This window comes from Vibrio aquaticus, from assembly GCF_003970385.1.
Taxonomy (GTDB): domain Bacteria; phylum Pseudomonadota; class Gammaproteobacteria; order Enterobacterales; family Vibrionaceae; genus Vibrio; species Vibrio aquaticus.
This window is the reverse complement of sequence record NZ_RXZH01000002.1, coordinates 1-230686: the sequence shown is the minus strand read 5'-3', so window position 1 is coordinate 230686 and position 230686 is coordinate 1. Positions and strand designations below refer to the sequence as shown.

Below are 230686 nucleotides of genomic sequence, written 5' to 3'. Positions count from 1 at the left end.
CCCATGAATTTCCGACCTCAGAGAGTGCGATTGAAGATTTCCGTATTCGTTGGCGCCAACGCTTTGAAGCGCGTAGAGAGCCAGAATCCGTGTATATGCAAGTCTCAAAAGGAACTTGGCCGGCTGGTATCGAATATTGGCAGCCGCTGTTCTTTGAAAAAACGGAAACTCTGTTCGACTATATTCCAGAAGATAGTCAGTTACTGACTGTTGGTAACATTGAACAAGCCATCGACACCTTTTTGAACGATGTGGAATACCGATACGACCAACGAAAGGTTGACCCGCTTCGTCCACTGCTGCCACCCGAAGAACTGTGGCTGAAAAAAGATGAACTGTTTAGCCACTTTAAGCAACTACCACAAGTTCAGCTCTCTATCGATCCTGTCACAGAAAAGCAGGGGCGTTGTAACCCTAACTTGTCGCCTCTGCCGGATCTTGCCGTTCAGCATCAACACAAAGAGCCGATGTCGGCCCTGCGTCAATTCGCAGAATCTTTTGCGGGCAAGATCGTCTTCTCCGTAGAATCAGAAGGCCGAAGAGAAGCACTGTTAGAGCTACTGCAACGCATCAAGCTACGCCCTGAAGCCGCAGACACCCTTGAGCAGGCAGTCAATGGTAAGGCTAAGTTCAGCCTTGTATTGGGCGCTGCTGAACATGGTTTTGTTTTCGGTGATGACCAAGTCGCCTTTATCTGTGAGAGTGACCTACTTGGTGACCGCGTTATTCAGCGTCGCCGCAAAGATCGCAAGTCGACCAACAGCGATGCCGTCATCCGCAATTTAGCAGAGCTTCAACCTGGTCAGCCCGTTGTTCACATTGACCACGGTATTGGCCGCTATATAGGCCTGCAAACGCTCGAAGCTGGCGGCATGACCACAGAATATGTCACGCTCGAATATCAGAATGAAGCCAAGCTTTATGTACCGGTTGCTTCACTAAACCTCATCAGCCGCTATTCTGGTGGTGCCGAAGATGGTGCACCAATCCATAAGCTAGGCGGTGAAGCCTGGGCAAAAGCGCGCCGTAAAGCCGCAGAAAAAGTGCGAGACGTTGCTGCTGAACTTCTTGATGTCTACGCCAAGCGTGAACTTAGACCTGGCTTTAAGTTTGCTCTCGATCGCGGTCAATACGCGACATTCAAAGCGGGTTTCCCATTTGAAGAGACGGATGACCAGTCAATGGCAATCAACGCGGTCATGTCGGATATGTGTCAAGCTAAAGCCATGGACCGCCTTGTGTGTGGTGATGTGGGTTTTGGTAAAACAGAAGTGGCCATGCGAGCTGCATTTGTTGCAACAGACAATGGCAAACAGGTAGCAGTGCTAGTACCGACGACCCTACTCGCACAACAACACTTCGAGAACTTCCGAGACCGTTTTGCCAACCTACCCATTCGTGTCGAAGTTCTATCGCGCTTTAAAACCGCGAAAGAACAAAAGCAAGTTCTGCAAGATATTGAAGAAGGTAAAGTCGACCTCGTTGTGGGTACGCACAAACTGCTGTCTAATGATATCAAGTTCAAAGATCTTGGCCTTCTCATTGTCGACGAAGAACACCGCTTTGGTGTGCGTCAAAAAGAAAAAATGAAAGCGATGCGCGCGGATGTGGATATTCTGACGCTCACCGCTACGCCTATCCCTAGAACCCTCAATATGGCAATGAGTGGCATGCGTGACCTTTCGATCATTGCGACTCCACCAGCTCGCCGTTTAGCCATCAAAACTTTTGTGCGCCAAAAAGACGATGCCGTGGTACGTGAAGCGGTACTGCGTGAGATTATGCGTGGTGGTCAGGTTTACTTCCTGCATAACCAAGTCGAAACGATCGAGAAAGTTGCGGCTGATCTAGAAAAGTTGGTACCAGAAGCCCGAGTCACCGTCGCTCATGGTCAAATGCGTGAACGCGAGCTTGAACGCATCATGAATGACTTTTACCACCAACGTTTTAACTTACTGGTGTGTACGACCATCATCGAAACCGGTATTGATGTCCCAACGGCCAATACCATTATCATGGATCGCGCTGATAACCTCGGTTTAGCACAGCTTCACCAGTTACGTGGTCGTGTTGGGCGTTCGCACCACCAAGCCTACGCTTATCTGCTTACCCCACACCCGAAAGCCATAACCAAGGACGCGGTTAAACGCCTTGATGCCATCGCCTCATTGGAAGACTTGGGGGCAGGCTTTACGTTAGCGACTCACGACTTAGAAATTCGTGGCGCCGGTGAGCTACTAGGTGATGAGCAAAGTGGCCAAATTCAATCTGTCGGCTTTACGCTCTATATGGAGATGTTAGAGCAAGCAGTCGAAGCATTAAAAGAAGGGAAAGAACCTTCCTTAGATGATTTACTGCGAGACCAAACGGAAGTGGAAATGCGACTTCCTGCACTTCTCCCTGATGATTACATCCCTGACATCAACACTCGTCTGTCAATGTACAAGCAGATCGCTAGTGTGAGCAGTGAAGATGAATTGGGCGAGCTGAAAATTGAATTGATTGACCGATTTGGTTTATTGCCTGACGCCACTAAGAATCTGCTTTCAGTCGCTAAACTGAAACTGCAAGCGGCAGAACTGAAAGTGAAGAAGATTGAAGCCCACGATAAAGGCGGGTTTATCGAATTCTATCCAGATGCTGACATTAACCCAATGTATTTGGTTAAACTATTGCAAGCTCAGCCACAAAAATTCGCAATGGATGGACCAACTAAGTTCAAGTTTACGATACCATTGGTTGATAGACGCAAACGCGTCCAATTTGTTAATGACATGCTGGGTGAGTTCCAGCAAAATCTATTACCGAAAGCCTGATTGTTTACCTTATTAAATTGAGGTGCTTAAGTACCTCTTCATGGAGTTGTAATGAAGAAACTCATCCCGCTGTTGCTTATGCTTGTTGCAATGCCGTCAATGGCACAGCGTCAGTTCGATATTGAAGTGATCATTTTTAAGCGTGCCGTTGATGCGGAGCAAACTGCGGAATCTTGGCCAAACAAACTGCCAGAGATCAACCTTGAACGTGCGGGCTCATTTTCTGATACCAGTTACCGCGCAAAAAAAGGGGTTCAGATGCTGCCGTACTCCGCTTATGAGTTAACCGGCGAAGTGGATAAACTCAAGCGTCATGCCGGTTTTGAAGTCTTAATGCATAAAGCTTGGCGTCAAGGTGACCAAGGTCGATTTGGTGCACCTACCTTCCATATTCAGGCAGGTAAGGACTACTCAAAACAGTTCCATAAAGACGGTTCGATGATTGGTTCAAAGTCTGACTACGAAGTGCTCGATGGCATCACAGAAGAAAGCATTCCGCAGGCTCTTTACCAGCTAGATGGCAAACTCCAGATCTACGTTGAGCATTACCTTTACGCCGACGTAGAGCTTGACCTCAAAGCGCCAAGTGTTCGTGAAGTGGTGTTGGAAGAAAAAAGCCCAGAAGAGTTAGATAACGAGCTCAATGGTCAAGACCAAGTGGTTCAGGTTGGCCTAATGGAAGACGTCACACCAACGGTACACAAAGAAGAGTTTCTTAAAAGCTACCGCTTAGACCAGAAACGCCGCATGCGCAGTACCGAAACTCACTACTTAGATCACCCTTTGATGGGCATTATCATCCAAGTACGTCGAGTAAACTCATAGTGCAAGGAGCCCTCTATCAACGAGGGCTCTATTTTTATGACGCCTGATTATCAAATCATCACCTCAACGTTAACACTGCGTTTGATCACCCTTGACGATGCCGAGCCCCTACTCGACTGCATTATGCAATCTGCAACCCTTCATCAATGGGTTGATTGGTGTCACCCCGATTTTTCTCTTGATGATACTGAACGCTTTATCCTTGCAACACGACTGAATTGGGTTAAAGGGCAAGCGTATGGCTTTGGCGTGTTCTGTCGAGAAAGTGACGAGTTGCTTGGAATGGTCGCCATCAATGAGCTGTACCATACGTTCAACATGGCCAGCATCGGTTACTGGGTTAGCGACAAACATCAAGGACAGGGCATTGGTAAGAAAGCCGTGTGCGCCTTGGTTGAATTCTGCTTTGATATGCTCAAACTTAGCCGTGTTGAGATAGTCTGCGACCCAGATAATGTTCCTAGCCAAAGGCTGATTGAAAGCTGCGGTGGACAATTTGAATGCCAAGCGCCCAATCGATTTATCTTTCGAGGAAAGCCCAAAACGGGGCTGGTTTACGCCATCATTCCCCAATAAAAAAGAGCGCCGAAGCGCTCTTTTTATCTATCTCGATTTTTGAATTAGTGAAGCTTCAAGTTAGGACGAAGTACACGGTTGATTCGGCCCATCAAAATAATCAAGCCGGTCTTAAACATGCCATGCAGCGCCATCTGATGAAGACGATACAGAGAAATGTAAACAACGCGTGCAATACGACCTTCAACCATCATTGAGCCTTTGGTCAAGTTACCCATTAGGCTACCCACTGTAGAGAAACGGCTTAGAGAAACCAGTGAACCTTTATCTTTATAGATATAAGGCTTCATCTCACGACCGTTTAGCTTAGCAACGATGTTTGAGAATGCGCAGCTCGCCATTTGGTGCGCAGCTTGAGCACGTGGTGGTACAAAGGAACCATCTGCTTGCGTGCACTGTGCCAAATCACCAATAACAAAGATATTGTCATCAAGCGTCGTTTGCAGCGTCTCTTTTACGATAAGCTGGTTAATACGGTTTGTTTCAAGCCCTGCGATGTCTTTGATGAAGTCAGGTGCCTTGATGCCCGCAGCCCAAACCATAATCTGTGCTGGAATCTTTTCACCGTCTTTCGTTGTTAAGCCGTCTTTCTCTGCTTGAGTCACCATCGTTGCAGTACGAACGTTCACACCAAGCTTTGTCAGCTCTTGGTGCGCAGCGCCTGAAATACGTGGTGGAAGAGCAGGAAGAATACGTTCACCCGCTTCAACAAGGTTTACGTTTAGCTTGCTAGAATCAAGATCGCCAAAGCCGTAAGTGCGCAGCTCTTTAACCGCGTTATGTAACTCTGCAGAGAGTTCTACGCCAGTCGCACCTGCACCCACAATCGCAATATCTACGGTGCCGTTGCCATTCTTAGCATGAAGCTTAAGGAACTGATTGTTCATTTCAGTACGGAAACGGTGCGCCTGCTCTGGGCTATCAAGGAAGATACAGTTTTCGCGAACACCTGGCGTGTTGAAGTCATTAGAGGTTGAACCGATCGACATCACTAGAATGTCGTATTCGAGCTCGCGAGTAGGCATGAGGAGCTCGCCGTTTTCATCTTTCAACTCACGCAGTTTGATAACTTTACGTTCGCGATCAATGTCTTCTAGGCTGCCCATTTGGAAATCAAAGTGGTGGTTTTTTGCGTGTGCGCGGTAACTTAGTGCATCCACACCTTCATCCAAAGAGCCCGTTGCTACTTCGTGCAAAAGTGGTTTCCATAAGTGACTCGCTTTACGGTCAACAAGCGTGACCTTCGCACGTCCTTTACGGCCAAGTGTACGACCTAATTTAGTCACAAGCTCAAGACCGCCTGCACCGCCGCCTACTACGATAATTCGTGTCACAGCTACATTCCTCAAAAAAGTTAATAAATATGTTTCGATATGACCGAAATCACACCGATAAAATTCTGATCTTTTTGTTTCGTTACCTACCTTCACGATTAGGTGGGTGGCAACGTGTAGAGGTGTGTTTGAAATACGACACGCTTATTGGATAAAAATGCCTAATGGCTAACAACCAAACCGCAACAGGATTGGTAAATATTGGGCAAGTTTTTCACTCGCTCTCAATTTTTTTTGATGTTAATCAAAAAATTTGTAATGAGGTCATTATATATGGCAATAAACGCAAGGCAACTAAAGATTGTGCCAATACCACTTAAACTTGTAAGGAAAATTCGTTGATTGAGCGAATAGCAAGCAATACCGATTTTGTCCCACAAAAAAGCGGCGCTACAAAGAGCACCGCTACTATCTAGTCATTACCATTAGCTTTTACACTAACTGTTCTTAAACGCCTTCATCGTTTGGAGGTGCTGAGAAATCTTTTTAAATTTGTGCGTTTGAGTCTCGTCCCACACAATATCGTAGTAATCTTCTAGCTCAGCAGCACTCTTACTGTTGTCATGAATTTCATCTTCTTTAGACAACACCACTAAACAGCGGCCTTTATTTTTGGTGCGGAATTCCGTTACGCATTTTGTCGCAATATCTTTGTATTCTTCTGGTCGATCAATGCGCCCTTCCATCGTCAGCTCAGGGTGTAAGTTTGGATTGAAAATCACTTGCTTAATACCACACAAAAAACCGATCCGCTCAGACCAATACCCACCAAGGCCTACGCCACAAATGAGCGGTTCTTTGTCTTCGGACTGCTCAATCACCTTATGAACTTCTTTAAGAAGGTGCTGCATATCGTGCTTTGGATGAAGTGTACTGTAGTTGACGAAACGAACGTCGTCGTCAATGAATTGCAGTTGAAGCACTTTTTCGTGGTTGCCTGGGCTGGTTGAATCAAAACCGTGTAAATAAATAATCATCGTATATCCCCCGATCCTTATACGGTTAATCTACCACGAAAAACAAGGTTTAAAAGTAACGAAAAGAAGAATGGAGTCACCGAAAGACTAAACAGTGATCTTAGCTGCAAAATGTCTGGCGCAACTGCTCGGCTTGGGTTAAATATTCATCATCTCCCCAGAGTTTATGCGCGAGTAAATACCAAAGCATCGCCATCATGGTTGCCCTTGGTTTCCACGCCATTACCCCTTCAACCCAGTCGTCAACGCCCTCAACACCGCGCAACTTGCAATACTGATAGACTGCATCGAGCGGTTTTTCATCCATCACATCAATACTCAGTGTTAAATCGAGTCTAGGATCAGCGAGCGCTGCATATTCCCAGTCAATCACTTTATTACCCTGCTCTGTTTTCACCATGTTGTATCCGGCAAGATCAAAGTGACACAGCGTCAACCCGACATCGGCTAAATTAGGCGCGACTCGCCAGCGGTTGTAGAGCGATAAATAAGGTTCTACCTTACTCTCTTCAGGTAACAGCATCCAATAATGGTCTACACGCGCAGTATAATTGAACGGTGCAACTGGTACTCGTTGGGTGTCGAGATCATGAATCTTAATCATGGTTTTGAGCAAAGCGTCAAATGAAAGATCATTGGTTAACGAACTGCCTTCAATCCAATCGACAAGCAAACCTTGGTCGTTGATATAAACAGCGGCAGGAGACAAGTGACTCGTCCCGATAGCTGATAGGATTTGATATTCTTGAAAGCGTGAGATGGAAAACGCTTTAGTGATGGGGGTGGTTGGTCGCCAGACATACGCTTTACCATCGGTCGCAACGACTTTCCAACAACGGTTAGTCAGCCCCCCCGTTAGCGTTTGAGCATAGTCGGGGGGCATAGAGAAAAAGTGATCCAGTGACAGTAGTGAACGGTCCAAGTGACAAGCTTCACTCCAAGACATTCTTGCCATGTTTCACTCCTTCTCTTATTTAATAGGCTCTATAGATTAAAGACCTAAGAAGCTCTTTGATTCTTGCTTACGAATTTCTGTTTCGTCAGCCCACTCAATCAAGCCCGTCTCCAAATCCATTAAGCGCATTGTCATCTTGTAGTAAACGTCTTTGTCGCTGCCTGCATTTTTCGCGATGCTTGATAGGTTGCCATACAGCATGTACTCGGCGCCAACCATTTTACCAAACTGAATCGCTGTGCTTTGATTCACTAGCTCATCATTGTTTTGGAAGTTAAGTTGCTCGCGAACAGACTCAACGCGGTCCATATCAACAAAGCGGAATTTGCCAGAGTTAAGCATCTTTGTGCTGATGCTGTCTGTGATTGATTCCGTATCAATGTGTTCGCTGGTTTTGTTCTTAATGCGCTCAACAAAAACGATTGGACGTGAATCACGAGTGATCGCCGCGACAGAGCCAGACATCATCATGCTGTCGACCATTTCGCCTGCAATTTTCTGTAGATCCGTTGACCCAAAATCGATAGTCGTTGTTTCAACCGCTTGAGCATCACCATAGCTCACTTGGTTAGAACAACCCCCTAATACAACAGCCAAACCAAGTAATGCAATTACACTTTTTTTCATTGTTGGTTCCTCAAATTTCCTTTCTTAGTCTTATTTAGTTATCGAGTTGACGGATCTGAACACGGAATTGTGTCCCATTCGGGTTAATCGACACCTCTGAAATCGAGATCTCTTCTGTACCTCGAATAATAGCCTGTCTCCAAGGACTTAGCTTAGTGTTCACTTCTAACCCTTGATCGTCATACCAATAGAAGCGGTACTGAACATATTGGTCACCCGTGTACTGGCTGACTAAACGCACCACACCACGAGCTCGGCCATCAACCTCTGCCGTAGCAATGTCTTCAATTTTCAAACGACCCGCTAATACGTTGTCACCAAAAATCACCGTCTGAGAAGCGCCATCAATGCGCAACCCTGCCGTATTGTCTGCACACCCCATTAAAACAAGGGCAGCCGTCATCGCAATCAGCCATTTTTTCATCGTATGTTTCCTAACTGTTTATGCCAAATAGTGGCACTGTTTCCTTGACGTGATAACCAAACAAGCACTGTTCGTCCGGCTTCAACTTCAAATTCGTACGGTTCACCGTTTAGCATCATTGTTTGCGCGCCCGGTTCAACCACGATGCTTGAACTATAAATTTCACTTGGCAAAGTCAACCAACTGCGAGTATCTGGCTGCTCTGTTAACGTATTCCACACATTAAAGAGCAGATTACCCACATCGTCACCTTGTGCGGCTTCTTTGCGTAAGCGATCTTTCGCCCACACTCTTAACGCTTGTCTAATGATGATACTTGGCATTCTCTCGGAAAGATCCTGCTGAGCCATCAAGTTTACGTCTGTGAGCATGTCTGAAGAAACAGACTGACCATTTATCGCTAAAGGCGAAAACTTCTCGGCATTAGTTGGCGGATAGTAAGGTAAAGAAACACTGTACCAAGCCATGTCATCTCTGCTGTCATAAATAGGTAAAGCTTGTTTCCAACCTTGCATTGAATCCACAACACCACGTTCGTCAATCACGATCACACGGCTTTTGCTTTTCTCTAGATACTCTGCTTTGCCATAGCGCTTTTCAAGCTGGCTCAAGTCTTGGCCCATTCCCAAGCGTTTTGCGACACGTTTCGTCCCATCAATCACTGGTTGGTTACTAGGCATGACAGCAAGTGCTCGGCGATAGTCAACATAAGCACTGTTCAGATCGTTATCAGCTTCATACAACAACGCAGAAAGATACAGCAAATAGCCATTTTGCACCGCTTGAAGCTTTTCGCCTGCATCCGGGTAATTGGATAAAATGCTACCCAAGTTCGGCGTTAAGCCTTGCTGTTCCATTTGATTTTGCGCTGCTTGAAGCTCCTTTTCACGATCGGCTCGTGCTTTTTCCTGAACTTGGTTCGCACGGCGCATTTCAATCAATGCGCCTTCTAAATCATTACTTTGAAGATAATTAAGACCAAGGTAAAGGTGAAGGAAACCCAGCTCATAGTCTGCAGGATGATACGTTTTAAGATTGTCATTGACCGCCAATGCACCAAGACTCATTGCATTCTCTGAAATGGAAACCGTCGCTTGGTCTTGCTGAACACGAACGGCGCCATCACTGTTTTCAAACGCGCTTTTGCTCTCGGTATATTGCTGATTGAGTAGATAAACCCGACCTTTTTCGAAGTTATCTAGAATATCACCAGCAACTTGTTCTTGCAGTAGCTGCTCAGCTTGTGCGTAGTCACCTTTCTGAACGCTCTGATGAAGTTCATCATTCTGCGCGCTGTAATGACTAAATAGATTGCCAGCAGATAAATTGGCACAAGCAGAAAGAGTGAGAGAGCTCAGAAGTATGAATGTGAGTCGAATGTGTTTTTGCACTTCGTACCCCATGTTTGTGTTAGTAGGCATAACACACGTGCTATGCCTAATTTCTTACTGTTCTAGGACAGCAAGGTTTTATATTCGTTCGCTACTAATTGTTTCGCGGATTAGCTCATTAACATTGGGCCCAAAGGACGGCCACCGACTAAATGCATATGAATGTGGTAAACCTCTTGGCCACCATGCGAATTACAGTTCACGATCAGACGGTAACCGTCCTCATCGATCCCTTCTTCTTTCGCCAGTTTGCGAGCAACGGTAAACATTCGGCCCATCACTAGCTCATCTTCTTCTTTAATGTCATTCACTGTTGGGATCAGCGTATTGGGAATAATAAGAATGTGGCTTGGAGCGCGTGGGTTGATATCACGAAAAGCGGTCACTAAATCATCTTGATACACAACGTCGGCAGGGATCTCTTTGCGAATGATCTTACTAAAAATGGTCTCTTCAGCCATGAAGTACTCCATCTATCAATTATTTTTTGAATGAATTCATTCGAGTATGCTCCAAGCTTCGCAAGATCACAATAAAAAACAGTGTTCGCTTATTTTAAACAGCATACGGTCAGAAGCCGGTATCTAAATTTGTATTGTGCGTCATAAAATGCGTGTCTCGATATCAATACAATGACTCACTTTTGTTAATTTTTAAAGAAATTATAATTTAGGGAGAGATCCATGAAGGGCTCAGTGATTAAGCGTATGTACGCTGGCTTTGCATTGATCATTTTAATGTTCATCATTACCACGCTAATGATGATGAAAGGGATGCAGCAAATTCACCAAAACTTTGAGAGTGTGTCTAATACCTCATTGCCGTTGGTCTCACAATCGAATCAAACCAGCGTCGCGCTGCTTACCGCCGACAAGCTGTTCAAAGACTTTTTGACCACACAAAGCTTCGAGCGTATGGAGCAATTGTCTGGTCAGTTTGAAGAACGCAAACAAGCCTACAATCAACAGCTCTTGCAGCTAGAACAAGTCAGCCAGTCTAAACCACAGCTCACTGAAGCGATCGCTCAGCTGAAAGAGATGGAAGTCACCTACTTCACTGAAGCCAACCAAGCAATGGATAACTATCGTGCCATGTTTGTCGCTCAGGCTCAGGTACAAAAATCAACACGTCAATTCCAACGCCTGCATTCAGAACTCAGCTTGGGCATGAAAGAGTACGTTGATGACCAAAGCAGTATTTCTGTGAAAGTGATGGCCAAAAGCTACTTTGTTAAGCTAAAAGACGCTGAAATGATTACCTCTGATGCGCTTGCGAGCAGCGACACAGACGCCGTTGCAAAGGCGGTCGCAAAAAACAAAAAAGCGGTGACTCACCTCAATTACGCTTACCGCGGCCTCACCTCACAAATGCCAGAAATCAAACAAGCCTTTGATGGTTCGGTGCAGCAGTTTACCCTCGATGTCGGTAAGAAAGGCGGTGTTCTCGATCAACACAGTACCTACCTGCAGGCAAAAGATGCGCTGTATGCCAACATCGCCAACTTAACCCAACAAGTGGATGCAACCAGTGAACTACTTGGCACGTTCAATTCCGTGGCTGAGCAAGGACTCAACGCCTCACTAGAAGACGCGGGAGAAGTTTACGAACAAGGCGTGGTGCGTTCTGTTGGTATTGGCGCGGTGGTTATTTTGATGGCCTTAGCAATCGGTTACCACATTGCCCACAGCGTTCGTGAACCCCTGACACGTATTCTTCGTACGCTTGAGTCTTTGACTGAAGGGGACATGACCAAACGTATCGATATTCGCTACAACAACGAGTTCAGCCGTGTCAGTAATCACATTAATACGTTGGCCGATAGCCTTCACAGTATTTTAGTCGAACTTAACGAAGCGTCAGACAACCTCACCCAGACTGCATCAACCAATCAATCTACCTCTTCACACGCACAATCTCAGCTCAGCCAACAACGTGAACAAACCGCGAATGTCGCAACGGCAATGACTGAAATGGCGCATTCGGTTCAAGAAGTAGCGCAAAGTGCGCAAAACTCTCAGCACATGGTTGAACAAGTTGAAATCGCTTCGGAGTCAGGCCGACAAGTCATGGGCACCAATATCTCGACCATCAACCAGCTTGAGACTCGCTTAAATCAATCCGTTGAAGCCGTTAACGAGCTGCAAACAATGAGCAGTCAGATTGGCAGTATTCTCGATGTTATTCGCAACATTGCAGAACAAACCAACCTTCTCGCTCTGAATGCAGCCATTGAAGCAGCCCGAGCAGGTGAGCAAGGACGCGGCTTTGCTGTGGTTGCCGATGAGGTTCGAGTTCTCGCTCAACGTACAACAGAGTCGACCTCTGAAATCGAAAACATGATCAGTAACCTGCAAAGTAGCTCCAGCGCCGCAAATAAGGTCATCCAAAGCTGTAAAGATGATATGGAGTTGTCGGTCACGCAGGCGTCTAGCGCAAACAGTGCAATGGAAGAAATTCAGGGGCTTATCATGGAAATCAGCCAAATGAGTGGCCATATTTCCCTAGCAGCGGCTGAGCAAAGTGAAACCACCAGCGAAATCGCGCGCAATATTGAAGAGATCAATCTGATCGCTGATGCAAGTTACCAAGCGATGGCAGAGATTGCGCAAACCAATTCAAGCCTCACCTCATTGGCGAATCAACAAGGCGATTTAGTTCACCGATTCAAGCTCTAGTCCGTCAGGAGAATGTAATTAATTGAGTTTGGGCGACTATTTTCTGTAGTCGCCCTTGTTTTTTATACCCCGTGTCATTATATGGTCTATAGGCTTGCCCATTTTTCTTTCCCTTTTTGCAAGCCGAACATGAGGATTAGTTATGGCAGTTCATGTTGGCATCATAGACCAAGACCCAATACGTCTAGTGACTCCACTTCTCGACAATCGTACTATCAGCGATCATATTGTCTTTATTGGTGTCGCCTCTCAGGAAGATATGTACCTGCGCCTTCACAGCGTGTTAAGCAAGCGCAATATCACCTCCGAGTTCTTCCAAATTCCGAACGTTGCTAACACATCAAAAATCAAACAAGCCATTTCTACGCTTGCAGAAGATCTCTCTGCACGAGGCGAAGAGGTGAAACTCAACGCAAGCTGTGGTCTGCGCCACCGCCTGTTGTCCGTTTATGAAGTCTTCCGCACTTATCATTGGCCAATTTTTGTCGTAGAACCCAATAGCGACCGTCTTTGCTGGCTCTACCCAGATGGTAAAGAAGACACACAGGTGCAAGACCGTATTACCATTGACGATTACCTGACTGTGTTTGGCGCTCGTGGTGAGTTTAATGCTCACGAACTTCCGCCTCAACTCGATCAAAAGTTGTATGAACTGGGTGAACGTTGGGCAAGTAATGCGCTAGAGCTTGGTCCTGGCCTTGCTACGCTAAACTACTTAGCGACAACCTGTCGTAAAGAGCAACGCCTCGATGTCGAACTTTCGGAAAAGCAACAAGGCTACCGAGAGCTCAATATGCTGCTGAGTGATTTGGTCGAAGCACAGATCGCCAACTACGAAGGCGGAGTGCTGACATTTGCCAATGAAGATGCAAGACGCTTTTCTAACGGTGAGTGGCTTGAAACTCTTGTTCACAGCACCGTACGCCAAATACAGCAAGATATGCCAACCATTCAAGACCGTTCACTCAATGTGCAAGTTTATCGTCAGCTAGGTGAAAGAGAAGTGAGAAACGAGTTAGATGTCGCTTCAGTGGTCAACAATAAACTTCATATCATTGAATGTAAGACCAAAGGCATGCGCGATGACGGCGATGATACGCTTTATAAGCTAGAATCACTCAGAGACCTTCTAGGAGGCCTGCAAGCCAGAGCGATGCTTGTGAGTTTCCGTCCATTGCGTCACAACGACATTACTCGCGCGGAAGACCTCGGTTTGGCATTAATTGGCCCCGATGAACTCAAGGATTTAAAAACGCACCTTACTCTCTGGTTTACTGAAGCAGGTGGCAGTGACGAAGAGTGCGCAGACTGCTAACGTTCTGAATTTTCCTTATAAAAAAACCGCCACAAAGGCGGTTTTTTTCATCTGCATTGACGAGATTAGCTGTCGTCTTCGGTAAAGTTCGTTGGTAGCGTCGTCTTCATCTGATTCCAGATTTGAGCGCTCTGCAAACCGTAGTTACGAACGACGATCAAAATCCCATCACGGTTCCCCGTTTCACAGACTTCAAGCAAATCACGATAGAACTGCAGCGCAAGCTCGCGCGCTTCAGGGTTTGAGAAATAGTAGCTACCCACACGATCGTACAGCTTTTTCAAGCCATTGAAGATCAAACCATAGATCTGATTGCCTGAGTGGAAGGCAAGGCGTTGGAACAACATGTAATCATAAAAATTGAAGGTCTTCGCCACTAAGATTGACTGACGCTTCAATTCGTCTTTCTCGCCATCATCTTTAATGTGCTGACGAATCTTATCCGCGTACGGAGAAGACTCCATAAACACATCCCAAGAATCAGCCGCAATCAACGCTTCACAAGAGTTGATAACACTCGTAATGGTTTTTTCAGACGTTTCCTTATTCGCTTTAAACGCATAGCGCATAAAGATAGGACTGATGTTGGTACGTGCTGCAAGCAAATCTTCCACAATCGAAGTGGCGTTGTCTGCGTCAAGCGTCATCAACGTATCAAGAATATGAAGACCTGATGTTTCCATGAATTGGTTTACACGAGTCGGTTTACCATGTTGGATAGTCAACCACCCATCACGCGCTAAACGTTGTAATACTTCGCGAAGTGTCGTGCGAGTAACGCCAATTAGTTCAGAGAGCTCACGTTCTGCTGGTAAAATTGAACCAGGAGGGAATCTGCCTTTCCAAATACTTTCAATAATGTATTTTTCTGCAAATCCTGCTGGGCTCTTTGCCTTAATGACCATTTATGTATTATCCAATTTCTATTTTAATGGGTCTAATTAACTCATCATACCACTAGTTATGACATATCGGAAACGACCTCTACAGAAACATGGCACAACACCATAATAGAGTTGTAACTCTAATTATCGTCTGGTTTTATTCGCCTTTATCTCCGCATGAAGTGGCTGCCAGTTAAAGTTTAACAAATTGTAAACACGCGACATACCCCACTCTAATTAGCATTCTACGCAAAACCTAAGTTTGTAAATATGCAAAATTAAACTGCCATTTTCATTCAATATAATTACATATTCTTTCTTATTCTACCGTTTCATAACCGCACCTACATTAACCATTGTTTTTCACAACTCTTATGCTATGTTTACGCCACTTTGATCGCGTTTTTAAAACAAAAGTCCGTTAATAAATAGCATCTATCACTTTATGATTGACTAAATTGTGTTGAAGAGTAGAGTGGCGGCCAAAGTAAAGGAGTGCTTGTCTTTCTCAGGGAGTGACTTGGCAAGACCACATCATCGTTTACGCAATGTTGTTTTTCTAAGTCACTGTTGAATCGGGTTCATTTCCTAATAACGGTGTGATCCCACACCAAAGGAAAATCTTCAATTTCCGGTTTATGAATTCAAGCACGCGCAGTGTCTATTCGTAACAACATTAAGAGTATTTAGATCATGCCGATGTCACTCGGAAATGCTTTTATCAAGAACTTTCTCGGTAAAGCACCAGATTGGTACAAAGTTGCCATCATTTCTTTCCTAATTATCAACCCAATTGTTTTCTTCTTCGTTGACCCATTTGTTGCTGGTTGGCTGTTGGTTGCTGAGTTTATCTTTACTCTTGCAATGGCGTTGAAGTGCTACCCTCTTCAACCGGGTGGTTTATTGGCCATCGAAGCGATTGCCATAGGCATGACTAGCGCGGATCAAGTCAAACACGAACTCGTTGCCAACATAGAAGTGCTTCTGCTTCTAGTCTTTATGGTTGCCGGTATCTATTTCATGAAGCAGCTGCTGCTGTATATCTTCACTAAGATACTGCTTGGCATTCAATCTAAGAGCATGCTTTCTCTTGCGTTCTGTTTTACAGCCGCTTTCCTTTCAGCTTTCCTAGATGCACTAACGGTAATCGCGGTTGTTATCAGCGTGGCTGTTGGCTTCTATGCGATTTACCACAAAGTGGCTTCTGGCCAAGCACCACACTCTTCACACGACCATACTCAAGACGATCATCTTTCTGAGCTGACACGTGACGACCTTGAAAACTACCGCGCGTTCCTACGTTCACTGCTTATGCACGCAGGTGTCGGTACGGCTCTAGGTGGTGTTATGACGATGGTAGGTGAGCCACAAAACCTTATTATTGCTGACCAAGCAGGTTGGAACTTTGGCGAATTTATCATTCGTATGCTTCCTGTTACCGCGCCTGTGTTTGTTTGTGGTCTCGTTACCTGTGTAGTGGTTGAAAAGCTGAAAGTATTTGGTTACGGCTCTCGCCTACCAGACAACGTTCGTCAAATCCTTGTCGACTTTGATCGCGAAGAACGCAAGAACCGCACAAAACAAGACGTAGCGAAACTTTGGGTACAAGGTTTGATCGCCGTTTGGCTAATTGTCGGTTTGGCACTTCACCTAGCCGCCGTGGGTCTAATTGGTCTATCTGTTATCATCTTGGCGACTGCGTTTACTGGTGTTATTGAAGAGCACTCAATGGGTAAAGCATTTGAAGAAGCGCTACCGTTTACTGCCCTACTCGCTGTTTTCTTTGCAATCGTTGCCGTAATCATCGACCAAGAACTCTTCAAACCTGTGATTGATGCTGTCCTTCATGTCGAAGATAAAGGAACCCAGCTTGCTTTGTTCTATGTTGCTAACGGCGTTCTTTCAATGGTGTCAGATAACGTATTCGTAGGTACGGTTTACATCAACGAAGTAAAAACGGCATTGGTTGAAGGTGTTATCACTCGCGATCAGTTCGACTTACTCGCAGTTGCAATCAACACGGGTACAAACCTACCATCAGTGGCAACACCAAACGGTCAAGCGGCTTTCCTATTCCTACTGACCTCTGCGCTAGCGCCTCTTATCCGACTCTCTTACGGTCGTATGGTGATCATGGCGTTCCCATACACGATTGTACTCGCCACCGTAGGTCTACTTGGCATCATCTTCTTTGTTGAACCGATGACAGCTTGGTTCTATGACGCAGGCTGGATTTCAGCGCATGTTGGTGAAGCTACTCAAGCCGTTTCGAGCGGTCACTAAGATCAATTAAATTAATTTTTTCTTGATACTGAAACTTTTCCAAGATAAAAGGCTCTGATAACTCAGGGCTTTTTTATTTAGTAAAATAGGATATTTTGTGAATACTCTTTCAGCCATTAAGGCATTTTCTCAGGGACGACTCTCTTGGCTACTGCTGCTCGCTTTCGTTATCTTCTTTGAGGCGTGCGCACTTTTCTTCCAACACGTCATGATGCTGTCACCTTGTGTAATGTGTATTTATGAACGTGTCGCAATGTTAGGTGTGGGGGGGGCTGCTCTCATCGGCCTTGTTGCTCCAAATAACCCTCTTGTACGCTGGCTTGGCTTAGCCGCTTGGGGTGCAAGTGCTTATAAAGGCCTAGCGTTGTCAATGGAGCACGTGGGGTATCAGTTCAATCCATCCCCTTTCGCGACTTGCGACTTATTCGTTACATTCCCTGACTGGGCACCTCTCAACCAGTGGGCTCCGTGGATGTTTGAAGCTTACGGCGACTGTAGCAAAGTGGTTTGGCAGTTCTTGACGTTATCTATGCCTCAATGGCTTGTCGTGATTTTTGCCGGTAACCTGATTGCACTTGGCGTGATTGTGATCGCTCAGTTTGCTAAGAACAAATAAGTCTGAGTAACAAGAATACAAAGGGTTGATGCGAGAGTATCAGCCCTTTTTCTTTAAATACTCGGTCATCCTCACTATGAGGAAGCAATGAATTGAGGAGTCTGTTAAACAAGTCAATTACTTTTGGAGATTCCCTACTCGCTCCTTCGTCACTCTATAGAATGACAAACTCTTTGACTTACTATCACTGTGACCCTCAAAACTATATTTGGCCAGACTCAAGTACAAATAGAAAGGGTTAGCTGAATCGCTAACCCTTATCGTCCTAACTTAAAGAACTCTCTTCTAGTTCATCTCTCGCCCTGGAGCCGGTGCCAGAACTTCACGGTTACCGTTATGGCCCGGAGCGCTGACAATGCCTTGAGCTTCGAGCTGCTCAACGATGCGTGCTGCTCGGTTATAGCCAATCTTAAAGCGACGTTGTACCCCAGAAACTGAGCCACGACGAGATTGAACAACATGCTCAACCACTTGGTCAAACAGCGGATCCATATCTTCTTCGCCTTCTGGCTTCTCGCCCGGTAGAAGCGCTTCTGGACCTTGGTCACCATTGGTGATCTCTTCAATATAGTTCGGCTTACCACGCGCCTTCCAGTTGTTCACCACCGCGTGTACATCGTCATCCGATGCAAATGCACCGTGGACACGAATTGTGTGGCTAGAACCTGGTGGCAAGTAAAGCATATCACCCATACCTAACAATGATTCAGCGCCACCTTGGTCGAGAATGGTGCGAGAGTCGGTCTTGGTCGAAACAGTGAAAGCAACACGTGTTGGAATGTTGGCTTTAATAAGACCAGTAATGACATCGACCGATGGACGCTGAGTTGCAAGGATAAGGTGAACACCCGCCGCACGCGCTTTCTGTGCCAAGCGTGCAATCAATTCTTCCACCTTCTTACCCACGACCATCATCAAATCAGCAAATTCATCGACAATCACAACGATGTAAGGCAGTTTTTCTAGCAGTGGTGCTTGCTCATCCATACTGTCGCCCGGTTGCCATAACGGATCATGGATTGGGTGCCCAGCTTCTGCGGCCATCTTAAGCTTATCATTGAAACCTTTAATGTTTCGAACGCCCAGAGCTGACATAAGCTTGTAACGACGTTCCATTTCACCCACACACCAACGAAGGGCGTTAGAGGCATCTTTCATGTCCGTTACAACTTCAGACAGTAGATGAGGAATACCTTCATAAACCGATAGCTCGAGCATTTTCGGGTCAATCATGATGAAACGCACGTCTTCTGGCGTTGCTTTGTAAAGCATACTCAGAATCATCACGTTCACACCCACTGACTTACCTGAACCTGTTGTACCGGCAACCAATACGTGCGGCATTTTCGAAAGATCGGCAATGACGGCTTCACCCGCAATATCTTGACCTAGAACGACTGTGGTTGGTGATTTCGCTTCTATGAATTGTTGGCTACCCACGACATCTGAGAAGAATACGGTCTGACGGCTCATGTTTGGCAATTCTAAACCTACATATGGCTTACCTGGAATCACTTCAACAACACGTACTGCCATCGCAGATAGCGAACGTGCTAGGTCCATCGAAAGCCCTGAAATACGGCTCACTTTCACACCCGGCGCTAAATCGAGCTCAAAACGGGTGATCACCGGACCAGGGAAGATATCCACCACTTCTGCTTTGATTTTGTAATCGGCCAGTTTTGCTTCAACAAGACGAGCGATGTTCTCTAGTGCATCACGATCAATGAAGTTATCACGCTGCTCTGGGTGATAAAGCAGCTCTAGCGTCGGCATTGGCTCTGCTGGCTTAGGTAGATTCGTATCTTGTTGAACAAGGAAAGGGTTCTGTGAGGCCACTGCTTTTGCTTGAGCTTCCGCGACAAGATTATTTAATGCTGCGGCGTCTTTATCTTCATGAACTGGCGCTTGTTCTTCAACTGGCTCAATATCGGCATCTTCAATCACATCAAATGTCGAAATAGTTGGCTCACGCTGAACGCCTGGCTCCACCTCCGTAGAGATTTGGTCAAGCTCCGAGGTTGTGATCGTTGGTTGAGTAATTTCGTCCTCTGCGCGGGTCTCATTCCAAGGTAAATCTTCTGGAACGACCTGTTCTACTTGCGTATCAAGTGTCTCGATCACTTGAGGCTCAACAACCGCTTCTTGAGCTACCGAGTGAGTACTTGCTGCAACCAATACTTCTGGCACGGGTTCAGCCTTTGTTGCCAACACAGGTTCTGGTGCGAGTGCCGTTTCAACATAATTTGGTTCGACAAAGTCATCTTGACTTTGTGCTGCATGATCAAGTTCTGCAATTGTTGCTTGTAGCTGTTTAGAACGCTCAATCTCTGGCGTTTCATCCACAGGAGAATCAATCTGTGAAGCAGGCTCTTCATAACTGTAAACAACGGGTTCACTGATAGGCTCTTGATAATAAGGTTCAGCAACGCTCGGCTCTGGCTGTACAGGCGACGGCTCGACTTGAACAGGTACTGGCTCTGAATGTGACTCAGGGAGATGGATATTGAATCGTCTCGGCTCAGTAGACGAAGCAGTCTGTTCGCTCTCAGAAACATCCAACGAGAAAGTAGGTTCTTCGCGGTCTCTATCTTGGTGCACTACTGCTGGCTGTTCATAATCATTGAGTTCAGCTTCGATCGTTTCATCTGCACGACCGCGACCTTTGTTCACCAATGACGTCACTAGGCTGATTGCTTTATCGCCCAGCCAATCAACAACAGATAACCACGAGATCCCCGTCAATAAAGTAAAACCCGCGCCCCAAAGGAAAAGAAAGACGAGAGTTGTCCCTAAGATGTTTAGTGTTGGTAATGCAAGGCTCGTTAGGACGTCACCAATCACGCCGCCTGATGAAAAATACCAAATGTCATCAAAGTTGATGTCAGCAAGGCCACAACTGGTTAGGATCACGATGACAAGGCCAAGTAATCGTGTGCCCCATAACATCAGATCTAAGGGTTCGTTTTCATCTCTTTTGCGTAAAACTATCCAAGCCGTCACCGTGATGACAACCGGCAAGACATACGCGAGGGAGCCAAAGGTAAAGAAAAGGGTGTCAGCTAACCACGCTCCTGCAAGTCCACCGGCGTTGTTGATCTCCCCTCCCCAAGCGGTTTGCGACCAAGAAGGATCGGCGGCGTTAAAGGTGAGCAAAGCCACCGATAACAGAATGGAAGCTAAGACAATAACGATCAAGCTGCACTCTTGAAGGCGCTGAGGTCCACTCAGGCGTGAAAGCGGTGCATCTTCACCTGTTTTAATCATTGTTTGTACTTTGTTTTTGGTTTCTTTAAACATAACCAACTTTATCTATGTGTCGCACTAGCCAAGGCGAATAAAGGCCTAACCTATAAAAAGAAAATAGTCCGAGCAGCGTTGCTACTCGGACTATTGATTTAACCATATCAAGGGCAAAAACCCAATTGCTTAACGTCAGAATATGGAAAGCAATTAGGCCTTTATCGTAAAGCCTAACAAGTTATCGTGTTTTGATAACCAGTTGGTTCGTTTGCTTCACTTCTTCCATCACTACGTAGGTACGAGTGTCGTTCACACCTGGTAAACGTAACAGCGTATCACCTAGTAGCTTACGGTATGCGCTCATGTCTGATACGCGAGTCTTTAATAGGTAATCGAAATCACCTGAAACAAGATGACACTCTTGAATGTCGTCTAGTTTCTGAACGGCGGTATTGAACTGCTCAAATACATCTGGCGCACCACGATTTAACGTAATTTCAACAAACACCAGTAGTGATGCATCTAAATATTGAGGGTTCAGCAACGCTGTGTACCCAGTGATGTATCCCTGACGCTCTAAACGGCGTACACGCTCTAAACATGGTGTAGGAGAAAGGCCTACACGTTTAGATAACTCTACATTCGAAATACGACCGTCTTTCTGCAACTCATTTAGAATGTTGCGGTCAATGCGGTCTAGATCCTTGGACGGCTTTTTATTGTTGTCTGCCATTTTTTATTCCACCTTATTACTTCCTTGCAAAAAAATATACTACAACTTTTTAATATTCAGTATCAAATTTTATTCAATCCTATCTATACTAGATATTAATTCGACAGAATTACCCTACACACAGTTAATACAACTACTATAGATTATACAACCAAAATAAAATGAGGAGTCAGGATGATCATTGGCGTACCTAAGGAAATCAAAAACCACGAGTACCGTGTGGGCATGATCCCAGCAAGCGTTCGCGAGCTAGTGTCTCAAGGTCACCAAGTTTTTGTTGAAACTAATGCCGGTTCAGGCATCGGTTTTTCAGACGATGATTACATCGCTGTAGGCGCATCCATTCTTCCTACCGCTGCTGACGTTTTCGCGAAAGCAGAAATGATTGTAAAGGTTAAAGAACCTCAAGCTGTCGAGCGAGCTATGCTCCGTGAAGGGCAAATATTATTTACGTATTTGCACCTAGCACCAGATTTTCCACAAACTGATGAGCTAATCAAGAGCAAAGCTGTCTGTATAGCATATGAGACTGTAACAGATAATATGGGTCGCTTGCCACTACTTGCGCCAATGTCTGAGGTTGCAGGTCGCATGTCTATTCAAGCAGGTGCACAAACTTTAGAGAAATCTCACGGTGGTCGTGGCCTTCTACTAGGTGGCGTACCAGGCGTTGAGCCAGCAAAAGTTGTTGTTGTCGGTGGCGGCGTTGTTGGTGCTAACGCAGCTCGTATGGCTGTTGGCCTACGTGCAGACGTTACAATCCTTGACCGCAACGTAGATACACTACGTCGTCTAGACGAAGAATTCCAAGGCCGCGCAAAAGTGGTTTATTCTACGGAAGACGCAATTGAGAAGCACGTTCTAGAAGCAGACCTAGTGATTGGCGCTGTTCTAATCCCAGGCGCTGCAGCACCGAAGCTAGTCACTAAAGAGCACATCGCTAAGATGAAGCCAGGCGCAGCGGTTGTTGACGTGGCTATCGACCAAGGCGGTTGTTTCGAAACGTCTCATGCAACGACACACGCAGATCCAACGTACATCGTTGATGATGTCGTTCACTACTGTGTTGCAAACATGCCAGGCGCAGTTGCTCGCACTTCTACATTCGCACTGAACAACGCGACACTGCCTTACATCGTAAAACTTGCGAACAAAGGCTACCGTGAAGCACTGCTAGCAGATGACGGTTTCCTTGAAGGCCTAAACGTTATCCACGGTAAAGTAACGTGTAAAGAAGTAGCAGAAAGCTTCGACCTTGAATACGTTGCTCCAGCTGATGCGATTGCAATGTTCAACTGATATTGAAGATTCTTAGATAAGAGAAAGCGCTCACTTCGGTGGGCGTTTTTTTTGTTTGGGCTGGAGATATTTTAATGCGCATCGAAAATCTTTTGAGATTCCCTACTCGTTCCTTCGTCACTCTATGGAATGACAGAGACAATAAGCGCACTCTCTCCTTCTCGACCTTAAGGAAATGACAGGCGCACCTCACCTTCAAAAGTAAAAGACTAGTAAGTTGAGGGGAGCTGGAAGGCTGAGGTCAGGTTGAAGACATTCCCTACTAGGCCGCTTCGGCGCTATAGGGAATGACTATAAATCAAAGAAGTAGGAAGTATGAGGTTAAAACCAACGCTCCAGTGCACTTTTATCAAGCTGACGAAATGCACGATTGAGGATTTGAGCAAGCTCTTTATAACGAGGGCGAGATTTCATCGGTTCCAGAGCAAAGCCGCTTTCACTGATCTTCTGGTGAATTTCACGATACCAGCCGGCAAGCGCAGGAGGGAGTTGAGTGTTAGCACGGTTACCTAGCCACCACATTCCTTGGATTGGCATACTGATCGCAAACAGCGCGATAATGACGGCTTGTGGCATAGATTGATAATTATTAAACACCATTTGAGTCAAAACGCTGATCGCTGCAATCGCTGGCATGACTTTCACACCAAAACGAGTCGCTTTGATAATACGCTGCTCTGGAAACAGCATATTGAGCTCTTTGCGCATTGGCCACGTGTTCATGTACTTTTGTCCATCGCGTAAGCTATGAACTAAACCGGCTTTATTATTCATACGACTCTCTCACTTCCAAATCAGGCCCGCGAATTAAAAATTAGTTGAAAGATTCAACTATTGGCGCAAAAAATTGATGAAAGTTAATATTCTTTCAAATTTTTTTTGTTATCATCGCTTATTATCGTTATCCTTTGCGGACCCACAATCTCATTGTTGCCGTTATTTACAATTTAAGCAACTCTTGAGACCTTTCTGCAGCGGATGCAAGAGTGATGATTTGGATCATCACTGTCTTTTATATGGAATTCGACGTTTTTTTGACCAAGATTAGTACGCAGCTTTGTTTGCTTCGTCTATTCTTGTGATTAATTTTTATCTAAACCGATTATTACAGGTAGTCACTCATGTCAAAGCTAGTTTTAGTTTTAAACTGCGGTAGTTCTTCTCTTAAATTTGCTGTTGTTGATGCTGCAAATGGTGATGAGCATCTAACAGGTCTTGCAGAATGTCTGCACCTTCCAGAAGCTCGTATCAAGTGGAAGCTTGATGGTAAGCACGAAGCTCAACTAGGTAACGGTGCAGCTCACGAAGAAGCGCTAGCGTTCATGGTAGAAACTATTCTTGCTTCTAAGCCAGAACTTGCTGAAAACCTAGCAGCAGTTGGCCACCGTGTTGTACACGGCGGCGAGAAGTTCACTCAGTCTGCTCTTATCACTGATGACGTACTTAAAGGTATCGAAGACTGTGCAGCTCTAGCACCTCTTCACAACCCTGCTGCAATCATCGGTATCAAGGCTGCTCAAAAGTCTTTCCCTGGTCTTCCAATGTCTGCGGTATTTGATACTGCATTCCACCAGACTATGCCTCAAGAGTCTTACCTATACGCTCTACCGTACAAACTGTACGAAGAGCACGGCATCCGTCGTTACGGCATGCACGGTACTTCTCACCTATTCATCGCTCGCGAAGTTGCTGAGCAACTCGGCAAGCCAGCTGACGAAGTAAACATCATCAACTGTCACCTAGGTAACGGCGCATCTGTGTGTGCAATCAAGAACGGTCAATCTGTAGATACTTCTATGGGTCTTACTCCTCTTGAAGGTCTAGTAATGGGTACTCGCTGTGGTGACATCGACCCTGCGATCATCTTCCACCTACACGACACTCTTGGTTACTCTGTTAAAGAAATCAACGATATGCTAACTAAAGAGTCTGGTCTAGCTGGTCTAACTGCAGTATCTCCTGACTGTCGTTTCGTTGAAGACAACTACGGTAAAGAAGACGCAGCAACTCGCGCAATGAACGTAATGTGTCACCGTCTAGCGAAATACATCGCTGGTTACACTGCATCTCTTGACGGTCGTCTAGACGCTATCGTATTCACTGGTGGTATCGGTGAAAACGGCGCTCCAATCCGTGAACTAGTTCTTAACCGTCTAGGCATCTTCGGTATCGAAGTTGACGGCGAAGCTAACCTTAAAGCTCGTTTCGGTGGCGAAGGCGTTATCACAACGGCTGACAGCCGTATCCCAGCAATGGTTATCTCTACTAACGAAGAGCTAGTTATCGCTGAAGACACTGCACGTCTAGCAGGTCTGTAATTGACTTAACCGGCTGATTCATTGAGTCAGCCGGTTTTCTTATTGAGGGGCTCAACTCCTATTCTTTGTTATACATGGAATACGAAGTTGGGCTTTTATTCCAATAGCTATAGGTACTCTACGAATGTCTCGTACTATTATGCTTATCCCTGCAAGTGCTGGTGTTGGTCTTACTAGCGTAAGCATGGGTGTTCTTCGCGCAATGGAGCGCAAGGGCGTTAAAGTTTCTTTCTACAAGCCAATCTGCCAGCCACGCTCTGGTGGTGATCAACCAGATCTTACTTCTACTATCGTTGGCGCAAACAGCGATGTGAAGATCGGCCAACCATTAACTATGTCTGTTGCTGAAAGCCTAATCGGTAACGACAACATGGATGAGCTGCTAGAAACGGTTGTAGAACGTTACAACCAGATCAACAAAGACGCAGACGTAACACTTATCGAAGGTCTTGTACCAACGCGTAAGCACCCATTCGCTAACCAAGTGAACGCTGAAATCGCAGCAACACTTGGCGCTGAAATTGTTCTTGTTGCAACGCCGGGTACTGATAACCCTGCGCAACTTAAAGAGCGCATCGAAGTAGCATGTTCTAACTTCGGCGGTACCAAGAACAAGAACATCTCTGGCGTTATCATCAACAAGCTAAACGCTCCTGTTGATGAAGAAGGCCGTACTCGCCCTGACCTATCTGAAATCTTTGACGATGCAGACAGCGCGAAGCAAAACGAGATGAAAGTAATGGAGATCTTCAATACATCTCCAATCCGTGTTCTTGGTTGTGTGCCTTGGAGCATCGACCTAATCGCAACTCGTGCGATTGACATGGCTGAGCACCTAAACGCTGACATCATCAATACGGGTGACATCAATACTCGCCGTATCAAGAGCATCACATTCTGTGCACGTTCTCTGCCAAACATGATTGAGCACTTTAAACCAGGCTCTCTACTTGTAACGTCAGCAGACCGACCAGACGTTATCGTTGCAGCAGCACTAGCGGCAATGAACGGCGTAGAAATCGGCGCAGTACTGCTTACTGGCGGTTACGACATCCCGCAAGAAATCGCAGGCCTATGTAAGCCAGCGTTTGATTCAGGTCTACCGATCTTCAAAGCGCAAGGTAACACTTGGCAGACGTCTCTAAACCTACAGAGCTTTTCTATCGAAGTACCTGCAGACGATAAAGAGCGTATCGAGTTCATCAACGAACACGTTGCTGGCAACATCGATGGCAACTGGATCGAGTCGATGACTGAGGGTACTCAGAAGTCTCGCCGCCTAAGCCCACCAGCATTCCGTTACCAGCTAACTGAGTTCGCTCGTAAAGCTGGCAAGCGTATCGTTCTTCCTGAAGGTGACGAGCCTCGTACAGTTAAAGCTGCGGCTATCTGTGCCGAGCGCGGCATCGCGGAATGTGTGCTTCTAGGTAACCCAGACGAAATCAAACGTGTTGCTGCGCAGCAAGGCGTTGAGCTAGGTGCTGGCGTAACGATCATCAACTCTGATGAAGTACGTGAAAACTATGTAGCTCGTCTTGTTGAACTACGTGGCGCGAAAGGCATGACTGAAGTTGTTGCTCGTGAGAAGCTACAAGATTCCGTATTCCTTGGCACAATGATGCTTGAGAACGATGAAGTTGACGGCCTAGTGTCTGGTGCTGTACACACAACAGCGAACACTATCGTTCCTCCGTTCCAGATCATCAAGACTGCACCTGATGCGTCTATCGTATCTTCTGTATTCTTCATGCTACTGCCTGACCAAGTGTTGGTTTACGGTGACTGTGCGATCAACCCAGACCCAACCGCTGAACAGCTAGCTGAAATCGCTATCCAATCTGCAGATTCTGCTGCGGCATTCGGTATCGAGCCTCGCGTTGCTATGATCTCATACTCTACTGGTGAATCTGGTAAAGGCGCTGACGTAGATAAAGTACGTGAAGCAACGAAACTTGCTCAAGAGAAGCGTCCAGATCTAGTGATCGACGGTCCTCTACAGTACGACGCAGCTATCATGGAAAACGTTGCAGCTTCTAAAGCTCCAAACTCTCCAGTAGCAGGTAAAGCGACTGTATTCGTATTCCCAGACCTAAACACGGGTAACACGACTTACAAAGCGGTACAACGTTCAGCAGACCTAGTATCTATCGGTCCAATGCTTCAAGGTATGCGTAAGCCTGTAAACGACCTATCTCGCGGCGCACTAGTAGACGATATCGTGTACACAGTTGCTCTAACAGCGATTCAGGCGGATCAAGCTGCACAAGCACAAGAGAAAGTGGTTAACTAATATTGGTGATTAGTTTCACTTATCTGTAAAGCTATATTTATCTAAAGCTCATATTGATGTATGGGCTTTTTTTATGCCAAAATACAGAACGCCGCACCAATAAGTAAGCTATAGGCTTTCGAGAGGAGAAATATGACAACCGAATTCATCAACACATCGACTATTCGCGATAATGTTCTGAAAAATGTCAGTATCCTTCTTGGGCTATTCGTACTTGTCGTAGCATCAATTAACATGTTCCTGACTTACAATTATATTTTAGGTGCGATTGAGTTAGTCATATCAATGACCTTCTTTCAGATCTATTACAAAGTTAGAAACTATCAAAGTCTGGCCTGGCAACCTGCATTCGTCGCATCCCTAATAACTGTAGGGCTCCTTTACGGTTTCTATCATACTAAGCCTAGTTCAGCGATTGTAATGTGGGTTTATGTTTTACCACCGCTTTATCAACTGATGTTCAATAGAGTAATTGGCTCAGTCGCCACATTTGCAATGCTCGTTGCTACCTCAATCATTTACTTCCCTGGCTTATTTAATGACGATGTCTACCCGTTTTCCTTCATTAACTTTGCTATCCCTTACACCATGATTTGGGCCATAGCTTATAATCATGAAATAGTCAGGGTTGGAGTTCAAAAACGACTCGAACAAATGGCGAGGACTGATTCTCTGACAGGTGCGTTCAACCATTTAGCATTATACCAAGACACATCCTCAAAGCTTCATTTCTGCGCTGTTAGCCATCTACTTCACTTCGATTTAGATTGGTTTAAAAAGATAAATGACACATACGGCCACAGTGTCGGTGATGAAGTGCTCAAAACCATTGTCCAGCGAGTCCAGTCCACGCTAACAAACAGCCGGATATATCGAATCGGTGGTGAAGAGTTCTGTGTGATTTTCTGTGCAAATGATATGACAGAGGCCAAACAGATGAGCGAGACATTAAGAGAGAGCATCGAGAGCTTAGTTTTTGAGCCTGACATTCGTGTCACAATAAGTGGTGGACTCATTGCGCTACCAAACGAATGCAAAAATGAGGATCTCGACTTAGCCCTAAAAAGCACTGATAGAGCGCTTTACAGAGCTAAAGCCTCGGGGAGAAACGTAATTTACGCTGCCGAAACATCACTACTATGAGATGCTCTTAAATCTATATCTTGCCGATCAAGCTCTATACCGTTCTAAGCGTGAGGGAAGAAATAGAGTCAGTGTGAGTTGATGCCATTTCGCTATTACAGGTGTTGTACCCCCTAACGTTTAAGCTCGACTGGTTACAACTGCGGCACTGATGCGTCCTGAAACATGCCATATCACAACCGTCAAAACACCACTCACTAAGCCATCAATCATATAGTGCCAACCAAGGAAAAAGGACCCGACAAATATGATACAAGCGAACAAACCAAAAATTGCACCTAATGCTTTATTGATTTGACTCATCGCCAGCATCATCAAGACAGCCATTGAAACATGCATACTCGGCATCGCAGAAATTCCACTGCCTAGCATTTCTTTACCTACTGAATAGGCTTGCCATAAATCATCTTGCGTTTTAAGAGCCATGACGCCCGTTAGATTATGCGTCTCAAGCCAGATATCCTGCTGATTCAACAAACTCATCAACTCTACATAATCACGATTACTTGGATCCAATTTCATGGTAAAGGCAGGCCCTGCACTGGAAAGCGCCATAGCCACGACCATTCCCAAAACCGTCCAACACAGGATCCAACTGATCAGGTATCGAGTTCGTTCAAATGACGACTTCGCTAGTATGAAGTAGCTCAATATCCCCCAAAGTAAAAAGAACCATATTTTGTAGCTGTAGTTGATGACTAACGTGAAATAAGGTGAGGACAAAATGGAATGTGCGATAAGCCAAGGTTCATGACCACCAGCTAACCAAAAATCAATGTCATGAAATACGCGGTCATATTCAAAGGGATGAATCAGAGGTATCAAACCTTTCATGGTGGAAAAGCTCGATATAAAAACGCTGAGACCCGTCAACAAAATAAAGCCCGAAGCAATACGGGCTCTCGATGCAAACATGCATTGTATTTGGGTCCAATAACAAAGGAGTGGTCTTGGTTCTCGACGCGCTGCTAATACAAAGAAATAACCTACCGCGACAACAGCAACGGTGACCATCACAACCGCAGGCATTGCGTACATGTAAGCAAAGAGTGATATGCGATTGCCATAGCCACTAAGAGAGGAAAATAGCGTAACCGATAGTGCTATCACCGCTATGATTAAATAGATCACGCCATCACTTTTGACATTGTGTAATATCGGTGACGCTTCTTTTCTCATTCGAGACAGCAAGGTTTCAATGACGCTGTTTAATGACTCAGGCATGGCATACTTCTCAATATTGAAAATCAGCCAGAGATCTTAGCGCCCGGTCACAAAAACGAAACCAATAGATGCCTTCTGTTCAGTTTCACGTCAGGAAACTCTATTTGCTATATCCCATCACGCCCATGTGGTGACTCTAAGTCTAGTTCAGGCCCAACCGGCACAACTTGCGTAGGGTTAATCCCGGTGTGGCTGTAATAGTAATGACGCTTAATATGATAGAAGTCCGTGGTTTCTTTAATACCGGGAACTTGGAACAGCTCTTTCATGTAGCCATTTAAGTTGGAGTAGTCGGCAATGCGCTTTTTATTGCATTTGAAGTGCCCAACATAGACCGCATCAAAACGAATCAAGGTCGTAAACAGTCTCCAATCAGCTTCGGTAATCGTATTTCCAACGAGATAACGACTGGTTGCCAGATGCTCATCAAGGCGATCTAGCGCTGAAAATAGCTGCTCATACGCCTCTTCGTAGGCTTCTTGCGTGGTCGCAAAGCCACAACGATACACGCCATTATTAACGTGCGGATAGATAAACGAGTTCCACTCATCAATCATTTCTTGCTGTTCAGCTGCATAATAGTCGGTCGTATTCCCAGTTAACTCATTAAACGCCGAGTTAAACATGCGAATGATTTCAGACGATTCATTACTGACAATGGTGTTGTGTTTTTTGTCCCAAAGAACGGGAACGGTCACCCGACCCGTGTAATCAGGCTTAGCTTGAGTATAGACTTGATGCAAACGAGTGTGGCCAAACAGTGGTTCTGGTAAGCCCATTTGCCACCCTTCATTCATCATATCTGGGCAGACGACCGTAACATCAATATGAGGCTCTAAGCCTTTAAGTTGACGAAAGATTAACGTTCGATGCGCCCATGGGCAAGCTAACGAAACATAAAGGTGATAGCGCCCTGATTCTGGTTTAAATTTCGCGTTCGGTGTGTTCTCTATCCAATTGCGAAAACCTGCATCTTCACGAACAAACTTACCCTTGCTCGATTTTGTGTCGTACCAAACATCATGCCAAACGCCTTCGACTAATTTACCCATCACGCTTTCCTATTTGCTGATTCAGATACGTTAAGTATAAAAAAAGCCAACGCTTTGATAAGTAGAAAGCGTTGGCTTAGTTGTTCAAATATTTTGAATTAGCTTATTCGAATCGTTCCATGATGTAGATGATGTTTTCAGAGCCTCGATTAACACCGAATGTTGCCGTTCCAGAAGGCGGCTGTCGGTAACTTTCTTCATCACCACATTCATCCGTTATACCATCAACTGTGTACCAACAATAACCCAGCCAGTTTTCGGTACCAGTAGCGAATGCCCAAGGTAACTCAACAAACCCGGCTTCACTTGCACCGATCAAGGTCGATGACTCGCCTTGGTCAACCGCTCGAACAGGTAAGGAGTCTGCCATTACAACTGGAACAGCACCAGACGTTTCCGAAGGCTGAGGGTCGAGGTCATCAAGGTTTGGAAGTGCACCTAATGAACCCAAACTGGTTTCACTGTGCCAATCATTGGCAGCAAAACGATTACCATCCCAGAACTCTACATTGATAGCCATTGGTAACAGTTGATTCGTTGGCCCTGCCACATCGACCAGTGTTAAGCGGCCAAATCGCACATCTATCGCATCACCGAGTTCTAGCTCACTGCTTTCCAACACAGTGTCGCTCCCATCAACCAGTGGTGAGTTTTCACTGTTAGAGAGATCCATAAATAGGTTCACATCGTTAAGCTGCTGCCAACACGCTTCTTGGCGAGAAAATGCGTAGTTACCTGCATCAACTTCCCAACGACCACCTTGCCACGCTTGGTCAAAATCAATCGCAGAGCCTGAGCTATCAATGAGCACACCTTCATCCATTAAGCACGATGGAACTGAGTCACCATCAAAATAGACATCGATGCTCGCTAAGCTTGGTAGCTCGTTACTTGCTAGCGTCTCGGCATCATAGAAGCTCAAGTCGCCATTGTGTAAACCGACAGCCTCAACTTCGACTTCAACACTCACGTTTGGCTGACCGTAATAAGTCCAAGGTTCGCCATTATCTGCTCGTGTTGTTGGCACTGAGAAATCACTGTTCAACACAAACTTGGCCGGATAGAAATACCCCACTTGGCTACGCTCTCCACCATTGTCGATGGACAAGTCGGTATTTAGGAACCCTGAAAGGTTGCTATAACCGTCATAGCTTTCTACTAGCCAGCGCGTCCCGATTGTCCCGACGTTTGCGTAAGTGAACGTATTTTCTAAAACGCCACCCGCGAACACTTTTCTGGTCGGTGTATTTGGCACAAGATCTTGTACTGCCCCCGCTTCAGAAGCCGGTACTAAAATCGTTGCTTCGAAGCCAGTGTTGCTCGCCAATGCCGCATCAAAATTGCGAGTAATCAGTGGCGTGTTCGCAGTATGACCTTTTGCGACCGCGGTGATTTCGATATCAAACTCGCTTTCTGCGGGTAAGAAGCGCGTCACCGAATCTTGTGGATTGGTAATACTGTCATCACTGCTACTGACATCACTCACCACCAAACTGTATGGCTTGAAGTGAAGCATTGCGTCCAATGAAGCGGTCTTTGGCAAACCTTCTTCTGGTAGGTACTCTGCCAAAATATTTAGGTAGCCCGATTCAAGATAGACACCGTCAATCGTATCACTCACACCTGCATTAAAGTTTAGCGTCACGTCCGTATCATTCACGATTTCGGCACCATCCAAGACCAGTTTTCCTTTGTAGGTATCGGTGGTTTCGTGGTTAAACGCGAATGTTTTGGCTCCTAGGTAATCCGGGTCAATACTACATTGAACTTGATCTTCAAGAGCCACTTTTCGTTCTAAACGAACTTTAAATGATTCGCCTGCTTTATAGTGTTCAGGCGTATCGACTGGGACGATATTGAAGCCTTCTTTAGTAAAGCGAGCTCCATCTTTAGCGCTGCCGATATCTTCTTGGGTTGCCACAAGGGTGACATCAACCAATTCAGAGTCCGTCGCGACATATATGGTGCGAGTGAGTGGACTTCCTGCTTCGAATAGCAGTGTCTTGGTTCCGGTATTACATACAGACTTGCCCGCCTCTTGCCCACGATTGAAGCTTGTCGCATCAAACCAACATTGCGCCGGAGCATTCTCAAACCCGACGCTTACATTGACGTCTTGTGACAGTGAACCGCCATCCGCATCTAAGGTGACTTGGTATTGGGCAACTTCACACGTTAGCGGAGAACTTGGCGCCGTCACCGAGATACCATTCAACGCGCTACCAACTTCAAAGTAATAGTCTTCCACTTCACCGTCTGGCGCTTCACCCGTCGCCGAGTATTGCTTTGTAGACGAGTAACGCACACGCACATAGCCACGTGAGCTATTTGACGGAACGGTAAAGGTGAGATTCGCTGGTAGAACTTCCCAAGCTTTCTCATCCCAGCTGACCCAAGCGGTAAAATAACCGCCGCCACTCACGTTGAGGAACAGTGAGTACTGATGGCCTGGTATTAGCGGGTTATTCTCAATGTCGACTGTACGACCTAAAGAGTCTCTGAACACCACACCGTCGTCAGAGCTGTCCGAACTCGCATATTGGTCATGACCAGGGCCTAAATCAGCAGACCAAAGGCTACCAAGTTTTAGCGCGCTGTTCGCTCCTAAGTGGACAGCAGGATTATTGGACTCCAAAGATTCTGGCGCGTCACCGTAGTCAGCATGTATCGCACAGCCACCAGCATCATTGGACGAGGTTTCCTGTTCAACACCTTTCATTTCAAAGCGTATTGTCTGATTTTCAATATCGACTGAGTACAGCGCAGTAGTTTGTGTTTTCGACTCTTGCTTATCAATCGCACCGTCTTGGTTTAAGTCATGAATACCACTATTAGTCATAGCAAACATAACTCCGCCTAAGTTGATACCTACCCCTCCAGCTGCCAGTTTTCCGTTCGGACCTTCATACGGCCAAGCAGAACTATTCGCACCTGATTGAAGCTTTAGAGTCAATGTGATCGGTGTTATCGAACCATCGACAATGGACACTTTGTACAACGTTTTTAAATCACGACTTAGGCCATAAACATGCTCAGTAGCCCCTGCTGGGTTGAAGGCTAAATCAGCACTCCAAGGTACGGTTTCATCATGCGTTAGACCTTTTAAAGCGATCGTATCAAACGTACCGGTCGCGAGGTGAACTCTAACCAAACTGTGCCAACTAGAACGGCCAAGGATCATATACTCACCATTGAGAGATACATCGCCGCTGTTGGTTCGACCCAATTTATCGCTTTCTTTGCCATCTCGTTTCTTAGAAGAGTCGAGTGTCTCACCTTGGTTAAAGGTGTAGGTGTGCCCCTCTTGAGAAACGATTTGAATGCCATCACGTGCCGCTTTCAGTTTCGTTAGAACTTGAAACTCAGCACCTTGTTGTTGATCGGCGACATAAAGCTTATGTTCCGTATTTTCACCCGTTCCGACACCATAGGTGTAACCATCAATACTATTAACACCAATGACTTTTAGATTATTGACATCCAACGCGTTGTTGATAATTTCGATACCAAATTCACCACCTTGAGCGACCCATTTCGCGTATTCTGACGAGCCTTTCGATTCAGGACCTTTTACCTGTACAAAACCGTCACAGCGGCCAGGCTCTGGCAGTAAGTCTGAAGAACCGATGTAAATAGGGTGATCTTCTACTTCACCAATCTTAATACCGTCCGGCAATGGATTCTCACCAGATAACACAAGTCGCAGCACACTTTGTGTCCGTGATGTCCACTCTCTGCCTTGGTTCAGCGTAACAGACACATATTGTGTGGTTGCTAAGCTTGGGATGTCACCGAGAGAAATAAAGGTGTCGAACCTCTGTGGTGTTCCTTCATCAACAAGATCGATAGCAACATCAAGTGAGACTGCCTTGCCCGTATGGTTGTAAATCGGGATATCTTTAATCTCAATATCCGAGCCTCTTGGTATTACAATAGGCTTCTTGAAAGTATTTTCATCATTGAAACCATTGGCATCATCACCTTTAGCCAAATCAGAATCTTGGTTTCCATCTTCAGCATCAGGTGGCTCATGGCCAATATATAACAAGCTTGATATGGCACGATGGATCTCTTTTTGCTCATTCTCAAAAGCACTAGGTAAGTCACCGTAGTCTTTACCCACTTCACAGCCAAACACGACATTATCAATAACGTTACCGACACTGCCTGTGGATGGCAGCTCCGCTTTAAACGCCAATCGGGTTATGTACTGACCTTCAGGCACAACATAAGTATTCGTATAGTGAGTCCACTCTTCAGTTGCCACTGGAGATATTTGGATCAGATCTGAGTTATGACGATCAAAGTTATCACTTGAACCCAGTAATAGGCTGAGTTGCTGAACCGCTCCCCAAGGCATTGAATTGTTGCGTTCAATATAATCAAACGACCAACGAATTGTTTGCCCCGGTTGCGTAACTACGTCTTGATACAAGGTGCCAGCAATATGGGCATTAAGTTCTGCGACCCGGCTATTTTGTTTATTATCCGGGCTAGGAACGATGTTGTACGTATTGTGGTTATCAAACTCCAACTGATTTCGCTCACCAATACTTCCTTCTAACGGATTATTTGGAATCGTATTCCAACCCGGAACCGCAAATTCATCATCGTAATAGTTAGGAGAAGTCCAATATTCGAAGCTTGGGTTTTGAATACCCGCACTGCACGAACCATCGCTAATAGAAGGTGCTGCTATCCATACTTGGTAGTCTTCCACTTCACCATCAATAGCCGCCCCGTGTGGCTCAGTTATCGGTTGCGAAGAGAATCTAACACGAAGCCAAGATTCGCCATGCACTGCATAAGATGGGATAGAGAATGACAAATCGTAAGTGCCCGCTTGCGTGATCTCCGGGCCTGTTAATGTAAGCTGCTCGCTATATTGACCTGATGGCCCATCGAACGCTTGCCATTGCCCATCTTGGTTAATATCCAACCAAGCGCTCACATAACCTGCTGAAGTTGTCGTAACACTTAAGGTATTTGACACAACCACTTCATTGCCGATTTCTAGATAACTGGTTTGGACGATCTTTTTACCACTTTGCTGTTCGAGAGCCGGGTTGATCAATACGCCGTCATCGTAATCCAAAATAGTATCACCGCTAAGGTCGCCCAAAGCTTGTCGATCAGGCTGGCCATCATCATCACTATCATTACTGAAAGTACAGCTTGTTGAGCCACTTAATGTACTGGAGATCAGACACTTAGTTTCATCAAGGGCATGACGAGCACCATTATCTTCAGAAAGAACCTCAAACTGTGTGTTGCCCCAACCGGTAAACAAGTCTTCGTTTGGCGCATCGCCATAGTCGTAGTCTGACGCTTGCACACCGAACGCCTGGCCCATTTCCGAGGTGTTTCCGCATTTGTCGATGGCAATACTGGTTACTTGCACTCCGTCATGCAATTGTGAAGTGTCAATATCGCAACTTTCGATGCTCCCCGCCGAATCGAGTGAACAGTCACCTAGATAATGAGTACCTTCAATGGTCGAATCTAGCGCATCCCCTTGCGCTAAATAAACTTCAACTTTTATATCTTGATAAGTTTGGTCACATTTATGGTTGTACGACGTTAGATTATCGAGTTTAACCCCGCCTTGAATATCACCGCCTGACGTAACACTCGTGAACTCAGGGAAATCGATAGCATAATTGCTGACATCATTTGCCCAATTATACTCACCATCATTCGGCGTCAGTACCCCAATGTCTTCTACATAACGAAGGTCAATCGCCATTCCTTTGGTATTTTTGAATGTGTTCTGACTAATTTTATTCTCATTGCCGTAAAGGACACGCACACCTGAGACATGCCAGCTATGCGCTCCATCTGACCTATGATCATCACCAGTATCCACAAACTGATTTCGTAAGACACTGACTCGATCTGAGCGTGATAGGAAAAGCCCAGCAGCTTGTTCGTCACGCTCTTCTTTGTTGACTGTGTTATTGAAATGATTGTCTGATATTTCGATGTCATGACTGTCATAGATAATAGCGCCTGAGTCGCGCGTGTCATTGAAGCTATTATCAACTAACTGTACCCCATGACTGTCCAAGACATAAATTGAATCATCAAATCGGTTCCAATTAATACCAGCGACAACAAACGAATAACTGTCTGTTACCCGCAAGCCGTAATCTTCATTGATGGGCTGTGAGCGAAAGTTAGAAATAGTAAGAGGGCGAGGGCCATCAAGTAACACTCGAGCATCAATATATGTTCTGTTCGAATCGATAAACTCTAGAGGTGATCTAAGAGTAATTGAAGAAATAGGCTTAGCAAATATGGCATTGTCTACCCAATCGGTATGCCCTTCTTGATTAAGGCTAGATTTCGTTATCCAAGTTCTATCTCGACCCGATGTTAAAGATTGCGAATTAACAAAAAACTGACGTAAAGAACCAACACCATCGTCATTTTCATTGGTTACAGAACTGTAATTAAACCCGATGTGCGCATCATCAACATCGAATCCGTTCACCACGACAGTTCTTGTATAGTCTTCGGTAATATTTGGCCAGGTTTGAATAGGCAAACAAACAAAACATTCACCACGTTCTGAATAGATGTCGCCATCCTTGTCACTTCCACGCGTACTTGGCAGACTTAACGTGTACGTACCGTTTGGAATATTATCAAAATAAAATTGACCATCACCACCGGTGTGAGCGGTATACGTTCGTGGAAACCAAAACGTATCATTCCTTAGCTCTACCTCAATATTCATTCGTGACATTGCTATCATGTCAGAGCTATCTGGATCATAGCTTCTTGAGATTCCGCCAAAATTATAGTGCTCAAACACGTAACCACTCACTGAATGGCCAGCAAAAGCATTGACTGATAGGAGCAAAGTTAAACTAACAATACTCAAGGTAATGAGTCTATTCACGGTCTAATCTCCACTTCTACTCGGCGGCTTACTCGGTAAGATTGTTCGGCGCACACAGCGATGGTGTTTAATCTCACAGCATCACCATTGGGTTCACATTGAACGGTAATGTCGCACCCAGTAAATTCTGCTATTTGAACGGTTCTGGTGTTGGTTGCGGGGCATGAGGTTGCCGTTGAACCATCATTCGGAAAGTAGGAAAACACTTCGCGCTCCATCACTGAACGTGCTGCCCAGTAGCTTTGTGTACTGAGCACTTCGTAGGTATTGGTTTGATTGGCTTGCACGTTCATCGACATAAGTTGCGCCGAGAAAAACGTCACGATCACCGTCATAAATAGGATGACTAACATCGCCCCACCCTGCTGACGCTTACTGCGTATTGAGTATTTGCGCATTCTGCATAAACTCCACGGTTTCACTACCGTTGTTAATTCTTAATTCAAAGTGAATAGAGGCGATGTTCGAATAGTTCGCATCGACCCCAATATCAAAAATGTTGTCACGTTCAACGACTCCGCTAGCAAACGTGAGTGAAGGCTCAGGGTTCGATAAGCCAAGCCCTTGCGCTGTCAGTGGGTATGAGGGGTAATAACGAACTTCATCCGCCTGCAAGCAAAGCTGAACGGCATTAGGCGAATACACATACATTCGGTTGGTCAGACTGACAGGACGAGACAAGATCGCATCCGTCAGCACTAGGCTGTCAGTGCCAATCAAACTTGGGTTAATGTTGTAGATCTGTGTTTGCGCGTCAGCATTACCATAGAGCGCATTGGTGTTCGTTGGGTGGATACTGGCACGACACGTTTGGCTAGCACATGTTGTTCTGATCTCTTGCGAAAGCGGATAACGTAGTTGAACACCCGTCGAGAGATTGTCGGCATTAAGCTCAAACGCATCCGGGTCATACTCGGTCACACCTAAAATCGGAATAAATTCAACACATCGACCATTATTGAGCGTTCTCGTACTGAATGGTACCGCGTTGATTAGCTCACGTTGAAACCTTGCCATCACAAAGCGAGCTTCTTCTAACGCTTGTAGGCGATGATTCGCTTCAATGTAGAGTGTCGAGCTTGAGACGCCAAAGTTCATTAAACCTAAGGTGATGATGGATAAAATCGTCAAGCTGACGATCATTTCCATTAACGTAAAACCTGCCGAGCGATTCATCAAAAATTACTCCGGTACGCATGAAACTCGATCACTTCGCCATTCTCACCTCGACGGGTAAGGATTTGCGCATGTTTCGTTGCCGTTGGAGTAACGGAGGAGCCCCAGTTACCATCCACATACTCAACATCAATATTGATTTCGAATCCCTCGTAAGGGCCGTCAAGAAACAGGGCAAACTGAGAGATATCAAGCCATTGATCTTGCGTATCGTAGTCATCGAAATCATCGCGTAAGCCATTGTCATCAGCTTCGCTTTGAAGTGCGGTCGCGGGGGTACAATTAGCTTCACAGCGCTGCAATTGTGAGAGATTCTGCTCATCAAATGGACGTGTGTACATTTCCTGCAACAAGAGAGAAGCAATTTGAGATGCGCGCTGCTGGGTCAATGTATCTGCGGTTTGCACTGCTTGAGGGGCAAGCAAAGACGTAAAGGAAACCATAAGGAATCCCATCATACAGATGGCCATCACATTTTCGACCAATGTAAAGCCCTGAGCGTTGTGACGACTAACAACCACTGACGTACCCCTCTGCGTTTATTGCCACCTGCTCTCGCGAACCATCAGGGGCACTGATCGTAAACTCGGTCATTGGGTTATCTGCATCCACAGGCCTGCCCATACTATCGAACGTTAATAACTGACTATTGATTGAGATTCCGCGGCGGTTATCTTCTGGGGTAAAAGTCATCAAGCGAGCGCAACTCGGCCCAGTACAATCCTCGCCAATATTTAGGTTTAATGCAGGGTTTGACCATAAGACCGTCCCTGCCACATTGGATGAGGTAATACGATATGCTCCGCTTACCGCAACATCATTCATGGCTTGAGTTTGTACACGTCGAATCCCCGACTTTAACTCATTGCAATAACCATCAATGGCATAGCCAGAAATGGACGGAAGCCGCGTGTATGCAGTTACCGATACAATGCTGAGCAGTAAAATGGTAATGATGAGCTCAACAAGCGTGAATCCTGAGGAGCGAGAGAATAAAGAATGTTCAGTCACAGCGAAAAATATCGAGTTATTTGTAAATAGTTATGTCGCACGAACTATACACGACTACAGAACATCATTCCATAACTGAACAAAAAAAGCGCGACCCCCGAAGGAAGCCGCGCTTAAGCCCGTCACAGGCTGAACTATAATTTGACGTTATATATTAACGTGCAGGCAAGAGACCGCGTGTACATCAGTACCCTCAATACGAGGCTTAGTCTGTGCACATGCCTCTGTTGCTTGTGGGCAACGAGTACGGAATACACAACCCGATGGAGGACTAATTGGTGAAGGGAGATCCCCTTCTAGCATCTCGATCTTTTTGCTGCGCTCTAGTTTTGGATCTGGGATTGGTACCGCTGACATCAATGCACGTGTGTAAGGGTGCTTAGGATCAGCAAATAGCGCTTCTGACTCACCGAGTTCAACCGCGTTACCCAAATACATAACCAATACGCGATCAGAAATGTGTTTAACAACCGACAGATCGTGTGCGATGAATACCAATGAAAGGCCTAGCTCTTTCTGAAGTTCTTTCAGCAGGTTAACTACCTGAGCCTGAATCGATACATCCAATGCTGATACTGGCTCATCACAGATGATCATCTTAGGCTTAAGAATAAGCGCACGAGCAATACCAATACGCTGACACTGACCACCAGAGAATTCATGTGGGTAACGGTTGATAACGTTAGGGAGTAGACCTACTTTCGCCATCATCTCTTTAACGCGATCTTTTACTTCTTGCTTAGTCAGTTCTGGGTAGAACGTCTCTAGAGGCTCAGCAATGATGTCCCCCACTGTCATACGTGGGTTTAGTGATGCAAGTGGGTCTTGGAAAATCATCTGAATTTCTTTGCGCGTTTCACGGCGCTGAACTTCTTGCATCTTAGTTAGATCTTGGCCTAACCACATTACATCGCCATCTGTTGCTTCAACCAAGCCGATGATTGCACGTGCAAACGTTGATTTACCACAACCAGACTCGCCTACTACGCCCAGTGTTTCACCTTCGTAAAGACGAACATCAACACCATCAACGGCTTTCAGGTTTGCAGGTTTAGACCATGGCCAAGCTGACTTTGACGCAATGCTAAAGTGAACTTTAAGATCTTTTACATCTAAGATTAGGTTTTTATGTACACTCATTTTTTCCAAGCCTCCCATTCAGAAAAACATGCACGCTGACGGCCATCGCCAAATGGTGTCAAGATTGGTGCTTCTTGCTTACAACGATCCATTACACGGTGACAACGCTCTTGGTAAGGGCAGCCTGGTGGTAAACGTAGTAAGTTAGGTGGGTTACCCGGAATGGTTGGTAGAATCTCACCTTCTGTATCCAGACGCGGAATTGCCTTTAGAAGACCTTCTGCGTATGGGTGGCTTGGGTTGTAGAAAATCTCATCGACAGTGCCGTATTCCATTGTACGACCTGCGTACATCACGAGCACTTTGTCACATGAACCCGCAACCACACCGAGGTCGTGCGTGATCATGATGATTGCAGTATTGAACTCAGACTTAAGCTCGTTCAATAAGTCCATGATCTGTGCTTGAACCGTTACGTCGAGTGCCGTTGTTGGTTCATCGGCAATCAGAAGCTTAGGACGACATAGCAGTGCCATTGCGATCATTACGCGTTGGCGCATACCGCCCGAGAACTCGTGTGGATACATAGTGATACGCTTACGAGCTTCAGGAATCTTTACCGCTTCAAGCATGCGTACAGACTCTTCGAATGCTTCCGCTTTACCCATGCCTTTGTGAAGCATAAGCACTTCCATTAGCTGGTCACTTACCTTCATGTAAGGGTTCAGTGACGTCATTGGGTCTTGGAAGATCATGGCGATCTGTTCTGCACGAACTTTGTTTAGCGCTTTTTCTGGAAGGTTGAGAATTTCATTACCTTCAAATTTTGCGCTACCTGAGATAATACCGTTTTTTGCCAGTAGTCCCATGATAGCGAATACTGTCTGTGACTTACCTGAACCTGATTCACCTACGATACCTAGAGTTTCGCCTTGGTTCAGAGAGAAGTTCAAATCGTTTACTGCGGTTACGATACCATCTTGCGTGGTAAATTCGACGCGCAGATCTTTGACATCTAATAAGCTCATCATTGCTTCCTTAATCTTTATTCTAGATTTTGTAATTGTTTGCTTTCTAGTTATCTGTCTTTTGGATCCAGCGCATCGCGCAGACCGTCACCAACGTAGTTGAAGCAGAATAGAGTTACAACCATGAACGCTGCAGGGAATGCCAGCTGCCAAATTGCTACCTCCATTGTCTGTGCACCTTCTTGTAGAAGTGCGCCCCAACTTGTCATTGGTTCCTGAACACCAAGACCAAGGAATGATAGGAATGATTCCGTTAGAATCATGCTTGGGATAAGCAGCGTTGAGTAAACCGCAACAATACCCAGTACGTTTGGCACGATGTGACGAGTAATGATCTTCCACTTGCTCACACCACAAACGTGTGCCGCTTCGATGAACTCTTTACTACGTAAGCTCAATGTCTGACCACGTACGATACGCGCCATATCTAGCCATGCGATAGCACCAATAGCAACGAAGATAAGAATGATGTTACGACCGAAGAATGTCACTAGTACGATAACTAGGAACATGAACGGTACCGCGTAAAGGATCTCTAGGATACGCATCATAACGCGGTCAACTTTACCGCCGATGAAGCCAGAAGCTGCACCGTAAAGCGTACCAATCAATACCGCAACGAAGGCACCCATTACGCCCACCATTAGGGAGATTCGGCCACCAATGAGTGTACGTACATAAAGGTCACGACCTAAGCTGTCAGTACCAAACCAGTGGTCAGCGTTAGGACCAACGTGCATTGCATACCAGTCAGTATCGTCGAATGCATAAGGCGCCATCATCGGTAGGAAGATAACCGCCATTGTCATAATGAAGAGGATAAATAGGCTCACCATCGCCGCTTTGTTACGCATAAAGCGGATGCGAGCGTCTTGCCATAGACTACGACCTTCAATCTCTAAGTTCTCAGAGAATTTCTCAATCGCTTCTAGGTTTTCTTTTTTCGTTAACATAACCAAACGTCCCTGTTAGTAGCGAATTTTCGGGTCAATCATTGCAAGTAGAATATCTACAATCGCGTTGAATAGGATGAATAGGAAACCAATCAGGATGGTTACACCCATTACTAGCGAGTAGTCACGGTTAAAGGCTGCGTTTACGAACAGCTTACCGATGCCCGGTAGACCGAAGATCGTTTCGATAACAACCGAACCTGTGATGATACCTACGAACGCTGGGCCCATGTATGAAACAACAGGAAGTAGCGCAGGTTTAAGTGCGTGTTTAAGAATGATGTAACGGTAACTCAGACCTTTCGCACGTGCCGTACGAATGAAGTTACTGTTCAGTGTTTCAATCATCGAGCCGCGGGTAATACGTGCGAATGTTGCAACGTACAGCAGTGACATACCGATAACGGGAAGCACGAGATATTTGAAGCTGCCATCATGCCAACCACCTGCTGGGAATAAATTCCAGTGAAGAGAGAACAGGTAGATAAGGGCTGGTGCAAGTACGAACGATGGCATTACAACACCAAGCATCGCCGTCGACATGATTGTATAGTCAATCCAGGTGTTCTGCTTCAGTGCGGCAATGGTACCGACCGTGACCCCCATGATTAACGTAAAGATAAAGGCAATAAAGCCAACTTTAGCTGATACAGGTAGAGCAACCGAAATTAGCTCATTTACTGTGTAATCAAGGTACTTAAACGAAGGACCGAAATCACCCTGGATAACGTTAGTTAAGTAAGTTGTGTATTGCTCGAATACTGGCTTATCTAGGCCGTATTTAGCCTCGATGTTCGCCATAACTTCTGGTGGTAATGGACGCTCGCTTGAGAATGGGTTACCCGGTGCGAAACGCATGAGAAAGAAAGATACGGTGATCAAAACCAACATTGTTGGGATCGCCTCAAATATCCTTTTAGCGATGAATTTAAGCATAAACTCACTCTTTCAGTCTGTGACAATTAAAAATGGAAAGGTATCAACTAAATTTCTAAGAATTTAGGTTGAAGAGAGGCACTGCATGCGATTTCTCACATGCAGGCCAATATTTTTATAGTTCTATCAGTTCAAGAATTACTTGATGATGTAAAGATCTTTCGAGTAGATCTTCTCTTCTGGGTTCTCAGCTGGGAAGCCGCCAACCTTAGGAGATAGTAGACGTGATTTCACGTACTGGTAGATAGGTGCGATAGGCATGTCTTTTGCCAGTAGCTTCTCAGCTTCTAGGTAAAGTGCTTGACGCTCTTCATCAGACTTAGCCGCAATCGCCTTAGTCATGATCTCATCGTAAGCTTGGCTATCGTAGTGAACACCACCAGTTGTGTTGTTGCTCTTCATTAGAGTTAGGAAAGATGATGCTTCGTTGTAGTCACCACACCAACCGGCACGTGCAACTTCGAAGTCACCTGAATCTTTAGAAGATAGGTACGTTTTCCACTCTTGGTTTTCAAGTGTAACATCTAGACCAAGTGTCTTCTTCCACATAGAACCTAGCGCTACCGCAATCTTCTTGTGGTTTTCAGACGTGTTGTAAAGAAGGTTGAACTTAAGTGGGTTATCTTTACCGAAGCCAGCTTCTTCTAGTAGTTGCGCCGCTTTAGCGTCACGCTCTCCCTGAGTCATTTGACCGTAAGCTGGCATTTCTGGGTTGAAGCCTGCAGTGATCTCTGGAGTTAGGAAGTAAGCTGGTTTTTGACCTTGCGCTAGGATAGCGTCAGTCACGATGTTACGGTCGATAGCGTAAGAGATCGCTTGACGAACACGCACATCATCAAATGGTGCTTTCTTCGTGTTGAAGATGTAGTAGTAAGTACACAGGTTACCCGTTACAGAAACAGATTCGTTGTGCTCTTTCTTCAGACGTTTGAAGTGCTCTACTGGTAGTTCATTAGTGAAATCGATCTCGCCTGCTAGGAAGCGGTTCATTTCAGCAACTTGGTTCTCAATAGGTAGGAACGTTACTTTGTTTAGCTTAGTGTCAGCATTATCCCAGTACTGTTCATTACGCTTAAGCACCAGACGCTCGTTCACAACCCAATTATCAACAACAAACGCGCCGTTACCAACGAAGTTTTCTGGCTTAGTCCACTGGTCACCGTACTTTTCAACTGTAGGCTGGTGAACAGCTTTAACAGTTGTGTGACCCATCATCATTACGAAGTAAGGTACTGCAGTTTCTAGCTCAACGACTAGCGTGTGATCATCAACCGCTTTAACACCTAACTCAGATTTGTCCTTTTTGCCTGCAACGATGTCTTTCGCGTTAACCATCTTGGTGTATTCCATGTACCAAGCGTATGGAGAAGCGGTGTTTGGATCAACTGCGCGCTGGAATGAGTAAACGAAATCGCCAGCTGTTACTGGATCGCCGTTAGACCATTTTGCGTCTTTGCGTAGTTTGAAAGTGAATGTTTTGTTGTCTGTTGTTTCCCAAGATTCAGCAACACCAGGGATAGTGTTACCTTCTGCATCTTGGTTTACCAAGCCTTCAAGTAAGTCGCGAATCACGTGAGATTCTGGAACACCTTGAGATTTGTGCGGGTCGATTGTAGCAACTTCAGTACCGTTACCACGAACAAGTTCTTGTACTGCAGCTAACTCTACTTTTTGAGATTCGGTTTTAGCTTCAGGGGCCGGTGCTGGTTGAGTAGCCTGTTTTTCTTCTGGTTTGTCACCGCAACCAGTAAGGGCTAGAGAAAGACCAGCGCCAACAAATAGCGCGCGTGTAATTTTGTTCTTATACATGCGTAAAACTCCAAGTTTTTCATTTGCATCCATGACTTCTTTGCAAGTTCACTCGAACGGTAGTGATTTAGATTTATTTAGCTTAAAAAATGAGCACAAAAATCTAAAACCTTACAAAGATTGCGGCACACATTATCAATCATTGAAGTAATTTGCCATAAAAATGTAGCAAAAAATCGTATAATTCGCTGAATACATCAACATTCTGGTAATAATCTCTATAAATAAGAAAAATCCCAGTTGATCTAATCATCAAACCTACGATTACTAGATTGAAGTGCCACTTTATCTAATAAGACACTTTTCAGCAGCATCTTATGCTAGATATTGTACGGAAAATTAACAAAACTTATGCAATCTAGATAACATTAACCTACATTTATCTAGAAGAAATGGAAGTAATGTGAACTTAATCACTGGCGGAAACTTTTAATTATCGCAGTCAAAAATTTGGAAGATTGAGCCAAGAATTTATGTCTATCTATGGTTTGAACAATTTTATTCTTTGGTCACTGTCGGACACGCTGGTCGTGAAGGGTTGAGTTTCTTCAGATAGCAAAACGCCGCTAATAAAAGCGGCGTTTTGAATGGGTGGAAGCCCCAGCCACATCCCGGCACACAAGTCACTCGCTGCGGCTGCTTCCTTCCGGACCTGACCGAGTTCACGAGCTATTGTTGCGGGAGGACCAGGGCCTCCATAGATTCTGTTTCCTTAGCATCGCTAAGGAGTGATGAGGATTATCAAGTATCCTTAGGCTGATTTCAAGCGAAACAAACAATAAAAAGCATCTTTCCTATTCAACTGCTTAGGGAGTAACCACTAATTCAAATAATGAACAACATTATCATGCTGATTGTCTTCACTATCTGGATTTTCAGTGGCTTTCTTGTTTAAGTACATCGCTCTATCAGCCTCTCCCATCACTTTCTGTAAAGGCATTATTTCATTTCTTGAAGAAGAAACACCTAATGCGAGAGTAACCTTGAAAGCAACTTGTTGGTCCAAAGAAGCGAAATCCAGCGACTTCATCTTGCTTATTATCCTACTCAACGTAGATTCTGTCACTTTACCCACTAAGATAAACTCATCACCGCCTATGCGGTAGCATCGTCCATCCCAGAGGCGCTCTACATGCCGAGCAACACTGACTAGAACTTGGTCACCTATGTCATGACCATAGGTATCATTAATTCGTTTAAAACGATTTACATCTAAGTAAACCAACGATTCTGTCGGGTACACTCCCTTGCGATATTTTTGATGTAACGCTCGTCGGTTCTTTAAACGGGTTAGAGGGTCAGTATTAGATTGGCTGTGAAGGTACGACGCAATGATCATCAAAAGGCTTACCATCAAGCCAAACAGAATTTGCGTACTACTAGAGAACTTTTTTTCCGCCTGCAATGTTGCTTTCCAATTTGGCCGATAGTCGTACTTCTCAATGATTTGTCGAGTATCAATCATTTTGAGCGCTAAGCTGAACAAGCCCGCTAACGTTTTTCCTGTTTCATTTTTGGCGAACCCAATTGCGATGTCAGAGCGATAAAACCCACCAATCCCGGTGTCCTCCTCTAAAGAGATCAATGCCTCTGACTCGCGTAAGTTTTTATTGAAATTGGCACGGCTGATCGCCATGTAGTCAACGTCACCTTTTAATAGGGCCGTAAAGATTTCATCAACATTTGAATAGGTGTGTAATGGCTTGTTAGGCAGTTGCTGTGAGAGCAAGGTGGCAAAGAAGTCTTCCTTCACAACACCAATGTCTTCAACGATAAGCTCCGATACATTGCTGTAGACGTTAGGCTTATACCCTGCACGCTTTACCATGACTACTTCAGGAAAGTAATAAGCGTCACTGTACTCGACAAGAGGTTTACGTTGTTCCGACACAACAAGCGGCGCCAGAATATCGATTTTTTTCTCCAACAAGTCTTGATACATGCTCTCCCACGTTTCTTCAGCGTGGCTAACGATGTCACATTTAAGTAGTAAGATCGTACACGCTTGCTGAACAACATCGGCGCTAATGCCAGTAATGGTGCCATCATGATGATAGGTTGAATATTGCCCTACGCCATCAAGTTTGACTTTAATCGATTTGGTCAGGTCAATTCCGCTTTCTAATACCGACTGACGCAACGCTTGCTGTCGGAGTTCGAATTGGTATGACTTAACCGATTCTCTTAAGCGCTTTTGCATTGGTGCACTGCGGACATGAAACTCTATCCGTTTTAGCATTTGTGCATTGTTGCCCTTTGCGGTCACAATTGAAACCGGCTTAATAGACAGTTGATGATTGAGCAGTTGCGCATCAAACCCTGCCAACAGCATGGGCTTAAGTTGATTGATCGCGTCAATCACACCTTCTACTTCTTTTGACTCTAACAGTTCTCGAGCGTGTTGATGTCCTTGGTACTCTATCTGACGGATATTAGGATAGTGTGCACGAACCAGTTCTCCATATATTGTCCCTGTAGGAACGCCTATCACTTCAACGGAGTCTAGAGTCGCGTTGCTAGAGCTATATAGATAAGTGTATTCAATATTGGTAGGACTAGAAAATGACAGTGTTTCTGCTCGTTGGTCCGTAAAGGTTACATTCGCAGCAAAATCACTCTCTCCCGTTTTCACCGCGTTGAGAATGGCATTGAAGCTCGGGTAATAGACATAGCTGATGGTGATATTGAGGTTAGCGGCAACGGCATCAAATAACGTTCGGGTTACCACGTCATCTTCTTCCATTGCCACTTTGTATGTGGTTTGTCCACGAGCAGTGAACGAAAGTAACAGTAATAAAGCGAAGCCAAACAACCGCCAAAAACTAACCATTTACAGAAAATCCTTTCTCTATTTATACGAGCAGCTCTACTGGCTGCTTTTTATATACAGAGAAGACGGACTGGCTGCTGCTCTGTATAAACAAAGAGCAACCTTGCCATATCTGGGTTGCATATCCAAATCTAATTAACAATTTGGTGACATTTTTACTGTTTATATATCTTGATGTTCTTCGGCACTACGCAAGATGTAATCCGTCATCCAAGCCGTACCTAGTAAACACAACCAAACGACAAAGACAGGATTTGGAACGTCAATACTGGGGGTAACGACGAGTGCAGCGAATCCTACCGTTGGTAATGTCCAACATAAGAGCTTGCTCCAACGAAATGTCTTTAGACGTGACAGGCTTTCCATCGAAGCCATAATACCGGTGATAGATAACGCCACTAACACCGCATACGAGAGATCAGCCATCCACAGCGGTAAGATAAAACCGAGTGCCCACCAACTGTGTTTGCTAGAAGGTTTCCAGTGTGACGCTGACCACCAAATTACAATCACCGCTAAAGTTTGAACCACGGTCACCATAGGTTCACCGCCAAGTTTATCACCGGCTTGCGTCACCATAATGCCCACCATTAAGGTGGTGACAATCAATGCACTAGTGAGTACCACGGCTAGACTGCTTCGCTTTGAAAAGGCGACCATAAGCAGAGGGAAAAGCACCCACAAGCTGACTGAGAGCGTGATAGGTTGATAAGGCAACGTTAACCCATAGACCGTCATTGCCGCCATTAGAAGAAGACCGACAATGCCACCTTGTGGAAAAATCCATAAAGCAGGTATTATCAAAGCAAGGACTGGGATATCGCCTTCACTTAGACTGATTGCGCGCGCACAAACGACCGCGAGCAGTGTTGTTACGAAGAATTGAAACGTGGAAAATAGCATGCCCTCTCCTTATCCATTCCTTGGAAATCTGTACTAGGACAAAATCATTATGGACCAGTTTTTGATGCAAATCTTTGCGGTAATTCACCAAATTCCCATAGGAAAAGTCAGTACTTACGGTGAGATCGCAAAACTGGCAGGCTACCCGGGATATGCCCGTCATGTAGGTAAAGCGTTGGGGAATCTACCTGAGCAAAGCACTTTGCCTTGGCAACGCGTAATAAATAGCCAAGGGCGAATCTCTCTCAAAGACCAAGATTTGGTTCGTCAGAGAGAAGCGTTAATAGAAGAGGGAGTGGAAGTGTCAGTTGATGGCAAGGTGAGCCTGAGAAAATATAGGTGGCAGCCTTAATGCTACCACCTCATCAATCATTACTGGCCGACACCGATCAGACGTAAGTTAACGTTATCTGTCTGGTTCTCATCGGTCACCACTGGGTAAGAGGTGTCTGTCGTAAAGCGCAGTTTACCGTCGACTTCAATGCGAGCGCTTACGCTGTAACGGTGACGAGCTTCAATTTTCGCGCTGTCGTATGCCAAGTCAAATTCGAACGGCACCTGTGCACCATCCGTTTCAAAGCGGTGCTTAGCGATCACTTTTGCGGGTGCATCCATTAAAGACACATCCTGCAGCGTCACTGTAACAACTGCGTTATCTGGCAGTGCAATGCGTTCGCGATAAGCAACAGTACCGGTAATGTTCTCAATTTCTGATTGAGCAACCTCTGGCGTTTCTGACTGGCAGCCCATAAGAACCGTTCCTAGTAGTAGAGATGATGCTAACGCGATAACCTTTTTCATAAACCTAACCTATGACTTATTGAATTTATAATGATTATAATTATCCAATATTCAGTTGTCATGAGGCTGATTCGAATCCTGACAGCAGGTTAACGATAATCCCACTATCCTGACCTAAAATTCAAACAACTGTTTTATTTTTCCTACAAATGGGTAGGATATTTCATCGGAATTAACAAAAGGTAGTCACAATGAGTCAACCTCTCAATGAGTTATTGAACTTACTCCAATTGGAAAAACTTGAGGAAGGACTGTTCAGAGGTCAAAGCGAAAACTTGGGCTTACCTCAAGTCTACGGTGGGCAGGTGATTGGCCAAGCGCTCTCTGCCGCTCGTTACACGGTAGCTGAAGATCGCACTGTTCATTCTTTTCACAGTTACTTTCTTTACCCTGGCGATCCTGAAAAGCCGATCATTTACGATGTAGAAAATCTAAGAGACGGCCGAAGCTTCAGTACTCGCCGAGTGAAAGCAATCCAAAACGGAAAACCTATTTTCTATCTGACGGCTTCGTATCATGGTGAGGCACCTGGCTTTGAGCACCAAAACACCATGCCAGACATTCCAGGGCCAGAAAACTACGCGTCAGAATCTGAACTTGCTGCGAAAATCGCAGATTTCTTACCAGAAAAACTCAAGCAGACCTTCTGCGGTGAAAAGCCGATTGAAATGCGCCCTGTTACAGTGGTGAATCCACTAAAACCACAGAAAGTCGAGCCTAAACAATATTTGTGGATCAAAGCTAATGGCGAAATGCCAGACAACCAACTGATCCACCAGTATTTACTGGGCTATGCGTCAGACTGGGGCTTCTTGGTGACGGCACTGCATCCTCACGGTGTGTCACTGATGACGCCAAAGTTCCAAGTCGCGACCATCGACCACTCTATCTGGTTCCACCGCCCATTTAAGATGGATGAATGGCTGCTGTACGTAATCGATAGCCCAACAGCGAGCAACACTCGTGGTTTAGTCCGCGGAGAAATCTACAACCGCCAAGGTCATCTAGTGGCAAGTGCTGTGCAAGAAGGCGTAATGCGCTTTACTGAGTAATATTAACCACTGAGTAGCATTAACCTATCAGCGCCGAGTCATTCGGCGCTGACTTTTCATCTTTGCTCAATCTGAGCTGATCGGCAGAGCTGTGGTGTACTTCAGCGGCTCCATCGCAAAAGTAGAGGTCACATTCGATAACCCCTCTACCGAGTTAACCAGCTTTTTATAGAAGCGATCAAAACACTGCATGTCTTTAACAAGCACTTTTAGCATGTAATCGTATTCCCCCGCCATTCGGTAGAACTCCATCACTTCCGGAAACTCTGATGCCGTAGAGACAAATTGGTTATACCACTCTTGTGAATGGTCACTGGTCTTCACGAGTACAAACGCAGTAAAAGAAAGGTCTAGCTTTTCTGGGTTCAACAACGCCACTCGCTTTTGAATAACCCCTGCCTCTTCAAGCTTTTTGAGCCTTTTCCAGCAAGGCGTCGTGGTTAAATTCACCTGCTCAGCCACATCACTCAGCGACAATGTGCCATCGTTTTGTAGTAGATCGAGTATTTTTCGGTCGATTTTGTCGAGTTCAATTTCCATAACGTTAACTCTGGAGAAAATTTTTCTACAAATAAAGCAAATTGAAGCATAAATAGCAAAGTTTTTCTCCACCAGAATCGCTACATTAATAACATAACGATTCTAAGGAGAAACCCTATGTGTACTGACCATAACTGGATTAATAACGCTGTTCGTAAGATTGAAGCCGATTACCAACGCAGCGCCGATACTCACCTCATCAAGCTTGAACTGCCAAGCATTGAAGGTATCGACATCTATTTAAAAGATGAAAGTACACACCCAACGGGTTCTCTTAAGCATCGTTTGGCTCGTTCTCTATTCTTATATGCGATTTGTAATGGCTGGGTTGGCCCTGAAACGACCATCATTGAGTCATCTTCAGGTAGCACTGCGGTGTCTGAAGCCTACTTTGCACGACTACTAGGCTTGCCGTTTATCGCGGTGATGCCTAAATGCACGGCTCGCAAGAAAATCGAACAGATCGAATTTTACGGCGGTAAAGCACACCTTGTTGATCGCTCTGACCAAATTTACGCAGAATCTCACCGCCTAGCTGAAGAGTTAAATGGCCATTACATGGACCAATTTACTTACGCTGAGCGTGCGACAGACTGGCGTGGTAACAACAATATTGCCAACTCCATTTTCAGCCAAATGGAAATGGAAGATCACCCTGTTCCATCTTGGATCGTGATGAGCCCGGGTACTGGCGGCACGTCAGCAACCATTGGTCGCTTTATCCGCTATCAACAACATGACACCAAACTGTGTGTTGTTGACCCTGAAAACTCGGTATTCCACGACTACTTTAAAACAGGCAACAAAAACCTAACCGGCAATTGCGGCAGCAAAATTGAAGGTATCGGTCGCCCACGCGTAGAACCAAGCTTCATTCCTGGCGTGGTTGATGAGATGCGCACAATTCCTGATGCGGCATCCGTGGCTACCGCGCATTGGCTAGAAAGTCTGTTGGGAAGAAAAGTAGGCGCATCGACAGGCACAAACCTTTACGGTGTTCTACAACTTGCATGCGAAATGAAGCAACGTGGCGAAACAGGTTCTATTGTGACTCTGCTTTGTGACAGTGGTGAGCGCTACCTTGATACTTACTACAACCCAGAATGGGTGAAAGAGAACATTGGCGATCTTCAGCCTTACCTAGAGCAGCTTGAAGCATTGCAATCTAGTGGCTGCTTAAACTAAGCGCCTCATTCACCTCACCTTGAAATAAGCCTAGCGTTTTACTCAAGGTGAGGTTGTCCCTCTTCTGTTTGCCAAATCCCTACCTCTTTTGCGGTAAATTAATCCTTTTTCTGATCGGACCACAAAAAATACTTTATTAAATAAACTGCCATTCTGTATAATCACCAAAAATTCGATATAGAAAGGCCGTCATGAACCGTTTTCCAATGAAAGTGAAGATGCTGCTATCAGCTATCATTCCTACTTTACTTGTTACTTTAGCGACATTAGTTATTGTCGTGAACTCGCAACTTAATGCCGTTGAACATGAGGTAGAAGACTACCAACGCGTCTTAACGGACGAGCGTAAAAACAACATCAAAGATGCTGCAACAGTCGCACAAGCGGTGCTTGAAGATGTGGTTGCTCGTTTAGGGACAGGTGAAGAGGCGAAAGAAGCAGCTCGACTTGCCCTTAAACAAGCTCGATTTGCAAACGGCAGCGGTTATTTCTTTGTCTTCGATGAAAACAACCACTACGTTGTTCATAGTCTAAAACCTCAGGTAGAAGGCAGCAACGGAATAGGGCTTACCGATCCAAATGGTGTAAAGATTACCCTTGGCCTTGAAAAGCAAGCGCGCTCGGGTGGCGGTTTCATTGAATATATCTACGACAAACCTGGCGCTTCATCACCACAACCTAAAATCGCCTACTCTGCACCAATCCGCGGTTCTCAGTGGTTCTTAGGTACGGGTCTGTATACTGACGACATCATCGAAGCAACAAAAGAATTTCGTCTAGAAGCCAGTGAGCGCATGAATCAGCAGATAACCACGGTAATTTTGACTGCCCTCGTTCTCCTTGTTCTTGCGGGTGCGGTAATGAGCTACGTTGCTTCACGTGTTGTTGAGCCGATCAAAGATATGCTGCGCACGTTTGAAGACATTGCCAATGGTGAAGGCGACTTAACGCATCGAATCAATGTGTCTGGTCATGATGAAATTGCGGCGCTAGGTAATGCCTTTAACCAATTTATCTCTAAGCTACACGGCATCATTTCAGAAGTCGCAACGGCAACGAATAACGTGACACACGCTGCAGGTGAGATCAGTACTCAAACCAATCATTTGAACGCACAGCTTAACGATCACAATCAAGAAACCGAACAAGTTGTGACTGCCGTTACAGAAATGAGCAGTACCGCACTCGAAGTCGCTCAAAACGCTAACCACGTTGCCAGCGCAACGAGCGATGCCACTAATGATGCACACAAAGCACAAGCATTGGTGAGTCAATCAACGGTATCCATCGGTTCACTAGAACAAAATGTAGAAACCACCAGCCAACATATGAACTCACTGCATGATCAGTCGAAGAAAATTGATGGCGTACTGCAAGTGATCGGTGAGATTGCGGAACAGACAAACCTATTGGCGTTGAATGCCGCTATCGAAGCCGCTCGCGCTGGTGAACAAGGTCGTGGCTTTGCTGTTGTAGCAGACGAAGTTCGTAGCTTAGCTAGCCGCACTCAAGGCAGCACACTCGAAATTAAAACCATGCTCGACCAACTGCATCATCTCGTCGAGCAAGCGGTTTCTTCTATGAGCGAAAGCAGCCAAACGTGCCAGAAAGTCGTGAGTTCCTCTGCTGATATTTCCACTGGGCTAAATGACGTAAGCACAGCCGTTGAATCCATCAATTCGATGACAGATCAAATCGCTACCGCAGCGACTGAGCAAAGCTCTGTAACGGAAGAGATTAACCGTAATCTTGTTACGATCAGCGATATTGTTGCTTCGCTACTCACATCAAGCACAACATCAAGCCAAGCCGTGGGTGAACTTGAACAAGCCGGTCAGCAACTGAGTCGCCTCGTTGGCCAGTTTAAACTATAAAAAAAAGGTCTAGCTCATCGCTAGACCTTTTTAAAACAACGTAAGGGTTTGGTATCACACCAAGCCCTTTTTTTTATTTCTTCTGCTTAGCTTCAAATGCCGCTAATTGCTCAGGTGTTGCTTTTGGTTGATGGTTTTGTTTCCACTCATCGTAAGTCATGCCATAAACACGCTCGCGTGCATCATCAATGTCTAAATCCAAGCCTTGGTTCTCCGCTTCTGCTTTGTACCATTTACTGAAACAGTTACGGCAGAAGCCTGCCAGAATCATCAAATCGATGTTTTGCACATCTTTATTCTCATCTAAATGCGCTAACAAACGACGGAATGCCGCTGCATCTAGCTTATCTTGCTCTTCTTGAGATAGGTTTTTGTATTTAAATTCAGCCACTTTACTTACCTTTATGCTTTTAGTTTGTTACCCGTTATCCTATCAAGGAGCGCTAGGTTTTCTCAAATACAAAAACGCCCAAGCGTTAACTTGGGCGTTTATTCTAAGGTTTCTCGACTAGGTTAATACTTAGCCTTGAATACCAACAATCAACCATGGTGCATTAGGCGCTGTTAAGTCACGCTCTAAGTGCCAGATGTCAGTGATATCTTCTTCAATGCCTTCAACTGCATCACGGTAACGACCGCTAAACTGCAGGCTTAGTTGCGCTTTAGAGGCATCGTGATCAGCACGAACGATTTCAGCGTCTACGTACATAACGTCAGTATGTTGTTCACCGTATAGCTTCGCGCGCTCAGCTTTAAGGTCTTCGTATAGGCTTGCAGATACATACTCTTCGATTGTATGAAGCTGGTTATGGTTCCAAGCACCTTGAAGAATACGGTAGTGTTCGCGAGAACCATTGATGAATGCCGCTTGGTCAAAACCCGGTGGGTAGTTGTGCGGCACATCGCTTTGAGCGCCGAAACCAAAACCGCCACCTTGAGGTGCGTTCTGAGGCTGCTCAAAGTTATGAACGTTTGGTTGCTCGAACTTAGGTGCTGAACCACCAAAAGCAGGTTGTTGACGCTGCTGGTTCATGCTGCCTTGCTTAGCGCCAAGCATTGAACGCATCAGTTTGAAAATAACAAAGGCGATTAAGCCCATGATAAGAATATCCATGAACTGGATACCTTCAAACGCGCCACCAAAGAAGGCTGCAAGTAGACCACCCGCTAATAGACCACCAAGTAGACCACCCATTAGGCCTTTCTTGCTAGAGCTTTGCGTTTTAGTCGTTTGATCTTTACCAATCGTATTGGTGTTTTGTTGCTGCTGTTTTGGTGCAGGTGCTGTCTTAAAGCTCTTACCAAAAGATTTACCGCCACCGAATTTCTTTGCCTCAGCGATTGGAGTAATCGCTACTGAGACCATCAGTAGAGCAACAAGAGAGAAAAGTCGTTTCATGTTCTTCCTTTCAAATCTATCAAGGTTTATTAATTTATACTTATCAGGCCATATTACTCCGACCGTATCTATATTCAAACTAAAACGTTTTGTTTACATGTATCAGAATATTGCAAATTAGCGTTCTGTTAGTTGACGCTAAGAGCCACTGAACATTAGAATATTGAACAATGTTCATTTTAGACAACTCATCATGGCCCGAAGAAACGATCATACACGCGAACAACTCATTGCTCTGACACTTAATACCGTTAAGGAGTTTTTGGCATCTAACTCGCATCACGACCTTAGCTTGCGTAAGATCGCGAATATGATTGGCTATGTCCCGAGTACACTAGTCAATGTCTTTGGTAACTATAACCTGCTGCTGCTCCATGCAGTCGCACAAACACTCGATGAGCTTTCACAAGAAGCTGGTCAGGTGGTGGCAAACAGTGAAGACCACACGACGGCTCTTTATGAACTTGCCTATTGTTATCACGATTTCGCCCAACGTCACCCTCATCGTTGGCAGCTCATTTTTGAGCACAACATGAATGGTGAAGCACTTCCTGAGTGGCAATCAGAACGCATTGATTCAATGACTGGGATGCTAGAACACCTGTTAAAAGCGCTCGCACCACAACGTAGCGACGAAGAAGTATTAAAAGCGAGCCGCGTTTTGTGGTCTGGCGTTCACGGTATCACTTTGCTCAGTGTCGATGATAAATTCTTTGCAGCCAAGCCGATTGATGGCAAAGAACTGATTGAAAACCTACTATCAAATTACCTGACCAACTGGTAAACCTAAGGAAACAGGTTATCAAATGTCGAATAACCAGACTTCTCTACTAGGGCAAAGACGCTTTTTGCCCTACTTTATTACTCAGTTTTTTGGCGCATTTAACGACAACATTTTCAAAAATGTTCTTCTCCTTTTTGTCGCATTTGCGGGCGCTGGCGCACTCCCTATTTCGAGTAACCTGTTTATTAATCTTGCGGCAGGCTTATTCATTTTACCTTTCTTTCTTTTCTCCGCTTCAGCCGGTGTATTAGCAGACAAATACGAAAAGTCTTGGTTCATCCGCAAAGTGAAGCTCGCTGAGATCGGCATTATGTCGCTTGGTGCCATTGGCTTTATTACCGAAAGCTACGTCATTTTGCTGATCTTACTGTTTCTCATGGGGACTCAATCGGCTTTCTTTGGACCGGTGAAATACGCGCTGCTACCTCAGCAACTCAAACCCAATGAGCTTGTTCCTGGTAATGCCTTAGTTGAAACTGGAACATTCCTCGCGATCCTGCTTGGCACATTAGGGGCTGGTATGATTGCCTCCGCTGAAAACGCCAAATACATCGCGGCCGGAGCCGTTGTCATTTTTGCGCTGTTCGGTTATATCTCTAGCCGTTCGATCCCAGAAGCACCGGCAAGTGCGCCAGACATTAAGTTTCGCTGGCAACCAATAACGCAGACTAAGAAAACCATTGCTATCGCCAAAGCCGATAGAACGGTCTTTCAAGCTTTAATGGCCATCAGTTGGTTCTGGTTCCTTGGTGCTGCCTACCTCACGCAGTTTCCTAACTTTACTAAGTTGCACCTTAACGGCAGTGAAAGCGCGGTTTCCTTCTTATTGGCCCTCTTTTCGGTAGGTATCGCAGTGGGTTCACTGGCCTGCGATAAGCTCTCAAATCATCGTATCGAAGTCGGTATTGTTCCTTTAGGTAGCTTGGGCATCACGGTGTTTGGCGCTTTGATGGCCACCTCTATTCCTAGCGCGCTCCCTGAGTTTTCAAGCTTTGGAGATTTTATCTCGTACCGAGAACTGTGGCCTTTGTTTGCCTACTTATTGCTACTTGGGGCATCCGGCGGTGTGTTCATCGTTCCTTTGTATGCATTAATGCAGCAAAGAGCGAAACCCACAGAGCGAGCTCAAGTCATTGCCGCCCTGAACATTTATAATTCTCTGTTTATGGTTGGCAGTGCTGTGCTCGGCATCGTTTGTTTGAGTCTCTTAAATCTCAGCATTCCGCAACTCTTTTTACTGCTCGCGGTAATGAACTTTGCCGTAGCCTGCTATCTGTGCCTTCAAGTGCCGATTTTTGTTGTGCGTTTTCTTGTGTGGATCTTGACGCACACCATGTACCGAGTGAACCATAAGAATCTGCATCATTTGCCCGAAAAAGGCGGAGCGCTGTTAGTGTGTAACCATGTGAGTTACATGGATGCCCTACTCCTTAGCGCGGTATGCCCTCGCTTGATTCGCTTTGTTATGGAAGAAGATTACGCCAACCTGCCACCACTCAAACGTTTTTTAAACCGTGCTGGTGTGATCCCAATTTCAGCCACCAATCGACGCTCTATCGTAAGAGCATTCGGTGACGTCGAACAAGCCCTTGCAGAAGGTCACATCGTCTGTATTTTCCCAGAGGGAAGATTGACTTCTGACGGTGAAATGAATGAGTTTATGCGAGGCATGGACCTGATATTAAAACGCAGCCCCGTACCCGTTATTCCACTCGCGATTAAAGGACTTTGGGGCAGCTACTTCAGCCGTTCTAAAGGGTCAGCGTTCAAAGGGTTACCTTCCCGCTTTTGGTCAAGGATTGAGATTGAGGCGGGCGAGCCAGTGGCACCGAATTTAGCCTCAACTCAAGCAATGCATCAAAAGGTTGCTCAGTTAAGAGGCGATTGGCGCTAAGCATTACCCACAAATCTCGCGTTCAGTTTTTCTTAACGCAGGTTCAAGACATTCAGCTCTATTAATCAATATGATTACGCTACACTGTAGTGTAATCATCACTATCAGTTGTAAGAATGAAAAATATCACCAAGCAGCTTCCGTTTTGGCTAGCATTGTTTATCTGCTTAACCCCTGTTGTTTCCTCACCAACGGCGTTAGTTATTGGCTTTTTAATTGCGTCATTAGGGCTCGTTCCAACCGAGTTTCAGTTAGCAAAAATCACCAAAAAACTGCTGGCTTATTCGATTGTTGGCTTAGGATTTGGAATCCAATTTGAACAGGCGATTGCTGTTACCTCTGATGGAATTGAGCTCATTATTGCGACCATATTAGGCACCCTTGTGATCGGTTGGTGGGTCGCGAAGTGGATGGGGCTGAATAAAGAAACCGGCTATCTAATTTCATCGGGTACCGCGATTTGTGGTGGTAGCGCTATTGCCGCGGTAGCACCAGCGATAAAAGCCAATGATGAGCAAATCGGCCTTTCTTTAGCGACCGTCTTTGTTCTTAACTCTATCGCTCTTTTTATCTTTCCAGTGATTGGTCATGCGTTAAATTTAGATCAACACACCTTCGGTACTTGGGCAGCCATCGCCATTCATGATACTTCTTCTGTGGTTGGTGCCGCTTCTGCGTACGGCGAAGAAGCTTTAACGACTGCGACTACATTAAAACTAGCGAGGGCGTTATGGATCATACCTGTTGCTCTATTCAGTGCGTTCCTGTTCCGCAATGAATCCAAGAAAGTCACTATCCCTTACTTTATTCTGTTCTACTGTGCTGCAATTGGTGTGAGCGATGCTCTGCCTCAGTTTGATATGATTTACCAAGGCATTTTTGATGTCGCTAAGAAAGCACTGGTCGTGTGCCTATTTTTGATTGGCTGTGGGATCTCAGTAGAAAAGTTGAAGGCATCAGGTCCGAAACCTTTACTGTTTGGTATTACGCTGTGGCTAGCGATTTCCACCAGCTCACTAGCTTGGTTAATGCTCGGTTAGTAGTCGTCTAACTTGTGGGCAAACTTTGTCTGCTTTCTTGGTTTTAAGCTCCATACCAAAGCGGCTATGAGCAAAAACGCAGACAACTCAGCCAAAGCGCGGATAAGACCGTCCGTTTGAATTGCGACAATAATTTGTAATATCGCCGCAATGACAAGCGCTGCTTTTATCATTCTTATTACCAATATCCGTATTAAAGTATGGCTATTATGAGATAGGGTTATAAGAATGATAAATTCATATTTGGACTATGAAATTGCTAAATTAACTAAGTTGCTCATCAAGCCAGTTAATGAAGGTCTGAATTTTGGGCCTCTTTTCCGTCCCTAGCGGGCAAACTACATCATAGGTCATGTCCGTTTCCATACTTGGATAAGGCGTGACAAGCTCTCCCCTATCAATATAGGGTTTCACAAAGTGATAGCGCCCCATCGAGACTCCCACATCGTTTAAAGCGCATTGAGTCCCCATATCACGGTGACTGACACAGTAAAACTGCTCGAATAAGTTCACATCTAACCCTAAGTGCTTCACCCAACGCTGCCACACATCTGACTCTAAGGCATGAATGAAATTGACTCGTTTTAGTGATTCCATTCCATCATCAAAAATACCCAGTTGCTTGGCATATTTTGGCGTACACACAGGTACGTATTTCTCACCAAATAACGGCTTACGATACATATCGGCCAATGTGTCCGCACCATAATAAATCGCCACATCTATCTGGTTCTGGTGAAAGTTCTGCGCTTCTTGAGCAAAAATATTGAGATTAAATTTAGGATAACGCTGCTTAAAATCTGCAATTCGAGGGAACAGCCAACCATTAGCAAACGCTGGGCTCATCGCGATATTTATCTGCCCATGTAATTCTGTGTTATTAATTTCTTCAATGTCAGTAAAGATCAACCCCAAGGATTTAGAAATCGTCCGGCTGAACCTTTCCCCTTCCGGCGTTAACTCTAATTTTCGAGTGCCACGAACAAACAAGTTAAAGCCCAACTCTCCTTCCAACACCTTGATCCTATGGCTAACGGCACCTTGGGTAAGATGGAGTTTTTTCGCTGCTAACGTAAAGCTCATTACCTTAGCGGCCACATTGAAGGTATGCAGGTTTCTTAACAGTTGTTGTTGGTTAGCCATAGATTCTTATGCATTAAATTATTTAATTCATAGTATGACCTGTTTCGTTTGTTTGCACCGTGAATTAACTCATAAAATCACCTACAGACAATGTTTGAGTGAGTTTTATCGTCTGACTAACGCCAAATGACTCGCTTATTAAAATTATTAATTATCTTCTTAGGGGCATACATGAATATACTTGGATATATGCAAAAGGTCGGTAAGGCGCTGATGGTTCCAGTCGCTACATTACCGGCAGCAGCAATTCTTATGGGCATTGGCTACTGGTTAGACCCAGTCGGCTGGGGTTCAGAAAACATCTTGGCCGCATTTCTTATCAAATCAGGTGGCGCAATCATCGACAACATGGCAGTGCTGTTTGCTGTTGGTGTTGCTTTTGGTCTTAGCCGAGACAAAAACGGTTCAGCGGCTCTGTCTGGTTTCGTCATGTTCTTAGTTGTGACTACCCTACTCGCACCAGGGTCGGTAGCGCAATTGACAGATGTAGCCATGGACGAAGTGCCTGACGCGTTTGGCAAAATCAGCAACCAGTTCATTGGCATTATTATCGGTATTATTTCGGCTGAAATTTACAACCGTTACTCGACTGTAGAACTGCCACAAGCCTTGGCTTTCTTTAGCGGCAAACGCCTAGTTCCAATCCTTACCTCGCTTGCAGGTATGGCGCTATCGTTCGCTCTACTTTACATCTGGCCAGCGGTGTATGACGCTCTGATTGTATTGGGTATTAAACTAGAAAGCATGGGCGCTGTAGGTGCTGGCCTATTTGGTTTCTTTAACCGCCTATTCCTATCTGTTGGCATGCACCACGCTCTGTACCCAGTATTTTGGTTCGATGTGGTGGGTATTAACGATATCCCGAACTTCTTAGGTGGCGCGCAGTCGATTGCTAATGGAACAGGTATTCCAGGCAAAACAGGCATGTACCAAGCAGGCTTCTTCCCAATTATGATGTTTGGTTTACCAGCTGCAGCACTCGCGATGTACCACTGTTCTGACGCTAAAAATAAGAACCAAGTATTTGCGATTATGCTTGCAGCCGGTATGGCGTCATTCTTCACCGGTATCACTGAGCCACTAGAGTTTAGCTTTATGTTCCTTGCACCGGTGCTATTCGTGATTCACGCGGTACTAACCGGTCTTTCTCTTTACATTGCAGCGTCAATGGAGTGGATGGCAGGCTTTGGTTTCTCGGCAGGTTTCGTAGACTTCGTCCTATCAAGCCAAAACCCACTAGCCACTAACTGGTACATGCTAATTCTTCAAGGTCTTGTGTTCTTCACGCTCTACTATGTCATTTTCCGCTTTGCGATTATCAAGTTTAATCTTAAAACGCCAGGACGTGGTGAAGACTTAAACAAAGAAGCGACTGAAGATATCTCTGAGCTGACGAAAGGTTACATTCAAGCGATTGGCGGTGCAGACAACATTACTGAAGTCGACAACTGTATTACTCGCCTTCGTTTAGGGGTGAAAGATTCATCATTGGCTGACAATGAAAAACTGAAACAGCTTGGTGCTGCAGGTGTGGTACCGGTGGGTAAGAATGGACTTCAAGTCATCATCGGTCTAGGTAAGGTGGATAAAGTTGCCGAGCAAATGAAACAACAACTCGCTAACTAAATAATACCAATCGGGATAAGTAGATGATCAGATATTGATTCTGGTTGGTATCGCAGAGTTTGTGGTGACTCACCTTCACCACGCCCCCTGAAGTGCAGTTTCGCTTAGTCACCGAATCTGCACTTCTTTTTTATTTCTGCTCAGTTAACCACTCTTTAAGTAACTTCCTTGAGACTTTAATACCGCTTTGTTTAATAGAATCGGGCATCGCATAGTAAGCGATAGGCCACTTAAACTTGGCCAACTCTCCTTTCAAATGCACTTCAATCTCATCCTTAGATAACAGCTTTGAAAAATCACAAACCGCAACTGGACGTTGACCAAATTCCGCATCGTCAACCGGCATCACTATCGCTTGTGTAATCCCATCAACGTTCATGAGCGCAGCTTCAATCTCTTCACAGTGAACATTTTCACCACCTGAAATAAACAAGTTATCCGCGCGGCCAATAATACTGAGTTCATCGGATTTCCACTCACCGAGATCTTTCGTATCAAACCACCCTTCGTCAGTGAAAGGGATGACCAGACCTTGATGGTAATAGCCGGATGCCAATGTTTCTCCACCGATGAAAATTCGCTGACCTTCCAGCTTCAGTGCACGATTGGGCAGAACGAACCCCGCGCTATAGAGTTCATCAAGGCGCTTTGCCGTGACTGTGGAAGCGGCCTCGGTCATCCCATAACCTAACCATGTTTCAATGCCAATCTGAGCAGCTTGTTGGCTGAGTGCTAAAGGAACATGGCTTCCGCCCAATAAAACATGAGTTAGATTTAGAACCACCTGCTCTTCTAGTAAACGCTTTAGCTGAGTCGACACCAAAGAAGCATGAGTAACACCAACAATATCGCGCTCAAGTTTCCCTGAACCTACTTTTAATGTCGCTCCGCTGAATAACCAACGATAAACAATCGCAAGCCCTGATACATGGTACATCGGCAAGCTAAGTAACCAGCTATCACCTTGCTTAAAGGTAAATTTATCGAGCAGTCCTGACGCAGAGGCCAAGTGTTGACGTGAAGTGTGGGCAACAGCTTTAGGCGTTCCCGTTGAACCCGAAGTAAAGACAATAGACGCTAGATTATCTGGGCTGTAGCTTCCTTCGTATACCTGAGTATCGCTCTCGACAAAATCTAGATTTGTTAGATGGGAGAGTTCAGGGGATTGGCTCCAAAGCTTAGCCGGTTTCTGTGTTCCGTAAAGAGTGTCGACTTTTCGGGTCAACTCAGATTCTGTTTGTGGCATCGTTAGCGCGCATATTGCCCCCAGCTCTAAACAGGCCAAATAGATAAGCAGCTGCTCAACGCTATTTTTGCCTACGCATGTCACCACGTCACCCGAGCCGACGCCCTGCTCGCTTAACCCATTCGCCACCCGAGTCACTTTCTGGTAAAGCGATTGCCAGCTGTACGTTTCTTGAGGGGTTTCTAGCGCGCATAAAGATGGGCTCGATTGAGCCCATTGTTGTAGAGGAGATAAACACTCAGTCATTGGATTGCCATATCAATGCTTGGTCAGCTAGCGTGACCATCGGTAGCTCACAGTTTGGCCACGCCACTTCAAGTTGCTGTGCAAACAGGCCAACGGTATCAAGCCCAGGCACTTCTTCTGGTAACTGCCAATGCGCTAAACGAGCTAGCTGTGTGAGACCTAAGCTTGATTCAATGCTTGAACTGATCACCGCTTTAATCCCGAGAGCTTTAGCTTTTTCAATCAATTCAATACAGCGCTCAACCGAACCAATTAACGTTGGCTTGATGATGATTGCTTTCACACCGGTGAAATCTTCAAGTTTGAAGTCATCCTTACGAATCGCATGCTGCAGGGTTTCATCCCACGCAATCGCAATTCCGGTATCCATGGCAAACGAAAAGCTATCACCAGGCTGTTGGCAAGGCTCTTCAATAAACGCGATTCGACCACGTAATGACGGTGGAATCTTTTTCGCAAACTGCTGCGCTTTCTCTGCGCTCCACGCGCGATTCGCATCTAAGCGTAAGGTCAGATCAGGAATGGATTCCAAGAAAAGACTCACTAACATGCCATCACGAATAGGTTCATATAAACCTACTTTGATCTTAGCGACCTTTTCGCCCGTCATCGCATTCAGCTTTGGTAGCAGTTCATCAGGATCGCCTGAACATAAAGGTGCGGCCTGAAAGCTACCCTCCAAAGGCAGTCCCTTATCAAGCTCACACTGAGCCATCGATAAACCAAAAGCGACAGATGGATAAAGCGCATCGAATTGAAGTTCTTCACCTTGCTGCCACTTTGCTAATTGTTCTGTGAGTTGTAAGTAAACCTCATCCATGGTTTCGATGCTAAAACCCGGCAACGGTGCAACTTCACCTCGACCGACTTCACCATCAATCAACAATTCCACCACGAAACCTTCACGGTGCTTCAATCGTTGTTCACGCAATATCACCCCACTGTCCATCGGCAATTCATAGCGATACAGTTTGGCTGATCTCATAGCAATATCCCTTTCTTAATTTTTTAAATATTAGACAAGTTGTAGATAGGTTTCTAAGCCAGAATGTCGATAGCTAGGAGAAGGCGCGGAGTTTATAAGCATAAATGAGCACCTTCGACAACGCTAACGATATTCTGGCGACGAAAACTATGACGACTTAAGGGTTGCGTGGAAACTTATCAAAGTCCGGGCGACGCTTCTCATTGAACGCATTGCGTCCTTCCTGACCTTCCTCTGTCATGTAGAACATCATGGTTGCGTTACCTGCAAGCTCTTGCAGACCGGCTTGACCATCACAGTCAGCGTTTAGTGCAGCTTTCAGACAACGTAGTGCCATTGGGCTGTGTTGTAGCGTTTCACGACACCAGCGTACTGTCTCTTTCTCTAATTCTTCAACTGGAACAACTGTGTTCACTAGGCCCATATCCAATGCTTCTTGCGCATTGTAGAAACGACATAGGAACCAGATTTCGCGTGCTTTCTTTTGACCAACAATACGAGCCATGTAAGACGCGCCCCAGCCACCATCAAATGAACCCACTTTCGGGCCTGTTTGACCAAATTGAGCGTTTTCAGCTGCGATTGTTAGGTCACACATCATGTGTAGAACGTGACCACCACCAACCGCCCAGCCAGCGACTGAAGCAATCACAGGTTTTGGACAAGTACGGATTTGACGTTGGAAGTCTAGAACATTTAGGTGGTGAGTACCTGAGTCATCTTGGTAGCCGCCGTAGTCGCCGCGGATCTTCTGATCACCGCCTGAGCAGAACGCTTTCTCGCCTAAGCCTGTCAAAATGATCACACCAACACGTTCGTCATAACGCGCATCAGCCAACGCATTGATCATCTCTTTTACTGTTTGAGGACGGAACGCATTGTGAACTTGAGGGCGAGCAATGGTGATCTTCGCAATGCCGTCTTCGGATTTATGGTACTGAATATCTTCATATTCACCGGTGCAGTCATTCCAGTTTACTGGTGCGTATAGTTCTTCTTCTGAGATACCGACTGTTTTTGCCATGGTGATTCCTGTTTGTTCTGTTATTGGCTCAACGCCCACAAAAATGAGTGTTCAGTTGAGTTTTTATTACTTCAGCAAATGCCTTGGGTTGTTCGATATGAACGTTATGCCCGGCATTGGCTACTTGGCGAAAAGACAAACCGCTTTGTTCGGCCAACTGACTAAACTTATTGTCTTTTTCACCGCAAATATAATATGTACTTACCCCTGAACACTTAAGTTGTTCCAGAAGGTAATCTTGCTTGGCGAGAGACGTTGCCTCAAGCATATTCGCTACTGATGAACCTAGATTAGCACTGCGCTTGATCACCAGTTTTTGTCTTTGCTCATGGTTTAGTGAACTAAACACACTTTGCTGATACCAATCGCTCAGTACCTGCTCAATAGGTTCCTCTCTGAATCGATTCGCCCATCTTTGATCGTTTTGCCATCTCGCTTGTTTCTCGCTCTCTTGTTGAAGTCCAAAGTTCCCACCTTCGACGATCAACAATTTAATATTGAGAGATGGAAAGAACTCAAGAGCAACGCCAGACATTGCGATTCTGGCTCCCAGCGAATAGCCAACCAATACTATAGGCTGCTCTGGCGCTAGGTGAGTAAGAAGCGTGTCAGTTATTTGATCGCAGCACTCTTTAAAAGTGCAACAAGATTGTAATGCGCTTAAGCCATGACCGGGTAAATCGATAGTGATCGCCGGATAGCCCTCAAGCTCTGCAAGGGTCTGCTGCCAATCTTCACCAGAGCCCAGCAAGCCGTGCAGAAAAACCAACACAGGCTTGTGAGATTGAAGAGGCTGATGATAGAAACGACTAGAGAGCATGTACTTGTTGAATAAACTCTTTAAGTTGAGATGAAGCTTGTTCTGGTGGCGTTTGCACTTCGACAATCAATGCGCCCTGTCCAGTAAGTAAATGCTCATTCACACTCTGTTGGTAATGGCTCAAAGTTTCTGGTTTGACGTAATTCAGTTTGAACTGCTTAGCAGCATGTTCGAATTCAAAGCCATGGGGCATTTGGTAAAGCGCCTGCTTTTGCTGCTGAGGAACGGGAAGCAAATCAAAGATAGCACCACCGTCATTGTTGGTCACAACCACAACAACCGGTGTTTGTTGCTGGCTCAATAAAGCGAGCGAGTTGATGTCATAGAGAAGCGAAGTATCGCCAATAAAGACCACTGTCGGTTGCTGACTAGCTTTAATAACACCACTTGCTGTCGCAATTAAGCCATCAATGCCTGATGCGCCACGGTTACTGAAAACGGAGTAATCACTCACACCGCTGAACATATCCACGAGTCGGACAAATAGGCTGTTACCTAAAAAGATTTGAGCTGACTTGGGCAGTTGATTCACACTCAACGCTAACCCTAGTTCACTCAGTGCTGACTGGGTCGTTAAATGCAGATTCGCAAGTTCCTCTACCTGGGTAGACAAAGACGTTAAGCGTTCACCCCACCCAGCCTGACTTGACGATAGTGGCACTATTGCATCAATAACCTGCTCTAACCAAGGCTCAATATCACACACATGATGGGTCTGCATTAAGTGCGATTGGTTGTTACGTTGTCTTTGTGGCGAAAGGTAATGATATTGAGCATCACGTTGCTCGACTTGCTCTGCTATCCATTGATTCAAACGCTTAGATACAATACGCGAACCCACTTGTAAAACCAGTTCACACTCGTTAAGTGCTTGGGCCTGCTCTGAGTTTTGCAACCAGATATCATAGTGCGCCCATGGTGAGCGCATCCCCGATTGAGGATCGCACAGTAGCGGCCAACCAAGCTTCTCTGCCAATGCTTTCGCCTTTTTTGCTTCCGTTAAGGTGACACTACCTACCACAACGATCCCTTTATGTTGGGCAAACTCGCCAACGTTTATACTCGTCGTTTTATTCGGAAGAATTTGAGAAGTATAAGGAGAAGAGTGGTTTCGCCAACGATTCACCTCCTCCAGATAGTCTTGATAGAGGGATTTACTTTCATTGCTATAAAGCGGCTCTGGAAAAGGACAATTGATATGAACAGCACTGCCATTTTCAGCCTGCTGGTTCATCACTTGGTCAATCGAGGTCAATAGCCATTTGAGTGGCGTTGTCAGTGCTGGACTTGGTAGTTCGAGCGAAGCTGTAACATGAGAGGAGTAGATACCGCGCTGCTCAATGGCTTGGTTTGCGCCACACCCGACAAGTTCGCTTGGCCTGTCTGCGGTTAATACCACCAGCTTTTCGCCGGTTAGCTTCGCTTCGGCAATCGCCGGTAAAAGATTGGCGACCGCAGTGCCTGACGTCACCACAACGGCAACTGGCTTTTGGCTTGCTTTGGCCAAACCTAATGCTAAAAAACCAAGGCCACGCTCATCAAAGTGGGTATGGAGGTTTAGGTTTGGGTTTTCATCAGCTTCGAGTGTGAGAGGTGTAGAACGAGAACCCGGAGCCACACACACTTCCGTTACGCCAAAGCGATGTAACTCTTCTAAAAGCACTTGGCACCAAATACGGTTAACGACAGCTTGATTAGGTTGGAACAACATTACGAAGCGACTCCGAGAGGTGAATGCTCAGAAATTAAGGAAAGTAACGTAGACATCTTTTTATCCAACTCTTGCCACTCATGCTCAGCAACCGAACCAGGAACAATACCCGCGCCTGCAAACAACTGAACTTCATCACCGAGTACCAAGGCACTGCGAATCGCGACACAAAACTCTGCGCGTTGCTGGCTAATGAATCCCATGGAACCGGCGTACCAGCCACGAGCAAAAGGCTCATGCTTTTGAATAAAGTCCATTGACTCTTGGCGAGGTAAACCCGCAACAGCCGCTGTCGGTTGTAGTGCGCCTAACAGTTGAACACCATTCACACCTTTGTTTAAGTGAGCATGTATGCTGCGTTTCAGGTGCTGCACTTTTCTTAAGCGAACCAAACGCGCTTCTTGTTCTACTTCCACCGTTTCTGAATGCGGTGTCAGACGCTCAATAATATCGTCGACGACGTATTGGTTTTCATTGAGGTTCTTTGCATCGTTCGCTAACCAGTTTGCCAGTTCCATATCTTGGCTTGCATTGGCACCTCGGCCTATCGTACCAGCCAATGCTTCGGTATAGAGCTCTTGTCCTTGACGTAAATAAAGGCGCTCTGGTGTCGAACCAATAAAGCTGTGCTGTTTATCAAGCGAAAGCAAAAAATGGAAGCTGTGGTGGTTGTTCAGATAACTCGATTTTAAAAACTGAGCAGCGCACAATGCACGATCAAGCGTTACCGCCGTTTTACGTGCCAGCACCACCTTTTTAAACTCATCATTTTCAATACCGAGCAATACCTTTTCGACCAACTCATCCCACTGAGCTTTCTCGGGTAAGTGCTGGATATGTTCAATATGAGAACTAACCGGTAAAAGCGGCATCACATCAAATTGTAGCTTGTAAAGGCTTGCCAGTGTACGGTGCTTTTCTGCCGAAAGGTTGACCGCCAAAGACCAGTTTTGATCGAAACGAATCAGCTCTATCTGTGGCAAAAAGAAGAAAGAGGACATACAGCGGCGATTTTTGCCGGTTTGCCCATCAAAAGAGCGCCCACCCCAAATGCGTTGGTCTTCTGCCAAAATCGTGTACGCAGGTGCTGGATCAACAAAGGTATGCAACTGCCCTAGCGCCACCACTTCTTCTCGGGTATCACGAGACTGCCAATAAAACTTTGGAAATACCGGTTGAGCCTCCAACCAGTCAATAAATGCAAAGTCAGGTTTTTCCTCAAGAACTTGAACCAGACGGGTCGTGCCGTCTTTCGCATCCTTTACGCGTTCGATAAGTTCAGTAACGGCTTGATGAAAATGTGACAAATCAGCCTCGTATGCATTGGAGTTATTATTCATTTTAGATGATTACTGTATTTATAGACCCTACTCAAATCAAGGTTGCAAACAATGTTTTGCAAAATCCTGTGATAACGGACGTGCTACAAAGCATTAATTGTTGTTATTCAATCAGATTTTTATTCTAAAGAACCTTATTTTGAGGTACTTTAATAAAGAAATTCAATTATTTTTAGGTTTTAATCAATGCAAAATATCGGGATGTCGTCAAAACTCGACAATGTCTGCTATGACATTAGGGGTCCTGTACTCAAACATGCTAAGCGCATGGAGGAAGAAGGGCATAAAATACTGAAGCTTAACATCGGTAACCCCGCCCCATTTGGCTTCGACGCCCCAGATGAAATTTTGGTTGATGTTATCCGTAACCTGCCCACTTCACAGGGTTACTGTGATTCAAAAGGTATCTACTCGGCTCGCAAAGCCGTTGTGCAACATTACCAGCGCAAAGGCATCCACTCTTTAGATGTTGAAGACGTTTATATCGGTAACGGTGTATCTGAGCTTATCGTTATGGCCATGCAAGCCCTGCTGAACAATGGCGATGAAATGCTGGTCCCTTCCCCTGATTACCCATTGTGGACAGCCTCTGTCGCGCTGTCAGGCGGTAAAGCGGTGCATTACCTATGTGATGAGCAGGCAGACTGGTATCCAGATCTTGATGACATCAAAAAGAAAATCACTCCAAAAACACGCGGCATTGTATTAATTAACCCGAACAACCCAACGGGTGCTGTCTACAGCCGTGACTTCCTACTCGAAGTGATTGAAATTGCGCGTCAGCACAAACTGATTATTTTCGCCGATGAAATCTACGATAAAGTGCTTTACGACGGTGCAACCCACACTTCTGTCGCGACACTAACCGAAGATGTGTTAGTGATGACGTTCAATGGTCTGTCAAAGGCATACCGCGTATGTGGTTTCCGTGGCGGTTGGATGTTCATGACTGGCCCGAAGCATCAAGCGCTTGGCTACATCAACGGCCTAGATATGCTGTCGTCGATGCGCTTGTGTGCCAATGTTCCCATGCAGCACGCAATTCAAACCGCATTAGGTGGCTACCAAAGCATTAACGAGTTGATCTTGCCTGGCGGCCGCTTACTCGAACAACGTGACAGAGCTTGGGAATTGATCAACCAGATCCCAGGTGTTTCGTGTGTGAAACCAAAAGGCGCCATGTATCTATTCCCTAAGATTGATACCAAGAAATACAACATCAAAGATGACCAAAAAATGGTGCTCGATTTCTTAGTTCAGGAAAAGGTATTACTGGTTCAAGGTTCTGGCTTTAACTGGCCTAAGCCGGACCACTTCCGAATTGTAACCCTGCCACATGTAGAAGACTTAGAATTGGCCATTGGTCGTTTTGAACGTTTCCTATCGACGTATAGTCAGTAGAAATTAAGCTCATTATTTCATATACTTAAAGGGCGCTCATTGAGTGCCCTTTTTCATGGAATGGAGTCGAGAAATGTCACAGGATAACGAACAAGAAAGCCACTTTTTTGCCCACCTTGCGCGCATGAAGTTAATCCAACGCTGGCCTCTCATGCGTTCAGTTTCAACAGAAAACATTTCAGAGCATAGTCTTCAAGTCGCCTTTGTCGCTCATGCACTCGCATTAATAAAGAATAAAAAGTTTGGTGGTTCATTAAACGCTGAACGCATCGCACTGCTCGGTATGTACCATGACACCAGTGAGGTTCTGACCGGTGACCTACCAACACCTGTGAAATACTACAATCCAGAAATCGCCAAAGAATACAAAAAAATAGAAGCCGCAGCAGAGCAAAAACTGTTGTCGATGCTCCCAGAAGAGTTCCGACAGGACTTCGCCCCTTTCTTACTCTCTGAATCGGCACACTCTGAAGACGAGGCTATCGTTAAGCAAGCCGATACCATCTGCGCTTATCTCAAATGTTTAGAGGAACTCAGCGCAGGGAATCATGAATACGCCCTGGCTAAGAAACGCCTCGATATCACTTTAAAAGATCGATACACGCCCGAAATGGATTACTTCCTCAACACCTTTGCACCGAGTTTTGAGTTATCACTCGATGAGATCAGTTAGTGCACAGACACAAATAAACGAAAGAACTACACTTATTTAGATCCAGAGTGAGCGGAGAAGTATATGATAGAAAAGACTCTATCAAGTGATAAAAAACTACCTTTATTTATCCGATATTTACCATTGGTATTGATGGCTATCTTCATTACCGTGGTGATCGCTATTCTTATCAACCAAAATCATTATTCACTGACCAAAGATATTGGTTCTCTGCGTGAGAACTTTTACTCATCTGAACGAAAAAGTATTCAAAACCGCGTCATCAATGTCGCTGAACAAATCGAATCAGAAAAGCAACGTACTGAAACCCTGCTGCAAGAAGACGTCAAACAGAGAGTCAACGAAGCCCTGAGCATCGCCAATAACCTCTATAAGACTCATCAAGGCGAATCGCCGGAGCGACTCAAGCAGATCCTTTTGGAAGCACTTCGTCCGATTCGATTCAATCAAGGCCGCGGTTATTACTTCATTTATGATCTAGACGGCACGAATATCATGCACCCGATCCTGACTCATATCGAAGGTAAAAACTTATGGGACTTACAGGACGTCCGTGGCTCTTACGTTATCCGCGATCTCGCAAACTTGGCTAAGAACAGTCAACAAGCCTATCACCGCTGGTGGTGGAGCAAACCAGAAATCCTTAACTCTGAATTCGATAAAATTGGCTACGTGGCGCACTTTGAGCCCTTCAATTGGTTCATTGGTACTGGCGAATACGTAGTTGATGTCGAGCAAGATATTCAACGCCGCTTGATTGCTCGTATTTCTGATTACCAATATGAAGATGACGGCTACATCTTCATTATGAACTCTAAAGGGGCATTGCTCTCACACCCTAACTCTTCATTGATTGGCGTTGAGCGACTGGATGCGGTCGACAAAACCGGCAAAAAATACGTCAAAGAGCTGATCGATACCGCTAAGAATGGCGGTGGTTTCGTTCGTTATCATTCTTTATACACCCCAACAGGTTCTAGCGATTCATCCAAACTTAGCTTTGTTATCTACTTGCCCGATTGGGATTGGGTTATTGGTACGGGCGTTTATTTAAGACCCGTAGAGGATTTTCTTTCTGATCGTGAAGCTCAAATCACAGAGCGCAATCAGCGTGAATTAGAGCAAGTTATCCTCGCGAGTGTTTTTGGTGCGTTGGCGTTAGGTATCATCTCGCTGATGATTGGTAATGCGGTAGGTAAGCGTTTCCGCCGCTTAAAAACACAGATCAGCTCTGATTTTAGACAACTTGAAAGTGCCAAAGACCAACTGCAATATCAGGCACTCCATGACAGCCTGACTAGCTTGCCAAACCGAGCCTATCTGATTGACTTTATTCGACAAGCGATTTCTTCATCAAGCCAAGACAATACCCTAACGGCAGTCATGTTTGTTGACCTCGATGACTTTAAAAAAGTAAACGATGCGTTTGGGCACTCTATCGGTGACAAGCTTCTCACACAGGTTGGGCAGAGATTCGACGCCCTACTTCGTAGCAACCAACTCGTCTCTCGCTTCGGTGGTGATGAATTTGTCTTCTGCTTCCCAAATCTAGGCTCTGTTTCCGATGCAGAGCGTATTGCCGCGAGTATTCGCGAAATATTCCAAAGCGAAATTGAGGTTGAAGGTAAGGTGATCTCATCAAGTTGCAGTATCGGTGTCTCTCTCTATCCACAAGATGGCCTTAATCCAGAAGATCTCATTGCCAAAGCAGACACCGCGCTTTATACCTCAAAGGCAAGGCGAAAAGGCAAAGTGCTGTTCTTTGATGAGTCGATTAACAAGCGTGTTCAGTACGAACTGACTTTAGAAAAACAGCTCCGTTGTGCGATCAAAAATGATGAACTCTACATGGTTTACCAGCCGCAAATAGAACTTTGCTCTGGGAAGATTGAATCTGTTGAGGCTCTGTTACGCTGGCATAACCCAGAGCTCGGGCATGTCTCCCCGGTCGAACTGATCCGCAAAGCAGAAGAAATCGGGCTTATTCATGAAATTGGCCAATTTGTTATTCGAACGGCATGCCAAACCATCGTCAAAGCGTGTCCAAATGGTGACAATGCATTGGGCCTGTCGATCAATATTTCCCCTAGCCAGCTGATCGCCAAGGATTTCTTATCGGTGTTAAACACCATCATTGATGAAGAGAAGATTGATCGTCAACGTATCACCATCGAAATCACCGAAAACGTCCTCATTGATGATTTAGAGATTGTAACCCCTATCCTTACTCAGCTTCGTGAACACGGCTTTGCCATTTCACTGGACGACTTTGGGACCGGTTTCTCTTCGCTTAGCTACTTGTGCAACTTGCCGATCAACGAGATCAAAATCGATCGCTCTTTTGTCGATAAAATGCTGATCAATGAACAAAGTGATGCCCTTATTCGTGCCATTATCGCAATTGGTAAAGCCCACTCGATGAAGGTCGTCGCGGAAGGCATCGAAACCAACGAGCAAAATCAGCACTTATTGGCGCATGATTGTCATTTAGGTCAGGGATACTTTTATGCCAAACCGTTGTTGATTGACGATCTGATGGATTTCAAACAAAGCAACATCACCACAAGTTGCATCAATAAGTAATTGCTCTACAAAGCTTTTCACTAAAGGGATGTGTGGTATGCTGCAACGATATTCAGTACACAAGTGGGTAAGCGATGATGAGCTTTGAAATCAACTCTCAGTGGCAAGATCGTCACGATGATGAACATAAGATTCGTCGTGATGATCACCGTAGCCCTTATCAGCGAGATCGCGCGCGAATCCTTCATTCCGCCGCTTTTCGCCGCCTGCAAGCCAAAACACAAGTTCATGGCAATAGCTTTGATGACTTCCACCGTACGCGCTTAACGCATTCCCTTGAAGCAGCCCAGCTTGGGACTGGCATTGTCGCGCAAATCAAAAAGAAGCAACCTGAGTTTCGCGATCTGTTGCCTAGCGACAGTTTGATCGACTCTTTGTGCCTCGCTCACGATATTGGCCACCCTCCTTATGGTCATGGTGGTGAAGTCGCTCTCAATTATATGATGCGTGACCACGGCGGCTTTGAAGGCAACGCTCAGACTTTTCGCATTGTAACTAAGCTTGAACCTTACACCGAACTGTTTGGTATGAACCTCGCCCGCCGAACGTTACTTGGACTCATTAAATACCCTGCGCCACTGAGCAAAACCGAAGCAGATACCAAACCTGACAGTGTGTCTCACCAACGCCAACTTAAGGCCCGAGACTGGGCACCTGCCAAAGGTCTGTATGATTGCGATATGGATTTGTTTGACTGGGTACTAGAGCCGCTGAGTGACGGGGATAGAACGCTATTTAGCCAAATGCGTGATGAGCAATACGCAGACAACCAACACAAGAAGACTCGTTATAAGTCCATTGACTGCTCGATAATGGAACTTGCTGACGACATCGCCTATGGTGTGCATGATTTAGAAGATGCGTTGGTTTTAGGCATGGTGAATCGTACACAGTGGATTGAAGGCGCAGCAAGTCAGTTGGCCGAGTGCGGTGACCCTTGGTTTGAAGAGCATATTGATTCGATTTCAGAGATGCTGGTCTCGGGTTCACACCACCAGCGTAAAGACGCGATTGGCGGTATGGTGAATGCCCTACTGACCAGTATTTCCATCAAGCCTGTTGATGCTCCGTTCGAGTCGCAGCTGTTAGCGTTTAATGCCGTATTAGAACCATCCATGTCAAAAGCATTAGAGATCCTAAAACGATTTGTCAGCTTGTATGTTATCCAAGTGCCTCACGTTCAGGTGATGGAATACAAAGGTCAGCAGATCATCATGGATATTTTCGAAGCGCTCAATGCTGACCCAGAACGATTATTACCGCTTGAAACAAGGCAGAAATGGCTTGCCTGTCAGAGTGACAGTGCTGGTTATCGTGTGATTGCCGACTACATCTCTTCGATGACCGATGGCCATGCACAGCGACTTCATCAGCAGTTGTTCTCTTCTCACTAATCGAATCAGTAAGGGTGACATTGCGTCACCCTTCTTTTTATCCGTTATTTGTCTTGATGGTAATGACTCACAAACTGGCCGAGTTTGTCTAATAAATGGCTTTTCTGTTCTTCGCTGATAAAGCTCGCCATGATCGCATTGCGAGTAAACATGGCTAACTCCTGCTCACTCATCTGGTGACTTTCTGCGACCGCTTTAAAATTGTCATTCATGTAGCCACCAAAGTAAGCAGGATCATCCGAGTTAATCGTCACACATAAACCACGGCGCAGTAGCTCGACAATATTATGGTCTTCCATACGCTCGAACACTTTTAACTTGGTATTGGATAGTGGGCAAACTGTTAACGGCATTTTGCTGTTCGATAATGCGTGCAGCAGGTTCTCGTCGTCTGAGCAGCGAACCCCGTGGTCAATGCGGCTCACCTTCAATAATTCTAAGCTGTCATAAATATTACTCACCGGGCCTTCTTCACCTGCGTGAGCCACCGTTAAAAAACCTTCGTCGAGCGCTTTACGAAAGACTCGGGCAAACTTCTCTGGTGGGTGACCCAGTTCTGACGAGTCTAGTCCGACCCCAACAATTTTGTCTTTGTGAGCCATGGCTTCAAACAGGGTGTCAAAGGCGCTTTCCTCATCAAGGTGGCGCAAAAAGCACATGATGATCTGACTGCTAATGCCCAGTTTTTCCTCACCATCTCGCAGTGCGCTATAAATACCATTAATCACAGTATCAAACGCAATGCCGCGGTCAGTGTGGGTTTGCGGGTCAAAGAAAATCTCTGTGTGGACTACATTATCCTGTTGGCAGCGCAGTAAATAGGCCCATGTCAGATCGTAAAAGTCTCGTTCATGAATTAGAACATTAGCTCCTTGATAATAGATATCTAAGAACGATTGAAGATTGGTAAATTGGTAAGCGGCCTTCACTTCTTCTGGGGTAGAGAAAGGCAAAGAAACGCCATTACGCTGAGCCAGCTCAAACATCATTTCGGGTTCTAATGAACCTTCTATGTGTAGGTGCAACTCCACTTTCGGCAGTTGTTCAATAAAAGAAGTTTGTTGATTCACGCTTGCGTCTCCATTCACGTTGATTGGGGTTCGACAAGCGCTTTTCTCTAGAAAAGTGTCTAACATACAAAGAGAAAAGCGCTATGCACTTAACTCTTCGTAATCTGAAATTATCGGTTTCAGGTAGAGACTCCCACACCCTATCAGTGGGATTATACGAAGTATCGTTAATTCAAAAAGGATTCGAATAACAACGATAATGCGCAGTATATCTCAAGTAGGCATAGTGCGCTTAGCAATAAGTGTAGAAGAAAATCGCACTATGAGAGGTAATTTTTCTCAAACACACCCGGAGGCATCTGCTTGATTTGAAACTCAATCATCTGATTGAACGCATCAATCAGCGGCAAAAAGTCGTTTTCTGGCTCAAGCAACGACAAGATATGATACCCAGCTTCAACGGTAGAAAGACTGTTATCACTCGGTGCTTTTCTAATCCGGTAGTTTCCTTGCAAATCGCTCGGTAAACGCACCTGATCCAAACCGTGAAGATTGCTCGATAACTGCCACATTTTGTATGCTTTTTTCCACGTGCCATCGAGAAGAATAATGCGGACTTTTTGCTTTGCTGCAACCTTCTCAGCGACGTGCAGATGACTGACCGCTACTTCACCAGGGTACAAAACAAAATGGCTGTACTCGGAGTCATTAAGCAACCGATTCAAGTCGGAGTGCTCAGAGAAATCCTCCCCGACAAAACAGTAGCTGTTGGCTAAAGAGAGGTTAAGAATACGCGCCGTACCCATAGGACGAAGTGTCTCGCTGTGATGTTGTAGGATGACCAACTCAACGTTCGATGTTAGGCTTTGTATCCATTGGCAAATACACGCTTTAAGTGATTTTCCACATTGAGAACAGTATCGGGACATAGTGTGCATTTATTTCTTCTATTAATGGTGACAAGTTTACTCTGCCTTGGGCTGCAATTTGAACCGTTGGCCTCACTAACCAATTGGCAACGTTTCTCTATTTTAGACGGCCAATGGTGGCGGATCCTATCAGGAAATTTCACCCATACCAACTTTGCGCATTTAGGGATGAACCTTGCTGGGCTTTGGGTCATCGCTTTTATCTTCAAGCCAACATACAAAGCCTTACTGGCGTTATTGGTACTCACTTCTCTCTCTATAGGCGGGCTAAACTTCTTCACCGAGATGAACGGTTATGTTGGCCTTTCTGGTGTACTGCATGGTCTGTTTGCCTATTTCGCTCTCCAAGAAAGTCTAACCGGTAGAAAAAGCAGTTGGTTGTTAGTTATTGGTGTGGTTGCCAAGGTTCTGTGGGAGATGACCATAGGCGCTTCAGCAAGCACCAGTGAGCTAATTAATGCACGTGTCGCGGTTGAGGCTCACCTCTTCGGTATGCTTTCAGGCTTGGTTTGCGCAGTGATATCAGTCGTGATTCAATCGCAACGAAGACAGCAAAGCCAAACACAAGAATAATTAAGTTGATGTTCAACGATAAAGGGCGCAGAATGGCGCCCTTTTTCTCGTCCAATAAATGTACGAGAGCCACTTCACACAGAGAAACAATATATGGGTTTTACCTCTTTAGGCCTTTCTGCTCCACTCCTCAAAGCCATCGAAGAACAAGGCTACGACACGCCATCCCCAATTCAGGAACAAGCCATTCCTGCAGTATTAGCCGGGAAAGACGTAATGGCAGCAGCGCAGACAGGTACAGGTAAAACAGCCGGCTTCACTCTGCCAATCTTGGAACGCCTAGATAATGGTCAGCGCGTAAAAGGTAACCATATCCGTGCGTTGGTTCTGACACCAACTCGTGAGCTTGCCGCTCAGGTTCAAGAAAATGTGTTCAAGTACAGCCGTCACCAACGTCTAACGTCTCAAGTTATTTTTGGTGGCGTAAAAGCGAACCCACAAATGTTGAAGCTGCGTAAGGGCTGTGATGTGCTTGTCGCAACGCCTGGTCGTCTTTTGGATCTGTACCAACAAAATGCAATCAAATTTGAACAGCTAGAAGTGCTAGTGCTTGATGAAGCAGACCGTATGCTTGATATGGGCTTCATTCGTGACATTCGCAAGATCCTTGCTCTATTGCCAGCTAAACGCCAAAACCTGCTTTTCTCTGCGACGTTCTCGCCTGAAATCCGCGAGCTTGCGAAAGGTTTAGTTAACGATCCTGTTGAAGTCTCAGTAAACAAAGAGAACTCAACGGCAGTCACGATCGAACAAAGCATCTACCCAGCAGACAAACGCAAAAAAGCGCCAATGCTGGTGAAACTGATCAAAGACGGTAACTGGACACAAACGCTTGTATTCTGTCGTACCAAGCATGGTGCTAACCGCCTAGCTTTCTTCCTAAACAAAGAAGGCATTACGGCAGCGCCAATTCACGGCAACAAGAGCCAAGGCGCACGTACTCGCGCTCTCGCTGATTTTAAATCGGGTGATGTGAAAGTATTGGTTGCAACAGACATCGCTGCACGTGGTATCGACATTCCTCAGCTACCTCAAGTGGTGAACTTTGAACTACCACACGTATCAGAAGACTACGTGCACCGCATCGGTCGTACCGGTCGTGCGGGTGAAGTAGGTAAAGCGGTTTCTTTAGTGGAAGCCGATGAAGCAAGTGAATTATTCGGCATTGAACGCCTGATTCAACAGGTGCTGCCTCGCTTAGAACTTGAAGGCTTTAAACCAGTAAACGAGCTGCCTGAGTCTAAATTAGATACTCGACCAATTAAGCCGAAGAAACCGAAAAAGCCGAAGAAACCAAAAGCCGACCACCAAGACGGCAAGCGTTCTGGCGACAATGCTCGTGGCAATAAGCCGGCTAGCAAAAACAAGCGTCACTTTGGTCACAACAAACCCAATGGTGAAGACCGTGGTAACGGTGGTCAATCAAAACGCAAACCATCGGGTGGGAAGCCAAAGAGCAACAATGGTGGCAATAGCGGTAATGGCAACAATGGCCAACAACGCCGTAAGCCAGCCAACCGTAAGCCAAGCGGCCAAGCTAAAGCTCAATAAGATTTGAATTAGAACGCTCCTCTCTCAGGAGCGTTTTTTATTAGCCTCATAACGAAAAAAGCCCTCGTGACTAGCGAGGGCTTGATACTTTTCAGTAAGGGGGACTATGTCATTAGTATTTGTTTAGAATCTCAGCAATGGCTGATTCGTTTTCTGCACGAATGATCGCATCAATGTCATCATCGTTTTGAAACAGCTCAGACAACGCAACAATCGTTTGAATGTGACTGTCTGAATCTAATGCCGCCAAAGTAACTGAGAAAAACACATCACCGTTATCTTCTGACTCTAAATCCACACCATTCTTGAACACTGTAATTTGCAGAGCCGCTTCATTGACACCATCTTCAGGACGAGCATGAGGCATTGCGATTTTCGGAGCCAGTACATAGTATGCACCGATTTCTTTGTGTTTCTTCTTAATCGCTTCTAGGTAAGTCGCGTCCACTTTGCCCTGCTCGACAAGCTTAGAACAAGTGATATCAAGCGCGTTATCTACCGTTAGGTTCTGTTCGTTTGAGATAACAATGTTATCGCCAATCAGATTCATAATACTCATGATACTAACCACCCTAGAATCAGACCAACCACACCAAAGTCGAAGTCAGCGAATGTTGTTGCTTCAAGACCTAAACCACCAAGAACAGGAAGAAGAAGCATTGGTAGGAACGAGATACACAGACCTTGTGTGAACGAACCTAGAATCGCACCACGTAGACCACCTGTTGCGTTACCGTAAACGCCTGCTGCACCGCCCACGAAGAAGTGAGGAACAACACCTGCAACGATAATCGTCCAATCAAGCATGCCTTGAATACCCATCGCTACCAGACCTGCTGCAAACGATGATAGGAAACCGATAAGTACCGCATTTGGTGCAACTGGGAATACCATTGGACAGTCTAGTGCTGGTTTTGCACCTGGTACTAGCTTGTCAGAGATACCTTTAAACGCTGGAACAATTTCTGCGATTAGCATCTTCACACCTTGCAGTACGATGTAAACACCACCTGCAAAAATCAAAGACTGCATGAAGGTAAAGACTACCCAGTTTTGACCACCAGAAACCGTTTCAACAAACTCACCACCAGCGATGAGAGAAGCAAACATGAAGAAGATTGCCATGGTCGTTGCAACCGCAACGGGTGTATCACGTAAGAACATTAGGCTCTTAGGTACATTGATGTCTTCTGTTGTTTTAGACGTATCACCAAACTTGCTACCAATGTAACCAGACACTAGGTAAGAGAAGGTTGAGAAGTGACCCATTGCAAGCTGGTCTGTCCCCATGACTTTCTCAGTATATTTCTGAGCAAGTGCTGGCATGATCACCATCAGCGAACCGACAATAACAGAGCCCATCGCGACCAACGCAGTGCCAGTAATACCTGCTGTAGAAAGGATTACAGCAACCAGCATTGACATAAACATCGTGTGGTGACCCGTTAAGAAAATATATTTTAACGGAGTAAAACGAGCCAATAGAATATTTACCACGAAAGCAAAGAACATAATTAGTGCCATTTCGTAGCCAAATGCTTCTTGAGCTAACGCTACGATTGCTTCGTTATTTGGAATAACACCGCTTACACCAAATGCTTCTGTAAATACTGTTGAAAAATGATTTAGAGCACCAACTAGCGCCCCCGCACCAAAACCTAAAATTAGGAAACCCATTACGGTTTTAATAGTGCCTTTTAGAATTGTTGATATATCTGCCTTTTGTGCAACCAAACCAATAAAAGCAATTAAACCGACCATGATTGCTGGCTCTTTTAATAAGCCAAGCATAAACTCAAAGAAATTAGCCATAGGTTACTTCCTTACATGAAAGTTTTTAATTGTTCTTCAATTGAAGCTTTATCGAAAATATTTGCTAGGCTAACAATATTTGTTTTTCCTGCTTCAGATAATTGGTTAGCGATGTCTGTAGCGGCAACCCAAATATCAGCATTGCTTGATGCTGCTGACGATAAGTCTTCATGATCAACTTCTGCGTCTAGGCCAATTTTTCCAACCACTTCTTTCACTGCCATTTCCATCATTAAAGATGTACCAAGACCGTTACCGCACACAACCATAATCTTTTTCATAATATTTATCTCTGTAGGGATTTTGTTAGAAACGTATTTGTTTCCGTTTATTTGTTGAAAGGAATAATATCCAAATCGACCCAAAACAGAATAGATCACCATCACAAAACCAAAATGACCCCGTGACGAAGATCACGCAAATTAAAGTTTCAAACACACAATTTATCACTAACACCTCTAAGGGAGTAGCGATGAAAAAGTGTGTTTTGAATGAGCGTCTAACAAGGTGGGATAAAGTGTGATCTGACGTTATGAATGCAGTTAAATAGTATTTTTTATTACTTTCCGTAGTCAGTAAGCATTTTCTTCAAAAGACTATTCACGTCTTTCGTCTTCTTATTTCTTTTTGTCAATGCGCTTAAAGAAGTCGGCATTTCTGGCTTAGCTATTTCAGACTCGTCTTCTATTCTATCTCGTAATTTCTGAACAGCAGGAAGCAGCATACGAATCTCTTCACCCGCTTCATTTTCAAGCACGACAATATTTTCAGACTCAACCTGAACCACAGTTAATACACCATGTTTCACGGATTCTAGCTTTTCACCAACCATGGATGATTGAGGCGGAACAGAACGATCAGAAACTTGACCACTACGAAGTTTCGCCGCTGTAATAGATCGAATATTGCCGGTGTTCTCAAAGGCAACTATAACGGTGTGAGTATTATAATATTCAATGACCGTGACATATCCATGCTTCTTGGTCTCAAACCTAGCACCAATTTGCATATCACGTGGGGCATCGAGTTTCTTAATTAACATCCAGTTTACCTGGTACTTCTTATCTTACCTGACATTATCTTAGTATATACACTCATTTGCGGTTGATAAATGGGAATATTCTTTTGTTACCTTTTTCATAATGAAACAGTGAGGCTTTATTTCTGATCCGCTGAGAACATCTCTCAATACAAACAAAAACGCCCACTCGAAAGTGGGCGTAAAATAGTTTAGAGCGATTTACACGATTGGACGCTGGCCACGATCAATAAGCTTCATCAATACGTTATCTGCCGCTTCACCCGCCAAACCCGCTAGCTTAGACGTGAGCTTTTTCTTTTCAACGTAGTGAATCGCTAATACCGTTTTGTCTTTGCAGGCTTCTACCACCAAATCGTCTGATGTTTTAATTTCATCAACCAGACCAAGCTCATGGGCTTGAGTACCAAACCAGTGTTCACCCGTTGCGACTTTATCTAGGTCAAGCTCTGGTCGACGCTCACGAATAAAGTCTTTGAACAGGCCGTGTGTTTCTTCCAGCTCTTGCTTGAATTTCTCACGCGCTTTATCGGTGTTTTCACCAAACATCGTTAATGTGCGTTTGTACTCACCAGCTGTCAGCTGCTCATACTCAATATCGTACTTCTTCAGCACTTTATTGAAGTTTGGTAGCTGGGCAATCACGCCAATAGAACCGACAATGGCGAAAGGTGCAGACACAATCTTATCGGCGATACATGCCATCATATAACCGCCACTCGCCGCTACTTTGTCGACAGAAATGGTTAACGGTAGCTTCGCTGCCTTAAGGCGATCAAGCTGTGAAGATGCAAGACCATAGCCGTGAACCATGCCACCGCCCGACTCTAGACGTAGCAGCACCTCGTCACCCTCACGAGCGACAGCAAGAATCGCCGTCACTTCTTCACGTAGAGAAGCGACTTCTTTAGCATCAATGCTGCCTTTGAAATCCAGAACAAACAGGTGAGGTTCACGCTTGCTATCAAGATCGCCCTCTTTCGACGCTTTTTTAATTTCTTTCTCGCGTGCTTTGTTTTGTTCTTTCTCTTGTTTCTTTTCTGCCTTGTCACGCGCTTTAATAAACGCGTCATCATGCAGATGGTGCTCTAACTGTTCAACCGTATGTTTGTGCTGCTCAGTTAAGTTGGTAATCTCTAATTCACCTTTTGCTGCGCCGCTTTTTCCACCAGCCGCTTTCGCTATTACTAAAATCGCAACGAGTGCGACTACGACAGTCACAATCTTGGCTAAAAACAGCCCATAGTCCAACAAAAATTCCAATGTGATATCCCCTAATGTGCGAATTAGTGTATTGTAACCGCCTTGTCACGAAGACTTAAAGTAGAACATTACAAAAGGATACACATCGTGGATTATGCTGTTTCATCGGATGCCTTGAAGGGTAAAGTCATTCTGGTTACTGGCGCTGGTGCTGGTATTGGTAAACAAGCCGCTCTCTCTTACGCCGAGCACGGTGCTACGGTTATTTTACTTGGGCGAACAGTGAAAAAACTCGAAGCAACCTACGATGAAATCGAAGCGGCAGGCTACCCTCAGCCAGCAATCATTCCGCTCGATATGAAAGGCGCAACCAAACAAAACTACCTTGATATGGTCGATACCATTGAAGGTCAATTTGGCCGTTTAGATGGTGTGCTTCATAACGCAAGTCTGCTAGGGGTCATCAGCCCGTTCGATCAAATTGGTGAAGATACGTTTGACGACATCATGCAGGTGAACGTAAAAGCGCAATTTTTGATGACTCAAGCGGTATTGCCTCTTCTACACAAATCAGACGATGCTCGTATCATTTTCACTTCATCGACAGTCGGTCATAGCGGCCGCGCATTCTGGGGGACTTACGCTATGTCTAAGTTTGCCACCGAAGGCATGATGCAGATCCTAGCAGATGAGTTGAATGAAACGACAATTCGCGTTAATGCGATCAATCCGGGTGCAACTCGCACTGGTATGCGCGCTAAGGCTTACCCAGCAGAAGATGCTGAACTACTAAAGACACCGCTCGACATTATGCCGCTTTACCTTTACCTAATGGCACCTGAAGGTCGTGCTGTGAATGGTGAATGTATTGACGCACAACCAAAAAAGTAACGACTAAACCCCTTACTTTTTAATTAAAAAATTCAACGCCTTGTATTCTTGAATAAAGAATATAAGGCGTTTTTTTATCCATTCGATCCCAGCAACTCTTGCTGAACGATGATAATAATTTATACTGTATATATATACAGGTAAATTGTTATGTATGAACTGATCGAAAACCTTAAACAAAAACAGTGGCTTTGGTCTGGTGCGCAAGTGGCAAGCCACGATGACTGCTACCCGACCGGCTATGAACTTCTGGATCAAAAGCTAGACGGTGGCTTTCCTAAGCACGGTGTCATTGAGCTGCAGACTCAATACGGCATTGGTGAGCTGCGCTTGTTAATGCCTCATCTCACAATGAGTCACCAAAATCGACTCATCGTTTTCATTCAGCCTCCAGGCTACTTGTGTGCCGAGCAATTGTGCAATGAAGGGCTTGATCATAATAATGTGTTACTCCTCTACCCTAATACTGCCAAAGAAGCGTTATGGGCCGCAGAGCAATGTTTACGCAGCGGTGCATGCAGTAACGTACTCCTTTGGCACTCAGACCTAGAAGTGCATCAAGCGAGGCGATTACAAGTAGCCAGTGAACATGGCAACGCTGTCCACTTTATCTTTAAGCATCAAACCCCAAACCTGTTTTCGTTGCCCGTGAATCTGAGTATGACTTTAGAGCCGCACCCTTTTGGCCTAGAAGTTTCCATCACTAAACGCAAAGGGGGCTGGCCACAAGGAAGCTTTGTCATTGATATGCGAGCCCATTGGCCAAACTTGACGGTGCAGCCCGCCTCACCGGTGGTTATCCCGTTCCCACTCAAGCAGCAAGGCTGATCATGCAAAGTTGGATCTATCTGCATTTTCCAACCTTACAGCTGGATAGACTTTTCTCAGAGCAAGATTCCCTGCCTGTTGCCATTGTCGATTCCAAACGCTTCAAGGTGGTTCAATGTAATGCCACGGCTAAAGAACAAGGTATTCAGCTAGGTATGGGGTTAGGCAGCGCCAGTGCGTTATGTCATCAGCTGCAAGTTCACCCTTATGATGCCGAATCCGAGCAACAAGCGATTTTGAACATTGCTCAGTGGCTCTATATGGTGACGTCTGATATTTGCCTATTTCCCCCCCAAGGCATCTTACTCAAAATCACCAATATGCTGTCACTTTATGGGGGTATTGAGTCCTACTGGCAACGTGTGTCACAACACCTAGCGCAACTGAATATCCACTACCAGTTTTCGAGCGGATTTTCTCCTTTCAGTGCCATGCTACTGGCTAAATCAGGGCATCGCTTATTAACCACAGATAGAACTCACATTATTGATGCCATTAAGCCATTTCCGCTGGCAGCAACCGAGCTAGAAAGCAGTAAAGTTGAGAAGTTACAGCGTGTCGGAGTCGATACGTTGAATACGCTGCTTGAGCTTCCTATTCAAGAGGTCGCACGACGCTTTGACATTGATTTAGTCAATTATCTTGGCCGCCTAATGGGGCAATTTAAGCACCCTATCGACTTTTATCACCCTCCTGAACACTTTGAAAGCTATCAAGAGCTGCTGTTTGATATTGAAAATATTCAGTGGCTAGAACGGCCTTTAACGACGTTGCTGGATAAGTTGGAATTATTCCTCACTCTACGCAATCAAGTGGGTTATGAACTTGAGCTGATCCTTCATCAAAGAGACAAAGAAGAAGGTTCTGTGCGCTTTTATTCCGCCAGTGGCGACTACCAAAGCATTCGATGGCAGAAGCTATGCCAACTGACGATGGAGTCACTTAAATTGGATGCCCCAGTCCAAGGCTTAACCTTACGTTTAATCCGCAGTGGAGAACTAGAATCAAACAGCGCAGACCTTTTTCAAGGCTTCCAAGGAGAGCAAACTGACCTAGAGCTTATCGGCCTATTGCAAGCTAAGCTCGGTAAAGAGGCGGTAAGAAAAGTCGCTTGTAGTCACGACCCACGCCCAGAAAAGTCGACTCTATTATGCGATCCAACCTCCCTTATCCCTAAGAAGCAACCAAACCATAAGTTAAGACCCAACTTTATGCTCGCAACACCAGAACCTCTTTCTGAAAAGGTGTCATTAATACAAGGGCCAGAGCGCTTTGTGACGGGATGGTGGGACGGTGAAGAGATGACTCGTGACTACTTTATTGCTCAGAGCAGCCAAGGTCGTTGGCTATGGGTATTTCGCAACCAAGAAATGCAGTGGTTCACCCACGGCTTATTTAGTTAATTGAGAGCCTTACATGAGTTATGCCGAACTCTTTTGTCAAAGTAACTTCTCTTTCCTTAGTGGAGCCTCTCACGCTGAAGAGTTAATACTGCAAGCGGATTTTCTTCGCTACCACTCACTCGCTATCACCGACGAGTGCTCTGTGGCGGGTGTGGTCAGAGCCTATAGCGCGATCAAATCCCACCAACTCAATATTCAGTTAATCATTGGCAGTATGTTTTGGTTAAACGACGAGTGCCAAGTGGTGTTGCTTTGCCCTAATCGCGAAGCTTACGCCGAACTTTGCCGAATCATTACCAACGCAAGAAGGCGCTCTGAGAAAGGCCAGTACCAGCTGTCAGAATGGGATTTAATGTCCGTTCGTCACTGCTTAATGATTTGGCTTCCGTGCAACCAGAGCAGCGATGACAAATGGGGGCACTGGCTAACACAACACCACCAGCACCGACTATGGCTTGGTATACAGCGTCACTTATCCTCAGATGACAAACAGTATCTTGATTATTGCCAACGGCTTGCTAACGAGCTCAACCTACCCATCACGGCTTGTGGTGGGGTGTTAATGCACACCGCAGCTCGTTTGCCTCTTCAGCATACATTGAGTGCAATCAAACACGGTTGCTGCGTACATGACTTAGGTGAGCAACTGCTTACTAACGGTGAGCGTAGCCTGCGTAGCCAAGAAAAATTAGCCAAACTGTTTAAAGCAGAGTGGCTCGAAGAAAGCGTGAGCATTGCGAAACGTTGTCAGTTCTGTTTGAGCGATCTTCAATATGAATACCCCAGTGAACTTGTCCCTGATGGGCACACGCCAATGAGTTATCTACAAGCACTGGTCGAACACGGCAAACGCCTACGATTTCCAGAAGGTGTGCCGGACGACATCCAAGAGACCATCAACAAAGAGCTCAGGTTAATCGAGGAATTAAACTATCCGTTTTACTTCTTGACCATTCACGACATCGTAATGTTTGCCAAGCGCAATCACATCCTCTATCAAGGTCGAGGCTCTGCGGCGAACTCTGTCGTGTGTTACTGCTTAGAAATCACCTCCGTCGATCCAAGACAAATCTCGGTGCTGTTTGAGCGTTTCATCAGTAAAGAGCGAGATGAGCCGCCAGATATTGACGTCGACTTTGAGCATGAACGCCGTGAAGAAGTCATCCAGTATATCTATCAAAAATATGGTCGTGAGCGCGCAGCACTGGCAGCGACGGTCATCTCTTATCGTTTTAAAAGTGCCGTGCGAGATGTGGGTAAAGCGCTAGGCATTGAAGAAAGCCAACTGGATTACTTCATTAAGAACGTCAATCGACGAGATCGAGCTCAAGGCTGGCAAGCACAAATCGTTGAATTGGGCCTACAACCGGACTCGCTCAAAGGCGAACAATTCATTACGCTGGTCAACGAAGTCTTAGGCTTCCCTCGCCACCTCTCACAGCATGTTGGTGGCTTTATCATCGCTGCCGGCCCTTTGTACGAACTTGTGCCTGTCGAGAATGCTTCTATGGCTGACCGTACAGTTATTCAATGGGACAAAGACGACTTGGAATCGCTCAAGCTGCTCAAGGTGGATGTCTTGGCTCTGGGGATGCTGACCGCAATTCGAAAATGTTTCGATCTGGTCAAAAAAAACCACCACCACTCGCTTGGCATCGCTGATATTACTCGCCGTCAAGACGATGCTAACGTGTATAACATGATCCAAAAAGCCTATACGGTTGGAGTATTCCAAATCGAGTCTCGGGCTCAGATGAGTATGTTACCAAGACTCAAACCCGCCACTTATTACGACCTTGTGATTCAGATTGCGATTGTGAGGCCGGGGCCAATTCAAGGCGATATGGTTCACCCTTTCCTCAAACGTCGTAACGGTGAAGAGCACATTGACTATCCATCACCGGAAGTTCGCTCCGTGTTAGAACGCACCTTAGGCGTGCCGATTTTTCAGGAGCAGGTCATCAAAATTGCTATGGTGGCAGCCGGTTTCAGTGGTGGTGAAGCCGACCAATTACGCCGAGCAATGGCAGCTTGGAAGAAAAACGGCGATTTGGTTAAGTTTAAAACCAAGCTCATCGACGGCATGCTCAGCCGAGGGTACGAACTCGACTTTGCCGAACGTATCTTTGACCAAATTCTAGGGTTTGGAGAATATGGCTTTCCGGAAAGTCATTCCGCTTCATTCGCCGTTCTAGCGTACTGCTCGGCTTGGCTGAAGTATTACTACCCTCACGCGTTCTATACATCACTACTCAATAGCTTGCCGATGGGCTTTTACAGTGCCTCTCAGCTCGTACAAGACGCACAACGCCATCATGTGGTGATTCTACCTATCTGCGTCAATGCATCGCAGTATGACCACAAAATGGTGCAAACAAATGGACAATGGGCAATTCGATTGGGACTACGCCAAATCAAAGGCTTTAGCCAACAAAGCGCTAAACAACTGATTCACGCCAGAGGGTCGAAAGGGTTTACGCATACTGGCCAGCTCAAGCACATTGGTTTGAACCGTCGAGATGTCGAACTACTCGCATCCGCGAATGCCATGCAGACATTAAGTGCTAACCGCTACCAAACACGTTGGGCGATGATGGACTCGCTGTCTGACTTGCCTTTATTTCAAAGCTTAGAAGATGAGAAAGCCATTGGTTGCGCCCCTTCAGACAGTCAAACCTTACTTGAAGACTATGCTGCGACTGGGCTGTCTCTTGCCAAGCATCCAATTACGCTGCTTGATGAAGCCGGTGTACTAGGGCGATTTACGCGAATGCGTGAGTTGAAAGAGAGAGACAACCAATCTTTGGTCACAGTGACAGGTGTAGTGACCGGAAAGCAATCACCCGGAACCGCGGCCGGTGTGACTTTTTTCACTTTAGAGGACGATACAGGAAACATTAACGTTGTCGTTTGGAAAGCCACCGCTAGAGCTCAGAAGTCAGCCTATTTGACCGCTAAGATCTTACAAGTGAAAGGCATATTAGAAAAAGAAGGCGAGGTGCATCATGTTATTGCCGGGCGCTTAATTGATATGACCGATAAGCTACCGGCGCTCAGCAATAAATCACGAGATTTTCATTAATTTTTGGGTAGATCGGAGTAGATTTCAGCCAAAGAAAAAGGGAGCTATTGCTCCCTTCTGAGTTACTTTGACAAACTAGAATTTGTCTTCAGCTTCCATACTTCTTTTCTTATATTCCCTATATAGCAACATAGATAAGGTCATCACAACCTTAGAAGTTAACCATATCATTAATAAGAACTACCTATAAAAGTCTGGCGAAAAGTCGTATTTTGATAGTTTCATCATCTTGCTTAACAAAATGATATCAAAAACATAGCATTCACAGATTTATCGGTCAATTACTATAAATAGAAGGCCATTCTATTTATTTAACACTTGGCGTAAGCGATCTTGGGCGACTTCCACCAGCAGGTCTGGCTGGAACTTAGAAATAAAGCGATCACAGCCTACTTTTTTAACCATCGCATCGTTGAAGCTGCCACTCAGTGATGTGTTCAACGTGATATAAAGGTCTTTCATTCGAGGATCATTACGGATCTCATACGTCAGCTTATAACCATCCATTTCAGGCATTTCTGCATCAGTGATCATGAGCAGAAGTTCTTCGGTCACATTCTTACCCTCTTCACACCAGCCTTTAAGCAGTCTCAAAGCCTCTAGGCCATCACGACACTCAATAATGTTTAAGCCAAGCTGAGAAAGCGTGCCACGAACTTGAGAGCGGGCGGTTGAAGAGTCGTCCACGATCAGAACGTTACGGCCCACCATTTGCGTCGACAAATCTTCATCCAGAACCCCTTCTGAAATTGAGATATCGTAATCAATGATCTGAGCAAGTACTTTCTCAACATCAATGATTTCAACAATATTGAGGCCTTCGCCGTCCTTCACATGAGTAATCGCGGTCAAGTAGTTTGCACGACCGGCCGTTTTCGGTGGCGGCTGAATCTCTGTCCACGCAGTATTAACAATATTACGCACCTGACCAACCAAGAAACCTTGCACCGTACGGTTATATTCCGTAATGATGAGGTTCTCTTCTTGATTTTCCAAACGCGATGGCGGAAAACCAATCGCTGCACGCAAGTCAATCACAGGGACAGATACGCCACGCAATGACGCAACACCGGTAATATGATGGTGAGATCCTGGCAGCTTAGTGAGTGGTGGAACCTTAATCACTTCACGAACTTTGAAAACATTGATGGCAAAGATTTGTCTGCTGTTCAAGCTGAATAGCAGTAGCTCCAAGCGGTTTTCACCAACTAGGTTTGTTCGCTGATCAACGGTATTTAAAACTCCAGACATACTACTTCTCGCCTAACGTGGATAATGTAAAAATAGTCTATCGTAAGACTAAAACAAAAATAAACCCATATATCTTTCAGATTATATGGGTTTAAAATATTTTTAACAGTATGGCGTTAAAATAAAAACAACTTAGCCTTCGATAACCTTCATCAATAATAGGCCATCGTACAGAGCTTGCTTAATCAGTGCGGCTCCCGGCATGGTCGCTTGCTTGTAAAAACGCGATTCAACTAACTCTAAGTCTTGGTGATAGACTGGTAAGCTCTGCTCTTCGATACAGGTTTGAATAGCTGGGTAGAGAACCTCTTTCGCTTGGTTGATCGCCCCACCTATCAGGACCTTTTCAGGATTAAACAGGTTAATCACAATCGCAATGGCTGAACCTAAATAGCGACCAAGCTTTTCAATAACATCCACAGCCAGTGGATCACCATTTGCCGCCGCTTCACAGATATCTTCGATAGATATCTCTTCAATCTCAGTTAAAGAAGAAGCCTCACCGTTAGCCAGGCGCTCTGCGACTTCCGCACGAATCGCTTGAGAACTTGCGACCGTTTCTAGGCATCCGCGGTTACCACAGTGGCACTGTTTGCCTTGAGGATCGATTTGAATATGACCTAATTCACCAATATTGCCGTGGCGACCTTGCAGTACACGTCCATCAAGTACAATACCGGCACCCAAGCCATGGTGAATAGAAATCAGTACTGAGTTCTCGTTCTCTTGAGAATGGCCAAACAACTTCTCGGCCAGTGCCCATGCTCGCGTATCATTGGCAATGAATACTGGCAAGCCTGTCGCTTTGTAAATTTCAGGACCAAGCGGCAAGTTTTCCACATTATAGTGAGGCATTTGCAGCACAACACCTTGCTCAGAATTCACCAAGCCAGGTAGCGTGATGGCAATACTGGTCACACGATCAAGCTGCTCTGAATAGCTTTGGAAAAACTCATCAATCTCATGCAGTAAACGAGCAAGCACATCGTCTTGGTCCACTTCATGAATATCGATTTTAGTATCGATCAGAACATCGCCACCTAACTCATGTAATGCAATGGTTAAATAGCCTCGTCCTAATCGCATCGAAAGAAATTGCCAACCTTCATTGTTGACCTGTAGACCAACAGCAGGACGGCCACGAGTGGTCGCTTCTTGGACGGTCGTCTCATGAATGAGGTGTGCTTCAATTAGCTCGCGAGTAATTTTAGTAATACTCGCAGGCGCAAGTTCACTCTGCTTCGAGAGATCAATGCGAGAAATAGGGCCTTTTTGATCAATGAGTTTATATACACGGCCAGCATTGACCTGCTTGATATGATCAATATGGCCAGGTTGAGCCATGTACATAGAGCACTCCGAATATCAACAACCTGCTAATTTTTTTACTTTGCGAAGTAATTGTGAAGAGCTTTGATGGATTGCCGTGACAAGTGTCACGTATAAACATAATTCTTTGTGTACCTAATCAAATAGCGAAAGTTTTATCACATTTATATCGCTATTTTTTTGCATTAATAAATATGTCCAACATCACCTTTCAAATAGAGAAATTGCGCAATCTATAACGCTTATTTGGCTCAGGTATATACTTAACAAGCGCCCTAGTGATGGAACTAACCCCGATACGCTGCCCCTTTGCCTTTAGCAGCAGAATCTGATCAAGGAGATCCGAATGACCTCAATCCAAAGAAGAACAAAAATTGTCTCTACTCTTGGCCCCTCGACCGATACCCCTGGCGTGCTTGAAGCGATTTTAGAAGCAGGTGTCAATGTCGTCAGAATGAACTTCTCTCATGGCAATGCAGACGATCACCGTGAACGAGCAACTCGTGTCAGGAATATCGCCGCTAAGCTTGGCACTCACGTGGCCATTTTAGGTGACTTACAAGGCCCTAAGATTCGAGTCTCAACATTTGCAGATGGTAAAGTGCACCTCAACGTAGGAGATATTTTCACGTTAGATAGCGCCCTACCCGCTGGACAAGGTAACAAAGACGCCGTCGGTCTGGATTATAAAGAGCTGCCAAATGACGTTTCGACCGGTGACATTCTTCTTCTTGATGATGGTCGAGTGCAATTACAAGTGACCGCAGTCAAAGGGACCCAAGTTCGGACCAAAGTGACGATTGGCGGCGCACTCTCAAACAATAAAGGCATTAATAAAAAGGGCGGCGGTCTATCAGCAGAGGCTCTGACTGAAAAAGATAAGAACGACATCAAGCTCGCCGCGGAGATCAAAGTCGACTACCTAGCCGTTTCGTTTCCTAGAAATGGCGAAGATATGAAGTATGCACGAAGGCTCGCGACCGATGCTGGTCTTCAAACACGTTTGGTTGCCAAGGTAGAGCGTGCAGAAACGGTCGAAACCGAAGAAAGCATCGATGACATCATCTTAGCATCTGATGCCGTGATGGTCGCGCGTGGTGACTTAGGGGTGGAAATTGGTGACCCGGAGTTGATCGGTGTACAAAAGCAGCTCATTCGCCGTGCACGCAAGCTCAACCGTACCGTCATTACCGCGACTCAAATGATGGAATCGATGATGGAAAATCCGATGCCGACTCGTGCCGAAGTGATGGACGTGGCAAATGCCGTATTAGACGGTACCGATGCGGTAATGCTATCGGGTGAAACCGCAGCAGGTAAATACCCACTGGAAACCGTGCGTTCAATGGCAGAAGTGTGTGTCGGCGCAGAGAAAATGTCTTCGGTTAACCGCTCAACCTACCGAATGGAGTCGGTGTTTGAGTCTGGTGAAGAGACCATTGCGATGTCAACGATGTTTGCTGCCAACCACATGAGAGGCATTAAGGGCATCGTCACCCTAACGGAATCGGGGCGAACCGCACTTATGATGTCGCGTTTAAGCTCGGGATTACCGATTTTTGCTCTTTCTCCAAATGAACGAACGTTGAACCTGTCCGCGTTATATCGTGGCGTTACGCCGGTCTACTTTGAAGATAACAGTGATACAGGTTTGGAAACCGCGCAATCGGCTGTAGCAGCACTTAGAGAGCGTGGTCTGATTCATAAAGGCGACCTGGTGATCATCACCCAAGGAGACATCATGGACGTGGTTGGCTCAACCAATTGTATGCGCATCGTAGCGGCGTAACGGCTCTCCCGTGTTCATACCTATGATATGGGCACGGGATTATTTCATGACTGGCATCGGCTTATAAAGACACGGTGAGAACGCTTCAACAAAACGGAACCCGGCGTCTAATCCCACCTGATAGTCATGCAACAAGTCCTCCCTTTCACTCATCAATGAGCTCGCCTTTAATGGCTCTTGAGGCTTAATTTGAATAACAAAGCAGTCATCTGGCGGGGATTGTAAAAAGTCTTGAGTCAATGAATAGGTTTGGTAATGCACCATCAACATATCGGCGAGACCTGAATCGAATTTGTCACCGATCAAGTGGCTTAGCCGATAAATATCATCCGCGCCAAACAACCAGCGTCCACCGTTCAAAAGCTCTAAGTGGCTTTGATCCAACTTTTCAGTGCGAGACTTTTGTACCTGATCATTGAAGAAACTGCCCCAATCTTGCTTCCACTGTTCGAGCTTATCTTGCCAATGGCCTTGAATCACATTCATTGAATCTCTAAACCATTCAACTGAAGGTTCTTGAGCGCTCTGCTGCGTCTCTGTAACGAGATCTTCCCCCTCAGTTCGAATCACCACAATACAGCGTGCTTCTTTTCGCCACGCCTCTTGCACTGGGATAGACGCTGAGACGCCGCCATCGACATACTCCCCGTGTGGGAAAGAAACGGGCTGGTGATACAAGCGAGGAATCGCACACGTCGCCAATAGCACCTTCCGCCAATCATCTTGGAGCATGGGTAAGTAATGATCAAAAAGCCTGTTGGTGTCCGTGACGGCGGCATACGCATTACGATCAGCTAATACTCTTCGGCCCATATCGATATCTAAACGATAGGGAAAGTCACAAATTTTATCCAATGCCCAATCAAGACCTAAATATTGCTTGCGGCGAATATAACGGAATAAATTAAAAAACTCAGGGTCGGTGGTTAAATCCAAAATAAACGAGCGGCCGATGCCATTCTGGCGACAGAGAAAGGCACATAAATTCATGGCACCTGCTGAGGTACCATAAAACGTGTGAAAAGGGTCAAAGTTGGAAAGTAGGAAAGCATCAAGAACACCAGAAGTAAAAATACCTCGTTGGCCGCCGCCTTGGGCAACCAATGCATTTTTACCGCCGGTGTACTTTTTCAGTCGATCGACATCTAGCTGTACAGCGGTATTTGTCACAACACCGCGATTGTTCATGGTGAGCCTACGCCGTCATGATGGCGATTAGACCATAACCAATAATAACCGCGAATGCAGCTGCAGTGATCAGTAGGGCATATTTTAGATCGTGTTCCATAGACACCTCCTTATTGTGTAACAAAGTAATAACATCAGTGTGAAGTATCTTCAATAAATACGTATTTTTCGTGCGGAATTATGGCGTTAGCGTCACACTTAGATTTCTACCTAGACCAAAAAGGCCTAAAAATGAAAACCGACTTTCGACTACTCTTGTCCCTAGCGATATTCAGCTTAAGCACCACTGCTCATGCAGAAATTCACCTTTCTCCTTGGCTGGGTTACACCTTTGGAGGGAGCGTTGAAGATCAAAATCAGAATGAACTCGACCTAGAAGGCTCCGAGAGCTACGCCCTCTCTCTAGAAACGGATCTGGATAAAGGGCGAATTGGTGTGTTCTACGCGAACCAAAACTCACAAGTTGAAAACGTCAATGCAGACTCATCTATTCACTACCTACATTTACAGAGCAGTATTTACTACCCTGTTCAAGACAAATGGTCTTCATACTTAGGTGTGGGTTTAGGCGCTTCGTATATCGACGCCGATTGGGTCAAAGATGAGCTTGGCTTCTCCGCCAGTATCTTCGGTGGTTTCGAATATCAATTTACGGATGAACTTGCACTGAATACTCAATTGAGATGGCTGGGTACCGTTGTCGATAACGACACTAGCGGGGTCTGTAACTTACCAACAACGGGCAACGAATCGTGTGTGATCAAGTTTAAAACTGACTGGATGAATCAGTTTTCAGCCAACATAGGCTTAACCTGGTCATTTTAGCCCACACATTGAATGTGGATCTCGGAGAACCTTATAAGTTAGGCTCTCCGTTCACACTACACGGTATTAGAATGTGTACTTCACACCCAGTGCACCGCCAATTTGTAACTCTGGGCCCGAATAGAGGTTCAGTTCAGGATGAATCTGGCCATACATCTCCCAACCTTGGCTAATGTCCCATTTCAAACCAAGCGGAACGCGAGCACCAAACTCTTTGTGGTCCCATTCACTCCAACCGCCAACACCGACATACCATGAAACCGGTGTATTCTCGTCAAAAGAACCACGTTTCAGAATGTAATCAAACGCGCCGCCATCATTACCAACAGTAAAACGATAGGTATTGTCTAGCTCAACCACAGCGCTTAGGCCTTGATCCACGGCCATACCAACTGAGATATCGGTTTTCTGAGGCTCATCTGCAGCAAACACTGAGCAACTTGCAACAAGCACCCCTGAAGTGAGAAAGATTCGAGACTTCTTCATTCGAGTACATTTCCTATGAAATCAATAAAACAGCGTACAATTATGATGATATGTAAGAAATGGATGTCAGAAAAAGGTAAAGAGAAAAGAATATTTAGATGAACAGTTGGGCTAAATTGTAACCAAAAACAAAAAAGGAGGCCTTAGCCTCCTTTTTAGTCATTTAGATGAGTCGTGGGAATTATTAACCGTTGTTACGGATCCACTCATCCATTTCAGTTTTCAGGTTGTCAGACTTAGTACCGAAGATAGCCTGAACACCACCTGCTACAACGACTACGCCTGCTGCGCCTAGTTGTTTCAGTTTGTCTTGATCAACCGCTTCAGTGTCTGCAACAGCAACACGTAGACGAGTGATACATGCGTCTAGACCTGTGATGTTTGCTTTACCGCCGAATGCTGCAACGAGTTCACCAGCTAGGTCAGAGCCTGTTGCTACAGATACTTCTTCAGATTCGTCTTCACGGCCTGGAGTCTTAAGGTCCATTGCCTTGATTACAGCGCGGAATACTACGTAGTAGATAGCAGCGTAAACTAGACCAACAGCAACCATCAGACCCATCTTCTGAGAGTTACCAGAAAGAACTAGGAAATCGATTAGACCGTGTGAGAATGACGTACCGTGTACGAAGCCTAGAGTGTTAGCAACAACGTAAGCAGAACCCGCTAGTAGAGCGTGGATACCGTAAAGTACAGGAGCTACAAATAGGAATGAGAATTCGATTGGCTCAGTGATACCTGTTAGGAATGAAGTCAGTGCAGCAGACGCCATGATACCCATTACTTTCGCGCGGTTTTCTGGCTTAGCAGAGTGAGCGATAGCAATAGCAGCAGCTGGTAGACCGAACATCTTGAACATGTAACCACCTGCTAGCTGACCGAAGCCATTACCTGCAGCACGAGAAGCTTCATCAGCAACTAGGTAACAAGTTAGAACGCCGTTTTGAGTTTCGCCAGCAGCGTTAACACAAGTACCTGCTTCAAAGAAGAATGGTACGTTCCATACGTGGTGTAGACCGAATGGGATTAGAGAACGCTCGATAACGCCGTAGATACCGAATGCAACCTGTGGGTTCTGGTGAGCAGCCCAGTCAGAGAACGCTGCAATCGCGCCACCAATTGGAGGCCATACAACAGAAAGAACTAGACCAAGACCGATCGCTGAGAAACCAGTGATGATTGGCACTGCACGCTTACCAGCGAAGAAGCCAAGGTATTCTGGAAGTTGAATTTTGAAGAAACGGTTGAATGCCCAAGCGGCAACACCACCGACAAGGATACCACCTAGTACGCCTGTATCGATTTTCTCAACGCCCATTACGCCAGCCATAACGCCTAGAGTTGCCGTCATGATGCCGTAACCAACGATTGCAGCAAGACCTGCTACACCGTCGTTGTTAGTGAAGCCAAGTGCAACACCTACAGCGAATAGTAACGCCATTTGGCCGAATACTGAACCGCCCGCTTGTTCCATTAGGTTAGAAACGATATCTGGAATGAAGCTTAGGTCGGCAGCACCGACACCTAGTAAAATACCTGCAACTGGTAGAACCGATACTGGTAGCATCAGAGCTTTACCAACTTTTTGCAGGTTAGCAAAAAGGTTCTTAAACATGTTTATGCTCCTGAAAAGTTTATAAGATTTATTGGGCTCTAACGGCACACCCCCGTAGCCTTAAATGTTAGCACCCTGAAAAAATGTAACCACTTATGTCACTATATTTTCTGGGTCTAAATATATATTGCGGGCCACGACACTTACTAGCGAGTTACGGAATTTAGTTTCAAACTAATAGATAGATCACACACCAAATGGGCAACTGAAAAGGATTACACAAACACAAATCTTTGATATATAAGATATTATTGGTTATGTTGATTAATTTTGATGGGTAAATAAAATAGATCGAGTTGTTATTTTATGTAACAAAATTACAAGCCCGCTTTTTTGAACTCTCAAGTTCAACATTTTTAGTGAACAACGTCATTTAAACGCTTGCGCGTGAGCTAGATAACAAAAAAAAGGAGCCTAAGCCCCTTTTTAACCGCAAATTAATTTTTTATCTTAAAAAAAGATTTCTGAAATTTTCGGTGGTTTTCTGTCCAACTTCGCTTAGTGAACACCCTTTTAGCTGCGAGATGTAAGAAGCAACCTCAACAACATAGGCAGGTTGGTTCTGTTTTCCTCGATGCGGAACGGGGGCAAGGTATGGTGAGTCTGTCTCAATCAGCAGCCTTTCAAGCGGCAGCGCTTTGACGACCTCTTTCAATTCAGTTGCTTGTCTAAACGTGACAATACCTGAAATAGAGATATAGAAGCCCAGTTCCATAGCCGCCTCGGCAAACGGAAGATCTTCGGTAAAGCAGTGAATCACACCTCCACACTTGTCAGCACCACCCTTTTTTAAGATATCCAACGTATCTTGGCGCGCGTTACGAGTATGAATGATCAGTGGCTTATTGAGGTTAACCGCTAATTCTACTTGCTGCTCAAAGCGTAGCTTCTGCAGATCTGCCGTTTCAGGTTGATAATGGTAGTCTAGGCCCGTTTCACCAATCGCTACCACTCGTGGATGCGCGGCATATTCATGTAATCGATCTAAGGCAAAGTCACTTTCAACATCGAGAGGATGAACCCCACACGATGCATAGACATTCTCAAATGGCTCGATCATTTCCAACATATTTGGAAACGAATCCAGGGTAACACCGACCGACAGAAGCTCGTGTACATTTGCCGCCTTTGCTTTTTCGACAACATCGGCAATACCATCGTGAAGTTCGTCATAGTCTAGTTTATCTAGATGACAGTGTGAGTCTACGAACATGATTCCTCGTGAAATTTAAATAACCAATCAAGGATTAATAACTCTGCATTTAACCCTGTGTGTAATCTTAGCTGGTCTTGCAACTTGGTCAGAGCTTGAGCCTGAGAATAGAGCGTTTGGTAATCCAGTGCTTTAGATAGCAACTCAGCCCCCGGCACGAATACCGAATCAGATAAACCATAGTGCACTTTCTGTGCATCCGTCAGTAAATACCATACCCAAGTGAGCGATTCCAAGTGCCCACTAGAGAGATCCTTAGCCAGTTTGATCGCGTCGCCTTGATTCTGACATACCGCTAATAGTGACTGCTCCAACTCGGTATACTGCTTAGCCTTATCCTGTTGAAGAAACTCCAACGCTAACAAAGGGGCATTCCCGTTTAGGTGCGCGACATACGCAGGAACCTGGCCAACATTTTGTGACGACAGCCATTGAGCGACTTCACTTGATGACGGTGGAACCAAATGCCATTGCTGGCAGCGACTGGTAATGGTTGGCAATAACGTATTCGAGCGATGAGCGACCAATAGAAACATACAACTTGAAGAAGGCTCTTCCAACGTTTTCAGCAATGCATTCGCCGCAGACTCGTTCATGGCTTCCGCAGGTTCAATAACAAATAAGCGAGTTCCAGATAATTGCGAAGACTCTTGAGCAATACGATTACATTGACGAATTTGCTCAACCGTAATCGATTTACCTTCTTTCTCTGGCTTAATAATGTGGAAGTCTGGGTGACTGTGGGATTGCATTAACTGACAGCCATGACAAAAGCCGCACGCTTCTGCAGGGTAGTTTTGACACATCACAGCTTGGCTAAACTTCTCTGTAAGCTGTCCGGCACCCATGCCTTCTTCAGCAATTAACAAAGCGGCATTAGAAAAGCGATCTGCCTGTAAATTAGCCTGCCACTGCTGCCATAACGGGGTAAGCCAAGGGTATAGCTCTGTCATCAGTTGTTTTGCATCCAGTTGGTCAGCGCCAGAGCGATATCTTCAGCTACCTTCTCAATCTCTTGCTCAGCATTGACGATCAGTACCGTATCATCTTGATGCGCTAACTCTAGGTAACGTTCACGAGTACGATCAAAGAAACTCATATCCATCTTTTCAATACGGTCTAGTTCACCACGACCACGTGCGCGTTCTAAACCAACTCGTGGATCGATATCGAGATAAAGAGTGAGATCAGGTTTAAAGCCACCCAATGTTGTCTGTTTTAACGCTAACATCGTTTCAGCAGCAATCTGACGACCACCACCTTGGTAAGCTTGCGAAGACATATCATGGCGGTCACCCACCACCCAGTCACCTTTTGCCAGTGCTGGCTTGATGACATTCTCAACCAACTGGACACGAGCAGCGTACATAAGTAGCAACTCGGTCATATCTTGCAGCTCTTCACCTTCGTGTTCTTGCTTAACGAGGGTTCTTAATTTTTCTGCCAACGCTGTGCCACCAGGTTCACGCGTCTGAGTGATCGACTCAACACCTGAAGCTTTCAGAGTTTCCAGTACTGAATTGATTGCGGTGCTTTTGCCCGCGCCTTCTAGGCCTTCGATTACGATGAATTTAGCGTTTGTCATTTGTTGCTTCTTAGTTGTTTTAAGTATGCTCGAACTGCACGGTTGTGCTCTGCCAATGTTTTGGAGAAGACATGCCCACCTTTGCCGCTGGCGACAAAGTAGAGGTAATTGCTGTCTTCTGGGTTCAGCGCTGCTGCGATAGAGGCTTCACCAGGCATCGCGATTGGCGTCGGTGGCAGTCCGAAAATAGTATATGTATTGTATGGCGTCGGTGTACGAAGGTCTTTCTTACGAATATTACCATCGTACTTGTCACCCATTCCGTAGATAACGGTTGGATCAGTCTGTAAGCGCATACGCTTATTCAATCGGTTAACGAATACCGCCGCAACACGTTCACGTTCAGATTCGACAGCGGTCTCTTTTTCAATAATAGAGGCCAAAATCAACGCTTCATACGCACTCTTAATGGGAAGTTGGTCTTGGCGCTGCGCCCATTGCTCATCTAAGACGGTTTGCAACTTGCTCGCCGCGCGCTTCAAAATATCAAGATCCGATGCGCCAAGCGTGTAATGGTAGGTTTCAGCAAGCAGTAAACCCTCAAGCTTTTTGTGTTCAGAGCCAAGCTGAGCCGCAATCTCTTCTTCTGAAAGTCCTGACAGTTCATGCTCTAAATACGGTGCGCCTTCAAGCGTTTCACGCCACTCTTTAAACGTCGAACCTTCTACGAACGTGATGGCAAATTGGTGCTCTTTACCTTGCTTAAATTGCTCTAGCGCTTGCTGTAGGTTAGTCGTCGGTTCAATGAGATACGTTCCTGCACGCAGTTGAGTCAGCTCAGGATGAAAACGACGAACGAGTTTAACCACATCACTGCCTTCAATTAGGCCATCTGTAGTTAGGCTAGACAGAACACGATTGAAACTCGTGCCAGGTTCGATAGTGAAGATGTGTGGCTCTTCTAGCTGCAAAGGCTGGTTAACGAACTGTTCCACCTGTTGCGCCACATAGAAATACCCGCCAGCAACTACGCCAGCGACCAATAGCAAAAAAAGAGTGATTTTTTTGATCACGAGTCGATCATCTCCTGAATTCGTTTTGTAATTCTTCCAATATTAAAGGGTGTTGAGCTCACGGTATGGATAGGAGCAACACCAAGCACAGAGTTTGAAATAAAGATTTCCTCGGCAGACAACAGTTCGTCTAGATGAAAATGTCCAATTTCGCACTCAAAACCGGCATCTCGGGCTTGCTGTAAAATCACCCGACGCATTACGCCACTTACACCTGCATAGCTCAGGTCTGGTGTGTAAATTTTATCCTTCTTTACCCAAAACAGGTTTGCCATTGAAGTTTCAATCACTCGGTCGGCAATATCAAGAACGACGCCATCTCGTAAGGCCTGTTGATCCATTTCAGCTTTCACAAGCACTTGCTCAAGGCGGTTATTATGCTTATAGCCCGCTAACAACGGGTTATGCCCAAGCCGAGTATTTGCAATACCGAGTTCGATGCCAGTTTTAGTCCATTTTTCATAGTCAGACGGAAATGGAAAGGCGCTAATGGTAACATTTGGTGTACCTACTTGAGTAGGACTATATCCCCTACCCCCTTGACCACGGCTAATGTGCAACTTCAAGCCCGCTTTATCGTCCTCTCTCACCGCTAAAGTCAGCCATTGCTCAACCTGACTCCAGTTAGGGCGAGGAATCAAAAGCGCATCCAAACAAGCATCCATACGCTCAATATGCTTAGACCAATGCTGGATCTGACCTTTTCGAGTCAACATTGTTGTAAAACAGCCATCACCATACTGAAATGATCGGTCCGTAAGCGAGACAGAATCCGCCGGTTCTCCGTTTAACCAGAACATAGCAATCCTTGTTTTCAATTTAGAAGGGTATTAAATAACAAAACGGCTTAATGCCAAAGCATTAAGCCGTTTATTTAGACTCTATGAACGTGCTCGTTAGATTTTTTTGAAAACTAGAGAGCCGTTTGTACCGCCGAAGCCGAATGAGTTACAGATTGCGTACTCCATTTCTACTTCTTTCGCTGTGTGTGGTACAAGATCGATATCGTCTAGACCTTCAGCACGGTTATCTAGGTTGATCGTTGGTGGAACAATCTGGTCAACAAGAGACAAAACAGTGATGATAGCTTCAACCGAACCTGCTGCACCTAGAAGGTGACCAGTCATCGATTTGGTTGACGATACTTTCACTTGTTTCACGCCTTCTTCACCCAGAGCACGACGAACGCCTTTAATCTCAGCAACGTCACCTGCAGGTGTAGATGTACCGTGTGCGTTCACATAACCCACTTGTGTACCGACGATGCCAGCATCACGCATAGCCGCTTCCATCGCTAGTGCACCACCTGAACCATCTTCAGATGGAGAAGTCATGTGGTAAGCATCACCAGACATACCAAAGCCAACGAGCTCTGCGTAGATCTTAGCGCCACGAGCTTTAGCGTGTTCGTACTCTTCTAGAACCATCATGCCTGCACCGTCGCCAAGAACGAAACCGTCACGGTCTTGATCCCAAGGACGAGAGGCTTTTTGTGGCTCATCGTTACGAGTAGACAGCGCTTTAGCCGCACCAAAACCTGCCATGCCTAGAGGCGTAGAAGCTTTTTCAGAACCACCTGCAACCATTGCGTCAGCGTCGCCGTATGCAATCATACGCGCTGCGTGACCAATGTTGTGAAGACCTGTAGTACACGCCGTCGAGATCGCGATATTAGGACCGCGAAGACCACGCATAATAGATAAGTTACCTGCAACCATGTTTACGATGGTTGATGGAACGAAGAATGGGCTAACTTTACGTGGGCCTTTTTCAACTAGTGCTGTGTGACCAGTTTCAATCAAGTCAAGACCACCAATGCCTGAACCGATAGCCACACCTACACGAGGTGCGTTTTCTTCGTTAATTTGTAAACCAGAGTCATCTAGAGCTTGGATACCCGCTGCAATGCCGTACTGGATGAATAGATCCATTTTACGTGCATCTTTCTTTGTCATGTACTCAGTACAATCAAAGTCTTTAACTAGACCCGCAAAACGAGTAGAGAAGTTTTCTGCGTCAAAATGATCGATATTAACGATACCACTTTGACCAGCAAGCAGGGCTTTCCAAGATGAGTCTACGGTGTTGCCTACCGGTGACAACATACCCATGCCAGTGACAACAACACGACGCTTGGACACGATTTTATTCTCCGGGAATGAAATGATTCTATGGAAGGATAGAAGGATTAAAAAGAACACAGGCGGCCAGAAGGCCGCCTGGGAGAGAGATTACTGAGCGCTGTTTACGTAGTCGATAGCAGCTTGAACAGTAGTGATCTTCTCAGCTTCTTCATCTGGAATCTCAGTGTCGAATTCTTCTTCTAGAGCCATTACTAGTTCAACAGTGTCTAGAGAATCAGCACCTAGATCATCAACGAATGAAGCTTCGTTTTTAACTTCAGCTTCGTCTACACCTAGCTGTTCAACAATGATTTTCTTTACGCGTTCTTCGATGTTGCTCATTTTTCTTTTCCTTTACAGATTTCGCTCAATGCGATGATTCCGTAGTTTATTCGAACTACTGAAAGTTGCAAGAGGGACCTTGCTGGTCAAACCACAATTTTAGCGATTTTAACCGAAATTCAATACATTTTTGACTTAAATCATGCACAAATCTTGTGCAGCTTCGCGTCAAATCTTTCAAACTATAGGCTACTTTCACTACAAAAAGTAGCCTATTTGTCGACATTAAGTGCAAATTAACACGTTTGCAGAGATTAGAGTGAATATTAATACGAAAGTTCACCAATTTTCTCTACGAAAGCGTTTTACACCATGTACATGCCGCCATTTACATGCAAAGTTTCACCCGTGATGTAAGCCGCTTCTGGAGAAGCTAGGAATACCACAGCCGATGCGATTTCACGAGGGTCACCTAGACGACCTGCTGGTACGTTAGATAGAGTCGCCGCACGTTGGTCATCATTCAATGCTTTAGTCATATCTGTTTCGATAAAACCTGGTGCTACTGTGTTCACAGTAACGCCACGAGAAGCAACTTCACGTGCCATAGATTTAGTGAAACCAATTACGCCCGCTTTTGCTGCTGCATAGTTAGCCTGACCTGCGTTACCCATAGTACCAACCACCGAGCCAACGTTGATGATGCGACCAGCACGTTTTTTCATCATGCCACGCAGTACCGCTTTAGACATACGGAAGATTGGCGTTAGGTTAGTATCGATGATGTCATCCCACTCAGAGTCTTTCATACGCATAAGTAGGTTGTCACGTGTGATACCTGCGTTGTTCACTAGGATATCAATCGCACCAAACTCATCGTTGATGGTCTTAAGTGTCGCTTCGATAGATTCTACGTTCGTTACGTTAAGAGCCAGACCTTTACCGTTCTCGCCTAAGTACTCACTGATTGCAGCTGCGCCACCTTCAGACGTCGCAGTACCGATCACTGTTGCGCCACGCTCAACAAGCAGTTCAGCGATTGCACGACCAATACCACGGCTTGCACCAGTAACTAGAGCAACTTTGCCTTCTAGATTCATCATGTTCGTTATTCCTTTGTTCTTATTTACTTAGCAGCGTCTAGAGATGCAGCATCGTTTACTGCAGCGCCACTTAGTGTCTTAACAATTCGTTTTGTTAGGCCAGTGAGAACTTTACCTGGGCCAAGCTCAAGTAATTTCTCTACGCCTTGCTCGCTCATTAGCTGCACGCTTTCAGTCCAACGAACTGGGCTGTATAGCTGACGCACAAGCGCATTTTTGATTTTTGCAGGATCGGTTTCAGCAGCAACGTCAACGTTGTTGATAACTGGAAGCTGAGGAGCGCTAAATTCGAGATCTTCTAGTGCCACTGCAAGTTTGTCAGCCGCTGGCTTCATCAGTGCACAGTGAGAAGGCACAGAAACAGGAAGAGGAAGTGCACGCTTAGCGCCCGCTTCTTTACACAGTGCACCAGCGCGCTCTACTGCGTCTTTGCTACCAGCGATAACAACTTGACCAGGAGAGTTAAAGTTTACTGGTGAAACAACCTCGCCTTGCGCTGCTTCTTCACACGCTTTAGCAATTGACTCATCATCTAGGCCGATGATCGCGAACATTGCGCCAGTGCCTGCTGGTACCGCTTCTTGCATCAGTTGACCACGAAGCTGAACAAGTTTGATCGCTTCTTTAAAATCGATAACACCCGCACATACTAGTGCAGAGTATTCACCTAGGCTGTGACCCGCTAGGTTCGCTGGTTGCTCAAGACCAAGCTCTTGCCAAACACGCCAAATAGCAACAGAAGATGCTAGCAAAGCTGGTTGAGTACGATGCGTTTGATTAAGATCTTCAGCCGGACCATTTTGAACAAGGGCCCATAGGTCATAACCTAGCGCTTCAGATGCTTCAGCAAACGTCTGTTTCACTACGTCATACTGCTCGCCAAGCTCTGCAATCATGCCGACCGCTTGAGAACCTTGACCTGGAAATACAATAGCAAACTTGCTCATTTTCTTTTCCTTAAAACCGTTTCTTTAAATAAAAGAAGAAAGAAAAGATGCCACTATCGGCATCTTAATTTTGAATTCTGTTTAGAACTTAACGAGCGCAGAGCCCCAAGTAAAACCACCACCGAATGCTTCAAGTAGCAACGTTTGACCGCGTTTAATTCGGCCATCACGAACCGCTTCGTCAAGCGCAGTAGGAACCGTTGCGGCAGAAGTATTACCATGCTTATCTAGGGTGATAACCACCTGATCTAAAGACATAGATAGCTTCTTCGCCGTCGCCGAAATAATGCGGTAGTTTGCCTGGTGTGGGACTAACCAGTCCAGTTCGGACTTATGCATATCGTTAGCCGCAAGCGTATCTTTCACGAGCTTAGACAGTTGTGTCACTGCTACTTTGAAGACTTCATTACCTGCCATGTGCAACCATTTATCAGCATCTTTGCCGCGCTCAGGAACTTCGAGGCTTAGCAGCTCACCAAAGCGACCATCTGAATAAATGTGTGTCGATAGAATACCAGGCTCTTCACTTTGACCAACAACCACTGCACCAGCCGCATCACCAAACAAGATGATCGTTGAACGGTCAGTAGGGTCACAAGTCTTGGATAAAGCATCAGCACCAATCACAAGCACATTTTTGCACATGCCCGATTTAATATGCTGGTCAGCCACAGATAATGCATACACAAAACCTGAACATGCTGCAGCCAAGTCAAACGCTGGACAGCCTTTGATCTCAAGCTTAGCTTGCACCTGACACGCTGATGATGGGAACGTGTGGCTACCACTTGTGGTCGCGACAATGATTAAATCGATATCGTTCTTATCGATTCCCGCCATTTCGATTGCGTTTTTTGCTGCGTAGTAACCCATGTCGGCAACTGTTTCATTTTCAGCAGCAATGCGACGCTCTTTAATACCAGTACGAGTTACAATCCACTCATCATTTGTATCTACCATTTTCTCTAAGTCTGCGTTTGAACGCACCTGAGATGGCAGGTAGCTGCCAGTACCTAAAATTTTGCTATACATGAAGACTAATAATGCCTCTCGAGTAAAACCGCTTCCAAACGATCGCTAATACGGTTTGGTACTTGTCGTTTGACCTCATGTAGCGCTTCACCAATTGCATTGATGATGGCGTCTACATCAGCACTTCCGTGGCTTTTTATGACAATGCCGCGCAATCCTAGCAAACTTGCGCCATTATACTGGTCGGGGTTCAAGGTTTTTAGCTCATTAAATAAGCTAGAAAATAATTTTCTTGCAATCCAACCCTTTATAGATGAGGCCATCATGTGTGATTTCAACTTATCTATAAATAATTGGGCGGTCCCTTCACACGTTTTCAAACACACATTTCCAACGAAACCATCACAAACCACCACATCGGCCGCATCGTGAAGCAATTGGTTTCCTTCAATATAGCCGACAAAATTCACCGATTGAGTCTGAGACAGCATTTCAGCACAGCGCTTGACAAGATCATTACCTTTTATTTCTTCAGCACCAATGTTGAGAATCGCGACTTTGGGTGGTCGCTCTAAATACTGCTCGGCCAGGGCACTGCCCATGACCGCAAATTGGAATAACGAGTCTGCATCGCTAGAAACATTCGCGCCAAGATCAAGCATCCAAGTGCGGCCGCCTGAAGCGGTCGGCAATGCAGAGATAAGGGCTGGGCGCTCTATTCCAGGAAGGAGTTTCAACTTAAAGCGAGACAATGCCATCAGTGCCCCAGTATTACCGCAACTGACGCAAGCATCTGCTTGGTTATTGGCAACGAAATCGATAGCCGTACCCATTGAACTGCCTTGGCTTTTTCTTAGAGCAAGAGAAGGTTTTTCGGAGTTTGAAATCACTTGGTCTGTATGTTCAATACTCAAACGAGGATGAGCTTGGACGCCAAGAGATGAGAGTTGAGACGTGATCTCGGTATGATCACCGATTAGGGTTACTTTTAGCTCTGGGAAATGCGACAGTGCCTGCACGGCGGCAGGCACTGTGACGCGAGGACCGAAATCCCCGCCCATTGCATCAAGTGCAACGGTTATATTTTGCAAAGGTCAACCTTACTTGTTGATAACCTTTTTGCCACGGTAGTAACCTTCAGCAGTTACGTTGTGGCGTAGGTGAGTTTCACCTGAAGTTGCGTCTACAGAAAGTGCTGCTGTAGTTAGGGCATCGTGTGAACGACGCATGCCACGCATTGAACGTGATTTCTTGCTCTTTTGTACGGCCATTGACCCTACTCCTATGTAAGTATTAAAGAATTACTTCTTTAAGCTTTTTAAAACGTCAAATGGATTCGGCTTCTCTTCTTCCACAATTTCTTCTGGAATCTCACCAAACACCATATTATCTGAATCAACGCTACAGTCCGCTTCATCGTGCATTGCAATTTGAGGCAAGTTTAGAATGAACTCGTCTTCAACTAACTGTATTAGGTCTAACTCACCGTACTCGTTCAGATCTACCAAATCGTACTCTTCCGGTGCTTCCTCTTCAGTCCTTTCACCGCGATACGGTGTATAGGTGAATTGGACATCGCACTCATGTGCGAAAACCTCATTACAGCGCTGACACTCTACGTCGACTACGATGTTAGCTTTACCAGAGATAACAACGAGTCGCTGCTCATCTAAGTCAAATGACAGTGACACTTGGGCGTCGCGTTTAACGCCTTCAACTGATTCCAATAAACGCTTAAAGAGACTAACTTGAATAATACCTTCAACATCTAGTCGCTTTTGAGCTGCGCGTGTTGGATCAATCGTACGCGGTATTTTTACCTTTTGCATAGGGCGCGAATTCTATCTTCCAAATCGTTTATAGTCAAAGAAAAAGGGCAAAAAAGTGTACTTTTTTTCCTTTCCAGCGAGAGAGCTAGTATCACAACCATAATATCGATTAAGCTCACACTAACCCGCCAACAGATTGTAAATTAAAATGCAGAATTACCAACTAGTTTTAGCGTCGACATCGCCATACCGTCAACAACTGCTCAATAAATTGGCAATTAAGTTTGAAACGGCTTCTCCAGACTTTGACGAAACACCTTTCGAAAACGAAACACCACTCGAGTTAGTCAAGCGCTTAGCCGCTGGAAAAGCTCAATCGTGCACAATTGAGCGTCCGAGTTTAATCATCGGTAGTGATCAAGTGTGTGTGATCAACGGTGAGATCATTGGTAAGCCTCTCACTCGAGAAAAAGCCATCAAGCAACTGACACAACAAAGTGGTCAAGCGATTACCTTTTACACCGGCCTAGCAATCTATAATTCGAGCACGAAACAAACAGATGTAAAAGTTGATACCTTCACTGTGCATTTTCGAAACCTGACAGACAGCCAAATCGCTAACTACGTCGATAAAGAAGAACCGTTTTACTGCGCGGGAAGCTTTAAAAGCGAAGGGTTGGGTATTGCATTGTTTGAGCGTTTAGAAGGAAAAGATCCTAATACGCTAGTCGGGCTGCCGTTAATCGACTTGATTGATATGCTCGAAGCGCAAGGGTTTGAGGTGCTTTAATATAGTGAGGGTGGAACTACGTAACGCTCCAACCTCAGCTATTGCCGTCATCCTCGAGAGTGAGGAACGAAAGAGTTGAGGATCTCTAGAAGCGAGTCGAAAACCTCAAGAGATTCCCTACTCGCTCCTTCGTCACTCTAAGGAATGACGCTTTATAGCTTACGCAAACCAGCCAAGGCTTTCTCTAATCTAGCTTCCATTGGCGCGTTAATCTCCATCCACTCATCATTGGACGGGTGCTGGAACTTAATATTCGCCGCATGTAAGAACAAACGATCTAACCCAACTTGTCCGGTGTATGCATCAAAACGGCGATCGCCATATCGATCATCCCAAGCTATTGGATGGCCGGTGTACTGCGTGTGAACACGAATTTGGTGTGTGCGGCCTGTAATAGGACTCGCTTGAACCAAAGTCGCCTGAGCGAACTTCTCGATGATCTTAAAACGAGTCTCCGATGGCTTACCTTTCGGGTTCACACGAACAATGCTGTTCACTTCGTTTTTTAGCAGAGGCGCATTCACCACCTTGCAGTTGTTCTTCCACTGCCCCATGACGAGAGCAAAATAGAATTTTTTAACCGTCTTTTCACGAAACTGAGCTTGCAAGTGACGTAATGCTGAACGCTTTTTAGCCACCAGCAAAATGCCCGACGTATCACGGTCAATACGGTGCACCAACTCTAAGAAACGAGCATCTGGTCTAAGTGCTCTTAAGGCTTCAATGGCACCAAACTTAAGGCCACTGCCACCATGAACTGCGGTACCAGAAGGTTTATTGAGAATAAGCATATGATCATCTTCGTAGATGATCTTGTTCTCAAGCTCAGAAACTTTGTTCAGTTTCGTGCTCGGAGCGACTTCTTCTGCTTTTTCTTCAATCGTGACTGGTGGGATACGAACCAAGTCACCCGCTTGAAGCTTATATTCAGCTTTGATGCGCTTTTTATTTACGCGGACTTCACCCTTACGCAAGATTCGGTAAACCATGCTTTTCGGGATGCTTTTTAACTGGTTACGTAAGAAGTTATCAATACGCTGACCGGCCATATCTTCGTCAATGTCGACGAATTGGACTTTTGTTCTAATTTCACTCATGCGTTTATTCTAACACCCAAAGTTGCGCAGAATCACATTTTCTTAGCAACAAAATGGAAAATAGCGTTAATAAGACTGAATCTCAAATCCGCTACGGATAAAAATCCACCGTTTTATTTACAATTTTCAAAAATCCGCTCAATTGCAGATTTAAAACAAGCACTTAGCCTCATCAAAAACGGCTTTTTCTCTGATTTATTATAAAGCAGATTGCTGAGTTTAGTGGGTACTGCTATAGTTCACACCTGCAATATATGAGTTGGTTGCATTTTAAACAAACCTCCCCATATTTGAGCAATAGTTTGAGTAGCTCGCTAATTTACCAAAATGCTGCATACGGCGTAAGACATTTTCGAGGTTAGCAGTCTTGTCACCTACTCGTCGCTCACATGTTGAGTATTTACCGCCACAATGCGGCTTACAAGCTGAACGAGAAAAGCTTGTGAGACTGAAGTGCCCGAGAGCATCCCTCCAGCCGGGAGGCTGCAAACGATTAAGCCATGGGATCAGGCACCATGAACGCGACTGCAATGACAAGAACAAAAACAAAAAATGACAACGAGATTTATCAATGAAAAGAATGTTAATTAACGCAACTCAAAAAGAAGAGTTGCGTGTTGCTTTAGTTGATGGTCAGCGTCTATTCGATTTGGATATCGAAAGCCCTGGTCATGAATCAAAGAAAGCAAATATCTACAAAGGACGTATCACACGCATCGAACCAAGCCTAGAAGCGGCTTTTGTTGACTACGGTGCAGAAAGACACGGTTTCCTCCCTCTTAAAGAAATTGCCCGAGAATACTTCCCTGAAGGTTACACATATCAAGGCCGTCCTAGCATTAAAGAAGTGCTTACTGAAGGCCAAGAAGTAATCGTACAAGTTGAAAAAGAAGAACGTGGCAGCAAAGGCGCTGCTCTAACAACGTTTATCTCTCTCGCAGGTAGTTACCTAGTTCTTATGCCAAACAACCCTCGTGCCGGTGGTATTTCTCGCCGTATCGAAGGTGACGAACGCACTCAACTGAAAGCGGCTTTAAGCACGTTAGAACTGCCACAAGGCATGGGTCTGATCGTTCGTACAGCTGGTGTTGGTAAGAGTGCTGAAGAGCTAGAGTGGGATTTAAACGTGCTTCTGAACCACTGGGGCGCAATCAAACAAGCTTCTGACTCTAACGCTGCACCTTTCTTGATTCACCAAGAAAGTAACGTGATTGTTCGTGCAATTCGCGACTATTTACGTCGTGATATTGGCGAAATCCTTATCGACAGCAACACGATTTACGAACGCGCACTTGAGCATATCCGCCTTGTACGTCCTGATTTCGTAAACCGTGTTAAAAAATACGATGGCGAAGTACCGCTGTTTAGCCACTACCAAATCGAAAGTCAGATCGAATCAGCGTTCCAACGCGAAGTTCGCCTACCTTCTGGTGGCTCGATCGTTATTGACCCAACGGAAGCACTTACTTCAATCGATATCAACTCTGCTCGTGCAACAAAGGGCGGCGATATCGAAGAAACAGCACTCAATACCAACCTAGAAGCAGCAGAAGAGATTGCTCGTCAGTTACGTCTGCGTGATTTAGGTGGTCTAGTGGTTATCGACTTCATCGACATGACGCCAGTTCGTCACCAACGTGAAGTAGAAAACCGTCTACGCGATTCTGTTCGCATGGACCGTGCACGTGTACAAATCGGCCGAATTTCTCGTTTTGGTCTATTAGAAATGTCACGTCAACGTCTAAGCCCTTCTCTAGCTGAAGCAAGCCACCACATCTGTCCTCGCTGTACAGGTACTGGTGTTGTACGTGATAACGAATCACTGGCTCTTTCTGTTCTTCGTTTGATTGAAGAAGAAGCTCTAAAAGACAATACGGCTCAAGTTCTTGCCGTTGTGCCTGTTCCTATTGCTTCTTACCTTCTGAACGAAAAGCGTCGCTCAGTGAACCACATTGAGAAGAACCAAGAAGTTAAAATCACGGTTGTACCTAACTCAGACATGGAAACACCGCATTTCGATGTGATCCGTGTTCGTGAAGGCGAAGAGTTTGATCTGCTTTCTTACTTGCTACCGAAAAAACTGGAAGCAATGAAAGAAGCGGAAGGTCGTGAACCTGTAGAAGTAGAAGCAAAACCTAAGAAGATTGAAGAGCCTGCACTAAAAGGCTTCGCATCTCCTAGCCAAACACCGGCTCCTGTTGCTCCTGCGCCTGTCGCAAAAGCACCTGAGAAGAAGGCAAAACCACAAGTTGCAGAAGAAGAGACTCAACCTGGTTTGGTTAGCCGCTTCTTTAAAGCGCTTGGTAGCTTCCTATTCGGTTCTTCTGAAAAAGAAGAAGAGAAGAAAGAAGAAGAAGAACAAAAAACTAAAGAGCGCCGCGAAGGTAACCGCAATAACCGTAACCGCCGCAATCGTAACGATAACCGTCGCCGTAACAACCGCGATAACCGTAACGACAATCGCAACGAAAATCGTGATGATAAACGCGACAACCGCCGCAAAAACAATCGCGATGAAGCTGCGAGCGAAGCGAAGCCTAACGAGCGTAAACAGCAAAACCGTAAGCCTAAGCAAGACCGCCGTAACAAGCGTGACGATGCTAAGCCAAGTAAGGTAGCTGAAGAAGGTCTAAAACTGGCAGCAGACGCTCAAACCAGCGAAAAGCCAGACACACGTAAAGAGCGCACTGAAGAGAAAGCGGCAAAAGTTAAAGAGCGTCGTCAACGTCGCAAGCTAACTAAGCAAGTACGTGTTAAAGACCAAGCTAACAAAGCGAAAGCTGACGAAGAAGCGAAACTGGTTCAAACAGAAGCAAAAGCAGACACTGTGGAAGAAAAAGCAGTAGAAGCAAACGCTGAAGAATCAACAGAGCAACCGAAACAACGCCGCAATCGTCGTTCACCACGTCACTTACGTGCAAGTGGTCAACGCCGTCGTCGTGGTCGCGATCGCCGCCCTAACCCATTCCGCCTACGTAAAGGTGGTGTAGCCTCTCCTGAGATGGCGATGGGCAAAGTAATGCCAAGCTACGGTATCACTAAGCCAACACCGAAACACAAAGCGAAGGCAGAGAAAGTAGAAGCGGTTGAAACGCAGGTAGAAACAACGGTAGCAACTCTAGGCGGCTTTGCTTGCCCTGAGATGGCGATGGGTAAAGTGATTGTTCGTCGCGAACAGCCTGTTGTTGAAGCAGAAGTTGAAGTGACGGCTCCTGTTACTCCTCAAGTAAAACCTGAGCCTGTAACTGAAGCGCCAGCAGTGGTTGAAGCTCCTGCGGTTGTTGAAACCGTAGTTGAAGAAGCACCAAAGGTTGAAGAAGCGAAAGTCGTGACTTCTGACATTGTTGTTCCTCAAAGCTTCAAAGGCCATGCCTCTGCCGCTATGGCAAAAGCACCGGGCAGCACAGAGATGAAAGAAATCACTGTGAATGCCGCACCATTCAAAGCTGAACGCTATGAATCACGTGGTGCAGGTAGCCAAGTCGCTCGCAGCCAAGCCGGTGCCGTAATGACGAAGCCTTCGTTCTAATTACGCATACGCTGACCAAATAGAAACAGCCTCTTAATAGAGGCTGTTTTTTTATCTTCAAGCATAAATGCTTAATGCGGTTTGTCATGGGGATAACAAGTTGTCACAAATATTGGTCAATATCTGGTTCATTCTTGAACTTAATCACACTTTTCGGTAGCATGCGCCGACTCGATCTGTTTTGTCGACCTGATTAGAGAATCCTCTTCATGGTCATAATTTAGTCCCCCAGCTCTTTTACATTGCATTTTGCCCAGCGCGACTAAACACAATTCAGAACCCTTAAACACTTAGCCAAACTGAGCAAATATGTTTGAATTTCCTCAATTTTCTAAACACTCTGTAAAAAATGATGTTTTATCAGGTCTAACGGTAGCGTTAGCTCTGGTTCCTGAAGCGGTTGCGTTTGCATTCGTAGCAGGCGTTGACCCAATGGTTGGTCTTTACGCAGCATTTATCGTCGGCCTTATTACGTCTATCTTTGGTGGTCGTCCAGGTATGATTTCTGGTGCAACAGGTGCGATGGCCGTTGTAATGGTCTCTCTCGTTGCCACTCATGGTGTTCAATACCTTTTTGCTGCCATTATGCTAGCAGGTATCATTCAGGTCGCTGCAGGTGTATTTAAACTTGGTAAGTTTATTCGCATCGTCCCTCACCCTGTAATGATCGGTTTTGTGAACGGTCTTGCTATCGTGATCTTCCTTGCTCAGCTAGGCCAATTTAAAGCGCCAGATCTGTCGGGTGCACTGACTTGGTTGCCACAAGATCAAATGATGTTAATGCTGGGTCTTGTTGCACTAACTATGGGTATCATCCACTTCCTGCCAAAGCTGACAACAGCAGTACCATCTTCATTGGTTGCGATTGTTACGGTAACTCTTTTAGTGGTTGGCCTAGACCTTGAAACGCGCACTGTAGTTGACTTCCTACGTACGATGTCAGGTGATGAAGCGGCGACACTTGCAGGCTCTCTACCAACGTTCTCAATTCCAGCGGTACCATTCACGCTTGAAACACTTTACATCATTCTTCCTTACGCAATCATCCTGGCGGCTATCGGCCTAATTGAGTCTCTTCTGACTCTAACTGTGCTTGATGAAATGACCAATACCCGTGGTCAGTCTAACCGTGAGTGTGTGGGCCAAGGCATGGCAAACATGACGTGTTCAGTGTTTGGTGCAATGGGTGGCTGTGCGATGATCGGTCAATCAATGATCAACGTAAACTCAGGCGGTCGTGGTCGTCTATCGGGTATCGTTGCTGCGGTTGCACTTTTAATGTTCATCCTATTCGGTTCTGCTCTGATTGAAATGATCCCACTAGCCGCACTGGTTGGTGTGATGTTTATGGTTGTAATTGGTACATTCGAATGGGCAACGTTCAAGCTTGCGCGCCGCGTACCGAAGCAAGACTTCTTTGTTATCGTGCTAGTCACTGTGGTTACAGTACTGACTGACCTTGCTGTTGCCGTATTTGTTGGTGTTATCGCTTCTGCGCTTATGTTTGCATGGCAGCACGCTAAGCATATCTACGCGGATACGCACACTAACGAAGAAGGCTCTAAAGTCTACAAGATCAACGGCCCTGTATTCTTTGGCTCTACAGCAAACTTCCTTGAGCTATTTGATGCGCCAAACGACCCACAAGATGTCATCGTCGATTTCGCTAACTCTCGAGTCACTGACCATTCAGCCATCGAAGCGATCGATACCATCGCGGAACGTTACTCTGCACTTGGAAAAACACTGCACCTGCGCCACCTAAGCCAGGATTGTGTGAAAACACTGCATAAAGCAGGTAGCCTAGTTGAAGTGAATGACGCAGAAGACCCAATCTATAAGGTTATGTCTAGCTAAGACTTATTAAAGCAATACTAAAAAAGGGCTTCCAATTGGAAGCCCTTTTTGTATCTGAATTTTTTGTTAGAAACTCACTATTTAGAGTTACAGCAGTTTATTTAGCTTTTCACCAAATAACTCTAATCGCCAGCTTTGCATCACATCCGGCAACTTGGCAGGATCGCGGTCTTTCTTCCATACCCAACTCATTAACTGGTTAAGCTGCTTCTTAGACGCTAAGAACTCTGTCGCTAGTCCACTTGCAGTAGAAGCACGTTTGACTTCATCTTTCAGCACTTTGAATTTCTGTTTATAGCCAGGCATGTCCATTAAGCGCTCTATTGGCTCTGGGAACTCATCGACTGGTGTCATCTTTGCAGACTTCACAATCGAGATAATACGAGTGCTGTGACGCTGTACAGAGCGAGGATCCATGCCCTCTTGTTCCATGCGGTTACGATTTTGGATCCCCTGCTTGGCAATCGTCAGCAAATCGTTTTCTTTGAAAACGAAGTTCAGCGCTAAGTCGCGGCGCAGTGCTTCTTTTAGTCGCCAAGTTGCTAGCGGCTTTAGAATCGCCAACTCACGAGGTTTAAGCTGCCACGCTCCTTTCACATCCAAGTACGCCATCTCTTGATTAACGTTCTTGATGCGCTTAGACGCCACTAAGTCACTTTCTTGTTGAGCCGCTTCCCACCAGCCCGCTTGGGTGATTTTCTCGAACAACTTCTCATACAATGGCTGCAGGTAGAACACATCTGCCGCCGCATATTCGAGCTGCTTTTCTGATAGTGGTCTTGCCAACCAGTCAGTACGTGATTCGCTTTTATCTAACTCAACACCCAAGTAGTTTTCAACCAACGCAGCAAAGCCTGTTGATAAGCCATGGCCAAGGAATGCAGCCATCAGCTGAGTATCGACCATTGGGTAAGGCAAGCAACCAAAGCTGTTGTTGAACACTTCTAAATCTTCACCACAGGCATGCAGCACTTTAAGAACCGATGTGTCTTTCAGCAGCGCAGAAAAAGCACTCATGTCATCAATCACTGTCGGATCAATCAAGGATAGCGTTTCACCATCATAGAGCTGAATCAGACCAAGCTGCGGATAGTAAGTACGGGTGCGTACGAACTCAGTATCGAGCATGACAACATCAACGTTTCGAGCACTTTGGCAAACAGCTTCTAGCTGCTCTGCTTGGGTAATAATTTGATAGTTCACTAACTTCTCACTATGAGCGGTTTAACGGACATAAAAAATGCCGACAGGTAATTGTCGGCATTCTATCATTATTCGCTTAGTCTTGCTGCGGTTACTCTATTGTTCCTGAGCAGATTTCGCGAGGTTAGCATCGTTTTCTTCACGAAGCACTCGGCGAAGAATCTTACCAACGTTGGTTTTTGGTAGCTCGTCTTTAAACTCCACCAGCTTAGGCACTTTGTAGCCTGTTAAGTGCTGGCGACAATGTGCGATGATGTCTTCTTTGGTTAAGCTTGGATCGCGCTTAACAACATAGATTTTCACCAACTCGCCTGACACTTCATGCGGCTGACCAATCGCGGCCACTTCTAGCACTTTGCCATGCAGAGCAACCACATCTTCGATTTCATTCGGATAAACGTTAAAGCCCGATACCAAGATCATGTCTTTCTTACGGTCAACAATGTGAATTAAGCCTTCATCATCGAACTTAACGATATCACCCGTTGATAGCCAGCCTTCCGCATTGATCACTTCTTTGGTCGCTTCTGGACGCTGCCAGTAACCTTGCATTACCTGAGGGCCACGAACTTGAAGTTCACCCACTTCAGTATTAGATACTGGGTTACCCTCATCATCGACGATTCTTACTTCAGTAGACGGTACAGGTAAACCAATCGCACCCGTGTAGTCAGTTAGATCGTATGGGTTACCTGTTACGAGCGGTGAACACTCTGTTAGGCCGTAACCTTCAAGTAAATGGACTCCAGTGGTCTTTTTCCATCCGTCAGCGACTGCGCGTTGCACAGCCATACCGCCACCGACGGCAAGCTTCAAGTTGCTAAAGTTCAGTTCGTGGAAGTCTTCATTGTTTACAAGGGCATTAAATAGTGTGTTTACGCCAGTGATCGCTGTGAACGGGTATTTCTGTAGCTCTTTGATGAAACCAGGGATATCACGCGGGTTGGTGATAAGTAGGTTTTGACCGCCCATTTCAACAAACAGAAGACAGTTTACGGTTAACGCAAATACGTGATAAAGCGGCAATGCCGTTACCACAAGCTCGCGACCTTCAGAAAGAACCGGACCATAAGCGCCTTTCGCTTGCATCACGTTAGCAATCATATTGCGGTGAGTCAGGATTGCGCCTTTTGCTACTCCTGTTGTGCCGCCAGTGTATTGCAAGAAAGCAATGTCATCACCCGACATAAATGGCTTCACGTATTGTAGACGACGCCCTTTGTGCAGCGCCTTACGCATCGAAATTGCACCCGGCAGATCGTACTTAGGAACCATGCCTTTTACGTATTTCACAACGAAGTCAACGATCGTCCCTTTTGCACGCGGTAGCATCTGACCAAGGCTGGTCAAAATAACGTGCTTAACCGGCGTATTTTCAACGACTTGCTCAAGCGTATTCGCAAAGTTAGAAACAATCACGATCGCTTTTGCGCCTGAGTCATTCAACTGATGCTCAAGTTCGCGTGGTGTATAAAGAGGGTTTACGTTTACCGCAATCAGACCCGCACGTAGAACACCAAACAAGGCTACAGGGTATTGCAGCAGGTTAGGCATCATAAGCGCAACACGATCACCTTTTTGCAGTTTGAGATCGTTTTGTAAGTAAGCTGCAAAAGCACGGCTACGCTCTTCCAGTTTGCGGAACGTCATTACCGAGCCCATGTTCACAAATGCAGGCTGATCAGCAAACTTTTGAACTGACTGTTCAAACATTTCCACCAAAGATGGGTATTGGTCTGGGTTGATATGCTCAGGCACATCACTTGGATAACGTGATAACCAAGGTTTATCCACGGTAAAACTCCTCGAAATTAACTGGCTGCCTTCGAAAGACGCACTTTTATAACGTCGACTATTACAGCACAGGCGCAGCGCTTGAGCACGAAACACTCAAACACTTGTTTAAATTTTGTTAACTAAGCCAAAAATTAGGTTAGCGACTCTAAAAGGGTCTTGTAGGTGACAATGATGACCGCCTTCGATCATCTCGACCTGACTGGAGTCTGATACATCATGTTGAAAAGACTGCAAATGAGAAAAACCTTGCTCACCTAAGATAATGAGTTGCGGACAGCGAATATGCAGGCGGAACACATCAGCATGCTGTTGCGACATGCGGTAGAGCGACTGGCTTTGCAAGTTAACATCATGTTTCCATTCATAGCCTAAATCGGATTCCTTTAGGCCACGATGGACGATAGGTGCGATCAGTGAAGCCTCTATTTGATTCACTTTCGCTCGTCTATCTACTGCTTCTTGCACAGATTGCATTGCGCGAGTCGGTTTTCTGCGGATTCTTTGGCGACTCAACACGCCCTCCCGCAATCGAGAGACCGTATTTTTCGGCGATTCGGCCAAAGGTCCATACCCTTCTATCTGAGCCAATCCAATGACTTGCTCAGGAAAGGCGGCACTATAGCAACTTGCAACCAAAGCACCAAGAGAGTGACCGACTAACACCAGTCTGTTTGGCGATAAGTTAACCAAATACTGGTAAACATCATCAATATAGTCGTGAAATGGGTAGAAATAACTGCCATTTTTGCTGCTGGAAAGGCCATGTCCAGGGAAATCGATTGCGCATAGGTGCAGTGTCGAATCAAGCGAATGCAGTTGAGTCATTACGGTTTCAAAACTGGCGGCGTTATCTAACCACCCATGTAAAAAAACGACCGTTAATTCGGCCGTTTCAGCATGTCCATATTCAATGGCCGCGATTTGCCCATTAGCCATATCGCGGTAAGTCTCGTGTCTCATTATCTTACTTCTTGAATCACTTTACCTTGGCGGGTGCCATAACGCTCATCGCGACAATACAAGCCACTACACGGATGCAGGTAGCTATCAAAATCGTACACGATCACACGTTCTTCGATACGCCATAAATGGTAACCACTCGCTTTCATTACCGGGAAGTCATATGTGTACTCACCCACTTTTGATTGCTCCCTACCCTGGCTTTCACCCATTACAGAAATCAATCGCCCTTGAGACAAGGTCACTGGGTCAGCAAACCCATCAACATAAACAACGAAACGTCCACTTGGCTCTTGGCTAATATCAGGCTTAGCAGAAGAACCAATCGGAAGGTTCACTACTTCAATACGTGTTTTATCTTCGAGATTAGTGACATTAGCAATCATGCCACCTAGCCTGACTTGCTGAGGCTCGGATTGACTCTGTTGCCAAGTTTGATAGTCCGTAATGAGGCTAGGATTGTCTGATTTAAGGTTGTCAGGCAGCGAACTGCATGCTGAGACAAAGAGAAGAGTACTTATAACCAATAAACATCGAGAAAAGATTTGAATCATGGGAGTGCAGCCCCTGTGGTTAGATATAGATATCGACACCGATCATATTTGAAAGTTCATCACGTTTGGCTTGCGTCATCACATTCATATATTCTTCCATCGCCTTTCTTCCTCGGCCTTCAGGCAGGTCGTACTGAACCTGTGCTTTATGAATATCTGACTCGTTAACATGGCGGATAGAATGGGCGACAGCGTTCGCCACCTTGCTGGGTTGACCAACGGGTGTTTTCGCATCGGACTTTTTAACCTCATTCTTCTTGTTGGTCTTGTTGGCTCGATTAGGGCCAGGGACCGAAGGAGGTAAACCGTTAATTGAAACCATACTATCCGCTTTAGTTTAAGATCTCTTGATCTTGTTATTCTCTGCCCGGCAGTTTTTTCCACGCCACGGTATCACGCAGATAAACAGGGCTGGCTTCTTCTGCCTCGACAGTGTTGCCTTTCGCTAGTTCAAACTTCGCGAGCTGCACAATGTCTTCTGCATCAGGGAACAAGATGTCACTTTTCTCAGTTGCAAATTTTACTTGTGCCAATTGCTCGCTGTACGCATCCCAACCAGTGCCTGCCGTAAACCACGTTTGCTCATCAGCTTGGCTGTTGTCTGCCGCTGCTTGAGGCGGTGTCACGCACTCAGCATCAGTTTGCGTCCATGTGCCATCTTCTTGACGACTAAAACGACCCCAATACACTTCGCTCATACGGGCATCAATCGCACACGCTACATGGCTTACACCGTGTTTACGATACGTGCCTTGCGCCATTGCTTCTAACGTTGAAATACCAATCATCGGCAAATCAGCACCAAATGCTAAACCTTGTGCAATACCAATGCCAATACGTACACCAGTAAAGCTACCTGGGCCACGGCCAAAAGCGAGCGCGTCAACCTCAGCTAATGTCACTCCTGCTTCTTTTAGGACTTCATCAACCATAGGTAGAATTTTTTTAGTGTGGTCGCGCGGTGCAACTTCACTACGAACATATACGTTGTCATCAACTAATAGAGCAACTGAACAGTTTTCTGTTGCTGTATCGAGAGCAAGAATCTTAGTACTCATTGATATCTCAAATAATCGGTTTGTTTTTAAATATTTACTTGTTCAAGAAAGTCACGAATCACACCCAAATCGCGAGTGCGAGGAATCGGAGGTAAGCTTGATAAAAAGACGCCGCCATATTCTCTGGTGACCAGTCGATTATCACAAATAATCAACGCACCTTTATCGTTTTTATCTCGAATCAATCGCCCTACGCCCTGCTTCAACGTAATCACAGCATCAGGAATTTGTACCTGAGCAAATGGATCGCCACCTTTCAATTGGCAATCCTCAATACGTGCTTTTAGCAATGGGTCGTCTGGGACTGTAAAAGGCAATTTGTCGATGATAACACAGCTAAGCGCATCACCTCTAACGTCAATCCCTTCCCAGAACGCCCCAGTGGCAACAAGCAGTGCGTTTCCAAGCTCCATAAACTCAGCTAAGGTTTTTTGTTTGCTGGTTTCACCTTGCATCAAGACTGGAACAGAGAGTCGCTCCCTAAACCGTTCGCCCAACTCTTTCATCATGCTATGGGAGGTACACAAAAAGAAACAACGGCCTCGGTTCTGTTCAATCACCGGCGTAAGCATATTGACCAACTTATCAGCCATACCCGGGTTATTGGGTTCAGGCAAATAACGAGGTACACAGAGCCTCGCTTGGCTTTGGTAATCAAATGGGCTTGGCAGTGACATTTGAGCTTGTGGCTTAAGACCTAACCGAGAGGTGAAATGATCGAAATCTTCATTTACCGCAAGAGTCGCAGAGGTAAAAATCCACGCGCCTTGTTTCAGCTCTATCTGTTCATGAAATTTGTCCGCCACTGACAACGGGGTGATATGTAAGCTGAAATGACGCGGCGTTGTGTCGTACCAGTATGAATATCCCGTGATAGACACATCACACACACGTTCTAATCGTGCTTTAATGGTATTCGCGCGCTCAAAGGCACTATCGAGTAGCTGGCTACGCCCTAACGCGAGTTTGAGCACTTCGATTACAAAGTCGAGTGTATCTTCTAGGCGGCGTAATTCTCGACCAATGGAGGGCGATGTAATCGCTTCACGCCAGTTTCCTCGAAAACCGGGTTCGCCAAGAACAATCCGTAAATCCATTGCCGTTTGGAAGAGCTTCTCACCTGCCTTTTGCAACTGACGCATATCTTTAGCTTCTGTTCGATAAGCGATTTCGATGTCTTTACTGAGCTCTTGGATTTGTCTGCTCGATAGCGATTGACCAAAGTAGTGGCTGGCAATGTCAGGAAGCTGGTGCGCTTCATCAAAAATAAACACTTCCGCTTCAGGAATGAGTTCACCAAAACCCGTTTCTTTAATCGCTAAATCCGCTAAGAATAAGTGGTGGTTCACCACGACTACGTCAGCATCCATCGCTTTTTTTCGCGCTTTTAAAACGAAACAATCTTGGTAACTTGGGCACTCTTTCCCCAAGCAATTATCATTGGTTGACGTAATCGTTGGGATCACTGGGCTATCTTCAGCAATCTCATCACAGTCACCTAAATCGCCACTTTTAGTTTCTGATGCCCAGCTGCGAACCTTAACTAATTGAGTCAGCAGGGTAGGATCTGCCGTTGGAGTGTGGCTTTCCACCATTTGACGACTCAAACGGTCAAGACACAAGTAGTTCGCACGCCCTTTCAATAAAGCCACTTGACCATAAAAGCCCAGCGCGTCAGTCATCAAAGGCAAATCTCGATGAAATAACTGCTCTTGAAGGTTTTTAGAGCCCGTACTGATGATGGTTTTCTTACCACTCAGTAAGGCAGGAACAAGATAAGCGAACGTTTTACCCGTACCCGTACCCGCTTCGACCACAACCTGATGCTGAGATCGGATCGCTTGATGCACAGCTTCAGCCATATCGAGCTGGGCTTGACGCGGTTGGAAGCCAGGTATCGCTTTACCAAGTGCTCCCTCAGAGGAAAAGGTTTTTGAGATCATTAACGAGCGCGCAGTTAGGGTTAAGAGGCGTGATTATGGCAGTTTTCGTAAAAAGGCGCGAATGGGAATTCGCGCCTTAGGAAGTGGATTAACGTTTGTTCAAATAGCGATTGAGCCAAGCCGGACCTGAAAAAGCTTCTGGCTCGTCAGTATTGAGCGCTTTTGCTGCTTCTGAAGGGGAAGCGCGATTTTCCCACATTGTATCTAACAGTTCTTCATCCAGTGCTTTTCCACCAGACAGCGCACTCACTCGTTCTGAGTACAACTTACGAGCTAATAGTTCTTTGTCCATAAATACCACCTGAGAACACGTAAAAGAAAAGAAACATCGAACAAATAAATCGAGCCAAACGGTTAACTCAGATTAATTGTTGAAACAAACTCGATATTAGTTTAATTGTAGCTTCATTATTGCGGGTTAGTTCACCGTTCGAGGACCCGTAAAAATTTCACAAAACAAAAAAAATAAATCACGGAAGTTTGAACCTAATGGAAAAGAAAACACTACTCACCCATTGTACTGATGCCCCAGGTCTTATCTCGAAGATCACCAACATCTGTTATAAACACCAGCTGAATATCATCCACAATAATGAGTTCGTGGATAACACCAGTGGTCATTTCTTTATGCGCACAGAGCTTGAAGGTTACTTTAACGATGAAACCTTGCTAGCCGACCTAGATCAAGCACTGCCGCAAGGCGCGAAACGCAAGCTAATTGGGTCTAATCGTAAACGCATCGTTGTTCTTGTCACTAAAGAGGCTCACTGTCTGGGCGATATTTTGATGAAGAACTACGACGGCAGCTTAGACGTTGAAATTGCTGCGGTTGTAGGTAACTACGACACACTGCAAAGCCTAACAGAGAGATTCGATATTCCTTATCACCATGTCTCTCATGAAGGCCTTAATCGCGAAGAGCATGAAAAAGAAATGCTTAAAGTGATTGATCAATACCAAGCGGATTATTTGGTGCTGGCGAAATACATGCGTGTTCTGACGCCTTCGTTCGTTGAGAAATACAACCATAAGATCATCAACATTCACCACAGTTTCTTGCCAGCGTTCATTGGCGCGAAACCATACCAACAAGCGTATGAGCGCGGTGTGAAGATCATTGGTGCGACCGCTCACTTCGTAACGAATGACTTAGATGAAGGTCCAATCATCAAACAAGATGTGATTCCTGTTGACCATAACTTCAACGCTCAAGATATGGCTCAAGCAGGCCGTGATGTTGAAAAGAATGTATTGAGCAAAGCGCTGAATAAAGTGCTTAATGACCACGTGTTTGTTTACGGCAATAAAACCGTCATCTTGTAATGACTACGCAGAAAATGAAAAAGGCTTCCGATTTGGAAGCCTTTGTTGTTTTAGGGTCTATTTTACAGCTTGGCTGCGAGTTCGACGCCTTGCTTAATCGCGCGCACCGCGTCTAGTTCACCTGCGTAGTCAGCACCACCAATCACATGCAGTTTGCTACCAAGTAAATGCCATTGATTTTCAAAAGGACGAACCGATTCTTGACCCGCACAAATAATGACGGTATCCGCTTCAAGTAACTGCGCTTTTTCATCTACGGTAATATGCAGACCTTGATCATCAATTTTATCGTAGCTCACACCGCCAAGAAGATTAACGCCACGTTTTTCCAGCGTACGTTTGTGGATCCACCCTGTTGTTTTACCCGGCCCTTTACCCACTCGGCCTTTGCGACGCTGCAATACCCACACCGTTTTCTCTGTCAGTGAATCAGGGTATGGATACAAACCGCCTGGGTGAGCGATTTCTTTATCAATGCCCCACTCATGCAACCAATCATCCAAGTTATGCCCAACAGGCTCAGTCAGCATCGTTGCCACATCAACCCCAATACCACCAGCACCAACAATCGCTACCTTGTTGCCGGTGAAGGTCTTCTCTTTGATTAAGGTTTGGTAATCGACCACTTTTTCAGGTGTATCAATGCCTTCAATCTTCACTTTGCGTGGCTCTACCCCTGACGCCATGACCACTTCATCATATTCAGCTAAAAGGTCATAGTTAGCATCCGTATCAAGGTGCAGTTTTACACCGGTTTCATCAATACGGTTGGCAAAGTAGCGGATGGTTTCACGAAACTCTTCTTTACCCGGAATTTGCATGGCTAAACGGAACTGACCGCCAATGCGATCATTACGTTCAAACAAGTCAACATGGTGTCCACGTTCAGCCAATGTCGTCGCACACGCAAGGCCAGCTGGCCCTGCACCGACAACGGCAATGTTCTTCTTGGTTTGAGTCGGTTCAATGACCAGTTCAGTTTCACGACATGCAAGAGGGTTAACCAAACATCCCGCGCGTTTACCTTTGAACACATTGTCCAAACACGCTTGGTTACAACCAATACAGGTGTTGATCATTTGCGACTGATTTTGCTCAGCTTTGATCACAAAATGAGGGTCCGCTAAGAAAGGGCGCGCCATTGAGACCATATCCGCATGACCACTCGCAAGAATATTTTCTGCTTCTTCTGGGGTATTGATTCGGTTACACGTGATGATAGGCACATTGACGTGAGGGCGAACCTTTTCAGTCACCCATGTAAACGCGCCACGAGGCACTTGAGTCGCAATGGTAGGGATACGCGCTTCATGCCAACCAATGCCGGTATTGATGATGGTCACACCTGCTTTTTCTAATTCTTTGGCAAGCATGATCACTTCGTCGAATGTGCTGCCTTCTTCGACAAGGTCAAGCATCGACAAACGGAAAATAATAATGAAATCATCGCCAGCCGCTTTACGAATCGCCTTCACCACTTCTAGCGGGAAGCGAATGCGGTTTTCGTAACAGCCCCCCCATTCGTCATAGCGCATGTTGGTGCGCTTACAAATGAATTGGTTGAGTAGGTAACCTTCTGAGCCCATCACTTCAACGCCATCGTAACCCGCCTCTTTGGCTAAAGATGCACTATTGGCAAAAGCGCTAATGGTATTGTTGATTTGACGAGTGCTCATTTCACTTGGCGCAAACTTGGCAATCGGTGCTTTAATAGAAGAAGCACTTTGTGAGAATGGGTGCATGGCGTAGCGACCAGCGTGTAGAAGTTGCAATGCGATCTTGCCACCTTGACGGTGAACCGCTTCCGTTACGACTTTGTGCGCTTTGGCATGCTTAGGCTTACTAAACTCAGCACTGAATGGGTGCAAGCGACCACGCAAATTGGGAGAAAAGCCGCCTGTTACAATCAAGCCTACACCGCCTTTTACTCGCTCTTCATAGAACGCTGCAAGCTTACCAAGCCCCTCTTTGTGTTCTTCAAGGCCAGTATGCATAGAACCCATTAACACTCGGTTTCTTAACTGGGTAAACCCGAGGTCTAATGGCTTTAATAGGTTTGGGTACATGGTAGACATCACTTTACTCTTTATTATTGTGGTCTGACCAGAATACGAACTCTAAAATAAAAAATCAAACAACCGTTTACATTTTTGTAACACCGATCAATCTTGCGGTTGTTTGGGTATACTAGTTTAAGTAGGATGTAACTTATTGCTATTCATACGGTCTTACAGCGTATAAGCCTTTTTCTGCGAACATCGCAGCGGAGAAGAAATGAAAACTATTTTTAAATTTATTGGTATGTTCTTTAAAGGGGTCTGGAAACTGATCACCTTTATCCGACTCGCTCTCGTTAACCTTTTCTTTTTAGCGAGTATCGGTGCTATTTACTTCCTCTATACCAGTGCAGGGAGCCCAACAACGCCTGTAGAGCCAAAAGAGTCTGCTCTCATCGTTAACATCTCAGGGCCAATCGTTGAGCAACCAACCTACGTTAATCCAATGGATTCTCTAACGGGCTCATTCTTTGGTAAAGACCTGCCAAAAGAAAACGTTCTGTTTGATATTGTCGATACCATCCGACACGCCAAAGATGATGCGAATGTGAGCGGCTTGGTTCTCGCTCTGCGTGACATGCCAGAGACCAACCTAACGAAGCTTCGTTATATCGCAAAAGCCCTGAATGAATTTAAGGCGTCTGGTAAACCGATTTATGCGGTTGGTGATATCTATAACCAAAGCCAGTACTACCTAGCGAGCTACGCAGACAAAATCTACCTCGCACCTGATGGCGCGGTAATGTTAAAAGGCTACAGCGCTTACTCGATGTACTACAAAACATTGCTAGAGAAACTCGATGTGAATACGCACGTGTTCCGTGTAGGTACGTACAAATCGGCCATTGAACCCTTCATTCGTGATGATATGTCTGATGCGGCGAAAGAATCTGCGTCACGCTGGTTAAGTCAACTTTGGGGCGCATACATTGATGACGTGGCATCCAACCGTCAGCTTGAGCCAACATTACTCACGCCAGATATGGACACCTTTTTAGAGCTTCTGAAAAAGAACAACGGTGATCTCGCCGCCCTATCACTCAACGAAGGATTGGTTGACCAATTAGCAACCCGCCAACAAGTCCGTAAAGATCTTATCGAGGTCTTTGGTAGTAATGGCGACGACAGCTATAACCACATCGGCTTCTATGAATACCAATCGAATATTGGCCCCCAATTTGGTTTAGAACAAGACGACATTGCCATCGTGGTCGCAAGTGGTGCGATTATGGATGGTGCGCAACCTCGCGGTACGGTAGGTGGAGACACGACCGCTGCTCTACTTCGCCAAGCTCGTAACGATGACAAAGTGAAAGCGGTTGTGTTGCGTGTCGATAGCCCAGGAGGCAGCGCCTTTGCTTCTGAAGTGATTCGTAACGAGATTGAAGCGTTGCAAGAAGCAGGTAAACCTGTGGTCGCTTCCATGTCGAGCTTAGCGGCATCGGGCGGTTACTGGATTTCAATGAACGCTGATCGTATTGTTGCTCAGCCAACTACCTTAACGGGTTCAATTGGTATCTTTAGTGTAATCACCACCTTTGAAAAAGGCTTAAATAAACTCGGTATCTATACTGACGGTGTGGGCACATCACCCTTCTCTGATGTCGGTGTGACTACCGGTCTCTCTGATGGTGCGTCACAAGCGTTCCAAATGGGTATTGAGCACGGCTATAAGCGCTTTATTGGCCTTGTCAGTCAAAGCCGCGACATTCCGTTAGAGAAAGTCGATGAAGTCGCTCAAGGTCGTGTATGGACAGGTCAAGATGCCCTTGAGTTAGGTCTTGTTGATAAGATTGGCGACTTTGATGATGCAGTGAAGCTTGCCGCTGAGCTAGCCAACGTTGAGCAATACAACTTGTACTGGGTGGAAGAGCCTCTAACGCCCGCTCAACAGTTCCTGCAAGACTTCATGAATCAGGTTCATGCGCATTTAGGCATTGATGCAACCGCGTTTCTACCGCAAGCGTTACAGCCGATGGCCACGCAGTTAATTCAAGACGCTAACATGCTGCAAAGCTTCAACGACCCGAAAGGTCAGTACGCTTTCTGTCTCAACTGCCAAGTTCAATAGCTAATCGGTTCATGATGCTTAGGCTCGCTGATAGAGCATAACGTATCAAACGCTAGATATAGAGGGGGATTCCTGTGCGGGATGCCCCTTTTTATTACCCTAGATTCCGCTATAATCCCCCGCTCTGTTCCCCCTACAAATAACTGGTTTCAAAGCAATGGCAAGAAAACATATTTATATTGCATACACCGGCGGTACCATTGGTATGCAAAAGTCACATGACCACGGTTATGTGCCTGTCGCTGGTTTTATGGAAAAACAACTTGCAAGCATGCCAGAGTTTCATCGCCCTGAAATGCCTGAGTTCACTATTCATGAATACGAGCCTCTGATCGATTCCTCTGACATGACTCCCGCTGATTGGCAGCAAATTGCGGATGACATTCGTGCTAACTACGACAAATACGATGGTTTCGTGATCCTCCACGGTACAGACACCATGGCGTACACCGCTTCTGCACTGTCATTCATGCTTGAAAACCTGGGCAAGCCTGTCATTGTGACCGGTTCACAGATTCCTCTTGCAGAGCTACGTTCTGACGGCCAAGCGAACCTATTGAATGCCCTACACATTGCGGCAAACTACCCAATCAATGAAGTCACGCTGTTCTTCAACAACAAGCTCATGCGTGGTAATCGCAGCACCAAGTCTCATGCAGACGGCTTTAATGCGTTTACGTCGCCAAACTTACCGCCACTGCTTGAAGCGGGTATCAATATCCAAATCAGTAGCGATATTGAAGTAGGAAAGCAGCCAGACGGTGGATTTAAAGTACACGACATTACCCCACAGCCTATTGGTGTGATCACCATGTACCCGGGCATTTCACATGAGGTGATTCGTAACACCCTACTGCAACCTGTTAATGCCATGATTCTTCTGACGTTTGGTGTTGGTAACGCGCCACAAAATCCAGAGCTCTTGAGCCATCTAAAAGAAGCTTCTGAGCGCGGTGTGATTGTGGTCAACCTGACTCAATGTCTTGCGGGTAAAGTGAACATGGGCGGTTACGCGACGGGCTGTGCACTGGCTGAAGCAGGCGTGATCAGCGGGTATGATATGACGCCAGAAGCGGCGCTCGCTAAGCTTCACTACCTACTTAGCCAAGACCTTTCTTACGAGCAAGTCAAAGTGAAAATGCAGCAAGTGTTGCGTGGTGAAATGAGTATCTAACTCAAGTTGATATTGCCAAAGCCAGCGTTCATCGCTGGCTTTTTTGTCTTTATGACTCAGGCTATAGACACAAAAAAGGCGACTCTGTGAGTCGCCTTTCGTCTATTCATTTCTGGCTATTAACCGATGTGCGTTGCGCCAGCCATGTACTTTTGTAGTACTGTTGGAATCGCAATACGGCCATCCGCTTCTTGGTTGTTCTCAAGGATTGCAACCATAGTACGGCCAACCGCTAGGCCAGAACCGTTTAGCGTGTGTACTAGCTCAGGTTTCTTCTCGCCTTTACGACGGAAACGCGCTTGCATACGACGCGCTTGGAAATCCCACATGTTTGAACAAGAAGAGATTTCACGGTAAGTCTCTTGCGCTGGAACCCATACTTCTAGGTCGTAAGTCTTACGTGCACCGAAGCCCATGTCACCCGTACATAGAACCACTTTACGGTAAGGAAGCTCTAGAAGCTGTAGAACTTTCTCAGCGTGACCTGTTAGCTCTTCTAGTGCGTTCATTGAATCTTCTGGGCGAGTAATCTGTACAAGCTCAACTTTGTCGAACTGGTGCATACGGATTAGACCACGAGTATCACGACCGTAAGAACCCGCTTCAGAACGGAAACATGGCGTGTGAGCTGTCATCTTAAGTGGCAGATCCGCTTCGTCAGAAATCGTGTCGCGAACCATGTTCGTTACTGGTACTTCTGCCGTTGGGATCAGAGACAGTTTACGCGGCTCTTCGTCGTTCACTTTCTCTTCTAGCGGTTCAGTATGGAACAGGTCTTTACCAAATTTTGGTAGCTGACCAGTACCGAATAGGCTGTCTGAGTTCACTAGGTACGGTACGTACATTTCTGAGTAGCCGTGCTCTTCAGTGTGAAGATCTAGCATGAACTGAGCAATTGCACGGTGTAGACGAGCAAATTGACCTTTCATCACAATGAAACGTGCACCGGTGATTTTAGTCGCACTTGCGAAATCAAGACCGCCACCCATTTCGCCAAGATCAACGTGATCTTTTAGTTCGAAGTCGTAAGTTTTAGGCTCACCCCAACGAGAAATCTCTACGTTGTCATCTTCGTCTTTACCGTCTGGCACTTCGTCAGCAGGTAAGTTTGGTACTGATAGAGTAATCTCTTCCAGTTTCGCCATCACTGCATCAAGTTCAACTTTTTTAGCATCAAGATCGCTACCTAGAGTACCGATTTGCTTCTTGATCTCTTCTGCGCCTTCTTTGTCGCCAGCCGCCATTTTTTGGCCAATCTGCTTTGAGATGGAGTTACGAGTGGATTGTAAATTTTCAACTTCGACTTGAATCGACTTACGTTGCTCTTCAAGTGTACGGATTGTCTCTACGTCTAGCTTAAAGCCACGACGTGCTAGTTTTGCAGCTGTTTCATCCAGCTCTGTACGAAGTAATTTAGAATCCAGCATTGTTAATCCTATGCTTTTTTAGTTGTGAAATGGCGCCCGAACATCTTGCTCAAACGCTAAAAATATTAGCCGAATAAATGTATCTAAAATACTCGCTTATTCATAGCGCTTTTGTGGGCTTTTTGCGTCTAAACTAGCCAAGTAATCTAACTTTTCGCCAATTTTGGTTTCTAAGCCCCGATTTGTCGGTTGATAGTAGCGAGTCTCGGCCATTTCAGGTGGCAAATACTTTTCACCCGCCGCATACGCACCTGGCTCGTCATGGGCATAACGATACTCTTGCCCATAACCAAGATCTTTCATCAAGGAAGTCGGTGCATTTCGTAAGTGAACAGGCACTTCATACTCAGGCAGATTATGCGCATCCGTTAACGCTTGCTTCCACGCGGTATACACTGCATTACTTTTTGGAGCGCACGCCAAATAAACAATCGCCTGCGCAATCGCTCTTTCACCTTCTGCAGGTCCCACTCGGGTAAAGCAATCCCATGCTGATAAAGCCACTTGCATCGCTCTTGGGTCAGCGTTACCGACATCTTCCGATGCTATGGCCAATAAGCGTCTTGCGATGTACAAAGGGTCACACCCAGCCGCAATCATGCGAGCCGCCCAATAGAGCGCCGCATCTGGGTTAGAACCACGAATCGATTTATGGACAGCCGAAATCAGGTCGTACCAAATATCGCCTTTGTTATCGAAACGAGAGACCTTTTCGCCCGCCATTTCTGCTAACAACTGCAACGTAATTTGCTTTTCGCCCTGCTCGTTCTCTTGAGCCATGTCGTATAGCAGCTCAAGGTAGTTCAGTGACATGCGAGCATCACCATTGACCAGTTCAGAAAGTCGATCAAGCACATTATCGACAAAGTTGGCTGGTACTTTACCAAGGCCACGTTCTTGGTCTTCAATCGCTTGTTTGAGTGCGAGGCGAATATCTTCTTTCGCTAATGAGGTCAGCTTGTAAACACGAGCTCGAGACAGCAAAGCGTTATTGAGCTCAAAGGAAGGGTTTTCCGTTGTCGCCCCAATAAAAGTCACTGTGCCATCTTCGATATGAGGCAGAAAAGCGTCTTGCTGAGATTTATTAAAGCGATGCACCTCGTCCACAAACAAAATAGTGCGACGCCCCGCTAACTTATTTTCTCGTGCTTTTTCGATTGCCGCTCGAATCTCTTTAACGCCAGAGGTCACCGCAGAAACACGCTCCACTTCCGCATTGGCATAGTTTGCCGCGACTTCAGCCAGTGTCGTTTTACCGGTACCAGGAGGCCCCCATAGAATCATGGAGTGAATATGACCAGCTTCTAGCGCTCGGCGCAGAGGCTTACCTACGCCCAAAACATGCTGCTGACCAATATACTGATCCAGCGTTTCTGGGCGCATTCTAGCAGCAAGGGGACGAAAATCTTCGTCCCCTGAAAAATCAAACGAGTAATTACTCACACTTAGTTCCTTTGGTCATCAACCTCGACACCTTCTGGAATAACAAAGGTAAATCGATTTGCATTCGGCTTGTTCAGATTGATGTTATTAAACGTAAAGTTGCTCTGTTGGCCATCTTGCTCAATAACACTAAATCCCTTAACAGCACCTTGCTTATCAATATTGAGCGTAAATTGGCCTTGGTTGCTGTCAACCGCTGTTGGCGTAAGAGTGAACGAGTCCCCTTTCTGCGCCACATTGTAGTTATCCCAGTCACTTGCACGATTTCGAGTCAGAAGAACAAATGGGGTTTGCTCTGTCGCTTGTTCTTGCCAGTATATTGTCACTTGCTCGATGAAAGGGCTGTAATACCAAAGCGATTGACCGTCAGACACCAAGACGTTTTCATCCGGAGCCGTCGTCGTCCAGCGGAACAAGCTCGGTCTGGCAATTTCAACTTTACCTTGACCTTCCATGACCACGTCACCTTCAGGACTGATCAGCTCTTGGGCAAAGTCCGCACTAAAGCCATCGCTCTTTTGTAAACGTTGGCTCAGCTCATCTTTCGGCGCAGCCAATACCGAGAAACTCATCAAAAATAGTACAGCCAGTTTTTTCATTCACTTTTATCCATTTGTCGGTTTTGGTCAGTTATAACGTGCTTTCTCTATCGCTTTGACCGAAGAAGGTTAACTTTGTTCGATCTACTTACCGCAGCACTGCTTAAACTTTTTGCCACTATTGCATGGGCAAGACTGATTACGGCCAATGTCTTTGTATGGATTGACACTTTGTGCTTTCGCCCCACTCATTGCTTCATCCGCTGCTTGGGCAACTTCAATGATCATCAGATCGACTTGTTCAATCATATCCGACAATGCTGGTGGCGTTTCAATGCCAGAGGCTTTCATCTGCTCTTGTGTTTGAGCTTCATCAATAGCCAACATAAAGGTCGTAAGCATCGCTTGAAGCATACGCAGCGTACCATCACCGACATTCACTTCCATCCATTGTTCTTCAATGGTTGGCCACAGCGTCATAAAGCCTTCAGCAAAATCTGCCAGCTGTTCCTGCTGTTTATCAGCGTCGAATAAATCAAGTAATGAGTATTCATTGCGCTTAAGGAAGCTGTATTGGTGATTGATATGACCTTCAATCGCGCCTCTCACTTCGTTGGCGTTATCTGAAAATACCGAAGGCAGCCAACTTTCTGGAGCAAGTGGTTTTGTTGCCATATTCGCCGCAAGGGTTAAACCCTCTACATACAGTGGAGTTTCATCAGTAAGTGAGTCTGCGAGTGTCAGTAATTGATACTTCATTATCTTAATCTAGTGTTAACCATATATTGGGCGCATTATAACCCTATGCAAGGCCCTGGGTCACTTCGAGACTTTCCTCCCTGACTCGATAACCTTCCTCCTTGTCATTCGACACAGTTTCCGTCACAGGCTAGCGATATGGAATTCCTTCCTAGCCTTTTTTCTTACTACCACTTATTTCACTTTGATAATTTGAATTTTGAGCGCATGATTCGCAACTGAAACATTTTCTTACATTTGTTAAATTTAAGCTGTATTGATAATGAAGATATCTAAAAATAGTGGCTTTACGCTGATTGAGCTTGTGGTTGTCATCGTCATTCTAGGCGTACTGGCTGTTACTGCTGCGCCTCGTTTTCTTAACTACCAACGAGACGCCCACCTATCTGTAGCGGATGGTGCATTCGCTAGTTTCGAAGCTGGCGTCACTATGTATCACGACAAATGGCTAACAGAAGGTGAACCTACGGGCATCGTCGATTATGGTGAAGGGGATGTTTATCCATCAACAACCGGGTTTCCGATATCAGTAAATCAACCGCCGTTAGTACCCAATAACAATGACAATATTCAGATCAGAGGTGGCGACTGCGTATCGTTATGGAATGCAATGGTAGATACTGACCTCGCAATCCGTTCTCAACATAGTGGTTCGGGAGCAGTTCTACCGTCTGAAGAACAGATTGTCAGTTGGTATACATCGAGCAATGAGTGTTACTACTACTACTACACACCAAGTTTTAATATCAGTGAACCTTTGCCCATTCTTTACTACTCACCACTCACGGGTGAAACTCGTCAAGCAATGGAAATGGCCTCTAGCTCGTGACTTTTTATATCTAAGCCTCTAAAATCACGCCTCCCTAACTGGAGGCGTTTTTTATGCGAGTTGTTCTGGGCCCTATGGAGGGCGTGTTAGACCATTTAATGCGAGAGATTCTTACCGACATCAATGACTACGATTTGTGTGTCACTGAATTCGTGCGCGTGGTCGATCAACTCCTTCCTGATCACGTATTTCATCGTCTCTGCCCTGAGTTACTGCAAGGCTCTCAGACCAAATCTGGTGTGCCTGTTCACGTTCAACTCCTTGGCCAAGATCCTAAGTGGATGGCAGAAAATGCAATCAAGGCGTATGAACTTGGCGCGAAAGGCATCGACCTTAACTTTGGCTGCCCCGCAAAATTGGTCAATAAGAGTAAAGGGGGCGCAGCGCTGCTTCAACATCCTGAGCTAATCTATCAAGTGGTTAAAGCGTGTCGTGACGCTGTGCCTCAAGAGACGCCTGTTACGGCAAAAATTCGCTTAGGTTGGGAGAACCCAGAAGATTGTTTTGAGATCGTTGACGCGATTCAAAGTGCGAACGCCAGCGAGCTTACGGTTCACGCTCGAACAAAAAGCGGCGGTTACAAAGCAAGTGAAATCAAGTGGGAATACATCAATCGAATCCGTGAACGTTTTGATATTCCACTGATTGCGAACGGTGAGATTTGGAACTATCAAGATGGCCAAGCGTGTATTGAGACAACCGGCGTTGACTCTTTGATGGTGTGTCGCGGCGCATTCAATGTGCCGAACTTAGGCAATGTGGTTAAACATAATCACAGCGTGATGCCATGGACCGAGGTAGTAGAGCTTCTGTTAGTGTACTCACAGTATGAAATGAAAGGCGACAAAGGACTGTACTACCCTAACCGCGTGAAGCAGTGGTTCTCTTATTTACGTCAGCAATATCCTGAAGCGGCAGAACTGTTTAGAGAAATTCGTACCTTTAACAAAGCCGCCCCAATTGTTGAGCATATTACTCGTTACCGAGATGCCCTGACTCTCGCTTAAAACACCATTTGATCTTTACCGGTGGTTTTCGCTTGGTAAAGTTTTTCGTCCGCAGCTTTGAAAAGTTGTTCAAAGCTGCTGCCCGATTCTCGGTTCACTATCTCAACACCACCTGAGATCGTAAACCCCCTCTCTACAGCCGTTTCTGAATCTTTAACTATCGCTTGCTGCACTCGAATCATCCCTTTCTTCAGCAAGGCTGCATCACCACCGGTCATATAGATAACAAACTCTTCTCCACCAACCCGAGCAACGGCATCACTCTGACGGACACTGCTTTCAATGCTCTCTGCCATATAGCAAATCACTTTGTCGCCGACATCGTGGCCATAGGTGTCATTAATCGACTTAAAGTTGTCAATATCGAGCACCGCAATCGCAATATAATTCCCATGTTGGGTGTTTTTTAAGAAAGCTTCTAAGCCACGACGATTCAATAGCATCGTCATTGGATCTTTTGCTGCGAGTTCTTTGAAATAACTGTGTTCCACTCGTGTATTGATAAAGAACAGCACGATAACTGACAGCACATAGATAAAAATCACGACCGCTAAGCTATAACGTTCAAAGATAAAAAAGTTACGCACTTCTTTCGCCAGATCGAACTGATAGAAAAGAGTGTGTGAGGTATTTACGCCATCCAGTGTCAGCGCAGTCGGTCTTAAGGCCGTATCAGGAAGCGATAAATACGCCGTGTTAACGATCCCAAGTTCACCGGCGAGTTTCCCATGAGTTTCGAGTAACTCATCGTAATCAATATCAACCGATAGCATGCCTTGGTGCACATCCCCCTGATAAACCGGCATTGTCATACTCAAAATAAGCGCGCTAGTCGTACTGACTGGAGCAGGGCCTGTGATGGTAATAAGGTCACGGTTATTCGCCGTTTGTTGCCAAAAAGGTCGTGCTTTGACCGTGGCAAGTAGCTCAGCAGTGATGCTTCTGGCGTAGGTATCTGGTGAAGACATCAAATAGCCTTCTTTATCGATGTAATGAATACCCAACAAGTAGTCATCAATATCATGGAGAAAAGAAAGGACAGGAGCGAGCGAGACCTGACCTGAGACTCGTTGGTATTGTTCACTTTCAGGATTACAAAGGCTCTCTTCCCCAACAAGCATATAGTTAATATCAACCGCAGGAATTTCATGATGGCGGCCTTCAGAAAGCAACAGCATGTCTATCGGCCACATTTGACATAGGCCATTCTCAACATGGTGATTATGCTCAACCATCAAAATGTAATTGGATTTGGAGTAGTTAGAGAAACTGTAGTCTATTGCACTGATGACCTTACTGGCGCGAGCAAACGCTTCTACTACGCGTTGATACTCATCATCGATATCGCGATTAACAGAGTCATAATAGTTTTTGCCTGTTAGGGCTAAAACCAACAAGGAGACCACCAAAGGCATTAAGAAAACAAATTTTAAACTGAAATGCCTTTTTACCTGCATTGTTCCTCTCTAAAAGTAACGAAGCCTATCTATGCAGACACATAGATAGGCTCAACGATATAATTTTTTCAATTATGACACAAATAGATTGCGTTCTGAGTGATTTAATTGTCAGTAAAATCCCAAAGAAAGCGTTCAAATTTCAGTTTAAAATCCGAACCTGTACGCTTTGGGACTTTCAATTAATTGAGCAATAAGCTGTCATCGGCCAACTCTTCTCCCCTCACCTTCGAGAACATTTCAAGTAAGTCAGGAACTTGCATATTGGCACGCTGCTCACCGGCAACATCAAGAACGATTTCCCCCTGATGGAGCATCACCGTGCGGTCACCACAAGCTAAAGCATCTTTCATTGAGTGCGTCACCATCATGACCGTCAAGTTAAACTCTGAGACGATCTTTTTCGTCAGATCGATGATGAACGCGGCCATTCTTGGGTCAAGCGCAGCGGTGTGTTCATCCAAAAGAAGCAGCTTACTGTCTGAGAGCGTTGCCATCACTAAACTCACCGCTTGGCGCTGGCCGCCAGAAAGCAGTCCAATGCTGTCACCTAATCTGTCTTCGAGCCCTAATCCAAGAATACTAATACGCTCTTGAAACAGTTGTCTGCGCTTTGATGAAAGCGATAAATTCCAACCTCTTCGCTTGCCACGCATATAGGCCAAAGCCATATTCTCTTCAATACTCAGTTCGCCACACGTTCCGGCCAAAGGATCTTGGAATACCCGCGCGCATTGTTGTGCTCGCTGATCGACCGTATGCTTAGTCACATCCAGATCATCAATGATTACTCGACCGCCAATCATAGGCGTTTCACCTGTGACCGCTCCCAGTAACGTCGACTTGCCTGCTCCATTTGAGCCAATCACAGTGAGAAATTGATGCTCTGGCACTTCAAGGTTTACGCCTCGCAACGCTCTATTTTCAAGGATAGTTCCGGGGTTAAAAGTGACTTGAATGTCTTCCAAACGAATCATACCGCTTCTCCTGACTCTTTGTCTGATTTCACCGCGTGTTGCCCTGCTGCAGAGCTATGTCGCTTTTTTGCTTTGAGGTTCCCTTTAATTTTTGGCGCAATCAATGCTGCTGCAACCAAGACTGCTGTCACTAGATTGAGATCCGAAGCTTGTAACCCAAACATGCCTGAACTCAAAGCAAAGGCAACGGCCAAACGATACAGAACAGAACCCACAATCACAGCGACCACTGCAACCCAGATTTTTCGACCAGGAATAAGGGTTTGCCCCAGAATAACGGCAGCGAGGCCAACAACGATCGTACCAACGCCCGATGTAACGTCAGCAAAACTGTTTGTTTGAGCAAACAGAGCTCCTGAAAATCCAACAAAGCCATTAGAAAGTGCGAGACCAAAATAGGTGTAAAACGCAGTGCTAGCACCCTGAGCGGAAACCATACGAGCGTTAACCCCAGTAGCACGAAGACCAAGACCAAAATCACTGTTCAGTAGGCGAACCACAAACCAAGCTGAGATTAAGACTAAGACCCCAACCACTAAAGGGCGAACCAGCATAGGATCGCCGATCGCTTCAAACGGTGTCAGAATCGTTTCTTCGCCAAGCAGTGCCATGTTGGGTCTGCCCATAATACGAATGTTAATAGAGAAAGCGGCTATCATCGTTAAGATGGAAGCCAATAAATGCAAGATACCACAGCGAACCGCGAGAAATGCGGTCACCCACCCTGTCGCGGCTCCAGCAACAATGGCGAGTGCTGTCGCTACCCATGGATTAATCCCTGCGACTATCGCCGTCGCCGCAACCGCCGCTCCCATCGGGAAGCTGCCATCAACACTCAAATCAGGGAAATCAAGAACACGAAAAGTTAAATACACGCCCAGAGCGACTAAGCCATACAACAGGCCAATTTCGAGCGCACCAAAAAATGCAAAAGCAGACATCACTACTCCTTTTGTGCAACGGTTAGTCGCCTCAAACTCTTGTTTCGGAGTTTGAGGCAAACATTTACTTCACGCTTGTTGCTCGCTCAAGCACTGAGGCAGGAATCATTAAGCCCAACTTAGTCGCGGCACTTTTATTGACAACGAGATCTGAACCTTTAGCGACTTTAACGTCCAAAGTACCAGGATCTGTGCCTTCAATAATGGCAGCAACATAATCGGCCGTTTGTACGCCCACTTGGTAGTAGTCAAAGCCAAGACTCGCAATTGCCCCTTTTTCTACATACGAAGTCGCACCACCGAGAACCGGAACTTTCGCTTGGTTAGCCGCAACAATCATCCCTTCAATCGCACTGGCAACCGTATTGTCTGTTGGTGCGTAGATGACATCTGATTTAGCCACAATAGCTTGAGTCGCCGATTGAACATCCGCACTCTTCAATGCTGTTGCTTCCACAATCTCGATGCCTTGCTCCGCCGCACTTTTCTTCAGTAGTTCCACCAAGGTCACCGCATTAGCTTCACCTGGATTAAACACCACGCCAATCGACTTCACGTCAGGCATGATTTCTTTGATCAGTTGAACGTGTTGACCCACGGGAGATAAATCAGATAGGCCAGTAACGTTTTTTCCTGGCTGCTCCATAGATTTCACGAGCTTAGCACCTACTGGATCCGTCACGGCAGTAAAGACGACAGGGATAGAACGTGTCGCAGACACCAAAGCTTGAGCGGTAGGCGTTGCAATACCAACTAATACATCGGGTTTTTCACCTACGTATTGGCGAGCGATTTGTACGGCAATGGCTGGATTCCCTTGAGCGGTTTTATAATCAAACTCTAGGTTCTTACCCTCTTCATAACCTTTAGCTTTTAAGCCATCGATTAATCCTTGACGAGTCGCGTCAAGTGCTGGGTGCTCAACGATCTGAGAAACGGCAACTTTAGCGGTTTTCGCCATGATGCTAGTTGAAGAGAGAAGTGTGACACCTGCGAGTAGTGCGCCCGCAATGATTTTTCCTGCTTTCATCTTAACTCCTTGATGTAAAACCACTCGTGCCGACTACTTGGCTATTCTGGCTCGTTTCGACCTGCCCGTCGCCCTATCTAGTGTCAAAGTAGATTCGCGCTTAGGAATGCATAAAACGGAGCGGTTTAAGCAATAATGATGTTGTGTTGGTAAGGCTGTTTTAATTTTAAGTTGCACAAATAATGTGCACATTCATTATTAGCAGCTAGGAGAATAAAAGAAAAGCCAGTTTTAACATTTAAGCAACAAAAGGAGAGCTAGGTTACTTTTACAACTTACTCGCATGAATCAACAAATTACGTGGCGTGGTTTCACGTGAGCAAAATTCAGAGACCATCACCTGGTAACCACTCTGCTGTAAGTACAATGCTTTGTCATACACAAGCCACAATTCCAACAAACGGCGGAACGGCTGTTGAACAAGGCTCATTCGCTCCATTTGCCAATAACGCTCATGCCCTAGCCTCTCGTAATATTCGAAGTCGATAGAAGGTAATTCAATCCCTTTCTTGTCACTGGCCCATCGGCAAAAGGCTTCAAAACCGTCTGACAGCTGAGATTTCTTCACACTTGGCACCGGCTGATACTGCTCAAAACCTAGAGCTTCGTTTAACAGCAGATCAAAGCCGAGTCGGTAAGTCATCTCTTCCAAACGATGACGTTTAACGCGCTCACCTCCCGTCACCGTTTCCTGCAACGGGATCCTCAGTTCGCTTTTGCTTAACTGTAATGTCGACTGCTGAGCGGCAATAGACAGTGGCTGATATTCTTCACCTTGGATCAAATGATAACAGCATGGTGAGAGTGTCAGCGCAGGTAACCGCTGCTCCACGCCTTTTTGAATTAATGATACGTGAAGATCGCCACAGGCATGCAAAGCAACAGCATGTTGATTCGGGTTCAGAGCAGTTATCGATTCTGCACTCAATGCATCTCCCTGCACAAAATGCATATCCAGCCCTTGTCTGTCGGCTTCATGCTGGCCTGATTGGCAAAGTGCAGACTGAAACTCAAAGCTCGTGACTTTTTCACCGCTCTGACTTGCCAAGATCCGCCCTAAAAAGCCTTTCCCAGAGCACCATTCTAACCATTCACTACCGGCATGCTTAGTCAATGCTGCCTCGCCCATTGAAACGATCTGTTCAAGTTTACGACCAGGCACACCACTGTCTACGCCACGGGCTAGCTCAAGGCCATGAATCTGAACTTGTTGAAGGTTGGTCCAAGTTAAAAGCTGTTTTAAAGAAGGCAGATACTGACTCAGAGCGTCGACAAGCTCATCATTGCTCTGTTTAAAATGTTCGATCTCTTGCGGGGATAGCGTATTCAACCAATGTGTGAGTTCGGGCTGTGCCGATTTCCATGGTAAGACACGTCGAGCACTAGAGAAAAACGGCTCGAAGCGCCAAAACGTTTGGTGTTCGAGTAGAAACTGGTCGATTGATTGGAATGTGTTGAGCATGACTTCCCCCTGAGAAGACGTAGTTTAGAGGGAAGTCCGCCAAGATGGTAGAAGATTAACGAACAGGTAGGTCGATATCTTTAAACATCTCATCAATTTCAGCGTTAGATTTAAGTGAGAGCGCTTGCTCCACCACTGGACGCGTTAGGTGCGGTGCAAAACGCTCCATAAAATCAAACATATATGAACGTAAGAATGTACCGCGTCTAAAGCCGATGCTTGTAGTACTAGCACCAAAGATATGACTCGCATCAATCGCAACCAGATCGGTATCTTGCTCTTGGTCAATCGCCATGCTAGCAATCACACCAACACCAATTCCCATTCTTACATAGGTTTTGATCACATCAGCATCTGTTGCGGTAAAGACCACTCTAGGTGTTAGTCCATACTTATTGAACGCAGTATCAAGTTCTGAGCGCCCTGTGAAGCCAAAGACATAGGTCACCAATGGGAAGGAAGCCAGATCTTGAATCGTCACTTTCTCTTTTTGCGCAAGAGGGTGATTTTTCGGCACAACAATCGAACGATTCCAGTGATAACAAGGCAGCATGATCGCATCTTGGTATAAGTGAAGCGCTTCAGTCGCAATCGCAAAATTGGCAGTCCCTTTCGCAATCGCTTCTGACATCTGAGACGGGGTCCCTTGGTGCATGTGCAGTGACACTTTCGGGTAACGCGCAGTAAAGCCTTTAATCACATCCGGCAGTGCGTAGCGCGCTTGAGTATGGGTTGTTGAGATGTTTAATGTCCCCATCTCTGGGTGAGTGTGTTCACCAGCAACCGCTTTAATACTCTCGACACGAGCAAGAATTTCTTGGGAGATTCGAATGATGTCTTCACCAGCACCGGTGACCTGAGTAAGGTGCTTACCACTGCGTTCGAAGATTTGAATGCCAAGTTCATCTTCAAGTAAGCGTACTTGCTTACTGATCCCTGGCTGTGAGGTGTATAGGCTTTCCGCTGTCGCGGACACATTCAAATTGTGGTTAACCACCTCAACAATATACTTCAATTGTTGTAATTTCATTTTGACCCCGTAATCCTTTATCGACGCCGCACTGCGAGCAAACATAGTTTATAATATTTAGTTATAACGCCTTACGTATGAAATTGATAGTCCATTTCCTAGTAGGCTCAAGAAAACAGAGTGGTTTTTTGCCTAGAACGTCTATTTTGCAACCAAATACTCAGAATCAGCTTTGCAAAGTGTTTTTTCGTTAATAAAATTACTAAGTTGAGCAATAATGCGAAACAGTTACAGTCGCATGGCAGGATCGTGTATGCTTAACGGCTAGCCATTAAAAATACATAAGATACGGAATTTATGAATATAGGGTTAATCATAGCTTTAGTTGCCATCTTATTGGTGCTGGTTCTTGGCTATAACATTATGCTTCAGTATAAGGTTAAAGCGGAGACTGCTCGTAAACAGGAAAGCTCTCGCTACCTGCAAATTATTGATGCAACAGAAGAGTTAATCGGTCACGCTCACCACATGCCTTACAGCAAAGAGCTATTGGTGTGTCTGAATACTCGTATCTTAGATGCGGTTCAAAGCATGTATGAATTGGATCCGAAAAACCGACACCTTGAACAACGCGTTCAGCATGTTAAGGACCAAATCAAGCAGCTAGAAGACAATCACAACGGCAGCGAAAGTACGGCTTTTAAAGTACCAAGCAGTGACAAGCAAGCCATCATGATGCTTAAGCTAGTGAAACGTCTCCGTGATACCGTTCGAAGTGAGCACAATAAAGGTCGTTTAGAAACACAAGCGTATGTTGCCGAAAACGCTCGCTTAGAGACCATCCAAATTCGCATCAACATCGAGAACGTTATCAAACGCTCTAACGATGCCATTGTTCGTGGTCAACCTGGTACAGCGATCCAGCTATTGAAAAAAGGCTTAGATGCCTTGAGTACCAAGAACGATGCCTACTCAAATCAAGCTCGTGAAAAGCTGCAAGGTATGTACGATGACTTAGAGTCAAAACGCCAAACCAAAAATGCAGAAGAGCTACACCAAATCGAAGAGAACGAACGCAAGGACGATATGGACGCGCTCTTCGGAGAAAAGAAAAAGTGGTGATATAATCACACACGCTTGTTTTCAAAAAGGTCGCTATTGCGGCCTTTTCTATTTATTTTTGCAAAGTTTACCGCCCGATGATCGAATTAGACCAATACCAATCCCTATTAGAGCCAATCAACGGCTTCCTACAATGCTCAACGCCTGATGCATGGGTTGAGGAAGCGCGCAAACCAGAAAACCTCAAAGTGGTACTCATTGACCACCTGCTATGTGAGCTGAAAGCTGGTCAATCAGCCATGTACCTAATTCGCAAATATGCGGTAGACCAATCCAGTGCATATAGCCTACTCGACTGGTTCAAGCCATATGAAGACTTTGCTTATCGAAAAACTGGAAGCCTGGAAACTCTCAAAGGTAAGAGCAACATCTCTAAGGCCATCATGGCAAAATCCGACTCCCCTTACAGCCAAGATCTGATTGATAAGATGGTGTTACTCATCAAAGAAGAACTGCACCATTTCTATCAAGTGTTAGAGATCATGGAGAGCCGAGGCATTGCTTATGAACCAGTACAAGCAAGCCGCTACGCAAAGGGCCTCATTGGCAGCATGGCAACGCATGAGCCTCAAACGCTGATCGATAAGTTGATCATTGGGGCGTACATTGAAGCGCGTTCATGTGAACGCTTCGCCAAACTTGCCCCGCATATGGATGAAGAGATCGCCAAATTTTATATTTCTCTACTTCGCTCTGAAGCAAGGCACTATCAAGATTACCTAACATTAGCAGAAGAGATCGCGGGCTCAGATATCAGTGAACGCATTGACGACTTTGGCCGCTTAGAAGCTGAACTCATCTCTTCACCAGATACCGATTTTAAATTCCACAGTGGTGTACCGGCATAAAGGTTCAAGGAAGCTCTATGCTAGACGCGCGCTATCGTGACACCGTAGACTAAAAGAAAAAGGCTCTGAGCAAACACTCAGAGCCTTTATCGTTGTATTGATGAGCCTCACCAACCACTAGGCGCGGTCTGGGTGATTCAAAATGTGGTCTTCCCAATTGACGACATCAATTTCGTACACCACTTTGTTTCTGACACTTTCACCAGCTGCATGCATAGCCGATTTGGATCCTGTTATCAGTGGATGCCACTCAGGAAGTGGTTGGCCTTCTGCCAATAGGCGATAAGCGCAGGTATGTGGCAACCAAGTAAAGTCTTCAATATCATCACGCGTTAGCTTGGTACACTCTTCATCATAATTGAAGCGATTAGGGTAATCTTTGCACGAACACGTTTTACTGTTGAGTAAGCTACACGCTACATTGGTGTAGTAAATTTCGTCTGTGTCCTCATCCATGAGTTTATGTAAACAGCACTTACCACAACCATCACATAGAGACTCCCACTCTTTCTCTGTCATCTCTTCCAATGGTTTTTGCTGCCAAAATTGGGTCATGTTGTTCAACCTCAGTTTTCCAATACGTCATGGATTAAAGAAAGCCGAATTTATATAGATCCTTGCTGCAAAGTGCAAGTGATTCCACCCTACTCACTCGATCAATTTGCTGCTCTCTTGCTCAATCTGTTCTTTCAATGAGGCCACTGCCCACCCCAAGCTGTCTAGTCGATCTACTAATATATCCAACTCTGCATGAGCCATTGACCACTGTTCAGTCTCGATCAGAGACTCGACGTAAGTCAATCTTCCATAGATAGGGGATAAACTATTGGCATAGTTTTCAATCGCTTTAGACTCTTTAGAGATCTCTGCCCAGCGCCCCTGTTCAGACAATAAAGAGAGATTAGCCATCTTCGTTCTGGCCGCTAAAAAGCGTTCAACGAGTTTGTCAGTTTGTGCTAAGGCCAGTTGTTCTTGTTGAATGAGTTCTTCATCTTGCGTTTCTGCCCTACTGTCATCGCCCTGCTGCCTATTAATGTCAACGACAGACAGATAGTGAGGAGACGTAAAGTAAACAAAGCCAAAACTAGCAGCTCCAACCACCAAGAGCGTGAGCAAAGCACCAAAGGTGAGTCCTTTTTTAAAACGTTGCTTTTCACGTTGTTCATCAACATGTTGTGCTGCTTTATTCTGTTTAAGGGCCGTATGAAACTGGGTTTCTATCCGATCAACATGCTCAAATAAAATGAACCCAATCGTCTCATAGTCAACCAGATATTGAGGCTGTTCTATCTCTAGCCACCGATAAATGCGCCCGCATAACTGCTCACTTCGGTATAAGTCTTTTAACTGTTCGTAGGTCGGCCTCATACTTTTCAATTCCGACAACGATTGGTGGTTAACCCAATCTAAAAGCTCTTTTCTCATTTTAGCGCTTTTGACATCTGGAGATGGCATGATGGTTAAGCAGCGCATCAGCAGCTCCAAACCATCCGCATAACCGGAGATACCTTCTACTTTAAGCTTAGCGAGCGTTAGGTATCCGCTCATCATTAGATCAAGACCTGGCCCTGAAGCGAGCTGTTCACACTGTTTTAAAACAACATTCCAACTCGTCCCTCCCGTGAGTGGGTTATTGCGACCATTAATTTCATCTCGCACTTTTTGGTAACTTGGATGATTTCTTATTATTTTTGAATCATTGGTAATGGTATAAATTTGACGTTCAAGCAGCACTGAATTGGACATAGATACTTCGTCCTAGTAAAGAAAGGAGCGAACCTATCGCTCCTAAATTCGTTAATATAAAGTCTTAGACAGTTTGAACGATTTGAATAACCGCTCTGTAAATGGGTTCGAATCGGACTCTGCATTAATGCGATAGATCATGTCCCCACCGTCAACGTTAAATCGGTAGTCAACCGATGTCTGGCTCGCAGAAACCACATTGCCTTTTTCAAGTAGACGGAAGAACGCCCAAGGCCCCTGCAGACTGACGCTTCTCGGTGAAAGATTAGATTGAGTGGGCACTAACGTCACTTTTGAGACGGCTGAATCTCTCAGTGTATTTGGCCAAATCAGCTCAACACCTGCTCTAGGGCCGTGGCTATACGTCAAATACTGGCCGTCTACATTCAGAACACTACGGCGTTTATTACCACTTAACTGTATTGGTTCTACGGAGAAATTTACGTCCAATATGCCTTTACGATTGAAGAACGCCTGCCTAATTCGTTCAGCCTGAGAAATTTGTGATATCACTTCAGGCCGAATGAGTGATTGTTGAGTATTCATGTCATCCACCGCGATGTTTTCATCAATAAAGACTTTTAACTGATTTGAATAGAACCTATCCAGTGTGCCGCCAGGCGCAAAGAACGCTTCAAAATCCTGCAGTGCGATATCTTTAGTAGACGCTTGATTAAACGGATAACGGCCAGCTATTTTCATGCTGTATGGCTTATAAACATCTTCATACCAACGCACTTCTAGATGTTTGATCGCTTCTTGCTTAACGACATACCAACTTTCATTAGCAAGCTTTGCCACCATGGTATCCAATGGTTTGGGAAGCCCTGATGCGATGCGGTTTAACGTATATATAGGGTCTGAACTGGTCAGCATCACTCGTTCTTTTGTTGCCGAAAGTGCCGCCATCCCCACATCAGGCGATTCTTGTATGGATTTCAAATAGGTCTTCAGTTCATCGATCGAAATCAGGACTTCATTGACATACGCAGGTTGTTCTCCCACTGATGTTAACATCAGATTGAGCTCTGAAAATGGAGATTGGATATTAGACGCGACTTGATACTTAGCACTCTTTATAAGCTCTGCTTCAGCTTCACCGCTGACATCAAAACCTTTAATCATCAGAGTGTTACTCTCAAGCGTTCTCAGTAGTCGCTGTAACGGTTCAACGTTGCCGGTTAAGTTTTCTAGAACCACCACGGCATCATTGATGTCTGTAAAATGTTTTATGTCGATATCGTTCAAGGCGGCACGCCAAGTCGTCACGTAGTCGGCGACATACAGGTTGCGGATTTTTTCACGTAATACCTGTTTGTCCGCTTCACTAAATTGCGCTGTTTTTGCTTGACCAAGCACCCAACTGTCAATCAAAGCCAGTTCAGAGACTTGCTCAGTGCGCGGCATGAAGTAATTCTCAAACCCTGATTTAGTCAGTATTTGAGGAATATAATAGCTTTGATTACTCACTCGCTCTTCGAAAACCACATCAAACACAGGCCCAATCAGACTACGCAGACTAATCGAAGGTCCTAACACGGTTTGAGCATTCAATTTAAGGTTTCGATACACTCGCTGATCATTCGGGATAGTGCTGAGTTCAAACTGCGCTTGAGCAATAACCTGTTCATAAGGGCGAACTACGGCTTCAGCATCGGGCTCCCCCATCGCTACTTTTCCAGCTAAATCTGTATGGCGCATGGCATAATCTAGATGATCAAGTAGCTCCCCTTGCACGCTTTTTTGACCGGAAAACGCCTGCTGCCAATACTTGGCGAAATAATCGAGCACATAATCTTTGTAGCGACCACTCTTATCCACCAGCATTTTGTAGACTCGAAGCGCAGCTAGCTTCTCTTCATCTGTTTGAGCTTGCTTTAAATCAACAACCACATCCGCCATTAACAAAGGCAAAAAGCGATTTTCTAGCAAGTTAAGGTAGGTATCCTCTACCCTTGGGCCAATGACATGACCTTGGTATAAGCCAAAATCGGACACATAACGTGGTTTTTCTCGAAAGAAACCAAACTCTAAGGTCGCTTGGCGAATCTTATTCAATGGTTCAAGGATCTCTTCTTTTGATGCACTCGATAACGAGGTTGGAAACTGCTCTTTATAATCGTTCACCTTTGCCAGAACGGCATCCGATTGTTCTAAATTGCCCAAGTAATATCGATGCCAAGTGCCGACAAGTAGCGCGCTAGCCACAAAGCATGAGGAGAGTGAAAGAGCAATCAAACGGCGCTTATGCTTAGCAACGCGAAAGTTATCAGTCGCCAGCCCTGCCTCTGGGTAAATAATGTTATTAAAGAGACGTTGGGTGAAATAGATCGTTGAGTTTTTCGCGTTTTGCGCGGTATTCACAGCATGTGTCAAACCATAACGGCGAGCAGCAGAATCGCTAAACGCATTGGTTGGCACACCTTGTTGATAGACAGAAGTAAAATAGGTCCCCCTGACTAAGGCTGATGTTGAGAACTGATCACTGGATAAGGCATCCGCTAGAAACGTTTTCAAGATGCTTTGCAAACCCGACATTTGACGAGTAAAGCTGTAGATCGCCGCACGCTCTTCATGAGTCAAACGCTCGACAACCGCATGTGGGTAATGGTCGTGGATACGTGACACAAACCCTGAATATTCAGCTGAGAACTCTTCGAGCCATTGGTCTAAGTTATCGACAGATTCCAATGAGAAAGTGAAACCCAACACATCATCACGCTGCTCTTTTGAGTAATGTTTAAAGAAGGGTTCAAAGCCCGACAATAAATCCAATTTCGTTAGCGTGATATAAACAGGTAAGCGCGTTGCTAAGGTTTCCATCAGCTCTCGAATACGAGCGCGAAGGAGATTTGCATAGGCTTTACGCTCCGTAGCCGTCGCCGTTGATAGGTGCGCGATATCTATCGCCAACACAATGCCGTTAAGTGGACGACGGCTGCGTGTTTTTTCAAGCCACTCAACAAAATGGAGCCATAGACGTCGCTCTAGCTCTCCATCATTTTCTTCCGAGCGGTTACCTTGTGTGAGTAATTCTCCATCTGGGTCGATCAGTACCGATTGATCGCCCACCCACCAGTCAAATGAGTATGGGTTCTCACTTTTTTTGCCTGACGCTCTCATCACAGAAGACAACGCAAAATTCTGACCTGAACGGTTTATTAGGCTGGTTTTCCCTGCGTTTTCTAACCCAAGAACTAAATACCACGGCAGCGAATATAAGTAATTACGAGTGTTCAGGCTTTGTTTCATTTCAGCCATCACACCATTTAGTTCGACTTCCTGTCGCTTTTCATAAACCAAAATAGGATCGACTTTTAACTGTTCTTCTCGATGTTGCTGCTCGTTAACCGCTTGTAACTTTCTCCATTGAAACAATCCCCAGATCGACAATGACCCAAGGGTAAGAACAAGTGAAGAGATCGCGCGAGCACCTACTGATGACAATGGCTGACTTTCTCCCACATCTAGCCAAGGGCCAGCCCACCATATTGCGACATTGAGTAAGATAAAAAGAGTCACCAGTAACAGTGGCATTATTACTGCAAAACCTAGCTTAAATTTGGTTGCCATCCCTAGAATACGTTTCCACATCGATCTACCCCTAAGTTATTCTGACGCTGTGTTTTGTTGTAGTTGTTGCACTAACGAGGGTTCCCACTGAACGACACTCGTTTGTAAGATTTCTTGCTCTAATGTTTGGTACTGCGATAACGCGATTCCATCGAGTTGATGATGTTTTAAGAGATCAGCGCCTATCAATCGCCAATAAAAACGATCTCTAGGCTCACTAGCAACGACCAGCCCATCATTGACCATCGACATCGCAACAGAGATTCCACCTTCCTTTGCTAAATCGAAGGCTTCTTGACGTAATTCCTGCCAAGCTCCATTGCTCTGACCATACGGAGAGCACTCTGTTTTAGACTCATAGATCCAATTTCTCACTTCATTTGGAACGAAGGGCTTCCCCCCTTTAAAGGCCATTTCTACAAGATAAGGAAAACGCTCCAGAAAGGTCTGAGTTTCTTCTTTAATCGCATTGCTCCAATCTGTGCGCTCCAATGCCTCTGCAATCTGAGCGCTCAGCATCTGACCTTCAAACCAAAATGGTGCGACTGTTAAGCTTTGTTCCACCTTTCTCCACAGCGCCAAGTTTGGGCTGTCCATTTGCTCGCGATACTCTTTCACCCTGTCACTTTGCATCGATCTCAACACCGAATGGCCTTGGGCATTATGATCGGGCAGAGAGTCTATCGAGCTCCACATCGCATATCGACGCACTCGAATGGCGAGCACGGAGCCCATTTCTTGCTCTGAGAGAAAACTCGCCACTTTGAGTAACGTCTCTTTCGTGGCTTTATCACTGGAATTGTCAACGGTAAAGGTTGGAGGCTCTGACGCTATCGAAGCTGATGGTATGGTTGGTGGAGTCGAGCTTACTGGCACCGAGGCCAATCGTTCTGCCCGTTTGATTAACTCACTATTGATTGTTATGACTATCGACTCTGAAAGATCGGATGACAGTTGCTTTGCTGTTAATGTTTGCTGCCATTCACTGACGGCCTCTTTTAGCTCATCCACCAATGACGTATTCAAACAAGCAAAATCGAACTTCTTTACCGCCGTCGAAAATCGCTGACATATCTGACTGAAAAATTTCCGGCGAGGGAGTTTCCCTCGGTCGCCTTGAGCTGGAAAACTGTCTTCCCAGTAGTGCTCAATAAAATCGCGCATCACACCAAATGAAACAATCAAGCGAGTCGGATTTATGTCATGATGTAAGCACTGGAGTAAGTACACGAGCAACTTAATGTCTTTACTCTTCTCACTAAGCAGAGTAATTGCACTGTGCTCAACTTGTTGCCATTGAACTGAGCCATGCGCAAGAGAGCCAACTTTCATCATTTGCTCTTCGACATACTCATAGAGCGCATCATCAATCAACCTGACCCCAACTGGCGAGTCACCTTCAATGGGTTTCACTACACTAGAACGGTATTGTGTCAATTCCATACTCACCACCCGCACTCTTCTCGTAATGGCACGAGGTCTTCGTTCAGCGTAGAACCATCAAACCTAAGGCTATCTGCTGCTGTCGAGTTAGAACGCAATACCAAACGTGACTGTTTCGCCATCGCCTTCATCATTGAAATAGCGGGTAAACCTTGTGCGGACGAAAAGAGCAAGCCGGTGTCATCACTGCGCCAAGATTGCTGCGGCCCACCAGCAACCGACACTGTAATCCTGCCATCTTGCACTGCTTGAGGAAACGTAAGCTCCACTCGGCTAATGTTGTTAATACAGCTCATAATTAATACAGGAGCCACGTCTTCTGACTCCGATGCGGCCACTAAGGTTACCCATTTGTCTTTCTCTTCCAAAGATGACTCTGCGTCAGACGTGGAAGCGCGCCCCTCAAAGGCCATTTCCCATTGCCATGGATACTCTACTTCGCTGCGCTTAACACGAGGAGGTAACTGCGGAGGAAAAAGCGTGTCAAAGCAATCTAATCTTTCTAACCGAGCTGTCATGACTTGGCACTGATGAACGAGCCCTAACTTATTGGCCCCATTCTGTTCCGCATTAAGAGGTGAGGCGACTAGAAACAAGGTTGTAAATGCGATAGGCAAGACCACTCTCATATCGGTTTGATCTCCAGCTTGAGGCACTTGTAAGCTAGCGTGCGCTTAGGCAGCCCCAAACTCTCAGCCGCTTTACCTCGATTCCCCGCAAACTGCATCAACCGGTCGCGAATGATTTGTTCTTCATACTCACTCACTGCCTGCTTTAAATCGGTGATCGATGAAAACTCGCTCTGATAGTTTTGGTAAGGATTACCATGCGCTCTAAACTGAGCGATGTCTCGCTCTTGTGGTTGAACAATGCTTTCTAACTCAAAGGTCAAACAAGAAATACGATTTGCTAAACTTCCTTCTGACACTTCCAGCTCATGGCGACACTGTGCACAACCAAACTCAATTAAGTGCTTAAGCTCTCGAACATTTCCAGGAAATGAATACTGCTTAATGCATTCCAATGCGCGGTAATGTAACCCTCGAATATCCGTACCATGACGCTGATTAAACGCCTTCACAAAATGTTCGCTTAGCAGCTCGATATCTTCTAAGCGAGCAGACAAACTCGGCAAAGTGAGTGGGTATTGGAATAATCGATAATAGAGATCTTGTCGAAACTGCTTGTCTCTCACTTGAGCAAGCAAATTGACATGAGTCGCCGATACCAGTCGAAAGTCTGAACTGTGTTCTTCTTTGCCACCAATAGGCCTAAAGCGTTTGGTTTCTAGCACTCGCAGTAATTTCGCTTGCAACGTCAGAGGCATATCGCCAATTTCATCGAGAAAAAGCGTCCCACCATCAGCTTGTGCGATAAGCCCTTGTCGGTCAGCGTCCGCGCCGGAGAACGCCCCTTTACTGTAACCAAACAATTCACTTTCCAGTAAGTTCTCTGGTATTGCCGCACAGTTGATTGCAACCATAGGTTTATCACTACGATCGGAAAGCTGGTGAATCGCTTGAGCGACAAGTTCTTTACCTGTCCCTGTCTCTCCCTGAACCATAACCGACAAATGAGACTCTGCAGCGCTGACAATTTGCTCTCTTAAGCTATTCATTGCTCTGCTTTTGCCTATCAACACGCTCGACAGTTCGTCCGCTAACACTTTTTTCTCAGTATGCCTTTGGATGTCACTCAATGATTCAGAAAGCACTTTGATGTCTCGCTGCTCTTGCTCCATTTCGTCTAACAAATTCCACTGCTTGGCAAAAACATCGAAAAACTGACTGACTTCACGACTCTCAATAGCACGTTGAATGATCTTCTGATCACCAATCATCATTAAAATAAATTGAATTTTCTGCGAGTTCAGAGGTAATGGTTCGATACAGACATGATCAAACAAGCCCACATGCGCAACGAGATTGGCGAAATGGCGGTCAGACTGCCAATACAGCAATTCATCTGCAGACAGCGACATCGCTCGGGCATTTTGAAGGACATGGGAAAAAGGATGATTCAAATCATTCACCGCCCAAGAGCAAACATCTCCTTGTCTATGTGGGATCAGTCTTCTTCCATCAGAATTGGGCGTTAATACTAAGCATTCAGATAATCGAAGCTGCGAAGAGACCATCTCGGCAAATTTGTTCACCAATTCGGACTTGGTTTTAATACCAATCAAATCAGTGACACTTTCTAACCATCCAGAGTTCATCATTCCACCTCACCGATAAATTCACCCTCTTTTGCCGATAGAGAGATTCGCTCGACGGGCTCTTGACGAGAAAGCTTGTTCAGTAACGAGAGTGAGATAGGCGGTAACAATTGCCCCTCAATGATCGCTTCAAGCATACGTGCGCCGTTTTCAGCGCGGGTCGCTCTCGCGAGAATTTCCTCCACCAAGGAGGAGTCAATCACCACTTTTGCCCGGTAGCGCTTTTTAAACAGTACTTCTAGGCGAGTTAACTTCCCTCGCACTATTTCCTCTAACACGTGCGGCGCAAGAGGCATATAGGGAATCACTTCCATTCTTGCTAGCAGAGCAGGTTTAAAGAACGTGGACAATTCAGGGTAGAGCGCTTCATCAAGCAGTTTGAGGTTGTCGCAATGATCGACAATGGTCTGAAAGCCGAGGTTAGACGTTAAGAAGAACACGATATTCTGACAGTCAATCAGGCGCCCCTCACCATCAGCAAGTTCACCTTTATCAAACGCTTGATAGAACAAGTTCAAGACGTCTGGGTGTGCTTTTTCGACTTCATCAAGCAGAACGACGGAATAAGGCATTTTACGAATCGCTTCGGTTAGCACCCCGCCCTCTCCATAGCCTACATAACCAGGTGGCGAGCCGATAAGGCGTGAAACCGTATGCTTCTCTTGGTATTCCGACATATTGATGGTGGTGAGGAACTGCTTGCCTCCGAACAAATGGTCCGTTAGCTGAATCACGGTTTCAGTTTTACCGACTCCACTTGGTCCAACGAAAAGAAATGCCCCTTTTGGTCTTCCGGGTCTACGCAAGTCAGCACGAGCCGTTAGCAAGTGTTTATGAACGCGCTCTATCGCCGTATCTTGGCCTTTGATGGTGCTTCTAAGCGTCGCGGTTAAATGCGTAATACGATGCAATTCATCACTGTTCATCTGATCAATTGGCACACCCGTCCAATCAGCGATTACTTCAACAATTTGTGCTTCATCAACTTGTGGGTGAATAAGTCGTTCATCCTGAGGAATACGCTCAAGCTCTTGATACTTAATACAAATTTCACCAAGCAATTCAGATTTACTCTCATCGCTCTTCTCATCTTGACGGTTCACCTCAGCTCGCAAAGCAATAATGTCTTCGATGAGTCGCTTTTGTTTTTGCCATCGCTCAGTCAGCTGATCGCGTTCTTGCTCATCAGCTAACTCTTCCGTTCTCAGGGTATCTAACCGCTCACTGTTCTTCTCTTGCCCAAGTAAAGCGGCGCGCTCTAACATACTGATCTCAAGTTGACGTTGGTGAGCGGCCGTTTCAATGAAAGCTAATCGCTTTGGGGGCGTGGTTAAGTTAATCGCAATACGAGCACAAGCGGTGTCTAATACATCGATGGCTTTGTCAGGCAGCTGCCGTCCAGAGAGATAACGATTCGAGAGTTCCGCTGCAGCTTTCAGTGCACCATCAGTAATCAGGACATTATGTGTGCTTTCATACACAGAGTTGAGGCCGCGTAAAATGTCGACGGTTTGCTCTACCGTTGGCTCATCCAGCTTAACGAGTTGGAATCGACGGGTAAGCGCAGGATCCTTCTCGAAATATTTTTTGTATTCTTTCCACGTTGTCGCGGCTACGGCACTGAGCTCTCCTCTTGCTAACGCTGGTTTAAGTAAGTTCGCTGCATCGCCTCCGCCTTCTTGGTTGCCCGCGCCAATAAGGGTATGAGCTTCATCAATAAACAAGATAGTACGTTTGGGTGCGCTTTTTATTGCATCGATTACACCTTTCAACCGCTTTTCAAATTCACCTTTCACCGAAGCTCCGGCTTGTAATAAGCCAAGATCGAGTGAGTAAAGTTCGATGTCTGTCAATTGATTGGGCACTTTGCCAGAAGCAATGCGTAACGCTAACCCCTCGACAACGGCGCTTTTACCAACGCCTGCATCCCCCACTACAATTGGATTGTTCTTTCTTCGGCGACAAAGGATATCAATCATCAAGTTAATTTCAGATTCACGGCATAACACGGGATCAAGCACGCCTTGTCTCGCTTGTTCGGTCACATTGGTGCCGTACTTTTCAAGAAGAGACATCGGTTGGGTACTGATATCAGAGGCAGGTGCGGCTTGATTTCGAGGTCTGAGAGTTTCAGCCGAATCAAGAAAAATGGAATTAAATTCCTTATTCAACGTTTCCCGGTTAATCGCACTAAATAAACGAGCTAACATCGGATTCATATAACGTTCGGAGCGAGAGAGCGCCGCAAGGAAGATCGCACCTGAACGTAACTCCGTCTGTGCAAGCTCAGTCGTTGACAGCAACCAAGCTTCTTGGAGCAGTTCAACCAATAACGGGGAGAAAGCCGGATAGCTATCCATCGAGTGGTCACGCTCAAAGCGGTAAGCGAGCGCCTGATGAACATCATCAAGCGCAATGTCTGACTGCTTGAGCAAAACTCGAATATCGGAAAGTGGGTTGTTTAAAAGTGCATCTAAATAATGTTCAAAGGTAATTTCACTGTGCTCGCGTTCCATGCACAATGCACCAGCTTGCTCTAATGCAAGCTTACATTGTTCGTTCAATGTTTTAATGAGAGAGGATAATTCAATTCGTATCACAGCAATTCCCTAGCCTGTCTAATTCTTTATAAAATTTGATTAAGTTGTTCGATGACATCACTCGTTTTGACATGTAACGAGTAGCTATAACCAAGAAACGCCCCGACCCATAACGCAGTAAAGCCAGCAAAAATGGACCAAATAGGAAGCTGTTTTCTCAACGCATATTTCGATCGAACAACATGATCGGTTGCTTTAGTTAACGGGGCCAAGGCCTCGCCATGTCGGTCATAAAGCAATGCATAAAGCCTTTCGATAACCTTATCTCGCTCTACTTGCCCAGACTCAATCACGCGATATTTACCCTCAAAACCAAGGACAAGACACTGATATAGGAATTCCAAAAGTTCACGGTACTGTGCCGGCTCTGACTCAATTCGCTTCAAGATGGTAAACACTTTCTCTCCGCCCCAAGTTTCATTGTGAAAACGGGACAACATAGAATGAGCCGCCCAAACGGTAGAAGCTCCCCACTGACTGCCCATGACCGCTTCATCTAAAAATGTGCACAGGATGTAACGATATGCCATCAATACCGCATGGTCATAGCCAAGCTCTTTCAGCTCGATTTCAATGGTCTTTATCTCTTCAATGGTTTGCTCATAAATGGACTCAATGTTGTCGCACTCAGTCAATTGCTTGATTCGAACAGAAAGGCCCAGTAAAGGCGTTGCTGCATCAACCAGGGGATTAGACATATTTCCTCTCAACTGAAACCAATAGTCTTGGTCTTGGTTTATCTTCTCGACATCATCGAAAAGGAGGTGGCTATATGTTGAGCTTTTCTTATCCATTATTGACTCCTGATCGCCCAAAACTGCAATTCAAGCTCTTCAAATGCCGCGGCGATATGAAGGGCAAATCCGCTAGAATTTGAAAGTTGTTGCCAAGCGCTACTTGTTTTATCGAGTTGGTAATAGAGATAACCTGCATGGTAAGGCAGTTGACGAGGAACGACTGGCAAGGCAACTAATGGCACACCCGGTAACTGCAGTGAGATCAACTCTCGAATTTTTTCTACTGAAGAGACTTTGGTCTGCTGAGTAAACTGTCTGCGCAATTCATCCATCGGCATGCGAGCCTTCACTGCGATAATGAAATCCGCACTTTCCATCAACTGCGGGTCTTGAATTGGCGCTACCATCAAACCGTATTTACGTTTGTCTAACTGAATCGCGACCGCTCTTGGTTCTAAGACAACACTCAATGCCTGACGTAAATGTCGAATCAAAGGCCAGAATGATTCCGTGGGCATATCGTGGTTATAACTCACCATCTTTGGTGGCATTCGACTTTCATCGGTAAATGTCGCTAGCTCACCCGCGATGGTCGACAGACACTCAAACAATCGCTCTGGGTGCAAACTGCGTAGCTCGGCCAGATGTTGTACTTGTGGCTGAAGTCGATTAAGCGCTTGGAGTAACATGAAGTCAGATACGTCGGCCACACCACCTTGCGAGGGTGAGCTGATACGTTGAGCGATGTTCTTTGCGCGTTCACGCATAAGGCCAGACATTTCATTGATAAAACGATGAAGCGCTTGATTCCCCACAACGTTGACGTGACAAGGGATAAAATCAGAATCCATCACAACACTTCCATCTGGGCGTTTTTCAAGAATTCTTCCGACAGCAATAGACGTAAAAGCACTTCGATCTTCTTTCTCTAGCATCAGCTGGACTTTGAATGGAGAAACATCAATCGTCGTCATATCGCCTTGCAGTGTGTGAACATCCCTCACTTCTAACCGCTGACTGTCATAACGCCCTGTGCCTTGAGACTCAGGCCAATTCACTTCACGCAAAGATTCACTTCGAAGAGGAACCGCTAAGTAAACCAGCTGGTTCGCAAGTGACGCGTCTTCTATCTCAAGTGCATCGGGCAGCATTTCTTCTTGAGGGATGCGGAAAACCGCTCCGTCTGGCATGATGCCCACTGCACGCTCAACGGCTATACGGCCGAAAGAGAGATACTCTGGGTTAAAAGAAAACTCTGAAACACCATATAAGTAACGACTCACTGAGCTTATACGTTCATCAACAAAGTACTCCGTATACCTTTGCTGTTGTTGAAAGTGTTGTGGCTTAATAAACAACCCTTCATTCCATATCACACGGTTGCGTGAAAACATCGTTATTCCACCCTATCCAGTTTTACATCGTAATCGCTGAGTAACATCAGCAAGTGATATTCCCGACCTTTATTCAACACCTTGACGGCTTTCTTCCACTCACTCAGCTCAATATCTGAGAAGTTTGCCAATACAGCGATATAGTTGGTTTCGTCATCAACTTCGATTTGATTCACAAACTTGAATTGACCCGGTAGCATCACGTAGTCATATCGCTTCACAAAATTGCTTCTCAGCGCCTTCTTATGGTCGTCCCTTAACTGGTCATAACTTGCTGACATAAACATTGAGTCATCCACCAGCTCAAATACCTGAATTTCGACCGGCGAGGCCTGCCCCCAAACGCTTGGATTTACCCCTTCATCGGCGACTAAACTGAACGTAACCGTTGTCGGTGCGTTTTCGGGCACATAAGGTTCTGTGCTGCTGCACGCCGATAAGACAAAAGAAAGCAGGCCAATGATTAACGGATTTTTCACCATTAAAACTCCATCTGTTTCTCACGAATTCTTCGGTCATACGCTTGCTCAAAGATTTCCCAAAACAACTTTTCGAAGCCTTGCTGTCGCTGTGAGGTGAGCTCTTGATAATAGTTTTGATACATTTCCCACGCCCAAGCATCTTCACCTTGGTCGCTTACATGATGTTGGCGCTTGTAGTGATTAAAGCGGCGAAGTAACACGTCGGGAGAAAACGACCTGAGTATTTGGCCCAAAGCTTCACTTGTCGCGTATTGCATCGCCTCATTATGAGCTTGAACATTCGCGAGGCTTTCACGGATGGCTGCAGCTGCAGATAGGTGAACATGACTTTTATCACCGTCATACAAGGTCTTGATCGTCTCTTCATAAGAGAGTCCTAATCGAAGTGGGTTATCTTCGATCGGCTGTAGGTTTCGATTCAAAGTGCCGAATCGTCCATCGTTGACTTGCTGATGAAGTGATAAAATGCCTTGAATGCAAGCTTGCAATGACTCACCCATTTCTTGAGACAGCAGGTGCATCCGCTCTACACTGTCTGTATTTTCAACGTCTACCCCTAGCCCATTCAACATTGGCCCAGTCAGTAAGTGATTCGTCCCTGATGCACTTTCTGGTGCTGAGTGGATGCTTTTTGCAGCTTCTTCTTCAATGAGATCAAGCACTTGTTCGTCCATTATTAAGCCCTCTGATACGTTGTGTGTTGTAGGTTGGTCTACTTCAAGATCTGTGTTTGGATAACCAGTGTCGTTATTACGACCATTGGTTGGCGATTGCTTTTTCTTTAAACCAAAGCCAAACGTTAAGATTTTTTTCAGTGTCATTGATGACGATATTTGATGCTCACTGTCTGCCTGTAATGTGTGATTAGGATGCTTGACTGAGAGATGTTCATCATCCAAGAGCGAGTCCTCATGGCCTTGAGATTTTCCGTTTCCAAGCGCGCTTAGTGGATCTGTATTTACTGTGGGTTCATTCTGAGGTGTATCCGCTTCATCAAAGTTCCCATCCGCAACTAAGTCCTCTTTTGTGCTGGGATACCAATGAGACAAAGGCTCTGCAACCAACTCATCCTCACAATCACCTAGCATCACTCGAATCTGATAAGGGCCCACCTGTACTCGATCTCTATGGACTAACTTCGCCAATCCCCCTTGTCCAATAGGCATATCGGAGTGGTTTAAATACGTCTTTCCACATAGATCTCGAAGGCAAAATGCACCATCTACCACCACCACTTCGCAATGTTCTTCGTCAATGGGTTGATTGGCGTTCTGCAGTTGCCAGTCAGCTTCTGATGAAGAACCGATGACCCCTCCGTGACTATTCCACGAAATAAGCGCCGAGAGTTTCGATTCTAGTATCTGCGCATTGACGACAAGCAGTGTCAGCTTGGGTAACTCGGTAATTTCCATTTACTGCCTCACTTGAATTAACACATTGTGCTCTTGAGTTTGTCCGTTCAAAAAAGAAGTCCAACCAAGTGCGCCTTCACCGGACATACCCAATCTAAAGTCAGGGGCATCACAGCGATTCATTGTGAGCTCTAAGTCGTATGCCATTTGCTCTCTGAGAACAACCTCGATCAGTTTGCACAAAGGACTGAACTCTTTCCCTGATGGTAAAAAATCACTGAACTTACTATGAGATAAGTTGCCAATGCAGATAGTGAACTTGCTATTGCAGTCAACAACCGACTCCCCAATAATGCTTGTGCTCCCAAGCGCTGAATTCAACACACCAATCGAAGTCTGTTGTGAACGCTCTATTTTCACCGTACGAGGTGTCCATTGACGAATCTCGACATGGTCTAAATCAAAGCAGTGCGCAATGATGCCAGCGACGACCTGTGGTGAACGGCTTCGTCCCGCAAGCGTTCCGGAGTAAGCAAGCATCTTGCACCAATTGATTGGCGTGTCCCCTCTCAACTCCGGGAGCCCTAATCCAACCAAAGACAGTAACTGGGCTGAAAATTCATCTTCAGCATTGGGCTGAAAGCGAACAAAATAGCGATACTTGCGCCAAATTCGATGAACCAGATTGATCAATCGGTTATTAAAAAAATCGAAAAATGGCTGTTTCATGCCTCCCGGGTCTTCATTCACCAGTTGCTCGACGATAAAACCAGGTAGAGGCGACTGTGCTCCAGATAAGCCAAAAAAATTGGTGAGCATCACCATGCGTTCATCGTCTCGATGAGTCACTTTCTCTACGTCCGAAGGTGAAAATCCTAAACTGGTATTTGCACTAAAAACCAGTTTGCATTGTCTTTCCCATTCCTCGTCCTCTGGGTTCAATTGATGGAGTTTTTGAAGTAACTCAACCAACTGATAAAAATTGTAATCATGCACGTTCGTAAGTTTTGGAAAGTCGACCTGAGCGTTATCCATCACATGATCGGTTGCATCCCTTCCTGAGGCCCCCATGTATACTTCTCCCGATTCGTTGTGTTGATAACGTGCAACTCATGAAATGAGTTAATGCTCGAATAAAGCGCTAAAAAATGACTTAACACGGTCCCAAATAGATAAACTTCCCCTTCGCTGCCAAATCCTGATTGGTCGATATAAATCTTCGATTGCAATCCTCTGATAGGGCGACCCTTCATGATTTTATCGAGCGGGCTAGATTCAATTTTCTGTATTGCGTCTAAACGTCGACGTGAGATTCGTTCAGCTTGACGGTCAACAAGTGCCTTAAAATCATACGCTTTCAATACACTGCACAAAGCGTCTTTAGAGAGCAGTGATAAATAGTTAAGCGACAAATTTGAGATCAAGGTCCATAGTAAACTGCCGTCTAAAACCGGCCTTAAAGACTGAGAAGGCAAAGTAATGTTTTCAAAGCTTGCAAACGGTGGTGATGTCTCCGTTGAATGACAAATATCCCCAATACCTAATTCCAAGGGCAACAGTCGATTAGTACACATCAACTTAATAGATATTGCTTCATCGAGATCAAGAGAAGTGGTTTCGTCACTTCGCACAAAAGAAATATAGGTTTCAAAACCATCGTTTCGAATGCTCTCTTTTACTCGGGTGCGGTAATACAACGCCTTACGATTTCGTACCCGTTCCACTTCATGTTGAAAGCTCTCAAAAGACGCATATTGACGTTCTGAACCTCGAATACGCTGCCCATTCACTGAACGGTCTTGCCAACCGGTCACAGACTCTATGTTAAAGACCTCATAGTGAGAGGGGTAACAACTTGAAGGCATCACTCGGTACTCAGTCTGACGCCCAGATAAGTCAATAGGATCGGAGTCGTGATCAAATAAATTGATGATTGGAGTACAATACAATTGAAAGTTTTCCTGTTGAACTCGAACCTCGGCAGGCAGAGTCTTGGTGAAGTACAACTTCAATGTCAGCGACCCAGTGATATGTCCAGGCATTGCTTTTTTAACCCCAGAGAGATCAAAAAAGTAAAACGCTTCAGGAAAAGAGAGGTATTCCTGCAAGATTCGATACCCTTCGTAAACGTTATTTGGGTAAGGTAATAAAGCATCCTTTCTTTCAAAGCCTACCGTTTTGAAACATTCCTTCGGCAAGGAAAACTCAACACCATCGACTTCTACTGAAGCCTTATCTAAATAGTGGTTCAGCCATAGGTAGAGCATTTGAGCGCTGTATTTATCACCACCAAGGTAAAACCTTAAGGCATCAATATCTGCATTACCTAAAGTGGTATCACCTTGCAGCTCAAGGTTTAAGTCGATAACCGTTGCCTTGCGAGTATGAAGCGCTTTCACCCCACTACAACTCAATGGGTATAAGGTGACATCTCGGCATGTTTTGAAATGGCATTGAGTGCCAAGAATCGGCTTACTGTCGACTTGTGTCCCTTGTTCAATAACTTGTTTTTCACTGACGCTGTGATCCGGTGAAAATGCCAAAATGCTCATGCTCGGTACTGGGCGAAGGTAATTGGGCCAAAGCATGTTGATCATTGAATGCGTTAACTCTGGAAACTCATCATCAACCTTCTCGCGTAGACGCCCAGTCAAAAATGCGAAACCTTCTAGTAACCGCTCCACATCGGGGTCCATCGTGCGCCCATGAAGGAAGCGCGACAATTGAGGGTGAATCTCGGTAAACTCACGTCCCTGCTCTTTCAGAAAGGTAAGTTCTTCTCTAAAGTATTTATCTTGAGTCATTTGCCTAAATCACCCGATATTGTCTATTTTGTTCAAGCATGAGATCAAACTGAACCTTGTCATGTATTGCGTCACTATTAATGGCGGCAATGATCTGGAAACGAAGTGCGAGCGGACTACAAGGGTCACTAAACGACCTCACTTCAATATTTTTCAGCCTTGGTTCATAGCGGTTTAAACATTGTTGAATCGCCAATTTAATTTTCAGTGACAGATCTAAGGTATCTAAAGTTGCGTCATTAAAATCGATTAAACCAAGCGAAGGGACACTTTGTGCTCCACCTTCTCTGGTATTTAACACCCGAGAGACATTTAGCTTAATTGAGGCCAACACCTTGGCGGCCTCAGGCCCTTGAGTAAGAGAGTAATCGCTTGAGTTGGCTTCTAAACGCTCGAAGAAGCCAACGCCAAACGTACTTTCTTCTGGTGCACAGTACGCCATGACCTTTACGCTTGATCTAAGCGGCCAACAAGTGACAGCTCAAAGTTCGCACCCATATATTTAAAGTGAGGTCGAACAGAGAGGGCCACTTGATACCAACCTGGATTTCCCTCTACGTCAGCCACTTCAATCCTTGCTGCTCTTAATGGACGGCGACTACGAACATCTGCAGGTGGGTTTTCTTGGTCTGCGACAAACTGTTTAATCCATGTATTCAACTCTCGCTCAAGATCTTGGCGTTCCTTCCATGAGCCAATCTGCTCTCGCTGTAACACCTTGATGTAGTGAGCTAAGCGATTGATGATCATCATATAAGGCAGCTGAGTTCCTAATTTGTAGTTGGTCTCCGCTTCTTTGCCTTCTTTCGTATTCGGGAAAACTTTCGGTTTTTGAATAGAGTTTGCAGAAAAGAACGCCGCGTTATCACTTCCTTTTCGCATAGTGAGAGCAATGAAACCTTCTTCAGCCAATTCAAACTCTTTGCGATCAGTAACCAATACTTCTGTGGGGATTTTGGCTTGTAGAGCGCCCATAGACTCAAACACATGCACTGGTAAGTCTTCCACGGCCCCGCCACTTTGGGGGCCTATAATATTCGGACACCAACGGTATTTGGCAAAGCTCTCGGTCAATCTCGTTGCAAAAGCAAATGCGGTATTTCCCCAAAGATAGTGGTCATGGGACCCCGAAACACTTTCATTGTAATTGAAGGACTTAATTGGGTTTTCTACTGGGTCATAAGGGACACGAAGTAAGAAGCGCGGTGCGGTTAGACCAATGTAACGTGCATCTTCTGATTCACGTAAAGAGCGCCATTTCGTATATTTAGGGCTTTCGAAAATGGATTTTACATCTTTGATATTGGGTAGCTCTTCATACGAATCAATGCCAAAGAATTCAGGACCAACACTGGATAAAAATGGGGCATGTGCCATCGCTCCGAGTGAGCCCATATACTGCAGCAATTTCATGTCTGGCGTTGAAGGAGTAAAGGTAAAATTGCCAATGATCGCTCCAGTAGGTTCTCCGCCAAACTGACCATAACCTGAAGAGTAGATATGTTTGTACAAGCCTGATTGAGTCGCTTCAGGTGCAAACTCAAAATCTTCTAACAATTCTTCTTTGGTCGCATGCAACAAATCAATCTTATTATTTTCAGTGAAATCCGTCCGATCGACCAATAGCTTTAGACCTCGCCATGACGACTCCATCGCTTGAAATTGATCGTCATGAAGAATTTCATCCATCTGCGCACTGATTTTTTTATCTAACTCAACCAGCATTTGATCGACTAACGATTTATTCACTGAACTACCCGTTTGCTGAGAACCGATCAAATTCTCAATAAACGCTGCAACGCCTTTTTTGGCAATATCGTAACCTTCCTCACTAGGCGCAATCTTGGTTTGAGCCATGATTTCATCAAGCAGACTAGCCTGTGAGAGTTCCGGTCTTTCAATGACAGTTTCTGTAGACATTTAGTATTCCTAATCCATTAAATGACGAATGTTATAAGTCCTGATTTATTTCTTATTCACTGACCAGATTGAGCTCTGAAAGAAGCTTCTCTCTTGACTCTTCACTGTTTAGTAGTTGTTCTAGTTGCTCTCTAAAAGCAGGGATATTGCCTAAAGGTCCTTTAAGCGCTACAAGAGCCTCTCGTAACTCAATCAGCTTGTTTAATTCCGGCACTTGACTGCCAATTGAATCAGGTGAGAAGTCACTCAACGAGCTAAAGGTCAACTCAATGTGAAGATCGGAGTTTTCATCGTCACTCAACTTATTCTTTACGGTAGTCGACATCGTTAATTCGCTCTCGCGCATCACAGATTCAAAGTTGTTTTTGTCGACTGAAACTGTACTACGTTCCTCGACTGGTAGCGCTTCAGGATGCCCTTTGAAATCACCAACAACAAACGTTTTCAACGGCAGTTCCACTTCCGCCTGAGCGTCACCTGTAGCAGGGATATACTTAATATTAATTCGTTCTTTGGGAGCAACGCTTCCTTCCTTAGACATGATCTAGGTTCTCCATTTAAATGTAGGTTGGTGTACATGTAGGCTGTAACCGATTGATTTAGTGTCATTTATCCACGACCAATCGATAATGGCGCCTAAATTATCGTAATTTAATTCGACTCAAACGGGCTTCTTCTTCCGGGAGGTGACGTTAGGTACGTTTTGATAAACAAAGATGCCAGTGCTACGCTTTCGAGATTCCGTTGCATAAAAACACCTTAAAGGAACCATGGGGGTTGCGTTAGGGACTCCTCTAAATTCTATGAAGAGTTTCGCAACACACACTGCTAAATTAATACTTTAAATCTTCCCAAATTCCATCATGGTGGTAAAAAACGACCCCTTCGCTAAGCGCAATTTTAAGTTTCTTCGCCTCCGCCATCTGTGCTTCCGACGCGAGAGTTGCTAGTTCTGACTGGTTTACTTTTGCTTGCCGATACACGGCACTGAAGGTGCTATCACCAGCAGTTTCTAGATAAAGCATCAAATAAGCTAAAGACCGAGGTCGATCTATTTCAACAAATGGGTATTGGCTACTCGAACCGCTGTAGATCTTGTACATCGAGATCAGCGAGCTTATGTCCCCTAGATCCAATGCTTTTTTTCGCCACTCAAGTGCTTGTTGAAAATTGCCCTCTTTTTCAGAGATTAAAACCAGTTTCCTTAGAGCGGGGAGATAATCGAGATTTGCCGCTTGTTGATAATATTGCTTCATAATCCGTTCACTTTTAGCAGCAAACATAAAGTCAATCTCACCGCGTTCTATTCTACGCGCCCCTTCCATATAGGCTTTTGCGAAGTCAAACTCCATCGACTTTTCCAGGTAATAGTTTGAAAGCTCACCATCAACGCTTAAGTAGAATTCAGACAATAGGAAATAAGCGAGGCTGGGTTGAGTCGCGCCTAGTCTGATTAAGTCATCAAAATAGCGCTGCTGATAGCTTTCTTGTTCAGCTGCTGTTAACCAATCTCCTCGCAAATGAAGGTACCTTAGCGCTTGCCTATTTCCTTGTTCTGCCGATCGGATTAAATAATCTTTTGACGCTCGTTGATCACGCTGCAAATAGCCCGTTCGGCGTAGTTCCATCGCATAGAGATAGCCGCTCTTACCATGACCTCGATCTGCTGCTGACTTTAGATACTCCCTTGCTTCTCTATTTTTAAATTGTGCTTTAAGTAAACGACCACGTTGATAAGCCTCGTCCGGTGACATAGTTTCAACACTGTACGTTTCACCCGCGACAAGACTTTTCGAAAAGAAAAGCAAACAAGTGCCTGCTAACAATAATGCTCTAACCAATATTGACACTGCTGCTCCCCTGTAACACACCACCACACCCTACCGGATCACCCGCCCTTGCTGCTGGCTTACCATCAATGTTCACGCTTGCAGAACCACTCGCGATTGAACGGCCATGCTTTGGGTGTTTAGGTTTATCATGTGGCTCTAAGGGGTCACCTTGTCTTGCTGCGGGTATACCATCTATTTTTACAGTCGATGAACCTGAGGTGACTGGCGTTGGAGGAAATCCATCGTGTCCTGTTCCTATATGACCAACAACAATTCCGTTTCCCATACAATGTATCCTTAGTGATTGCTCTCATAATTCGAGAATGTAACTAAGACACGTCAGCAATATTCGATCCATCAAATGAACCGAGGTTCTCCGAATAATTTTCCAATATTTAGGCAAGTTAATACCCAGTTTAAGAAGCTTATTGCCCAATGACTCTAATATGAGCAGAATGCGATTACCGACAGGAATACTAACAATCTAATGAACATGGAGACATAGCACTCCCATTCAGTAATTTATTTTATGCTCTTTAACTGCGCTCAAAAAAGGGATAACAGAGGCGCTCGATTTTGTAATGAACACATCGCCGATCTCTGCTAACATCGCGCCCTTCTATTTTTTGAGGCGGATTTGATGGATTGTCGATTAGGATGTGGGGCGTGCTGCATTGCACCGAGTATTTCTTCTGCTATCCCTGGAATGCCTGAGGGTAAGCCTGCCGGTGAGCGATGCGTTCAGCTCAATGAAGAGAATCTTTGTAAGTTGTTTGGAAAGCCAGAACGACCGAAAGTATGTCATCAGTTCAAGCCGTGCCCGATTGTTTGTGGAACTACTAACCAGCAGGCACTGGATAACATTACTGAACTAGAAAGCCTGACATAAGCTTTATGTAACTTAAATAAACGCTCTGAGTGCTAGATACAAAAAAACCGCAGGATTCTGCGGTTTTTTATTACGATAACTTCTGACGCCCGAGTAGCGAATGAGAAAGGGTTGTACCATCGACTAACTCTAGCTCACCACCAACGGGAACACCGTGAGCAATTCTGCTTGCTGACACCTGATGTTCACGACACAACTCTGCGATGTAATGTGCTGTTGCTTCACCTTCAACTGTTGGGTTGGTGGCAAGAATCACCTCACTAACATCACCACGGCGTAGGCGATAGTCTAGGACATCAAGTCCTATATCGCTTGGTCCAATGCCATCTAATGGAGACAGGTGTCCCATTAAAACAAAGTATCGTCCTGAAAACTGTCCTGTTGCTTCGACCGCAGCAATATCTGCTGGGCTTTCTACGACACAAATTTGACCATTTTCCTGACGTTTAGGGTTGGTACAAATGTGACAGATTTCTTCTTCGGTAAACGTTCGGCATTCGCTGCAGTGACCAATTTCAGTCATAGACTGACTTAGGGCATCAGCAAGTTGAACACCGCCTTTTCTATCTCGCTGTAACAAATGAAAGGCCATACGCTGCGCCGACTTGGGGCCAACCCCAGGTAGACAACGTAAGGCCTCCATCAATTGCTCCAGCATGTGACTGGTGCGCATTAATCGGTCTCTCGATTAGAATGGCATTTTCATACCTGGTGGTAATTGCATACCGCCAGTTACACCTGCCATTTTCTCTTTTTGCGTTTCTTCTACGCGACGAGCTGCATCGTTAAATGCCGCTGCGATAAGATCTTCTAGCATCTCTTTGTCGTCTTCCATCAAGCTTTCATCGATGTCGACACGACGTACGCTGTGACTACCAGTGATTGTCACTTTTACAAGGCCAGCACCAGATTCACCGGTTACTTCCATATTTGCGATTTCTTCTTGAAGCTTTTGCATGCGATCTTGCATTTGCTGGGCTTGCTTCATTAGGTTGCCCATACCGCCTTTACCAAACATGTTTATCTCTCTGGTTATTTAGCTTGTTACGTTATTAGATTGGGTTGAAGCCAAATAGTTTCAACCCCTCAAATTAGATTGGTCTTACACTTTCTGAGTCTAGCTGAGCCGCAAATCGTTTTTCGATAAACTGAACATGCGGATCATTTTCTAAACTGGTGAATGCCTGCTGTAATCGGCCTTGATAAAGCTTGTCTCTTAGCTCCAAAGGCGTCTCGCCATTCTCACCGACTTCAACGGTCAATTGGCACTCTTGCTCTAACACTCGGTTAATCTCGCCAAGCAACTCACTCTGAGCTTTATCCGTATTCAGGTGCGCTTGAGCATTACGCAGTGTCAGCGCAATCGTAGAACCGCTTTTCTCATAATAAGAGTTTAGCGCAAGTTGCTCTGTCAGTTTGGCTGTCTCTAGCTGACTAATTAGCTTCGCCCATTCACTTTGGTTAAGACTTTCATCGACCAGCTTTTCCACCATCTCTGGTGTTTTTTCATGCTCTAATGCTTTTTTGAGCAGTGTTGGCGTTAACTCTAACGTTTCTTTCTTGGCTTGAGGAAGGGTCGGCTTCCATCGGTATGCTTCATCCTTTTCAGGTTCAGGAGTCATACCCGCTTTCGGGTGAGATAGCGGCGACACCTGCCCTGAACCGCCGTGTTTCTTTGCTACACGGTCAAGAACAGACTCTGATTTTACAGATGTCGCATTAGCCTTTTTTGGCGAATTCCCCTGATTAGGAGAAAGCCCTTTGCGCTGAGAACGTAGTTGGTGCCTCAAACCACTCACCGAAGACGTTGGTTTTGTCTCTGGCTGAGGTTGGCTTGATTGCTGAGAGTATGATGCATCTCGAGCTGGCTGTTGCTGCTGAGGTGCATCATGTGCCGGCTCTTCATAATGAGGAGGCTCCGGCATCAAATTCATTGGTGGCTCATCGTAGCTGGGAGCCGATGGCTGAAAACTTGGCTGCGGAGCCTGTTGCGGCGCCGAACGAACCGGTGAAGGTGGCACTTGCGCACTCTGCACTGGTTGGTTTACAGGCTGAGCTTGAGGAGCTGGTACCGGTGCCGCTTGGCTTACTTCTGGCGCAGATGATTGTGTGCTAATCGCTATCGCTTGTGGCTGAGAAGCAGGCCTAAACGCCATCATTCTCAAGACAATCATTTCAAGCCCAACTCGCTCTGAGGGTGCGAGAGGAAGATCTTCGCGGCCTTTTAACGCAATTTGGTAGTAAAGTTGAACATCTTGAGGCGTAAGCAAACGACTCAGTAGTTCAATCTTCTCAGCATCCGGCTGACCTTGGTCAAGTGTTGCAGGAAGGGCTTGATACATCGCCAAGCGGTGAAGCTGCGTTGAAAGCTGCTGCAACAACCCATCCCACTCAACGCCATTTTGAGCCATTGTCGAGATACATTCCATCGCTTGCTGCGCTTGCTTAGACCCAATCGCTTCAAGTAAATGCAATGCTTGGTCGGTATCTAGGGTGCCCAACATGTGGGCGACACTGTCTGTCAGAACTTGACCATTACCCAATGCGATAGCTTGATCTGTCAGGCTAAGCGCATCACGCATACTGCCATCGGCTGCATGTGAGATCATTCCTAGGGCACGAGGCTCAGAGGTGACTTGCTCTTGCTGCAAAATATGGTCGAGCTGCTCATGGATGTTATCAACGCTTATTGGCTTCAAATGAAACTGAAGACAGCGAGATAAAATCGTCACAGGCAGCTTTTGTGGGTCCGTAGTTGCCAGTAGGAATTTCACATACTCAGGTGGCTCTTCCAACGTTTTCAATAGTGCATTGAAACTGTGGCGAGACAGCATATGAACTTCATCGATTAGGTAGACTTTAAAGCGACCACGTGCAGGCTTATATTGGACGTTGTCTAGCAAATCACGAGTATCTTCAACCTTAGTACGAGAAGCAGCATCGATTTCTAACAAGTCAACGAAACGGCCTTCATCGATTTCTCGGCAAGTATCACAGGTACCACATGGATTCGATGTAATACCCGTCTCGCAGTTCAACCCTTTTGCAAACAGTCGACCAATGGTGGTTTTACCCACTCCGCGTGTTCCGCTGAACAAATACGCATGGTGCAAACGATTTTGGGCTAATGCATTTTCAAGCGCCGTTAAAACATGGGCCTGACCAACCACGTCATTAAACTTGGTTGGTCGCCACTTTCGCGCTAAGGCAAGATAACTCATGAAACTATACCCACTAATAACCTACCCGATTAATGACCTTCAAACTCACAAATGCTGTAAACATTAAGGCCCAAGCCTTCAAGACGTTTATCACCACCGATTTCAGGAAGGTTAATCACAAATGCTGCGTGCTCAACAACACCGCCTAGTTGACGAATAAGTTGAGTCGTCGCTTCAATGGTACCGCCAGTCGCCAGAAGATCGTCGACAACCAATACTTTGTCACCTTCAGAGATTGCATCTGTGTGAATTTCTAATGTGTCCGTGCCGTACTCAAGTTCGTATGACTGAGCAACCGTCGCACGTGGAAGTTTGCCCGGTTTACGAACAGGCACAAACCCTAAACCAAGTTCTAAAGCAAGAGGAGCACCAAACAGGAAACCGCGAGCTTCTGTACCAACGATCTTGGTGAACCCCATGTCTTTATACTTTTCTACCAACAGCTGAATAGTCGCTTGGTAAGCTTTTGCGTCTTCCATAAGACTGGTTACGTCACGGAATAAAATACCTGGTTTTGGGTAATCAGGAATGCTTTTGATGCTTGCTTTGATCAAAGAAATCGTTTCAGTCGTCATAATTTTATACTTAGATTGGCTATTGATGTGGGTAGCTAATGTTACGCCACGATTAGCATGGTTCTCAGCACAATCTAACCAATGAAGAAACTGAAACTGCTTCCGTGGTTCGTTGTGCCTATAAAAACAAACGCCCACTAAAAAATGTGGGCACACTTCTTAGCAATCTTAGTGATTTTCTTTGCTATCGGCAAGGTACTCAGTCACAGGTAGGCGAATAAACCAACTCAGTAACACCACCAGCATAACCACTAGCATAATCTTTAACCAAAAGTGAGGGACGAACCAAATCGAGAACGTAAAGCTCGCAATAATCCAAAGGGAGCCACGTGTTTTAACTGTCGATGTTACTGCACGATTTTGCTGCCAGTTATCCAGTATAGGACCGAATGTAGGATGCTGATGTAACCAACGATGGAATCGAGGGCTGCTGCGCATGAAGCATGCACTCGACAGCAAGATGAAAGGAGTCGTCGGTAAAAGAGGGAGGAAGATACCAATAATGCCTAGAATAAGGCTAAGCATACCAACAGCATTGAGAAAAAGTCTGCGAATAATGATGGCATGCTCCGTGAGCGGAATTTAGAAGCCCGCGTATCCGTTCAGTACTCGAATCCAAGTCAGCGTTGCTGGTAACGTGGGAATAAGGAGTACAGCAATAAACCCTAAAAAGTAAAAGATATTATAAGGTTCTTTAAAGTCTTTGTCTGCCATGAGCTTGCTTCTCTAATATTGAAAGTGACTTGCCCAATCAACAATTAATCAAATGTTAATAAGTTGGGCTATTTTTGTTTATGGCGGACTATACCCTAATCGTCGCAGGACAAACACCGAACAAAAAAAGGGTTATTACAAAACTGTTAATGATGCGACTAAGCGTTGGCACCTCGATAAATATCTAAGCTAAAACTGCTCGATCCCAAGCGGCTTAAGGAGATTTGGCAAGCGGACTGAATGTGTAAATCGGTTGTAATAAAGTTCTTAACGCAGTTTTCTCCTAGGTTCACACCTGCCGAAATATGCTGAGAGATATAACCATTTGACCATTGAGCATCTAAGCCTGCAGGAAGAACAGAAAGTGTCCCTGTCGCCAGATCAGCGATACCAAACAAAGCTTTAACTGGCGTACTGCACTCCGAGCATTTGATTCCCTTCTCAACCAAAGTCGCAATATCTTTTAGATCAGCGTTAAAACATTTTAAATTTCGTAGGTAATCGTGAAAGAGTGCTCGGACTAATAAGGTCGTCGCTGCGCCATGCTGGCCTTCGCTTGCAGAATCCACAAGATAGAAAGCAAATTGCCCATTCATCAACCAAGCATAATCAAACACCAAAGGCATGACATCAGTCGATTGAAGTAAGCGATAACCGACCTTCCAATCTCCCTGAGAAGTATCCTTGTCTGGTAACAGCGCGTGTAGCAAGTCTTTCGCCGCACTCGGATTCTCTTCTAAGTACTCAAGATGCCAGTGAAGTTCTTGCTCTTCTGGCACATCACCGCTATCAATTCGAAACCATTGGCTAGAAAAATCACGCTGGTCACTCAGGTGGTTGTCCGAATCATACAGCGTATTTTCTATCGCGTTGGCTAAGTGTTCATGGTTGCTAATAGGTTTAGGTAGAAAATCTTTAATGCCAAAACGGAGCGCCTTGGCGACATCGGCTATCTCATCCGTTGCAGACACAACAATCAATGGCATGGAAGGGTATTCAAGGCTCACTTCTTCGACAAACTCGATACCATCTAGGACAGGCATCGACAGATCGCACAGTATAAGGTCAGGTTCACAGCTACGCAGTTTTTTAAGGCCATCCAAGCCATCTTCAGCTTCAACAACAAGATAACCTTGAACCTTTAAAAACTCGGACGTGATATGGCGAAAGATCGGATCGTCATCTACTAACATGATCAGTTTTTCAGCCGGGGCGACAGGCATAGCCGCACTGGTTCCAACTTCAATTGTTTTATGCATACACCTGCGCCTCACACAACTATTAGGAGTAATACTCACATTTTATTGTTATTGTTATTGGTAATTTCAAACACTCCTTAAAAAGTAGTCTTGAACGTCGATTTATACAAATCTTCCACTTTGAATCCTTGTTGCATACTATATGTATGGAATATCAAATATCGATAAACTTGTTGATGTGACTCAAGCTTTGACATTTGATATAGATATAAATTAACCAAATTCGTAAAAAAGTGTGTCCGACACAATGAAATTAGATGATCTAAACCTATTTAGGCTTGTTGTAGAAAATGGAAGCTACACCGCAACTTCCAGAAAAACGATGATTCCTGTTGCGACAATTACACGACGCATTCAAGCATTGGAAGAGTCGCTCAACCTACGCCTGCTCAATCGCCATGCACGCAAGCTTTCTCTGACGGAAGCAGGAGAACGTTTCTTCAGCGAGTGTTCTCCATTGCTAAACCGATTGACGTCAGCAGCGGAAGAGATCACTGATGAGTGTCGAGGCGCGGCAGGCAAAATCCGTATTATCGCTCCATCTAACCTCACTAAACGAATGATGATGCCGATGTTCAATGGCTTCATGCTCAAGTACCCAGAGATCAACATTGAGCTGACCACTAGCAATCAAGCCGATCAACTGGATCCTACCGAATGGGATGTCATCTTCCGCGTGGGTCCACAAAGAGATTCAAGCTTAATTGCTCGTAAGATCAGCTCTGTCGAGGATATTTTGGTTGCAAGCCCTGAGTACCTCAAACACAGCCCTGCGCCAAAGCATGCAGAGGAACTGCACCAGCATTCCCTGTTAAAAGGTGCCCCACTGCTGAAATGGCAATTGAGTAATGGCAGTGGCGAGATTTCTATCAACAACGACAAAGGCCGCTTCCAAGCCGATACATTGAATGTGGTTCGCAGTGCTTGTTCTGACGGCTTGGGCATTACACTCATGCCGGATGTAATGATCAAAGAGTATATTGATGATGGCAGTTTGGTACGCGTTCTCGAAAACTGGAGTGCCAACCCTCGTGATATCTATATGCTGTACAACCATAAAGATCACTTGCCAGAAAAAGTCCGTTTGTTCATCGATTTCGTGATTGCTTACCACATTCACTAAGTCCAGAGATGACAAAAGAGCTTGGTTTTTGCCAAGCTCTTTTTGTTACCTAAACAAAACAATTTACCGATTAAAGGTATTCAACGAACTTACTTAAATCACGCTCTGGCACTTTCATCGGCGTACATCCCGGAGTCCCTAAATAAAGGAAGCCGACAATTTCATCGCCCTCTTCCAGACCAAACGCTTGATGGACTTCAGGGTGGAACATCCACTTACCTGAACGCCAAAAGCCTTGGAACCCCTGTGCTACCGCTGCCATCTGCATAGCTTGAACAGCACAGCCCGCCGACAAGTGTTGCTCCAAATAGGGCACTTTCTCATGCTCTGTTACTTTGGCAATCACAGTGATCACCATTGGCGCGCGAAATGGCGCATTTTTTACTTTATCTAGTACCGCTTGTTCACTGTTCTCTGCTTGAGCGGCTCTAACAAGAATCTCTGATAATTTACTGAGCCCTTCACCTTGAGCAATCACAAAGCGCCACGGAGTCAATCCTGCGTGGTCAGGTGCTCGAAGCCCAGCTCGAATGATGTTTTCTAGGGCTTTCCCTTCAGGAGCCGGATCAGACAGCTTCGCAATTGAGCGGCGGTTGAGCAACAAATCTAACGCATCCATTTAAAGTCCTTTCTCATTTTTTTATTGTCTTGTTGATGATAACTCTCAGGCACAAAAAAGGCGAACCTCTCGGTTCGCCTATGGGATAAATTCTAATTAGTCATAGAACTTAGCGTCCAGACCGGCTCGAGTCAGCAGTCCATCACACGGGGCAAAACGATCTCCATACTTCTGCGCATGATCGTTCATGATCTCAACCAGTTTCTTTATTCCGATTTGATCCATGTAACGGAATGGACCACCAAGGAAAGGTGGGAAGCCAATACCAAAGATTGCGCCAATATCGCCATCTCTTGGGCTACGAATAATGCCTTCATCCAAGCATCGAACCGCTTCATTCAACATTGGCAATACACAGCGCATCGCAAGGTCTTTCTCTGACAGTTTCGACTCTGGATTCAAGCCAAGCAGTTTGTACACTGACTTGTCGACCTCTTTCTTCTTACCTTTGTAGGTATAGAAGCCTTTACCGCTCTTGCGACCTTTACGACCATCATTCAACAACTTGTCGAATACGTCCGGCCCTTGGAATCGGCCACCAAGCTCGGCAACCAGAATTGGCATGATTTTAGCGCCAATATCAACACCCACTTCATCCAATAAGGTGATTGGGCCAACAGGGAAACCAAAATTAAGGAGTGCGGTATCGAGTTGCTCAATCGGCTCGTTTGCCAACAGAACTTGCGCCGCTTCATTCATGTATGGTGCAAGAATGCGGTTAACATAGAAACCCGCACAATCTTTTACCACGATTGGCGTTTTACCTTGCTTACGAGCGAACTCAACTACTGTCGAAATGGTTTCATCTGACGTTGTTTCATGAGGGATAACCTCAACTAACGGCATTTTTTCAACCGGGCTGAAGTAATGCAGGCCAACAACATTTTCAGGGCGCTCAGCCTTTTCCGCAATTTGATGAATCGGCAATGAGGAGGTATTGGTTGCGAAAATGGTGCTTTCTTTCGCATTCGCCTCGATATCAGCCACCATCTGCTGCTTTAAGTTAAGATCTTCAAACACCGCTTCAATCACGATATCCGTGTGATTAAACTGAGTAAAATCTACACCACCAGATAGCTGAAGCATTTTGCTCTGAAGATCCGCTTTAGAAATGATGCGACGCTTTCTCTGCTTCTCAAACAACTTATAGTTGTACTTAAGTGCATTCAGCACGCCATCATTCGATACATCTTTGATACGAACGGGCACTTTGGCTTTTGCCACACTCACATGGCTGATGCCCGCCCCCATTAGACCGCCACCTAATACGGCCGCTCGACCGACTGGATTCGGATCAGCATCAGTGCCATTCTCTTTTTTCATTTCGGTCGTCGCAAAGAAAATCGAACGTAACGCTTTCGACTCAGAAGTCATCACAAGCTCACCAAAACGCTCAGCTTCTCGCTTAAGACCACTGTCGAAGCCTTTCTCTAGACCGTGACGAATGACATCTAAGATCGCATCTGCCGCAGGGTAATTACCACGGGTTTTCTCATTGGTTTTTTTCGCCGCTTGTTCAAAAATAACCTTGCGACCCAAGCCAGTTTTCGATATTAACTTCTCTTTTGTTGATGCTTTACGAGCTTTCTTTTTCTTGCCTTGATTCTTTTCGACAAAACTCTTCGCTACGTCCAGTAGTACCGTCTCTGGTACCACGGCATCAGCGACACCCAGCTTTTTCGCCTTTTTCGCTCGCAGCTGTTTACCCGTAAGAATAAGATCCAATGATGGTAATAAGCCAACAAGGCGAGGCAAACGTTGTGTACCGCCAGAGCCTGGCAGCAGTCCAAGTTGAACTTCAGGTAAACCTAAACGGGTTTTATCGGAATCGGTACATACTCGGTAATCACAAGCAAGAGCAAGCTCTAAACCGCCCCCTAAACACGGGCCATGAATCGCAGCCACAACCGGATACGGTAGGTCTTCAAGCTGCTTAAACATCTGTTGACCTTTCTCTGCCAACGCTTGTGCTTCTTGTGCACTGGTACAGGCATCAAGCATGCGTACATCGGCACCGGCAATAAAGTTATCAGGTTTTAAAGAGTGAACGATCAAACCCTTTATTTCGGCTTTCTTTTCTGTAAGTTGCCCGAAGATCGCTTCCATTTCTTCTGCAAACGCCGCTTGTAAGGTATTCATTTTCTCGCCTGGAACATCGATAGATAACCAAGCGATACTTTGTTCATCAATAGTTAAATTAAATGCTGTTTGTTCGCTCATTACTCTACCTCCAGTACCATCGCTGCGCCTAAACCACCTGCGGCACATGCTGTATTCAACGCTAAGCCACCACCACGACGTTGCAGTTCACGTAATGTTTGCGTGATCATGCGAGCACCCGTTGCGGCAAATGGGTGACCATAAGCGATAGAACCGCCTAACACGTTAAATCTGTCCATATCGATCTCACCGATCGCTTTTGCTCTACCGAGCTTTTCTTGGGCAAACTTGTCGCTAGCAAACATTTTGACGTTTGACAGCGCCTGAGCAGCAAACGCTTCGTGCATATCGATAAGTGTTAGATCGCCTAGTGAAATTCCAGCGCGATCTAATGCCATCGGTGTCGCGTATGACGGCCCCATCAACATATCTTTCTCTACACCGATAGCAGAGAATGCGTATGAGCGGATATAGCCCATAATATCTAAACCAAGTTCTTTGGCTTTGCCTTCACGCATCAACATAATCGCTGCAGCACCATCGGTTAAAGGCGTACTGTTTGCAGCCGTTACGCTACCATACTGCCTATCAAACGCAGGGCGCAGTTTCGCGTAGCCTTCAATGGTTGAGTCTTCACGAATATTATTGTCTTTTGAAATCCACTTTTTATACGGTTCAGGGAATGCGGTCATGACCTCCCCTTCAATCTTACCGTCGTTCCAAGCTTGAGCGGCCAGGGTGTGTGAGCGGTGAGCAAGTGCATCTTGCTCTTGACGAGTGATACCGTGAGATTTTGCCATTTGTTCCGCAGTTTGGCCCATCGACAACCCTGTTGAATATTCAGCCACTGCAGGTGGAACAGGCATGAGGTCTTTAAATGATAGAGTTTTGAGGATATTGAGTTTTTGGCTTAGCGTCTTTGTTTTGCTTAACGCGAGTAAGTTAGCCGCAAGCTTTTTCGATACCCCAATAGGCAAGACGGAAGAAGAGTCTGCTCCCCCTGCTATACCGACATCAATTGAGCCAGCCATAATGCTTTCCGCAACATTGACAGCGGATTGGAAGCTGGTCGCACAGGCACGCGTCACACTGTAAGCGTCTGTATTAATGTCCATGCCCGTACCAAGCACGATTTCACGTGCAATATTTGGTGCTTCTGGCATTTGAACGACTTGACCAAATACCACTTGTTCAATCAACTTAGGATCAATGTCTGTGCGAGCAAGCATATCGCTCACCACCATTTTACCTAGATCAATCGCGGGTACTTGGCTAAATTCTGTGCTTTGACGTGCAAATGGCGTTCGCAAACCTGCGACTATCGCGACACGTTCTCCTGAGCGAGTTTTCACTTCCTGCTTGCTCATTGTTGCTCCTTAGATTTTAGAGGTCTGACCAGAAACATTGTAACGAGAGTGTTAAATCAATCAAACGCTCGTTTGAATAAACGTGACTTCAGGCAGATTACACGAGTATGAAAGAGTGTACGACCAATGATACTGTACAGAATGCGAATAGAGTTAAGATTGTGTCAATTAGATCATGCTAAGACATCGAGGCAAAAAAAAACCACACAGAACTGTGTGGTTGGAATATATAAAGCAATTAACTTACGCCAATTGAAATAATCAGTTTCCTGATTAGGAGAAAGTAAAGTCAGCCTTCAAAAGGAAGTGTCATCTTGCTCAACTTGTCAGTGAAACACCGACTAGATGACAGGTGCTACTATAACCGCTAGAGTGAAGCAGATTTTGAAGTAGATCAATTTTAGGTGGATTTATTGCTTACCTCGCAGTGGTTAAAACGAGGCAAACGATTGTTTCTGTTCTCCATCGCACTTTGAACTTTGTTTACGCGTAACGAATAAGAATAAAGGCCACTCAATCACTTAGCTGTTGATGTCGGATTAAAATAAGAAAATCACAGAGCAACCAAGGAGGCTCATGTGTCAATCATCGATTTTTTTGGAAAGAAAAAGTCCAAAGATCCGGTCAACTCGGATATGGACAGACAAAGAAAATACGAAGCTCTTGTAAGAGCTTATCATCGAGACCTTTACCGCTACGCCTATTGGCTATGTAAAGACCCGACGATTTCAGAAGATTTAGTACAGGAAACCTGCCTGCGTGCATGGAAGTCTCTCGATAGCTTACAGGATGAGAAAGCCGCGAAATCTTGGCTTATCACAATTCTAAGACGTGAAAATGCAAGAAGGTTTGAACGCAAGCAGTTTGATCTGGTTGATATCGATGATCACGGCAACGATGCTAAAGTGTCTGATGATCCGCACCACCAGACTGAATGGGTTCAGGCACAGATCATGAAACTAGAGGATGAGTACCGTGAGCCATTATTCCTGCAAGTTGTTGGGGGGTTCAGTGGAGAAGAGATCGGAGAGATCCTCGATTTAAACAAAAATACCGTCATGACTCGACTATTTAGAGCGCGGAATCAACTCAAAGAAATGTTGGATTCCGACACAACATCAAAGGGGAAGCAAAATGGATGAATTAGAGTTTCGTCGACGCATTATGGCCGACCCAAAGCAACGTGATGAAGAGATCAACGCTGCCATTAAAACCAGCGATAAAAATAGTCAGTTCGCTGAAGATGCCCTCGAATTAGAAAAACAAATTGCTAAGGCAATGGCTGTTGATGTTCCAGAAGATCTCGCCGATCGAATCTTATTTAATCAAACCTCCAGTGTTGAAAGTAACGTTGTTCGCCCTAATTTTGCCCGCAAGGCAATGGCCATGGCAGCTTCAGTAGCATTTGTTGCAGGTTTATTGGTCGGACAGCTTAATTGGGGTAACTTAGTGGTCTCGCCCGCTCAAGCAAGCTTAGCGAACACCGCTATGAAGCATGTGATTGACGAGAAGCCGTTCGTACAAGGTTTAGATGAGCAGGTTAAGTCATCTCAGATCAATGCCAAGATGGCGCCTTTTGCTCACGAGTTTTCACACTCATTTCCCTACCACGTCTATTACTTGAATCACTGTGGCTTCGGCAGTTCTAACGCTTTGCATATGGTGTTCCAAGGGGAAAAAGGCAAAGTTACCTTGTTCTTTACCGGTATACCAAGTGAAAAGGCGACAGACTTTAACCAAGATGGCATGTCAGGCATTATCGAGCCTATGGGAGACACCAGTTTGATCCTCGTTGGTGAGGAAGGTGAAGATGTCGCTAAGATCGCCGATAAACTGGCTAATATCATCAAACCGATGAATTAACAAAATAGTAACACTTTGTGATCTACCTCATGGCTTGAGTTTCTATCTCAAGCCATTTTTTTAGCATAAAGTTAGAGTCTTAACTCTAAAAGGATGCTTTTTCCAGCACAATCCTGCCAAATAGACATCATTTCCGTAATTTTATCGCCCAAATTGGCAATGGTCGGATTTCTATATCTTATACTTGAGTCTAGTATCAGCCACCACTGAGCTTTTGCTCAAAAATATCGCCCACTAGAGGCGAAGCAAAAAGGAAAAAGCAAAAATGAATAACACGCGTCTGTTTAAAAAATCACTATTAGCAGTGACCATTACAACCGCAACAATCGCTTCTCAGCCTGTTCTTGCAGCCGGCTTCCAACTTAACGCACAATCAGCAACTGGTCTGGGCCGTGCTTTCGCGGGTGATGCAGTAATCGCAGATAACGCATCTGTTATGGCTCGTAACCCAGCAGCAATGGCTCTATTTGATCAGATGGAGTTATCTTTAGGTCTAGTATCAATTACTTCTATGATTGAAGTAAAAGATGCTAAGTACGCAAGTCCAAACAATAGTTTTGCTGGTGTTGACTCTAACTATGATGATGCTGGTGACACCTCTTTTGTTCCAAACATTCACCTTGTGGTTCCAGTAAACGAGAAGTTCGCTTGGGGTGTAAACGCATATTCTAACTTTGGTACAAAGACTGAATTTGATAGCTCATTTGTTGGTTCAGAGTACGGTGGTAAAACAGAAATCATGAGTATGAACCTTGGTTTAGCTGGTTCATACCGTGTAAACGAACAATGGAGCTTTGGTGCTGGCTTGGACTTAATCTATGGCCAAGGTACACTACAACGTACCTTCAGTGATCAACTTTATACCGGTCCTGTAGTAGACCCAACGACAGGTCTGCTTAGCGCAATTAACGGTTCAGAAATCATGAACATCGATGGCGCTGATGGTTGGGGTGTAGGCTTTAACATTGGTACAGTTTACGAGTTGGATGAAAACAACCGATTTGGTTTATCTTACCGCTACAGCCCAGACATCGAAGCAGAAGATGATAAAGGACAAAAAATCACACTTCCTCTACCAGATATGGCTGAGTTCTCTGGTTACCACCGCATCGAAGATACAAAATTCGCAGTTCATTACTCTGTTCAGTGGATTGGTTGGGGCACGTTTGACAAAATTACATTCGAAAATGCTCCTATCTCTGAAAAAGAATATAAATGGCAAGACGGTATGCACTACTCAATCGGTGGTACATACTACATGAACAGCGACTGGACTCTACGTGCAGGTTACATGCACGACACCAGTGCACAAGATGAAGTAACTTCTATCTCAGTGCCTGATTCAGACCGTAACTGGTTCTCTGCGGGCTTTACATACCACATTGATGACGCATCCAATGTTGACTTTGGCTTTACTTACCTACTTGGTGATGACGTTAAAGTTAATGAGACGACTGAAACAAGCGGAACGACTGTATCTTCTATCTCAGGTACAACTCACGCAGACGCTATCCTAGTTGGTCTACAATACAGCCGCAGCTTCTAGTTTTAGCTAACGCAACTATCTTAAGGGTCAGTATTACTGGCCCTTTTTCTTACCTGTAACCTGCTCTATCTAAACCAAATACCTCTTCCCATTCCTAATTTAAGCTTACACCTGTATAGGAAAACCGTTTTAATGCGTTACAGCTGTTCGCTGAAACAAAGAAACATATCATTAACAAGCAGCATTTATGCCTATAAAATCACAAATATGTCATATTAAGCTCCAAATAGTAGCAATACAGTGTTTTTAATTTTTAAAGTAATAACTCTAACTCTATGATCGCCCGACTGATTACCATTAATCTCAGCGAACATTACAATGAAAATAAATAAGACTCTCCTTTCACTTGCAGTGGCAGGTGGCCTACTGGCTTCAGCAACAACCGTTAGCGCAGCTGGCTTCCAGCTAGCAGAATACTCAGCAACTGGTCTTGGCCGTGCGTACGCTGGTGAAGCGGCAATGGCAGACAATGCAGGCGCTCAGTGGCGTAACCCTGCGATGCTGACTTACCTAGAAGGCACACAGGTTTCAGTAGGCGCTATCTACGTAGATCCTAATGTTGATATTCACGGTACAAGCAATTTCATGGGTAGTGATTTACCAGCTAATTCTAAAGATTTTGCCCATGATGCAGTTATCCCTAACTTCTACGTTTCACATAAGTACAACGACAAATTCGCTCTAGGTTTTGCTCTTGGCACTAATTACGGTATGGAAACGAATTTGGGTGATGATTTTGGTGCAACAAACTTTGGCAACGAAGCTAGTGTCATGTCAATGGAAGTCAACTTAAACGCAGCTTACGAAGTAACAGAGTCAGTATCTGTTGGTGGTGGTGTGCGCTATGTAATGGCAGATGGCAGCTTTGGCGCAAAAATATCTCCCCATGTACCTAACGTTGGTGGTGCTACGTTGAAGTATATGGAAGGTGATGACACTGCCTGGGCTTGGCAAGTTGGTTCTGCGTGGCAAATCAACGACACTAACCGAATTGGATTTACCTACAAGTCTGAAGTCGACTTAACTTTAGAGGGATTCGCTAAAGGGGCAGGATTCGGACTTCCTACCGGACAACAGAAACCAGGCTCAATGAAACTAGCCCTACCTGCAACTGCAGAGCTAGCTAGCTTCCACCAACTTACAGACAATGTAGCTGTGCATGCGAGTATTAACTGGACAGATTGGAGCAGTTTCAAAGAACTCGTAGCCGACTTCCCTGATGGTTCATCATCACACATCAAAGATGAATACTGGGAAGATAATATGCGTTACGCAATCGGCGCCACATACCGTGTTGATTCTAAACTAGTCCTTCGCACTGGCTTAGCTTATGATGAATCAGCGGTTGGCGAAGAGTACCGTACTGCAACTATCCCAGAGACTGACCGTTTGTGGCTAAGTTTAGGTGCTGGCTACCAATGGTCAGAGCAACTGAGCTTTGACGCTGGCTTTACCTATATCTTCGCAAAAGATGCAAAAATGGCAGAAAGCCGTGTAAACGGCACACCTGCTCTCCAAGATCCAGCAGACTTTGGTGGTGACTTTTCAGGTGAGGTAACGGGAAGTGTTTGGCTAATCGGTGTTCAAGCGAACTACACGTTCTAATCGAACTCTCTAGCATCACAAATGAAAAAGGCTTGGTATTTACCAAGCCTTTGTTTTATCAATCGAGAATGCTCTAGAAATCTTCTAAGTACTCATCCAAATACGCTTCTTGCTCTTCATCGTAGTCGTCTGTTTCTATCTCAGCTTTAAAGTCTTGTCGCTGGATATACACATCACGCACTAGTGCATACGGATCTGGAGAGCCCTCTAGTAACGACTCTTGCTGAGCTAATACAGCGCGGCTCTCTAAGCCTTCAAGCGCCCACTTACCAAGACCGGCCCAGAAGTTTAAAAATGACAGCGGTACATACATGCCATCAACCACATCGGCTGTTTCTCTCACTGTCCACGGGCCATAGGCTGGAACCATCACATACGGACCATTACCCACACCGTAATGGCCAACTGCATCACTGAATGCTTTATCGTCATGATCGGTAATACCAGCGGCAGAAGCGACATCAATTAAACCACCCAAACCTAATGTGGTGTTAATCCAAAAGCGATTAAAGTGATCAAGCGCTTTCTCACCATTACCCATCACTAAGTTGTTCACCATGCTTGATGGCTCATCAAGGTTACCCAGGAAGTTGCTAATACCATTACGCACAGGCACAGGTACATAATCAACATAGGCAAGCGACACTGGCTTAACCAAGTATGGGTCAAGATAGTCGTAGTTAATTGCCCACATTGAGCGGTTAAAACCTTCAAATGGGTCATACACCTCTGGCTCATCCACCACCGACTGCTCTTCGGGGGCAGAGGCACATCCACTTATCACTAGCACTGAACAGAGCAACCACCAAATCTGCGGTTTATTGACTTTCATTATTATTATTTCCATAAAAAAGGCCGGTGTCTCCACCGGCCTTCGTTGATCCATAAACAGTATCTATCAATACTGACTATTAATCATAACTTCAACAGGTTGACCCATTTTAACGGCTTCGCTCTCGCCAAACCAGTCCCCGTCTTTGGTTGCGACGTTGCCGTCACTATCAATGCGAACACGAACCATCAGAGATTCAAGAGAAGACAGCTTACGTTCAGCCAGCATACTGTTGCCATCATCTAAAACAACCGTTCTAGGGAAAGTACCCAATGGGTATCGAGCCGCTGCAATTGGCATTGGTGAGCCATCAGCCGTATGAACCGAAACGATCAACGCCGAGTTTGGATCAGCTTGTACCTGTTCGCTGACATTCACAGTCACTGAAACAGATTGACCTGTACCGACTTGTTGGCCCATCTGCTTTTGAGCATTTTCGATACTGCGAGCCAACATTTCATAACGAGAGTCACTTGGACCAATCATTTGCTGCATGATACTCCAGTAACGAACAGCTGCAGGATAATCTTTACGCTCGTAGGCATCAAATGCCAATAGTGAGAATACTCGTAAATCAACGTAATCTTGCTGAACCAGTTTCCCAAGTAAGCTACGAGCTTTATCTTGGTCCATTTCATCATCAGCCAGCATCAGCGCTTGTGCATAGCCCAACATCACGTCAGGGTTGTCTGACTCGAGCTTATACGCTTTTTTCATCGCGCCAATCGAAGTATCAACGTCTCGGTTTGCCAACGCAATACGACCAAGTAACAACCAGCCTGTTGAATCATCCGGTTGATAATGTAAACGAGTACGTAGTGCAAGCGTTAGATCTTGCATCTCATCTTCACTCAGCTCAACGCCTTCTGGCGCCATTAGCTTTTTAGACAGTGCTGGTAGATTTTCGTTAACTTCCTGCCACGCTAGCACATCTTCCGATGCACCAAACTTGAAGTATAGACCGTAAGAAAGTGCAATGACTAAAATGGCTGAAGGAACAATCACAGCAAGTGCCGAGGTTGTCGTCTCTTTCTGCTTTTGGCCATCCTTAGGAATATCATCAAGCAGCGACTGTTTTAGGTCATCGATTAAGTCTTGCTGGTTTTCTACCAGACCCTCATCGGTTTCTTCTTCGAGCTCAGATAAACGATCTTTATAAAGCGCCTTGTTGAGCTCATCACGCAGTTGAGCGTCTTTGTTCGCCTTCTTTTTGATAAATGGTAGTGCAATAAGCAAAATACTAATTGCAATAAGAATGACTGAGGCTATCCAAAATAGTGTCATTACTGCTTATCTCCATCATTCTTTTCATCAAGCAGCGCTTTTAATCGCGCTTCTTTATCAGCGTCCCACTGCTCTTTCTCTTGTGTTGTCGCCACTTTTGGCTTTCGGCTACGGATGACAATAAAACCAAAACCAAATAGAACAACAGCAATAGGGCCTAACCATAAGATGGCGGTTGCCACTGTAAATGGTGGGTTATAAGTTACGAAGTTGCCATAGCGTGCAATCATGTAATCAATGATCTCTTGCTTCGACTTGCCTTCTTTGGTCATTTCATACACTTTGTGGCGTAAATCAACCGCCAACTCTGCATTGGAATCTGCAATCGTGTTGTTTTGACATTTAGGGCAGCGAAGCGTATTGCCTAAGTCTTTAAACTGCTGCTCTTGCTCTAAGTTTTCAAACTCGTAGATTTCAATCGTGGCAAAAGCTGTCATTGAAAAAGTTAAACAAGCCACAAGCGCTAATATCCACTTTTTCATTGTTTCGCCTCCGCAATCAAACCTTCATACATAGGCTTTAGCTTTTCGTTCCAATTGCGAGTGTTCACATCACCCACATGACGGTAACGAATCACACCATTTGCATCGATAAGGAAGGTTTCTGGCGCACCGTACACACCAAGATCCAAACCTAGCATGCCATTGCCATCAAAAAGACTGATCAGGTATGGATTACCTAGGTCATTTAGCCAACCTACTGCTTTTTCTCGATCATCTTTGTAGTTCATACCAATGATCTTAACGCCCTGAGAAGCAAGCTCGTTTAGGTATTGGTGCTCGGCATAACAGGTAGGACACCACGTCGCCCATACATTGAGCAGCAGTGGCTCGCCTTTGAATATCGCTTGATCATACAGCTTACCCGGCTCTGCCAAGTCTTCTAGGCGGAACTGAGGTACTTCTTTTCCGACAAGCACAGACTCCAGCTTAGTTGGATCATCACCGTGTTGGTTTTTGATTAGCTGGGTGGCAAATACTGCCACCAAGCCTAGAAACGCAACCAAAGGAATAAATAGAAGTTTCTTATTCATTATGCCTCCTGCTGTTTAGCACTTTTTCTAAAGCGGTAACGCTTATCGCTGATTGCAATTGCACCACCCAATGCCATCAATAGAGAACCTGCCCAAATCCAACGAACGAACGGTTTGTAGTAAATACGTACTGCCCATGATTTATCATCATCTAGGCGTTCACCCATCGCGATGTACAAGTCGCGAGTAATACCACGATCGATGGCCGCTTCAGTCATCATTGAGCGAGCAGTTGTGTAGAAACGTTTTTCTGCGTGTAGCGTGTTGATGTATTTGCCGTCTTGAGTGATCTCGAAATCAGCAATGTAGCCATCATAGTTAGGGCCATCTTTATCACGCAGTCCTTCGAAGTAAAAGTCGTAACCTTGCATTTCAAAGTGTTCACCTGGTGCTAGACGTACATCACGCTCAATGCTGTAGTTCTGTACCATTGCGATACCAATAACCGTTACCGCAAGACCGATATGACCCATCATCATTGCCCAGTGGCTGCGCTGTAGCTTCCTCACGCCTTCCATAAATGAATGACGGTGAGTTGCACGTTCATGCAATTCGAAACCATGCAGGAAGATGATCCACAGTGCCATTACCCAGCCAATGTAAGCCATCACTAAGAAGTGATCAGACAGTAATAGTACGAAGCCAGCGGCAAGAACCAGTGACGCAACACCTGAAATCAGCATTGGCTTAACTAAGCCTGATAGGTTGTCACGCTTCCAACGGATAAGTGGACCAATACCCAATAGGAATGAGAATGGAATCATTAGCCAAGCAAACAACATATCGAAGAATGGCGCACCAATCGATACTGAGCCTAGGCCGATTTGTTTGTGAATCAATGGTAGCAGTGTACCAACCAGCACAACCACTAACGCAGCAATCAGAAGCACGTTATTCGCTAGTAGTGCATTTTCGCGAGAGACTAAGTCGAAGTTGCCACGAACTCGAACCGATGCACCTTTTAGAGCAAACAGTAGTAATGAGCCGCCAATAACAAAGACTAAGAAGCCAAGGATGAACATACCGCGAGACGGATCAGACGCAAAGGCGTGAACCGATACTAAGATACCCGAACGAACTAGGAACGTACCCAACAAGCTCAACGAAAACGCCGAGATCGCGAGTAACACTGTCCACGCTTTAAAGGTGCCGCGTTTTTCCGTAACCGCTAGAGAGTGCATTAATGCCGTACCCGCTAGCCAAGGCATAAAGGAGGCATTTTCTACTGGATCCCAGAACCACCAGCCACCCCAGCCTAGTTCGTAGTATGCCCACCAAGAGCCTAGTGCGATACCCAGCGTTAGGAACAGCCATGCCGCTGTTGTCCAAGGACGAGACCAACGAGCCCATGCCGTATCGAGTCTTCCTGTCATCAAAGAAGCGATAGCAAATGAGAACGCCACAGAGAAACCAACATAACCCATATACAGCATTGGCGGGTGAATGATTAGACCCGGGTCTTGAAGAAGCGGGTTAAGGTCACGACCATCAACAGGGAAGAAAGGCAGCGTTCTTAAGAACGGGTTAGACGTTAAGATAATGAACAGTAGGAAACCCACTGTAATCATGCCCATTACAGCCAACACACGTGCCACTGACTCTTGCGGCATACCACGACTAAACGTAGCTACAGCAACCGTCCAAGCAGCTTGGATCAACACCCAAAGTTGCAATGAACCTTCGTGCGCACCCCAGACCGCTGTTAATCGGTAATACCAAGGTAATTGGCTATTTGAGTTGCTCGCGACATAATTGAGCGTGAAGTCATTAGTGTAAAATGCCCAAAGCAGAATACAAAAAGACAATAGAAGGAGTAAGAACATCCCCCAAGACAACGGTCTTGCCGTGTTCATTAAGAGCGTATTGTTTTTCGATGCACCGACCAAAGGCAAGATGCTCAATAGCACAGCAAAGGCTAATGAGACAATCAGTGCAAAGTGACCAATTTCAGCAATCATTGATCGCTTCCTTGTTTTTGTTGTTCAGTATATTGAAGAGGCTCATGGGTCTTTTTCATTGCCTCTGCGATTTCTGCCGGCATGTATTCTTCATCGTGCTTAGCCAGCACTTCAAAAGCTTCTACCGTTGTTGCATCAAGCAGTACGCCCTGAGCAACAATGCCCTGACCTTCACGGAAGAGATCAGGAAGAATACCGTCATACACGATGGTCACTTTCGGGCCAACATCATGCAGGTCAAAAGAAACACGTAATGATTCAGCGTCACGCCTAACCGAGCCTTCAACCACCATTCCACCGATTCGTAAACGTTGGCCAACGTGAGGTTTAGTCCCGTCTGGCTTACCGTTGACAAGTTCGGTTGGGGTATAGAACAGATCCATATTTTGATTCAATGCATACAACATCAAACCAATGGTGCTGGCGATACCAACGAAGATAGCTAAGACAATGCCAAGCCTTTTTTTACGTCTTGGATTCATAGTGTATTCTCCAAATTTTTTGCTGCATCAATACGGGCTTGTCTTTCTACTTTTGCTTGAACTTCATTGAGCAGCGTGCGGCCACGACGAACACTTAAAATCAGCAGAACAAACATAACACCAAAAGTAATACCAAAGGCTGCCCAGACATAGCCTGCATAGCCACCCATAGCAAAGAAATCACTCAATGATTCAAAATGCATTGTTAGTTACCTCTCTGAGCTTTTTGCTCTGCTAACTTCATCACCCAAGGGCGATGGCTCTCTTTACTGATGATTTCGTTTCGGAAACGCACCATAGTCACAGCGCCAAAGAAAAAAGCAAAACCGAATATATTTAGCAGTAACGGCCATAGCATATCGTTTGAAATCGATGGCTGTTCAAATTTGGTGATTGTGGCGCCTTGGTGAAGCGTGTTCCACCATTCGACCGAGAAGTGAATAATTGGCAGGTTAACCACACCAACAATCGCAAGAATGCCCGCTGCTTTAGAAGCGGTTTTTTGGTCATCAAATGCGTGGTAAAGCGCAATCACACCAAGGTAAAGGAAAAGAAGGATAAGCTCAGAAGTTAAACGTGCATCCCATACCCACCATGTGCCCCACATTGGTTTACCCCAAATCGCACCGGTAAGGAGCGCAATAAACGTATAAACCGCGCCAATTGGCGCCATTGCAGCAGCCGCCATATCAGACAATCGAAGCTGCCACACAATACCGATAAAGGCCGCAATGGCCATCGACATGTAGACACCCATCGACCAAATCGCAGACGGTACGTGAATGTATATGATTCTAAAGCTGTCGCCTTGCTGATAATCAGAAGGTGCGAAAGCTAAACCCCATACGGTGCCGATAGATAAACATAGCAGCGCCAGTACAGAGAACCATGGCAAGAGCTTACCAGACAGCTGGTAAGCAGATTCAGGCTTGGCGTAGGGATGGAGCCATTTCCACATCGTAGTTCTCACTCTTACTTCAGGTTTGTCTACTGTATCGTTAGACAATTATTAGTTTTGTAATTTATATAAAGGGAAAATTTCGTGCTTGATCAAACTCAATTAATTCACACTTACTCGTAGTGCTGCACTGATTGCAATAGGTGTCAGGGTCATTGCCCCCATAAACATTGCACCTAAAATCGCCAGTTGACCGTTATACGCCATACCCAGCGAGGCCGCATCAATTGCCGATGTCGCAAAAATCAAAATTGGAATATAAAGAGGCAGAACGAGCAAGCTCAGTAACACGCCTCCTTTTTGCAAACCAACAGTTAATGCAACACCGATTGCACCAATAAAACTTAAAGTGGGCGTACCGACTAAGAGAGTCAGTACCACCGCCGTCCAAGTATTAAAATCAAGTGACAGTAGAATAGACAGCAGCGGGCTAATCAAAATCAGCGGTAGCCCTGTCAACAACCAATGTGCAATCACTTTAGAGATAACCACTATCGGTAGTGGGACAGGCATCAGCATCATTTGTTCCAAAGCGCCGTCTTGAAAATCATCTCTGAAAAGACGTTCTAGCGAAAGTAACGCAGATAGCAGCGCGGCTACCCAGACAATCCCCGCTGCGATACGAGCAAGCAGGTTAGGCTCTGGGCCGATGCTCAACGGAAACAAAGTAATGACAATAATAAAAAACCACAGTGGGTTAAATATGTCGGCTTGACGACGAAATGCGATCAGCAACTCGCGTCTAATAATGCTATTCATTGTGCCAAGCATGATTACTCACCTAACTTAATTTTTCTTAATTTTGGGTTGTCAGCAAACATATCTTGGTGTGTAGTCAGCATGACAATGCCGCCACTCTCTGCATGCTTTAAAAACAGCGATTCGAGAACTTTCACCCCTTGCTTATCAATCGCGGTGAGGGGCTCATCCAGAATCCAGAGTTTGTGATCGCTCAGCCATAAGCGAGCTAACGCCACACGGCGCTGTTGACCTGCTGAAAGTTGACCTACAGGAACATCCTCACGTCCCGCCAAGCCCACTTTGGTCAGAGCCTCAAAAATCGTTGATTTATCAAACGTCTGGCGCGAGTGGATACTCAGGTAGAAGCGAAGGTTTTCATAAGCCGTAAGCTCACGTTTCACCCCGGTTTGGTGGCCTAAGAACAATAAGTCTTGATGAAATTGATCTCGGCTAGTTTCGATATTTTCGCCACACCAACTGATCTCTCCGGCATCGCGATCGCCCAATCCCGTTACAATACGTAATAAGGTTGTCTTACCTGTTCCATTGCGACCTTCGATCTGGACTAATTCGCCAGAGTCGATAGTAAAAGAGAGGGATTCAAAGAGAATTCTTTCATCTCGGATGGCTGTCAGTTGCGATACTTCTAACATTTGCAGATCACTAGGTAGATTTCGAGCCTGTATCTTACCACAGCCATTCTGTCTCAACACAGGATTAGACCTATACGAATCACGAAACTACGTAAGATTCTGTTAATATTCAAACACAAACCTTTCAAACTACCCCTAAGTGATTACATTCAGGCATAAAAAAAGTGCCCTTAGGCACTTTTTAGTCAATTCATCTTCTCATCGTTCGTTTTCGAGCGGCGGCTTTTTGTCTATCTGGCGAACTCTCCAAAGGGGGCACCTTTTCTTGGCCCGCAATTTTCTTTTGTAGAGACATCATCAGCTCAGCTTCTGCTTTAGGCAGTTCACACTCTTCAATCAACTCGTTAATATCCGCACCCAGTTGAACCATCTTACTCGCTCTGGAATAAAGACGGCCATCACTGTCTACTTGCTCTAACTCGGTGATTCGTTCATTGAGGTGCTTAATCACATCTTGTTGCTCGCTGACTTTTTGACCAAGCCCAACCACAACGGAACGTACTTCTAGAAGTTGTTTATTGGCTTTTTGTAGTTCTTTTTCTAAATAGCGCGTTTTTTGGCGCTGCTGTTCAGAAGAACGTGTTTGCCCTTGCTTTATACGCAATAACGCAAAAACAAATATCAATACGACAAACGATATGGCTCCAGCAATCACCGGAGCACTTAACATCGAACTACTCAAATCCATTATAGGTGAGCCATCTCATCCCATTCTTCGTCTGTTAGCAGCTTATTCAAATCAACCAGGATAAGAAGCTTGCCATCACGGTTGCTCACACCTTGGATGAATTTCGCGCTTTCATCAGTACCAACACTTGGAGTGGTATCGATTTCAGATGAACGTAGGTAAACCACCTCAGCAACACTATCAACAAGAATACCGATCACTTGGTGCTCAGACTCAATCACGATAATACGAGTATTGTCTGTGATTTCACCTTCCATTAGACCAAAACGTGAACGTGTATCGATAACCGTCACTACGTTTCCGCGCAGGTTAATAATACCTAACACGTAATCCGGCGCACCCGGAACTGGTGCAATCTCTGTGTAACGCAGCACTTCACGAACTTGCATTACGTTGATGCCGTAAGTTTCTTCTTCTAACTGGAACGTCACCCACTGAAGCACTTCGTCATTCGACTGCTCTTTTCTAACTTCTACTTCATTAGTTTGAGACATACCTTATCCTCTCTAAGCCTAAATCGGCATAAATGTTTTATTTATCTAATGCTTTTACATCAAGTCCTGCATTAAGCATAGCTACCAATGCCTCAACATGAATTAAAGCACACATTTTTTCTGTGACCATCCCGGCTAACCAAGGGCGTTTTCCCGCAGTTTCACGCCATCGAACCATAGATGGGTTTAGTGTTTCTGTCCCCATTAACTGGGTGGAAGCCAATCCCCACATTGTTTCGCCTAACATAACAATGTATTGATAAGCTTCTTTGTATTCTTCATCGGTAAGCTTTTCAGCCATCACCCACTTTGCCGTATCGACCACATCCAATTGCGCTTCTCGGCTAGTTTGAAGGCCTAAATACCAATCAGGTCGACCTATTAGGTGATTCATTTCGTCAATGCGATGAATCCCGCCTAACTCGTCGAGTGGCACAGCAAAAGTGACACCGTTGACATCAAAGTACAGTACTTGAAAATCAGAATGACGCTCTGTGGATTGCCACTCACCTAACCCTCCTGCACCTTGAGACGTTTTCAGCTGATGTTCAACTTCAAGTTCTTCAGCGATAGCTTCAACAACGTCAGGCTCAGCGACTTCGACTGGTGTTTCTAGATCCAGTTCGGTAATTTCAACCGGCTCTACCTTAAGCTCATCAACCGCTGTTTCAAAGTCAGCGACGGCCTCTAGTTCGGCTACCGGCTCTTCGATTGGCCATTCTTGAATCTCTTCCTCTACGGTCGGTTGAACCACCTCTGCGAGGGCGATATCCACCGTATTTTGTTCCATCACTTGCTCAAGTTCGAGCTCCGCGACGGGGTTAGTGGATTCAAGCTGTTTCAATAACCGTTCAACGTCTTCGAGATTCGGCACTTCCACGTCATCATTTGGTCGGTGGAAATAACTTTTCTCTTCAACAGATTGCAGCATCGGCTCTAAGGGCGTGCTCTCTGCTTCAATTTCTTGTTCAGTTTCCCATTCTGGCTCTGGCTCTGGCTCTGGCTCTGGCTCTGGCTCTGGCTCTGGCTCTGGCAAGACGGTAGCCTCAACCACATGCTCTGCAAGCTGTTCTTCCTCGGCCTCATCTGATTCTTCAAGCAGGGCTGAAAAGTAATCATCAAGAGCCTGTTCACTTGAAAGCAACGATTGACTACTCATTTATCGATAACCTCTCCAAATAGAGCAGAAGCTGCTTATACGCAAACACTCCTCGACTACCAGAAGCAAAGTGAGAAACGGGTAAGTGTTTAAGACTCGCGTCTCTAAACTTAGTATCAATCGGTACAGCAGAAGACCACACCTGATCTGGGTAGTCTTTCTTAAGTTGCTGTAATGTTTGCAATGAAGCCTTAGTACGCTTGTCGTACATGGTTGGCACGATCGTGACACTGAATGCTTTATTGCGCGACTTTTGCATAATCGCTAATGTTCGGATCATTCGTTCTAAGCCTTTCATTGCTAAGAACTCTGTCTGAACAGGAATCAGAATACGGTCGCTTGCGGCCAAAGCATTGACCATCATGACACCCAAAATTGGCGGGCAGTCGATCAACACATAGTCATAACGATCACGTATAGCCAGTAACGCTCTTTTTAAGATCAGCCCCATGCCACTGCGATTTCCCATCACTCGATCGAGTGTGGCCAGTGACATATGTGCCGGGATAAGATCAATACCTTCGATGTCCGATCTCATCACCAGCGGCATCACCGTTTGTTCGGTGTATTCCTTAAGCTGAAATAAGTCGAACAGACTAGACGGTACGCTATCAGAGTCGTAACCGAGGTAAGTCGTCAAAGAAGCATGTGGGTCCGTATCGACCAATAGCACACGCTTGCCTTGCTTACTTAACAAACCAGCAAGCGTTATGGTTGTCGTTGTCTTACCGACCCCCCCTTTTTGGTTTGCTATGCTCCAAACAATCATGGTGACCTCTAAGCTAGCCCAACTTCGACTAGCATTCGCTCAGCGATTCTATCCAGCGGTAAGTCTTCAGTAGAGATTCCCGCTTTCGCAACCGCTTGTGGCATGCCATAAACCACACAGCTTTCTTCGTCTTGAGCCCACACAGTTGCGCCAACGCCTTTCAGCATGCGAGAGCCTTCACGACCGTCTGCACCCATTCCGGTCAAAACCATCGAGAGTACTTGGTCAGAGTAAATTTTTGCTGCGCTACCAAAAGTGACATCAACACATGGTTTGTAGTTCATACGCTCGCCACCATCGATGATACGTAACTTGGTAGAACCTGGTCGACCATCTAACATCATCTGCTTACCGCCTGGAGCCAAGTAGGCGACACCCGGTTTAAGCACATCACCGTCTTCTGCTTCTTTTACCTGAATCTTACACAGTGAGTTCAAGCGACTCGCAAACGCGGCAGTAAACGTCGCTGGCATGTGTTGAATCAATACAATTGGATGTGGATAGTTAGCAGGAAGCTTGGTTAAGATTTTCTGCAGAGCAACAGGACCACCCGTTGACGTGCCAATCGCCGTTAGCTGATATTTTTTCCCGCTTGCTTTAAAACGGGTCGCCACTGATGGCTTAGCAACTGATGTCGCAGGTCGAATTGGCGTGCGCGCTGCAGGCTGTGACGCCGTTGGTGTCGTTGCAGCTGGTTTCATTGGCGCTGTACGTCGCATTGAAGCACGTTTAGACGCAATTTGAATCACACGTTGCTGTAAAAGGCTGACAGCTTCATCACGGTTTCGTGCAATGTCTTCAAATTTCTTAGGTAAGAAATCTAATGCTCCCGCCTCTAACGCATCTAATGTTGCTTTTGCACCATCATGAGTTAGTGAAGAGAACATCAAAATTGGCACTGGGCTCTTCGACATGATCTCACGAACTGCAGTGATGCCGTCCATGACTGGCATCTCGATATCCATAGTGATCACATCTGGTTTGAGCGATAGAGCTTTGTCTACCGCTTCTTTCCCGTTGGTCGCAACGTCAATAACTTCTAGTCGAGCTTCCGAGTTGATAATTTCGCTCACGCGACGACGGAAAAAACTCGAATCATCAACGACTAATACTTTAATTGCCATATAGGTCCTTTTATATTCAGCGAATTAAATTCGCGAAGCAGCTGCATACTGCTTAAGCAAATCAGGTACGTCTAAGATAAGAGCAATATGACCATCACTTGTGATTGTCGCGCCCGCCATACCAGGCGTGCCTTGCAATAGGTTATCTAGTGGTTTGATAACCACTTCTTCCTGACCAATTAAGGTATCAACAACAAAACCAACACGCTGGCTACCAATCTGTACGATAACGACGTGACCATGGCCTTTGCGCAGCTCCACTTGGCCTGCTTGTGGTGCTAACCAATTTTGTAAGTAGAACAGAGGAATAGACTTGTCACGAACAATGATGGTTAGTTGACCATCAACCACGTTGGTACGACTTAAATCTAAATGGAAGATTTCGTTTACGCTCGCAAGTGGTAGCGCAAATGGGTGGCCTGCAACACCAACCATTAGTGTTGGTAGGATTGCCAGAGTCAGCGGAACTTTGATGGTGATCTTAGTCCCTTTACCCATTTCTGAGTCGATATCAATTGAACCGTTGAGTGTGTTGATCGCTGTTTTCACAACGTCCATACCTACACCACGACCAGAGATATCTGAAATCTGCTCTTTACTTGAGAAGCCCGGCATAAAGATAAGGTTGAAACACTCTTTATCTGTTAGACGAGAAGCCGCGTCTTCATCCATGATGCCACGTTTGACGGCGATACCACGCAGTTTATCTGGGTCCATACCGCCGCCATCATCAACGATAGCAAGTTCAATATGGTCACCTTCTTGAGAGGCCGATAAGATAACTTTACCGGTACGAGATTTACCAGAAGCCACACGTGCATCAGGCATTTCAATACCGTGGTCCACCGAGTTACGCACCAAGTGAATCAGCGGATCGGCAAGCGCTTCAACAAGGTTTTTATCTAGGTCGGTATCTTCTCCACGCATCTCAAGCGTGATGTCTTTGTTCAGGCTACGAGCTAAGTCACGTACAACGCGTGGGAAACGGCCAAATACTTTTTTGATTGGCTGCATGCGCGTTTTCATTACCGCACCTTGTAGGTCTGCGGTAACAACATCGAGGTTTGCAACAGCTTTTGACATTTCTTCGTCGGCGCTGTTTAAACCTAGACTTAGTAGTCGGTTTCGAACCAATACAAGCTCACCAACCATATTCATGATGGTATCGAGTGTCGACGTATCAACACGAACTGTCGCTTCAGCTTGAGTCTTCTTCGCCGGCGCTGCGACTTCTTTTTTCGCAGCTGGTTCCGCTTTTGCTGCTGGTTTAGAAGCAGGAGCGGCAGGAGCTGGCGCTGGTTTTGGCGCAGCAGGGGCAGGAGCCGCCGGAGCAGGATTCTCAGCTACCGGTTTTGTCGCCGCATCGAGTTCTTCGACACTTGGGCCTTTACCTGAACCGTGCAGATCATCAAGAAGCTTTTCAAACTCCTCATCGGACATTAAGTCACTATCACCTGCAACGGCTGGAATTTCAGGGGCGGCCGCGACAGGCTCTGGAGTAGGAGCTACACCACTCTCGCCTGGTGCAATACCAACACCGTGAAGTTCATCTAGAAGCTTTTCAAACTCATCATCGGTAATATCGCTGTTCGGGTCAATGTCTGCTGCAGGTGCCGCTTTAGGTGCTTCAGGAGCACTTGCTGCTAACTGGCCAGGCGCACTGCCTGAACCATGGAGCTCATCCAATAACTTTTCAAATTCGTCTTGAGTAATTTCATCAATAGAGCCAGATGAAAGGTTAGCAGGCTCAGAGGGCGCTTCAACCACAGGTTCAGAAGCGACTGGCTGCTCAATAACGGGAGTTGGCTCTGGCGCAGACGGTGCTTCATCTGCTGATTCAGGCTTACTCAAGCGGTGAAGTTCATCAAGAAGGGACTGCTCAGCTTTCGGCAATTCTTCACGATCTTGAACCGCTTGAAACTGCTCATTGACTGTATCCAACGCTTGCAGCATCGTATCCATCAAGCTTGCATTAACCTGTCGCTGGCCATTTCGAAGAATATCGAACACGTTCTCCGCACCATGACACGTATCAACCAGTTCCGTGAGAGATAAGAAACCTGCACCACCTTTAACGGTGTGGAAACCACGGAAAATGGCGTTTAGTAGATCTTTATCGTCAGGGTTATTTTCCAGTTCGACTAACTGCTCAGAGAGTAACTCTAAGATCTCTCCTGCTTCGACCAAAAAGTCCTGAAGAATATCTTCGTCTAAATCGTAGCTCATATTTACCTCTAAAACCCAAGACTCGAGAGTAGATCATCCACTTCGTCTTGTGATGAAACGGCATCATCCCTTTCCTGAGCGTTAAGGATTGGACCTTCTGGATCCGTTGATGCTTTCTTCTTGTTATTGTTGCTTTCTTCCAACTGGCCTACAGCAGCACCATCAGAACTAAAGGCGGTAAGGATCTCGACTAAACGACCTTCTACCTCTTCCACCAAAGTGATCACTCGGCGAATAATCTGCCCCGTCAAATCTTGGAAGTCCTGAGCCATTAAGATCTCAGTTAATTGACCTCTTAGTTCTGTGCTATCGCCTTCAACTTCACTTAAGAGGTTGTCGATGCGATAACAAAGCGCTTTAAATTCCGCCAGTTCGATGCGGCCATGCATGAGTTCATTCCATTGTGGGCGTACTTGAAGCAGCCCCTCATGAAGGTTGTCAGCAATGGGCATGCAACGATCAACCGCATCCATCGTTTTGTTTGCAGCAACTTCAGTCTTATCAATGACGTATTGGAGGCGATCCCTAGCATCTGGGATTTCGTCATTGGCTATCTGACTCATACGGTCATCTATGCTGAAATTTTTGATCGATTCGTGTAAATCACGAGTCAACTCTCCAATTTCTTGAAGCATAGGGTTCGAGATATTGTGGTAGATGTCTTTAACAAGATTATCCGCTTCTTGTTGTTGACCTTCTTCCAACAGCTCGACAAGTTGCTTTGCCTGTTCTAATGAAATCATTCTGAATATTGGCCTTTCCAGCCTCTAGTCAAACCTTTGACTATAAGCGTTCGAAAATTTTATCTAGTTTTTCTTTTAGTGTTGCTGCTGTGAATGGTTTAACAATGTAACCATTTACACCTGCTTGAGCCGCTTCGATGATCTGCTCACGCTTGGCTTCTGCAGTAATCATCAAGACAGGTAGGTGCTTTAACTCAGCATCCGCACGAATGTGTTTGAGCAAGTCGATACCCTGCATACCTGGCATGTTCCAGTCTGTCACGACAAAGTCGAACTCGCCTTTTTTAAGCATAGGTAACGCCGTTAAGCCATCATCCGCTTCTTGGGTATTATTGAAACCTAAATCACGAAGTAGGTTCTTAACGATACGGCGCATTGTTGAGAAATCGTCAACAATAAGGATCTTCATGTTTTTATTCAAAATTGCCTCCACTGAATTTGAGATCAGTGATTTTTACTCATTATTTGTCCAAGCACTTAACTTTGTGCGTAGACGCTGCATAGATTGGCTTAGTATTTGGCTAACGCGTGACTCGCTAACACCAATAACTTCACCGATTTCTTTTAAGTTTAACTCTTCATCATAATAAAGCGAAAGTACTAGAGCTTCACGCTCTGGAAGAGATTTTATTGAATCAACCAATGCTTTACGAAAATATTCATCAGCAACACCTTTAAAAGGTAGGTTATCATCTTCGCTATCCTCGGGAGAGATCGAATCTTCCGACACTCCCAAGTCTTCTATTCCCACTAAACGAGAACAGTTGATGTCCGTTAAAATTGTGTGGTACTGCTCTAAGCTGATACCCATCCGCTGTGCAACTTCTGCATCAGTCGGGTCACGATTCAATTCGCCTTCAAGTACCGAAATAGCCTGAGACACTTCTCGATTGTGCTTATGTACCGAGCGCGGCACCCAATCACCTCGACGTATGTCATCAAGCATTGCGCCTCGAATACGGATCCCTGCATAAGTTTCGAAGCTCGCCCCTTTGGTTCCGTCATAGTTTTTCTGAGCTTCGAGCAGGCCAATCATTCCCGCCTGAATAAGATCTTCTACCTGCACACTTGGAGGTAATCTCCCTAGCAGATGATGAGCAATACGCTTCACCAGCACCGAGTATTTTTCTAGAAATGCTCGTTGGCTGTTTTGATTTGCGTACTGGTCATAGGTCAAGGCCTTATTCACCAAATGGTTCCTCTAGCATCTCTGGTCTATTAAGTAAGCGTTCGACAAAAAACTCAAGATGTCCACTCGGAGTTTTCGGAATTGGCCAAGTAAGTGCCTTACTTGCCAGTGATCCGATCGCTAATGCCGCTGGAGCTCTAGGGAATGCATCCACAACAATCTTTTGTCTTTTAACCGCTTGTCTAACTTTATCATCCAAAGGAATACATGCTACGAGCTCTAGGCTCACATTCAAGAATCGCTCTGTGACCAAGGTCAACTTTGCAAACAATTCTCGGCCTTCACGGTAGCTTCTGACCATATTTGCAACAATTTTAAATCGTTGAACTTGATGTTCTTTACTCAACAACTTTATTAAAGCATAAGCATCTGTGATGGAGGTAGGCTCGTCACATACAACGATAACCACATCCTGCGCAGCTCTTGAGAAGCTTACCACCATATCCGATATACCGGCTGCCGTATCTATTAATAATACGTCCATTTCGTCTTCTAAGCTACCAAAAGCTCGAATTAAGCCGATATGTTGTGCGTGAGTAAGCTCCGTCATTGCCTGAGTGCCTGATGTTGCAGGGATTATTCGTATCCCATGCGGCCCCTCAACAATCGCATCTTTTAGGTCACATTCACCGGCAAGTACATGGCCTAAGTTGCGCTTAGGTCGAATACCCAACATAACATCGACATTGGCAAGGCCTAAGTCGGCATCAAGTACCATGACTTTTTTACCTTGACGAGCCATAGAAATAGCCATGCCTAACGTCACATTTGATTTACCAACACCACCCTTACCGCCAGTTACTGAGATAACTTTTGTAAGTGAAGGCTGTGTTAAACGGCGTAAGCCGCTTGCTTGGTCTTGTATCATATTCTTTGTCATAATCGTCCGCCGCCTAGAACCTATCTGATTCACTATTCCAATAGTGAGGTTCGTCATCTGTCGACTTCTCAAGTAATTCGTTTGCTTTTGCGACCATGTACTTCGGTTGCGCAATCACAATGTCTTCTGGGACACGTTGCCCATTCGCGATATAAGTCACGGGTAGTGCGTTTTGAACCACAACACTTAGAAACTCACCTAAACTCAGTGACTCATCTAGCTTAGTCATGATGCAGCCTGACAACGGAATCCGCTTGAAGTGATCAATGGTCTCTTGCAACACTTTACGCTGTGCCGTTGCTGGCAGAACCAAATAACTATGAATCACTTCACCCGTTTCTTGCATCAATGTGTCTAACTGTTCAGAGAGGCGTACATCACGCTGCCCCATTCCGGCAGTATCGACAAGAATTAGACGACGATTTCGTAACTGATAAATTACATCGGCTAACTCGTTGGAATCTTTAGCGACTTTTACAGGACACCCCATAATTCGGCCATAAATAGCAAGTTGCTCATGCGCACCGATTCGGTATGTGTCTGTGGAAACCAGCGCGACATTTTCGCTGCCATACTCCATCGCAGCGCGAGCGGCTAATTTCGCTATTGTTGTTGTCTTACCTACCCCTGTAGGGCCAAGTAGTGCAACCACACCACCTCGTTTGAGGATATCTTTTTGCGAGACAGGCACTTGGTCTGCAACTAATCCAAGCAACGCTTTCCACGCCTTGGTCGGTGCCGTGTCTTCAGGAATGTAACAAGCTAATTGGTCAGCTAGGTCCGACGAGACGCCCATACGCTCTAAGCGCTTAATAAGCATGGCACGAAGCGGCTCTCTACGCTCTACTTCTTGCCACATTAGGCCAGACACTTGGTGTTCGAGTAGACGACGAATGGACGTCATCTCTTCTTTCATCTCTTCAAGATCTTCGCTAGGCACCGCGGCTTCATTTGCACGTGAACGCTCATAACGTGTAGGGTCGAGCTTTGCAGAAGGACGCTCCAATCGGCGATCTTCTGCAATAAGGCGCGCCAAAGGTGAATCTTCTTTCACTTGAACGTTTTCACGCCCATCTTGTCGTGTATTCGACTGACGATTGAGCAATGCTGCTAAAGAGTCTGCATTGGTCTCTTCCTCAGGCTCATTGACCTCACCGCCGCCATATTGCTTGAACATATTGGCAAAGCGTTTCGTCATCGAGCGATCATTACCTGACTGCGCACCAAGGCTGACTTTGTCTTCCGCCAATGCTCGGTTAGGCTGAGATGCCGGCTTTTTCGCTGGCATAGGGCGATTGTTGCTGTGTCGAGGGTTCGAGCTGTAGTTATTCGCCACAGACTTAGCGTTCGAACCATCACCGTCAACGGCGGCCACAATCTCTACGCCTCCTGCCACTTTTTTGTTAGACATGATCACTGCATCATCACCAAGCTCTCCTTTCACTTGGAGCAGTGCCGTGCGCATATCTTTGGCAAAAAATCGTTTAATCTTCAAAGTAAGTACCGTTTATCAACATATTGAAGCTAGTTCCCCACCGCTTGAACAATACGAATTTGTTTCTCGTCAGGAATTTCTTGGTAAGAGAGTACTCTTAACGAAGGAATAGTGTTCTTAACAAATTTAGCCAATGTTGAACGAAGCACACCTGATGTGAGTAATACAGCAGGTTCTCCTTTCAGTTCTTGTTCTTGTGTTGCTTGGCTTAAAGATGTTTGCAGTCGTTCTGCCAATCCTGGCTCAATTCCCGCCGACTCCCCACCGGAAGCCTGCATTGTTTGATGCAATATTTGTTCCAGCTCAGGAATCAGGGTGATAACCGGCAACTCCGGCTCTATCCCATTGATTTCCTGTACAATTAGTCGCTTCAGAGAAATCCGAACTGCAGCGGTTAAAATGTCAGGTTCTTGACTCTTACTTGAGTATTCGGACAAGGTTTGAACAATCGTTCGAATATCTCGAATAGGAACCGCTTCGTTGAGTAAGTTCTGTAGGACCTTAACCACCACACCAAGTTGTAACTGATCAGGGACAAAACTCTCCACCAATTTCGGCGTACTGCGACCCAACATTTCAAGTAAGTTTTGCACCTCTTCATGACCAATGAGCTGCGAAGCATTGTTAGTCAGCAGTTGGCTGAGGTGCGTTGCAAGAACCGTAGAGGAATCAACTACAGTGTAGCCTAGTGCTTGAGCATGCTCTCGTTGCTCTTCACGAATCCAGACCGCCTCTAGTCCAAATGCAGGATCAATCGTCGGCTCTCCTTCAATCATTCCATACACTTGACCTGGGTTAATAGCGAGCTCCATATCAGGTCTGATTTCAGCCTCACCCACCGCGACGCCCATCAAAGTGATTCGATAGCTGTTAGGCGTCAGTTCCAAGTTGTCTCTTATGTGGACTGCAGGAATAAGAAAGCCAAAGTCTTGCGAAAGCTTTTTACGTACCCCTTTGACTCGTTCTAGCAACTCGCCACCTTGAGCCTGATCCACCAAAGGAATCAGTCGATAGCCCACTTCCAAACCGACAATATCAACGGGCTGAACGTCATCCCAAGAAAGTTCTTTTGGTGTTGATGATTCTGGTTCCGTAGTAGCTGGTAGATTGGGTTTTTCGGCTTCTTCTTTCTGCTTACGTGCAATCCAATACGCGGAACCACCCGCTATTGCTGCGAGCAAAAGGAAAGCAAAGTGAGGCATGCCTGGCACAATACCCATCACAAACAAAATAGACGCGGTGATCATCAAGGCTTTAGGATTATCAAATAACTGGAAGACGACCTGCTGGCCCATGTCTTCGTCAGTGTTCTGGCGCGTCACCATGATAGCTGCGCCAATAGAAAGGAGTAATGATGGAATTTGTGCAACTAGGCCGTCACCAATGGTCAGTAACGTATAGATTTCTATTGCTTCGCCAAAACCTAGACCATTTTGAGCCATACCAATCGATAGACCACCGATGATGTTGATAAACAGGATTAAGATACCCGCAATCGCATCCCCTTTTACGAACTTAGAGGCACCGTCCATTGAGCCGTAAAAGTCGGCTTCTTTGGTGACTTCCTGACGGCGAGTTCGTGCTTGGTCTTGGTCAATGAGGCCAGCATTCAAGTCAGCATCAATCGCCATTTGTTTACCCGGTAAGGCATCTAAGGTGAAACGAGCACTTACCTCAGAAATACGTCCCGCACCTTTAGTAACAACCATAAAGTTAATGATCATCAAGATGATAAACACGACTAGACCAACCGCATAGTTACCGCCGATAACAACACTACCGAAGGCTTCGATAACGTTACCCGCAGCGCCTGCGCCCTCATGGCCATGGAGTAGTACCACACGTGTTGAAGCAACGTTCAACGCCAAACGTAATAGAGTCGCAATCAGTAGGACTGTCGGGAAAGCCGCAAAATCAAGTGGTCGACGTGTATAAACCGTAACAAGTAACACCACCATCGCCAGCGCAATGTTGAAGGTGAAAAACAGATCGAGCAAAAGCGCAGGGATTGGCAAGATAACCATTGCCAATGTCGCCAACACCATGACCGGCGCACCAATAGCTGGCATCGCTCGCTGAGGAATTGGTGGCAGTTTATCCGCAAACGGTAAAGAGAACTTCATAGTTGGGTAGCTACAATAAATATTCGGTAAAAGAACAGTTTGGCTTACCTATGCAATATCCAGTCCATCAATACGTCAAATTAATGGCTAGAGCCAATGAAAGTGCTAGAGCAAAGCCTTTGGTCTAGAAGGTAAGTGTTCGCTTTCATCCCAGTTAAAGGTAGGACAAAAGCGAAGAGAAGGTAAATTATGGATGAAGGTTAAAGCGCACTTCACCTTGCAGCGTTTCTAGTGAGTATTCGATGCAAATCAGTCCAGAAGTTGGGAACATTGGCGGAGCCATATCGGTGACAAATTCAGAGGTTAGATAACCGACAAGGGGCAAATGAGAGACAATTAATACGCTTTCATAGTTATGAACATCCACCAGCGCCGAGACATAATCTGCTACCTGTTCTGAATCACCATAGGGTGTAATATCATCGCAAGTTTCAACTTGTGAGGAAGAAAAGTGAGCAGAGATTTCTTGCCATGTTTGCTGAGCACGGATGTAAGGACTTACTAACACTTTATCAAACTGAGCAAAGCCTTTTTCTGCGCAGGCTTTCGCAACAGTCACAGAGGCGCTTCGTCCATGGGGAGTGAGTTCTCTGTCTGCATCGCTGGCAGCAAAATGTTCCGCTTCACCGTGACGCATAATAAAAATTTTCATGGCTTCTTCCTAATACAGCTCCCGCTTAATTGACCAGAGCGGGCTATCGTTATTTTTATCTCAGTGACTTCACTGACTGAGTGGCCTTAGCCAAATACAATGTTTAAGCTATAATTATATCAACTTTCACTGGAAAGACTTCGACTTTCTTAACACTCTTTAAAGCTAGACTTCGCTTGCAAAGTCTCTATTTTGCTCATATTTCTCAAACAGATAGTTTGCAGTCAGCCATATCCGAGTCATAATTACTTTATTATCAAGCGCTCTCAAATTGACTGGAGACGGCATCGTGCACATAAGCCCTAATGATACCAACCAATACCGTTACTTAACGCTTTCTAACGGTGTTCGCGTTTTGTTGATCCATGACGACACCGCGCAAAAGTCAGCCGCAGCCTTAGCGGTCAACGTCGGCCATTTTGACGACCCGAATGAGAGAGAAGGTCTTGCACACTACTTAGAGCACATGCTGTTTTTAGGTACGGAGAAGTACCCTAAGGTTGGTGAGTTTCAGAGCTTTATTAACCAACATGGTGGCAGCAACAACGCGTGGACAGGCACCGAACATACGTGCTTTTTCTTTGACGTGTCTCCAAATGCATTTGAGCCCAGCTTAGATCGATTTAGCCAGTTCTTTACTGCACCACTTTTTAACCCTGAAGCCTTAGATAAAGAGCGTCAAGCCGTTGAGTCTGAATACAAAATGAAACTCAATGACGATTCAAGACGCCTTTATCAAGTCCATAAAGAACTGATCAACCCAACGCACCCATTTAGCAAGTTTTCCGTCGGCAACCTTGAAACATTAGGCGATCGTGACGGCCACTCTATTCGCGACGAAATCGTTGATTTTCATTTTAACCAATACTCTTCTGATTTAATGACTCTTGCGGTCACAGGGCCGCAAACACTGGACGAGTTAGAAGCTTGGTGCCACGAAAAGTTTTCGGCTGTCCCTAACCATTCGCTTGCCCATAAAGCGATTGACATTCCCTACTGCGAAAAAGAACACACTGCGATTCAAATTCATGTTGAGCCTGTCAAAGAAATCCGAAAACTGATCCTCTCTTTTCCAATGCCAGGCATGGACGAGCACTACCAGTCTAAACCTTTGTCTTACTTTGCTCATTTGCTGGGCTATGAAGGCGATGGCAGTTTAATGCTCGCGTTGAAAGACCAAGGTTGGATCACCTCCCTGTCTGCCGGAGGGGGGACAAGTGGCAGCAACTACCGTGAGTTCACTGTAAGCTGCGCACTGACACCGCTTGGTCTTGAACACACTGATGACATTACTCAGGCTGTGTTCCATTATTTAGATTTGATCAAACAGCAAGGGTTTGACGAGTGGCGTTACCTAGAAAAGCAAGCCGTTTTGGAGTCTGCTTTCCGCTTTCAAGAACCGACTCGCCCGCTGGATCTTGTGAGTCACCTCGTCGTTAATATGCAGCATTACCAAGCTGAAGATATTGTCTATGGCGACTTCATGATGACTCAATATGATGAGCCTTTGTTGCGTAAACTTATGGATTACATGGTTCCAAGTAATCTAAGAGCGACACTGATCGCTCATGGTTACAAGTACGACAAAACAGCAAAGTGGTATTTCACTCCTTATTCTGTCTCTCCTCTTAGCCAGCAACAAATGGAACACTTTCTTGCCCCGTGTGAGCTAGCGTTTGCATTGCCTGAGAAGAACCCGTTTATCTGCTATGACCTCGATCCAAAGGAAGCCGAGACAGAACAAGCAAACCCAGAAGTCTTGGAAGAATTAGCGGGGTTTAAGCTTTGGCACCTACAAGATGAAGAGTTTCGAGTTCCGAAAGGCGTGGTGTACGTAGCGATCGACAGCCCTCATGCTGTCGCCAATCCACGTAATATTGTTAAAACTCGTCTCTGTGTTGAGATGTTCCTTGATAGCCTAGCCGCTGAGACTTACCAAGCTGAGATCGCCGGTATGGGCTACAACATGTATGCGCATCAAGGTGGCGTCACATTAACCGTATCAGGCTTTAGCCAAAAGCAACCCGAGCTTATGAAACTCATTCTCGCTCGTTTTGCTAAGCGAGACTTCAGTGAACAACGATTTGAGACCATTAAACAGCAGTTGCTGCGCAATTGGCGAAATTCAGCTCAAGATCGTCCTATATCGCAACTTTTCAATGCACTGACAGGGATCTTACAGCCAAACAATCCGCCTTACTCTGTATTACTAGAAGCACTCGAAACCATTGACGTTGATGAACTGGCTACCTTTGTCGATGCGATATTGGCAGAACTTCACGTTGAAATGTTTGTGTATGGCGATTGGACAAAGTCGGAAGCTCTTGCGTTGGGTAACACCTTAAAAGATGCGCTACGCGTTCAAAATCAACAGTATGAAGAGTCATTGAGGCCACTGGTCATGCTGGGTGAAAATGGCTCGTTCCAAAGAGAAGTGCTGTGCGATCAAGAGGATTCGGCTGTGGTTCTCTATTACCAATGTGAAGATACTAGCCCACGAAGCATTGCTCTCTACTCATTAGCAAATCACTTAATGTCAGCGACCTTCTTCCATGAGATTCGCACCAAACAGCAGCTGGGTTATATGGTCGGCACTGGCAATCTACCGCTCAACCGCCATCCCGGTATTGCGCTCTATGTGCAATCACCGAATGCCGCACCCGTGGATTTGATTCAATCCATTGATGAGTTTCTGAATGCCTTTTATCTTGTGCTGCTCGAGCTCAATGAGTATCAATGGCATAGCAGTAAGCGGGGGTTATGGAATCAAATTGCGACACCAGACACCACTTTGAGAGGCCGGGCTCAACGATTGTGGGTCGCGATCGGTAACAAGGATTTAGGATTTAATCAGAAGGAAGTGGTACTCGAAGAGCTTAAGAAGCTGACACGTACCGATATGATCCGCTTCATCGTTAACGAATTGAAACCAAGAACCGCCAACCGACTCATTATGCACACACAAGGCAATGCGCACCATGAGTCGGATAAGCTCAACTTAGGTCAGGAAATTGGCTCCATTGAAGAGTTCCAACTTCGACCTAAAGATGTAGAGCTAGGCTGATTGCTCTGAGGCAACAATCTGTTTCAGTGAATGGGGGTGGAGCTTAATGCACACCCCTTTATATTTGAACGCCACTGTTGGGTTGTTCAGCCTTTCCCCTTCCCCTTTCGGGCTGGATAATTTCACTTTCACGCCTTTTTCTGCAAGTTCACCCCAATGCTCAGCCAGTGTCGGGAAATGCCCTTTCAGATCTTCCAAGTAGGCATCTGCCGTGTCGGCGTTTGACGGCACAACAAACTCAACGTGTTCCCAGCTTTGCTCTGGGTAAAGCTTGCCTTCTGCTGGATACGGCAGCTCTAAGCATTCAATACTCCAATGCTGCCACTGTAACGGCTGGTCAAATGCAACAACAATAATCGGTCTGCCGTTGATCTGAGCATTTGAAATTACTTGCCCTTGTTTTTGCCACTCATGATGAGCCAGTTTCGCCAGTTCCGTATCATTAATGCGCAGCGCAATATGGTCGGCTTGGAAAGGGCTAAGATCAATGTGCAAAATCTCGCTTAAAGATTGAATTTTATGCATAAAACCATCAAGTTTAGCGGTGAGTTGCGAAGGCATTAACTCAGCATTAATCAGCTGTTGTGACATTTTTCATAATCCAAAATGTTGATTTTTCCTCAATACTAACAAGATCGTCAGGAAAAGTAGAAAATTTCGCAGTTCACTCCCTATAAGCCGAGCGATAAAGTTGTTATTATGTGCGCCAAATTTATGAACTAGATCGAGATATGCATTCACTCCACCCAGTGGATATTATTCAGCCTTTGAACCGTCAGACGCTGAAGAACCTGAATGCATAGCTAACCAATTCCCAGAATTGAAGGAAGCGCGTGTGAATATCCAAGCACTTATTAACGACAAAGTATCTCAGGCTCTTGAAGCCGCTGGCGCACCTGCAGGTAGTCCTGCTGCCGTTCGCCAATCTGCAAAACCTCAGTTTGGTGATTACCAAGCAAACGGTGTAATGGGCGTAGCAAAAAAACTAGGTACGAACCCACGCGAATTTGCACAGAAAGTATTGGATGTTCTGGACCTAGAAGGTATCGCGAGCAAAACTGAAATCGCTGGCCCTGGCTTCATCAACATCTTCCTAAGCGAAGAGTTCCTAGCGAAACAAGCAGAAGCGGCACTGGCTGATTCTCGTCTTGGTGTTGCTGCTGACGAACAGAAAACAATCGTTGCTGACTACTCTGCACCAAACGTTGCAAAAGAAATGCACGTTGGCCACCTACGTTCAACTATCATCGGTGATGCGGTTGTTCGTACTCTTGAGTTCTTGGGCCACAAGGTTATTCGTGCTAACCACATTGGTGACTGGGGTACTCAGTTCGGCATGCTTATCGCTAACCTTGAGCGCGTTCAGCAAGAGTCTGGCGAAGTCTCAATGGAGCTTTCTGACTTAGAAGCGTTCTACCGTGAATCGAAAAAGCTTTACGATGAAGACGAAGAATTCGCAGTAAAAGCACGTGGCTACGTGGTTAAGCTACAAAGCGGTGATGAGTTCTGTGCAGAAATGTGGAAGAAGCTTGTTGACGTAACAATGATCCAAAACCAGCGTAACTACGATCGCCTAAACGTATCACTGACTCGTGATGACGTAATGGGTGAGAGTAAGTACAACGACATGCTTCCTGGCATTGTTGCAGACCTAAAAGCACAAGGTCTGGCTCAAGAAGATGATGGCGCACAAGTTGTCTTCCTTGATGAGTACAAAAACAAAGATGGCGACCCAATGGGCGTTATCATCCAGAAGCGTGACGGTGGTTTCCTGTACACAACAACGGATATCGCATGTGCGAAGTACCGTTACGAGCAACTAGGCGCTGACCGTGTTCTTTACTTCATCGACTCTCGTCAGCACCAGCACCTAATGCAAGCTTGGACGATCGTTCGTAAAGCCGGTTACATCCCTGAATCAGTGTCTCTTGAGCACCACGCATTCGGCATGATGCTAGGTAAAGATGGTAAGCCATTTAAGACTCGTGCAGGTGGTACGGTTCGTCTTGCGGATCTTTTAGATGAAGCAGAAGAGCGCGCAGCGAAGCTGATTGAATCTAAGAACCCATCGCTTGAAGCTGATGAGAAAGCGAAGATTTCGAATACAGTAGCAATGGCTGCGGTGAAATACGCAGACCTGTCTAAGCACCGTACGACTGACTACGTGTTCGATTGGGACAACATGCTTGCATTTGAAGGCAACACAGCACCTTACATGCAGTACGCATACACACGTGTGGCTTCGATTTTCGCAAAAGCAGGTATCTCAATGGATAACCTAGCAGGCGAAATCAAAGTAACCGAAGAAAAAGAAAAAGCCCTGATCGCTAAGCTGATGCAGTTTGAAGAAGCAGTGCAATCTGTCGCTCGTGAAGGTCAACCACACATCATGTGTAGCTACCTATTCGAACTAGCTGGTCAGTTCTCTAGCTTCTACGAAGCGTGCCCAATCCTAAACACTGAAGATGAATCAGTGAAACAGAGCCGTTTGAAACTTGCTGCGCTAACAGCGAAGACGATCAAACAAGGTCTGTCTCTACTGGGTATCGAAACTCTAGAGCGTATGTAATTAAGCATCATGCTTTAAGGTAATAAGAAAGGTTGACGTGAAAGCGTCAACCTTTTGTTTTATCTGGCGTATACTGACTTCAATCCATTCAAATCGGACAATAATAATGAGCTTTGAACTTCACCCTCAATTAGCGAAAGACACCACGATTATTGGTCACTTTCCTCTATGTATTGCGCTGCTTCATAAAGATAACGCGGTGCCTTGGGTCATCCTAGTCCCTAAGCGAGCGAATCTTAAAGAACTTCACCACCTTCCAATGCAAGAGCAACAGCAATTTTTACATGAGTCACAAGCGGTTAGCCAAGCATTAGAAGCGACATTTCAGCCGAACAAACTGAACCTAGGTGCGCTAGGGAACATGGTTCCTCAGCTGCATATTCACCATATCGCTCGCTTTGAAGATGATGTTGCTTGGCCAGGGCCTGTATGGGGTAATACCAAAGGTGAGTTCCGTTCAGAAGAAGAGCAAACTGAAATTCAAACTCGTATTGGTAATGTCCTGTCACTAAGCAAACTGTTTACCCGAGCTTGATCCATCCCTAATTCGGCTGCTTAATGTGGCCGATTACCTGCATTTTTGTAATAGTCTTTCTTAAACAGGCAGGATTATCACAACTAGTGGTGTTCTATATACTCTCCTCATCAACTTAAGGAGAGCCACATGAGTAAAAAAGCCTTTCACTATTTCCGCTTCATCAGTTGGATTGCCATCATCTGTTCTATGGTAGGTTCAGCTTTACTGTTTATTATTGGTGCAAGCAAAACCTATACGGCAATAGAAGTGTTTTTGTTAGGTGCTGTTCCAAGTGCAGAACTTCAACATTTAGACAGCGCCGATATTGCCATTAGCTATATCGTCAAATCACTGGATACCTTTCTTGTCGCTTTGGTCCTGTTCATTTTTGCTCATGGTATCTACACACTCTTTATTAAAAGTGACAACAGCCCACAAGCCGAGAATCAACCGCTTAGCTGGATTAAAACGCCCAATATTGGCCACCTAAAGAACAAGTTGACCGAAGTCATTATCGTGATTCTGTTTGTGAAATTCTTAGAGCTAGTTTTGATTAACTTTAACCAACTTAGCTGGGAAATTTTACTCCTACCTGCGTCTATTCTTCTTCTGAGTTTGGGTGTTAAGCTATTGGCACTTGGTCAACACAACGAGTAAGGGATCCAAACCCCTCATGTTTCTCTTAGTACAAAAATGCCGCTCTTTTCAAGAGCGGCATTTGTATTTGTATTGAGACCAAAGATTACATCGTGACGGTCATCGCCAAGGCATTACTTTCTACCTTGCTATAACGAACACGCGTAACATGCTGAGCTGAATTGGTGTCAACCAAGCGAGATATTACCCCTTTCTTGATCCATACCGACAACATTGCATCTACCCCATCTTCACTAAGATGGAAACGCTGCGCCAACTCTTTGCGTGATGCGCTACCTTGCTGTTCAATATGACTTTTCAACTCAGCCAAAATCATGCTACTTGCGCCTCTAATACTTGGTTTTGTTTTATGCCCGCCGCTTTCAATAGACGATAAGTCATCGCGCTAACGCCAAGAATTACCGCAATCCAAACTGAACTCGTCATAGGATGAGCTGCAAAGTGTGTCACTTGGTAATACAGCGTTGCACTTCCGTAAGCCAAACCCATCGTCCAGACAGCGATAAAGCGTGCGTACTTCTGGCCAAACTCGCGCACGTAAGCGCCCATTGCAGCAACACAAGGCGTATAAAGCAGAATAAAGATTAAGTATGAGAATGCGGCATTACTCGATACAAAGTGTCCTTTTAGATTGCCAAAGATCGACGCATCCACTTCTTGCTCTTCTGCTACGGCAGCATTGTCGGACAAGTCACCCACTTCAATACCTAATGGATCAGAGTAGCTCAGACCAGCCAGATTATCAGGAATCGACATCACCGCTTCCTCTAGGCTCGCCATTAGGTCAAATTCGCTCTCTTCCGAATCAGCGGGAGCATATAGACTGTTTAACGTACCCACAACCGCTTCTTTAGCAAAAATACCAGTGATGATACCAACGGTTGCTGGCCAGTTGTCTTCTTCCACTCCCATAGGCGCAAAGATTGGCGTCACTACTTGAGACGCTTTCGAGAGCACTGAGCTTTCGCTGTCTTCGTTACCAAATGACCCATCGGTACCCACAGAGTTTAGGAAGCTTAGAATCGTCACCACAACCACAATCGTCTTACCTGCGCCCAATACAAAGCGTTTTAGCTTTTGCCATGTTTTGATCACGACATTACGCATCGTTGGCAATTCGTAGTCTGGCATTTCCATCACTAAGCTATCGCTAGAGCCAGGGTAAAGGGTTTTCTTCAAAACCAAACCGGTAAATACCGCCGCAACGATACCTAATAGGTATAACGCAAATACAACGTTTTGGCCGTTTTGAGGAAAGAATGCTGCCGCGAAGAGTGCGTAAACTGGAAGTCGCGCGCCGCAAGACATAAACGGAGCCATCGAAGCGGCCAATTTACGTTCACGTTCTTGATCTAGCGTACGTGTCGCCATGATAGAAGGGACATTACAACCAAAACCTAATACCAGTGGCACGAAGGCTTTGCCCGGCAAGCCGATTTTTTGCATAACCTTATCAAGCACAAATGCAGCGCGAGACATATAGCCAGAGCTTTCAAGCACAGCCAAGAACAGGTACAAGCAAGCAATGACAGGGATGAAGGTGGCGACCGTTTGAATACCACCACCGACGCCATCGGCAATCAGCGTTACTAACCAAATCGGTAAATGGTCATCAAGCAGGTAATGCCCACCATCCACCAATAAAGCACCTACACCAATATCAAAAAAGTCGATAAACGCACTACCGACGTTGATTGAGAACATAAACATCAAGTACATCACAACAAAGAAGAATGGCACACCCACCCATTTATTTAAGATCACTTGGTCAACTTTCTCAGTAAAGCTATGACTCAGCTTACCTTCGGTACGGCGTACTTTTTTACATTGGTCATGCAAGAATGTGTATTTCACATCCGCTACCAGCAAATCAATGTCTAAGTCGATGCGCTGTTGGTGCGATCTGACTGTTTCTCGATCTTTCTCACTGAGTGAATTAAGGACCAACAAGTCATTCTCAAGAGCACGAATCGCCAAAGCGCGCTGTGAAACTTCGCCTGTTTCTGCAAAGACTGATTCAAGTTGATTTAGCGCGCCTTCAAATTCTTCGCCGTAATCAAGGCAGATTTCATTCAGTGCAACACCTTGAACCAAGGCTTTATGCAACTTTTCTTTAAATGCATGAACTTGCGATTTATTGTTCGCTGATATCGCAAACACAGGGCAGCCCAAAACGGTTTCTAACGCCTTTATATCAATCGTTTGGCGTTCACGTTTCAGTGCATCCATCTTATTGAGAACAACCACCATTGGTCGCCCTAATTCTCGCAGTTGAAGGGTCATATACAAGCTGCGTTCTAAACAAGTAGCATCAACCACGTTGATGATTAAATCGGCAGGATGAGTCAGTACAGCACGAGAGGCAATTGACTCGTCAATACTGTTGCCGTCATTGCCACTGTCTAATGCATAGATACCCGGTAAGTCGGTTAATAAAAAGTCATCGCTAGAATGTGTGTATTTACCGGTTTTCTTTTCGACAGTCACCCCTGCCCAGTTACCGACTTGCTGCTTCGCACCGGTCAGACCATTAAATAATGTCGTTTTACCACTGTTAGGGTTACCAACAGTTAAGATTTTGTATTCCATTACTTAACCTCCACTTGAATCGCATCGGCAATATTGACACGGACCGCGAGAGAAACCCCACGAACCTCAACTTGCAGAGGATCCCCCATCGGGGCTTTACGGATCAGAGTGACAGGAGTGTTAGGGAGCAACCCCATTACCATCAGTTTTTTTCGAATATCGTTAGACAATTCTGTAAAGCTAGTAATGGTTGCTTTTTGCCCTTGTTGTAATTGTGACAGTTTCATAGACAGGCCAAAACATTAAATGAGAAATATTTGTATTAACGCTTACAATACTATCCTCGATAGATGTAACAAATCTTGTCTGAAATCAATCTTTGCAGAAAACTAACAGTGAAAAACGTAAAAACCAACAACGTCAATTACGTTAATTTAATTAAAAACCACTTTATAAAACAGCATGGCAACAGAGATAAGAACAACAAAAACAAACAAATACCCTTTAAAAACAAAAACTTAAAAACCTGTCGCTTTTCTTATGTCTAACTGGCGTTAATTTTATAAGTAAAATAAGTCGGCTTGGTTATAGTTAATCACGTCAACGAGGAACTCCCTTGAAGATATTGAATTCCAGAGGTGACGCAGCAGCGTCACTCCGGCAGCAAGCGAAGGTGTCATTGGCACCCGTGGTATAGTCCCCCCGGCTATACCACGATATTTTTTTTCTTTCTCCTCTACCTCCAGCACTCAGCACTCAGCACTCAGCACTCAGCACTCAGCACTCAGCACTCAGCACTCAGCACTCAGCACTCAGCACTCAGCACTCAGCACTCAGCACTCAGCACTCAAGATTGTAAAGAAATAGACTAAACGGCTGTCAACACCTATAAACATACTCTGGCGACTTGTGAATGTGCTATTGGCCTTGCTCAAGTAATGCTAATTCGGATGAATCGGAAAGCAGACGGAAGGGAATCGAGATATAGGTACACTCACTAACCTGTGGCCAATGAGTGTGGAAGGTAGATTACTTATCTTGCTGTTCGATAAACTGAGTCGGAGACATGCCAAAACGATGTTTGAATCGTTGACTAAAATAAGAAGGGTCATTAAACCCACACTCGAAGGCAACGTCTGATACTTTCTCTCCAGCCAGCAAACGGCGACAGGCATTATCTAAGCGCACCTCGGTAAGATACTCGGTAAATGTTTTCTCGATGGCCGACTTCAAACGCCGCTGGAGGCTACGCTCCGAAACAAACAACAGTTTTGCTGCTGATGATGTACTAAAGTCAGGGTCGGCATAGTTTTCTTCAACCAGTTTGACAACCTTCTCTAACCAAGGGTCATCATCATTCAGTAGTGGGCTCTCACTATTATTATTCACTGTCACTATTGAGTGCTCATCAAAAATATCACTGGCTTGCCAAGTAAGCTCCAGCAGATTTCTTTCGTCTGACACATGAATACTCATTTCCCCGCCACTTTGCTCAACCAAAGAGCGAAGGTTTTGCACGGTAGAAGTCAGCATAGACGCACTATCTAACCCTTCACCTTGATCAAGCATGGAAAACGTCACCGTCTCATCTCGGTGAACCAACTGAATAATCACTGTTTGATTTCGGTAACAACGTTTTATCACACCATCAAATAATAGACTGAATATCTCATCCAGATTGAAGTTGACCAAACCTATATAAAGTTCATCTTCAGCGTCTAGTTCAACGCTAATGCCCGCCTTGGTGAGTTCATCTTTCCAACCACTTAAGGCTGATTGCAGCGTTAAAGTTAGGTTGTGCACCGGCAGAGCACTGCCATTGGTGGAGCGAGTATTGGCAATCAGATCCAGCTCACGTGTGACATGCTGCACGACCGAGTTAGGCGTAGCCTCCCCTATCGGCAACAGTTTCAATTTGTCTTTTAAAGCGGAAACCGATTGCAAGAAAATCAGCCTTCTCACTTGCAGTTGCTTACGGAGTTGCTGGTTATTCGTCAGCAAGATTCGACTTTGGTGACGTAATTGGTTGGTTTTGAGCGCGACTTGCCCTTTTAGTTCTCGGTTCGCCGCTGACATCAGCCTTGAACGCCAATAAACAGCAGAGATAACCACTAAAATAAAGATAACGATATAAGCCACAATCGCACTGGTGGTCATAAACCATGGCTCTGTTACAGAGAAAGAGTAGCTTTCACTCTGCCCCTGCACCTTTCCACCACGCAGAGCACGAACATCAAGCTTGTAGTGACCCGGCATTAAATGCTGGATCGTCAATGTCGTGCCATCAAGTTGGAGCCACTCAGAGTTATCATTCAGTCGGTATTCTAAATCCAAATTATCCGCTCTTGGGATCACGCCAAACTGAAAAGTGATGGATTCTCGGTAGTCTAGTTTGGGTTTCGTTGAGAATGTAATTCCGAGCGAGTAAAGCTGCTGGTCTCGTTTCACTTGACTGAAGATCACTTGAACTTCTGGGAGTCGACTTACTACCAATTCGTGAGTATTCACTTTCACCAAGCTACTCTTTGTGCCTAGCAAGAGAACTCGATTATTGTCACTACTGTAGCTACATAATCCAGGTGAGAACTCATTATTAATCAGGCCAAAAGGTTCACCATAATGATGGATAACCTCACCACTTTTGTCATAACGAGACAGGCCCGCAGAGGAAGTTAACCATATCCCGTCTTGATTTTGCAGCAAACATTTCGGGGTAATATGGCCATTAACCATGGTGAGTGGTTTAACTTGGCTTTGGTGCAAACTGAGCTCATACAAACCATAACGAGCCGCAACCCACACTTCATCCTTTGACGGCTGAGCGATATCAATGACCTCACCGAAAGGTACGCTCTCTCCAACAAAGAGCACTTGCCCATCTCGCAGTAAGTAAACGCCATGCTCTGTCCCCAAGACTAACGCACCTTGCTTCGTCACTTTCATCTCAGTTAATTGAGCAGGAAGATATTTTTCGAGCATCCACTCAGAGCCGTACTGAGTTAACTTTTTCGTATCTAAATCATAGCTCCAGAGGTGTTCTCTACTGGCACCCCATACTCGGCGGTCAATCATTTCCAAAAAGTCGACACGAGTCTGCTTAAGAAAGGGAGGGAGTGCATCTTCTATTATCTCACCGCTACTGCCGTCAATGCAGATAATCCCGTCATCGGTGGCGAGCCAAAGTACTCCATCACGATCTTCTATATCATGGACTTTGCCGTTAAATATTGGTGTACGTCTGCCATGGGCTGATAAATTGATCTGATAAACACCGGTATCGGTCAGTGCCCAATAGCCGTCACGATTCGTTGCCTGAAGCAATTTTAGTAGCGTCTCATTCCGGCTAGTGAAAGAGAGCGCGGCGTTAGGAAAGCGGTCAAACTTATGGGAAAACAAAGAGAAGTAACGAACCCCTCTGTCTGTCGCAATCCAAATTCCACCCGCATTGTCATTCAGCAACGAGTAAATTTTTTCACCAGCAAGTTCATTTCCGGCAAGGAAGCCTTGATCAAATCGCTTGGTTTCGCCGGTCAAGAAAGAATAAACAAACAACCCTTTCTCTGTCCCAATCCAATACTCTTGATTAGTTTCAGTAATGCTTAAAACATGGCTGCCTGCGATCGTTTTGATCGGTTCTGCAGGGTTCACAATATCGAAAATCAACGAGCCATTGAGTGTTCCGATGATCAACTCTCGGCGTTTATCAGAGAAATAGAGCTTCTCAACATAGTTCTTTCCTGAATTGGGAATATGTTCGAACTCATTGCCTTTAGAAAGGTAAACCCCTGCGTTGGTGGCTAATACCCAGCGCGAAAAGATGAATTGAGCATCATTGATGAGGATCTTGGAAGACTGATTATATTGATAGACTTCCATAAGAGAGAAGGTTTGAAACTCTTTGCTATCAACGTTGTACGTGTAGAAGTTGCGCTCATCTGACAGCCATATAAAACGCTTTGAAGCGCCCATACGGAGAATTTCACTCCCGGGCGTGAGGCTAAATATCAGTTCTTTTTCTTGATTGGGAACCGTTCGATAAACTTCATTTTGGAAAAAGGTCCAAAAAGCATTGTCAATAAACGCCACTTGCTCTGCTTCGAAGTCTAAAGCAGAGCCCACTTCCGGCATAATACTTTGTCCATCAAAGAACAAAACTTGGTTACGAACATCTTGTAACCAGATACCGCCACCATCAGATAGAAACAATTGTTTAGCCGCAAAGACTTTACCTTCAGCCTGAGAAGGCAAAGGATAAAATACTTTCAACGAGGAATTGGACGCCATTGTGTGTGCAGAAAAAAGCACCACACTGAGCATCCATATGAATCTAATCAATGGCTTAAATCCCTAGCAGCAAAAAGTAAACCTATAGAGGCCTACCATTGTAATCATCACGCTTATTATTTTGTGATAATAATTATCTAGGAATTCGACAGATTAACAAGTCACAGCAGGGAATTATTGATGACTTTTTAAAGGGCCTCACAAGTCGAATCGTAAGCTAAAGGAAAAGTGCCTTTAGCTCACAATTTCAACGATGATTTAAGCCAACAGACACTACTGGCTTAAACAACGGCTAAAGCTGTCTGCTAAGTTCTGCTTTAGTTGGAAGTATCCACCTTGCTCAACCTTCACATCCGATCCAATTGGATCTAAGACATCAGTGTTGGCATCACTGCCTCGGACCACAGACTGCACAACGGCTGGTGTAAACTGAGGCTCTGAGAAAACACATTTTGCATCTTGGTTAGCAAGGGCTTTACGGATTGAAATCAATGTTTTCGCCCCCGGTTTTCTATCTGGGCTTACAGTAAAATATCCTAAGTGATTCAAAGGGAAGTCTTGCTCAAAATAGCCATAAGCATCATGGAATACGTAGTAACCCGCCTCAGACACTGGCGCGAGTTGGGTTTTGAACGCTTCTTGCTGCGCGGCAAGCTGAGACTCAAACTGTGTTAAGTTTGCTTGGTACTGCTTAGCATTTTCAGAGTCAATCTGTTGTAGCTGCTGTGTGATCGTTTGTGCCACTTGCAAGGTTGGTTGGTAACCTAGCCAGAAATGCGGGTCGTGGCTGCCATGATCATGACCATCATGATGCTCGTGCTCACCGCCAAATTCTCTCAGGGCCAATCCTTCGATTTCACTAAGGGTCAGTACATTCGATTGCTCATGTAAGATTTTAGACAGGAAAGGTTCGAGATCATCACCAAACCAAATCACCAGATCCGCGTTACGCACACGCTTTACATCGGATGGTTTAAGCGCATAGTCATGAGGGGACGTGTTAGATTCGAGCAACACACCGGGCTCACTGATACCTTGTGTTAGCTCTAGAGTAATCAGTTGAATGGGTTTGATTGAAGTTAAAATGGTTGAAGCTTGGGCAAACGCGCTGCCCATCATGGTTAGCGCACACGCAAAAATAAAACGTTTCATAACGAAATAGATTACTCTCTGGTTTAACGGACCAACAAATGTTACATTATAACAATATTCAATTGCAAATGAGTTCCATTCATGTCGGCACTGGTCGAATTAAATGATATCTGTGTTCAGTTTGACGAACGCAACGTTCTCGACAAGGTTAGTCTACGCCTCGAACGAGGTAAAATAACAACGTTAATCGGCCCCAATGGCGCAGGTAAATCAACACTAGTCAAAGTGTTGTTAGGGCTTCAGCGCCGCTATTCAGGCAAATTAATAAAAACCAAGGGCCTTAAGACTGGCTACGTACCGCAAAAGCTGAAACTCAATGACTCCTTGCCTTTGAGCGTTGAGCGCTTTTTACGACTTGCCGGAAAATTCAGCCAACAAGAGCTTAATGAAGCCTTGACGCTTGTTGGCGCGCAGCATTTACTCAAAAACAATATGCACTCCCTCTCTGGTGGAGAAAACCAGCGCGTCTTACTTGCCCGCGCCCTACTGCAACGTCCAGATCTCTTGGTACTTGATGAACCCGCTCAAGGTGTGGATGTTCAAGGGCAAATCGATCTCTATGAACTGATCGATACGATTCGTCACCGATTCAATTGTGCGGTATTTATGGTGTCTCATGATTTGCATTTGGTTATGGCAAAAACCGATGATGTGATCTGTTTACATCATCATATTTGTTGTTCAGGTGCACCCGCAGATATTGCTCAACATCCTAAATATATTGCCTTGTTTGGTCATGCGAACCATCAATCACTTGCTTTCTACCACCACCAGCACGATCATCATCACCATGATTTAGCCGGGCAACCTGTCTCCGGTGACAGCTCACAATGTTCTCATCATTCTCACGGTCATCATCATGATTGAGTTTTTATTACCATCTATTCTTGCTGGCCTCGGTATCGCTCTTATCGCAGGACCTCTTGGCTCTTTCGTTGTATGGCGCCGCATGGCCTATTTTGGCGACACCCTGGCTCATGCATCTTTGATGGGGTTAGCATTAGGCTTCTTACTCGATGTGAACCTCTATTTGGCCCTCACAATCTGCTGTTTGGCTTTAGCCGTTATCCTCGTAACGTTACAGAAACAGCAATTGGTCGCGACCGATACTTTACTGGGTATTCTCGCTCACAGTGCGTTGTCACTCGGCCTGGTTGCCGTGAGCTTTTTAGACAACGTCCGAATCGACTTAATGAGCTATCTATTTGGTGACTTACTGGCAGTCACGCCTGAAGACCTTATTTATATCTACGGCGGCGTTCTTGTTGTTGCATCAGTATTAGGTATCTTCTGGCGTTCATTACTCTCCACAACGGTCAATGAAGATCTTGCTGCGGTTGAGGGCCATAACGTTGACCTAATGCGACTGGTTTTAATGTTGATGGTCGGCTTAGTGATTGCCATTGGTATGAAATTTGTGGGAGCACTGATCATGACATCACTGCTTATTATTCCTGCGGCAACGGCTCGCCGATTTGCTCATGCACCTGAACAAATGGCAATGCTTGCTTCTTTGATTGGTGGTATTGCCGTTCTGCTTGGGCTCTCCATGTCATGGCATTACGACACGCCGGCAGGGCCATCGGTCGTTATCAGTGCAACCGCTATGTTTATGCTCAGTCAGCTACATCGCGTTAAGAGCTAATAAGTTCCATTAAAAACGCCAAAATTAAAAAAGCCGATGTTTTCACATCGGCTTTTTCATACTTGATAGTCAGCGCTTACGCACCTTCGTTATGCAGCTCTAAGTTAGCGAGGTCTTGCTGAATCTCACGTTGAACTTTCGCATCATCACTGCGCAGAGACTCAAGAAACTCTAGATACTTCTGGTCGATATCACCCGTTACGTATTCACCGTTAAATACCGACGCTTCAAACTTAGCGATATCTGAATTACCGACACCTACCGCATCAACCAAATCTTCGAGTGTTTGGAAAATCAGTTCATCAGCACCAATCTGCTTACAGATGGCGTCGTTATCACGGCCGTGGGCAATGAGCTCACTCGCACTTGGCATATCGATACCGTAAACGTTCGGGAAACGGATTTCGGGTGCTGCAGAGACCATAAACACTTTGTTTGCACCAGAGTCGCGCGCCATTTCAATGATCTGTTCTGATGTGGTACCGCGGACGATTGAGTCGTCAACCAAAAGAACGTTCTTATCTTTGAATTCTGAACGAATCGCATTGAGCTTACGGCGAACCGACTTCTTACGCTGCTGCTGACCCGGCATGATGAACGTGCGACCAACATAGCGGTTTTTTACGAAACCTTGGCGGTATGGCTTATCAATCGCCTGAGCAATTTGCAGTGCGATATCACATGAAGTTTCTGGAATTGGGATAACCACATCAATATCCAGATGACTAAACTCATCACGAATGCGGTCACCCAGCTTTTTGCCCATCTCTACACGAGCACTGTAGACCGAGACTTTATCAATGAAAGAGTCAGGGCGAGCAAAGTAAACAAACTCAAAAATACAAGGGTTCAATACAGGGTTATCAGCACACTGCTTAGTATGCAGCTGGCCATCGAATGTCGCATAGATTGCCTCACCAGGCGCAACATCGCGGACAAAGTCAAAGCCAACTGCATCCAATGCTACTGACTCAGACGCCACCATGTACTCAGTCGCACCATTGATTTCACGCTTACCTAGGCATAGAGGGCGAATGCCATTAGGATCGCGGAACGCAACCATGCCATGACCGATGATCATCGCGGTCACGGCGTAAGCGCCTTTGATTGCACGATGAACATTGGTTACAGCGCGGAATACATCATCTGCATTGACATTGCCTTTGACTGTGTCAATTTCGTGAGCAAGTACATTTAATAAGACTTCAGAGTCAGACGTTGTATTAACGTGGCGGCGATCTTTTTCGAACAGTTTCTCTCGAACTTCTGCCGCGTTGGTTAGGTTACCGTTGTGAGCAAGTGTAATACCGAATGGAGAGTTTACGTAGAAAGGTTGCGCTTCAGAAGCACTTGAGCTACCCGCTGTTGGGTAGCGAACATGACCAATTCCGACTGTACCTTGTAGGCGCTGCATGTGTTTTGCTTCGAACACATCCTTAACCAAACCGTTCGCCTTACGCAGACGGAAACGATTGCTTTCTATGGTACAAATACCCGCAGCATCTTGGCCACGGTGCTGCAATACCGTCAATGCATCATAGATAGACTGGTTTACAGGCGAAGTGCCCACGATTCCAACAATACCACACATGTCTTAACCCTCGATTTTAGACAATGACTGGCGCGTTAGAGCGCGCCAGATAAGAAACTAGATGTTGCTTGTAAGTGTTCGAAGAAAGGGGCAATAACACGGCTAAATTCCGGTACCAATTGCGAACCTTTCCACCACTGTGATTCAGGAAACGATGTAAACGCATCCATAAAAAATAGTGCGGCAGAAACAATAAGGACTCCACGTAGCCCTCCGAAGACGATACCCAGTACTCGGTCTGTTCCTGACAAACCTGTTTTTTGCACGAGTTGGCCAATCACATAGTTAACGATGGCACCAACAACCAGTGTGGCAATAAACAAGGCCGCTATCGCTGCTCCGTTACGAATCATTTCATCTTGGATATTGGAAAAGTACACCGCGAGTTTTGCGTAGTACTGGCTGGCAATAAAAAATGCCCCAAACCAAATCACTAATGACAATGCTTCTTTCGCGAAACCGCGAACTAAACTGATCAAAGCAGAGAGCCCGATCACACCTAAAATGACGATATCTAATGTATTCATTCTGTACTTACATCTTAAGTTGGCGCGCATTTTAACAGAAAAAACGCTGACGCAAACGTTTTCTTATGGGTTTAGTGGTTTAAATTTGAGCAATTGGCCTTTTGAGCCGGTGATTTTTTCTAATTCAATAATCTGGCGTTCCAATTTACTCTTCGATACATCCGGACCAATAATTACACGGGTAAAACCATTCTCGGGTTTGGTATGAGCCTGATAACCTCGTTTTTGTAAGTCATTAACCAGATTTTTTGCATTGTCTGCATTCTTTAATGCCATCAACTGCACAATCCAACCAGAATCTTGGTATTCATTTCTTTCTGGGACTTCTTTCACCACCACTGGTAATGGTTTGTCGTCCTCTGAAGAATCACCGTATTCGGTCACTGCAACTGGCGTATCCGGTAGACTGTGTGAATCATCAACAGGATCCATCACCTCGAAACTTTCGAGCTCACTGTCGAGTTCAGGTTTTAAGGGGATACTCGCAATCTCTTCTTTATAGTGCGTTTTCTTACCATCTAACACATCCGGCAGTACGATCACGCCTATCGCCACTAAGATGATGGTACCCACTAAACGGTTTTGAAATTTACTGGCCATTTACGCTCCTTTCTTTTGCCAATGCTCTAACACTTCGCCTACGGTATGGAAAGAGCCGACGACTAGGATGACATCTTCTTCATTTGCGTTTGTCATTGCAGATTCAAAAGCACGGATAGGCGTTGAGAACTGCTGTGTTGCTTTAGGCAGGTATTGGCATAACTCTTCTGCTTTCGCCGCTCGAGGGCCTGACAGTGACGCTGGATACCAATTGGAAGCCACAGGGGCTAACACTTCAAGTGTGGCTTGAATGTCTTTGTCGTGGAGCATAGCGACAACCGTATGAATCGATTGATTTGGGTATTGCTTAGCAACACGCTCTACAAGGTACTCTGCAGAATGAGGGTTGTGGGCAACATCAAGGAGAATGGTTGGCTTGTCGTTTAATACCTGCATACGCCCTGGGAGCGTCGCATTCTCTAGCCCTTTCACGATATTAATGTCTGTAATATCTAGGTTAGAGGTCGCTAATGCCATTAATGCAGTCGCTGCGTTTTGTAGAGGTAAGCCCGGAACGGGAAGATCTTCTAGCTCATAAGAACCGTGCGTCCAACGCCAACTTTGATCACTGACTTGCTCATAGTTGTATTGAATCTCGACTTGGAACAGCTCTGCACCAATGTCATCAGCGTGCGCCGCGACTGTAGATGGCGCTTTTGGCTGACCACAAATCGCAGGTCGATTAGAGCGATAGATGCCCGCTTTTTCAAAGCCGATAACATTGATGTCATCGCCTAGCCAATCAACATGATCAATCGCTAGACTCGTAATAACCGATACATCATGATCAACCACGTTTGTTGCATCTAAGCGGCCACCTAAGCCCACTTCTAACAACACGACATCGACTTTTTCAGTTTGGAATAATCGCAACGCCGCAAGCGTACCGTACTCAAAAAAGCTTAAGGTAATATCACCACGTTGCTTCTCGATAAAATCGAAGGCTTCGGTGTGCTTTTCATCTGGAAGATCTTGACCATTGACTCTTACACGCTCGTTGTAGCGAATAAGATGAGGAGAGCTGTAAACACCAACTGAATAGCCTGCATCGAGTAAAATCGCTTCCATTAAAGCGCACGTCGAGCCTTTGCCATTGGTACCAGCAACGGTGATGACGGTAGGTGCAGGTTTGGTGAGGTTTGCTGACTTAGCGACAGCTTGGACACGATCAAGACCAAGATCGATCGCAGAAGTGTGGATGTTGGTTAAATAATCAAGCCACATCGCGAGTGGAGATGTGGCTTGAGGAATTTGGGTTTGACTCATCTAACTTAAACCAATGAATTGTGGTTGCCTGTTAGTGAGTTACTTTACCCTTTTTCGTCTGCTTCTGGTACAGAATAAGCAGCTTCATTTGGCGAATCGTCGACTGAAACCACTAAAGGTGATGGTTTATTGTTCATCTTCGCCATCAAGCTACCAATACGCTGGCGCATTTCGCGACGGTCAACGATCATATCGATCGCGCCGTGGTCTAATAAGAACTCACTGCGTTGGAAGCCTTCTGGTAAATCTTCACGTACCGTTTGCTCGATAACACGACGGCCAGCAAAACCGATCAACGCTTTTGGTTCACCAATATTGATGTCGCCAAGCATTGCTAGACTCGCAGAAACACCGCCCATTGTTGGGTCTGTCATAACTGAGATAAACGGTAGGCCTTTCGCTGACATACGCTCTAGCGCTGCACTGGTTTTTGCCATTTGCATTAGAGACATCAACGCCTCTTGCATACGAGCACCACCACTTGCAGAAAAACACACTAGACCACAGTTTGCTTCCATTGCGGCTTCTGCTGCACGAACGAAACGCGCACCAACAACAGAACCCATTGAACCACCCATGAATGTGAAGTCAAATGCACAAGCAACGATAGGCTGACCTAACAGCTCACCTTTCATTACGACCAATGCATCTTTCTCACCACTACTCTTTTGAGCAGCAGAAATACGGTCTTTGTATTTCTTAGAATCTTTAAACTTCAGCTTATCTTGTGGCTCAAGTTCATTTGCAATTTCTACACGATTGTTTTCATCAAGGAATGTTTCTAGACGACGACGCGCCTTCATTCGCATGTGATGGTCACATTTCGGACATACTTCTAGGTTACGCTCTAGTTCAGCGTGGTAAAGCACCTGCTCACAAGAAGTACATTTAGTCCATACACCCTCAGGGATAGACGCTTTACGTGAGCTTACGATGTTGCTTTTTTCTAAAATCTTTTCAAGCCAACTCATGGAAGACCTTTTCTCTCTATTCCCGCGCGCAATGCGAAGGATACAAATTCTGAATTTACGCGTGAGGATTAAAGCATATTAAATGCCAAGTGTAGACAAAAAACTGGTTGTACCTATTTTCTGAATAGATCTCTCACGCACTAAGAGTCTGATTATTTCGACAATTTACCACGGTTTAGTTCAAGTTGTCTGGCAAAAAAAGTGGCCCAATCGGCACTCTTGGCAATTCGAATTCCGCCGGGTAATCAACGTCGACTAAGTAGAGTCCTTCAGCTTTCGCCGTTGCTCCTGCTAACTTACGATCTTTCACTGCTAGAAGCTCTGCGATCCACTGAGGTTCTTTTTCACCACGACCCACACAAATTAAGCTGCCGGTGATGTTTCGTACCATATGGTGAACGAACGCGTTGGCTTTGATATCAATCACGACATATTGGTTATGACGAGTCACGTTAATGTGCATCATATTTCGCCACGGGCTGCGCGATTGGCAATGTGTCGCTCGAAACGAGGTAAAGTCATTTTCACCCAGCAGGTATTGCGCTGCTTGGTGCATTTTTTTCTCGTCCAGCTCACCATGATAGTGGCTCACACCAGACGATAAGATGCCTGGGCGTAGTGCGCTGTTAAAAATGATGTAACGGTAGCGACGTGCAGTCGCTGAGAATCGCGCATGGAATTCTTCTGGCACTTCTTTAGCCCAACGAACAGCAATGTCGTCAGGCAAGTTAGCATTAGCACCCATCGTCCACGCGACCATTTTACGAGTTGCGGTGGTATCAAAATGCACGACTTGCCCAGTCCCGTGTACGCCTGCGTCTGTGCGCCCTGCACATTGAACTTCGATGGGGTGATTAGCGACAACACTTAATGCACGTTCTAAATTCTCTTGAACGCTCTTTACGTCTCTTTGGCGCTGCCAGCCATAGTATTGAGTACCATTGTATTCGATACCTAAAGCAATTCTCATCAGGGTGTTCTCACAGGATTGACTAAAATGGGGCGGGAAGTATATACCAAAAAATAAGGGGGCTAAACCGCCCCCTCTAGAATTAAACCTTACGATTTGTCGATAAGATCAATGAGATTTTTGGCTTCTCGACGAATCTCGTCATTACCATCAACAACGGCCTCTTCCAGTAATTTACGTGCGCCTTGCGCGTCATTCATTTCCAGGTAGATTTTGGCCAGATCGATTTTGCCTGCAGCTTCAGAGTTCGCGTCAACATCCATTCCTCCGCCAATGTCCCCAATTACATCAGGGAAGTCATTAAGACCGACATCCAGTTTAAGCTCTTCTTCTACGGCCATCTCTTCTTCAGACTCAACTTCAGCCATCAACTCATCAATCGTTCGATACTTGTTAGCCTGCGGATTGAACTCGTCTAGATTTGGCTGATCTTCCCAGTTCTCATCCAAGACTTGCGCCTGTTCTGGCAAGTTATCTTGCGACCAGACAGCTTGATCTTCTTCTGGAATATCATCAGAGATCTGTGCTTGCTGCTCATCGGACAAACTGAAACCATTCCAGTCTTCCCCAATTTCAAGCATGGCATCAATATCCATCCCTGCGCTGTCCGAAGTAGTCTCGTCAAGCGGTCCGTCAAATGAGAAGCTCGCTGGCTTTTGCTCGCTTTCAGACAGCAGCTCGTCAAAAGCACTTTCATCATAGTCTTGCAGCTGCGCTAAGTCTTCACCTTGAGGCGCACGTTCAGTGTGTAGTTCGTCAAGGCTAGGCAGTTCAACCGGTTCAAGCTCAAAGTCACCACTTTCTTCGGGCAAATCTTCTGTTGAAGATTCCAAATCAGCCAGCAGATCTTCCTCGTTGTACTCAGGTAGTTCTAAGTCATCGAGCTCTAGCGATGATTCTTCCGCTTCAACCTGCTCTGGCTGTGCTAACTCAGGCTCTGGCATGTCCAGTTCAGGTGCAGCAAAGGCATCGGCTAACGCTTCTTCTCTGTATTCTGGGAGCTCTAGGTCATCGAGCTCTAGCGCTGGCTCTTCCGCTTCCACCGGCTCAGGTTGCGATAACTCTGGCTCTGGCATGTCAGGTTCAGCAAAGGCATCGGCTAACGCTTCTTCTTCACTGTATTCTGGGAGCTCTAGGTCATCCAACTCTAGCGCGAGATCTTCCGCTTCAACTTGCTCTGGCTGTGACAACTCTGGCTCTGGCATGTCAGGTTCAGTAAAGGCATCGGCTAACGCTTCTTCTTCGCTGTATTCTGGGAGCTCTAGGTCATCGAGCTCTAGCGCTGGCTCTTCCGCTTCCACCGGCTCAGGTTGCGATAACTCTGGCTCTGGCATGTCAGGTTCAGCAAAGGCATCGGCTAACGCTTCTTCTTCACTGTATTCTGGGAGCTCTA

199 protein-coding genes, 1 other RNA gene and 1 riboswitch (1 of these 201 cut by a window edge) are annotated in these 230686 nt (G+C 45.5%); of the genes, 53 read left to right on the top strand and 147 right to left on the bottom strand.

Annotation, left to right across the window (positions count from 1 at the left end):
• The 3 genes in view from mfd to EJ063_RS06965 are tightly spaced (at most 51 nt apart) and all read left to right on the top strand, a layout consistent with a single transcriptional unit that may run on beyond the window.
• Positions 1–2816 carry the 3' portion of a transcription-repair coupling factor gene (gene mfd, locus EJ063_RS06975; RefSeq protein WP_126573378.1) on the top strand. It extends 646 nt beyond the left edge of the window, so the window shows 2816 of its 3462 coding nt (coding positions 647–3462); its start codon lies beyond the left edge, outside the window; the stop codon is at positions 2814–2816.
• Between the two features lie 51 nt (positions 2817–2867).
• Positions 2868–3641 carry a peptidoglycan binding protein CsiV gene (locus EJ063_RS06970; RefSeq protein WP_126573376.1) on the top strand — a complete coding sequence of 258 codons (774 nt, stop codon included), beginning with the start codon at positions 2868–2870 and terminating at the stop codon, positions 3639–3641.
• A 36-nt stretch (positions 3642–3677) separates the two neighbouring features.
• Complete coding sequence (locus EJ063_RS06965) at positions 3678–4217, top strand: GNAT family N-acetyltransferase (protein WP_126573375.1); 540 nt, start codon at positions 3678–3680, stop codon at positions 4215–4217.
• A 44-nt stretch (positions 4218–4261) separates the two neighbouring features.
• On the opposite strand, the gene EJ063_RS06960 is transcribed toward EJ063_RS06965, so the two are convergent.
• From EJ063_RS06960 to hinT, 7 genes are all read right to left on the bottom strand, one after another.
• Positions 4262–5551, bottom strand: coding sequence for an NAD(P)/FAD-dependent oxidoreductase (locus tag EJ063_RS06960; RefSeq protein ID WP_126573373.1), 1290 nt, complete (start codon positions 5549–5551; stop codon positions 4262–4264).
• Positions 5552–5988: 437 nt separating this feature from the next.
• Positions 5989–6528, bottom strand: coding sequence for an alpha/beta hydrolase YcfP (gene ycfP / locus EJ063_RS06955; RefSeq protein WP_126573371.1), 540 nt, complete (start codon positions 6526–6528; stop codon positions 5989–5991).
• A gap of 100 nt (positions 6529–6628) precedes the next feature.
• Positions 6629–7483, bottom strand: coding sequence for a phosphotransferase (locus tag EJ063_RS06950; protein WP_126573369.1), 855 nt, complete (start codon positions 7481–7483; stop codon positions 6629–6631).
• A 36-nt stretch (positions 7484–7519) separates the two neighbouring features.
• Complete coding sequence (gene lpoB, locus EJ063_RS06945; protein ID WP_126573367.1) at positions 7520–8110, bottom strand: penicillin-binding protein activator LpoB; 591 nt, start codon at positions 8108–8110, stop codon at positions 7520–7522.
• A 34-nt stretch (positions 8111–8144) separates the two neighbouring features.
• Positions 8145–8534, bottom strand: coding sequence for a YcfL family putative periplasmic lipoprotein (locus EJ063_RS06940; protein WP_126573365.1), 390 nt, complete (start codon positions 8532–8534; stop codon positions 8145–8147).
• On the bottom strand, positions 8531–9955 hold the full coding sequence (locus EJ063_RS06935) for a COG3014 family protein (RefSeq protein WP_244225158.1): 1425 nt from the start codon (positions 9953–9955) through the stop codon (positions 8531–8533). Before EJ063_RS06935 ends, EJ063_RS06940 begins: the two co-directional genes overlap by 4 nt.
• An 80-nt stretch (positions 9956–10035) precedes the next feature.
• The gene (hinT, locus tag EJ063_RS06930) at positions 10036–10386 is read right to left on the bottom strand and encodes a purine nucleoside phosphoramidase (protein ID WP_126573364.1); all 351 of its coding nucleotides are present in this window, start codon (positions 10384–10386) and stop codon (positions 10036–10038) included.
• 222 nt (positions 10387–10608) lie between these two features.
• Here hinT and EJ063_RS06925 point away from each other — a divergent pair, with 222 nt between their 5' ends.
• Together EJ063_RS06925 and EJ063_RS06920 are read left to right on the top strand one after the other, a co-directional pair.
• A complete protein-coding gene (locus EJ063_RS06925; RefSeq protein ID WP_126573362.1) occupies positions 10609–12600 on the top strand; it encodes a methyl-accepting chemotaxis protein in 1992 nt (663 codons plus the stop codon).
• Between the two features lie 142 nt (positions 12601–12742).
• The gene (locus EJ063_RS06920; protein WP_126573360.1) at positions 12743–13915 is read left to right on the top strand and encodes a DUF1887 family protein; all 1173 of its coding nucleotides are present in this window, start codon (positions 12743–12745) and stop codon (positions 13913–13915) included.
• 65 nt (positions 13916–13980) lie between these two features.
• Here the strand turns inward: EJ063_RS06920 and fadR are convergent, their stop codons facing one another.
• Positions 13981–14820, bottom strand: a complete 840-nt coding sequence (fadR, locus tag EJ063_RS06915; RefSeq protein ID WP_126573358.1) for a fatty acid metabolism transcriptional regulator FadR — start codon at positions 14818–14820, stop codon at positions 13981–13983.
• 672 nt (positions 14821–15492) lie between these two features.
• Here fadR and nhaB point away from each other — a divergent pair.
• Positions 15493–17082: a Na(+)/H(+) antiporter NhaB gene (gene nhaB, locus EJ063_RS06910; protein WP_126573357.1), complete on the top strand. Its 1590-nt coding sequence runs from the start codon at positions 15493–15495 to the stop codon at positions 17080–17082.
• A 97-nt stretch (positions 17083–17179) separates the two neighbouring features.
• Positions 17180–17698, top strand: coding sequence for a disulfide bond formation protein DsbB (gene dsbB / locus EJ063_RS06905; protein ID WP_126573355.1), 519 nt, complete (start codon positions 17180–17182; stop codon positions 17696–17698).
• Between the two features lie 285 nt (positions 17699–17983).
• On the opposite strand, the gene EJ063_RS06900 is transcribed toward dsbB, so the two are convergent.
• Together EJ063_RS06900 and lrp are read right to left on the bottom strand one after the other, a co-directional pair.
• On the bottom strand, positions 17984–20998 hold the full coding sequence (locus EJ063_RS06900) for a DNA translocase FtsK 4TM domain-containing protein (RefSeq protein WP_126573353.1): 3015 nt from the start codon (positions 20996–20998) through the stop codon (positions 17984–17986).
• A 181-nt stretch (positions 20999–21179) separates the two neighbouring features.
• A complete protein-coding gene (gene lrp, locus EJ063_RS06895; protein WP_004414493.1) occupies positions 21180–21674 on the bottom strand; it encodes a leucine-responsive transcriptional regulator Lrp in 495 nt (164 codons plus the stop codon).
• Positions 21675–21848: 174 nt separating this feature from the next.
• Here lrp and ald point away from each other — a divergent pair, with 174 nt between their 5' ends.
• Positions 21849–22973, top strand: coding sequence for an alanine dehydrogenase (gene ald / locus EJ063_RS06890; protein WP_126573351.1), 1125 nt, complete (start codon positions 21849–21851; stop codon positions 22971–22973).
• A gap of 321 nt (positions 22974–23294) precedes the next feature.
• On the opposite strand, the gene yfbV is transcribed toward ald, so the two are convergent.
• Positions 23295–23747 (bottom strand): terminus macrodomain insulation protein YfbV, encoded by a 453-nt coding sequence (gene yfbV / locus EJ063_RS06885; protein ID WP_126573349.1) that lies wholly within the window; start codon positions 23745–23747, stop codon positions 23295–23297.
• A 347-nt stretch (positions 23748–24094) separates the two neighbouring features.
• Here yfbV and EJ063_RS06880 point away from each other — a divergent pair, with 347 nt between their 5' ends.
• From EJ063_RS06880 to EJ063_RS06870, 3 genes are all read left to right on the top strand, one after another.
• Entirely contained in the window at positions 24095–25291 is a 1197-nt protein-coding gene (locus EJ063_RS06880) for an acetate kinase (protein ID WP_126573347.1), read from the top strand.
• A gap of 124 nt (positions 25292–25415) precedes the next feature.
• A complete protein-coding gene (gene pta, locus EJ063_RS06875; RefSeq protein ID WP_126573345.1) occupies positions 25416–27581 on the top strand; it encodes a phosphate acetyltransferase in 2166 nt (721 codons plus the stop codon).
• Positions 27582–27713: 132 nt separating this feature from the next.
• The gene (locus EJ063_RS06870; RefSeq protein ID WP_126573343.1) at positions 27714–28724 is read left to right on the top strand and encodes a GGDEF domain-containing protein; all 1011 of its coding nucleotides are present in this window, start codon (positions 27714–27716) and stop codon (positions 28722–28724) included.
• A 120-nt stretch (positions 28725–28844) separates the two neighbouring features.
• Here EJ063_RS06870 and EJ063_RS06865 read toward each other — a convergent pair whose 3' ends face one another.
• From EJ063_RS06865 to EJ063_RS06795, 15 genes are all read right to left on the bottom strand, one after another.
• Positions 28845–29948 carry a phosphatase PAP2 family protein gene (locus EJ063_RS06865; RefSeq protein WP_244225157.1) on the bottom strand — a complete coding sequence of 368 codons (1104 nt, stop codon included), beginning with the start codon at positions 29946–29948 and terminating at the stop codon, positions 28845–28847.
• A 107-nt stretch (positions 29949–30055) separates the two neighbouring features.
• On the bottom strand, positions 30056–31000 hold the full coding sequence (locus EJ063_RS06860; RefSeq protein WP_126573341.1) for a glutathione S-transferase family protein: 945 nt from the start codon (positions 30998–31000) through the stop codon (positions 30056–30058).
• A 103-nt stretch (positions 31001–31103) separates the two neighbouring features.
• The gene (locus EJ063_RS06855) at positions 31104–37739 is read right to left on the bottom strand and encodes a right-handed parallel beta-helix repeat-containing protein (protein WP_158675993.1); all 6636 of its coding nucleotides are present in this window, start codon (positions 37737–37739) and stop codon (positions 31104–31106) included.
• Between the two features lie 161 nt (positions 37740–37900).
• Positions 37901–38302 (bottom strand): MSHA biogenesis protein MshP, encoded by a 402-nt coding sequence (locus tag EJ063_RS06850; protein ID WP_126573336.1) that lies wholly within the window; start codon positions 38300–38302, stop codon positions 37901–37903.
• Entirely contained in the window at positions 38277–39080 is an 804-nt protein-coding gene (locus tag EJ063_RS06845; RefSeq protein WP_126573334.1) for a PulJ/GspJ family protein, read from the bottom strand. Before EJ063_RS06845 ends, EJ063_RS06850 begins: the two co-directional genes overlap by 26 nt.
• Complete coding sequence (locus tag EJ063_RS06840) at positions 39080–39601, bottom strand: type IV pilus modification PilV family protein (RefSeq protein ID WP_126573332.1); 522 nt, start codon at positions 39599–39601, stop codon at positions 39080–39082. Before EJ063_RS06840 ends, EJ063_RS06845 begins: the two co-directional genes overlap by 1 nt.
• Positions 39591–40091, bottom strand: coding sequence for a prepilin-type N-terminal cleavage/methylation domain-containing protein (locus EJ063_RS06835; RefSeq protein WP_126573330.1), 501 nt, complete (start codon positions 40089–40091; stop codon positions 39591–39593). The genes EJ063_RS06840 and EJ063_RS06835 overlap by 11 nt, the downstream gene beginning before the upstream one ends.
• Positions 40092–40238: 147 nt before the next feature.
• Positions 40239–41231: a murein tripeptide/oligopeptide ABC transporter ATP binding protein OppF gene (oppF, locus tag EJ063_RS06830; RefSeq protein ID WP_167469884.1), complete on the bottom strand. Its 993-nt coding sequence runs from the start codon at positions 41229–41231 to the stop codon at positions 40239–40241.
• Entirely contained in the window at positions 41228–42199 is a 972-nt protein-coding gene (locus EJ063_RS06825; protein ID WP_038207100.1) for an ABC transporter ATP-binding protein, read from the bottom strand. The genes oppF and EJ063_RS06825 overlap by 4 nt, the downstream gene beginning before the upstream one ends.
• A 50-nt stretch (positions 42200–42249) precedes the next feature.
• On the bottom strand, positions 42250–43152 hold the full coding sequence (oppC, locus tag EJ063_RS06820; protein ID WP_126573326.1) for an oligopeptide ABC transporter permease OppC: 903 nt from the start codon (positions 43150–43152) through the stop codon (positions 42250–42252).
• Between the two features lie 15 nt (positions 43153–43167).
• Positions 43168–44088 carry an oligopeptide ABC transporter permease OppB gene (gene oppB, locus EJ063_RS06815; protein WP_126573324.1) on the bottom strand — a complete coding sequence of 307 codons (921 nt, stop codon included), beginning with the start codon at positions 44086–44088 and terminating at the stop codon, positions 43168–43170.
• Between the two features lie 138 nt (positions 44089–44226).
• Positions 44227–45897 (bottom strand): ABC transporter substrate-binding protein, encoded by a 1671-nt coding sequence (locus tag EJ063_RS06810; RefSeq protein WP_126573322.1) that lies wholly within the window; start codon positions 45895–45897, stop codon positions 44227–44229.
• 595 nt (positions 45898–46492) lie between these two features.
• Positions 46493–46589, bottom strand: an RNA gene (ffs, locus tag EJ063_RS06805) — signal recognition particle sRNA small type.
• A 128-nt stretch (positions 46590–46717) separates the two neighbouring features.
• Positions 46718–48727: a GGDEF domain-containing protein gene (locus tag EJ063_RS06800; RefSeq protein ID WP_126573320.1), complete on the bottom strand. Its 2010-nt coding sequence runs from the start codon at positions 48725–48727 to the stop codon at positions 46718–46720.
• Between the two features lie 162 nt (positions 48728–48889).
• Positions 48890–49630, bottom strand: coding sequence for a VP0952 family biofilm-associated protein (locus EJ063_RS06795; RefSeq protein WP_126573317.1), 741 nt, complete (start codon positions 49628–49630; stop codon positions 48890–48892).
• Positions 49631–49679: 49 nt separating this feature from the next.
• Here EJ063_RS06795 and EJ063_RS06790 point away from each other — a divergent pair, with 49 nt between their 5' ends.
• On the top strand, positions 49680–49982 hold the full coding sequence (locus tag EJ063_RS06790; protein ID WP_126573315.1) for an MGMT family protein: 303 nt from the start codon (positions 49680–49682) through the stop codon (positions 49980–49982).
• Between the two features lie 20 nt (positions 49983–50002).
• Here the strand turns inward: EJ063_RS06790 and EJ063_RS06785 are convergent, their stop codons facing one another.
• Positions 50003–50431 carry a YbaY family lipoprotein gene (locus tag EJ063_RS06785; RefSeq protein ID WP_126573313.1) on the bottom strand — a complete coding sequence of 143 codons (429 nt, stop codon included), beginning with the start codon at positions 50429–50431 and terminating at the stop codon, positions 50003–50005.
• A 191-nt stretch (positions 50432–50622) separates the two neighbouring features.
• Between EJ063_RS06785 and tesB the strand changes: the two genes are divergently transcribed.
• Entirely contained in the window at positions 50623–51483 is an 861-nt protein-coding gene (gene tesB, locus EJ063_RS06780; RefSeq protein ID WP_126573311.1) for an acyl-CoA thioesterase II, read from the top strand.
• A 66-nt stretch (positions 51484–51549) separates the two neighbouring features.
• On the opposite strand, the gene EJ063_RS06775 is transcribed toward tesB, so the two are convergent.
• Positions 51550–52023: an Lrp/AsnC family transcriptional regulator gene (locus EJ063_RS06775; protein ID WP_208640358.1), complete on the bottom strand. Its 474-nt coding sequence runs from the start codon at positions 52021–52023 to the stop codon at positions 51550–51552.
• 117 nt (positions 52024–52140) lie between these two features.
• Between EJ063_RS06775 and EJ063_RS06770 the strand changes: the two genes are divergently transcribed.
• Positions 52141–53208, top strand: coding sequence for a PLP-dependent cysteine synthase family protein (locus EJ063_RS06770; protein ID WP_126573309.1), 1068 nt, complete (start codon positions 52141–52143; stop codon positions 53206–53208).
• A 191-nt stretch (positions 53209–53399) separates the two neighbouring features.
• A complete protein-coding gene (locus EJ063_RS06765) occupies positions 53400–55082 on the top strand; it encodes a methyl-accepting chemotaxis protein (RefSeq protein WP_126573307.1) in 1683 nt (560 codons plus the stop codon).
• Positions 55083–55155: 73 nt separating this feature from the next.
• Here EJ063_RS06765 and EJ063_RS06760 read toward each other — a convergent pair whose 3' ends face one another.
• Together EJ063_RS06760 and EJ063_RS06755 are read right to left on the bottom strand one after the other, a co-directional pair.
• Complete coding sequence (locus EJ063_RS06760) at positions 55156–55473, bottom strand: DUF1244 domain-containing protein (protein ID WP_126573305.1); 318 nt, start codon at positions 55471–55473, stop codon at positions 55156–55158.
• A gap of 129 nt (positions 55474–55602) precedes the next feature.
• Positions 55603–56481: a Tim44 domain-containing protein gene (locus tag EJ063_RS06755; protein WP_126573304.1), complete on the bottom strand. Its 879-nt coding sequence runs from the start codon at positions 56479–56481 to the stop codon at positions 55603–55605.
• Between the two features lie 193 nt (positions 56482–56674).
• On the opposite strand from EJ063_RS06755, the gene EJ063_RS06750 reads away from it, so the two are divergent.
• From EJ063_RS06750 to EJ063_RS06740, 3 genes are all read left to right on the top strand, one after another.
• Entirely contained in the window at positions 56675–57265 is a 591-nt protein-coding gene (locus EJ063_RS06750; protein WP_126573302.1) for a TetR/AcrR family transcriptional regulator, read from the top strand.
• Between the two features lie 22 nt (positions 57266–57287).
• Positions 57288–59159 carry an MFS transporter gene (locus tag EJ063_RS06745; protein ID WP_126573300.1) on the top strand — a complete coding sequence of 624 codons (1872 nt, stop codon included), beginning with the start codon at positions 57288–57290 and terminating at the stop codon, positions 59157–59159.
• A 116-nt stretch (positions 59160–59275) separates the two neighbouring features.
• A complete protein-coding gene (locus EJ063_RS06740) occupies positions 59276–60199 on the top strand; it encodes a YeiH family protein (protein WP_126573298.1) in 924 nt (307 codons plus the stop codon).
• Here the strand turns inward: EJ063_RS06740 and EJ063_RS21000 are convergent.
• Both EJ063_RS21000 and EJ063_RS06735 read right to left on the bottom strand, forming a co-directional pair.
• Complete coding sequence (locus tag EJ063_RS21000; protein ID WP_167469883.1) at positions 60196–60372, bottom strand: hypothetical protein; 177 nt, start codon at positions 60370–60372, stop codon at positions 60196–60198. The two genes, EJ063_RS06740 and EJ063_RS21000, sit on opposite strands and share 4 nt — an antisense overlap.
• A gap of 91 nt (positions 60373–60463) precedes the next feature.
• Complete coding sequence (locus tag EJ063_RS06735; RefSeq protein WP_126573296.1) at positions 60464–61342, bottom strand: LysR substrate-binding domain-containing protein; 879 nt, start codon at positions 61340–61342, stop codon at positions 60464–60466.
• Between the two features lie 189 nt (positions 61343–61531).
• Here EJ063_RS06735 and nagE point away from each other — a divergent pair, with 189 nt between their 5' ends.
• On the top strand, positions 61532–62968 hold the full coding sequence (nagE, locus tag EJ063_RS06730) for an N-acetylglucosamine-specific PTS transporter subunit IIBC (RefSeq protein WP_208640364.1): 1437 nt from the start codon (positions 61532–61534) through the stop codon (positions 62966–62968).
• Between the two features lie 130 nt (positions 62969–63098).
• Here the strand turns inward: nagE and menE are convergent, their stop codons facing one another.
• The 6 genes from menE to EJ063_RS06700 form a co-directional block, all read right to left on the bottom strand.
• Positions 63099–64460 (bottom strand): o-succinylbenzoate--CoA ligase, encoded by a 1362-nt coding sequence (gene menE / locus EJ063_RS06725; RefSeq protein ID WP_126573293.1) that lies wholly within the window; start codon positions 64458–64460, stop codon positions 63099–63101.
• The gene (menC, locus tag EJ063_RS06720; protein WP_126573291.1) at positions 64453–65445 is read right to left on the bottom strand and encodes an o-succinylbenzoate synthase; all 993 of its coding nucleotides are present in this window, start codon (positions 65443–65445) and stop codon (positions 64453–64455) included. The genes menE and menC overlap by 8 nt, the downstream gene beginning before the upstream one ends.
• 157 nt (positions 65446–65602) lie before the next feature.
• The gene (gene menB, locus EJ063_RS06715) at positions 65603–66469 is read right to left on the bottom strand and encodes a 1,4-dihydroxy-2-naphthoyl-CoA synthase (RefSeq protein WP_126573289.1); all 867 of its coding nucleotides are present in this window, start codon (positions 66467–66469) and stop codon (positions 65603–65605) included.
• 28 nt (positions 66470–66497) lie between these two features.
• Positions 66498–67289, bottom strand: a complete 792-nt coding sequence (gene menH / locus EJ063_RS06710) for a 2-succinyl-6-hydroxy-2,4-cyclohexadiene-1-carboxylate synthase (RefSeq protein ID WP_126573287.1) — start codon at positions 67287–67289, stop codon at positions 66498–66500.
• Positions 67279–69000, bottom strand: coding sequence for a 2-succinyl-5-enolpyruvyl-6-hydroxy-3-cyclohexene-1-carboxylic-acid synthase (gene menD / locus EJ063_RS06705; RefSeq protein WP_126573285.1), 1722 nt, complete (start codon positions 68998–69000; stop codon positions 67279–67281). The genes menH and menD overlap by 11 nt, the downstream gene beginning before the upstream one ends.
• Positions 69000–70307 carry an isochorismate synthase gene (locus tag EJ063_RS06700; RefSeq protein WP_126573283.1) on the bottom strand — a complete coding sequence of 436 codons (1308 nt, stop codon included), beginning with the start codon at positions 70305–70307 and terminating at the stop codon, positions 69000–69002. Before EJ063_RS06700 ends, menD begins: the two co-directional genes overlap by 1 nt.
• Positions 70308–70526: 219 nt before the next feature.
• Between EJ063_RS06700 and EJ063_RS06695 the strand changes: the two genes are divergently transcribed.
• The 4 genes from EJ063_RS06695 to EJ063_RS06680 all read left to right on the top strand — a co-directional run bounded on the left by EJ063_RS06695 (position 70527) and on the right by EJ063_RS06680 (position 76391).
• The gene (locus tag EJ063_RS06695; protein ID WP_126573281.1) at positions 70527–71741 is read left to right on the top strand and encodes a pyridoxal phosphate-dependent aminotransferase; all 1215 of its coding nucleotides are present in this window, start codon (positions 70527–70529) and stop codon (positions 71739–71741) included.
• 73 nt (positions 71742–71814) lie between these two features.
• Positions 71815–72414 (top strand): 5'-deoxynucleotidase, encoded by a 600-nt coding sequence (gene yfbR, locus EJ063_RS06690; RefSeq protein WP_126573279.1) that lies wholly within the window; start codon positions 71815–71817, stop codon positions 72412–72414.
• Positions 72415–72477: 63 nt separating this feature from the next.
• Positions 72478–74997, top strand: a complete 2520-nt coding sequence (locus EJ063_RS06685; protein ID WP_244225156.1) for a bifunctional diguanylate cyclase/phosphodiesterase — start codon at positions 72478–72480, stop codon at positions 74995–74997.
• Between the two features lie 77 nt (positions 74998–75074).
• A complete protein-coding gene (locus EJ063_RS06680; RefSeq protein WP_126573941.1) occupies positions 75075–76391 on the top strand; it encodes an anti-phage deoxyguanosine triphosphatase in 1317 nt (438 codons plus the stop codon).
• Positions 76392–76435: 44 nt separating this feature from the next.
• Here the strand turns inward: EJ063_RS06680 and EJ063_RS06675 are convergent, their stop codons facing one another.
• Together EJ063_RS06675 and EJ063_RS06670 are read right to left on the bottom strand one after the other, a co-directional pair.
• Positions 76436–77461 (bottom strand): adenosine deaminase, encoded by a 1026-nt coding sequence (locus EJ063_RS06675; RefSeq protein ID WP_244225155.1) that lies wholly within the window; start codon positions 77459–77461, stop codon positions 76436–76438.
• A gap of 80 nt (positions 77462–77541) precedes the next feature.
• Positions 77542–77641, bottom strand: a riboswitch (purine riboswitch).
• A gap of 80 nt (positions 77642–77721) precedes the next feature.
• Positions 77722–78330 (bottom strand): tRNA-uridine aminocarboxypropyltransferase, encoded by a 609-nt coding sequence (locus tag EJ063_RS06670; RefSeq protein WP_126573940.1) that lies wholly within the window; start codon positions 78328–78330, stop codon positions 77722–77724.
• 3 nt (positions 78331–78333) lie between these two features.
• Here EJ063_RS06670 and rrtA point away from each other — a divergent pair, with 3 nt between their 5' ends.
• Together rrtA and EJ063_RS06660 are read left to right on the top strand one after the other, a co-directional pair.
• Positions 78334–78903 carry a rhombosortase gene (gene rrtA / locus EJ063_RS06665; RefSeq protein ID WP_126573275.1) on the top strand — a complete coding sequence of 190 codons (570 nt, stop codon included), beginning with the start codon at positions 78334–78336 and terminating at the stop codon, positions 78901–78903.
• 93 nt (positions 78904–78996) lie between these two features.
• Entirely contained in the window at positions 78997–80454 is a 1458-nt protein-coding gene (locus EJ063_RS06660) for a DEAD/DEAH box helicase (RefSeq protein ID WP_126573273.1), read from the top strand.
• Between the two features lie 112 nt (positions 80455–80566).
• Here the strand turns inward: EJ063_RS06660 and EJ063_RS06655 are convergent, their stop codons facing one another.
• The 5 genes from EJ063_RS06655 to sohB form a co-directional block, all read right to left on the bottom strand.
• Complete coding sequence (locus EJ063_RS06655) at positions 80567–81013, bottom strand: PTS sugar transporter subunit IIA (protein WP_158675992.1); 447 nt, start codon at positions 81011–81013, stop codon at positions 80567–80569.
• Entirely contained in the window at positions 81010–82266 is a 1257-nt protein-coding gene (gene ulaA / locus EJ063_RS06650) for a PTS ascorbate transporter subunit IIC (RefSeq protein ID WP_126573269.1), read from the bottom strand. The genes EJ063_RS06655 and ulaA overlap by 4 nt, the downstream gene beginning before the upstream one ends.
• Positions 82267–82277: 11 nt before the next feature.
• Positions 82278–82547, bottom strand: coding sequence for a PTS sugar transporter subunit IIB (locus tag EJ063_RS06645; protein ID WP_126573267.1), 270 nt, complete (start codon positions 82545–82547; stop codon positions 82278–82280).
• 278 nt (positions 82548–82825) lie between these two features.
• On the bottom strand, positions 82826–83308 hold the full coding sequence (locus EJ063_RS06640) for a hypothetical protein (protein WP_126573265.1): 483 nt from the start codon (positions 83306–83308) through the stop codon (positions 82826–82828).
• 198 nt (positions 83309–83506) lie between these two features.
• A complete protein-coding gene (gene sohB / locus EJ063_RS06635; protein WP_126573263.1) occupies positions 83507–84568 on the bottom strand; it encodes a protease SohB in 1062 nt (353 codons plus the stop codon).
• Positions 84569–84655: 87 nt separating this feature from the next.
• On the opposite strand from sohB, the gene EJ063_RS06630 reads away from it, so the two are divergent.
• From EJ063_RS06630 to EJ063_RS06615, 4 genes are all read left to right on the top strand, one after another.
• Complete coding sequence (locus EJ063_RS06630) at positions 84656–85399, top strand: YciK family oxidoreductase (RefSeq protein ID WP_126573261.1); 744 nt, start codon at positions 84656–84658, stop codon at positions 85397–85399.
• Positions 85400–85549: 150 nt separating this feature from the next.
• On the top strand, positions 85550–86227 hold the full coding sequence (gene imuA / locus EJ063_RS06625; protein WP_126573259.1) for a translesion DNA synthesis-associated protein ImuA: 678 nt from the start codon (positions 85550–85552) through the stop codon (positions 86225–86227).
• Positions 86228–86229: 2 nt separating this feature from the next.
• Positions 86230–87630 (top strand): Y-family DNA polymerase, encoded by a 1401-nt coding sequence (locus EJ063_RS06620; RefSeq protein ID WP_126573258.1) that lies wholly within the window; start codon positions 86230–86232, stop codon positions 87628–87630.
• Between the two features lie 13 nt (positions 87631–87643).
• Positions 87644–90712 (top strand): error-prone DNA polymerase, encoded by a 3069-nt coding sequence (locus tag EJ063_RS06615; RefSeq protein ID WP_126573256.1) that lies wholly within the window; start codon positions 87644–87646, stop codon positions 90710–90712.
• A 303-nt stretch (positions 90713–91015) separates the two neighbouring features.
• Here the strand turns inward: EJ063_RS06615 and EJ063_RS06610 are convergent, their stop codons facing one another.
• Complete coding sequence (locus tag EJ063_RS06610; protein ID WP_126573254.1) at positions 91016–91963, bottom strand: chemotaxis protein CheV; 948 nt, start codon at positions 91961–91963, stop codon at positions 91016–91018.
• Positions 91964–92095: 132 nt separating this feature from the next.
• Positions 92096–93313 carry a sugar metabolism global transcriptional regulator Mlc gene (mlc, locus tag EJ063_RS06605; RefSeq protein ID WP_126573252.1) on the bottom strand — a complete coding sequence of 406 codons (1218 nt, stop codon included), beginning with the start codon at positions 93311–93313 and terminating at the stop codon, positions 92096–92098.
• A gap of 325 nt (positions 93314–93638) precedes the next feature.
• Here mlc and pyk point away from each other — a divergent pair, with 325 nt between their 5' ends.
• Positions 93639–95081 (top strand): pyruvate kinase, encoded by a 1443-nt coding sequence (gene pyk, locus EJ063_RS06600; RefSeq protein ID WP_126573250.1) that lies wholly within the window; start codon positions 93639–93641, stop codon positions 95079–95081.
• Between the two features lie 39 nt (positions 95082–95120).
• Here the strand turns inward: pyk and EJ063_RS06595 are convergent, their stop codons facing one another.
• Together EJ063_RS06595 and cydH are read right to left on the bottom strand one after the other, a co-directional pair.
• Positions 95121–96269: a patatin-like phospholipase family protein gene (locus tag EJ063_RS06595; protein WP_126573248.1), complete on the bottom strand. Its 1149-nt coding sequence runs from the start codon at positions 96267–96269 to the stop codon at positions 95121–95123.
• Between the two features lie 7 nt (positions 96270–96276).
• Complete coding sequence (gene cydH, locus EJ063_RS06590) at positions 96277–96369, bottom strand: cytochrome bd-I oxidase subunit CydH (protein WP_126573246.1); 93 nt, start codon at positions 96367–96369, stop codon at positions 96277–96279.
• Positions 96370–96500: 131 nt separating this feature from the next.
• On the opposite strand from cydH, the gene EJ063_RS06585 reads away from it, so the two are divergent.
• The gene (locus tag EJ063_RS06585; RefSeq protein ID WP_126573939.1) at positions 96501–97094 is read left to right on the top strand and encodes an outer membrane protein; all 594 of its coding nucleotides are present in this window, start codon (positions 96501–96503) and stop codon (positions 97092–97094) included.
• A gap of 66 nt (positions 97095–97160) precedes the next feature.
• Here the strand turns inward: EJ063_RS06585 and EJ063_RS06580 are convergent, their stop codons facing one another.
• The 15 genes from EJ063_RS06580 to yceD form a co-directional block, all read right to left on the bottom strand.
• On the bottom strand, positions 97161–97580 hold the full coding sequence (locus EJ063_RS06580; protein WP_126573244.1) for a hypothetical protein: 420 nt from the start codon (positions 97578–97580) through the stop codon (positions 97161–97163).
• A 184-nt stretch (positions 97581–97764) separates the two neighbouring features.
• Positions 97765–99195 carry a PTS glucose transporter subunit IIBC gene (ptsG, locus tag EJ063_RS06575; protein ID WP_126573242.1) on the bottom strand — a complete coding sequence of 477 codons (1431 nt, stop codon included), beginning with the start codon at positions 99193–99195 and terminating at the stop codon, positions 97765–97767.
• 445 nt (positions 99196–99640) lie between these two features.
• Positions 99641–100408, bottom strand: coding sequence for a TatD family hydrolase (locus EJ063_RS06570; protein WP_126573240.1), 768 nt, complete (start codon positions 100406–100408; stop codon positions 99641–99643).
• A complete protein-coding gene (gene holB, locus EJ063_RS06565) occupies positions 100399–101361 on the bottom strand; it encodes a DNA polymerase III subunit delta' (RefSeq protein ID WP_126573238.1) in 963 nt (320 codons plus the stop codon). The genes EJ063_RS06570 and holB overlap by 10 nt, the downstream gene beginning before the upstream one ends.
• On the bottom strand, positions 101361–101993 hold the full coding sequence (gene tmk / locus EJ063_RS06560; protein ID WP_126573236.1) for a dTMP kinase: 633 nt from the start codon (positions 101991–101993) through the stop codon (positions 101361–101363). The genes holB and tmk overlap by 1 nt, the downstream gene beginning before the upstream one ends.
• Positions 101990–103006, bottom strand: coding sequence for an endolytic transglycosylase MltG (gene mltG / locus EJ063_RS06555; protein ID WP_126573234.1), 1017 nt, complete (start codon positions 103004–103006; stop codon positions 101990–101992). Before mltG ends, tmk begins: the two co-directional genes overlap by 4 nt.
• Complete coding sequence (gene pabC / locus EJ063_RS06550) at positions 103003–103806, bottom strand: aminodeoxychorismate lyase (protein WP_126573232.1); 804 nt, start codon at positions 103804–103806, stop codon at positions 103003–103005. Before pabC ends, mltG begins: the two co-directional genes overlap by 4 nt.
• Before the next feature lie 96 nt (positions 103807–103902).
• Positions 103903–105147, bottom strand: a complete 1245-nt coding sequence (gene fabF / locus EJ063_RS06545) for a beta-ketoacyl-ACP synthase II (protein ID WP_126573230.1) — start codon at positions 105145–105147, stop codon at positions 103903–103905.
• Between the two features lie 90 nt (positions 105148–105237).
• Entirely contained in the window at positions 105238–105471 is a 234-nt protein-coding gene (gene acpP, locus EJ063_RS06540) for an acyl carrier protein (RefSeq protein WP_004406112.1), read from the bottom strand.
• A 305-nt stretch (positions 105472–105776) separates the two neighbouring features.
• Positions 105777–106511, bottom strand: a complete 735-nt coding sequence (gene fabG, locus EJ063_RS06535) for a 3-oxoacyl-ACP reductase FabG (protein ID WP_158675996.1) — start codon at positions 106509–106511, stop codon at positions 105777–105779.
• Between the two features lie 26 nt (positions 106512–106537).
• On the bottom strand, positions 106538–107461 hold the full coding sequence (gene fabD, locus EJ063_RS06530; RefSeq protein ID WP_126573226.1) for an ACP S-malonyltransferase: 924 nt from the start codon (positions 107459–107461) through the stop codon (positions 106538–106540).
• 81 nt (positions 107462–107542) lie between these two features.
• Positions 107543–108493 carry a beta-ketoacyl-ACP synthase III gene (locus tag EJ063_RS06525; protein WP_126573225.1) on the bottom strand — a complete coding sequence of 317 codons (951 nt, stop codon included), beginning with the start codon at positions 108491–108493 and terminating at the stop codon, positions 107543–107545.
• A gap of 5 nt (positions 108494–108498) precedes the next feature.
• Positions 108499–109524 (bottom strand): phosphate acyltransferase PlsX, encoded by a 1026-nt coding sequence (gene plsX, locus EJ063_RS06520; protein ID WP_126573224.1) that lies wholly within the window; start codon positions 109522–109524, stop codon positions 108499–108501.
• Between the two features lie 9 nt (positions 109525–109533).
• On the bottom strand, positions 109534–109704 hold the full coding sequence (rpmF, locus tag EJ063_RS06515) for a 50S ribosomal protein L32 (protein WP_004414666.1): 171 nt from the start codon (positions 109702–109704) through the stop codon (positions 109534–109536).
• A gap of 30 nt (positions 109705–109734) precedes the next feature.
• A complete protein-coding gene (gene yceD / locus EJ063_RS06510) occupies positions 109735–110262 on the bottom strand; it encodes a 23S rRNA accumulation protein YceD (RefSeq protein ID WP_126573223.1) in 528 nt (175 codons plus the stop codon).
• Positions 110263–110410: 148 nt separating this feature from the next.
• Here yceD and EJ063_RS06505 point away from each other — a divergent pair, with 148 nt between their 5' ends.
• On the top strand, positions 110411–110992 hold the full coding sequence (locus EJ063_RS06505; protein ID WP_126573222.1) for a Maf family protein: 582 nt from the start codon (positions 110411–110413) through the stop codon (positions 110990–110992).
• A 152-nt stretch (positions 110993–111144) separates the two neighbouring features.
• On the opposite strand, the gene rluC is transcribed toward EJ063_RS06505, so the two are convergent.
• Positions 111145–112089, bottom strand: coding sequence for a 23S rRNA pseudouridine(955/2504/2580) synthase RluC (rluC, locus tag EJ063_RS06500; RefSeq protein WP_126573221.1), 945 nt, complete (start codon positions 112087–112089; stop codon positions 111145–111147).
• Positions 112090–112660: 571 nt separating this feature from the next.
• Here rluC and rne point away from each other — a divergent pair.
• On the top strand, positions 112661–115618 hold the full coding sequence (rne, locus tag EJ063_RS06495) for a ribonuclease E (RefSeq protein WP_126573220.1): 2958 nt from the start codon (positions 112661–112663) through the stop codon (positions 115616–115618).
• Between the two features lie 309 nt (positions 115619–115927).
• On the top strand, positions 115928–117475 hold the full coding sequence (locus tag EJ063_RS06490; RefSeq protein WP_126573219.1) for a SulP family inorganic anion transporter: 1548 nt from the start codon (positions 115928–115930) through the stop codon (positions 117473–117475).
• Between the two features lie 87 nt (positions 117476–117562).
• Here EJ063_RS06490 and rnd read toward each other — a convergent pair whose 3' ends face one another.
• The 8 genes from rnd to EJ063_RS06450 form a co-directional block, all read right to left on the bottom strand.
• Complete coding sequence (gene rnd, locus EJ063_RS06485; protein ID WP_126573218.1) at positions 117563–118678, bottom strand: ribonuclease D; 1116 nt, start codon at positions 118676–118678, stop codon at positions 117563–117565.
• 96 nt (positions 118679–118774) lie between these two features.
• On the bottom strand, positions 118775–120472 hold the full coding sequence (fadD, locus tag EJ063_RS06480) for a long-chain-fatty-acid--CoA ligase FadD (protein WP_126573217.1): 1698 nt from the start codon (positions 120470–120472) through the stop codon (positions 118775–118777).
• 108 nt (positions 120473–120580) lie between these two features.
• Positions 120581–121435, bottom strand: coding sequence for an alpha/beta fold hydrolase (locus EJ063_RS06475; protein WP_126573216.1), 855 nt, complete (start codon positions 121433–121435; stop codon positions 120581–120583).
• Entirely contained in the window at positions 121435–121989 is a 555-nt protein-coding gene (locus EJ063_RS06470) for a Slp family lipoprotein (protein WP_126573215.1), read from the bottom strand. The genes EJ063_RS06475 and EJ063_RS06470 overlap by 1 nt, the downstream gene beginning before the upstream one ends.
• A 19-nt stretch (positions 121990–122008) precedes the next feature.
• Positions 122009–122311: a chromosome partitioning protein ParA gene (locus EJ063_RS06465; RefSeq protein ID WP_126573214.1), complete on the bottom strand. Its 303-nt coding sequence runs from the start codon at positions 122309–122311 to the stop codon at positions 122009–122011.
• Positions 122312–122345: 34 nt separating this feature from the next.
• A complete protein-coding gene (gene tsaB, locus EJ063_RS06460; protein WP_126573213.1) occupies positions 122346–123047 on the bottom strand; it encodes a tRNA (adenosine(37)-N6)-threonylcarbamoyltransferase complex dimerization subunit type 1 TsaB in 702 nt (233 codons plus the stop codon).
• 26 nt (positions 123048–123073) lie between these two features.
• On the bottom strand, positions 123074–124990 hold the full coding sequence (gene yoaA, locus EJ063_RS06455) for a DNA repair helicase YoaA (RefSeq protein WP_126573212.1): 1917 nt from the start codon (positions 124988–124990) through the stop codon (positions 123074–123076).
• Between the two features lie 88 nt (positions 124991–125078).
• Positions 125079–125282 (bottom strand): hypothetical protein, encoded by a 204-nt coding sequence (locus tag EJ063_RS06450; protein ID WP_126573211.1) that lies wholly within the window; start codon positions 125280–125282, stop codon positions 125079–125081.
• A 197-nt stretch (positions 125283–125479) separates the two neighbouring features.
• Between EJ063_RS06450 and purU the strand changes: the two genes are divergently transcribed.
• Positions 125480–126313, top strand: a complete 834-nt coding sequence (gene purU, locus EJ063_RS06445) for a formyltetrahydrofolate deformylase (RefSeq protein WP_004414684.1) — start codon at positions 125480–125482, stop codon at positions 126311–126313.
• A 62-nt stretch (positions 126314–126375) separates the two neighbouring features.
• On the opposite strand, the gene EJ063_RS06440 is transcribed toward purU, so the two are convergent.
• A complete protein-coding gene (locus EJ063_RS06440; RefSeq protein ID WP_167469881.1) occupies positions 126376–128388 on the bottom strand; it encodes an NADPH-dependent 2,4-dienoyl-CoA reductase in 2013 nt (670 codons plus the stop codon).
• Between the two features lie 199 nt (positions 128389–128587).
• Here EJ063_RS06440 and sppA point away from each other — a divergent pair, with 199 nt between their 5' ends.
• Positions 128588–130441, top strand: a complete 1854-nt coding sequence (gene sppA, locus EJ063_RS06435) for a signal peptide peptidase SppA (RefSeq protein ID WP_126573210.1) — start codon at positions 128588–128590, stop codon at positions 130439–130441.
• A gap of 157 nt (positions 130442–130598) precedes the next feature.
• Positions 130599–131615 carry an asparaginase gene (gene ansA / locus EJ063_RS06430; protein WP_126573209.1) on the top strand — a complete coding sequence of 339 codons (1017 nt, stop codon included), beginning with the start codon at positions 130599–130601 and terminating at the stop codon, positions 131613–131615.
• Positions 131616–131734: 119 nt separating this feature from the next.
• On the opposite strand, the gene serS is transcribed toward ansA, so the two are convergent.
• From serS to EJ063_RS06410, 4 genes are all read right to left on the bottom strand, one after another.
• Positions 131735–133042, bottom strand: a complete 1308-nt coding sequence (serS, locus tag EJ063_RS06425) for a serine--tRNA ligase (protein WP_126573208.1) — start codon at positions 133040–133042, stop codon at positions 131735–131737.
• 96 nt (positions 133043–133138) lie between these two features.
• The gene (locus tag EJ063_RS06420; RefSeq protein ID WP_126573207.1) at positions 133139–134485 is read right to left on the bottom strand and encodes a replication-associated recombination protein A; all 1347 of its coding nucleotides are present in this window, start codon (positions 134483–134485) and stop codon (positions 133139–133141) included.
• A gap of 2 nt (positions 134486–134487) precedes the next feature.
• The gene (lolA, locus tag EJ063_RS06415; RefSeq protein ID WP_126573206.1) at positions 134488–135084 is read right to left on the bottom strand and encodes an outer membrane lipoprotein periplasmic chaperone LolA; all 597 of its coding nucleotides are present in this window, start codon (positions 135082–135084) and stop codon (positions 134488–134490) included.
• Between the two features lie 84 nt (positions 135085–135168).
• A complete protein-coding gene (locus EJ063_RS06410; protein WP_126573205.1) occupies positions 135169–135783 on the bottom strand; it encodes an SEC-C metal-binding domain-containing protein in 615 nt (204 codons plus the stop codon).
• Between the two features lie 262 nt (positions 135784–136045).
• Between EJ063_RS06410 and EJ063_RS06405 the strand changes: the two genes are divergently transcribed.
• Positions 136046–136612, top strand: a complete 567-nt coding sequence (locus tag EJ063_RS06405) for a prepilin-type N-terminal cleavage/methylation domain-containing protein (protein WP_208640357.1) — start codon at positions 136046–136048, stop codon at positions 136610–136612.
• Positions 136613–136665: 53 nt separating this feature from the next.
• A complete protein-coding gene (gene dusC / locus EJ063_RS06400; RefSeq protein WP_126573204.1) occupies positions 136666–137619 on the top strand; it encodes a tRNA dihydrouridine(16) synthase DusC in 954 nt (317 codons plus the stop codon).
• Here the strand turns inward: dusC and EJ063_RS06395 are convergent.
• From EJ063_RS06395 to cysB, 6 genes are all read right to left on the bottom strand, one after another.
• On the bottom strand, positions 137616–139076 hold the full coding sequence (locus EJ063_RS06395; RefSeq protein WP_126573203.1) for a sensor domain-containing diguanylate cyclase: 1461 nt from the start codon (positions 139074–139076) through the stop codon (positions 137616–137618). The genes dusC and EJ063_RS06395 overlap by 4 nt on opposite strands.
• Before the next feature lie 182 nt (positions 139077–139258).
• A complete protein-coding gene (locus tag EJ063_RS06390) occupies positions 139259–140053 on the bottom strand; it encodes an ABC transporter ATP-binding protein (RefSeq protein WP_126573202.1) in 795 nt (264 codons plus the stop codon).
• Complete coding sequence (locus EJ063_RS06385; protein ID WP_126573201.1) at positions 140050–140994, bottom strand: ABC transporter permease; 945 nt, start codon at positions 140992–140994, stop codon at positions 140050–140052. Before EJ063_RS06385 ends, EJ063_RS06390 begins: the two co-directional genes overlap by 4 nt.
• Positions 140995–141058: 64 nt before the next feature.
• A complete protein-coding gene (locus EJ063_RS06380) occupies positions 141059–142024 on the bottom strand; it encodes an ABC transporter substrate-binding protein (RefSeq protein ID WP_126573200.1) in 966 nt (321 codons plus the stop codon).
• A gap of 268 nt (positions 142025–142292) precedes the next feature.
• Positions 142293–143486, bottom strand: a complete 1194-nt coding sequence (locus EJ063_RS06375; RefSeq protein ID WP_126573199.1) for a methyltransferase — start codon at positions 143484–143486, stop codon at positions 142293–142295.
• Positions 143487–143541: 55 nt separating this feature from the next.
• On the bottom strand, positions 143542–144516 hold the full coding sequence (gene cysB, locus EJ063_RS06370) for an HTH-type transcriptional regulator CysB (RefSeq protein ID WP_126573198.1): 975 nt from the start codon (positions 144514–144516) through the stop codon (positions 143542–143544).
• A gap of 297 nt (positions 144517–144813) precedes the next feature.
• Between cysB and EJ063_RS06365 the strand changes: the two genes are divergently transcribed.
• Together EJ063_RS06365 and miaE are read left to right on the top strand one after the other, a co-directional pair.
• The gene (locus EJ063_RS06365) at positions 144814–145578 is read left to right on the top strand and encodes a DNA repair protein (RefSeq protein WP_126573197.1); all 765 of its coding nucleotides are present in this window, start codon (positions 144814–144816) and stop codon (positions 145576–145578) included.
• Between the two features lie 77 nt (positions 145579–145655).
• Positions 145656–146426: a tRNA isopentenyl-2-thiomethyl-A-37 hydroxylase MiaE gene (miaE, locus tag EJ063_RS06360; RefSeq protein ID WP_126573196.1), complete on the top strand. Its 771-nt coding sequence runs from the start codon at positions 145656–145658 to the stop codon at positions 146424–146426.
• Positions 146427–146543: 117 nt separating this feature from the next.
• On the opposite strand, the gene EJ063_RS06355 is transcribed toward miaE, so the two are convergent.
• From EJ063_RS06355 to EJ063_RS06270, 18 genes are all read right to left on the bottom strand, one after another.
• On the bottom strand, positions 146544–146981 hold the full coding sequence (locus EJ063_RS06355; protein ID WP_126573195.1) for a YcgN family cysteine cluster protein: 438 nt from the start codon (positions 146979–146981) through the stop codon (positions 146544–146546).
• 93 nt (positions 146982–147074) lie between these two features.
• Positions 147075–148172, bottom strand: coding sequence for a type VI secretion system ImpA family N-terminal domain-containing protein (locus tag EJ063_RS06350; RefSeq protein WP_126573194.1), 1098 nt, complete (start codon positions 148170–148172; stop codon positions 147075–147077).
• 51 nt (positions 148173–148223) lie between these two features.
• Positions 148224–151766: a type VI secretion system membrane subunit TssM gene (gene tssM / locus EJ063_RS06345; RefSeq protein WP_126573193.1), complete on the bottom strand. Its 3543-nt coding sequence runs from the start codon at positions 151764–151766 to the stop codon at positions 148224–148226.
• A gap of 15 nt (positions 151767–151781) precedes the next feature.
• Positions 151782–153188 (bottom strand): type VI secretion system protein TssA, encoded by a 1407-nt coding sequence (gene tssA, locus EJ063_RS06340; protein ID WP_126573192.1) that lies wholly within the window; start codon positions 153186–153188, stop codon positions 151782–151784.
• Between the two features lie 2 nt (positions 153189–153190).
• On the bottom strand, positions 153191–153805 hold the full coding sequence (vasI, locus tag EJ063_RS06335) for a type VI secretion system-associated protein VasI (RefSeq protein ID WP_158675991.1): 615 nt from the start codon (positions 153803–153805) through the stop codon (positions 153191–153193).
• Positions 153806–153813: 8 nt separating this feature from the next.
• Positions 153814–155409: a sigma-54 interaction domain-containing protein gene (locus EJ063_RS06330; RefSeq protein WP_126573190.1), complete on the bottom strand. Its 1596-nt coding sequence runs from the start codon at positions 155407–155409 to the stop codon at positions 153814–153816.
• A complete protein-coding gene (gene tssH / locus EJ063_RS06325; protein ID WP_126573189.1) occupies positions 155406–158006 on the bottom strand; it encodes a type VI secretion system ATPase TssH in 2601 nt (866 codons plus the stop codon). The genes EJ063_RS06330 and tssH overlap by 4 nt, the downstream gene beginning before the upstream one ends.
• Positions 158007–158032: 26 nt before the next feature.
• Complete coding sequence (gene icmH / locus EJ063_RS06320) at positions 158033–158800, bottom strand: type IVB secretion system protein IcmH/DotU (RefSeq protein WP_126573188.1); 768 nt, start codon at positions 158798–158800, stop codon at positions 158033–158035.
• Entirely contained in the window at positions 158800–160137 is a 1338-nt protein-coding gene (tssK, locus tag EJ063_RS06315; RefSeq protein ID WP_126573187.1) for a type VI secretion system baseplate subunit TssK, read from the bottom strand. Before tssK ends, icmH begins: the two co-directional genes overlap by 1 nt.
• Before the next feature lie 2 nt (positions 160138–160139).
• Complete coding sequence (gene tssJ / locus EJ063_RS06310; protein WP_126573186.1) at positions 160140–160619, bottom strand: type VI secretion system lipoprotein TssJ; 480 nt, start codon at positions 160617–160619, stop codon at positions 160140–160142.
• Positions 160619–162031 carry a type VI secretion system-associated FHA domain protein TagH gene (gene tagH, locus EJ063_RS06305; RefSeq protein ID WP_126573185.1) on the bottom strand — a complete coding sequence of 471 codons (1413 nt, stop codon included), beginning with the start codon at positions 162029–162031 and terminating at the stop codon, positions 160619–160621. The genes tssJ and tagH overlap by 1 nt, the downstream gene beginning before the upstream one ends.
• Complete coding sequence (gene tssG / locus EJ063_RS06300) at positions 162032–163042, bottom strand: type VI secretion system baseplate subunit TssG (RefSeq protein ID WP_126573184.1); 1011 nt, start codon at positions 163040–163042, stop codon at positions 162032–162034.
• A complete protein-coding gene (gene tssF / locus EJ063_RS06295) occupies positions 163006–164775 on the bottom strand; it encodes a type VI secretion system baseplate subunit TssF (protein ID WP_126573183.1) in 1770 nt (589 codons plus the stop codon). The genes tssG and tssF overlap by 37 nt, the downstream gene beginning before the upstream one ends.
• Positions 164776–164779: 4 nt before the next feature.
• Positions 164780–165217, bottom strand: a complete 438-nt coding sequence (gene tssE / locus EJ063_RS06290; protein ID WP_126573182.1) for a type VI secretion system baseplate subunit TssE — start codon at positions 165215–165217, stop codon at positions 164780–164782.
• A gap of 5 nt (positions 165218–165222) precedes the next feature.
• Positions 165223–166695: a type VI secretion system contractile sheath large subunit gene (tssC, locus tag EJ063_RS06285; RefSeq protein WP_126573181.1), complete on the bottom strand. Its 1473-nt coding sequence runs from the start codon at positions 166693–166695 to the stop codon at positions 165223–165225.
• A gap of 52 nt (positions 166696–166747) precedes the next feature.
• Positions 166748–167236 (bottom strand): type VI secretion system contractile sheath small subunit, encoded by a 489-nt coding sequence (tssB, locus tag EJ063_RS06280; RefSeq protein WP_126573180.1) that lies wholly within the window; start codon positions 167234–167236, stop codon positions 166748–166750.
• Positions 167237–167528: 292 nt separating this feature from the next.
• Entirely contained in the window at positions 167529–168545 is a 1017-nt protein-coding gene (locus EJ063_RS06275; RefSeq protein WP_126573179.1) for an SEL1-like repeat protein, read from the bottom strand.
• Positions 168529–168813 (bottom strand): type VI secretion system PAAR protein, encoded by a 285-nt coding sequence (locus EJ063_RS06270; protein WP_126573178.1) that lies wholly within the window; start codon positions 168811–168813, stop codon positions 168529–168531. Before EJ063_RS06270 ends, EJ063_RS06275 begins: the two co-directional genes overlap by 17 nt.
• Positions 168814–169167: 354 nt before the next feature.
• Between EJ063_RS06270 and EJ063_RS06265 the strand changes: the two genes are divergently transcribed.
• Entirely contained in the window at positions 169168–169416 is a 249-nt protein-coding gene (locus EJ063_RS06265; protein ID WP_126573177.1) for a YkgJ family cysteine cluster protein, read from the top strand.
• A 70-nt stretch (positions 169417–169486) separates the two neighbouring features.
• Here the strand turns inward: EJ063_RS06265 and recR are convergent, their stop codons facing one another.
• The 6 genes from recR to EJ063_RS06230 form a co-directional block, all read right to left on the bottom strand.
• Positions 169487–170089, bottom strand: a complete 603-nt coding sequence (gene recR, locus EJ063_RS06260; RefSeq protein ID WP_126573176.1) for a recombination mediator RecR — start codon at positions 170087–170089, stop codon at positions 169487–169489.
• Positions 170090–170104: 15 nt separating this feature from the next.
• On the bottom strand, positions 170105–170434 hold the full coding sequence (locus tag EJ063_RS06255) for a YbaB/EbfC family nucleoid-associated protein (RefSeq protein WP_004748326.1): 330 nt from the start codon (positions 170432–170434) through the stop codon (positions 170105–170107).
• Between the two features lie 73 nt (positions 170435–170507).
• Positions 170508–172637 (bottom strand): DNA polymerase III subunit gamma/tau, encoded by a 2130-nt coding sequence (gene dnaX / locus EJ063_RS06250; protein ID WP_126573175.1) that lies wholly within the window; start codon positions 172635–172637, stop codon positions 170508–170510.
• 29 nt (positions 172638–172666) lie between these two features.
• Positions 172667–173212, bottom strand: a complete 546-nt coding sequence (gene apt / locus EJ063_RS06245; protein WP_126573174.1) for an adenine phosphoribosyltransferase — start codon at positions 173210–173212, stop codon at positions 172667–172669.
• A 168-nt stretch (positions 173213–173380) separates the two neighbouring features.
• Positions 173381–173773 (bottom strand): YbaN family protein, encoded by a 393-nt coding sequence (locus EJ063_RS06240; RefSeq protein ID WP_439333275.1) that lies wholly within the window; start codon positions 173771–173773, stop codon positions 173381–173383.
• A gap of 311 nt (positions 173774–174084) precedes the next feature.
• Positions 174085–175185: a response regulator gene (locus EJ063_RS06230; protein ID WP_126573172.1), complete on the bottom strand. Its 1101-nt coding sequence runs from the start codon at positions 175183–175185 to the stop codon at positions 174085–174087.
• A gap of 247 nt (positions 175186–175432) precedes the next feature.
• Between EJ063_RS06230 and EJ063_RS06225 the strand changes: the two genes are divergently transcribed.
• A complete protein-coding gene (locus EJ063_RS06225) occupies positions 175433–176308 on the top strand; it encodes a LysR family transcriptional regulator (RefSeq protein WP_126573171.1) in 876 nt (291 codons plus the stop codon).
• 70 nt (positions 176309–176378) lie between these two features.
• Here EJ063_RS06225 and EJ063_RS06220 read toward each other — a convergent pair whose 3' ends face one another.
• The 3 genes from EJ063_RS06220 to fadI form a co-directional block, all read right to left on the bottom strand.
• Positions 176379–176927 (bottom strand): NAD(P)H nitroreductase, encoded by a 549-nt coding sequence (locus EJ063_RS06220; protein WP_126573170.1) that lies wholly within the window; start codon positions 176925–176927, stop codon positions 176379–176381.
• 96 nt (positions 176928–177023) lie between these two features.
• Positions 177024–179147 (bottom strand): fatty acid oxidation complex subunit alpha FadJ, encoded by a 2124-nt coding sequence (gene fadJ / locus EJ063_RS06215; RefSeq protein ID WP_126573169.1) that lies wholly within the window; start codon positions 179145–179147, stop codon positions 177024–177026.
• Positions 179147–180454 (bottom strand): acetyl-CoA C-acyltransferase FadI, encoded by a 1308-nt coding sequence (fadI, locus tag EJ063_RS06210; protein WP_126573168.1) that lies wholly within the window; start codon positions 180452–180454, stop codon positions 179147–179149. Before fadI ends, fadJ begins: the two co-directional genes overlap by 1 nt.
• 635 nt (positions 180455–181089) lie before the next feature.
• Here fadI and EJ063_RS06205 point away from each other — a divergent pair.
• From EJ063_RS06205 to EJ063_RS06190, 4 genes are all read left to right on the top strand, one after another.
• Complete coding sequence (locus EJ063_RS06205) at positions 181090–181596, top strand: sigma-70 family RNA polymerase sigma factor (protein ID WP_439333274.1); 507 nt, start codon at positions 181090–181092, stop codon at positions 181594–181596.
• Complete coding sequence (locus EJ063_RS06200) at positions 181589–182317, top strand: DUF3379 domain-containing protein (RefSeq protein WP_126573166.1); 729 nt, start codon at positions 181589–181591, stop codon at positions 182315–182317. Before EJ063_RS06205 ends, EJ063_RS06200 begins: the two co-directional genes overlap by 8 nt.
• 265 nt (positions 182318–182582) lie before the next feature.
• On the top strand, positions 182583–183863 hold the full coding sequence (locus EJ063_RS06195) for an outer membrane protein transport protein (protein ID WP_126573165.1): 1281 nt from the start codon (positions 182583–182585) through the stop codon (positions 183861–183863).
• Between the two features lie 318 nt (positions 183864–184181).
• The gene (locus EJ063_RS06190; protein WP_126573164.1) at positions 184182–185468 is read left to right on the top strand and encodes an outer membrane protein transport protein; all 1287 of its coding nucleotides are present in this window, start codon (positions 184182–184184) and stop codon (positions 185466–185468) included.
• A gap of 73 nt (positions 185469–185541) precedes the next feature.
• On the opposite strand, the gene EJ063_RS06185 is transcribed toward EJ063_RS06190, so the two are convergent.
• The 23 genes from EJ063_RS06185 to sixA form a co-directional block, all read right to left on the bottom strand.
• Positions 185542–186300, bottom strand: coding sequence for an MlaA family lipoprotein (locus tag EJ063_RS06185; RefSeq protein WP_126573163.1), 759 nt, complete (start codon positions 186298–186300; stop codon positions 185542–185544).
• A gap of 66 nt (positions 186301–186366) precedes the next feature.
• The gene (gene ccmI, locus EJ063_RS06180; RefSeq protein ID WP_126573162.1) at positions 186367–187584 is read right to left on the bottom strand and encodes a c-type cytochrome biogenesis protein CcmI; all 1218 of its coding nucleotides are present in this window, start codon (positions 187582–187584) and stop codon (positions 186367–186369) included.
• Positions 187584–188066, bottom strand: coding sequence for a cytochrome c-type biogenesis protein (locus EJ063_RS06175; protein WP_126573161.1), 483 nt, complete (start codon positions 188064–188066; stop codon positions 187584–187586). The genes ccmI and EJ063_RS06175 overlap by 1 nt, the downstream gene beginning before the upstream one ends.
• Positions 188063–188617, bottom strand: a complete 555-nt coding sequence (locus tag EJ063_RS06170) for a DsbE family thiol:disulfide interchange protein (protein WP_126573160.1) — start codon at positions 188615–188617, stop codon at positions 188063–188065. The genes EJ063_RS06175 and EJ063_RS06170 overlap by 4 nt, the downstream gene beginning before the upstream one ends.
• Positions 188617–190575, bottom strand: a complete 1959-nt coding sequence (locus EJ063_RS06165; protein ID WP_126573159.1) for a heme lyase CcmF/NrfE family subunit — start codon at positions 190573–190575, stop codon at positions 188617–188619. The genes EJ063_RS06170 and EJ063_RS06165 overlap by 1 nt, the downstream gene beginning before the upstream one ends.
• Positions 190572–191057 carry a cytochrome c maturation protein CcmE gene (gene ccmE, locus EJ063_RS06160; protein WP_126573158.1) on the bottom strand — a complete coding sequence of 162 codons (486 nt, stop codon included), beginning with the start codon at positions 191055–191057 and terminating at the stop codon, positions 190572–190574. The genes EJ063_RS06165 and ccmE overlap by 4 nt, the downstream gene beginning before the upstream one ends.
• Complete coding sequence (gene ccmD, locus EJ063_RS06155) at positions 191054–191260, bottom strand: heme exporter protein CcmD (RefSeq protein ID WP_126573157.1); 207 nt, start codon at positions 191258–191260, stop codon at positions 191054–191056. The genes ccmE and ccmD overlap by 4 nt, the downstream gene beginning before the upstream one ends.
• 2 nt (positions 191261–191262) lie before the next feature.
• The gene (locus EJ063_RS06150) at positions 191263–192015 is read right to left on the bottom strand and encodes a heme ABC transporter permease (protein WP_126573156.1); all 753 of its coding nucleotides are present in this window, start codon (positions 192013–192015) and stop codon (positions 191263–191265) included.
• Between the two features lie 102 nt (positions 192016–192117).
• Entirely contained in the window at positions 192118–192786 is a 669-nt protein-coding gene (ccmB, locus tag EJ063_RS06145; protein WP_126573155.1) for a heme exporter protein CcmB, read from the bottom strand.
• A 2-nt stretch (positions 192787–192788) separates the two neighbouring features.
• Entirely contained in the window at positions 192789–193409 is a 621-nt protein-coding gene (ccmA, locus tag EJ063_RS06140) for a cytochrome c biogenesis heme-transporting ATPase CcmA (protein WP_126573154.1), read from the bottom strand.
• A gap of 190 nt (positions 193410–193599) precedes the next feature.
• Positions 193600–194097, bottom strand: coding sequence for a DUF2802 domain-containing protein (locus tag EJ063_RS06135; RefSeq protein ID WP_208640356.1), 498 nt, complete (start codon positions 194095–194097; stop codon positions 193600–193602).
• The gene (locus tag EJ063_RS06130; protein WP_004413313.1) at positions 194097–194591 is read right to left on the bottom strand and encodes a chemotaxis protein CheW; all 495 of its coding nucleotides are present in this window, start codon (positions 194589–194591) and stop codon (positions 194097–194099) included. The genes EJ063_RS06135 and EJ063_RS06130 overlap by 1 nt, the downstream gene beginning before the upstream one ends.
• Positions 194592–194628: 37 nt before the next feature.
• Positions 194629–195750, bottom strand: a complete 1122-nt coding sequence (locus EJ063_RS06125) for a chemotaxis protein CheW (protein ID WP_126573153.1) — start codon at positions 195748–195750, stop codon at positions 194629–194631.
• The gene (locus EJ063_RS06120; RefSeq protein WP_126573152.1) at positions 195743–196519 is read right to left on the bottom strand and encodes a ParA family protein; all 777 of its coding nucleotides are present in this window, start codon (positions 196517–196519) and stop codon (positions 195743–195745) included. The genes EJ063_RS06125 and EJ063_RS06120 overlap by 8 nt, the downstream gene beginning before the upstream one ends.
• Positions 196520–196527: 8 nt before the next feature.
• On the bottom strand, positions 196528–197643 hold the full coding sequence (locus tag EJ063_RS06115; protein WP_126573151.1) for a protein-glutamate methylesterase/protein-glutamine glutaminase: 1116 nt from the start codon (positions 197641–197643) through the stop codon (positions 196528–196530).
• Positions 197644–197667: 24 nt separating this feature from the next.
• Positions 197668–199869, bottom strand: coding sequence for a chemotaxis protein CheA (locus EJ063_RS06110; RefSeq protein WP_126573150.1), 2202 nt, complete (start codon positions 199867–199869; stop codon positions 197668–197670).
• A gap of 8 nt (positions 199870–199877) precedes the next feature.
• The gene (locus EJ063_RS06105; protein WP_126573149.1) at positions 199878–200612 is read right to left on the bottom strand and encodes a protein phosphatase CheZ; all 735 of its coding nucleotides are present in this window, start codon (positions 200610–200612) and stop codon (positions 199878–199880) included.
• 40 nt (positions 200613–200652) lie between these two features.
• On the bottom strand, positions 200653–201021 hold the full coding sequence (cheY, locus tag EJ063_RS06100; RefSeq protein ID WP_008218307.1) for a chemotaxis response regulator CheY: 369 nt from the start codon (positions 201019–201021) through the stop codon (positions 200653–200655).
• 45 nt (positions 201022–201066) lie between these two features.
• A complete protein-coding gene (locus EJ063_RS06095; RefSeq protein ID WP_126573148.1) occupies positions 201067–201801 on the bottom strand; it encodes an RNA polymerase sigma factor FliA in 735 nt (244 codons plus the stop codon).
• A complete protein-coding gene (locus EJ063_RS06090; protein ID WP_126573147.1) occupies positions 201794–202681 on the bottom strand; it encodes a MinD/ParA family protein in 888 nt (295 codons plus the stop codon). Before EJ063_RS06090 ends, EJ063_RS06095 begins: the two co-directional genes overlap by 8 nt.
• Positions 202682–202694: 13 nt before the next feature.
• The gene (gene flhF / locus EJ063_RS06085) at positions 202695–204176 is read right to left on the bottom strand and encodes a flagellar biosynthesis GTPase FlhF (RefSeq protein WP_126573146.1); all 1482 of its coding nucleotides are present in this window, start codon (positions 204174–204176) and stop codon (positions 202695–202697) included.
• Between the two features lie 29 nt (positions 204177–204205).
• Positions 204206–206299, bottom strand: a complete 2094-nt coding sequence (gene flhA / locus EJ063_RS06080; RefSeq protein WP_126573145.1) for a flagellar biosynthesis protein FlhA — start codon at positions 206297–206299, stop codon at positions 204206–204208.
• Positions 206300–206486: 187 nt separating this feature from the next.
• Positions 206487–206951, bottom strand: a complete 465-nt coding sequence (gene sixA / locus EJ063_RS06075) for a phosphohistidine phosphatase SixA (protein WP_126573144.1) — start codon at positions 206949–206951, stop codon at positions 206487–206489.
• A 289-nt stretch (positions 206952–207240) separates the two neighbouring features.
• On the opposite strand from sixA, the gene EJ063_RS06070 reads away from it, so the two are divergent.
• Entirely contained in the window at positions 207241–210015 is a 2775-nt protein-coding gene (locus tag EJ063_RS06070) for an insulinase family protein (RefSeq protein ID WP_126573143.1), read from the top strand.
• On the opposite strand, the gene EJ063_RS06065 is transcribed toward EJ063_RS06070, so the two are convergent.
• Positions 210007–210606, bottom strand: coding sequence for a VOC family protein (locus EJ063_RS06065; protein ID WP_126573142.1), 600 nt, complete (start codon positions 210604–210606; stop codon positions 210007–210009). The two genes, EJ063_RS06070 and EJ063_RS06065, sit on opposite strands and share 9 nt — an antisense overlap.
• Positions 210607–210850: 244 nt before the next feature.
• Between EJ063_RS06065 and argS the strand changes: the two genes are divergently transcribed.
• The 3 genes from argS (at position 210851) to EJ063_RS06050 (ending at position 213758) form a co-directional block, all read left to right on the top strand.
• A complete protein-coding gene (argS, locus tag EJ063_RS06060; protein ID WP_126573141.1) occupies positions 210851–212584 on the top strand; it encodes an arginine--tRNA ligase in 1734 nt (577 codons plus the stop codon).
• A 106-nt stretch (positions 212585–212690) separates the two neighbouring features.
• On the top strand, positions 212691–213119 hold the full coding sequence (locus EJ063_RS06055; protein ID WP_126573140.1) for an HIT domain-containing protein: 429 nt from the start codon (positions 212691–212693) through the stop codon (positions 213117–213119).
• 129 nt (positions 213120–213248) lie between these two features.
• Positions 213249–213758 carry a YqhA family protein gene (locus EJ063_RS06050; RefSeq protein WP_126573139.1) on the top strand — a complete coding sequence of 170 codons (510 nt, stop codon included), beginning with the start codon at positions 213249–213251 and terminating at the stop codon, positions 213756–213758.
• 85 nt (positions 213759–213843) lie between these two features.
• Here the strand turns inward: EJ063_RS06050 and EJ063_RS06045 are convergent, their stop codons facing one another.
• The 5 genes from EJ063_RS06045 to EJ063_RS06020 all read right to left on the bottom strand — a co-directional run bounded on the left by EJ063_RS06045 (position 213844) and on the right by EJ063_RS06020 (position 221723).
• A complete protein-coding gene (locus tag EJ063_RS06045; protein ID WP_126573138.1) occupies positions 213844–214074 on the bottom strand; it encodes a FeoC-like transcriptional regulator in 231 nt (76 codons plus the stop codon).
• Positions 214071–216347: a Fe(2+) transporter permease subunit FeoB gene (gene feoB / locus EJ063_RS06040; RefSeq protein ID WP_126573137.1), complete on the bottom strand. Its 2277-nt coding sequence runs from the start codon at positions 216345–216347 to the stop codon at positions 214071–214073. The genes EJ063_RS06045 and feoB overlap by 4 nt, the downstream gene beginning before the upstream one ends.
• The gene (locus EJ063_RS06035) at positions 216347–216574 is read right to left on the bottom strand and encodes a FeoA family protein (RefSeq protein WP_126573136.1); all 228 of its coding nucleotides are present in this window, start codon (positions 216572–216574) and stop codon (positions 216347–216349) included. Before EJ063_RS06035 ends, feoB begins: the two co-directional genes overlap by 1 nt.
• 742 nt (positions 216575–217316) lie before the next feature.
• The gene (locus EJ063_RS06025; protein WP_126573935.1) at positions 217317–220571 is read right to left on the bottom strand and encodes an AraC family transcriptional regulator; all 3255 of its coding nucleotides are present in this window, start codon (positions 220569–220571) and stop codon (positions 217317–217319) included.
• A gap of 273 nt (positions 220572–220844) precedes the next feature.
• Complete coding sequence (locus tag EJ063_RS06020; protein ID WP_126573135.1) at positions 220845–221723, bottom strand: zinc ABC transporter substrate-binding protein; 879 nt, start codon at positions 221721–221723, stop codon at positions 220845–220847.
• Between the two features lie 81 nt (positions 221724–221804).
• Here EJ063_RS06020 and znuC point away from each other — a divergent pair, with 81 nt between their 5' ends.
• A complete protein-coding gene (znuC, locus tag EJ063_RS06015) occupies positions 221805–222590 on the top strand; it encodes a zinc ABC transporter ATP-binding protein ZnuC (protein WP_126573134.1) in 786 nt (261 codons plus the stop codon).
• Positions 222583–223368: a zinc ABC transporter permease subunit ZnuB gene (gene znuB, locus EJ063_RS06010; protein WP_126573133.1), complete on the top strand. Its 786-nt coding sequence runs from the start codon at positions 222583–222585 to the stop codon at positions 223366–223368. The genes znuC and znuB overlap by 8 nt, the downstream gene beginning before the upstream one ends.
• 76 nt (positions 223369–223444) lie before the next feature.
• On the opposite strand, the gene purF is transcribed toward znuB, so the two are convergent.
• The 7 genes from purF to EJ063_RS05975 form a co-directional block, all read right to left on the bottom strand.
• Positions 223445–224959, bottom strand: a complete 1515-nt coding sequence (gene purF, locus EJ063_RS06005; RefSeq protein ID WP_126573132.1) for an amidophosphoribosyltransferase — start codon at positions 224957–224959, stop codon at positions 223445–223447.
• Positions 224960–224994: 35 nt separating this feature from the next.
• Positions 224995–225486 carry a CvpA family protein gene (locus tag EJ063_RS06000; RefSeq protein WP_126573131.1) on the bottom strand — a complete coding sequence of 164 codons (492 nt, stop codon included), beginning with the start codon at positions 225484–225486 and terminating at the stop codon, positions 224995–224997.
• 63 nt (positions 225487–225549) lie between these two features.
• Positions 225550–226086 (bottom strand): SPOR domain-containing protein, encoded by a 537-nt coding sequence (locus EJ063_RS05995; RefSeq protein ID WP_126573130.1) that lies wholly within the window; start codon positions 226084–226086, stop codon positions 225550–225552.
• Complete coding sequence (gene folC / locus EJ063_RS05990) at positions 226087–227352, bottom strand: bifunctional tetrahydrofolate synthase/dihydrofolate synthase (protein WP_126573129.1); 1266 nt, start codon at positions 227350–227352, stop codon at positions 226087–226089.
• Between the two features lie 44 nt (positions 227353–227396).
• Positions 227397–228323 carry an acetyl-CoA carboxylase, carboxyltransferase subunit beta gene (gene accD, locus EJ063_RS05985; RefSeq protein WP_126573128.1) on the bottom strand — a complete coding sequence of 309 codons (927 nt, stop codon included), beginning with the start codon at positions 228321–228323 and terminating at the stop codon, positions 227397–227399.
• 175 nt (positions 228324–228498) lie between these two features.
• Positions 228499–229293 carry a tRNA pseudouridine(38-40) synthase TruA gene (gene truA, locus EJ063_RS05980; RefSeq protein WP_126573127.1) on the bottom strand — a complete coding sequence of 265 codons (795 nt, stop codon included), beginning with the start codon at positions 229291–229293 and terminating at the stop codon, positions 228499–228501.
• Positions 229294–229382: 89 nt separating this feature from the next.
• Positions 229383–230686, bottom strand: a 1304-nt coding sequence (locus EJ063_RS05975) for a FimV/HubP family polar landmark protein (protein WP_279630374.1), incomplete at its 5' end; no start/stop codon positions are given.

What these genes read in the sequence shown, in the direction of transcription:
- EJ063_RS06785 (WP_126573313.1), bottom strand. Translation starts at nt 50,431, where the DNA reads ATGAAAAAGGTTATCGCGTTAGCATCATCTCTACTACTAGGAACGGTT.
- apt (WP_126573174.1), bottom strand. Translation starts at nt 173,212, where the DNA reads ATGACGACTGAAACGATTTCTTTGATCAAAGCAAGCATCAAAAGCATT.
- EJ063_RS06680 (WP_126573941.1), top strand. Translation starts at nt 75,075, where the DNA reads ATGAGCTTTGAAATCAACTCTCAGTGGCAAGATCGTCACGATGATGAA.
- EJ063_RS06200 (WP_126573166.1), top strand. Translation starts at nt 181,589, where the DNA reads ATGGATGAATTAGAGTTTCGTCGACGCATTATGGCCGACCCAAAGCAA.
- EJ063_RS06265 (WP_126573177.1), top strand. Translation starts at nt 169,168, where the DNA reads ATGGATTGTCGATTAGGATGTGGGGCGTGCTGCATTGCACCGAGTATT.
- EJ063_RS06035 (WP_126573136.1), bottom strand. Translation starts at nt 216,574, where the DNA reads ATGAAACTGTCACAATTACAACAAGGGCAAAAAGCAACCATTACTAGC.
- EJ063_RS06270 (WP_126573178.1), bottom strand. Translation starts at nt 168,813, where the DNA reads ATGGGAAACGGAATTGTTGTTGGTCATATAGGAACAGGACACGATGGA.
- flhA (WP_126573145.1), bottom strand. Translation starts at nt 206,299, where the DNA reads ATGAAGTTCTCTTTACCGTTTGCGGATAAACTGCCACCAATTCCTCAG.
- EJ063_RS06950 (WP_126573369.1), bottom strand. Translation starts at nt 7,483, where the DNA reads ATGGCAAGAATGTCTTGGAGTGAAGCTTGTCACTTGGACCGTTCACTA.
- EJ063_RS06595 (WP_126573248.1), bottom strand. Translation starts at nt 96,269, where the DNA reads ATGAACAATCGCGGTGTTGTGACAAATACCGCTGTACAGCTAGATGTC.
- EJ063_RS06050 (WP_126573139.1), top strand. Translation starts at nt 213,249, where the DNA reads ATGAGTAAAAAAGCCTTTCACTATTTCCGCTTCATCAGTTGGATTGCC.
- ccmE (WP_126573158.1), bottom strand. Translation starts at nt 191,057, where the DNA reads ATGAATCCAAGACGTAAAAAAAGGCTTGGCATTGTCTTAGCTATCTTC.
- yoaA (WP_126573212.1), bottom strand. Translation starts at nt 124,990, where the DNA reads ATGATCTCAAAAACCTTTTCCTCTGAGGGAGCACTTGGTAAAGCGATA.
- cydH (WP_126573246.1), bottom strand. Translation starts at nt 96,369, where the DNA reads ATGGAACACGATCTAAAATATGCCCTACTGATCACTGCAGCTGCATTC.
- fadJ (WP_126573169.1), bottom strand. Translation starts at nt 179,147, where the DNA reads ATGAGCGAACAAACAGCATTTAATTTAACTATTGATGAACAAAGTATC.
- EJ063_RS06865 (WP_244225157.1), bottom strand. Translation starts at nt 29,948, where the DNA reads ATGCCTGAGTCATTAAACAGCGTCATTGAAACCTTGCTGTCTCGAATG.
- recR (WP_126573176.1), bottom strand. Translation starts at nt 170,089, where the DNA reads ATGCGCACCAGTCACATGCTGGAGCAATTGATGGAGGCCTTACGTTGT.
- ccmB (WP_126573155.1), bottom strand. Translation starts at nt 192,786, where the DNA reads ATGCTTGGCACAATGAATAGCATTATTAGACGCGAGTTGCTGATCGCA.
- EJ063_RS06640 (WP_126573265.1), bottom strand. Translation starts at nt 83,308, where the DNA reads ATGTTAATTAAGAAACTCGATGCCCCACGTGATATGCAAATTGGTGCT.
- ccmD (WP_126573157.1), bottom strand. Translation starts at nt 191,260, where the DNA reads ATGCATTTTGAATCATTGAGTGATTTCTTTGCTATGGGTGGCTATGCA.
- EJ063_RS06105 (WP_126573149.1), bottom strand. Translation starts at nt 200,612, where the DNA reads ATGATTTCATTAGAACAGGCAAAGCAACTTGTCGAGCTGTTGGAAGAA.
- ald (WP_126573351.1), top strand. Translation starts at nt 21,849, where the DNA reads ATGATCATTGGCGTACCTAAGGAAATCAAAAACCACGAGTACCGTGTG.
- EJ063_RS06045 (WP_126573138.1), bottom strand. Translation starts at nt 214,074, where the DNA reads ATGATTTTGGCTGAGTTGAAAAGTCATATTGAACAGCAAGGTAGCGCA.
- EJ063_RS06020 (WP_126573135.1), bottom strand. Translation starts at nt 221,723, where the DNA reads ATGAAACGTTTTATTTTTGCGTGTGCGCTAACCATGATGGGCAGCGCG.
- ansA (WP_126573209.1), top strand. Translation starts at nt 130,599, where the DNA reads ATGGCAAGAAAACATATTTATATTGCATACACCGGCGGTACCATTGGT.
- tssM (WP_126573193.1), bottom strand. Translation starts at nt 151,766, where the DNA reads ATGTGGAAACGTATTCTAGGGATGGCAACCAAATTTAAGCTAGGTTTT.
- EJ063_RS06800 (WP_126573320.1), bottom strand. Translation starts at nt 48,727, where the DNA reads ATGGTTAGTTTTTGGCGGTTGTTTGGCTTCGCTTTATTACTGTTACTT.
- holB (WP_126573238.1), bottom strand. Translation starts at nt 101,361, where the DNA reads ATGACAGAGCTATACCCTTGGCTTACCCCGTTATGGCAGCAGTGGCAG.
- EJ063_RS06205 (WP_439333274.1), top strand. Translation starts at nt 181,090, where the DNA reads ATGGACAGACAAAGAAAATACGAAGCTCTTGTAAGAGCTTATCATCGA.
- EJ063_RS06230 (WP_126573172.1), bottom strand. Translation starts at nt 175,185, where the DNA reads ATGCATAAAACAATTGAAGTTGGAACCAGTGCGGCTATGCCTGTCGCC.
- EJ063_RS06475 (WP_126573216.1), bottom strand. Translation starts at nt 121,435, where the DNA reads ATGAGACACGAGACTTACCGCGATATGGCTAATGGGCAAATCGCGGCC.
- EJ063_RS06125 (WP_126573153.1), bottom strand. Translation starts at nt 195,750, where the DNA reads ATGAGTAGTCAATCGTTGCTTTCAAGTGAACAGGCTCTTGATGATTAC.
- EJ063_RS06025 (WP_126573935.1), bottom strand. Translation starts at nt 220,571, where the DNA reads ATGGCGTCCAATTCCTCGTTGAAAGTATTTTATCCTTTGCCTTCTCAG.
- EJ063_RS06655 (WP_158675992.1), bottom strand. Translation starts at nt 81,013, where the DNA reads ATGAGTATTATGAATCTGATTGGCGATAACATTGTTATCTCAAACGAA.
- tssC (WP_126573181.1), bottom strand. Translation starts at nt 166,695, where the DNA reads ATGTCTACAGAAACTGTCATTGAAAGACCGGAACTCTCACAGGCTAGT.
- EJ063_RS06405 (WP_208640357.1), top strand. Translation starts at nt 136,046, where the DNA reads ATGAAGATATCTAAAAATAGTGGCTTTACGCTGATTGAGCTTGTGGTT.
- EJ063_RS06220 (WP_126573170.1), bottom strand. Translation starts at nt 176,927, where the DNA reads ATGGATGCGTTAGATTTGTTGCTCAACCGCCGCTCAATTGCGAAGCTG.
- EJ063_RS06845 (WP_126573334.1), bottom strand. Translation starts at nt 39,080, where the DNA reads ATGAATCGCTCGGCAGGTTTTACGTTAATGGAAATGATCGTCAGCTTG.
- EJ063_RS06255 (WP_004748326.1), bottom strand. Translation starts at nt 170,434, where the DNA reads ATGTTTGGTAAAGGCGGTATGGGCAACCTAATGAAGCAAGCCCAGCAA.
- tesB (WP_126573311.1), top strand. Translation starts at nt 50,623, where the DNA reads ATGAGTCAACCTCTCAATGAGTTATTGAACTTACTCCAATTGGAAAAA.
- EJ063_RS06940 (WP_126573365.1), bottom strand. Translation starts at nt 8,534, where the DNA reads ATGAAAAAATGGCTGATTGCGATGACGGCTGCCCTTGTTTTAATGGGG.
- sixA (WP_126573144.1), bottom strand. Translation starts at nt 206,951, where the DNA reads ATGAAAATTTTTATTATGCGTCACGGTGAAGCGGAACATTTTGCTGCC.
- acpP (WP_004406112.1), bottom strand. Translation starts at nt 105,471, where the DNA reads ATGAGCAACATCGAAGAACGCGTAAAGAAAATCATTGTTGAACAGCTA.
- EJ063_RS06170 (WP_126573160.1), bottom strand. Translation starts at nt 188,617, where the DNA reads ATGAATAAGAAACTTCTATTTATTCCTTTGGTTGCGTTTCTAGGCTTG.
- ccmA (WP_126573154.1), bottom strand. Translation starts at nt 193,409, where the DNA reads ATGTTAGAAGTATCGCAACTGACAGCCATCCGAGATGAAAGAATTCTC.
- EJ063_RS05995 (WP_126573130.1), bottom strand. Translation starts at nt 226,086, where the DNA reads ATGGCCAGTAAATTTCAAAACCGTTTAGTGGGTACCATCATCTTAGTG.
- EJ063_RS06350 (WP_126573194.1), bottom strand. Translation starts at nt 148,172, where the DNA reads ATGTCCAATTCAGTGCTGCTTGAACGTCAAATTTATACCATTACCAAT.
- EJ063_RS06695 (WP_126573281.1), top strand. Translation starts at nt 70,527, where the DNA reads ATGCAAAATATCGGGATGTCGTCAAAACTCGACAATGTCTGCTATGAC.
- EJ063_RS06465 (WP_126573214.1), bottom strand. Translation starts at nt 122,311, where the DNA reads ATGGTTTCAATTAACGGTTTACCTCCTTCGGTCCCTGGCCCTAATCGA.
- znuB (WP_126573133.1), top strand. Translation starts at nt 222,583, where the DNA reads ATGATTGAGTTTTTATTACCATCTATTCTTGCTGGCCTCGGTATCGCT.
- EJ063_RS06185 (WP_126573163.1), bottom strand. Translation starts at nt 186,300, where the DNA reads ATGAAAGTCAATAAACCGCAGATTTGGTGGTTGCTCTGTTCAGTGCTA.
- EJ063_RS06410 (WP_126573205.1), bottom strand. Translation starts at nt 135,783, where the DNA reads ATGAAGTATCAATTACTGACACTCGCAGACTCACTTACTGATGAAACT.
- EJ063_RS06735 (WP_126573296.1), bottom strand. Translation starts at nt 61,342, where the DNA reads ATGGCTAACCAACAACAACTGTTAAGAAACCTGCATACCTTCAATGTG.
- EJ063_RS06490 (WP_126573219.1), top strand. Translation starts at nt 115,928, where the DNA reads ATGTTTGAATTTCCTCAATTTTCTAAACACTCTGTAAAAAATGATGTT.
- EJ063_RS06330 (WP_126573190.1), bottom strand. Translation starts at nt 155,409, where the DNA reads ATGATGAACTCTGGATGGTTAGAAAGTGTCACTGATTTGATTGGTATT.
- mlc (WP_126573252.1), bottom strand. Translation starts at nt 93,313, where the DNA reads ATGTACATGGCTCAACCTGGCCATATTGATCATATCAAGCAGGTCAAT.
- cheY (WP_008218307.1), bottom strand. Translation starts at nt 201,021, where the DNA reads ATGAAGATCCTTATTGTTGACGATTTCTCAACAATGCGCCGTATCGTT.
- EJ063_RS06755 (WP_126573304.1), bottom strand. Translation starts at nt 56,481, where the DNA reads ATGAAACGACTTTTCTCTCTTGTTGCTCTACTGATGGTCTCAGTAGCG.
- EJ063_RS06380 (WP_126573200.1), bottom strand. Translation starts at nt 142,024, where the DNA reads ATGAAAGCAGGAAAAATCATTGCGGGCGCACTACTCGCAGGTGTCACA.
- menE (WP_126573293.1), bottom strand. Translation starts at nt 64,460, where the DNA reads ATGACTGAGTGTTTATCTCCTCTACAACAATGGGCTCAATCGAGCCCA.
- EJ063_RS06610 (WP_126573254.1), bottom strand. Translation starts at nt 91,963, where the DNA reads ATGTCTGGAGTTTTAAATACCGTTGATCAGCGAACAAACCTAGTTGGT.
- purU (WP_004414684.1), top strand. Translation starts at nt 125,480, where the DNA reads ATGGAAAAGAAAACACTACTCACCCATTGTACTGATGCCCCAGGTCTT.
- EJ063_RS06525 (WP_126573225.1), bottom strand. Translation starts at nt 108,493, where the DNA reads ATGTATAGCAAAATTTTAGGTACTGGCAGCTACCTGCCATCTCAGGTG.
- menH (WP_126573287.1), bottom strand. Translation starts at nt 67,289, where the DNA reads ATGCTCTCTAGTCGTTTCTATCATCAGCCTCTTCAATCTCACAAGCCT.
- pabC (WP_126573232.1), bottom strand. Translation starts at nt 103,806, where the DNA reads ATGTTCTGGTTAAACGGAGAACCGGCGGATTCTGTCTCGCTTACGGAC.
- nagE (WP_208640364.1), top strand. Translation starts at nt 61,532, where the DNA reads ATGCAAAAGGTCGGTAAGGCGCTGATGGTTCCAGTCGCTACATTACCG.
- oppB (WP_126573324.1), bottom strand. Translation starts at nt 44,088, where the DNA reads ATGCTTAAATTCATCGCTAAAAGGATATTTGAGGCGATCCCAACAATG.
- EJ063_RS06920 (WP_126573360.1), top strand. Translation starts at nt 12,743, where the DNA reads ATGGCAGTTCATGTTGGCATCATAGACCAAGACCCAATACGTCTAGTG.
- znuC (WP_126573134.1), top strand. Translation starts at nt 221,805, where the DNA reads ATGTCGGCACTGGTCGAATTAAATGATATCTGTGTTCAGTTTGACGAA.
- ycfP (WP_126573371.1), bottom strand. Translation starts at nt 6,528, where the DNA reads ATGATTATTTATTTACACGGTTTTGATTCAACCAGCCCAGGCAACCAC.
- EJ063_RS06645 (WP_126573267.1), bottom strand. Translation starts at nt 82,547, where the DNA reads ATGAAAAAGATTATGGTTGTGTGCGGTAACGGTCTTGGTACATCTTTA.
- EJ063_RS06900 (WP_126573353.1), bottom strand. Translation starts at nt 20,998, where the DNA reads ATGTTTAAAGAAACCAAAAACAAAGTACAAACAATGATTAAAACAGGT.
- tssE (WP_126573182.1), bottom strand. Translation starts at nt 165,217, where the DNA reads ATGGCGTACTGTGCACCAGAAGAAAGTACGTTTGGCGTTGGCTTCTTC.
- rne (WP_126573220.1), top strand. Translation starts at nt 112,661, where the DNA reads ATGAAAAGAATGTTAATTAACGCAACTCAAAAAGAAGAGTTGCGTGTT.
- EJ063_RS06770 (WP_126573309.1), top strand. Translation starts at nt 52,141, where the DNA reads ATGTGTACTGACCATAACTGGATTAATAACGCTGTTCGTAAGATTGAA.
- EJ063_RS06855 (WP_158675993.1), bottom strand. Translation starts at nt 37,739, where the DNA reads ATGAATATTGAGGTAGAGCTAAGGAATGATACGTTTTGGTTTCCACGA.
- menB (WP_126573289.1), bottom strand. Translation starts at nt 66,469, where the DNA reads ATGGCAAAAACAGTCGGTATCTCAGAAGAAGAACTATACGCACCAGTA.
- hinT (WP_126573364.1), bottom strand. Translation starts at nt 10,386, where the DNA reads ATGGCTGAAGAGACCATTTTTAGTAAGATCATTCGCAAAGAGATCCCT.
- menD (WP_126573285.1), bottom strand. Translation starts at nt 69,000, where the DNA reads ATGTTGTTCCAACCTAATCAAGCTGTCGTTAACCGTATTTGGTGCCAA.
- pyk (WP_126573250.1), top strand. Translation starts at nt 93,639, where the DNA reads ATGACCTCAATCCAAAGAAGAACAAAAATTGTCTCTACTCTTGGCCCC.
- purF (WP_126573132.1), bottom strand. Translation starts at nt 224,959, where the DNA reads ATGTGTGGTATTGTTGGAATCGTGGGCACTTCGCCTGTAAACCAGTCT.
- EJ063_RS06175 (WP_126573161.1), bottom strand. Translation starts at nt 188,066, where the DNA reads ATGAAAAAGTGGATATTAGCGCTTGTGGCTTGTTTAACTTTTTCAATG.
- EJ063_RS06505 (WP_126573222.1), top strand. Translation starts at nt 110,411, where the DNA reads ATGCAGAATTACCAACTAGTTTTAGCGTCGACATCGCCATACCGTCAA.
- EJ063_RS06225 (WP_126573171.1), top strand. Translation starts at nt 175,433, where the DNA reads ATGAAATTAGATGATCTAAACCTATTTAGGCTTGTTGTAGAAAATGGA.
- EJ063_RS06790 (WP_126573315.1), top strand. Translation starts at nt 49,680, where the DNA reads ATGGACCAGTTTTTGATGCAAATCTTTGCGGTAATTCACCAAATTCCC.
- tssG (WP_126573184.1), bottom strand. Translation starts at nt 163,042, where the DNA reads ATGGGGGCCTCAGGAAGGGATGCAACCGATCATGTGATGGATAACGCT.
- EJ063_RS06580 (WP_126573244.1), bottom strand. Translation starts at nt 97,580, where the DNA reads ATGAAGAAGTCTCGAATCTTTCTCACTTCAGGGGTGCTTGTTGCAAGT.
- truA (WP_126573127.1), bottom strand. Translation starts at nt 229,293, where the DNA reads ATGAGAATTGCTTTAGGTATCGAATACAATGGTACTCAATACTATGGC.
- EJ063_RS06190 (WP_126573164.1), top strand. Translation starts at nt 184,182, where the DNA reads ATGAAAATAAATAAGACTCTCCTTTCACTTGCAGTGGCAGGTGGCCTA.
- lolA (WP_126573206.1), bottom strand. Translation starts at nt 135,084, where the DNA reads ATGAAAAAACTGGCTGTACTATTTTTGATGAGTTTCTCGGTATTGGCT.
- EJ063_RS06615 (WP_126573256.1), top strand. Translation starts at nt 87,644, where the DNA reads ATGAGTTATGCCGAACTCTTTTGTCAAAGTAACTTCTCTTTCCTTAGT.
- rpmF (WP_004414666.1), bottom strand. Translation starts at nt 109,704, where the DNA reads ATGGCCGTACAAAAGAGCAAGAAATCACGTTCAATGCGTGGCATGCGT.
- EJ063_RS06375 (WP_126573199.1), bottom strand. Translation starts at nt 143,486, where the DNA reads ATGCTCAACACATTCCAATCAATCGACCAGTTTCTACTCGAACACCAA.
- EJ063_RS06870 (WP_126573343.1), top strand. Translation starts at nt 27,714, where the DNA reads ATGACAACCGAATTCATCAACACATCGACTATTCGCGATAATGTTCTG.
- EJ063_RS06765 (WP_126573307.1), top strand. Translation starts at nt 53,400, where the DNA reads ATGAACCGTTTTCCAATGAAAGTGAAGATGCTGCTATCAGCTATCATT.
- folC (WP_126573129.1), bottom strand. Translation starts at nt 227,352, where the DNA reads ATGAGTCAAACCCAAATTCCTCAAGCCACATCTCCACTCGCGATGTGG.
- EJ063_RS06795 (WP_126573317.1), bottom strand. Translation starts at nt 49,630, where the DNA reads ATGCTATTTTCCACGTTTCAATTCTTCGTAACAACACTGCTCGCGGTC.
- rluC (WP_126573221.1), bottom strand. Translation starts at nt 112,089, where the DNA reads ATGAGTGAAATTAGAACAAAAGTCCAATTCGTCGACATTGACGAAGAT.
- EJ063_RS06740 (WP_126573298.1), top strand. Translation starts at nt 59,276, where the DNA reads ATGAAAAATATCACCAAGCAGCTTCCGTTTTGGCTAGCATTGTTTATC.
- fabG (WP_158675996.1), bottom strand. Translation starts at nt 106,511, where the DNA reads ATGAATCTAGAAGGCAAAGTTGCTCTAGTTACTGGTGCAAGCCGTGGT.
- EJ063_RS06115 (WP_126573151.1), bottom strand. Translation starts at nt 197,643, where the DNA reads ATGGCAATTAAAGTATTAGTCGTTGATGATTCGAGTTTTTTCCGTCGT.
- EJ063_RS06055 (WP_126573140.1), top strand. Translation starts at nt 212,691, where the DNA reads ATGAGCTTTGAACTTCACCCTCAATTAGCGAAAGACACCACGATTATT.
- EJ063_RS06385 (WP_126573201.1), bottom strand. Translation starts at nt 140,994, where the DNA reads ATGTCTGCTTTTGCATTTTTTGGTGCGCTCGAAATTGGCCTGTTGTAT.
- EJ063_RS06965 (WP_126573375.1), top strand. Translation starts at nt 3,678, where the DNA reads ATGACGCCTGATTATCAAATCATCACCTCAACGTTAACACTGCGTTTG.
- EJ063_RS21000 (WP_167469883.1), bottom strand. Translation starts at nt 60,372, where the DNA reads ATGATAAAAGCAGCGCTTGTCATTGCGGCGATATTACAAATTATTGTC.
- EJ063_RS06440 (WP_167469881.1), bottom strand. Translation starts at nt 128,388, where the DNA reads ATGTCTACCATGTACCCAAACCTATTAAAGCCATTAGACCTCGGGTTT.
- EJ063_RS06000 (WP_126573131.1), bottom strand. Translation starts at nt 225,486, where the DNA reads ATGAATACATTAGATATCGTCATTTTAGGTGTGATCGGGCTCTCTGCT.
- dusC (WP_126573204.1), top strand. Translation starts at nt 136,666, where the DNA reads ATGCGAGTTGTTCTGGGCCCTATGGAGGGCGTGTTAGACCATTTAATG.
- EJ063_RS06135 (WP_208640356.1), bottom strand. Translation starts at nt 194,097, where the DNA reads ATGGATTTGAGTAGTTCGATGTTAAGTGCTCCGGTGATTGCTGGAGCC.
- icmH (WP_126573188.1), bottom strand. Translation starts at nt 158,800, where the DNA reads ATGGATAAGAAAAGCTCAACATATAGCCACCTCCTTTTCGATGATGTC.
- tssK (WP_126573187.1), bottom strand. Translation starts at nt 160,137, where the DNA reads ATGTTTTCACGCAACCGTGTGATATGGAATGAAGGGTTGTTTATTAAG.
- tssF (WP_126573183.1), bottom strand. Translation starts at nt 164,775, where the DNA reads ATGACTCAAGATAAATACTTTAGAGAAGAACTTACCTTTCTGAAAGAG.
- EJ063_RS06970 (WP_126573376.1), top strand. Translation starts at nt 2,868, where the DNA reads ATGAAGAAACTCATCCCGCTGTTGCTTATGCTTGTTGCAATGCCGTCA.
- feoB (WP_126573137.1), bottom strand. Translation starts at nt 216,347, where the DNA reads ATGGAATACAAAATCTTAACTGTTGGTAACCCTAACAGTGGTAAAACG.
- yfbR (WP_126573279.1), top strand. Translation starts at nt 71,815, where the DNA reads ATGTCACAGGATAACGAACAAGAAAGCCACTTTTTTGCCCACCTTGCG.
- nhaB (WP_126573357.1), top strand. Translation starts at nt 15,493, where the DNA reads ATGCCGATGTCACTCGGAAATGCTTTTATCAAGAACTTTCTCGGTAAA.
- EJ063_RS06750 (WP_126573302.1), top strand. Translation starts at nt 56,675, where the DNA reads ATGGCCCGAAGAAACGATCATACACGCGAACAACTCATTGCTCTGACA.
- EJ063_RS06355 (WP_126573195.1), bottom strand. Translation starts at nt 146,981, where the DNA reads ATGACCCAATTTTGGCAGCAAAAACCATTGGAAGAGATGACAGAGAAA.
- ccmI (WP_126573162.1), bottom strand. Translation starts at nt 187,584, where the DNA reads ATGACACTATTTTGGATAGCCTCAGTCATTCTTATTGCAATTAGTATT.
- pta (WP_126573345.1), top strand. Translation starts at nt 25,416, where the DNA reads ATGTCTCGTACTATTATGCTTATCCCTGCAAGTGCTGGTGTTGGTCTT.
- EJ063_RS06150 (WP_126573156.1), bottom strand. Translation starts at nt 192,015, where the DNA reads ATGTGGAAATGGCTCCATCCCTACGCCAAGCCTGAATCTGCTTACCAG.
- fadR (WP_126573358.1), bottom strand. Translation starts at nt 14,820, where the DNA reads ATGGTCATTAAGGCAAAGAGCCCAGCAGGATTTGCAGAAAAATACATT.
- EJ063_RS06195 (WP_126573165.1), top strand. Translation starts at nt 182,583, where the DNA reads ATGAATAACACGCGTCTGTTTAAAAAATCACTATTAGCAGTGACCATT.
- tssJ (WP_126573186.1), bottom strand. Translation starts at nt 160,619, where the DNA reads ATGGTGAAAAATCCGTTAATCATTGGCCTGCTTTCTTTTGTCTTATCG.
- menC (WP_126573291.1), bottom strand. Translation starts at nt 65,445, where the DNA reads ATGAGATCAGCCAAACTGTATCGCTATGAATTGCCGATGGACAGTGGG.
- fadI (WP_126573168.1), bottom strand. Translation starts at nt 180,454, where the DNA reads ATGAGCAAGCAGGAAGTGAAAACTCGCTCAGGAGAACGTGTCGCGATA.
- EJ063_RS06365 (WP_126573197.1), top strand. Translation starts at nt 144,814, where the DNA reads ATGAATATAGGGTTAATCATAGCTTTAGTTGCCATCTTATTGGTGCTG.
- EJ063_RS06165 (WP_126573159.1), bottom strand. Translation starts at nt 190,575, where the DNA reads ATGATTGCTGAAATTGGTCACTTTGCACTGATTGTCTCATTAGCCTTT.
- tsaB (WP_126573213.1), bottom strand. Translation starts at nt 123,047, where the DNA reads ATGAGTACTAAGATTCTTGCTCTCGATACAGCAACAGAAAACTGTTCA.
- sppA (WP_126573210.1), top strand. Translation starts at nt 128,588, where the DNA reads ATGAAAACTATTTTTAAATTTATTGGTATGTTCTTTAAAGGGGTCTGG.
- dnaX (WP_126573175.1), bottom strand. Translation starts at nt 172,637, where the DNA reads ATGAGTTATCTTGCCTTAGCGCGAAAGTGGCGACCAACCAAGTTTAAT.
- EJ063_RS06925 (WP_126573362.1), top strand. Translation starts at nt 10,609, where the DNA reads ATGAAGGGCTCAGTGATTAAGCGTATGTACGCTGGCTTTGCATTGATC.
- oppC (WP_126573326.1), bottom strand. Translation starts at nt 43,152, where the DNA reads ATGTTAACGAAAAAAGAAAACCTAGAAGCGATTGAGAAATTCTCTGAG.
- yfbV (WP_126573349.1), bottom strand. Translation starts at nt 23,747, where the DNA reads ATGAATAATAAAGCCGGTTTAGTTCATAGCTTACGCGATGGACAAAAG.
- EJ063_RS06860 (WP_126573341.1), bottom strand. Translation starts at nt 31,000, where the DNA reads ATGGGTAAATTAGTCGAAGGCGTTTGGCATGATGTTTGGTACGACACA.
- EJ063_RS06120 (WP_126573152.1), bottom strand. Translation starts at nt 196,519, where the DNA reads ATGATTGTTTGGAGCATAGCAAACCAAAAAGGGGGGGTCGGTAAGACA.
- cysB (WP_126573198.1), bottom strand. Translation starts at nt 144,516, where the DNA reads ATGAAATTACAACAATTGAAGTATATTGTTGAGGTGGTTAACCACAAT.
- ptsG (WP_126573242.1), bottom strand. Translation starts at nt 99,195, where the DNA reads ATGTTTAAGAACCTTTTTGCTAACCTGCAAAAAGTTGGTAAAGCTCTG.
- EJ063_RS06570 (WP_126573240.1), bottom strand. Translation starts at nt 100,408, where the DNA reads ATGTTCGTAGACTCACACTGTCATCTAGATAAACTAGACTATGACGAA.
- lrp (WP_004414493.1), bottom strand. Translation starts at nt 21,674, where the DNA reads ATGGCAGACAACAATAAAAAGCCGTCCAAGGATCTAGACCGCATTGAC.
- accD (WP_126573128.1), bottom strand. Translation starts at nt 228,323, where the DNA reads ATGAGTTGGCTTGAAAAGATTTTAGAAAAAAGCAACATCGTAAGCTCA.
- fabD (WP_126573226.1), bottom strand. Translation starts at nt 107,461, where the DNA reads ATGAGCAAGTTTGCTATTGTATTTCCAGGTCAAGGTTCTCAAGCGGTC.
- serS (WP_126573208.1), bottom strand. Translation starts at nt 133,042, where the DNA reads ATGCTGGATTCTAAATTACTTCGTACAGAGCTGGATGAAACAGCTGCA.
- EJ063_RS06935 (WP_244225158.1), bottom strand. Translation starts at nt 9,955, where the DNA reads ATGCCTACTAACACAAACATGGGGTACGAAGTGCAAAAACACATTCGA.
- EJ063_RS06775 (WP_208640358.1), bottom strand. Translation starts at nt 52,023, where the DNA reads ATGGAAATTGAACTCGACAAAATCGACCGAAAAATACTCGATCTACTA.
- EJ063_RS06090 (WP_126573147.1), bottom strand. Translation starts at nt 202,681, where the DNA reads ATGACAAAGAATATGATACAAGACCAAGCAAGCGGCTTACGCCGTTTA.
- EJ063_RS06880 (WP_126573347.1), top strand. Translation starts at nt 24,095, where the DNA reads ATGTCAAAGCTAGTTTTAGTTTTAAACTGCGGTAGTTCTTCTCTTAAA.
- lpoB (WP_126573367.1), bottom strand. Translation starts at nt 8,110, where the DNA reads ATGAAAAAAAGTGTAATTGCATTACTTGGTTTGGCTGTTGTATTAGGG.
- tagH (WP_126573185.1), bottom strand. Translation starts at nt 162,031, where the DNA reads ATGGAAATTACCGAGTTACCCAAGCTGACACTGCTTGTCGTCAATGCG.
- tssB (WP_126573180.1), bottom strand. Translation starts at nt 167,236, where the DNA reads ATGTCTAAGGAAGGAAGCGTTGCTCCCAAAGAACGAATTAATATTAAG.
- ulaA (WP_126573269.1), bottom strand. Translation starts at nt 82,266, where the DNA reads ATGGCTAATTTCTTTGAGTTTATGCTTGGCTTATTAAAAGAGCCAGCA.
- EJ063_RS06850 (WP_126573336.1), bottom strand. Translation starts at nt 38,302, where the DNA reads ATGCGCAAATACTCAATACGCAGTAAGCGTCAGCAGGGTGGGGCGATG.
- tmk (WP_126573236.1), bottom strand. Translation starts at nt 101,993, where the DNA reads ATGACAAACGCTAAATTCATCGTAATCGAAGGCCTAGAAGGCGCGGGC.
- EJ063_RS06745 (WP_126573300.1), top strand. Translation starts at nt 57,288, where the DNA reads ATGTCGAATAACCAGACTTCTCTACTAGGGCAAAGACGCTTTTTGCCC.
- miaE (WP_126573196.1), top strand. Translation starts at nt 145,656, where the DNA reads ATGATCGAATTAGACCAATACCAATCCCTATTAGAGCCAATCAACGGC.
- EJ063_RS06470 (WP_126573215.1), bottom strand. Translation starts at nt 121,989, where the DNA reads ATGATTCAAATCTTTTCTCGATGTTTATTGGTTATAAGTACTCTTCTC.
- EJ063_RS06810 (WP_126573322.1), bottom strand. Translation starts at nt 45,897, where the DNA reads ATGTATAAGAACAAAATTACACGCGCGCTATTTGTTGGCGCTGGTCTT.
- EJ063_RS06825 (WP_038207100.1), bottom strand. Translation starts at nt 42,199, where the DNA reads ATGAGCTTATTAGATGTCAAAGATCTGCGCGTCGAATTTACCACGCAA.
- EJ063_RS06130 (WP_004413313.1), bottom strand. Translation starts at nt 194,591, where the DNA reads ATGTCTCAAACTAATGAAGTAGAAGTTAGAAAAGAGCAGTCGAATGAC.
- tssA (WP_126573192.1), bottom strand. Translation starts at nt 153,188, where the DNA reads ATGGAATTGACACAATACCGTTCTAGTGTAGTGAAACCCATTGAAGGT.
- oppF (WP_167469884.1), bottom strand. Translation starts at nt 41,231, where the DNA reads ATGAGTGTACATAAAAACCTAATCTTAGATGTAAAAGATCTTAAAGTT.
- EJ063_RS06110 (WP_126573150.1), bottom strand. Translation starts at nt 199,869, where the DNA reads ATGAGCTACGATTTAGACGAAGATATTCTTCAGGACTTTTTGGTCGAA.
- imuA (WP_126573259.1), top strand. Translation starts at nt 85,550, where the DNA reads ATGTATGAACTGATCGAAAACCTTAAACAAAAACAGTGGCTTTGGTCT.
- EJ063_RS06390 (WP_126573202.1), bottom strand. Translation starts at nt 140,053, where the DNA reads ATGATTCGTTTGGAAGACATTCAAGTCACTTTTAACCCCGGAACTATC.
- EJ063_RS06670 (WP_126573940.1), bottom strand. Translation starts at nt 78,330, where the DNA reads ATGTCCCGATACTGTTCTCAATGTGGAAAATCACTTAAAGCGTGTATT.
- EJ063_RS06065 (WP_126573142.1), bottom strand. Translation starts at nt 210,606, where the DNA reads ATGTCACAACAGCTGATTAATGCTGAGTTAATGCCTTCGCAACTCACC.
- yceD (WP_126573223.1), bottom strand. Translation starts at nt 110,262, where the DNA reads ATGCAAAAGGTAAAAATACCGCGTACGATTGATCCAACACGCGCAGCT.
- EJ063_RS06685 (WP_244225156.1), top strand. Translation starts at nt 72,478, where the DNA reads ATGATAGAAAAGACTCTATCAAGTGATAAAAAACTACCTTTATTTATC.
- EJ063_RS06620 (WP_126573258.1), top strand. Translation starts at nt 86,230, where the DNA reads ATGCAAAGTTGGATCTATCTGCATTTTCCAACCTTACAGCTGGATAGA.
- EJ063_RS06660 (WP_126573273.1), top strand. Translation starts at nt 78,997, where the DNA reads ATGGGTTTTACCTCTTTAGGCCTTTCTGCTCCACTCCTCAAAGCCATC.
- EJ063_RS06585 (WP_126573939.1), top strand. Translation starts at nt 96,501, where the DNA reads ATGAAAACCGACTTTCGACTACTCTTGTCCCTAGCGATATTCAGCTTA.
- EJ063_RS06395 (WP_126573203.1), bottom strand. Translation starts at nt 139,076, where the DNA reads ATGCAGGTAAAAAGGCATTTCAGTTTAAAATTTGTTTTCTTAATGCCT.
- EJ063_RS06450 (WP_126573211.1), bottom strand. Translation starts at nt 125,282, where the DNA reads ATGGACAAAGAACTATTAGCTCGTAAGTTGTACTCAGAACGAGTGAGT.